Consider the following 227328-nt stretch of genomic DNA (forward strand, 5'->3'; position numbering starts at 1 on the left):
GCCGACCAGCTCGGGCAGCAGGCTGCGGCCGGCCGGCGTGAACGTCGTCGCGGCGACCGCGGCCGCCGCGACCAGCGCCAGCAGCACCGGCAGGGACGGGCTGAGCAGGGCGATCGCCGTGTAGAGCACGGCCTGGGTCAGGTCGCAGGCCACGATGATGCGGCGCTGGTCGAACCGGTCGGCGAGCGCGCCGAGGGCCGGGCCGAACAGCCGCGGCACCGTGGCGGCGAGCAGGAACAGGCCGACGGCGACGCCGCCGTACCGGTCGAAGACGGCGACGAGCAGGGCGGTCCGGGCGATCTGGTCACCGGCGTACGAAATGAGCCGGGCGGTCCAGTAACGATGAAATGCCGCGTTCATGAAAGGCCCCCGTGATTGGCGTTTCCCGCAAGGCATTGTTACCCGCGATCGGCCGGAATTCGGTGTCGGGTTCGCTACAGCTAATTGCTTCTTCCCGCCAGGGCCGGCCTGAGCTATGGTCGTCCACATCGGAATTCGGAACGCTTGTCACTGGGGGATCAAATGATCAAGCAAGCGCACACCCGCACGTCCACCTGGGCCGGTCCGACCCGCACCTGGGCTGGCCCGACGCGCACCTGGGCCGGCCCGACCCGCTAGGCCCTCCTCCCGCAATTCGCCGGTGGTCCGGCCGTGCCCCTTTGCGGGCCCGGCCGGGCCATAAAAGACTGCCCTTTTGTCGCGGGAATGGACTGACCATGTCACTTCGCTTCGCGATTCTCATGGCCGCGCCACCGATTGCCGGCGCGGCACTCGGATACCTTTCCGGCGGGCGTCTCGGCGGCCTGCGCACCATTCCGGTACGGGCCTTGTGGCTCGTCTGGCTGGCGGCGGCCGCCCAGCTCGCCCAGTACTACGTGCCCGGCCTGCACGGCGCTCCCGCGCTCGCCGTCGTCTTCGGCGCCGTGCTGGCCTGGCTGGCCCTCAACCTGCCGCGCTGGCCCGCGGCCGCTCGCGTCGCCGGAGTGGTGATCGTCCTCGGCGCCTCACTGAACGGCCTGGCCATCGCCCTCAACGGCCGCATGCCCTACGACGCCCGGGCCGCCGTCGCCGCCGGCCTGCCCGCCGGCGACGAGACACCCAAGAACGTCGCCGCGACCGGCCGCACCCGGGCCGCCGTCCTCGGCGACACGATCCCGCTGGTTCCGCTACGTGCCCTCATCAGTCCCGGCGACATCCTGATCGGGGGCGGCGCCTGCGCGTTCGTCCTGATCGCGATGCGCCGTTCCGATCGGAGACACCGTGACCCTCTCCTGGCCGCGCCTGACGCTGGCGCTGTTCACCCTGGCCACCCTGGCCCTGCTGATCTACACGATCGGCGCCCCGCACGAGCAGGGCGGCTGACCGCATGACGCTCTCGTTGCGACGCATCACACTCGCAGTTCTCACCCTGGCGACGTTCGGCCTGCTCCTCTACACCGTCGGCGCACCCTACACACACGGAGGCTGACCTCATGACGCTCTCGCTGCGGCGCATCACGCTCGCGCTCTTCACGCTCGCGACACTCGCCCTGCTGCTCTACACCGTCGGCGCACCCCACACCCACGGAGGCTGAACCCATGACACTCTCGCTGCGGCGCATCACGCTCGCGCTCTTCACGCTGGCGACACTCGCCCTGCTGCTCTACACCGTCGGCGCCCCGCACGAGCACGGCGGCTGACGCCCTCTGCGGCCGGCCGCGGGGTCAGCGAAGGGTCAGGCGGAAGGCCCTCGCGCCCGCGGCCCACGCCAGCCGCAGGTCGTCCCGATCGGGATTGCCGCGCTCGTCCATGGCGATCTGGTTGAAGCGGGCGAATTGGTGGTTGTCGCGGGCCATGACGGCGTACTCCTCGACCACGGCGTCCTCGTCGGTGAAGACGACAACGTCCGCCATTTGTCGCCGGCCCTTGAAGCGGACTTCCACCGGGACACCGGTGCGCAGATTGCGGCCCCACCCGAACGGCGTCCCGATCAGGAGAGCGCCCTCGTGCGCGGTGTAGGCGACCGGAACGGCGTAGTGCTTCCCGGACTTGCGGCCCACCACGTACACCGTGATCAGGCGCTTCCCGACGCCACGGGACAGCAGCGGCACCCGCAGCAGCCCCCGCACGATCCGGTTCGCGAGGCCTTGCCAAGCAAGGGTCTGAGCCCTGGCCTCTGTGCTATCCGCCATACGGCGACTCTCCCGCACGGCCGATGCCTCCGCAAGCAGACGACGGGAGCGGCCGCGGGTTCCTGCTCAAGGACGTGCGACGGGACGACTCGTCCACGCCGTCCGGGCGAGTCGCTGCTCGCTCCCTCGGTGACCCGGCGGCTGGTCGAGCTGTTCGCGTCGGGCGCCGCGGCGCGCCCGCTGCCGGCGCGGCGGTTGTCCGTGCTGACCACCCGTGAACGCGAGACGCTCCGGATGCCGGCGCTGGGCATGTCCAACTCGGAGATCGCCGCCGCCATGGGCGTCAGCCCGTACACCGCGAAGACCCACGTCAGCAACGTGCTCACCAAGCTCGGCCTGCGCGACCGCGACCAGGCCGTGATAACCGCCCACGAGACCAGGCTCGTGGTGGCCGGCCGTCAGGAGAACCCTAGATGCTGAAACCGCCGTCGACGTTGACGGTCGCGCCGGTCAGGTAGCGGCCGTCGTCGCTCACCAGGAACGCGACCGCCCCGGCGATGTCGCCCGGCCGGGCGTAGTGCCCGAGCGCGGTGAGGCCGCTGATGGCCGCCGCGTCCGGGCCGTTCGCCGGGTTGAGGTCGGTGTCGGTGGGGCCGGGGTTCACCAGGTTGACGGTGATGGCCCGCGGGCCCAGCTCCCGGCCGAGCGCCTTGGTCAGCCCGATCAGCGCCGTCTTGCTCATCGAGTACAGGGCGAACCCGGGGAAGACCGCCCGCTCGGCCACGTTGCTGCCGATGTTGATGATCCGGCCCCCGGCCGCCATGTGCCGCACCGCCGCCTGCGAGGCGACGAACGGCGCCCGCACGTTGACCGCCACGGTCTCCTCGAACTCGGCGAGCCCGAGCTGCTCGATCGGGCCGAGCAGGAACGTCCCGGCGTTGTTGACCAGAATGTCGAGCCGGCCGATCGACGCGGCGGCCTCGTCGACGGCCGCGGTCACCGCGCCCGGGTCGGCGCTGTCGGCCCGCACGACCACCGCCCGCCGCCCGAGCGACCGGATCCGCGCCGCCACCTCTTCCGCGCGCGCCGCGTCGTCCCGGTAGGTCAGCGCGACGTCGGCGCCCTCGGCGGCGAGCCGCTCGGCGACCGCCGCCCCGATGCCGCGCCCGCCGCCGGTGACCAGCGCGCCCTTGCCCTCAAGTCCAAATCCCATGCCCCGAGCCTGCTGGATCGGGCCCGGCCGGTCTGGCGGAGATCGGACGCGGCGCTAGCCGCAGAGTTTGTCGCCGGGGGCGCACACGTCAAGGCGCCACGGGAACGTGAACGACTGCTGCTGGCCGGCGGAGGTGTATTCCAGGACGAAGCTGTCGACCACCGTCGAGACCGCGGACAGCTGGTGGATCCGGAGCTGCAGGAAGGCCATCGACGCCAGCTCCGCGTCGGTGGCGCCGCGGCCCGAGCCCGGGCACCGGTGCGAGACCACCGCGCCGGTGGCCAGCGTCGTTCCGGGGGCAGCGCCGGTCACGATGGCGAAGCCGTCCACCCGCAGCGAGCCGGCGACGACGTGCGGCACGACCCGGTCGACGGTGGCCGTGCCCGCCCGGTCGAGGCAGAAGGCGACCTGCCCGGCGCTGCTCACCAGCCGGGTCGCGCCGCCCGGCACGTCGGGCAGCTTGCCGCCCGAGGTCACCCCGAACGGTGTCACGATCAGCGCGCAGCCGGGCGCCGTCCCGCACGAGGCCAGCAGAAAGGCGGCCAGCGGAACGAACGCTGAGACGAGACGCATCCGAGGATGATGTCACTTCCACAGTGGACCTGACGCGGATGACGCGCTCAACGACCCGCGAACGGTTAGGTTCGAGTCATGACGGATCCGCGACGGCGCGTCCCCCGTACCGACGTGGTGCTGGCCGACCCCCGATTGGCCGACGCCGCCGGACGGCTGGGACGCGCGGCCGTCAAGGCCGCGGTGGCCGGCGCCCAGCAGCGAGCCCGCGCCGGGGAACTGCCCCCGGGCGAGGTGGCCGACGCCGCCGTGCGCGCCCTGCCGGCGACGGCCGGCGGTCTGGCCACGGTCCTCAACGCGACCGGCGTCATCCTGCACACCAACCTGGGCCGGGCCGCCCTCTCGACGGCGGCCCGGGAGGCGATCCAGGCCGCGGCCGGCCACACCGACGTCGAGCTCGACCTGCACACCGGCCTCCGCGCCCGCCGGGGCCGCGGCGCGCTGAACGCCCTGCGCGACGCCGTTCCCGACGCGGCCGACGTGCACGTGGTCAACAACGGCGCCGCCGCCCTGGTCCTCGCGGCTACCGCCCTGGCCGCCGGCAAGGAGATCATCGTCAGCCGCGGCGAGATGGTGGAGATCGGCGACGGCTTCCGCCTGCCCGAGCTGCTCGAGTCGACCGGCGCACGGCTGCGGGAGGTCGGTACTACCAACCGAACGTCCGTCGAGGACTACGAAAAAACCATCAGTCCGGACACGGGATTCATCCTGAAGGTCCATCCGTCCAACTTCGTCGTCACCGGCTTCACCGGCGAGGCGGCCGTGGAAGACCTGGCGACGCTGCGGGTCCCGGTCGTCGCCGACATCGGCTCCGGCCTGCTGAAACCCGACAGCCTGCTGCCCGGAGAGCCCGACGCCACCACCAGCCTCCGCAAGGGCGCGTCGCTGGTCACGGCCAGCGGCGACAAGCTGCTCGGCGGCCCCCAGGCCGGTCTGATCCTCGGCGACGCCACCTTGATCGAGCGCCTGCGACGCCATCCCCTCGCCCGCGCGCTCCGCGTCGACAAACTGACCCTCGCCGCCCTCCAGGCCACCCTGACCGGCCCCGAGACACCCACCTGGCAGGCCCTTCGCATCGACGGACGCGAGCTCAAGGAACGCACGCGCCGGGCGGCCGATCGTCTGGCCGAGGCCGGCGTCGAGGTCACGCTCGTCGCATCCAAGGCCGTCGTGGGTGGCGGTGGCGCGCCCGGCATCGAGCTCCCGTCGTGGTCACTCTCCTTACCGCAGACGTACGGGGTGTTCCTGCGCACAACCGCACCGATCGTGGTGGGACGTGTCTCGCGCGACCGGCTCCTCCTCGATCTGCGGTGCGTGCCCCCGGAGTCCGACGACCAGGTCGTCGCCGCGGTCCGCGAGGCCGCCCGCGCATGCACGTCATAGCCACCGCCGGCCACGTCGACCACGGCAAGTCCACCCTGGTCCGCGCCCTGACCGGGATGGAACCGGACCGCTGGGCCGAGGAGCGCCGCCGTGGTATGACCATCGACCTCGGCTTTGCCTGGACCATTCTGCCGTCGCAAAGGACAGTCGCTTTCGTCGACGTCCCCGGCCACGAGCGCTTCGTCCCCAACATGCTGGCCGGGGTCGGCCCGGTCCCCGCCGCCCTGATGGTCGTGGCCGCCGACGAGGGCTGGATGCCGCAGTCCGCCGAGCACCTGGCCGCCCTGCACGCCCTGGACGTGCGCCACGCCCTGCTGGTCGTCACCCGCTCCGACCTGGCCGATCCCGCGCCCGCCACCGCCCAGGCCCGGGCCGAGCTGGCCCGCACCAGCCTCGGCCCGGCGGTCGAGGCGGTCGCGGTCAGCGGCACCACCGGCGCCGGACTCGACATCCTGCGCGCCGCGCTCGACCGCCTCATCGACCGCCTGCCCCCGCCGGACACCGAGTCCCCGGTCCGCCTGTGGATCGACCGCGCCTTCACCATCAAGGGCGCCGGCACCGTGGTCACCGGCACGCTCGGCGCGGGCCGCCTCCGCCCCGGCGACGAGCTGGTCCTCGGCACCGGCTCCGGCAGCAGCGGCGGAGGCTCTGGCCGCCTCGGAGGCTCCGGAAGCGGCGGCTTCGGCGGCTCCGGAAGCGGCGCCGGCACGGTTCGGGTTCGCGGCCTGCAGACCCTCGGCGCGCCGGCCGACGAGGTGACCGCGGTGGCCCGCGTCGCCGTCAACCTGCGCGGGGTCGACCGCGACCGGGCCGCCCGTGGCGACGCCCTGCTCACCCCGGGCCGCTTCCGCGCGACCGACCTGATCGACGTCCGCGTTCACGGCGACCCGGTGGCCGACCTGCCGCGGACGCTCACCCTGCACCTCGGCTCGGCGGCGGTCCCCGTCCGGGTCCGTCCCCTGGGCGCCGACACCGCCCGCCTGCGCCTGTCCCGCCCGCTCCCGCTGCGCCTGGGCGACCGGGCCCTCCTGCGCGACCCCGGCCGCCGCCACGTGGCCGGCGGCGTCACGGTCCTCGACGTCGCCCCGCCCGGCCTCACGAGACGAGGCGCGGCCGCGGCCCGGGCCGCCGAGCTGGAGGGCCTGGACGGCACCCCCGACCTCGCCTCCGAGCTGCGCCGCCGCCTCCTGATCCGCCGCGCGGACCTCACCGCCATGGGCGTCCCCGCCGACGCGACGCCGGTGGCCGGCGACTGGCTCGCCGACCCCGCTCACTGGGCGTCCCTCGGGCGGCGCCTGGTCGAGGAGGTGGCCCGCCACCACGATGAGAACCCGCTCGTGCCCGGCGCCCCGGTGGAGGCGCTGCGGCACCGCCTCGGCCTCCCCGACCGCGCCCTGGTCGAGGCCCTGGTCGCGGCACCGCTGACGCTGCGCGGCGGCCGGGTCCACGGCGCGGGGCACGACCTCCCCGCCGAGCTGCGGGACGCCGTCGACCGCGCGTTCCGCGACCGGCCGCCGTTCACCGCGCCCGAGGCGTACGACCTCGTGGAATTGGGTCTGGGAAGCCGCCAGCAGGCGGCGGCGGTCCGGGCCGGACTCCTGATCCAGCTGGCGCCGAATGTCGTTCTGCGCGCCGACGCGCCCGACCGCGCGGCCCGCGAGCTCGCCCGGATCGGCCGGCCGTTCACGCTGAGCGAGGCCCGCCAGGCCCTCGGCACCACCCGCCGCGTGGCCGTTCCCCTGCTCGAGCTGCTGGATCGCCGCGGGCTGACCCGGCGCCTGGCCGACGACCGGCGGATCACCCAGGAGATCGCAGACCCACAGGAGAACTTCGCCTGACCGCCGCCCGCCGTTTCCGTGCGCGCGCGAACACTGTCCGGCATGGACCGGATCAATCGTCGTGGATTCCTCGGGCTGGCCGCCGGCGCGACCGCCATGACCGCCCTCTCGCCGAGCATCGCCCGGGCCGCGGCCATCCCGGCCGACCGCCGCACCGGCACGATCGCCGACGTCGAGCACATCGTCGTCCTCATGCAGGAGAACCGCTCGTTCGACCACTACTTCGGCTCGCTCTGCGGGGTGCGCGGCTTCGGCGACCGCACGCCGGTGACGAAGCCGGACGGGGAGTCGGTCTGGCACCAGGACGGGGTGCTGCCGTTCCACCCGGACATCGACGACCTGGGCCTGGCCTTCCTGGAGGACCTGCCGCACGGGTGGAACGACGGGCACGACGCCTTCAACGGCGGGAAGTACGACCGGTGGGTGCCGGCCAAGTCGGCGACCACGATGGCGTACCTGACCCGCGAGGACATCCCGTTCCACTACGCGCTGGCCGACCAGTTCACGATCTGCGACGCGTACCACTGCGCCCTGATGGGTCCGACCGACCCGAACCGCTACTACATGTGGACCGGGTACACGGGCAACGACGGGAAGGGCGGCGGACCGGTCGTCGCCAACGACGAGCTCGGCTACGACTGGACGACCTACCCCGAGCGGCTCGAGGCCTCCGGCGTCTCCTGGAAGATCTACCAGGACGAGGGCGACGGGCTGGACGGGCCCGGTTTCTGGGGCTGGACCTCCGACCCGTACATCGGCAACTACGGCGACAACTCGCTGCTCTACTTCGACAACTACCGCAATGCCGCGCCCGGCTCGCCGCTCTACCAGAAGGCCCGCACCGGCACCAACCTCAAGTCCGGCGACGACCTGTTCCGGATCCTGCGCGAGGACGTCGTGGGCGGCAAACTGCCGAAGGTGTCGTGGGTCGTCGCGCCCGAGGCCTACACCGAGCACCCGAACTGGCCGGCCAACTACGGCGCCTGGTACATCGCGAACGTGCTCGACGCGCTGACCGCCGACCCCAAGGTGTGGGCGCGGACCGTCCTGCTGATCACGTACGACGAGAACGACGGCTTCTTCGACCACATGGTCCCCGGCTACCCGACCCCGGGCAACTCCACGGTCGACCTGCGCGACGAGTTCCTGCCCGCCGCCAACGGCTACGTCGCCGGCCCCTACGGCCTGGGCCAGCGGGTGCCGATGCTGGTCGTCTCGCCCTGGAGCACCGGGGGTTACGTCTGCTCGGAGGTCTTCGACCACACCTCGATCGTGCGGTTCATCGAGAAACGGTTCGGCGTGCGCGAGCCGAACATCTCGCCCTGGCGGCGCGCGGTCTGCGGCGACCTGACCGCCGCCTTCGACTTCGGCAAGACCCGGCCGTCACCGCCCCGGCTCCCGGACACCTCCGGGTACGCCCCGGCCGACCGCGACCGGCATCCCGACTACGTGCCGACGCCCCCGGCCGACCCGGAGTTGCCCCGCCAGGAGCGCGGCCTGCGCCCGGCCCGGCCGCTCCCCTACGACCTGGCCGCCGACGCCCGCTTCGCGAAGGGCGAGCTGACCATCACGTTCGCGAGCCGGGGCCGGGCCGGCGCGGTCTTCCACGCGACCACGGCCGGCGGGGAGCCGCGCACGTTCACCGCGGCGGCTCGCACCCACCTCTCCGGCTCCTGGCCGGCCGCCGCCGACGTCACCGTGCACGGCCCGGACGGGTTCCTGCGCCGGTTCCGCGCGGCGGGGGTCGAGGCCACGACCCGGCAGGGGCGGCTCACTTTGGCGAACCCCTCGTCGCGGCCCGCGCGGGTCATCCTCACCGATGCGTACGGCGGGGAGCGCACGGTGATCCGGCTGAACCCGGGTCAGTCGCAGGTCCGTCATCTGCCGCTGCGCAGCGGCTGGTACGACATCTCGATCACCAGCGACCTCGACCCTGTTTATGTGCGGCGCTTGGCCGGGAACGTCGAACCGGGCTTCAGCCAGCCCTGACTTTGAGGAAGTCCTCCCAGGTCACGGTGCCGAGGTCGGCATCCCGGCCCGGGAGGACCGCGCCGCCGCGCACGGCCTTGTAGGCGCCGCCGGCCGCGCGCACGGACAGCACCGCCCGGCGCCGGCCGGTGGCGCGCAACCAGATCCGGAAGAGCTCGGCCATCGCGTACACCCGCGGCCCGGCCAGATCGGGCCGCAGACCGGACGGCTCGCCCCGCACGAGGTCGACCAGCCGCCGCGCCACCTCGGCCGTCTCCACCGGCTGGAAGCGCACCCCGGCCAGCGCCGGCATCACCGGCAGCTTCGCCGCGCCCTCGGCCACCTTCCAGGTGAGGTCGTGGAACTGGGTCGCGCGCAGCGTCGTCCACGGCAGCCCCGACTTCTCGATGACCACCTCGGCCGCCCGCTTCTGCTGGAAGTAGCCGAACATGCCCCGGTCGACGGCGCTGCGGACGGGGATCCGCTCGCACCCGACCACGGAGATGTAGACGATGTGCGGCTTCTGGGAGCGGTTTGCCGCGCGTACGAGCTGAAGGGCTTTTTGTTCGTCGTTTTTCGCACTGCCCGCCAGGTGCAGCACGACGTCGACCCCGTCGAGGGCCTCGTCGAGCCCCTGCCCGGTCTCCAGGTCGCCGGTGAACTGGCCCGGCCGGGTCTGCCTGGTCAGGATCCGCAGGTCGGCGCCGGTCTCCCGGAGGAGCGGAACGACGTGCTGCCCGAGCGTGCCGGTGCCGCCGGTCACGAGAATCATGAGTTGGTCCCTCCTACCATTCGTCGTTTCCTGCGTCTGACACGCGGCGGGGCGAGAATGTGACCGATGCCCGGGATGACGGAGGAGTTCGAGGTGGAGCGGCCGCGGCTGCGCGCCGTGGCCTACCGCATGCTCGGCTCGCTCAGCGAGGCCGACGACGCGGTGCAGGAGGCGTGGCTGCGCGCGGAACGGGCCGGGGACGACGATGTGGAGAATGTGCCCGGCTGGCTCACGACGATCGTCGGCCGAGTCTGCCTGAACGTGCTGCGCGGGCGGCGGGCCCATCCCGAGCTGCGGATGCCCGATCCGGTGGTGAGCCTGCCGTCCGGCCCCGACCCCGAGCAGCAGGCCCTGCTCTCCGACGAGGTCGGCCTGGCGCTGATGGTCGTGCTCGACACGCTCGGTCCGGACGAGCGGCTGGCGTTCGTGCTGCACGACCTGTTCGCGGTGCCGTTCGACGACGTCGCCGTGCTGCTCGAGCGCTCACCGGCCGCGGCACGGCAGCTGGCCAGCCGGGGGCGGCGGCGGGTGCGCGACCAGGCGCCGGCCCCCGATCTCGACCTGTCCCGCCAGCGGGCGGCCGTCGACGCCTTCTTCGCCGCCGCCCGCGACGGCGACTTCGACCGGCTGGTCGCGGTGCTGCACCCCGACGTCGTGCTGCGCGCCGACGGCGGGCCGGACCGGCCGAGCTTCACCGCGGTGCTGCGCGGCGCGCGCGACATCGCCGGGCAGGCCACCGGCTTCGGCAAGTTCGCGCCTTACGCCTGCCCGGCCCTGGTCAACGGCGCGGCGGGCCTGGTCATGGTGGCGGGCGGGCGCACGCTCACGGTGATGGCCCTGACCGTCCGGGACGACCGCATCGTCGCGATCGACGTCCTCAACGACCCGGCGCGGCTCAAGACCTTGCCGGTGCCGCCGCTGTCACCTCGACCTCCAGCACCGCGCCCGGCAGGAAGAGCTTCGTGACCTCGACGGTGGTGCTGGCCGGCGGCGGTGTCGCCGTGAATCTGCGGCTCCGCACCGCGCCGTAGGCGGGCAGGTCGCCGAGGTCGGTCATGAACGTGCGGATGTGCAGCACGTCGTTCAGCGTGGCGCCGTGCGCCTCCAGCAGGCCTTCGATGATCTCGAAGATCCGCTCGGCCTGCGCGCCCGCGTGGTGCGGCGCGACGACCTGGCCGTCGTCGTCGACCGCTACCTGCCCGGCCAGCATCAGGAGCGCGCCGTCTCCCAGGTCGAGCCGGGCCACGTGCGCGAACCGGTCCCCGAACGGCGCGGCGACGGTCTTCGGGTTGTCCAGGGTCAGCCTCATGACGGCCACGCTAGGTCTTCCGCTGCGATGCGACCAGCGAATGTCCGGCATGGCTGGCATGCTTGGCCGGCATGGATACCCAGCTGCTCGAGGTGTTCCGCACGGTCGCCCACCTCGGCTCGATCACCGCGGCCGCCCGCCGCCTGCGCTTCACCCAGTCGGCGGTCTCGCGGCAGATCGTCGCGCTGGAGGCGGAGCTGGGCAGCCGGGTCTTCGACCGGCTGCCGCGCGGGGTCGCCCTGACCGAGGAGGGTCGCGCCCTTCTGCCGTACGCGTCGCAAGTGTTGGATGGTCTGACCAGCGCCCGCCGCGCGATGGACGAGGTTCGCGCACTGGGCAGCGGGCGGTTGCGGGTCGGCGCGTTTCCCACCTCGGTCGCGACGCTGGTGCCGTCGGCGCTCGCCGCCTTCCGGTCGGCGTACCCGGACGTGAGTTTGACCCTGGTCGAAGGTCTGACCCCCAGACTGTTGGAACGACTGGCCGCGGGCGAGGCGGACGTGGCCGTGGTGAGCTCGTCACCGGCCGGGCCGGTCGACCGGGCCCGCTTCGACCTGCACCACTTGCTCGACGAGCCGATGCTGGTCGCGGTCGCTCGCGGCCATCCGCTGGCCCGCCGCCGGACGGTCCGGCTGGCCGATTTGGCCGGCGACGCGTTCATCGCCGGCTCGGCCACCGCCGAGGAGACGCTGCTGCGGGCCTCGCTCCCGTCCGGCTTCCGCCCCCGCATCGAGATCACGGCGGCCGAGTGGACCGGCAAGCTGGGCTGCGTCGCCGCCGGCCTTGGCGTGGCGCTGCTGCCCGCGCTCGCGGCCGGTCGCGTGCCGCCGGGGATCGCTGTGCTGCGCCTGCACCGCGACGACGAGTCGATCCGCCACATCTACGCGGCCACGCCGGCGGGGCGCACGAGCCCGCCGGCGGTCACCCACTTCCTCGAGCACCTGCGGACCGCCGCCGCCCGCTTCTAGTCCGGCAGCCGCTCGCCCGTCGTGGCGTGGAACGCGTGGTGGGAGCCGGCGCGCGGCTTGACGTACGCGATCTCGCCCAGGTCGGGGGTGTCGCGGGACTCGACGCGGACCACGAAGCGCTCGTCGTGCCCCTCGAGGGCGACGGTGCCGTAGACGTACGAGTCGGAGCCGAGCTCCTCGACCAGGTCGACCGTGATGGGCATGCCGCCGTCGCCGGGCCCGACGAGTTCCGTGTGCTCGGGCCGGAAGCCGATGGTGACGTGCTGGGTGCCGTCGGCCCGCGCGGCGTCGACCTGGTCGCGGGTCAGCGGGATGATCATGTCGGCGAAGGCGGCCCCGTCGTCGGTGAGCGGGACGGTCTTGATGTTCATGGCCGGCGAGCCCATGAAGCCTGCGACGAACACGTTGGTCGGCCGGTCGTAGAGGGCGCGGGGGGTGTCGACCTGCTGCAGCAGCCCGTTGTCCAGCACGGCGACGCGATGGCCCATGGTCATCGCCTCGACCTGGTCATGGGTGACGTAGACCGTGGTGACGCCGAGCCGGGCCTGCAGGGTGGCGATCTGCGAGCGGGTCTGCACCCGCAGCTTGGCGTCGAGGTTGGACAGCGGCTCGTCCATCAGGAACACCCGGGGCTGCCGGACGATCGCCCGGCCCATGGCGACCCGCTGGCGCTGGCCGCCGGAGAGCGCCTTCGGCTTCCGGTCGAGGTACGGCTCCAGCTGCAGGAGGGCGGCGGCCTCCTTGACGTCCCGCGCGATGACGTCCTTCGGGGTGTGCCGCAGCTTCAGCGCGAACGCCATGTTCTCGCGCACGGTCATGTGCGGGTACAGCGCGTAGTTCTGGAAGACCATGGCGATGTCACGGTCCTTGGGCGGCAGGTTCGTGACGTCCCGGTCGTCGATGAAGATCGCGCCGGCGTCGACGTCCTCCAGTCCCGCGAGCATCCGCAGCGCCGTCGACTTGCCGGACCCCGAGGGCCCGACCAGGACGAGGAACTCCCCGTCCGCGATGTCCAGGTCGAGCGCGTCGACCGCCGGCCTGTCCGTGCCCGGGTAGATCCGGGTGGCTTTCTCGTACCGCACCGTTGCCATGACGACGTTGTCCCTTCGGCGCTTACATGACGCATCAAATGTTGCAACCGCAACGATAACGTCGATCTACCGCGCCGGGCCAAGACTGTTACGTCACAGGGCTCATGCCGTGCCGGCGGAGGGCGGGCGCGGACCGTGCGGTGCCGCGCCCGCCGTGGGTCAGCGGTGGCCGTCGGAGCGTCTGCGCTGCAGGGTGAACGTCTCCAGCGGGGCGATCTGGCCGTCCGGGATGGTGACGTTGTAGTAGGTGACGTAGATGCTGGTCGTGGCGCCCGGGGCGTGGCCCGGGTCGACCGTGAACGCGGCGAAGCCGTACGGATGCTCGGAATCCCGGAAACCGAGCCAGGGCGTGCCCTCGAAGGTGTAGGTCGACGGCCTCTTGCCGCCGCCGGCCGGCGGCGCGCCGACCGCGGTGATCACCTTGGCCTTGCCGAGCGGGAAGAACGCCTTGTTGGTGGTGCCGCTGACGCCGCCGCCGCCGAGCACCATGTGGGTGGTGCCCTTGGCCGACTCGATGAGCTCGGTGTTCGACGAGACCGGGTTCGGGGTGAGGGTCTCGCTGCCGGAGACGACGCCGCGCACCGGCAGGGAGCGCTCGTAGTCGTGCTCGTGCCCGCACACCACCAGGTCCACCTGGTACTTGTCGAACAGCGGGCCCCAGTTCTCGCGGATGCCCAGGTCGGACCCGTTGGCGTCGGACGAGCTGACCATCACCTGGTGCATGCACACGACGATCCAGTCGATGTCGCGCGACGACCGGGCCTGGGCCAGCTCCTTCTCCAGCCAGCGACGCTGCCCGCCGCCCGAGTAGCCGCTGACGTAGCTGTCGCCGCCGTCCTGCAGGGCCACGTCGTCGTTGTTGACCGAGATGACGCGGACCGAGCCGACGGTGAACGCGTACCAGAGGCCGGCCAGCTCGGGGTCGCTGCCGCTGGCCGGGAGCTTGAAGTACGTCTGGTAGGCGCTGAACCCGAGCGGTCCGTTGCCCTTCTCGTTCTCGTGGTTGCCGGCCGCCGGCATCCACGGGCGGTACCGGGCGGAGCGGGTGTTGTTGGCGAAGAACGCGTTCCACGTACGGGGCCGGTCGGGGTCCAGGTTCGCGTAGCAGAGGTCGCCGTTGAGCAGGTGGAACAGCGGGTCGACCTGCTCGATGCCGGACACGATGTCGGCGTTGGCCGGGGTGTTGTTGGCGTTCATCTGCGGCGTGAAGCCGCCCTTGCCGTCCGGCTGCCAGGTGACCGACGGCACCGACTGGTCGCCGAAGCTGGTGAAGGTGAAGGCCGACCGGCCGCGCGGCGCGGTCTGGAACGTGCCCGCGTCCGGCCGGCCGCCGTCGTGCAGGGACGCGTACGTGTAGTAGGTGCCCGGACGCAGCCCCGAGAGCGTCGCGTGGTGCACGTGGACGGTCTTGTTCGACACGGCGTCGGTGTAGACCCGGGTCTCGGCCGGTACGACTCGGCCGTGCCCGCCCTCGAGGGTGCCGTAGCTGACCCGCGGCCGGGCGACGTCCCGGTCGGTGGTCCAGGAGACGACCATCTGGGTGGCCGGGTCGGCGCCGAAGGTCAGGTGCAGGCCTTCGACCGGCGGCGCCCCGAGGCGCTCGGGCTTGGCCAGCAACAACGGAGAGGAGGCTTGGGCAGGCTGCCCGATCAGCGTGGCTCCGGACGCAGCGACGCCGGAGGCGCCGAGTGCGATCAGCGCGTTCCGGCGGCTGATCCCGGAGGTGACCTTTTCGCTCATGAGCGGGACGCTAGGACCGCCCCCGGCGCGTCAACACCACGTTTAGGTGCACATTGCAGGAACTTGCCGGGCCCGCGGCCTAGAATGCCGGGCATGACAGCGCCGACCGGGCAGTCGGTCGAGGAGTTTCTGGCGGCCGTGCCGAGCGAGACCCGGCGGTCCGACGCCCGCCGGCTCGCCGAGATCATGCGCGAGATCACCGGGGCGGAACCGGTGATGTGGGGGCCGAGCATCGTCGGCTTCGGGAGCTACCACTACCGGTACGACAGCGGCCGCGAGGGCGACAGCGCGCTGGCCGGCTTCTCACCCCGCAAGCAGCACCTGGTGGTCTACCTCGCGGGCGGCTTCGAGGAGCGGCACGCCTCGACACTCGCGCGGCTCGGACCGTACAAGGCCGGTAAGGGCTGCCTCTATCTGAAGAACCTCGACGACGTCGACCCGGCCGCCCTGCGCGAGCTGATCGACCGCTCGGTCCGGGTGCACCGAGGCGTCGATCGCGCCGGTTCCTGACCGGCGATGGCCCTGATCGACCTCGGCGACGCCGGGGCAGTCGCCGAACCGGCCGCCCCGCTGAACCTGGCGCGGCTGCGCCGGCTGGCTCTGGTCGTGCTCACCGTGGCCGGGCTGCTGGCTGTGGCCGGCTCCGTGCCATCGGCGCCGTCCCCCGTACGCCCGCTCTGGACGGCCGCGTTCCGGCCGGGCGACACCATGGCGCTGGACGGCCGGACCGTCTACCTGAACCGGACCGGCGCGGCCGGGGAGCCCGTCGTGTCCGCTTATGACCTGCGCACGGGCCGTCTGCGATGGAGCACACCGGACGATGCCGGGGTTGCCGACGACGGCATGCGCCTGGCCGGCGACGTGCTGCTGGTGCCCACCGCTCCTGGTCCTGGCGCGCAGTCGGGAGCCGGCACGCTCGCGCTGGACGCGGCAACCGGCGAGCAGCTGTGGCGGTCGGACGGCGAGGCGTCGCCGTCGGTGGCCGACGGGGACGTGCTGCTGGCCGAGACCGATCAGCTCGGGGTGACCACGGGGCTGCGCCTGGTGGGGTTGCGCGACGGCCGCGAGGTGTGGCGGCACGCGATCGCGCCGGCCGGGCAGTGGACCACGCTCGCCGAGGACGGCCGCCCGGCCTCGATCGTCACGGTGACCGACACCGGCGACGCCACGGTCTACGGGTACGCGGACGGCATCGTGCTGCACCGCGCCCGCATCCCCTGGAACGGGGTGTACAACGCGGCGCTCTCCGCGGCCGCCTCCTACCTGGTCGTGATACGCACGGCCTCCGCGCTGACCGCCGCCACCATCTACCGTACCGCCGACCTGCACCCGCTGTGGCGGTCCGAGGAACTGATCGGCTACGTCACCGGCTGCGGCGCGCTGATCTGCACGGCGGGCGTGCGGGGCGTGGCCGGCCGCGAGTCGACCACCGGCCGTGAGGTCTGGCGGCGCGACGACCTGAACTTCGTGTGGGACCTGGGCGGCGGGCGACTGCTGCTCTCGGCCGCCGCCAACCTGGCCTCGGCGACGACGGTGCTGGTCGACGCCGCCACCGGCCGGACGATCGGCCGCCCGCTCGGTGGTCAGCAGGCGTTCTCGGCCGGCGCGACCGGCTCGCTGTTGCTGCTTCGCGGAACCAGCAAACCACCCGAGCGTACGGTGGTCAGCCGGCTGGACCTGGCGACCGGCCGCCAGACCGCGCTCGGCAGCGTCGAGCGGGTCACCGAACAGGCCTGCCGGGGAACGCCCGGTTACCTGCTCTGCCCCCGCGGCGACACGCTGACCGTCACCGCCGTCGGCTGACCACCCGCGTCCGAGCCTCAGAGCTGGTGGTGCATCCAGACGTTTGGTTCGAAGTACAGACCACGGTCCGCCGAGAGGTCGATGTCCACCGTCGCGAGCCCGCCCGGGAACCAGTAGGCGCCGCTCTCGGGAAACGCGAGCCCGGTCCAACCCTCCCAGTCGGCCACCGTCGACGTGATGCGGAGGGATTGCTGCTCAGGCTTGAGAACGCCGGCTCCGAGTCGCTCGTGAACCCGCATCCACGGATCGAACAGCAAACCGTCCGGCCGTCTCCAGGTCGCGTAGCGGTCGATCGGCACGAGCGGGTAGCGCTCCTTGGCGCTCGGTCGCACCGGTGCGATGAGCGACTTGAAACCGTGGCGCCGCGCGATGCCGGACATCGCCATCAGCGCGCCGGCGCTCACACCTCGCCCCTGCACCGCTCGCGGGACGGCAACCAGCAGGGCGCACAGAACGTTGGGCTCCCGCCCGTCGAACCCGCGAATGAGCGCGCCGTCGATCCCCGGCGGGAGGCCGTCCGGCGTCCCGTCCCAATGAAGCGGGATCGAGCGCGCCCGGGCCAGGATCTGCTCATCGTCGCCGAGCAGGTGGAACTGGTATTCCGGCAGCTCCGCGGTCAGCCGCGGCCAGTACTCGTCCAGGACGTCGCCGTGGTTGTTGTACTCCGGCATCAGATCGCTCGTGCACTGCCATGCCTTCTCGCTGAGATCAGGCCGGTCGGCAACGGTGACAGCGACGCCCCTCATGGAAACCATCAGCCATTGTCACCGAGCGGCCTGACGCCGAGGGGCGTCGAGGACGGCTGGTGACGGACGGCCCAGTCGGCCAGGGCCGACAGGGGCACGAGCAGGCTCTCGCCGAGCGGGGTCAGGCGGTACTCCACGCTGGGCGGGACGCTCGGGAAGACCGTGCGGGCGACGAGGCCGTCCGCCTCCAGGGTGCGCAGCGTCCGGGTGAGCATGCGCTGGCTGATGCCCTCGACGGCGCGGTGCAGCTCGTTGTAGCGGTACGGCCGCCGGCCCAGCAGGCTCAGGACCAGCAGCGTCCATTTGTCACCCACCCGGCGCATCAGCGACGTGACCGGGCAGGCGTCGTAGTCGCCGGCCGGGACGGGAGTGGGCAGGGCGTGGGCGCGCATCGAGGGCACATCGGTGTTCGTAGCGGACATCAAACTGCCTTCTTTCCCCGTTCCGCCCGGTCGCACCACGATCGTAGGCATGACCAGGACGATAGTGATCAGTGGCGGAACGGACGGGATGGGGCGCGCGATGGCGCTGGCGCGCTCCCGGCGGGGCGACGAGGTCATCACCCTCGGCAGCAATCCCGACAAAGGCCGGGATGTCCCCCATTTCCATCGGGTTGACCTCAGCGACGTCGACGACACCCGGCGGGTGATCGAGGCGATCAACGAGCGGTGGCCGAACGTCGACGCCCTCCTGCTGTTCGCCAACCGCCAGGCACCGAGACGGGTGGAGACGAAGCAGGGCCTCGAGCAGACCTTCGCCCTCTACTACCTGAGCCGCTATCTGCTGGGCAAGGGCCTGCGCCCCCGGCTGACGGTCAACGTCGCCGGAGTGGGCGTCACCAAGGGCACGATCCACTGGGACGACCTCCAGCTGGCCCACGGCTACAGCATGGTCAAGGCCCAGCTTCAGGCCGGCCGGTGCAACGACCTGCTCGGCGTGATCCAGAGCCCGGGCTACGTCCTCTACCACCCCGGCTTCACGCGCAGCGGCGACCTCACGCCGCTGCCGAAACCCCTGCGACTGGCCATCCGGATCGCCGCGAAGCTCAAGGGGCAGCCGATCGAACAGGCGATCCATCCGATTCACGATTGGATAGACCATCCGCCGGACGAGCCGCTCCTGGCGGTGGATCGTGGCCGGAAACTGCCGCTCGACCTGCCCACGCTGCGGCCGGCGGATGCCCGGAAATTGGCCGAGAAAACCGAACAACTGCTCACGAGTGCGGGCACCGCCCGGAGCCGCTAGGGTCGGATCCGTGGGCGTCCGGACCTGGATCGAGGGCTGGCCGGTCTACCGGCAGCTGACCGGGACCGACCCGCTGGGGCGTGGCGCGGCCGCGCAGTCCGAACGGTCCAAGGAACTGACCGCGCGCACCGGGACGGCCGATCGGATCGCCAAGTCGGTCTGCCCTTACTGCGCGGTCGGATGCGGGCAACGCATCTTCGTGAAGGACGAGAAGATCGTTCAGATCGAGGGGGACCCGGACAGCCCGGTCTCGCGCGGGCGGCTGTGTCCCAAGGGTTCCGCCAGCCTCAGCCTGGTCACCAGCGACCGCCGGCAGCGGCGCGTGCTCTACCGCAAGCCGTACGGGACGGAATGGGAAAGTCTCGATCTCGAGACGGCGATGGACATGATCGCCGACCGGGTGGTCGCCGCGCGCGACGCCACCTGGGAGGAGGAGGACGAGAAGGGCCGGCCGCTCAACCGGACGCTGGGCATCTCGAGCCTCGGCGGGGCCACGCTCGACAACGAAGAGAACTACCTGATCAAAAAACTGTTCACCGCCCTGGGCGCGATCCAGATCGAGAACCAGGCCCGTATTTGACACTCCTCCACCGTCCCCGGTCTGGGGACCTCCTTCGGCCGTGGCGGGGCCACCAGCTTCCTTCAGGATCTGGCCAACGCCGACTGCATCATCATCCAGGGCTCGAACATGGCCGAGGCGCACCCGGTGGGCTTCCAGTGGGTGGTCGAGGCGAAGAACCGCGGCGCGCGGATCTTCCACATCGACCCGCGGTTCAGCCGGACGAGCGCGCTCGCGCACACCCACGTGCCGATGCGGGCGGGCGCCGACATCGCGTTCCTGGGCGGGGTGATCAACTACATCCTCACCAACGAGAAGGACTTCCGGGAGTACGTCGTCGCGTACACGAACGCGTCGATGATCGTGAGCGAGGACTTCCGGGACACCGAGGAGCTGGACGGCCTGTTCTCCGGGTACGACACCGAGACGAACACGTACGTGCAGGCCAGCTGGGCGTACGAGGGAATGGAGCAGCACGACGAGCCGCACGCGGACACGGCCGAGCCGATGCGCCACGAGTCGCACGGTCCGCCGGTGCCGCGCGACTCGCCGCGGGATCCGACGCTTCAGCATCCGCGCTGCGTCTACCAGATCCTCAAACGGCACTACGCCCGCTACACCCCTGAGGTTGTCGAGCGCCTGTGTGGCGTACCCCAGGAGAAGTTCTTGGAGGTTTGTGCGGCCTGGACCGAGAACTCGGGCCGGGAGAGGACGACCGCCCTGGTCTATTCGGTGGGGTGGACCCAGCACAGCGTCGGCGTGCAGTACATCCGCACCGGCGCGATCATCCAGCTGCTGCTGGGGAACATGGGCCGGCCCGGCGGCGGGGTGCTCGCGCTGCGCGGCCACGCCAGCATCCAGGGCTCGACCGACATCCCGACGCTGTTCAACCTGCTGCCCGGCTACCTGCCGATGCCGCACCACGAGAAGCACGAGACCTTCGAGCAGTGGATCGACGCGATCCGGCACCCGGGGCAGAAGGGCTATTGGTCCAAGGCTGAGTCCTATGCGGTGAGCCTTTTGAAAGCCTATTTCGGGACGGCCGCCACCGAGGACAACGACTGGGGGTTCGACTGGCTGCCCCGGCTCACCGGCGATCACGGTACGTACCGGCAGGCGCTCGACATGATCGACGGCAAGATCCGCGGGTACTTCCTGCTCGGGCAGAACCCGGCCGTCGGGTCGGCGAACGGCCGCGCGCAACGCCTGGGCATGGCCAATCTCGAATGGCTCGTGGTCCGCGACCTCTACATGATCGAGAGCGCGACGTTCTGGAAGGGCGGGCCCGAGGGCCCGACCGGCGAGATCGTGCCCGAGCGGTGCCGCACCGAGGTGTTCTTCATGCCGGCCGCGTCGCATGCCGAGAAGGAGGGCACGTTCACCCAGACCCAGCGGATGCTGCAGTGGCGGGAGAAGGCGGTCGATCCGCCGGGCGACGCGCGCAGCGAGCTGTGGTTCTTCTACCACCTCGGCAAGCGGGTCCGGGAGCGGCTGGCCGGCTCGACGCTGCCGCGCGACCAGGCGATCCGCAATCTCACCTGGGACTACGATCTCATCGGCGCGCGCGGCGACGAGCCCGACGCCGCGGACGTGCTCAAGGAGATCAACGGGTACGACCTGACCACCGGTCGCCTGCTCTCGACCTTCAACGAGATGAAGCCGGACGGGTCGACGTCGGGCGGCTGCTGGATCTACACCGGCGTGTTCAAGGACGGCGTCAACCAGGCCGCCCGCCGCAAACCGGGGCGGGAGCAGAACTGGGTCGCGCCCGAGTGGGGCTGGGCGTGGCCGGCGAACCGCCGCACGCTCTACAACCGAGCCTCGGCCGACCCGGACGGCAACCCGTGGTCGGAGCGCAAACGGTATGTCTGGTGGGACAATGCCGCGGGCGAATGGACTGGCCACGACGTGCCCGACTTCGAGAAGACGAAGCCGCCCTCGTACCGGCCGCCGGAGGACGCGACCGGAGTGGCGGCGATCGCCGGGGACGACGCGTTCATCATGCAGGGCGACGGGAAGGGCTGGCTCTACGCGCCGTCCGGGCTGATCGACGGGCCGATGCCGACCCATTACGAGCCGGCCGAGTCGATGGTGCGCAACCCGCTGTACGGCCAGCAGTCCAATCCGACCCGGAAGGTGTATGACCGGGATGACAATCTGACCAATCCCAGCCCGCCGGAAAAGCACAGCGAGGTCTTCCCGTACGTCTTCTCGACGAGCCGCCTCACCGAGCACCACACGGCCGGCGGCATGAGCCGGCAGCTCGCGTACCTCTCCGAGCTGCAGCCGGAGATGTTCGTCGAGGTCTCCCCCGAGCTCGCCGCCGAACGCGGGCTCACCCACCTCGGCTGGGCGCACATCGTCACGGCGCGCGCGGCCATCGAGGCGAAGGTGCTGGTCACCTCCCGGCTCACGCCGCTGCGGATCGAGGGCCGCACGATCCACCAGCTCTGGCTGCCCTACCACTGGGGCTCGGAGGGCCTGGTCACCGGGGACTCCGCCAACGACCTGATCGGCATCACGCTGGACCCGAACGTGCTGATCCAGGAGAGCAAGGTCGGCACCTGCGACATCCAGCCCGGACGCCGTCCGATCGGAAAAGCCTTGCTCGCGTACGTCGAGGGGTACCGCCGCCGCGCCGGGTTGTTCCCGGGGCATCACACACCGATCGTCACCACCGAGGACGCCGATGGGTAACAGCCTGTACGGCCCGCTCGACCCCGCGCCCGACGCCGGGTACGAGAACGCGCCGCCGCGGATGGGCTTCTTCACCGACACCTCGGTCTGCATCGGATGCAAGGCCTGCGAGGTGGCCTGCAAGGAGTGGAACGCGGTTCCCGACGACGGGTTCGACCTGCTCGGGCAGTCGTACGACAACACCGGCGGCCTGTCGGCGAACACGTGGCGGCACGTGGCGTTCATCGAGCAGCCCTCGGAGCCGGTCTTCCTCGGCATGCCCGGCTCGGATCTCCCCGGTCGCGCGGAGGACGCGGAGCGCACCGACTTCCGCTGGCTGATGATGTCGAACGTGTGCAAGCACTGCACGCACGCCGGGTGCCTCGACGTGTGCCCGACCGGGGCGCTGTTCCGCACCGAGTTCGGCACGGTTGTGGTGCAGGAGGACATCTGCAACGGCTGCGGGTACTGCGTGGCGGCCTGCCCGTACGGCGTGATCGACCGGCGCGAGGGCGACGGCCGGGCGTGGAAATGCACGATGTGTTACGACCGGATCGGTGACGGGCTGACGCCGGCGTGCGCGCAGGCCTGTCCGACCCAGTCCATTCAGTACGGAGAGCTCGACGTGCTCCGTCTCGCCGCGACCGAGCGGGTCGAGAAGCTGCGGGCCGAGGGCGTCGCGTCGGCCCGGCTCTACGGGCACGACGAAGAGGACGGTGTGGGCGGGGACGGCGCGTTCTTCCTGCTGCTCGACGAGCCCGAGGTGTACGGTCTGCCCCCGGACCCGGTGGTGACGACGAAGGATCTGCCCGACATGTGGAAGCGAGCGGGACTGGCCGCGCTGACGATGGCCGGCGCGGTGGTCGTGGCGTTCCTGGGGCGGCGGCCGTGAGCCCCCGCGGCGACCGGCCGATGGTGCCCCGGGCCGACTTCAAGTCGTACTACGGGCGGCCGATCGTGCGGCCGGCGCCGTGGACGCACGACGTCGCGGCGTACCTGTTCACCGGGGGTCTCGCGGCCGGTTCGGCGCTGCTGGCGGCGGGCGGGCAGGCGACCCGGCGGCCCCGGCTGCGGCGGGCCGGACGGATCACGGCGCTGGGCGCGCTGGCCGCCAGCGGCTACTTCCTGGTCGCCGACCTGGGCCGGCCGGAGCGGTTCCACCACATGCTGCGGGTCGCCAAGCCGACCTCGCCGATGTCGACGGGTGTCTGGGTGTTCTCGGCGTTCGGGGTGGCGGCCGGTGCGGCGGCGGTGGCCGAGGCGGCGCCGCTCGTGCCGTCCAGGTTCGCCCGGAAGGTGCTGCCCCCGGTCGGCGCGGTGGCGGGCCTGGGCGCGGCGGCCGTCGCTCCCGCCCTGGCCACGTACACGGCCGTGCTCCTGTCGGACACCGCGGCGCCGAGCTGGCATGCCGCGTACCCGGAAATGCCCTTTGTCTTTGCCGGCAGTGCCCTCGCGAGCGGTGCGGGCGTCGGGCTGATCGCGGATCCGGCGCCGCCGGCCCGGCGGATGGCCGTGCTGGGCGCGGCCCTCGAGCTCTACGGCGCGCGGCGGATCGAGACCACGAAGGGGCTGCTCAGCGAGCCCTACACGACCGGGCGGGCGGGCCGGCTGCTGCGCGCGGGCCGGGCGCTGACCGCGCTGGGCGTCGCCGGGGCGGTGCTCGGCCGCGGCAATCGAGTCGTGTCGGCGCTCTCCGGGTTGTCGCTGCTCACGGCGTCGGCGCTGACCCGGTTCGGCATCTTCGACGGCGGGATCGCCTCGGCGAAGGACCCGCGGTACACGGTGGTGCCGCAGCGCGAGCGGCTGTCCCGCCGCAATTCTCCCGACTAATCTTCGCGGCGTGGGGGAATGGCTGGCCACCGTGCGGTTTCCGGACGACCTCTTCGCCGAGGACGCGGCCGGCACCGTCTGCCGGGACTGCCTGGTGGCGACGCTTTAACGGACCAGCAGGGTGGTGCCGTCGTCGCGGGCGGGCAGCAGCTCCCCCACGACCGGGTGGCCGGGGATCTCGCCGGCGATGAGGAGGCCGCCCGAGGTCTGCGCGTCGGCGAGCAGGAGCAGCTCGTCCTCGGTGGTCGCGCCGGCGTCGAGGTGCGGGCGCACCCAGTCGAGGTTGCGCCGGGTCCCGCCGCTCACGTAGCCGTCGGCGAGGGCCTGCCGCGCGCCCGGCAGGTAGGGCACGGCGCTCGCGTCGATCCGGGCCGTGAGCCCGCCGGCCCGGGCCAGCTTGTGCAGGTGGCCGAGCAGCCCGAACCCGGTCACGTCGGTCGCGCACACCACGCCCGCCTTGAGCGCCGCCTCGGACGCGTCCCGATTCAGCGTGGTCATCGCGGCGATCGCCTCGGGGAACACCTCGCCGGTCGCCTTGTGCCGGCTGTTCAGCACGCCGATCCCGAGGGGTTTGGTCAGCGTGAGCGGCAGCCCCGCCCGGCCGGAGTCGTTGCGCATCAGGCGCTCCGGGTCCGCGACGCCGGTCACCGCCATGCCGTACTTGGGCTCCGGGTCGTCCACGCTGTGCCCGCCGGCCACGTGACAGCCGCCCTCCCGCGCCACGTCGAGGCCGCCGCGCAGCACCTCGGCCGCCAGCTCCATCGGCAGCAGGTCCCGCGGCCAGCACAGCAGGTTCACGGCGACGACGGGCGTTCCACCCATCGCATAGACATCGGAGAGAGCATTCGCCGCGGCGATCCTTCCCCAGTCGTACGCGTCATCGACCACCGGCGTGAAGAAGTCCGCCGTGGCCACCACCGCCGTCCCGTTCGCGATCCGCACGACGGCCGCGTCATCCCCGTCATCCAGTCCGACCAGGAGCTCCCCCGTCCCGCCGACGGTGTCACCGACCAGCCCCGACACCACCGCCTCGAGTTCCCCCGGCGGAATCTTGCAGGCGCACCCGCCGCCGTGCGCGTATCCCGTGAGCCTTTTGATCGTCACCCCATCCACTTTGTCACGGCTCGCCGGTCTAGGGTGATCGCGGAGGCGTTAAGGCGGCTGGTGCCCCTCGCAGTCTTCAAAACTGACGTGGCCCGGCATCCGGGTCAGGCGGGTTCGATTCCCGTCCGCCTCCGCCATCCTCGCCCTGGCCGCCGATCCAGCGCCGCCGACCCGGTCACGCGGGCCTCTCCGGGCCGGCGTATTGGTCAAACCGTCCGAACGCCAGCCACCGGATCTTCCGAGATGGTCGGAGGGTTTGGCCACGTGCGGCGATATCGTGCCTGGTGTGGCGGAGATGAGGCGGTGTCCGCGGTGCGGTCATCCGACTCGCGCCGACCGGATGGTGAAGGGGTTCGGTCGCGAGTGCGCGGTCCAGCTGGGCCTGGTCGGTCGCACGGCCGACATCGCCCACGAGGGCCCCGACCTGCTCGACGTGCTCGACGACCTCCTCGAGGACGCCTGCGACGGCGCCGACCGCCCGGCCGACCGCTGAGGCCTCCCGCACGCGCGACCGCTGCCGCCCGCCCGGCGTGGCGACCGCCGGCGGACAACTGAGGCCCGCCCGGCATGGCGACCGCCCGGCGGACAACTGCGGCCCGCCCGGGCGGCCGATGCGGCGGCCGTCAGGGTTCGAGGTCTACAGCCGCGCGGAGGGAGCCGTCCATCAGGAACGGGACCGAGTGGTGTTCGTGGGTAACCAGCCAGCGGCCGTCGATGCGGCGCAGGCCGAGCGTGACTCGATACCAGAGGGTGAACGGCTCGGTGGCGCCGCGCGGGGTGGCGGTCATCGCGTCGATGCTGGTGGCGAAGGCTACGTCGCCGTCGGCGGTGATTTCCAGGTGGGTCACCTGGCGCTGCGGCGGCGCCTCGAAGCCCTGCAGCCAGGCCTCCAGGCCCTTCGGGTCGTGGCCGTCGAGCGGGCCGCCCAGCGGCGGGGCGAGGGTGTAGGCGACCACCTCCGGCGCATTGTGTGCTTGCATGCCCGCTATGTCGCCGGCGGCCAAGCGCTCGGACCGGGCCAGGATGACGTTCCTGATCTCGTTGTTCATCTCGGAACCTCCTTGTGAAGGAAACTTCAGCCGGGACGTCGAAGCAACGCGGCCGGTTTCGACATCCTGGGTGAGCGAAAGGGAGCGAGCATGAAATATCTGATCCTCATTCAGTCCAACCCCCGCAGCCTGGCGGCGTGGGAGAAGATGTCCGACGCCGAGCGGATGGCGTTCGGCCGCGATCACCTGAAGCTTTCCGAGCAGATGGCGGACGCGGGCGTGCTGGTCGCCTCGGAGGGGCTGGCCGATCCGTCGCTGGCCACGTGGGTGTCGGTGCGCGACGGGCGCACGATCCCGTCCGACGGGCCGTTCGCCGAGGTCAAGGAGCATCTGGCCGGGTTCTACCTGATCGACTGCCCGGCGCTGGACGACGCGATCGAATGGGCGTCGCGGGTGCCGGACGCGCGCTACACCGAGGTGGAGGTTCGTCCGGTGCTCGACATGAGCGGATGGGAGTTCTGACCAATGCGCACGACTATCGGATGGGACGTCTGACCAATGCGCACGACAAAAGAATGGAACGTCTGACCGGCGTCGAGGACCTGCTGCGCACCGCGGCGCCGCAGGTCCTGGCGGCGGTCGCGCGGCGGTACGGCGACTTCGGCGCGGCCGAGGACGCGGTGCAGGAGGCGCTGATCGCGGCCGCCCGCCAGTGGCCGGACGAGGGCGTGCCGGACAACCCGGCCGCCTGGCTGATCCGGGTGGCGTCCCGCCGGCACATCGAGACGCTCCGCAGCGAGCAGGCGCGGCGCCGGCGCGAGGCGTTGCCGCCCGATCCTGCCCCGGCCGTACGCGGCGACGACGAGCTCACGCTGCTGCTGCTCTGCTGTCACCCAGCGCTGACCCCGCCCGCGCAGGTCGCCCTCACGCTGCGCGCGGTCGGCGGCCTGACCACGGCCGAGATCGCCCGGGCGCTGCTGATTCCGGAGAAGACGGTCGGCCAGCGGATCAGCCGCGCCAAGCAGCGGATCCGGGAGGCGGGCGCGCGGTTCGTGCTGCCGCCGGCCGAGGAGATCGGGGAGCGGCTGGCCGGCGTACGGCAAGTCCTGTATTTGATCTTCAATGAGGGGTCGACCGCCAGCTCGGGGACGTCGCTGCATCGGCTCGAGCTGAGCGGGGAGGCCATCCGGCTGACGCGGCAGCTGCGGGCGCTGCTGCCCTCCGACGGCGAGGTCGCCGGGCTGCTGGCGCTGATGCTGCTGACCGATGCGCGGCGACCGGCTCGGACTCGGCCGGACGGCGCCCTGGTGCCGCTGGCCGATCAGGACCGATCGCGGTGGGACCGAACGGCCATCGCGGAGGGCATTTCGATCATTACCGACGCGTTGCAGCGCTTCCCGGTCGGATCGTTCCAGGTGCAGGCGGCGATCGCGGCCGTTCACGACGAGGCGCCGACCGCCGAGGCCACCGACTGGGCCCAGATCCTGGAGCTGTACCGGCTGCTGGCGGTCCTCTCCCCCGGGCCGATGGTGACGCTCAACCGGATCGTTGCGCTGGCCGAGGTGGACGGGCCGCTCGTGGCGCTGAAGGCGCTCGACGCCGCCGAGATCGGCCACTACCGGGTCGCCGCGGTCCGGGCGCACCTTCTGGAACGTTCCGGTTCGCTCGACGCGGCCCGGGAGGAGTACCGGACGGCCGCGCGGCTCACCCTCAGCCTGCCCGAGCGGCGATATCTGGAGGCCCGGGCGGCGCGGCTGGCGTGAACCGGGAGCAGACCGGACCTGCCGGAACGGCGACAACCTGGGGGCACGAGCGCCGCGGCCGGCGTAAACCTTGGGTATGCCGGAGTGGAAAGAAGTACTCGACGAAGCCAGCCAGTACGCCGTCCGCTACCTCGACGGCCTGCCCGACCGCCGGGTCGGTAGCAGCGCGACCCTCGCCGATCTGCGCGCCACGCTCGATGTCCCGCTGCCCGCGCATCCGCAGCCGGCGCGGGAGGTGATCGCCGACCTGGCCCTGGCCGCCGACCCCGGGGTGGTGGCGTCGTCCAGCGGGCGGTTCTTCGGGTTCGTCGTCGGCGGGGCCACGCCCGCGGCCCTCGCCGCCGACTGGCTGACCTCGGTCTGGGACCAGAACGCGGGGCTCTACGTGCTCGGGCCGGCCGCGGCCGTGGTGGAGGAGGTCGCCGGGCGGTGGCTGGCCGAGCTGCTCGGTCTTCCGCCGACGGTCTCGGCCGGGTTCGTGACCGGGGCGCAGATGGCGAACTTCACCGGGCTGACGATCGCGCTGCACGAGGTGCTCCGGCGGGCCGGGTGGGAGGTCGCCTCGGCCGGGTTGTGGGGCGCGCCGCGGGTGCGGGTGCTGGCCGGGCGGGGACGGCACGGCACGATCGACCGGGCGCTGCGGTTCCTCGGGGCCGGGGTCGACGCGATCGTCGAGGTCGACATGGACGATCAGGGCCGGATGCGACCGGATGCGCTCGCCTCCGCCCTGGCGGTCGACGACGGTCCGGCGATCGTCTGTGCCCAGCTCGGGAACGTGAACAGCGGAGCGATGGACCCGGTCGGCGAGATCTGCGATCTGGCCCACGCGCGCGGGGCGTGGGTGCACGTCGACGGCGCGTTCGGCCTGTGGGCGGCGGCCAGTCCCCGGCTGCGCCCGCTCGTCGACGGGGTCGCGCGCGCGGACTCGTGGACCACCGACGCACACAAGTGGCTCAATGTCCCGTACGACTCGGGTCTGGTCTTTTGTGCGCACCCGGCGGCGCACCGCGCGGCGATGGGAGCACGGGCCGGCTATCTCGTGCACGGCGCCGACGGCGAGCGGGACGCGCTCGACTACGGTCCGGAACACTCCCGGCGGGCGCGCGGCTTCGCGGTGTACGCGGCGATCCGCGCCCTCGGCCGCGAGGGGATCGCCGAGATGATCGAGCGGTGCTGCGCGCACGCGACCCGATTCGCCGAGCGGCTGGCCGCGTCCGGAAAGGCCGAGATCCTCGGCGAGGTGGTGCTCAACCAGGTGCTCGTTCGGTTTCCCGGCGACGACGACCGGAACCGGGCGGTGATCGAGCGGGTTCAGCAGGAGGGGACCTGCTGGATGAGCGGCACGACGTGGCAGGGGCGGGCCGCGATGCGCATCTCCGTGTCGAACTGGTCGACGACCGAGGAGGACGTTGATCGCTCAGTCGACGCGATCCTGCGCTGCCTGTGACACCGTCGGCGCGCGGCGCCTCGCGGCTGTAGCAATCGCCACGGACCGGGCCCCGCGTGACGGCGGGCCCGGTCCGATCTTGGTGCGTGCCGGTCAGTGACCGCCACCGGGGCGCCGGGGCGCACCGCTGGCGCTGAGCCTCAGGTCCTGCTGGAGGGTGGTGTACGCGGTCTTCGGTTGCAGGTTGGTGTCGTGGAGCGTCGCGTAACCCTCACCGGTGAACACACCCGGCACCCACGAGTCGGCGTCGTCCACGCCCCAGATGGTGAACGAGAGGCAGCTGCTCACCGCGAGGCAGGCCTTGAGCATCTGGTCGAACTCGAACGGCTGGGCGAACTGCGCCAGGCTGTCGGTCGGAGTCTGCAGGCTGTCGGTGGTCTCCACGAAGGTGCGGACGTCGGCCTCGGTGATGGCCACCTTCACCCCCAGGCTGGCGTAGCGAGCCAGGTCGTCCTGCAGCTTGGCACCGCTGAAGCCGTACTGCGTGTCCAGGTGGCCCTGGTTGCCGACGCCCTGGATCGGCACGCCCTGGGCCCGCACGGACTTGACCCACGCGTACACCGCGTCGGCCTTGGCGTTGGTGCCGTCCTCGCCGCCGATGTTGAAGTCGTTGTAGAACAGCAACGCGTGCGGGTCGGCCTGGTGCGCCCAGCGGAACGCGTCGGCGACGATGCCCACACCCAGGTGGGACACCCAGAAGTTGTCACCGTTCATGCCGTTGGGCAGCGGGTTCGGGTCCCAGGCGTTCGCGAACACCTCGTTGGCCACGTCCCACTGCCAGATCTTGCCCCGGAAGTGGCCTGCCTCGTCGAAGATGTGCCGCTTGAGGATGTCACGCAGCTGGGCGTTGCTGATCGTTCCGTTGCTCACGCCGGTCGTCAGCCAGCCGGGGAGCTGGTTGTGCCAGAGCAGGGTGTGGCCACGTACCAGCTGGTTGTGCTGCTGGGCGAAGCTGACCAGCTGATCGGCCGGGGCGAAGTTGAGCTGGCCCTGGGTCGGCTCGATGACTTCCCACTTCATCACGTTCTCGGGAGTGACCGTCGAGTATTGGTTGGCCACGAGCGAGGTGTACGTGGCGTCGACATTGAGCTTGTCCATGTTGACCGCGTTGCCGATGCGGAGATTGATCGGAGCCGCCAGGGCGCCGAGTGAATCGGCGGGCGGATGGAACCGGGAAGGCGCACTGGCCGGCGTGCCCAGGGCGTAGGCGGCGGACCCGCCCGTCAGTACGACAGCCGCGGCGGCGGCCACGACAGCCACGATCCGATGTGTTCTTCTCACGCTGCTCTCCTTCGGTTCACGGCCGGGCGGCGCGCGTCGGCCGCTGTGTGCGGACAATCGCCTGCCCACGGGTCAAATGATCAATCGACGGCGATGGCGTGCGTTGAGCTGTGGGGAGTCTCGCCAATTCCGGAAGTTTCGGGGTTGTTACGGAACTCTTTCGGGGTTGGACATTAGGACGCGACAGCAGCTCTCGTCAATGGATTCAGGAGGTTGCCTGCGATGTGGCGACCGCGGGCGGCAGACGTGCGCCCTCCGTCGCCCCCTGTGCCCGCCGGTGACGCGGTACGGCCGCTGCGTGGTTTCGTAACTTTCGTGGCCGGTGCCCAGATATGCGGGAGCGGCGGGCCGGTAGCTCCTACCGGGTGATTTCGACGGCGTCGACGAGCTTGTGGAGGGTGGACTCTCCCTCGCCGACCGCCGCGACGTCCCAGCCGGCGCCGGGTGAGTAGAACGACCAGCGGACGAGCAGCTTGCCGCCGGTCGCGAGCGCGGCTCGGATGGTCCCGAGCACCTACTTCAGGAATTGTTGAATCGGTACCGCGTCTGACTGTGCGGCTTCTTGCCGAAGGCCAGCACCTTCGCCGGTCGTACCGCGAAAACCAGGGCGATGTGGCCGGCTCCGTCGTCGAAGGTGTCGTCGAGCACCCGGTAGTCCCAGTCGTGCCGGGCCTTCCACAGCGCGGCCAGTTCGACCAGCCGGGCGTGGCCGGTGATCCGCTCGGCGCGGCCCTCGACGACCACGTCCGTGCCGTCGTGCAGCTTGTCCGTGCCGGTGGACAGCGCGCAGTGCGGGTTACGGCGCAGGTTGGCGGCCTTCTGCTCCTGGTCTCCGGTGCAGATGTGCAGGGCGCCGCCGTCCCACACCGCCGGCAGCGGGGTGACGTGCGGCCGGCCGTCGGGCCGCACGGTGGACAGCCAGAAGATCTCCGCCGAAGCGAGAATCCGCTCGACATCGGACCATGGCACCGCCTCGGCGGTGGGCTCGCTGAACGCGGCGTGGAGCTCGGGCGTCGGTTCTGTCATCGGTTGCCTCCCTCTTGACGTGTACCCCGCCATCTTGACGACGAACGCGTCGCGGCTGGATGAACCGGGGTTGTGTACGGCTCGGCGGCCAGCCGGTCGAGGTGGGATGCACGGCACCGGCGCCGCGCGCTGTCGATGGCAGAACAATTTCCTGCTCACATGAACGGATAGTCAAACCAAATCAGAGCGACGAGGAACAGGGCGAGCTGGGCGAGCGAGCCGATCCCCAACGAGATCATCAGGGTTTTCGACCCCCGCATGCCTCGCATCGGCGGGTTGGCGAGCATCCTGTTTCGCTCGTTCGGTTCCATCTCCTGTGCGGGATTGATCCAGGAGTACACGAGTGGATATTTGGTCATGACGAAGGTCCGGGCGACAGTGACCTCGCGGGGAAGGAGCCTTTCCTCGCTTCGTACGGCGACGTAGACCATGGGCAGTCCGTTGGACAGGACCAACAGCAGGACGAACGCGATGCCCACCGGCGCCAGGCTCGCGATGAGGAGCGGTACCGCTTTCTTCTGGGCCAGACCGTAGCCGAACAGCAAGCCGTCGATCGCTATCAGGAAACCCGCACATTGGACGAACAGCGTTGTCAGGTGCCGGAATGTCTCGATTGCCTGCTGCATCTGGACGCGGAGCGCGTCTCGATCTTCAGGTTCGTCAGGAGTCACCACGGAAGGCTATGACGTCGCCACCGGCCTACGAAGGCAGCCTGCCCTCACCCCAGCGACGTGCCGATCAGCAGACCCAGGCACATCTCGTCGGCGGTGCCGTCGCCCCAGACCACGTAGCGCGGTGGTAGCTGACGCAGCTGCGGCAGCAGTTTGCGCAGGCCGGCGTCGTGGGTGCAGGTCACTCGGAGCGTGTCGCCCTGCTTGAGGTGCACCGGGGCGGGCAGCGGCCGGAGGGCCTGGTCGTCGAAGTTGTACTGCGGGATGTCGAGCAGGGTCTGGGCGCCGGCCGTCCCGGGGTTGAGCTCGATCTTGATGGATCGGCCGAGCAGATGCATGTGCCCGGCGGCGGCGTAGACCGTGGCGTCGCCCGGGATCGGATAGTCGCAGTGCTGGGCGTTTCCGGCGACCGGCTTGCCCGCGCTGCACTGCTGGAGCAGTCCGTCCTCGGTGCCGCCGACGTCCGGGCCGAAACGACGGCCGACGTCCTCGACCGCCGCGGCGCGGTCGCAGAGCGGACCGCTCTCCTGCGCGGTGCAGGGCAGCTCGATCGGGGCCGCCAGCTGGAACGTCTCCAGCGGCGTCATCGCGGCGCTGTCGCCGGCCAGGCGCAGCCGGATGCTCGACTGGTCGGTCGCGCCCGACTTCCCGCCGGTCGCCAGGAGGTTGTAGTGCACCTGCATGACCAGCTGGCTGCCGGGCGGCATCTCGTATCCCAGGTGGTCACCGAGCAGCACCTCGTTCGCCCCGGGCGCCCAGTGGGCCACCCACGAGTCGTCCGGGACGCCGGAGTCGCCGAAGCACTGCCAGCCTTCGCCGGGGGTGCTCTGGTCGAGAGCGCGGGCCTTGGCGACCTCCTCGGGAGCGATCCGGAAGAAGATCGCGTGATGCACGATGTCCGCGTTCTGCGGCAGGAACTGACTGCCCATCAGGTACGCCTTGGTGGTGAGCCGCGGATCCACCAGGAAGCAGCGGTATTCGTCGGTGCCACCGCCGGGGGCGACCGGCTTGTACGGCTGAGGCATCGTCAGCGTGAGGAAACGTTCACCGGCCCGCAGCGGCACCGGCGACGGCGGCGCGGCATTGTGGTGCCCGCTGTGGACCGCCGCGCTCGACGGCGCCGCGGCCGGCGGGTCACCGGTCGCGCCGCCGCACGCCGCGCCGGCTCCGGCCACGGCCACGACGACCACCACGGCCATGATCCTCTTGCTCGTCCCCGTTGCGCGTCCCACCCGTGCCTCCCCCAGTGCCGGCTCGCGCCCGGCGCGTTCGCCGGGCATCGGGCGTACCCACCCCGGATTCTCTCCGCGACGGGACCCGGGGCGCATCCGGGTTCATCCCTGGGTGCCTTCCCCCGAGACGCGGCGGTCAGGCCACGGCCACCACCGTCAGCCGGCCGTTGGTCGTCTGGCAGACCAGCCGGTCGCGCACGGCCACGCAGGTCCGGCCGGGGATGCTGTCGATCGAACCGCGAAGACTGCGGCCGCCGCCGCGCGAGTCCACCCGGTACACCGCGGTCCGGCCGGGCGGCGTCACGGTGTCACGCAGCAGGAACGTCGGCGTACCGGCCGTCGTGTCCCAGACCGGATAGCCGAAGCCGAGATCCGCCAGCACGGCCCCGGAGGCGGCATCGAGCAGACCCTCGCCGGCGCTGCGGACGTTCAGGGCGAGCAGTCGCCCGCCGGTGACCGCGGCGGCGTTGATCCACCCCTCGGCTCGCCAGCGGAGCTGTCCGGTGCCCAGGTCGTAGCCGCTGGTGGCGGTGCCGTCGTCGACGCACAGGACCGCGCCGCACAGGCGCGCCTCGCGGGCGGCGGGACCGCCGTCGACGGTCCACCGCGGGCGCAGGGTGGCCAGATCGACCGCCGACACGGTGAGCCGGCCGCCCTCGTTGCGTTTCAGGTAGAGGGCCGTGGCGTCGATCTGGACCGTGTCCGCGGTTCCGGCCGTGATCTCGTCGCGGCTCAGGGGAAGCCGCCCGCCGGAGACCCCGCCGCCGTCGGTCAGCCCGACCACCTCGGTCCGGCCGTCCGCACCCACCGTCACGAGATGTCCGGCGCCCGCGATCCAGTAGTCGGGGCGGCCGGCGGGACGCGTCCACTGCACCGCGCCGTCGGCTATCCGGACCTGCCGAAACGTCCTCGGCCGGCCGCCGCCCGGGTCGGCCTCGATCAGCAACGCGGTGGCCGCGTCGCGGTAGCCGACCCCGCCCGGGCTCCGCCAGCGCTCGTTGCCGGTGGCGGGGTCCAGCGCGAGCGTCGCCGCGGTGGCGTTGTCGGTCCTCCCCAGCCCGTCGACCTCCGCCCTGGTGATCCGGGCGTACGCGGACGGCAGCAGGAGCGACGCCACGTCGTCCGCGGTCGCGGCCGTCTGGTGCTCGAGCCGTCTCGACCAGCGCACCCGCCCGTCGGCCAGCGCGTACGCGGTCAGGTCCCACCCGCTGTTCAGCACGAACACGGTGTCGCCGCTGATCGAGTACTGGCTGAGGTCGGTGACGTCGATGCTCCAGATCGAGTGCAGCTGACGCGAGGGCTCGGGCCGCGCGGAGGCGCCGACGACCGCGAGGCCGACCACCGTGAGCAGCGCCAGCGCCACACGGAGCAGGCCCGGTGACATGATCGGCGGCTCGGGCTCCACGGCCGGGGCCGTCGTGACGTCGCCAAGCTCGATGGCGCTCACGCGCTCAGGCTAGACCGGCCCGGACCCGACCGGCGTCGTCCGGCCGGATGACCGGGCCCGGCGCCGGCGCCGGAGCGGGACCCCGGCGGCCCTTGACAGGGACCGGGCCCGGCGACAGCCTCGGGGCGTGGCGAGGGTCCGATGAGGTTCGGCCTGCTGGGTCCCCTGGCGGTGAGCGACGGGGAACGCCCGGTCCGGCTCACCGGCACGAAGCAGCATGCCCTGCTCGCGCTCCTCGCCCTGAACGCCGGCCGCCCGGTGCCCGCCGACCGGCTGATCGACGGTGTCTGGGGTGACGAGGGACCCCGGGACCTGGCGAACGCCCTGCAGCACCAGATCTCCCGGCTCCGCGCGGCCCTCGGCGGGGACCACGTCGCCCGGCGCGACCCGGGCTACGTCCTCGAGGTGCCGCCGGACGCGGTCGACGTCCGGCGATTCGAGCGGCTGGCGGGCGAGGGCCGGGCGGCGCTGCGCCGCGACGATCCCGGCGAGGCGGCGACCAGGCTGCGGGCGGCCCTCGCGCTGTGGCGGGGCGCGGCCCTGGAGGGTCTGCCCGGGCACGCCTGGGTGCAGGCCGAGGCGGCCCGGCTGGAGGGCCTGCGCCTGGACACCGTCGAGGACCGTGTCGACGCCGAGCTGGCCCTCGGCCGGCACGACCAGCTCGTCGCGGAGCTCGAGTCGCTGGCCGGCGAGCACCCGTTCCGCGAGCGGCTGTGGGGACAGCTGATGCTGGCCCAGTACCGCTGCGGACGGCAGATCGACGCGCTCGAGACCTTCCAGCGGGTACGCCGGCTGCTCGCCGGCGAACACGGCCTGGAGCCCGGCCCGCAGCTGCGGCAGCTGCAGTCCGACATCCTCGCGCACGCGCTCCCGGCGCCGGTCGTCGAGGAACCGCCCCGGCCGCACGTCACCGGGAACCTGCCGGCCCCGCTCACCTCGTTCATCGGCCGCCGCGACGAGCTGGTGGACCTGCGTGGCCGGGCCCGGGAGTCCCGGCTGCTGACGCTCACCGGTCCGCCCGGCGTCGGCAAGACCCGGCTGGCGATCGAGGTTGCCGCCGCCGAGTCGGGCGAGTTCCCGGACGGAACGTGGCTGGTGGAGCTGGCGCCGCTCACGGATGCCGGGACCGTCGCGCACGCGGTGGCCTCGACATTGGGCGTTCGCGACTCCGATGAGGACCTGCTCACGTACCTGCGGGACCGGCACCTGCTGCTGGTCCTCGACAACTGTGAACACCTGCTGCCCGGCGTCGCCCTGCTGGTGGACCGGATGCTGGCCGCGTGCCCCACGGTGCACGCCCTGGCCACCAGCCGGGAACCTCTCGGGATCGGGGGCGAGGCGCAATGGCACGTAGGCCCGCTGAGCCTGCCCGGCGCCGAGATCCGGGACCCGCGCGAGCTGCTCGGGTCGGAGGCGGTACGCCTGTTCGAGGACCGCGCGGTCGACGTGCTGCCGTCGTTCGTCATCACGCCGGAGACCGCACCGGTGATCGGGGCGCTGTGCCGGCGCCTCGACGGGTTGCCGCTCGCGATCGAGCTGGCGGCCGCGCGCGTACGGGCGCTGCCGGTCGGTCATATCGCCGCCGCGCTGGAGGACCGGTTCCGTTTCCTGGTGAACCGCAGCCGCACCGCGCCCCCGCATCGGCAGACGCTGCGGGCGGCGCTGGACTGGAGCTATGACCTGCTCGAGCCGGCGGAGCGGGCGGTCTTTCCCCGGCTGTCGGTGTTCGCCGGGAGTTTCTCGCTGGCGGCCGCGGCCGCCGTGTGCCACGGCCTCGACGGCCGGGACGAGTTGGTCGACCTGGTGACGGGCCTGGTGGACAAGTCGCTGCTGACGACCGAGCCGGACCCGGACGGCCTGCCCCGCTTCCGCATGCTGGAGACCATTCGCGAGTACGGCGGGGAACGGCTGGCCGATCAGGACGGCGCGCGGCGCGCACACCGCGAGTTCTACACCGGTCTCGCCGAGGCGGCCGAGGCCGGCGTCCGGCGCCGCGACTACCGCGCCTGGCACCGGCGGATCGCGGCCGACTACGACAACCTGCGCGCCGCCTCCGAGAACGCGCCGGCCGACGGGGAGGTCGTGGCGGCGCTGCGGATCGGGGCCGCGCTGTGGCTGTTCTGGGGCGCGGCCGACCGGCACGACGAGGGCCGCGCCTGGCTGGAGACGGCCCTCGCGGCGGCCGAAGCGGCGGCGGAACAGGTGCCCGCCGGGATACGGGCGGCCGGGTACACGACGCTGAGTTATCTGGCGGGCCAGCGCGACGACGTCGACCGGGCGATCCGGGCCGGCGAACGCGCGATCGCACTCGCCGGCGAGGCCGGCGACGCGTGGGAGACCGCCCGGGCCAAGCAGACCCTGGCCCTGGTCCTCGGCGCGGCCGGCGAGCCCGAGCGGGCGGCGACGCTGCTGGCCGAGGCCCGGGTGACCATGGTGGCGACCGATGACGACTTCTGGGTGTGCGGCTCGGACCTCATCGCCGCGACGGGCGCCGTCCGGGCCGGGCGGCTGGACGTGGTGCGGCAGCGGGGCGCTGAGATCCTCGTCCGCGCGCGCCGCGCCGGCTACGAGCCGTTCGAGAGCTGGGCCCGGCTCCTGCTGGCGGCGGCCGCGGAGCGCCGGGGCGACCTGACCACGGCGGCCGGCGAGTTGACGGAGGCCCTGGACCTGTCCGGGCGGCTCGGGCTGCCGCACTACGCCGCCTTTGTCCGCACCGAGCTCGGCCGCCTGGCGACGCTGGACGACGACCTGCCGCGGGCGCGGGCACTGCTGACCGAGGCGGTGACGGCGGCCGAGACGGGCGACAGCCCGTGGCACGCCGCGCTGGCCCGCTGCGGCCTGGCCGAGACGCTCCGGCTGTCCGGCGAGGAGGCGGCGGCCGAGGCGATCCTGCGCACGGTCCGCGCCTGGGGAGAGAGCCCCGACACCCGCCGGACCCGGGCGACGTTCTTCACCGCGCTCGCCGGGAGCCCGTACGCGCGCAGCCTGGCCGGCCTCGGCGCGCTCGCCGCCGCCCGCGGCGACACCCGCACTGCCGAACCGCTGCTGCTTGACGCCTTCGCCCGGGCGGACCGCTCTCAGGATCACGCAACCGCCGCGACCGCTCTCGAGGCCCTGGCCGCCACCGCCGAGCCCGAGCCGGCCGCGCTCCTGCTCGGCGCGGCCGGCGCCCACCGGGCCGCCACCGCCCACCCGCTGCGCGGCGCCCGGCGCGGCGACGTCGACCGGCTGATCGCCAAGGTGCGCGCGGGCCTGGGCGACGCGGCAACCGAGACGGCCCTCTCCACCGGGCGCCGGTTGTCCCCGCGCGACGCGATCGCCCGAACCCGCCGCTGACGTCAGCCGCGCCCACCCGGGCGCGGCCGCCGCGACGCGGCCGCCACGGTGCCGTAGCGGCCGAGCGACGCTGCCACGGGCATGGCAGCGCCATGGCAGCCCAGCCACCGATCGTGGCGGTCGCGCGGCAGCGCCTGACCGCACGCTGACTGGCATGTCCACCAACACCCCCTGGCAATCGTTCGAGACCCGGCTCGGCACCGCGGCCGACGCCGTCGATGCGGTCGTGGCCCGGATCCGGGACGCCCACGTCGCGGGGAACGGCCGCCGCGCGGACGCGCTGCGTGCCGACGAGGCCCAGCTGCGTACCCGCCTGCGGGAACTGCGCGCGGCCGGCCGAGGCGCCTGGGAACGCCACGGCGCCGGCCTCGACCGCGACCTCGACCGGCTGCGGACCGAGACCGCCGTGGCCGCGGCCCGGCTCGACACCGAGCTCGCCGCGGACCCCGGCACCTTCACCGCGGCGGCCGGCGCCGAGCTCGCCGCCCGCCGGGCCCAGATCGACGTCCTCGCCACCAGCACCGGCGCCATCGACGCCCTGAAAACCGGCCTGCGCCGGGCGATGGCCGAACTCGACGACGGCGCCGACCTCGTGCGCCACAACCACAGGAGAACACCATGACAACGGAAACCACGGACACCCGGATCGCGAAGGCGTTCGGGCTCAGCGGCGACAACTGGATGCGCCACGCCAACCCGGTGAGCGTCTGGACGCGGTTCGCCGTCCTCCCGCTCCTGGCGGTCTCGGTCTGGAGCCGGGACTGGATCGGCTGGTGGTCGCTGGTCCCGATCGCCCTGTCCCTCGTCTTCATGATGGTGAACCCGCTGCTGTTCGCCGTGCCGAAGTCGACCCGGAACTGGGCCTCCAGGGGCGTGTTCGGCGAGCGCGTCTGGGCCGAGCGAAACACGGTCGAGCTCCCCGCCCAGTACACCTCGCGGGTCCCGAACGTCACCTACGCCTTCCAGGTCGCCGGTCTCGCCCTGCTCGTCTACGGCCTGGTCGTGCTCGGCCTGCCCGGCCTGCTGTACACGCTGGCCGGCATCGCGATCGTCCAGTGCGCCAAGGCCTGGTTCATCGACCGCATGGTCCTGCTCTACGAAGACATCAAAACCACCCATCCCGCGTACGCCGGCTGGGAGTACACCGAGGAGAAGGCGCGATGACCACGACACTCACGACTCAGCAGAACTTCCTGTTCGTCCACGGCGCCTGGCACACCGCCGCCCACTGGAACCGGCTCGGCGAGAAGCTCATGGCGGCCGGGCACCGCGTCTACGCCATCGACCTGCCCGGCAGCGGCCTCAACGCCGGCTTCCCGACGTCGTACCTGCGGAATGATTTTGAATTGCTCGCGACCGAGCCCTCCCCGGTGGCCGGCATCCGGCTGGCCGACTACCGCGACGCCGTCGTCGCGAAGGTGCGCGAGATGGCCGAGAACGGCCCGGTGACGCTGGTCGGCCACAGCTTCGGAGGCCTCACCGTCACGCTCGCCGCCGAACAGGTGCCCCAGCTCATCCGCCGCCTGGTCTACATCAGCGCGTACGTGCCGGTCCGGTTCGCCAGTGGCGCCGAGTACAGCCAGCTCCCCGAGGCGCGGTCCGGCATCTCCGGCGCCGTGCTGATCGGCGACCCCACGAAGACCGGCGCGATGCGCATCAACCCGCGCGACGCCGCCCCCGAGTACGTCGAGAAGGGACGCCTGGCGTTCTACCACGACCTGCCGGCCGACGACTACCAGCGGTTCGCCGCCTACCTCAACCCCGACCTGCCGCTGGCGGTGGCCTTCGACGACGCCCGCGGCACCCTCGGGCGCTGGGGCACGATCCCCCGCACCTTCATCCGCCTCACCGAGGACCACACCATCCCGCCGGCGCTGCAGGACCGGATGATCGCCGAGGCCGACGCGGCCACCCCGGACAACACCTTCGACGTCCACTCGCTCCCGTCGAGCCATTCGCCGTTCGCCTCGATGCCGGACCGCCTGGCCGACGCCCTCACCCAGGGGTGACCCTCACTCGGGCCGAGACGGCCGGGCCGTGCGACGACGGCCCGGCCGGTCCGATGTCAGGAGCCGGCCTCGGACGCCGCCGCGTCGGTGAGCGCGATGGCAACCCCGAGCGCCTCGGTGATCGCGCCGGCGGCCCGGAGGACGTGCGGCGATCCGATGATCGGGGCGATGGCGACAAGGACGTCCTGAACGTCGCCGAGATCCACGCCCGATTCGACGGCGGGACCGACGTGCAGCAGATACGAGGCGGCGGGGGCGTCGACCGAGGCCAGCGCCGCGAGCCGGACGAGCAGCAGCGTGGCGGGGTCGAGCTCGACCCGGGCCAGCGAGGCCGCGTTGATGTCGGTCAACACTTCCAGGACGGGTGCTTCTCCGGTTGCCATCGACGTTTCCTCCCGGCGGGAACGGCGGACCGGCGATCCGGCCCCGTCGCTACAGCCTCGCGCGGAAACGGGACGCCTTCCTCATCCGCGGCGCAGGAGTTCGGCCGCCCCGGCCATCGCGCGCATCTTGCCGACCGCCGACTCCCACGGCAGGTACTTCATGCCGCAGTCCGGGGCGATCACCACGTTTTCCGGCGCGACGTAGGGCAGGGCGCGGCGCACCCGTTCGACGACCGTGTCGACCGACTCCACCTCCGGGTCGGAGAGGTCGAGCACTCCGAGCAGGATCTTCTTGCCGGTGAGGTGCTTGAGCACGGAGGTGTCGAGATGGGACTGGGCCGTCTCGATGGAGACCTGGTCGCAGGCGCAGTCGGCCAGCTCCGGCAGGAATGAGTAGCCCGACGGGCGCTCGTGGATGATCGCGGCGTAGCCGAAACAGAGATGCACCGCCGTGGTGCCGGTCACGCCGTCCAGCGCGCGGTTGAGAGCGGGCACACCATACGCTCGGGCGGGCTCGGGCCGGGCCTGAAGGTACGGCTCGTCCAGCTGGACGATGTCGGCGCCGGCCGCGAAGAGGTCACGCACCTCGGCGTTGACGGCGTCGGCGTACGCGTACGCCAGGGACTCGGGGTTTCCGTAGTGATCGTCCTGCGCCTGCTGCGACATCGTGAACGGACCCGGCACCGTGACCTTGATCGTGCGGTCGGTGTGCTCGCGCAGGAAGCGGACGTCGGCCACCTGCACCGGACGCGGACGGCTCACCGCGCCGACCACCCGGGGCACGGGGTTCGGGTGCCCGCTGCGGTCCAGCGCCTCGCCCGGGTTGTCGAGGTCGAGCCCGTCGAGGGCCGTCGCGAAATGGTTCGAGTAGCTCTCCCGCCGGATCTCGCCGTCGGTCAGGATGTCGAGCCCGGCATCCTCCTGGGCCCGGATCGCGAGCAGCGTCGCGTCTTCCTGGGCGCGGGCGAGATGCTCGGGCGCGGGCCGCCACAGCTCGGCCGCCCGCACCCGCGGCGGGAACCGGCCCGCGAGCCGGGCCCGGTCGATCAGCCACTCGGGCTGCGGAAAGCTACCGACCAGAGTCGTCGGGAACAGCGGAAGCACCGGCATGGCATCAGCCTAGTTCCCCGCGCTCTCGTAGCGGCGCAACCCGCGTCGGAAGATGAAGGCCGCCAGGCCCGCGCAGTACGCGGCGATCACCGGCGTCAGCAGGCCCACCCACCGCGACGTGCCGGTCTCGAGCAGGGACGCGATCGGGAAGAAGCTGATGAACGCGAACGGCAGCACCACGCCGAGCACCGCCTTGAGCGCAATGGGGTAGATCGACAGCGGGAACCGGGCCAGGTCGCCCACCTGGTGCATGGCGAAGGCGAACATCGGGCTGGGACTGGACAGCCAGAAGCAGGCCGCGTTGGTGCCCAGGTTGATCGACACCTTGATGACCACCGAACTGATCAGGAGCAGGACGCCGAGCGCCACCCGCCACGGCGTCCAGTCGATGGCCGAGTGGGCCAGGCCCGCGCCGATCATGAGGCCACCGGTGACGATGTTGCTGAGCCCGTTGATGCCGATCGCGGCGCTGCTCGACTGCAGCACCACCGGGTACGGGCGGACGAGGTAGTAGTCCAGCTCGCCCCGGTTGATCTGCCAGGCCAGGTTCCACATGCCGTCGAAGAACAGCGAGCCGACGCCCTCGGCCAGCGCCACCGCGCCGAACATCGTCACCACCGACCAGAACGTCCAGCCGTTGATTACCGGGACCTTCGCGAACAGGGCCGACAGGAACACGATGTTGACCACCTGCATCAGCACGGTGGCCGCGGCCAGGATCAGGAAGTCGGCCTCGTACTCCAGCAGCGACCGGAAATGGGCGCCGAGCAGCCGTGGGTAGAGACGGATCGTCCGCATGTCAGCCTCCGTTCACGGTGAGCCGGCGCAGCGCGGCCCGCCACACCAGCCGGGCGCCGAACCACAGCACGAGCACCCAGCCGAGCTGGACCGCGACCAGCGTCAGCCCCTCCCCCAGGTCCACCCGTTCCAGGAAGATCAGCGCCGGGGTGGAGGTGAGCCCCGCGAACGGCGACCACTGCGCCGCCGTGGCGAGCCAGTGCGGCAGGTACACCAGCGGGATGAGCGCGCCCGACAGGAGATTCACCACGGCCAGCCGGGCCCACTGCACACCCATGAAGTTCTGGGTCCAGAAACAGGCGAGCGTGCTCACATACACAATCAAGAATTTCAGCGGTACGAGGAGGAGCATGCTCGCGGCGAACAGGGCGAGGGCCGGCCCGGCCGGGGTGTCCATGCCGCCGGTGACGGCCAGCGTGACGCCGACGACCACCCCGATCAGGATCACCTCGATCCACAGCCCGCCGAGCGCCTCGGCGAGCCGAGCCTTCTGGTAGTCGATCGGCTTGACCAGGTCGAGCGCCACGTCCCCGTCGAGGATGCGGAAGGCCATCCGGAAGTCACCCAGGATCGAGACGACGGTGCCGGCCGCGAACGCCACCAGCAGGTAGGCGCGCATCTGCGGCCAGGTGAAGCCGTTCACCGGCGCCTGCGCGAGAATCACCCGCCACACCGCGAGCAGCGCGACGAGCTGGACGAGGACCGCGCCGAGACTGAGCAGCAGGTTGAACCGGTAGGTGAGCGCCGCCCGCGCGGTGGCCCGGGCCAGCGCCCGGTAGCCGGTCACCGGGGGACGCCGGTGTCGTCGAGCACGAGGTCGCCCGAGTACACCCGGCGGATCACGTCCTCGATGCTCGGCTCGTCCACCCGGAAGTCGGCCAGGTCGGTCAGGGTCGCGAGGACGGTCACCGCCTGCCCGGCCGTCATCGCGAACCGGTCGAAGCGTACGGCGTAACGCAGGGGTGTCTCCTCGAGCGTGACCTCCGCGCCGGGCAATGAGCTCCGCAGGGTTTCCAGCGGCACCGGCCGCGTGGTCTCGACGTGCAGGATGCGCTCGCGGGCGAACCGGTCCTTCACCGCCTCGAGATCGCCGTCGAAGATGATCCGGCCCTCGTCGATGATCACCAGCCGCCGGCAGAAGCCCTCGATGTCGGCCAGGTCGTGGCTGGTCAGCATCACCGTGGTGCCCTCGTCCCGGAGGCCGCGGAAGAACTCGCGGACCCGGTCCTTGACGGCCAGGTCGAGCCCGATGGTCGGCTCGTCCAGATAGACCACCCGCGGGCCGTGCACCAGCGCCGCCGCCAGGTCCGCGCGCATCCGCTGGCCCAGCGACAGCTTGCGGCCCATGACCGGGAGGATCTCGCCGAGCTCGAGGACCTCGTCGAACCGGGCCAGCCGCTTGCGGTAGGTGGCGTGGTCGACCCCGTAGATGTCGCGCAGCACCGCCAGGGACTCGGACACCGGCAGATCCCACCAGAGCTGCGTGCGCTGGCCGAAGAGCACGCCGATGCGGTGCGCCACCGTCATCCGGTCGCGCTGCGGGTGCAACCCGTCGATGCGTACCTCACCCGACGTCGGCACCAGGATGCCGCTGAGCAGCTTCACGGTGGTCGACTTCCCGGCGCCGTTGGGCCCGACGTACGCCACCGCCTCGCCCGCCTCGATGGACAGGTCGACGTGGTCGACCGCGACCTTGTCCTGGTAGCGCCGGGCGAACAGATGCTTGACCGAACCCGCGAGGCCGGACCCCTTGTCGGCGCGGCGGAACACTTTGGTGAGGCCCCGGGCCTCGACGATCGGCATGCGAAACCCCCGTGCTGATGCCGACATTGACCGGCATCACCCTACGGAACCGGTTCCGGGGCGCAACCGAATTGCCGGGACCAGGCTCGCGGTTCGCGTCTGCTGGTAGGGGCAGCCGAGCGCGGCGAAGGTGACCGTGAGGCCGACGAGCGTGTCGCGGTCGCCGGCGGTGAGGGCGGCGGCGCGCTCGACGATGGCGGCGGCGATCGGGTTGTCGCGGGCGGCGTGGCGGGCTCGCTCGATGCGTTCCGCGGCGTCGGCGTGGTGGTCGAGCACGGCGGCCTCCGCCCAGAGCGCGGCGTACCAGGGACGGCACGGTCCCACGGTCGAGGACCGGAACGGCGAGGGGTCGTCGATGTCGGCGGCGAGCCGTCGTACGGCCGCGGCCGGGTCGCCGCGATGGAGCGCGAGCACGGCGTCGAAGACCGGCGGCCAGCCCAGTACGCATCCGGCCAGGTCGTCGGCGTCGGCGCCGAGGTCGATCGTCCGGCGGATCCACGCCTCCCGCCGGTCGTCGTCGCCGCGCATGCCGTACGCCATGGCGACCGCGTAGGCGCCGCGGGCCAGGTTCCGGGCGACCGGCCGCCCGGCCCGCTCCCAGCCGATCCGGAAACGCTCGCCGTTGCGGACGACGTCGTCGAAGTGGCCGGCGAACGCGTCCACGAGCAGGCGCCGGCAGGTGGCCAGGTGGTCCTCGTCGCGATAGAACGGCAGGGCGGCCAGCGTCCGCGCGCCGGCCGCGGCGCCGGCCAGGTTGCCGAGGGCCAGATCGGCCTCGACCGCCATGAGGTGGGCGTCGCCGATCTCGAACCCGCCCAGCGCGCCGACCTCGAGGCCGCCGATCACCTCGAGCCGCCGGCGCGCGACCCGCCCGGCCTCGGCGATGTCGTCGCCGGCGAGCCGGACGGCGGTCAGCAGGTCGAGCGCGATGCTGTGCAGGATCCGGTCGCCGGCGGTCTCGGCCAGCTCGGCCGCCCGCAGGGCGTTGCCGGGCGCGTTTAGGTCCCGCCACCCGGTCGCCAGCGCGAGCGCCGCCTGGGTGGCCGGCGAGTCGTCGGACAGGGCACGCGCCTCGGCGACCAGCGCGTCGGCCTCCGCCGGCGAGTGCGGGGTGGCCATGATTCCCGGCGCGCGGTCGATGTACATCGCCATCGTCGCCAGGTCCCGCGCCGCGCCGGCCCGGTCGCCCGCCGACAGGGCGGCGTCGGCCGCCTTCCGGAGCAGCCGCAGGGCGTCGTCGCCGGCGAAACGGCCGGCCGCCGCGCCCGCGGCCAGCCGCAGATGGTCCGGCTCCCCTGCGATCGTCGCGGCGAGCTCGTAGCGGCGCTCGGCCTGCGCTTGGTGGCCGCGGAGGAACAACAGCCCGGCCAGGTCGGCGGCCAGATCCGCGGAGGCCGACCAGGCGACGGCCGCGTCGACATCGTCGACGACCCGGTCGAGCGCCGCACACCAGCCCTCGTCGATGCCGGCCGGGTCGCGACCGCGGAGCGCGTCCACCGTCGACCGGCACCAGCGGGCGTGCCCGTCCCGGATCGGCCCGAGCTCACCGGTCTCGTCCAGCCGCTCCACCCCGTACTGCCGAATGGTCTCCAACGCCCGGTATCGGGTCGGCTCTCCTCGCTCGACGACGAGCAGGCTGTGCTCGGCCAGGCGGGCGAGGCCCTCCACCACCTCCGCCCGCTCGCGGCCCGCGTCCGTGACGGCGTGGGCGGCCTCGGCGTCGAACCACGACGCGAACACACTCACCCGCCGCAGCAGGGCCCGGTCGGCCGGCGAGAGCAGCTCGTAGCTCCAGCCGATGGCGTCGCGCAGCGAGCCGTGCCGGGCGGTCCCGCCGGTGCCCGCGGTCAGGAACCGCAGCCGCTGCCCGAGGCCGGACTCCAGCCCGTCCAGGCCGAGCGCCGCGAACCGGGCGCCGGCCAGCTCGATGGCCAGCGCCATGCCGTCCAGCGCCCGGCACAGCGTCGCGACCCGCGCCGCGTCCAGCCGCCCGGCGTCGCCGGTCACCGCGGCCACCCGGGCGGTGAACAGGTCGACGGCGTCGCTCACCGACAGTCCCGGTACGACGTACACCCGCTCGTACGGGAGAAGAAGTCTGGTCCGGCTCGTCGCCAGCACGGTGATTCCGGGGCAGCCGGCGATGATCCGATCGACGCAGGCCCGGACGCCGTCGAGAACGTGCTCGCAGTTGTCCAGAACGAGGAGCGCGTCGCTCTCGGCGAGGACGGCCACCAGCGCCCGCTCGATCGACGTGGTCCGCTGCTCGGGAACGCCGACCGTCTCGGCGACCGCCGCGGTGACCAGGGCCGGGTCGGTCACGTGGACCAGGTCGAGGAACCACACCCCCGCCCGGCGGGCGGGGGCGGCCTCGGTCGCGACGCTCAGCGCGAGCCGTGTCTTGCCGATCCCGCCCGGACCGGTCGCGGTCACGAGGCGGTGCCCGGCGAGCGCGGCGGTCAGCGCGGCCCGCTCCCCCGTCCGGCCGATGAACGAGGTGACCGGCAGGGGCAGCCCGTGCCGGCCCGACTTGACCAGCAGGCCCGGCATGGCCTCCGCGTGCCGGGCCAGGCTGCGGCGATCGGGCAGCTGCAGCTTGCGGAGCATGGCGGAGACATGACTCTCGACGGTGCGCGGCGAAATGACCAGCGCGTCGGCGATCTGCGCATTTGTCAGGTGCCGGGCGACCAGGGCGAGGATCTCGGCCTCACGCGCCGTGACCTCTGCATCGGAACCCACGGCACCAGTGTCGCCCCTCCGGCCATCGGTGCCGGGCACGGGTGTCCCGGATCCGTGGTGGGCACGGATGTGCGGGCCGGCGCCGCCCGGCGACGATCGCTGCGACCCACCTGCTGAGGAGGAAGATCCATGACCAGCACCGAGAACGCCACCCGCAACGGCGTCGACACCGCGACCCTGTTCGCGACGCTCGACGCCGTGAAGGCCGACACCGAGCTCGCCAAGTTCCGGTTCCGGGCCACGAACCGCTGGCTGAGCGGCACCCACAACCAGTCGACGATCCACGGCTTCCACGGCGCGAAGCAGGAGATGACCCACCGGCAGCCGTTCACGTTCGACGCCGACCACCCGCCGGTCCTGGTCGGCTCGGACCAGGGCCCGACGCCGGTCGAGTACCTGCTGCACGCGCTCGCCGCCTGCCTCACCGCCGGCATCGCCAACGTCGCCGCCGCCCGCGGCCTCACCCTCACCGAGGTCTCCTCGACCGTCGAGGGCGACATCGACCTCCTGGGCATCCTCGGGCTCTCGGACGAGGTCCGCAACGGATACCAGAACATCAAGATCGATTTCACCGTACGGGGGGACGACCCCGAGAAACTCCGCAAAGTCGTCGAGCAGTCCTGTCGGCGGTCGGCCGTGTTCGACGTCCTGACCAACGGCGTGCCGGTGTCCGTGAACGTCAGCACCGACTGAGCCCATGCCACGCACGGACACCCTCATCATCGGCGCCGGCCACGCGGGCCTGGCGATGAGCCGCTGCCTGGCCGACCGCGGCCTCGACCACGTCGTCCTGGAGCGTGGCTCGGTGGGCGAGCGCTGGCGGACCGCCCGATGGGACAGCTTCCGGCTGCTGACCCCGAACTGGCTGACCCGGCTGCCGGGCTCGGCCTACGACGGGCCGGATCCGGACGGATTCATGACCGCCGGCGAGTTCGCCGGCAGCCTTTCCCGGTACGCCCGCTCGTCCGGCGCCCCGGTCCGGCCGCACACGACGGTCACCCGGCTCGAGAGCGCACCGGGCGGGTTCCGGGTCCGCACCGACCGGGGCGAGTGGGCGGCCCGGGCGGTGGTCATCGCCACTGGCTATCACAGCCGGGCGGTGGTGCCCGCCCTCGCCGCCCGGCTCGCGCCCGGAATCAGCCAGCTCACCCCCGCGCGCTACCGGTCGCCCTCGGCTCTTCCCGACGGCGGAGCGCTCGTCGTCGGCGCCTCGGCCTCCGGCGTTCAGATCGCCCACGAGCTGGCCCTCGCCGGGCGGAAGGTGGTGCTGGCGGTCGGCGGTCACACGCGACTGCCCCGCCGGTACCGCGGCCGGGACATCCTCTGGTGGCTGGACCGGATCGGCGCGCTGGACCGCGACATCGACGACGTGCCGGACGCGGCGGCGGCCCGGGCCGAGCCGTCGCTGCAGCTCACCGGCGCGTCCGGCGCCCGGGAAGCGGACCTCGGCGTGCTCCGGGCGGCCGGTGTGGTGCTGGCCGGCCGGCTGTGCGCGCTGGACGGCCCGGTCGCCGGGTTCGCCGGCGACCTCGCCGAGACCATGGGCGCCGCCCACCACCGGATGACCCGCGTCCTTCGCGACATCGACCGCTACGTGGCCGAGACGCCGGGCGTCGCGGCCGGGCCGCCCGATCCGCCGCCCGGCATCCCCGTGCCGAAGACACCGTCCGAGATGGACCTCCGGCGGGCCGGCATCGCGACGGTGGTCTGGGCGACCGGCTTCCGGCCCTCGTACCCGTGGCTGGCGCCGGCCGTCCTCGACCACGGCGGCCGGCTCCGCCATCGTCGCGGCGTCACCGCGGTGCCGGGGCTGTACGCGATCGGCCTGCGCTTCCAGAGCCGGCGGAACTCGACGTTCATCGACGGCGCCCGCCACGATGCCGCGTACCTCGCCGGCCTCATCACGTCCCCGCGCGCGCTGTGCTCGGCGGGGTGACGGCGGTGGACACCCACGACGTCGTCATCGTCGGCGCCCGCGTCGCCGGAGCCGCCACCGCCATGCTGCTGGCCCGGCGGGGACTCCGGGTGCTCCTGGTCGACCGGGACCGGTACGGCGCCGACACGCTGTCGACCCACGCGCTCATGCGCGGCGGCGTGTACCTCCTGTCCCGATGGGGCGTGCTCGACCGGGTCGTCGCGGCCGGCACGCCACCGGTCCGCCGGACCCGCTTCGACTTCGGGACGGAGTCGACGACCATCGCCATCAAGGCGGCGCACGGGGTCGACGCCCTGTACGCGCCCCGCCGGACGGTCCTCGACGCGGCGCTGGCCGACGCCGCCCGAGCCGCGGGCGCGGAGATCCGGTACGGCGTCCGAGTCACCGGCCTGCTCCGCGACCGATCGGGCCGGGTCGCCGGGATACGCGGACACGACCGGACCGGCGCCGCCTTCACCGCCCGCGCCGGCCTGACCGTCGGCGCCGACGGCACCAGGTCCACAGTGGCCCGCGAGGCCGGCGCCGCCACGCTCCGGACCGGCACCGGCTGCGGCGCGGTCATCTACGGGTACTGGTCCGGGCTCGGCGCCGACGGATACGAGTGGTTCTACCGGCCCGGCCACAGCGCGGGCTTCATTCCCACCAACGCCGGGGAGGTGTGCGTGTTCGCCGGGGTGCCCGCCCACGATCTCGCCCGCGGCGACCTCCACGCCACGTACCATCGACTGCTCGCCGCCACCACCGGCGGTGCCGACGGCCGGCTCGCCCAGGCTCGTCCGCCCGATCGCCTGCACACCTGGGTCGGCCGGCCCGGCTACGCGCGACAGGCCCACGGACCCGGCTGGGCCCTGATCGGCGACGCCGGGTCGTTCCTCGATCCCCTGAGCACCCACGGCATCACCGACGCCCTGCGCGACGCCGATACCCTGGCCCGGGCTGCGGTCTCCGGCGATCTCGGCGAGTTCGCCGCCACCCGCGACCGGGTGACCACGGCGATGTTCGACGTGGTCGACCGCATCGCCGGCTACCGCTGGGATCTCCCGCGGCTGCGGGCCGATCTGCTCGAGCTCAGCCGGGCGATGAGCGCCGAGGTGGAGCTCGTCGCCGGCCCGGCACGCCACGCTCCCGGGACAGCGCGGCCGTAACCGGGGAAGATGACGGGGTGCGCCACTACACGGCAGAACTGCAGACCTGGTCCGGCATTCGCGGCACGGTGGCCGCTTATGGTCACTACGGCCGCCCGGTGCTGGTATTTCCGAGCGAGGGCGGCTATGCCCAGGAGTTCGCCGACCGGGGCATGGTCGCCGCGGTCGAGGGACTCATCGACGCCGGGCGGGTCAAGCTGTACTGCGTCGACTCGTTCGACGGCGGGACGTGGTCGGCCGGTGATCTTCCGCTCGAGGAGCGCGCCCGCCGGCACGGCGCCTACGAGTCGTGGATTCTCGACGCCGTGGTGCCGCACATCGGGGCCGACAGCGCCGGCGCCGCCGAGATCGCGACGGCCGGCTGCTCGCTGGGCGCGTTCCACGCGCTCAACTTCGCGTTCAAACGAGCCGACCTGTTCCCGCTGGCCCTCTGCTTCTCCGGCAACTACGACCCCACGAGCTGGCGGGGCTGGGGTGAGCAGGGGGACGCGCTCTACTTCAACAACCCCATCGCGTACGTCGGGAACCTGCACGGCGATCACCTGGACTGGCTGCGGTCGCGGCTCTCCCTGCTGCTCGTCTGCGGGCAGGGCCAGTGGGAGGACACCACCGGCTCACTGGACTCGACCCGGCGCATGGCGGAACTGCTGACCGCCAAGGGCGTACGCCATGAACTGGATCTATGGGGTTATGACGTCCCGCACGACTGGCCGTCGTGGCGTGCCCAGTTCGCCCACCACCTGCCCCGGTTCTGCTGATCAGACCGGCTCGTGCGCGGCGAGGCGGGCGGTGACGGCGTCCACGGCGTCGAGGGTCCGGCGCGCGGCGGGCTGAATTTCCGCGACCGCGAGCAGGGCCTCCTCGAAGTCGGTCCGCCGGGCCGCTCCCTCCAGGCCTCTGGACAGATCGGCCAGACCGAGCGCGCCGAGGTTGGCGGCGACACCGGTCAGCCGGTGGGCCACGGCCCGCAGCGCCTCGGCGTCGTCCAGCGCGAGCGCCTGCGAGATCTCCTCGACCAGCGTGGGCAGCTGGGCGGCGACCTTGCGCAGCAGGCCGGCGACGGCGGCGCCGTCGAGCGCGCCCGCGGCCCGCAGCAGATCCAGCCGCCGCTCGATCTCCGCCTCCGCCTGCTCGCCGGCCTCCTCCCCGGCGGGCTGCCATCGGGCCAGGGCCTTCACGATCTCCTGCGGCATCAGCGGCTTGGTGATGTGGTCGTCCATGCCCGCGGCGAGGCAGCGGTCGCGGTCCTCGGCCATCGCGCCCGCGGTCATCGCGATGATCGGGGTGTGCCGGCCCGCCGTCTCCTGGAGGCGGATGGCGGCGGTGGCCTCGTAGCCGTCCATCTCCGGCATCAGGCAGTCCATGAAGATCGCGAGATAGTCCCGCTCGCCGGCCATCTCCACCGCGGCGCGGCCGTGGGCCGCGACGTCCGCGGTGTAGCCGAGACCGCCGAGGATCCCGAGCGCGACGATCTGGTTGATGTCGTTGTCCTCCACCAGCAGGACGTGCCCGTGGCCCACCGGGTGCACCGGCGCGGCGACGAACGTGGCGGGAGCGGGGGTGGCCTCCGCCGCCGGCCACAACGGCACGGTGAAGAAGAACGTGCTGCCCTGTCCGGGCCGGCTCGTCAGGCCGATCTCGCCGCCCATCACGGCCACCAGGTCGTGGCTGATCGCCAGGCCCAGCCCGGTGCCGCCGAAGCGGCGGGTGGTGCCCGCGTCGGCCTGCGTGAACGGCTCGAACAGGCGGGCCTGCCCGGCCTCGTCGATGCCGATGCCGGTGTCCGAGACGGAAAAGCGCACCGGGAGGATCCCGTCGCCGGCCGGCACCGGCTCGGCGGTCACCGCCACCTCGCCCCGTTCGGTGAACTTGATCGCGTTGCCGACCAGGTTGAGCAGCACCTGGCGCAGCTTGCCGGCGTCGCCGGAGACCCGCGCCGGGAGGCTCGGATCGCAGCGCGCGACGACGGCCAGATCCTTGCCGCCGGCGCCACCGGCCAGCAGGCCGACGACCTCGTCCAGCAGCGTCGCGATCGCGAAGTCGATCCGTTCGGTAACCACCTTGCCCGCCTCCAGCCGGGAGAAGTCCAGCACGTCGTTGATGACCGAGAGCAGGGCGACACCCGCGGTCCGGATGCCCTCGGCGTACCGGCTTTGCTTCTCGGCCAGGTCGGTGCCGAGCAGGAGGCCGCTGAGGCCGATCACCCCGTTCATCGGGGTCCGGATCTCGTGGCCCATCGAGGCCAGGAACTGCGACTTCAGCCGGGCCATCTCGACCGCCTGATCGCGGGCGTTGGCGAGGGCCGCCTCGGTCTGCCGCCGGGCGGTGATGTCGCGGGCGAACGCGTGGTACATCGACGAGCCGTCCCGGTGGATCCGCCACATGGTCAGCTCGATCGGCATCTCCTCGCCGTTCCGGCGCACGGCGTACATCTCGGTCGGCCGGTCCAGGAGCCAGTCCCAGCGGCCGGCCAGCAGCCGGTCGAGGGCGCCGCGATAGCGCGGCGGGAGGATGGTGCCGGTCACCGCCCGGCCGATCACCAGGTGCCGCTCCCAGCCGAAGATCCGTTCGGCCTGGCCGTTGAACTCCGTGATCCGGCCCCGGTCGTCCATGCTGACGAACGGGTCGCTGGCCGCCGTCATGATCATCCGGAACTGCTCGCGCTCGATCCGCAGCCGCTGTTCGGCCTCGACCTCGGCCGTGATGTCCTGGACGGTGGCGAAGACGACCGGCCCGTCGTCGGCGTCGACCGTGGCCAGGCTGATCTCGACCGGGAACTCGGTGCCGTCCTTGCGCACCGCGGTCAGATGCATGCCCTCCCCCATCGGGCGCGGCACCGGATTGGCGAGGTAGTCGCGGCGGTGCGCCACGTGCCGGGACCGGTGCGCCCCCGGGACGAGCGCCTCCACCGGCGCGCCGACGAGCTCGCCGCGCTCGTACCGGAAGACCTGCAGCGCGCGGGCGTTGGCCAGCACGATGCGGCCGCCGGCGTCGACGCACACCATCGCCTCGGGCGACGCGTCGAGCAGACCTTTGAACTTGCCCTCGGCCATCCGCAGTTCGGTGATCTCGGTGGAGCAGTTGCAGATCGCGACCGGGACGCCGTCGTCGTCGTACATGGGGAACATGGTGGTGACGAACGTGCGGGTGCCGCCCTCGGCCGCCAGCTCGTCCTCGAAGACCATGGGCCGGCCGGCGGCGAGGACCGCGCGGTCGCGGCGCACGATCTCGGCCATCTGCTCGGGCGTGTGCAGCTCGTGGTCGGCGTGCCCGGTCGCGCCGCCCGTGGCCAGATACTTGAGCCGCTCGAAGGCGGAGGACGCGTACTGGTACCGGCCGTCGAGGCCCTTGATCGTGAAGGCGCTCGGCGTGTGGCGCAGGATGGCGGCGCACTGCTCCCACTGGTACAGCTCGCGCTGGGCGGTCTCGGTCCGGGCGGCCCGGGCGCCGGCGGCGAGGCCGGCGCCGACGACGAGGGCGACGTTGACCGCGACCAGCAGGGCGTACCCGACGCGCGGGCCGTACCAGCCGGCCTCCTGCCCGGCGAGGAGCAGCAGGCCGGCGGCGGGCAGCGCGACCAGCGCCGAGGCCAGCAGCCGCCGGGTCACCATGGCGCTGATCGTCCGGGCGAACAGCACCCGGGCGATCCCGATGCCGGGGCCGCTCGCCATCACGGCCGACGCCCAAGCAGGTCAGACAGCAGGGCGCGTCCACATCCGCCGGCGATACATCGGACGATCGTCACCACACCGAGAGCCTCCCCCGAGAACGTGCCTATTTCTGAAGTACCACTCCCCGCCATGTTCGAGGGTGATGATTCTGGATGTGGGGCGCTGTCCCCGCTCGCCGCGGCGGCGGACCGGTCAGTTCGGGGCCAGCCGGGCCGCCACCTCGGCCAGCTCGGGCTGATCGAGGGACTCCTGCGCGCAGCGGGCGAACAGCCATCGGCGCAGCCGGTCGCGGTCCACGTCGAGCAGCCCGGCCATCCGGTCGGTCAGGCCGATCGGGTCGGCGCGCAGGCGTTGTTCGCAGTTGAGCAGGTGTTGCACGGCGTCGTAGGCGGGATCGCCGACGTACGGCTTGGGGTCGATGGCCAGCCAGGGCTCCCGGCCGGCGGCGAGGATGTTGCCGGCGTGCAGGTCGGTGCAGAGCAGCACCTGCCGATCGGCGGTGGCCGGCAGCGTACGCAGCAGCTCGATCGCGGCGCGGGCGAGGCCGGAGTTCTCGTCCCGTCGCCGCCGGAACTCGTCGGCCCACGCGTCGCACATGACCCGCAGCGGCCGGAACACCGTGTCGTCCGCGGGCGCCTGCCACATCCGCTTCAGCAGGCCGGCGACGATCGGGTCCTGCTCGGCCTCGGGCAACACGTCACCCAGGGCAGTTCCGGGGTGGCAGCGTTCCAGCAGCAGCACCGAGGTGGCGTCCGCGGTCGCGCCGGCGTACAGCCGGACCACGCCGTCGCCGTTCCAGACGCGCAGGCCGTCGGCCTCGTGAAGAGCCTCGTCGTGCCGCCAGGCCAGCTTGAGCACCAGAGCCCGCCCGGCGCGATCGCGGGCCGGCGCGACCCAGGCGCACCGGCCGCCGGGCCGGAAGGGCGGCCCGACCCGCAGCGACCACCGGCCGGCGAACTCGTCGACCAGGCCGGGCAGGGCCGCCAGCCAGGCGTCGCGCCGAGGCGACCGGTCCGAGCGCACGCTGTCGGCGAGGTTCTCCGGCACGAGGAACGCCGTCACGTCGCGTCATCGCCCGAGCTCGGCCGCGGTCTTCGCGTGGTGCTCGCGCAGCCAGGCGATCACGTCGGTGGCGCCGCTGCGAATGGCGGCGTCGAGCGGTGTCAGATTTTCCCAGCCGGGGGTCCAGTCGAGCTCGGCGCCGTGGTCGAGCAGGAACTGCGCGGCCGGTAGCTGGCCGCCGTGGCAGGCGCCCCAGAACAGGTCGCTGGCCTCGGCCGGCTCCGGCGGCGTGGGACCCGTGAAAGCGGCTCGAAGCTGGTCGAGGAAACCCAGGGTCGCGGCATGCCACAGCGTCGTGTGCGCGCCGCGTTCGACCAGCCGGCGGGCGACCCGCCACTGCGCGAACGCCGTCGCGTCGTCCAGCGGCGTGCCACCGCCGATCACCGCACCCGGCGCGTCGATCTCGGCGCCGGCGTCCAGCAGCGCGTCGAGCACCGCGACGTCGTCGCTGCTGGCCGCCCAGTGCAGCGGCGTCTCGGTGTGCGGGCCGGTGAACCGGGCGTTGACGTCCGCACCCGCCTCGACCAGCGCGGCCACCGTGGCCGCCCCGTTCGGATAATGCCCGGGCCAGTCCGTGACCACGTGCAGCGGAGTGCGCGACATGCCGCCGTCGTAGTCGCCGAGCCGGGCCGTGGCCAGCCCCGGCCGCTCGGCCACCATCCGCCGCAGCCCCGCGACGTCCCCGGTGTGGATGGCGGCGACCAGCGCGACCGCCACCGGATCCTCGGTGTCGAGAACCAGCATGCCGGTCACCCTAGCCCCGGCATCGTGAGCCAGGATCGACAACATAACCTTGTCGTACGGCTCGCGACAACGTAACGTTGTCGCATGGCCACCGACCGGCCCGGCCGCTTCGACGAGCTCGTCGCCCGGGTCCACCAGCACGCGGCCGCCGCGGAACCGGCCGCGCTGCTCGACGCCGCGGCCGCGGTGAGCGCCGAGCAGGCCGCCGACGCCGACCGGCTGCTGGACCATTTCGTCGCCCACGCCCGCGTCGCCGGCATGTCCTGGACCGACATCGGCGCCCGCCTCGGGGTCACCAAACAGGCCGCCCGGCAACGCTTCGCCCCCGCCACGGCGATGCCGTTCGCCGCCCACCCCGCGGCCCGGCTGCGGGCATGTCTCGACCAGGCGGCACGAGAGGCCCGGGCCGACGGCGCGGCCGACATCGGCACCCATCACCTGCTCGCCGGCCTGTTCACCGAGGGCGTGGCCGCCGGCATCCTCGAGCGCCTCGGCGTCCACGCCGACCAGATCCGGACGACGTCGCACGCGCTGTTCGGCCCGCCGGCCGCGTCGTCTCCCGACGACGACCCGCCCATGTCGGCCGAGGCCACCCGCGCTCTGGACTCCGCCGCGCGGAACGCCGCCGCCAACGCCACCGGCGCCGCCCCACCCGAGGTCCGCACCGAGCATCTTCTCGCCGTGCTCGCGCTCGACCCCGGCAGCCGGTCGCGCCGGGTTCTCAACGAACTGCACGTCGACATCGCGGCCCTCAAACGCGAGCTGCAGTGCCACATCACCGTCAACCCGGCCCGCCCGGCCCGCTGGTGGAAACGCCGGCCGGCGACCCACGCCTGTTCCTTCTGCGGACGGGCGAGCGAGCCCGGCCTCCTCGTCAACGGGCCCGGCATCGCCATCTGCGGCGCGTGCGTCGCCCTCGCCACCGAGATCCTCGCCGCCCGGGAACCGGCCTAGGACCGCGCCCCGGCCGGCGGGGAGGTCAGACCCCGCGGCGGAGCCGGGCCCGCCACGGATGATCCGGGTGGACCAGCCCGAGCGTGGCGTCCAGCCAGCCGCGCTCGGCCCGGGACATCAGCGGCAGCGCGCCGGTGAAATCGCCCTCGTCCTTGTCCCGGTGGTGCTTCGCCTTGAACAGCAGCGTGGCCTCGATCGCCAGGTACGGGATCCCGTCACCGGTCCGCCGGATGATTTCCCCGTACGGCCGGCGGATGCGCTCCTCGTCGCGGCGGCAGACCCAGATGTCCCCGTCGTGCGGCTCGCGGAAGACGTCGAAGCGCCACCGGCCGGCCGCCGGATCCCAGGCCCAGGTCTGATGCGACTCACCGGCCAGTGCCTCGGCCGTCAGCGGCACTAGGACGCCCTCGCTCACCGGCACCCAGAACTCCAGCTCGGGGAAGAGCGGCGGCAGCAACCCGAAGTGCGCGGCCGGCACGGCGATCTCCAGGTCCTCGTGCTCGCGGGTCTGCCCGCCCCGGAACAGATCCACCGACCAGCCCGCCGCCACGTACCACGGAACCGGCAGATCGCGGAGACGGCCGGCGATCCGGCGGGGGTGCCAGGCGTCCCAGGCGTCGAGATCGGGCTGACTCACGACCGCGACCTTACCGGCCGCCCGGGCTGGCCACGGCTCCTTACCCTGTCGACATGCAGCTCACCGAGTTGAGCGTCATGGGGTTCCGGACGTCGATCACCACGTTCCGGCGGCCCGCCGGTGGGCTGCGCTGGGTGGTCATCCCGACGATCCACATGGGACACGCCGACTACTACTGGGCGATCTGGCAGCGGCTGCGGTCGTGCCAGGCGGTCATCGCCGAGATCTGGGACGGGCCCAGCTCGACCGGGATGATCTTCGCGGACGCGATGCGCCTGGCCCGGCAGCGCGCCAGCCGCGACCTGGTGCCGCAGGACATCGACTACGGCGCCCTCGGCGTACCGATCATCTTCCCCGACGCCTACCTGGCGCCGAACGCGGACCCGGACCGCCAGATGTCCCGGAAGGAGCGGGTCACCGCGAGGGTGGCAACGCCGCTGCTCGCCCTGCACATGGCGATGACCGGCGACGGCGACTGGCTCGCCACGACCCCGCTCGAGGTCCACGACCACACCGAGGTGCCGCGGGACGACAGCGACATCAAGCGGGAGGACCTGCTGCTCGGCGTGATGCGGGAGATCGACGGCGAGTTCGCCACCGAGGACATGGAGGTGGCCGTCGTCTTCGGCGCGCTGCACATGCCGACCGTCGTCCGGGAGCTGACCGGCAAGCTCGGCTACCGGGTGATCCGCGGGGCGCAGTGGCTGACCGCGATCGACTACGACGAGCCACCGCACCTGCGCAAACCCACTCTGGACGGCTGGATGGACTGGTAGTCCACCCGCCGGGCCGCCGGGACGTCCTGACAAGGTGCTCAGTGGCGCCGCCGGCGTAGGCCGTCCACGGCCACGCCCGTACCGATCACCGCGGCGACGCCGCACGTCAGCAGCACGCCGGCCACGCCCCAGGCGACCATCGCCACCGACAGCAGGCCCCACGCCAAGCCGCCCAGGACCGCGACGGTGACCGCCAGCCGGCGGGACCAGCGACGCCGGCCCGTCAGCGACGGATAGTCAGCGGCCAGCTGAGCGACGATCTGGTCGAACTGGCGCTGTCTGTCGTTGGCTTCCATCAGGCCACCTCCCGGCCGGGGAACGCCGCGCCCGCGCCGCTCCAGTCGTGATCCGCCGCGGCGTGCCTCCGACGCGAGCATAGGCCGGTGCGCCGGTCCGGCGCGGGGGCCGATGGTCCCGTTTCCGGAGGTCCGGTTCCGCGGAATTCCGGCGCCGGCCGCGGGCGAGTGCAGGATGGGGTGTGGCGCTGTCGTCCGGCGAGAGGAAACCCCTGTGATCCGGCATCCGGCGTACCCCGTGGAACCGTGGCGGGTGCGCGAGACGCATCTCGACATCGAGCTCCTGGCCCGGTCAGAGTCGATCTTCGCACTCTCCAACGGCCACATCGGGCTGCGTGGCAACCTCGACGAGGGCGATCCGCACGCCCTGCCGGGGACGTACCTCAACTCGTTCTACGAGCTCCGCCCGCTGCCGTACGCGGAGGGCGGATACGGCTATCCCGAGTCGGGGCAGACGATCGTCAACATCACCAACGGCAAGCTCATCCGGCTCCTGGTGGACGACGAGCCGTTCGACATACGCGACGGGCGGCTGCGGCGGCACGAGCGTGTGCTCGACCTGCGTGACGGCGTGCTGCGCCGCGAGGTGGAGTGGGAGTCCGGCGCCGGCCGTGCCGTGCGGGTGCGCTCGACGCGGCTGGTGTCGTTCACGCAGCGATCGATCGCCGCGATCGAGTACGAGGTCACCCCCGTCGACGCCCCGCTCCGGGTGATCGTGCAGTCCGAGCTGGTGGCCAACGAGACTCTGCCGGGCCCGCTCAAGGATCCGCGGGTGTCGGCGGTGCTGAGAGCACCGCTGATCGCCGAGGACTGCCATGCGAGCGATACCGGCGCGTCACTGGCTCATGTCACACGCGAGAGCGGCCTTCGGCTGGCCGCCGCGATGGATCACTTCGTCGAGGGCCCGCCCGGAGTCCGCTGCACCGGCGAAGCGGAACCCGACCTGGCGCGCACCACGGTGGCGTGCCGGCTCGCGCCCGGACAGCGGCTGCGCGTGGTCAAGCTGATCGGCTACGGCTGGTCGAGCCGGCGCTCGCCGGCCGCGATCCGCGACCAGGTCGCCGCCGCGATCGAGGGCGCCCGGTTCGAGGGCTGGGACGGCCTGCTCGCGGCGCAGCGGGCCTATCTGGACAGGTTCTGGGACGGTGCCGACGTCGAGCTCGACGGCGACGCCGAGGCGCAGCAGGCGGTCCGCTTCGCCCTGTTCCACGTGCTGCAGGCCGGGGCCCGGGCCGAGAAACGGCCGATCGCCGCCAAGGGCCTGACCGGACCGGGGTACGACGGGCACGTGTTCTGGGACACCGAACGCTATGTGCTGCCCGTGCTCACCTACATCCAGCCGCGCGCCGCACGGGAAGCGCTGCGCTGGCGCCACGCGACGCTCGACCTGGCCCGGGAGCGCGCGGCGATGCTCGGCTGGGCCGGCGCGGCGTTCCCGTGGCGGACGATCCGTGGCCACGAGTGCTCCGGCTACTGGCCGGCCGGCACGGCGGCGCTGCACCTGGCGGCGGACGTCGCCGACGGTGTCACACGCTACGTGAACGCGACCGGCGACGAGGGGTTCGTCCGGGAGGTCGGCGTCGATCTGCTCACGGAGACCGCGCGGCTGTGGGTCTCCTTCGGCCACCACGACCGGCACGGCGTGTTCCATCTCGACGGTGTCACCGGCCCGGACGAGTACACCGCCGTGGCCGACGACAACGTCTACACCAATCTCATGGCCCGGCGGAACCTGATCGCCGCCGCGGACGCGGTGACGGCCCATCCCGACCGGTTCCGGGCGCTCGGCGGGAGCGAGGAGGAGATCGTGTCCTGGCGGGCCGCGGCGGCGGCCATGCACATTCCGTACGACGAGGAGCTCGGCGTGCATCCGCAGGTACGCGGGTTCACTCTCATGCGGGAATGGGACTTCGACTCCACCCGGCCGGACGACTATCCCTTGCTGCTGCACTTCCCGTACCTGGACCTGTACCGCTCGCAAGTCGTCAAACAGGCGGACCTGGTGCTGGCGATGCACTGGTGCGGTGACGCCTTCAGCGCCGAGGAGAAGGCCCGCAACTTCGCCTACTACGAGCGCCGCACCGTACGGGACTCGTCGCTGTCCGCGTGCACCCAGGCGATCATCGCCGCCGAGGTCGGACACCTGGAACTGGCGTACGACTACATCGGTGAGGCCGTGCTCATGGACCTCTACGACCTGCATCGCAACACCCGTGACGGGGTGCACATCGCGTCCCTGGCCGGAGCCTGGCTGTCGCTGGTCGCGGGGCTGGCCGGCATGCGCGACCACGGCGGCCGGCTGTCCTTCGCGCCGCGCCTGCCACGCGCCATCGATCGGCTCGCCTTCTCCCTGCTCTGGCACGGGCTGCACCTCCGCGTGACCGTCCGTCCCGGGGAGGCCGCCTACTCGCTGCGGGACGCGGGCGACGATGCCCGGCTCGAGCTGTGGCACCACGGCGAGCGGCTGGTGCTCACCCCCACCGCCCCGGTGACCCGGCCCGTCCCCGCGGCCCTCCCCCTGACCGGCGAGCCGGTCCAGCCTCCGGGACGCCGGCCCGTTCACCGGGAGAATCTCATGCGGTGACCGGGCCGCGCCGCGGTGGTCCCGCCGGCGCAACGAGACGCGGAGCCGTGGTGACCACCCGCCGGGTTCGGGGGACCAACGGCCCTGGGCGAGGCCGAGCCGGCGAGCGATGCTGACCCCGAGCCCACCGCCGGCCGGCGGCCCGGCGGTCGCAGAGCACAGGGACGGTCGCGGCGGCCGCGGACCGGGCGCCGGTGGGCTCACCGAGCAAGGGAGGCCGTCATGTCCACGCAGATCGAACCGCCCCTCGTGCTGGCCGCGGTCGACGAGGACGGGAGCGCCGGCGTCGTCCTCATGTACGCGTGGCAGGAGGCCCGGCGCCGGAAACTTCCGCTGCGTGTCGCGCACGTGCGGACCCGCCGCGAGGCGATGACGGACAGCGACCGGCTGCTGACCGCATCGCTCTACGACAACCTGCCGCCGGACGAGGCGGCCTCGGTGGAGCGGCAGATCCTGCACGACGACGATCCGGCGCGGGCCCTCGCCGCGCTGAGCCACGACGCCGCGCTGGTGGTCGCCGCGGCCGGCACCCTCGGCGAGACCGTCAAGAAGCTCGCCGCGCTGGCCGCTTGTCCGGTCGCCGTCATCCCGGTGACCCCGCGCGTCGCGGCGAGGTGGTGAGCGAGCACCGCGAGCCCCGGGAACAGGGCCGGGACACGCGCCCCGTCAGGGCCGCGGCGTCACGCGGAAGACGGGATATCCGGCGGCGATCCGCTCGAACTCGGTCACCGGCGCGTGCCGGTCAACCGGCACGTGCGGGCGCGCGCCCGGCGCGACCGCAAGGAACCGGCGCAGGATCGGGGCACGCTCGCCGGGATCAACCTCGGCCAGGTGGACCGGCTCACGCCGGCGGTGGCGCAGCACCACGTCGCCGCCCGCGGCCCGCACGTTGGCGACCCAGTTCGCCTCCTCGCCGAGCATGGAGACAAGGTAGCGCTCCCCCTCGTACCGGGTCACGACCAGCGGGCAGGACACGATGTGCCCGGTCCGGCGGCCGGCCACCTCCATCGTGATCCAGTCGGCGGGCGCCAGGATGCCGGAGCGGAAATGGAGCGCGGACACCCGGTTGAGCGCACGGGCCAGCCCGCTCGGACGACCACCGCGGTACATCCGGCGCCGCACGGCGTTGCTGATGATCATCAGATGCACCCCCTCTCGCCCCCACCGTACGGACGCGAACCGTGCCCGGGGCAGGGCCGAAGTGCCCCCGCCGACGAGGACCGACGGTCGGCTCGGCCGCCGATTGCGAAGGCCCTACGGCGGCGGACCGCGGCGCGAGAGCCGGAGACCGGTGCCGAAGCCACCGCCCGTACCCTCCGGCTTTGCCGCTCTCACCTGGGAGGCGCTCCCCGCCACCGCGCCGACCGGCCGGCGCACAGCCTGCCGGCCGTCACGCGGTCAGGGTGCAGGTCACCGCCGGGACCGCGTTGGCGGTGGCCGACGAGGCGAGGAAGCCGAAGGTGGCGGTGCCACCGGCGGCGAGGCGGCCGTTCCAGTCGACGTTGCGGGCGGTCACGGTCGCGCCGGACTGGGTGACCGTCGCGTTCCAGGCCTGGCTGATGGTCTGACCGTTGGCGTAGGTGAACGTCGCGGTCCAGCCGGCGGAGGCCGACGAGGAGCCGTTGCGGACGGTGACCTCGCCCTGGAAGCCGCCGGTCCATTGTGAGACCACCTTGTAGGTCGCCGTGCAGACGCCGGCCGGCGGCGGGGTGGTGGGCGCGGTCGTGGGCGGGGTCGTCGGCTGGGTCGTGGGCGGGGTCGTCGGCGGGGTCGTGGGAGTCGTACCGCCCAGGACCCGTGCGACCGCCGGATACCAGGCGTCGGACATCTTCTGGAAGCCGGCGTCGTTCGGGTGGACGCCGTCGACGTTGTCGGCGACCGCATCGTAGCCCGTCCACAGGTCGGCGACGGTGATCGGGGACTGGGCGGTGCTGAGGCCCGCGGCCCAGGCCGGGATCGCGTTGTCGAGCGCCGCGACGTCGGCGGGGCAGGTGGAGCAGGCGGCCGCGCTCATCGGGATGATCTTCGCGACGACGATCTTCATGGCCGGGTTCTGGGCGCGCATCTGGCCGACCAGCTTGGTGAAGGCGTTCAGCTTGTCCTGCAGCGGGATGTAGCCGCCCCACATGTCGTTGGTGCCCAGATGCATGAGGACGACGTCGGGCTTGGCGGCGGCCAGCCACGGCGGCAGCTGGTCATTGTTCGCGATGCCGGTGGCCGCGTAGCCGCCGTGTCCCTCGTGGTCGAAGTCGTACGAGTAGCCGGGATTGCAGCCCCCGCCGTCGGACTGGGTGCCGACGAAGTCGATGTTCGTGTAGCCGGCGGTCTGCAGCCGGTGCCAGAGCTTGGCGCGCCAGCACCCCGGCCCGGCGGTGATCGAATCACCGAGCGGCATGATCCGTACGGGGGTGGCGGCCTGGGCGGGCGGCGCCACGATGACGGCGGCGGCGACCGCGACCAGCACGGACAGCAGGAACCTACGCGACACGGCTGTTCCTCCGTATTGAGACACATCAATGGGAGCGCTCCCAAAGCATCGACGCTGCCGCCCGGCGAGTCAAGAGCCGGGCCGGGCAGGTGTCACAAGTCGGCGCGGCCGGTCGTCCCCTCACCGACCGCAAGACGCACCGACGGAAGGCACGACACCATGACACTCGCGTTCACCCGCCGCGGCACCGGGCCGGTGCTGGTTCTCCTGCACGGCATCGGATCCGCCCGCCAGGCCTGGGATCCGGTCATCGACGAGCTGGCCGAGCGGTTCGACGTGCTCGCGATCGACCTGCCCGGCTTCGGCGAGTCGCCGTCGCTGCCGCCGGAGGTCGAGCCACTGCCCGCGGTCATCGCCGCGACCGTGGCCGCCTTCCTCGACGCCGAGGGCGTGGAGACGCCGCACGTGGCCGGCAACTCCCTGGGCGGCTGGGTCGCGCTCGAGCTCGCCGCCATCCGCCCGCTCCGGTCGCTGACCCTGCTCTCGCCGGCCGGGCTGTGGCACGGCGAAACCCCGCTCTACAACCGGATCAGCCTGCGTACGACCCGGTGGCTGGCCCGGCATCTCACGGCGCTCGCCTGCCGTCTCGTCCGTTACCGCGCCGGCCGGGTCATCATCCTCGGGCAGACCCACGGGCAGCCGGCCCGGATGTCGGCCGGCTACGCACGCGCGGCGGTGCGCGCGATGGCGGACTGCCCGGGATTCGAGGCGACGATGAGGGCGACCGAGCCGCGCTGCTACCGGGCGGGTCCGCCCCTCGACGCGCCGGTCACCGTCGCCTTCGGGTCGCGGGATCGCCTCCTGCTTCCCCGTCAGTCCCGGCACCTCGGCGAGTTGCCCCCGGACACCCGCGTCGAACCCCTGGCCGGCTGCGGGCACGTCCCGATGGCCGACGATCCCGGCGCCGTCGCCGCGCTCATCACCGCCGGCGCCTCACGCGCCCGCGGTCGCGCTCCCGGCTCGTACGGGATGATCTAGGAATTGAGCAGGCGAGGGCGACCGTCACTCTCTGTGATGATGCTCTTGCTATCGTCGAGCCATGTCGATGCGGCCGATGATCCTGACGGCACTCGCCATCGCCGTTGTCTACGCGATCGGCGGGGACGTCGGCGCGCCACCGCCGAGGGCCCGGCTCGTCCGGCAGGCGTCGATCCCCCACCCGCCGGCCACCGCGATGGATGCGCTCGCCGGGCCGCCCACCCTCGCCGACCTCGACGTCATGACCTTCAATCTGCGGTACGCCGGCGACACCGCACCGAATTCGTGGGCGCAGCGGCGCCCGGTGATGCGGGCTCTGCTGACGAAGGAACGGCCGGACCTGATCGGCACCCAGGAGGGGCTCCCCGCTCAGCTGCGCGACATCCGGAGCGACCTGGGCGCCGGCTACGCGTACATCGGAATGGGCCGGGACGGGGGCGACGCCGGCGAGCACATGGCGATCTTCTTCGACAAGGCCCGGCTGCTCCCGCTCGAGTCGGGGAACTTCTGGCTCTCCGAGACGCCGGCCGTCCCGGGGTCGGTCAGCTGGGGCGCCGGCCACACCCGGATGGTCACCTGGGTGCTGTTCGCCGACCTCGCGACCGGCCGGCACTTCTACGCCGTCAACACCCACCTGGACAACGTGAGCGAGAACGCCCGCCGCCACGGCGCGGCGCTGCTGCGGGAACGGCTGCGCGCGTTCGAGTCGCTGCCGGTCGTGCTGACCGGCGACTTCAACAGCCCGGCCGAGCCCGGCGGCTGGGTCTACCACCTGCTGACCGACCGGACCGGCCTCGCCGACGCCTGGCTCGACGCCCAGCGCCGCGGCCCGGCGTACGCGACGATCCACAACTATCGAGGGCTCGTGCCCGGCGGCGAGCGCGACGACTGGATCCTCACCACCCCGGGGATCACCACGATGGCCGCCATGATGAACACGCACAGTCATCAGGGACAGTTCCCTAGCGATCACCTGCCGGTCCAGGCCCGCCTGCGCCTGCCGTGACCCGCCGGCGGTAGGCGGAGGGGGTCTCGCCGCAGTGCCGGGCGAACGAGCGCGCGAACGCGCCGACATCGTCGAAACCGACCGCGATGGAGACCTCGAGGACGGAACGATCGTCCTCGGCCAGCATCGCCATCGCCCGGAGGACGCGCGCGCGGAGCAGGTACGTCCGCCAGGACATGCCCATGCGGGTGTGGAAGGCGCGGCGCAGGGTCCGCTCCGAGACCCGGACCGCGCGGGCCACCTCACCGGCCGTGACGCCGGCGAGGTGGGCGCGGGTGTAGTCGGCGGCCGCGGCGACGGCCGGATCGGTCGTGACCGGCAGATTCAGCGGCATCTCGTCGTCCAGGGCCTCCGCGACGACGTACGCCAGGGTCTGGAAGAACGAATCGGCGTGCGGCCCCGACTCCGCGCGGCCGATCGGCCACCGCTCCGAGTGGAGGAACATCTCGCGCAGCATCGGGGAGACGGCGATGATCCGTACGCGATCGCCTGGTGGGGAAATGAGCCCCGGGTCGAAGAGCACGGCGAGGGTCTGCGCGCCCGCGTGCAACGTCGTCCGATGGGGCAGGCCCGCCGGAATCCAGGCCGCCTGATGGGGTGGCAACAGGTAGTGGGCGGTCTCGGTGCGGACCTCGACCAGCCCGCGGCAGGCGTACTCGATCTCGTGCACGTCGTGGAAGTGCCGGCCGGTCTCGACGCCGTCGCCGTCATACATCAGGCTGCCGGCCGACCGGCGCGGATCGGCCCGCAGCTCGACCAGGCCGGTGGTGGCCACTCGAACCGGATTGTTGGCCGAATCGGCAGGGACGGTCACACCGAGAGACCCTACAGTCGTGGGGGTGGCCAAGCTGATCTGCACCGCGATGACATCCCTCGACGGCTACATAGCCGACGAGAAGGGCAATTTCGAGTGGGCCGCGCCCGACACCGAGGTGCACGCCTTCGTCAACGACCTCGAACGGCCGATCGGGACCTATCTGTACGGCCGCCGCCTCTACGAGACGATGGTCTTCTGGGAGACCTTGGCAACGCCGGACCAGCCGCCGGTCATGCTCGACTACGCCCGGCTGTGGCAGGCCGCCGACAAGATCGTGTACTCGACCACCCTGGACGACGTGCGCAGCGCGCGCACCCGGATCTCGCGGACGTTCGACCCCGATGCCGTCCGGCAGCTGAAGGACTCGGCTTCCCGCGACCTCAGCATCGGCGGGCCGACGCTCGCCGCCCACGCGTTCCGGGCCGGGCTGGTCGATGAGGTACGCCTGTTCGTCTCCCCCGTCATCGTCGGCGGCGGAACACCGTTCCTCCCCGGCGGGCTCCGGCAGCGGCTGGTCACGCTGGACGAGCGCGGATTCGACGGCGGGGTGGTGTACACGTGCTACCGGGTGGCCGGCCCGCCTAGTCTGTGATCATGACTTCGAGGCCCGTCCGGATCGGCGTACAGATCCAGCCGCAGCATTCCGACTACCGGGGCATCCGCCGCGCCGTCGCCGAGGCGGAAGACCTGGGCACGGACATCCTGTTCAACTGGGACCATTTCTTCCCGCTCTCCGGCGACCCGGACGGGCTGCACTTCGAGTGCTGGACCATGCTCGCGGCCTGGGCCGAGCAGACCTCGCGGGTGGAGATCGGCGCGCTGGTCACCTGCAACAGCTACCGCAACCCGGAGCTGCTGGCCGACATGGCCCGCACGGTCGACCGGATCGGCGACGGCCGGCTGATCCTGGGCATCGGCTCCGGCTGGTTCGAGCGGGACTACCAGGAGTACGGCTACGAGTTCGGCACCGCGGGCGGGCGGCTCGACGACCTGGCCGCCGCCCTGCCCCGCATCGAGTCCCGCCTGGGCGCGCTGAACCCGCCGCCGACCCGCAAGATCCCCGTCCTGATCGGCGGTGGCGGCGAGAAGAAGACCCTGCGGCTGGTGGCCAAGCACGCCGACATCTGGCACAGCTTCGGCAACGCCGCGACGATCGAGCGCAAGACCGGCATCCTGCGGCAGCACTGCGCCGACGTCGGCCGCGATCCGGGCGAGATCGAGCTGTCGGTCGCGGTGTCCGGCAAGCCCGGCGAGTCCGGCCCGGCCCTGCTGGAGCAGGGCGTCACCCTGTTCACCGTCGAGACCGGCGGGCCGGACTACGACCTCACCGAGCTGCGGCACTGGCTCGCCTGGCGCGACGAGATCAACGGCTGACCCGCCCGTCCGCGCTCGGCGCTGGACACCGTTTGGACCCGAGGTCTCGGGCTTCCGCGCAGCGGCCCTGGCCGCGGTGGGGCGACCGCGGCGAACCCCCGGGGACGCGGGCCTTGCCGCCGAAGGGTATTAGTCCGCCTTCACCGTGATGGTCACCTTCGCGCTGCTGTGCTGGAGGCTGGTGCACGTGTAGCGCCCCGGCTCGTCGAGGGCCAGCAACTGCGTCTCCCCCTTGGCGAGCCGGGAGTTCTCGCCGTTGTCGTCCTGGCCGCAGACCACGGTCTGGGCCGTGCCGGACCGGTTCGTCACGGCGAAGTTCTCCGTCGCGGCCACGGTGACCTTCGCCGGCTCGAAGGCGTACCCGCCGGACGGTGCGGCGACGATGGTCAGGCTGTGCGCCGGCGCCCGGCACCCGCTGTCGCCGGAGACGGTCAAGCGGAGCACGGCGCCGGCGCTGCGCACCGTGAAGGCGCCCTCGTCCGGGAACTGGATGACCTGGCGCTCGCCGCGGTCGACCACGCTGGTGACGATGCCCGCGTCGGGGCTCGTCGTCAGCGTCCGGGCGGCGCCGGACCCGTTGGTGATCGCGAGCGCGGCGCCACGCTCGATCGTGAGGCCGGCCGGGCTGAACGCGTACGTCCCGCCGGTCTTGGTGATCTTGACCTTGGTGGCCCTCGTGCATTTCGGATCGATGCCGCCGGTCGCCGTGGTTCCCGTTCCGGCCTTCCCGCCGGTCGTCGCCGCGCCCGCGCCCACCGTGGCCGGCGACCCACCGGGCGCGGCCGGGGCACAGGCCATCAGGGTCGCGAGCGTCGCGGCCACGGCACAACCGGTCAACCACGGACGGCTCATCTCCAGCGCTCGGCGCACCATGCCTCCATCGTCGGGCTCGAAAACTTGGTCACCGGGTAGTACGGACCGGCGGCGCCTACAGATGCGCGTCGCCAAGTTGGGGCTAGCGCCAATAGGTTTGCTGTGAAAACCTATTGCCATGACCACTGACTCGGTGTCCACCGGTGACGACCCTCACCGCCTCCTCTCCGACGTGCGCCTCCTGGCCGGCCGCGTGCGCCGCGACCAGCGCCTGACCTGGGTCGCGCTGCTGGTGCTGGCCGCGGTGACCCTCGTCGCGGTCCCGTTCGACTGGCTCTTCATGAAGGTGCAGTGCGACGACGGTGGCTGCATGTTCTCGCGCCGGGCCATGCTCTACTACTGGCCGCCCGCGCTCCTGCTTGCCTATGCGGCGATCGCCGTCAGCTACGTGCGAGCCGCCCGGGCGCGGGGGCTGGGTGCCCGAGTGCTGCCGTACGCGATCACCGGTGCCGCGACCGCCGTCGTGCTCACGGCCGCGTACACGGCGGCGGCCGCCTATTTCCCGAGCCACCCGCCCTTCGGGGGTGGCCCGATGCCGTTCTGGTGGATCGTGCTGGACCGGCTGATCGCACCGTGGGGCCTGATCGGGCTTGCCCTGCTGGTGCTGGCCCGCCTGGAACGCAACGTCCCGCTGCTGCTGTTCACCCTGGGCTATCTGGTGCTGGTGCTGCTGGTGGTGCCGACGACCGAGGGCATGCGACTGCCGGATTGGCTGATCCCGTCGTTCCTGTCGGGGACGACCACCCAGCTCCGGCTGTCGATGACGCCACCGCAGCTCATCGCCGGCGCCGTGCTCCTGGCGGGCGGGATCGGCTTCTCCCAGGCCCGCCGGAGGCAGCGGTGACCGCCCAGACCGGCACCCCCGACCCGTCCGGCCACCCGGTCATCGGCCTCGACGAGGTCGTGCACCAGCGGGTGCGGCTGGGCATCCTCGCCATCGCGCACGAGGCCCGGCGCGTCGAGTTCGGCTACCTGCGTACCCAGCTCGACCTGACCGCCGGCAACCTCTCCAAGCACCTGAGCGTGCTGGAGACGGCGGGCCTGATCGACATCGAGAAGGGCTACGAGGGCAAGCGCGGCCGCACCTGGATCACCATCACCCCCGACGGCAACGCCGCCCTCGCCGAGGAGATCGGCCGCCTGAAGGTGCTGATCGCCCGCGTCGAAACCACCACGGAGGACAGATGACCCTGACCCGCCGCGGCCTGCTCGCCGCCGGCCTGGCCGTCCCGCTCGCCACGGCCGCCGGTGCCGGCCGGGTCGTGGCGGCCCCGGCCCGGCTCACGCTGCCCGCACCCACCGGCCCACACCCGGTCGGCACCGTGTCGCTGCACCTTGCCGACCGCGACACGATGGCCGGCGTGTGGTACCCGGCCGCGCCCGGCGCCCGGCGTCATCCGCGGGCGCCGTGGATGCCGGCCGCGCCGTTGCGGGCGCTCCTCGAGGACAACGGCTTCGACCCCGGCGTCGCGGCGGGACCGCTCACGTCGGGCCGCGAGGGCGCTCCGGCGCTCCCCGGCCGCCACCCCGTGATCCTGTTCTCGCACGGCGCCGGCGGCCACCGTTCCGAGGCGACCGTCGTGGTGCAGGAACTGGCCAGCCACGGCTACGTCGTGGCCACGGTCGACCACCCCCACGACTCCTATGTCGAGTTCCCGGACGGCCGGCTCGCCGTCCCCGACGACGAGTCGACCACGCCGTGGACCCACGCCGACGACGTCCTGTTCGTCCTCGACCGCCTCGAGAAGGCAGCCACCGGGCACCTTCCGCTGCCCGCCGGACTGGCCGCCGCGCTCGACCTGCGCCACGTCGGCGTGTTCGGCTTCTCGAAGGGCGCCACCGCCGCCGCCCTGGTCATGAACGTGGACAGCCGCGTGCGGGCCGGCCTCAGCTTCGACGGCCCGATGGAATCGGGGCCACGGCCAGCCGCGCTGGACCGGCCGTTCATGCTGATGACCGCGGACTTCACCCGGGCCGATGCGCCGCCCGTCGAGGAGTTCTGGCGGCTCCTGCGCGGCTGGCGGCTCAACGTGCGGGCCGAGGGCGGCCGGCACGGCGCCTACTGCGACCACGAGTCGCTGATTCCGCAGCTGGCGAGGCTGATGGGCTGGACTGCCGAGGAGCTCGAGGGCTGGATCGGCAAGCTGGACCCGGTTCGCGCGACCCGGATCCAGCAGGCCTACCCGCTGGCCTTCTTCGACCGTCATCTCCGCGGCGCCCGGAGCCGGCTGCTCGACGGTCCGAGCCGGGCCTTCCCCGAGGTGCGGTTCCTTCCCGGCCATTGATCGACGTTGTTACCTTGCGTTCATGGGGTATTTCCCGCCCTCGCCTCCTCCGCCGCCGAAGAAGAACACGACGCGGACTGTCCTCATCATCGTCGGCGCGGTGCTCGCACTGTGCTGCTGCGGCGCCGTCGTCGGCGGCTTCGCGTTGTTCAAGACCGCGAAGAACGCGGTGGGCCCGGTTCAGGACTCGGCCGACGCGTTCGTCAGTGACCTCGAGTCGGGGAACACCGCCGCCGCGTACGCGAGCCTCTGCCCGCAGGCGCGGAGCGCGTTCACCGCGGCGCAGTTCGACCAGATCGTCGGCACCCGGCCGAAGATCACGAGCCACGACATAGTGTCGGCGTTCGTGCGCAACATCAACGGCAAGACCACGGCCTCGGCGGACGCGCAGCTGCGGTACGCCGACGGCAGCTCCGAGACCCACACGCTCGTCATGGTGAAGGACTCCGGCACGTGGCGGGTGTGCGGCAACCCGTACTGATGACGCACGGGTCGTGGTGGTACACGCTCGCCGTCGTGCTGGTCGTGGCGGTGGCCGCGGCGGCGCAGGCGCTCAGCGGGATCGGCTTCGCGCTCGTGGCCGGGCCACTGCTCATCCTCGCGCTGGGGCGGGCCGACGGCGTACGGCTGGCCGTGGCTCTGTCGTTGTTGCTCAACGCCGTGATCCTGGCCGGCACCTTCCGGCACGCGCGGTGGGGCGACGCGGCGCGCCTGTTCGTGCCGGCGGCCCTGCTGGTCTGGCCGGCGGTGGTGCTGACCAGTCACCTGCGGGCGGACTGGGTGCTGGCCACCGCCGGCGCCGCCGTGCTCGCGGGGGTGGGACTGCTCGTCTCGGGCAAGCGGGCGCACTGGGTCGACCGGCCGGTCGGGGCGATCGCCGCCGGCTGCTGGCCGGGGCGGGCGCGGTCTGGCCGTTCGCAAAACGCATCGGGGCGGGCACGGCGCAGGCGGTCGCCTTGACGATGGCGGCCCTGGGCGCCGTCTCACTGATCGTCCGCGCCCTGTCCTAGGTAGGGGTGGACGACGGTGTGGGCGTACTCGCGGGCTCTTGCGCGCAGCGCCCCGTTCAGCTCCTCGAACAGCGCGGCGGCCAGAACCCCGTTCCAGTCCGGCGGCAGGAGCGACAGCGGCAGTCCCGGGTCGCGGTAGGGCAGTCGCCGCCACTCGGTGAGCATCGGCACGTACATCTGGAAGGCCTCGAGCGGGGTCGGGCCGCCGGCGGTGATGCGATCCAGGAGCGGGCGATGGCGGCGGAGGAAGTCGGCGTACAGGGTGGTGAGCTCGTCGAGGTCCCACCACTGGCGGACCTTCGCGCGCGGGTCGCCGAAGGCGAGGTAGTTCCCGGCGAAGATGTCGACGTAACCGGCGAGGCCGCGCCGTTCCAGGGTGCGGCGGGTCTCGGCGGCCAGGTTCTCCGGCGCTATCCACACACCCGGCGCCGCCGTGCCGAAGCCGAGGCGGGTCAGGCTGGTGCGCAGCGCGTGCCGCTTCTCCCGCTCGGACTCGGGGACGGAGAAGACGACCACCACCCAGCCCTCGTCGGCGGCGGCCCGGGTGCGCTCGAAGATGCGGACGTCGCCCTCGGCGAGCACCTCGAGGGTCGGGCCGTCGAGGGAGTAGCCGGCCGCGCCGTCGTGGCGCTCGCTGCCGAGCACGCCCCGCCGTTTCAGGCGAGAGATCGAGGATCGGGCGGCCTGTCCGTCGACGCCGAGGTCGGCCAGGAGCCGCACCACCGACGCCACGGACAGCCAGTTGCTCTCGGCCCGCGCGTACAGGCCGAAGATGGTGAAGATCAGCTGGGAGATGCGGGTGTCGCGGCCGACCGCCGGCTCCGCGTCCACCGTCATGCTCGTACCGTACTGGAGCGGTACGGCCGCCACCGCAGATGGGTGTCGATCCCGCTCTCGTCCGCGCGCAGCAGCGAGAGCCGGGGCCGGACCGCGTCGGTACGCCCGGCCGGCGGTTTGCGGCTGCCCGCCCGGAACGGCGCGGGCCAGTCCGCGGCAAGACCCCGATACTCCTGTTCGGCCGCGGCGTGCAGCGTCCAATGTGGGTCGTACAGATGGGTGCGGCCGAGCGCGCAAAGGTGGGCTCGCCCGGCGAGCAGGATCGAATTCACATCGTCGTACGAGGCGATCGCGCCGACGGCGATGACGGTGACGCCCGGGACCTCGTGCTTGACCCGGTCGGCGAACGGCGTCTGGTAGGAGCGGCCGAAGGCGGGCCGCTCGTGCCGGGCGACCTGGCCGGTGGAGACGTCGATGGCGTCGGCGCCGTGCTCGGCGAACGCGCGGGCGATCGCGACGGCGTCGTGCTCGGTGTTGCCCTCCTCGATCCAGTCGGTGGCCGAGATCCGCACGCTCATCGGCCGGTCGGCGGGCCAGACGGCGCGAACGGCGTCGAACACCTCGAGCGGGAACCGCAGCCGGTTCTCGAGGCTGCCGCCGTAGTCGTCGGTCCGCCGGTTGGCGATCGGGGACAGGAACGACGAAAGCAGGTAGCCGTGGGCGCAGTGCAGTTCGAGCAGGTCGAAGCCGGCCGCGGCCCCCCGGCGGGCGGCGGCGACGAAGTCCGCCACGACCTGGTCCATGTCGGCCTGGCTCGCCTCGCGCGGCACGTGACAGCCGGGCCCGTACGGCAGCGGCGACGGGCCGATCACCGCCCAGTTGCCGTCGGCCAGCGGCTCGTCCATGCCCTCCCACATCAGGCGGGTCGAGCCCTTGCGGCCGGAGTGGCCGAGCTGCAGTCCGATCCGGGCGGTGCTGCGGTCGTGCACGAAGTCGACGATCCGTCTCCAGTGGCCGCGCTGCTCGTCGTTCCAGATGCCGGTGCAGCCCGGGGTGATCCGCCCCTCCGGCGACACGCAGACCATCTCGGTCATGACCAGGCCGGCGCCGCCCATGGCCTTCGAGCCGAGGTGCACGAGGTGAAAGTCGCCGGGGACACCGTCGGCCGCCGAGTACATGTCCATCGGGGACACCACGATCCGGTTCTTCAGTTCAAGACCGCCGAGACGGTACGGCTGGAACATCGCCGGCGCGACCGTGTCGAGCCCGTGCTCGGCCGCGAACGCCGCGTCGACCCGGTCGGCGAACTCGGCGTCGCGGGCGCGCAGATTCTCGTACGTGATCCGGCGCGATCGGGTGAGGAGGTTGAAACAGAACTGCGTCGGCTCCTGATCGGCGTACATCGCGATGTTCTCGAACCACTCCAGCGACGCCTGCGCGGCCCGCTGGGTCGACTCGACCACGGGACGCCGCTCCCCCTCGTACGCGAGAAGTGCGGTGGTGATGTCGGGGTTCTCGTGCAGGCACGCGGCGAGAGCGAGCGAGTCCTCCATGGCGAGTTTGGTGCCGGACCCGATCGAGAAGTGCGCGGTGTGCGCGGCGTCCCCGACCAGGACCAGGTTGCCGTCGTGCCACTGTCGATTGCGGACGGTCGTGAAGTTGAGCCACTTCGAGTTGTTGGCCAGCAACTGGTGTCCGGCCAGCTCCTCGGCGAAGATCTCCCGGAGCCGTTCGATGGCCGGCTCGTCGGAGACGCCGGGCGGCAGCGGCACGTCCCCGGCGGTGTCGAACCCGGCCCGGCGCCAGACCTCCTCGTGCATCTCGACGATGAAGGTGGAGCCCTGCTCGGAGTACGGGTAGCCGTGGACCTGCATGGTTCCCCACGGCGTCTGCTTGATGAAGAACTGGAACGCCTCGAAGACCAGGTCGGTGCCGAGCCACATGTACTTGTTGGGCCGCCGGTCCAGGGTCGGGCCGAAGACGGAGGCGTGCGCGGCCCGGATCGGCGAGTTGGCGCCGTCGGCCGCCAGCACCAGGTCGTGCGTGGCCCGCAGCGCCTCGACGTCCGGCGCGAGCGTCGAGAAGTGCACGGTGACGCCGAGTTCCCGGCACCGCCGCTGGAGCAGGCCGAGCAGCTCCTTGCGGCTCATCGCGGCGAATCCCTGTCCGCCGACGGTGTGGCTGGCGCCGCGGAAGTGGATGTCGATGTCGGTCCAACGGGCGAACCGGGTGGCCATCGCCGCCGCGAACTCGGTGTCGGCGTTGTCGATGCCGCCCAGCGTCTCGTCGGAGAACACCACGCCGAAGCCGAACGTGTCGTCGGGGGCGTTGCGCTCCCAGACGGTGATGTCATGGGCCGGGTCGAGCTGCTTCATGAGCGCGGCGAAGTAGAGCCCGCCCGGTCCCCCGCCGACGATCGCTACCTTCATTGCACTCCTGCCGGTGAGTCCTCGGCGATCCCGCGCAGCACGAAATGCTGCAGCTTCCCGTTCGCGTTGCGCGGCAACGAATCCCGGAAGCGGACGTCGCGCGGGTACTTGTACGGCGCCAGGATCTGCTTGACGTGGTCCTGGATCTCCTTGGCCTTCGCCGCGTCGCCGGTCACGCCCGGCCGCAGGACCACGAAGGCGCAGACCACCGAGCCGCGCTCGCTGTCGGGACGCGCCACGACCGCGCTCTCCAGCACGTCGGGGTGGGTGTCGATCGCGGACTCGACCTCGGCGTTGCCGATGTTGTAGCCCGAGGAGACGATCAGGTTGTCGGTACGCGATCGGTAGAAGAAGTATCCGTCGTCGTCCCGGACGAACGTGTCCCCCGTGACGTTCCAGCCCTTCTCGACGTACGCGTGCTGGCGCTCGTCGTCGAGGTAACGGCAGCCGACCGGCCCGATGACGGCGAGCCGCCCGGGCTCGCCGGCGCCCAGCTCGGCGCCGTCCGGGCCGAGGATCGCGGCGCGCCAGCCGGGCACCGGCCGGCCGGTGGCGCCGGGGCGGATGCCGTCGCCGGCCGCGGAGATGAAGATGTGCAGCAGCTCGGTGGTCCCGATGCCGTCGATCACCCGCAGGCCGAGGTCGTCGCGCAGCCGCTCCCAGGTCGACTGCGGCAGGTGCTCGCCGGCCGAGAGCGCCAGGCGGAGGCCGGCCAGGTCGCCCTCCCGGCCCTCGCGCAGCATGGTCTTGTACGCGGTGGGGGCCGTCGCCAGGGCGGTGACGCCGTGGCGGGCGACGAGCTCGGCGAGCTGGACCGGTGTCGTCGCCTCGGTCAGCAGCGAGCAGGCGCCGGCCCGCAGCGGGAAGACGAGCAGCGCGCCGAGCCCGAAGGTGAACGCGAGCGGCGCCGAGCAGGCGACCAGGTCGTCCTTCGTCAAACCCAGCACCTGGCGGCCGAAGGTGTTGTCGATGGACAGCAGGTCGCGGTGGAAGTGCATGGTGATCTTCGGGGTGCCGGTGCTGCCGGAGGTGGGCGCGAGCAGCGCGACGTCGTCGGCGGCCGTTTCCACGTCGACGAACTCGCCGGATTTGCCCTCGGCCCGCTTTCGCAACTCGGAGTAGAGCACGTGGTCGATCTCGGGTAGGACAAACCGGTCGTCGACGAGCGTGATGGCCGGCCGGGTGCGGGAAGCGACCGGCCCGATCTCCCGGATGCGCAGCGCCGCCATGGTGGTGACGACGACCCCGCCCGCCTTGAGCACGCCGAGCCAGGCCGCGACGGTCCACGGATTGTTGGGCGAGCGCAGCATGACCCGCTGCCCGGGGACCAGGCCGAAGTCCTCGGTGAGGACCTGGGCGACCTGGTTGGCCCGCAATCGCAGCTCACCGTACGTCCACGTCTCCCCGGACGGCGTGCGCAGCGCCGGCCGGTCCGCGCCGAACCGCGCGGCCGGCTTGTCGATGAGCTCGGTGGCCGCGTTGAGGCGGTCCGGGTAGCGCAGCTCGGGCAGCGTGAACTCGAGAGCCGGCCAGAGGTCCGCGGGCGGTAAGTGGTCGCGGCTGAACGTATCGGCGTGAGCGGATGGCGAGAGCCCCACGGGAATGTCCTTTCAGGACGCGCGAATCATGCCCTCCTGGGCGACCGTGGCCAGATGCCGCCGGTCGCGGGTGAAGAAGCGCCCGGCGCCGAGGCCGCGACCGGAGTCGGCGGCCACCGCGTCCTGCACGTACAGCAGCCAGTCGTCGACGGAGCCGGCGCGGTGGAACCACATCGCGTGGTCGAGACTGGCGGTGACCAGCCCGGGCTCGGCCCAGGGGCGGCCGAGCACGCGGAGGATGGGCTCGAGGATGGTGTAGTCGCAGACGTAGGCGAGGGCGGCGGTGTGCAGCTGCTCCCGGCTCAGCCCGTCGACCGGGCGCAGCGGGTCGAACGGCTTGACCCAGACCGCCTGGTGCGGCGTCCGCTCCCCCTCGACCCGCAGGTAGACCGGGCCGGGAACGTGCCGCATGTCGAAGCCGCGCCCGTTCGACCAGTACGCCTTCGACGCGGCCGTCATCGTGCCGGTGCCCGGCGGCTCGTCCCGCAGATAGTCCGCCGAGCTGGGCAGCGACGACGGGTCGGGCACGCCGTCGGGGAACGGGGTCGCGAACGCGTCACCGGCCTCCCCGGTGTGGAACGACGCCATCGCCGCGTACACGACCTTGCCGGCCTGGTATGCCCGCAGGTGCCGGGTGGAGTAGCCGCGCCCGTCGCGCAGATGCTCCACCTCGTAGCGGACCTCGGCGCCGATCTCGACCGGCCGCAGGAAATAGCTGTGCATCGAGTGGATCGCCCGGTCCGGTCCGACCGAGCGGACAAGCGCGGCCGTGGCCGGACCGACCAGGTCCCCGCCGTACGCCTTGGGCCAGGGGCAGGGTTGCGGCGTGCCCACGTACGCCTCGTCGAAGTGCTCGGCCTCGACCGGCTTCAGCGTGAGCGCGGCGGTCACCACCTCGGAGGTCGTCACCGGTTCACCCAGCCGGGCAGCTCGTCGTCGGGCACGTCGGCGAGGTTGACCACGATGTTCTCGGGCGTGCGCGTGGTGAGCCAGGTGAGCGGTTCCGACCGGCTGCGATTGCATTCGATGTGCGGCATGAACGGCGGGACGAACACCCAGTCGCCCGTCTCCATGTCGATGTAGTCCTCGAAGCGCTCGCCGAAGTAGATGCGCGCCTTGCCGGACAGCACGTAGCCACCGGTCTCGGCCTCGCCGTGGTGGTGGGTCACGGAGCGGTAGCCGGGGTCGTTGTGCACCTTGCCGAACCACAGGCGGCGGGCCGGGGTGTGCTGGATGCTCACCCCGGACACGCGGATCGCCCCGCCCGAGTTGGCGGTGTCGCCGTGCTCGAGGCCACCACGGGTCACCACGGGGGCGACCAGGCCGCTGGGCAGCCGGTACATCGAGTTGTCGCCCTCGAGGACATAGTTGCTGAGGTCGGGCTCCATATCTCGTATTTTTCACGGCCGTCACATAAAGTCAATGCATGACGCCGATCCCCGTGAACCCGGGCTCCCTGCCCGCGCCCCGCGGCTACTCGCACGGCACGCTCTCCGGCAACACGCTCTACCTGGGCGGGCAGACCGCTCTCGACGCGGACATGACGATCGTTCCGGGCGGCATCGTCGAGCAGTTCCGCCAGGCGTTCGGCAACGTGCTCACGACGCTTCGCGAGGCCGGCGGCGAGCCGGAAGACCTCGTCTCGATCACGATCTATCTCACCGACATCCCCGACTACCAGGCGCACGGCAAGGAGATCGGGAAGGTCTGGCGGGAGCTCGCCGGGCCGGTCTACCCCGCGATGGCCGGCATCGGCTGCACGAGCCTGTGGCAGCCGGAGGCGTTGATCGAGATCCTCGGGGTGGCGGTGATTCCCGACCGCAGGCTTCGCTCGCCGACCGCCGCCGCGTAGTCTGCCCGTGACGACGCGTGAGGAGGCGTGGCTTTGCGGGTAGCGGGGGTCATCGTGCAGAGCTGCGACAATCCACCCACCGTGCGGGAGCTCGCGCCCGGCCAGGCGGCCACCTTCGGCCGCGGCTCCGCGCAGAGCCCGGTCGACATCGCCCTTCCCGACGTGGCGATCTCGCGGGTGGCCGGGCGGATCCTCGCGGTCGAGGACCACTGGCTGGTGAGCAATCTCAGCGTTCGCAACACCTACGTGATCGAAAATCCCGAGGGCGGCGGCGAGTTCATCAAGGTCGCGCCGCGCCGGCTCGAGATGCCGGTCCCGTTCGAGTTCTCCCGCGTGATCGTCCCCGGCACGGACAAGTCCGCCGCCTTCTACGTCTTCGCACCCCAGCACGCGTACGCGGACATCGCCGCCGTTCCCGACGGATCGGCCGACGCGACCCGCACGTCGTTCCCGCTCGACGAGACCGCGAAGTACTTCATGATCCTGCTCGCCCTCTGCGAGCCGCGGCTGCGCAACGCCTCCAGCCCGGTCATCCCGACCGCGCCCGAGATCGTCGACCGGCTCGCCGGCCTGCCCGCCACGACCGGCCTGACCCGGGCGGCGGTCAACTTCCACATCGACTATCTCGCCCGCGAGAAGCTGCGGGTCAAATCACCGGACAGCACCGAGAAACCCAAGGCCGACTGGCAACGGAACGCTCTCGTCTCGCTCGCGCTTCAATTCGATCTCGTACGCGAGGAGCACCTGGCCCTGCTTTCCCAGTGACCGATGGCTATGACTCCACTGGGGTCGGAGCCACGGCACCGGCGGGTCGATATTGGGTCAGGTACCCCCGCAGGCGGTCGATGTAGAGCGTCAGCTTGGGCCGGCCGGTCGGTATCCCGTGCGCGTTGCGGACGACGTCCGTCGAGGTCCGGTAGGCGGCGGCCAGGTTCTCCTCGGGGCTGCCCGGCACCTCCTCGAGCTTGGGCGCCATCCAGCACAGGTAGCGGCCCACCGCGGGAATCGACACGTCGGGCGGGAACGGCGGCGCGGGGATCTTGTCGCGCTGCCCGGCCGGCAGGTAGAACTTCAGCACCCCGGGGGTCCAGCGCGCGATGCCGTACTCGTCCGCCGCCGGATCGGACAGGGCGGGGTCGAAGCCGCTCTCGTCCTTGAGCATGGCCGCCACCAGCACCGGCGACACGGCCTTGTTCTCCGGGCACATCGTTCCGGCCTCGACGATCAAGTCGTAGTACTCCGGCGGGATGTCAGCGTCCGTACGGAAATAGTGTTGGTATTTGCCCGTCTGTGACGCGACCGCGTCGGCGGGATGCCCGGACGGAAGCGCCCAGACCAGCCCGGCGACGGCGCCGGCCACGCCGAGCAGGCTCGCGGTGGCGACGGCGACGCGGCGCCGGGTGTAGCGGAAACGCCGGACCGGATCGCCGGCGACGATCTCCAGTGCCCGCCGGTGCAGCGACGCGGCGTCATGGCGCCGCCGGGTGGCGTGATCGGGCGCCAGGCAGTCGGCCACGAACCCCCGCCACGGCTCGGCGAGCTCGTCGGGCAGGCTCAGCGGCTCCTGGCCGGTGGCGTAGGCGGAGGCGGCCGAGGCCCGGGCCCGCGCGGTCACGCCCGGGAACGGCAGGCGGCCGGTCAGCAGCCGGCAGGTCACGACGCCGAGAGCCCAGATGTCGGCGGTCTGCCGGACGGCGGTGCCGTGGTCGCGCACCGGCTCGGCCCAGCGCTCGGGCGGCACGTAGTCGGAGGTCCCGCCGGGCGGCAGGTAGGCGTGTGTGCCGTCGATCTCCGCGGCCAGCCCGAAGTCGGCGAGCCGGGCCGAGCCGTCCGGCATGAGCAGGATGTTTCCCGGCTTCAGGTCGCCGTGCACCCAGCCCGCGCGGTGCAGGTGGGCGAGGGCGCCGCCGACGTCGGCGATGATCCGCGGGGCGTCCGGCAGCCCGCCACCGTCCGCTCTTTCCAGCGCGGCGGCCGCCGACTCGGCCGCCAGTTCCAGGGCCAGCACCGTGACGCCGTCGAGCGCCGGGCAGTCCGGGTCGTCGATCACGATGATGTCGAGCACCCGGATCAGCCCGGGGTGCTCGACCCGCCGGTGCACCGCGACCTCCCGCTCGGCCATGTCGGCAAGATGACTGAGCTGGCGCGAGGTCAGGGTGCCGGTCGGGATGAACTTGAGCGCGGCCACGCGCGGCTCACCGGGCCCGGCGCGCTCCGCCGAGTAGACGCTGCTCCAGCTTCCACTGGCCAGGGCCTCCCCGACACGCCACCCACCGACGACGTACCCCGTCGGGACGTGCACCGTGCAGGTTGCATGGTTCATACCTGGAACCTTTCAGGTACCCGTATCGAACACTGTCCATGATGCTCACTCGCGCAAGCCCGCTCCGGGCTCGCGAAACACGAGGGGGCACATCGATGAAGATCAGAATCGTGGCCGCGTCGGCGCTGGCCGTGGCGGCGTTCGCCGCCCAGGGCGCCGCGCCCGCCCAGGCCGCGCCGGCCCAGGTTCCGTGCACGCCCGGCTCCGGCGGCCGCGTCTACTGCAACTTCTGGATTCCGGGCGACGGCTACTCCGGCGGCAGCCCGGTGGTCGAGGGGCCATACCTGATGGGCTACCTGCCGCAGGGCCGCAACTGGATCATCTGCCAGGAAGAGGGGCCGGTGACCTATTTGCCCGGCTACCCGTACTACAACAAATGGTTCGCCTGGACCACCGCCGAGAACGGCAACACGGGCTGGGTCAACGCGGTCGCCGGGTCGGGTGGCGACAACAACGGCAAGTTCTCGAACACGCCGTCCTGCAACGGCGCCCACGGCTCGCCTTTCTGACGGGGGTTTCTCATGCGTTTCTCTTCGTTGTTCGTCCGGGCGGCGGCGGTCCTCGGCGTCACGCTGGTCGCGGCGGCCGTGGTTTCGGCGCCCGCTCAGGCGGCCGCGCCCACCTTCAAGGCGCCGTTCCCCTGCGGCCAGCGCTGGACCTACCAGCACCACGACGGTGAGGTGCGGCTGGCGCTGGACTTCATCCGCAACGACGGCGGCACGACCGCCGGCACCCCGGTGCTCGCGTCGGCGGCCGGCACGGCGGCGCGCAAGTACCAGGCCAACGGCGCCGGCAACTACATCGACATCAACCACGGCGGCGGCTGGCACACGTACTACTTCCACCTGGCCGCGTACTCCGTGGACGACGGCGCCTACGTCGCCCAGGGCCAGCAGATCGGCATCACCGGCACGACCGGGAACTCCACCGGCGAGCACATCCACTACGAGCAGCTCTACAACGGCACCGGTCAGACCATCGCGATCGAGGGCGCGTCGCTCGCGCCCTACCCGACGGCGTACGGCGTCAAGTCGCTGACCAGCACGAACTGCGGCGGCGGTGGCGGCGGCGGCACGACCAAGTACTGGGTGGACACGTTCGCGGCCGCTCCGGTCTACGCATCGGCGACCAGCACCTCTCAGACCGGAACCCTGAACGCCGGGACCAACTACGTCTTCTGCAAGACGTGGGGGCGCCAGGTCGGCAGCGGCAGCGCCTACAACCACTGGTGGCTCAAGACCGACCCCGACACCGGGCCCGCGGGGCAGTACGTGTCGGCGTACTACCTCTCGCGCTGGGGGAACGACGAGGCCAAGGACAACAGCGGCACGGTCATCCCGGACTGCCCGGGCGGCAGCCGGCCCAAGTACTGGGTGGACACATTCGCGGCCGCTCCGGTCTACGCATCCGCGACCAGCACCGCCCAGACCGGAACCCTGAACGCCGGAACCAACTACGTCTTCTGCAAGACGTGGGGACGGCAGATCGGCAGCGGCAGCGCCTACAACCACTACTGGCTCAAGACCGACCCCGACACCGGACCGGCCGACCAGTTCGTCTCGGCGTACTACCTCTCGCGCTGGGGCAACGACGAGGCGCGGGACAACAACGGCGTCGTCATCCCGGACTGCTGACATGCGCGCGCTGTTCACCGCATTGTGTGTGCTGATCGCGGCGATCCTGCCGGGCCCGGCTCAGGCCGCGCCCGCCTCGATCACGGTGCCGGCCGGGGTCACGGCCGGGATCGCCGTCTTCGACCGGCAGACCGGGACCTTCACCGACCAGCTGAACGTGGACCTGCAGTTCCGGTCGGCGTCCATCGTCAAGTTGCTCCTCGCGCTGGACTTCCTGTGGGATCGCGGGCCGGACTACTCGATCCCGGGCGCCGACCGCACCCGGCTCGACGCGATGCTGCGCAGCTCCGACGACGACGCGGCGACGTACTACTGGGTCCAGGGCGGCTACGAGCAGGTCATCAACCGGATGGTGCCGCGCCTCGGGCTGACCCGCACGGCACCGCCGCCGAGCTCGCTGCGCGGCTACTGGGGCTACACCGCGATCACCGCCGGGGACGTCGTCCGGATCTACCGGTACCTGCTGGACTCGGCGCCCGCGCCGGTGCGGCAGTTCATCCTGGGCGACCTGCGGCAGAGCACGAGGTGCGCGGCCGACTCCTACGACCAGTACTTCGGGATTCCGAGCGTCTTCGCCGCGCCCCGGGCGGTGAAGCAGGGCTGGTCCGGTTTCGGCAACGCGCCGATGACCTGCACCGGCGGGACGGCTCCGGCCCGGCTCGCCCGAGCCACCGGTGTCGACCTCGTGCAGGAGGCGCTGCACACCACCGGCATCGTGGGCCCGGACGATCGCTCCATTGTGGTCGTACTGACCCTGCATCCCGACGGGACGGCGTTCGCCAAGGCGTACAACGCGCTGACCGGCATCGTCCGCTCGCTCAACGTGCCCGGCGCCACGCGCATCCCCGGCACCTCCTTCGGCACGTGGGGTTCCGGCGTACGCGTGCGGTCGGGCCCGACCACCGCCTCGCCGCAGCTGGCCACCGTGCCGGCCGGCACCGACGTGCTGGTCTCCTGCCAGGTCCTGGGCCAGGAGGTCGTCGTCTCCCCCTACCGCAACCCGTGGTGGGCCTACCTGCCTCAGTACGGCGGCTACATGACGAACATCTATGTCAACTCGCCCGACAACAAGCTTCCCAACATCTCGGACTGCTGACTCGCATGCGAAAGAGGTCATCCGCCATGTCCTGGAAGAGACTCGCCATCCTCGGCGCCACCGTGGCCGGGATGCTGCTGACCACGGCCGCCCCGTCGTACGCGGCCGATCCCACCACCCCCGGGCCCGGCCCGGCCGGCCGGCCCGTCCCGCTCTCGATGGTCGCCGCGATCGCGTACGCCAACTGCGTCTCGGGCGGTGCCACCAGCTCCGACACGACCATCGCCAACCAGCTCCGCTCCCAGATGAACGGCAGCCGGGTCGGCACGACGCTCAACTCCTACAACGTCTCCTGCGCCCGGGCGATCACCGCCACGGTGGCCGGCCGCGGCCTCGACAAGCGCGCCGCGGTCATCGCCATCACCACCGCGATCACCGAGTCGTCCCTGCACAACTACACCGAGGCCGTCGACTACGACAGCCTCGGCCTGTTCCAGCAGCGCCCGTCGCAGGGCTGGGGCACGCCCGCCCAGCTGACCGACCCGGTCTACGCGACGAACGCCTTCCTCAACGCGATGATCCGAAAGTACCCGAACAACTCGTGGATGAGCGGTGACATCGGCGCGATCTGCCAGGCCGTCCAGGTCTCGGCGTTCCCCGACGCGTACAACGTGGAGGTTCACGACGCCCAGCTCCTGGCCAACGCTCTGTGGACCGGCGGGGGCGGCGGTGGCGGTGGCGGCGCGAGCAAGTACTGGGTCGACACGTTCGCGGCCGCCGCGGTCTACGCGTCGCCGACCAGCACCTCCCAGACCGGAACACTGAACGCCGGAACCAACTACGTCTACTGCAAGGCCTGGGGACGGCAGATCGGCAGCGGCGGCACGTACAACCACTGGTGGCTCAAGACCGACCCCGACACCGGTCCGGCCAACCAGTACGTCTCCGCCTACTACCTGTCCCGGTGGGGCAACGACGAGGCCAAGGACAACAACGGCGTGGTGATCCCCGACTGCGCCGGCGCCGGTCGGCCGAAGTACTGGGTCGACACGTTCGCGGCCGCTCCGGTCTACGCATCGGCGACCAGCACCGCTCAGACCGGAACCTTGAACGCCGGGACCAACTACGTGTTCTGCAAGACGTGGGGTCGCCAGATCGGCAGCGGCAGCGCGTACAACCACTGGTGGCTCAAGACGGACCCCGACACCGGACCGGCCGACCAGTTCGTCTCGGCGTACTACCTCTCCCGCTGGGGCAACGACGAGGCCCGCGACAACAACGGCGTGGTCATCCCCACCTGCTGATCATCCACTCCCCCCAACCCGGCGCTCGCGCTTCCCGCGCGGGCGCCGGGTCCTACGCTGCGGGCATGGCCGCCATTTTCGCGTACGGCTCGCTGCTGGCCCCGGCCACGATCGCCGCCCTCGTGGGCCACCCACCCACGGCCGGGCGCGATTATCGACGGGCGCGCGTGCCCGGCTGGTCCCGAACCTGGAACGTCTGCACCGACAACACGGCGAACGGCCCGGTTGTCTACGAGGACCCGTCCGACGGCAGCCGTCCCGCCATCCAGGTCCTGTTCCTGACGATCGACCCCGGCACCGCGGTCGACGGCGTGCTGATTCACCTGCCCGACGCGGGCCTGCCCGCCCTGGACGCCCGCGAGGGCAACTACCGCCGCATCCCGGTCGAGGTGGACGATCACGGGCCGGCGTGGACGTACGTTGCCAAGCCGGAGAGCGCCGCCCGGGCTCGACTCGGCATCGCCGCCGGCACCGCCCGCATCCGCCAGGACTATGTGGACACCGTGCTCGCCGCCTGCGCCGCCCACGACGGCCTGCCGGCCCTGGCGCCCCTGCCGGCCCCGGTCGTCACCCTCCGCCGCATCCTCCGCTGACGTTTCAACGGCCGGATGTTCCCGCTCCGGCCAGCTCGCGCGGCGGCGCCTCGATCGGGGCGGGCAGGCGGGCCGCCGCCCGGGTCTTGGCCCGGCGCTTCTCGGCGAGGGTGTGCACGCCGGCCAGGAGCATGCCGATCCCGATGCCCAGGCCGGCGCCCAGCAGCGGCGAGTGGGCGAACGTTGCCCCGCCGAGGCGTCCGAGGCCGATCGCGTACACGGCCCAGGCGGCGCTGGCCAGGGCGCTGAAGAGCCGGAATCGCGACCGCGGCAGCGACACCGAGCCGGAGGTCATGGCGGTGGCGGTGCGACCGTACGGCAGGAAGCGCCCGAGCAGGATCGCGGCGCCGCCGTAGCGCAGCAGCGCCCGCTCCGCCTTTCGCCTGGCCATGCCGAGCTTGCCCTTCTTGGCCCGGCGGCCCGCTCGCCGGCCCAGCCGATATGCGACCCGGTCGCCGGCAATGCCCCCGGCCACGACGGCCGCGGCCAGCGCGACCAGGTTCGGCCGGCCGGTCGCCGAGAGCGCGCCCAGGCCGATCACGATGGTCTCGGACGGGACGATCGGGATGAAGCCGTCGAGCGCCACGGCCGCGCAGACGATCACGTAGAGCCACGGCGAGGAGACCAGCGGCATCAGGTGTTCCAGCATGCTTTCGACCGTACGGATCATGCCGACCCCCGGCGATGGGGCGAGCACGCCTCTCCGGGGTGGTGATAACACCACTTCGCGGGGAGGTCAGGCCCCGGCCGGGAGGTGGATGGTGAAGGTGGTGCCCTCGCCGACGGTGCTGGTCACCGCGATGTCGCCGCCGTGGGCGCGGGTCAGCTGGCGGGCGATGGCCAGGCCCAGTCCGCTGCCGCCGGTGGTGCGGCTCCGGGACGGGTCGGCCCGCCAGAACCGGTCGAAGATCTTGGGGAGGTCGTCGGCGGCGATGCCGGTTCCGGTATCACGGACCGTGATCGTGACGGTGCCGGCGTCCGTCGCGGCGGTCACCGTCACGGCGCCGGTTCGCGGGGTGTAGCGGATGGCGTTGGCCACGAGGTTGCCGATGACCTGACGGAGGCGTACGGGATCGGCTTGGATTGTCATTTCGGGCGCGACCTGCGCAGTCAGGGCGACACCTGCCGATTCGGCGGCGCTGATGTGGGCGGCGACCACCTGGTCCACCGACTCGCGCACGATCACCCGCGAGGGGTGCAGGCTCAGCGTGCCGGCATCCGCGGAGGCCAGGTCGGCCAGGTCGTCGATGACGTGCTGGAGCAGCACCGTCTCGTCGTGGAGCAGGGCCAGCAGGTGGGCGTCGGGACGGGCCAGACCGTCCTGGGCCGCCTCCAGCCAACTTCGGACGTTGGTGAGCGGATTGCGCAGCTCGTGAGCGATGTCGCCGACCATGGCGCGGCGCTGCGCCTCGGCCTCTCCCCGGCTCAGCATCGCCTCGTTCAGGGCGGTGGCCAGGTAGCCGATCTCGTCGCGGGTGGTCACCGGCGCCGGGATCTGGCGGGCGGCGCTCTCGGTCAGCACCCGCAGCGGGCGCACCAGGCGGCAGCCGAGCAGGACCGTGACCAGGATCGTCACCAGGAGGATGGCGGCGGTCACGGTGGCGATCCGGATGACGTTCTCACGGGACAGAGTGAACGTCGTGCGGGCGAGGCCGGTGTCGGGGTCGGTGACGAACAGCAGGGCCGGCGGCGCGGTGTACGGCTCCAGCTGGGCGTGGCGCGACTGGTCCAGACAGGAACGAACCTGAGCGCTGCCGCGCGGATGCAGCGAACCGTCGATGGCGCCGAAGGTGGGCGGCTGGGTCGCCCAGTTCACGTTGACCACGACGTCGCCGCTGCCCGGGCGGCCGAGGCAGGTCGCTGTCAGCTTCTCCAGGGCGTGGATCGCCTTCTCCTCGGTCGGCATGTTCCAGTTCTGATACTGAGCGACACACTCGCTCAGCACGCCCTTCGGGTCGCTCCCCCGCGCGGTCGCGACGATCGGGCGTCCGGTGGGCGAGGCGACGACGCGTCCCTCGACCCCGGCGACGTTCAGGCAGGTGAGCACGTCCTGCGCGATTTTGCGTACGGAGGTGACCTCGGTCCCGGTCAGGCGGTAGGGGCCGACCACCCGGGCGTCGATGGTCTCGGTGCCGCCGGTCACGCCGAGATCGAGCCGGAGCGGATCGACGGTCGCCGACGGGAGACCCGTCACCGGCGTCGGGCCGGCGGCGGAGTCCGCGATCACCTGGCGGTGCGCGCTGGTCAGCGTGACCCGCCGCCCGAGCGATCTCGCCTGGTCGCGGAGCAGCGGGCCGGCGCCGGACCAGTCCTTGTGCGTCGCCGCATAGCCGACCAGCGCCTCGTAGACGCCCTTCTCCCCGGCCAGCGATCGGCCCTGCTCCTGCTGGATCGCGCGGGTCGCGGTCTGGGTGGCGAGCCAGGCGGTGGCGGCCACGGCCACGACCAGCACGCCGATCACCGTCACGAGCAGGCGCGTGACCAGGCTGTGGCGCAGCGGCACGCGCCCGCTCACGACGACTCGCCGCTCAGCCGGTAGCCGGCGCCGTAGACCGTGCGCAGGTAGACGGGATGCCGCGGATCGGCCTCGATCTTGCGGCGGAGGTTGAGCACGTGGACGTCGATCGTGCGCTCGGTCGAGCTGCGGTCGAGGCCGCGGGTGTGCGTGAGCAGCTGGGTGCGGCTGAACAGCCGGCCGGGCTCGCGCGCCATCGCGGCCAGGATCGCGAACTCGCCGGGCGTGCAGTCGATCTCCCGGCCGTCCAGGGTCACTCGGTGCCGGTCGGGATCGATCGCGAGCGGACCGATCGCGTACGTCGAGGGCGGCAGCGACGCGGTCGTGCGGCGCAGCAGGGTGCGCACGCGGGCGGTCAGCTCGCGCGGGCTGTACGGCTTGGTCATGTAGTCGTCGGCGCCCACGTCGAGACCGGTCAGCAGGTCGTCCTCGGTGGACCGGGCGGTCAGCACGAGGATCGGCACGCCGGACTCCGCGCGCAGCTTCCGGCACACGGTCAGGCCGTCCAGCCCGGGCATCATGATGTCGAGCACGACCAGATCGGGGTGGTGTTCGCGGGCGTACCGCAGGGCGGTCTCGCCGTCGTGGACCATGGTCGCCTCGTATCCGGCGGCCACCAGATAGCGGCGGACGACCTCGGCCTGGCGCGGATCGTCCTCGGCCACGAGGACCCGTCGTGTGGTCATGTGTGGCCGCCTCAGACGCTGGTGAGGGCCTCGGCCGGGTGCAGCCGTGCCGCCCGGATCGCCGGGTAGACGCCGGCTAGCACGCCGACGACCAGGGCGCCCGCGAGCCCGCCGGCCGTCGACCGGGCCGGGACGACCATTGGCCAGTCCTGGACCGCACAGTAGGCCGCCGTCGCCAGCACGCCGCCGAGAATACCGGCGGCGCCCCCGAGCACCGACAAAACGATGGATTCGGTGAGGAACTGGATGCGGACCTGCCCGCGGTTGGCGCCGAGGGCACGGCGCAGGCCGATCTCGCGCCGGCGTTCCAGCACCGAGATGTACATGGTGTTGGCGACCCCGATCCCGCCGACCAGCAGGGCGATCCCGGCGAGCCCGAGGAACAGCGCGCCGAACGTGCGCTGGACGGCGCGTTTGGCGGTGAGCGCGTCGGAGGGCCGGCTGACCAGGACGTTGCCGGGGTGCTGCGGGTCGACGGTCGCGGCGAGCACCGCGCCGACCGCCTCGACCTGGTCGTCGGTGGTCTGCACGTAGATGCGGGTGGGATGGCCGTCGAAGCGCAGCCAGCGGCCGGCCGCGTCCCAGCCGATCAGCACCGACCGGTCGATGTCGGGCGCGAGCGGGACCGGGTCGAGGATGCCGATCACCGTGAACCACCGGCCGCTGATGGAGACCTGCGGCGCGGGCCGCCCCGGATCGAGGCCGGCGAAACCGAGACGGACGGCGGCGACCGAACCGAGGACGACCGTCGGGAAGCGCGACATGGCGTCGTCCAGGAAGCGGCCGGTACGCACGGTTCCGTTGACGGCCCGCAGCAGGTTGGTCTTGGCGGCCAGCACGGCGAGCGCGTTGAAGTCGCCCGGTCCGGTCCGGTCGGACCGCGCCACCGTCCGGCCGAAGTCCGCCACGGCGCTCGCGATCGTCACCGGGCCGATCCGGGACACCATGTCGACCGATGCGGCCGGCAGCACGACCGGTGGGTCGCGATCGGGCACCGGCGCGGCCTGCAGCCGATTGGTCCCGAGCGCGGACAGCTCGCGGTCGAGGGCCTGCCGGCCGGACGCCGGGATGCCGGTGACGACCACGAGCGTGGCGATGCCGAGCGCGATGCCCAGCGCGGACAGGGCGGCCCGCGCCTTCCGGGTGCGCACGCCGAGCAGCCCCAGCCCGACCAGGTCGATCGGAGCGATCCGGCTCACCGCGCACCACCCCGATCGGATGCGGTCTGTTCCGACCTGGCCGGATCCGGCCCGGCGCGATCGGAGACGAGACGCCCGTCGAGGAGGCGGACCTGGCGGGGGATCCGGGCGGCGATGTCGTGATCATGGGTGATCACGGCGATCGTGGTTCCGGCGCGGTTGAGCCCGGTCAGCAGCTCGAGGACCGCGGCCCCGTTCGCCGCGTCGAGAGCGCCGGTCGGCTCGTCGGCCAGGACCAGCGCCGGGCGGTTGGCCAGGGCCCGGGCGATCGCCACCCGCTGCCGCTCGCCGCCCGACAGCTGCCGCGGGGTGTGGCCGGCGCGGTGCGCCAGTCCCACCCGCTCGAGCGCCTCGACGGCTCGCTGCCGCCGCTGCCCGCGGCGCACACCGGCGTAGAGCAGGCCGGTGGCCACGTTCTCGGTGGCGGTGAGCCCGTCGATCAGGTGGAACTGCTGGAAGACGAAGCCGAGCCGCCCTCCCCGCAGGCTCGACAGCCGCCGGTCGGACAGTCCGGTCGTGTCCCGCCCGTCGATCAGGACCGCGCCGCTGGTCGGCCGGTCGAGAGTGCCCATGATGTGCAGCAGGGTGGACTTGCCCGACCCCGACGGGCCGAGGATCGCCAGGAACTCCCCCTGCTCGATCCGGAGCGACACGTCCTCGAGCGCGGTGACCCCGCCCCCGTACCGCATGCTCGCGGAGCGAATCTCGAGAACCGGGGTCATGCGGTTGTCACCACCCTCGCGCCCTCGGTGAGCCCCGCTCCGGAGACCTGCACCATCCCGTCGGCGAAGAGGCCCACCTTCACCGCGGTCAGCGGGCCGCCGTCGACCTGCACGCCGTACCCGCCGCCGCTCAGCGCCAGCAGCGCGCCGACCGGGACAGCGAGCACGCCGCGCACCGTCGTGCCGGTGAACCGGACCTCCACGTCGGCCGAGGTCAGATCGCTGAGCGCGGACGGTTTGTCGACGGTCACGACGACCTGGACCTTCGGGGCATCCGCACCCGTGGGGCCGGACTTCACGTCGGTGCTCACCGAACCGATCGTTCCGGTCGTCGCCGAGCTGTCCGGCAGCGTGATGCGCACCTTCTGACCGGCTCGGACGTCATCCGACCGGCTCGCATCGATCTCGACCGAGACCGCCTTGTCCTGGTCGCTCACCGCCATCACGTCGCCGGTCGCGTCGTCGCCGAGCCGGGCCGTGGTCGCCCCGACCCGCACCTTTCCGGGCAGCACCAGGAAATCGCCGAGCTTGACCACGCCGTCCGCCGGCCGGAACCCGGCATGCAGCTGCCACCGCCGCACGGCATCGCGCAGCGACGGGGTGAACACCGCATCCCGCCCGGTCAGCACGACCTGGTTGTCCTTCGGATCACCCGCGCCCGGCAGCGTCACCCGGGTCCCGGCGTCCGGCTGGGCGCCGATCCGGTAGCCCAGCGCCCGCAGGTTGTCCGCCAGCACCCGGACGTCGCGGCCCACCATCCCGGCCGTGCCGATGTCCCGGAACATCGGCGTCGATCCGTAGAACAGCGACACCGGCCGATCGTCGGCCCGGAACAGCGTGCCACCGCGGGTCACGACGCTGCCCGGCTTCGGCAGCCACGTCACCACGCCGGCGGCGGCGCCGCGCAGGGTCCGCTGCTTGCGATACCCGACCGATCCGGTCTCGGACCAGTAGTCGGACAGATCGGTCCGGATCACCTTCGCGGTGGCGAGCCTCGCCGTGCGGCTCGGCGCGGGCCTGGCCTCGGGCCCGCCCAGGGTCCGATGGACAAACCATCCACCGCCGACCACGAACAAACCCACCAAAGCCATGACCATTTTCGTACGCATCAGCGCTTCTTCGCGAACGACTGGAGCTCGCAGTCCCGCTGGATCTCCGTCGCCTCGTCGGTCCGCACCTTGCGGAAGTTCGCATCGGTGGCCGGGCGCACCCAGAGCCCCGGCTGACCGGGAACCACCTGCAGCGGAAGGCCCTTGGCCTGCACACACCGGGCCTCGTCCCGCAACTGGTCCCAGTACTGCGGGTTCTGCTGGGGATCGAGCTCCGGCGCGTTCAGCGGCTCCCGGTCCGCGCAGGCGTCGACCGCCGCCTGGTACTTCTTCGCGTTGAGCTTGTAGGTGAGCAGCGGTCCCCCGTCGACGCCGCCCTGCTTGGTCGACGGCACGCCGTGCGCGGTCCAGCAGGCGTAGTAGGCGTCGTACGCCCGATCGATCTGCTCCTGGGTAGCCCCGAGCGGCAGCACCCGGTCGACCACGGAATCGCCGGCCGCCTTCTCCGGCGCCGCGGCCGACGACGCCGCCGAGCTACCGGGGATCGAGGCCACCCGCGGCCCCGACGGCTTCGAGCCGCTGCACCCGCCGGCCAGCAAGGCGGCGACCGCCGCGCACAAGCAAACCTTCCGAATGGTCATGCCAGACGAGGCTGGCCGACGATTGTCAGGAAGCTGTTAGGCCGCAGCCAGTTTCGATGCCGCCGGATTCAGTGATGACGCGCGCGATGCGCGCGCAGCACGTCCAGGCCGAAGTCGTTCGCCGGGTCGCGCCAGACCGAGTGGGCGTGGTTGGCGCGGCGCTGGGTGTTGTCCCACTCGATCAGCAGATGCGGCCCCTGCACGCGGTAGTAGTGCGGCGCGCCCGGCTCGGTCGACCCCGCCCAGGCGAAATGCAGGGCGTCCAGAGCCAGTTCGTCGTACGTCGCCATCGGCGAGACCGCTTCCGGCACCCGCCCGAAATACGTCCCGAGCAGCGCCCGCAGCAGGTAGCGCTCGCCCGCGCCGAGCTCGGCGCCGGGAACCCCCTTCGGCTCGGCGGTGTACTCCAGATTCCGGTGGTCCTCCTCCTCGAGGCCGGCCGCCGCGTCGATCGCGTCGCTCAACGCCTGCAGTTTGGCCTGCTCGGCCGGATCGGGAAAGCGCTCGTCCCGCCAGATCCCCACCAGCGGGATCACCCGGTCGCCCGGTGCCATCGTGGTGCGGTTGGCCGTCACGAAATCCGGCGGCGCCTTCGGCGACAGGATCGCCGCCCGCGCCATGACCGGCGAGAGCGACCGGACGAGGTCGCGGGCCAGGTCCTCCACCCGGCCGAGCGGCCGGTTCACCGCACCGCCGAGCAGCTCGGACGAGGCCGGATCGGCGCCCATGAAGCACGGCGTGGTGGCGACGAGCGAGCCGTCCACGACCAGGTTGTTCAGCGAGACGTGATGCCCGCCGAACCGCCAGCCCCACGTCCCGCCGGCCGGATCGCCGAAGACGCGCAGGTAGTACAGCCCCGGATCGCGGCCGCGCTCGCGATCGAAACGGGTCACGAAGCCCTCGGTGTGATCGAGGATGTTCTCCAGGCCCATCGTGGTGGCCACCGTGACGAAACCCGCCCGCGACAGACCGGACGCGACCAGCCGCATGGCCGCCCGCTGCTGCGCCGGCCCCTGCTGGTGCACGGTCAGTCCACCGTGGTCGGTCGGCGTGTAGAACCAGCGCCGGCGCTCGAAGTCACCCGCCGAGTCGGACGGCAGGCCGCCGGCCGCGATCGCCAGCTGCTCCGGGCTCAGCAGCGACAGCCACTCCTGCGCCGCCGAGGCCATCGCGGCGGCGACCTGCCGGCGGGGTGAGTCGTCGGTCATGACCCCAATCTAGGCCCGCCGGGCGCGCTTGTGGACGAGCCAGCCCATACAGGGCTTCTCGACGAATTCGTGCAGGGCGATGGCCAGCACCAGCGCAACCGAGAACACCGCCAGCGCGGTCTCGGTCACCGACAGGTTGTGGTTGAAGCGCATGACGTAGTTGCTGCCGAAGATGACCATCTCGTGGACCATGTAGAACGCGAACGAGACCTCGCCCAGATAGACGAGGTGCCGCTGCCGGAAAACCGAGAAGCTGCCGCGCACGTCGGCGCGGGCCGCGGCCGCGATGATCAGGATGAACGGCACCAGCGTGCAGGCCACGTAGATCATCGGCTCGGGCACCCGCTGCGCGAGCACGAAGAGGCTGACGAAGGCCAGCGCGATGCCGGCCGTCATGCCCGGGCCGCGCCACTTGTCCTGCTTCACCAGCAGGGCCACCGCGATACCGATGGCGAACTCGGCCAGCCGGGTGGCCGGCAGCATGTAGAAGACGTAGCTGGGCCGGACGCCGAGCCAGGACGTCAGCCACGGCGAGCTCAGCGGCGCGACGATCAGCACCAGCGTGGCAACGCCGATGAACAGCCACAGCCCCCGGACGCTCAGCCGCCGGAACCACGGCAGCACGAACGGGAACATGAAGTAGAAGAAGAACTCGCAGCTCAGCGACCAGGACACGCCGTTGAAGGAGAACCAGTACTCCCGCGAGTCCGGCACCCAGGCCTGGGTCAGCGTCAGGTTCGCCGCCACGGTGGGCACCGTCGGGTGCGTGCCGAGCTTTTGCACGAGGTAGACGGCGAACAGGAACGTGACGAAGTGGCTCGGGTAGATCTTGGCGAAGCGGCGCCACCAGAACCGGCCCTTGCCGACGACCGGCCGGGCCGACCAGGTGAGCACGAACCCGGAGAGGATGAAGAAGAACGACACCGCACTCGAGGCACCGCGGAAGACGTACTGCAGGGTGTCGTCCTCGTGCGCGTGGCCGTACCAGTTGTTCTCGTACGAGAAATGCAGGCAGAAGACGAGCAGCGCGGCGAACCAGCGCAGCCCGGTGAGCGAGTCGAGGCGGGTGCCGGCCGGCTTGGCGGCCGGGTCCGGGACGGCCGCCGGCGAGAGATCCGCCGACAGCACCGGGGACGAGGTCACAGAAGGTCCTTCGAGAAGGCAGCGGCGATGACAGAAACGCGGCGCCTCCTCGCCCGATCCCCCGTGGTTACGATCACTTGCCGGCGGCGGACGAGCGCCGGCATCGGCGGCGTGACGCCGCGATGGCCGGAAAGTGCGAGGAAGATTGACAACGGTGGCCCGGGTAGGCAAACACGGGCGGGAGAGGCTCTGACATGCACGACGACATCCCGCTCACCGTCGGACGCGCGACCCGCGTCCTCGGCGAGCGCATCCGGCCGGCCGTCTACGGCGACAGCGTGCCGTTCGAGGTCGAGGCCCACGCGCTGCCCGGCGAGCCGATCCCGCCGGCCGAGGGCATTTCCCTGCCGTACGAGCCGTACACCGTCGGCACGCCCTGGGGACCGGCCTGGAACACCACCTGGTTCCGGCTGCGCGGGCGGGTGCCGCAGGCCTGGCGCGGCCGGCGCGTCGAGGCCGTGGTCGACCTGGGCTTCGACGGGAACATGCCGGGCTTCCAGTGCGAGGCGCTGGTCTACCGCCCCGACGGCAGCCCGGTGAAATCGATCAACCCGCGGAACCAGTGGATCCCGGTCGGCGACGCCGAGACCGTCGAGCTCTACCTCGAGGCCGCCGCGAACCCGGTCCTGCTCGACTACCACCCGTTCCGGCCGACCCAGGAAGGCGACATCCGGACGTCGTCGCCGCGTCCGCTCTACACGACCCGGCGGATGGACCTGGCGCTGTTCGAGGAGCAGACCTACGAGCTGGCGCTCGACCTGGAGGTTCTGCTGGAGCTGCAGGCGCAGCTGCCCGCCACCGGGCCGCGCCGGATGCGGATCCTGCAGGCGCTCGACGACGCCCTCGACGCGCTCGACCTGCAGGACGTCGCCGGAACCGCGGCCGGGGCGCGGGAACGGCTGCGTGACGTGCTCGCGGCGCCGGCCGAGCACAGCGCCCACCACGTCTCCGCGATCGGTCACGCGCACATCGACTCGGCCTGGCTCTGGCCGGTCCGCGAGACCATCCGCAAGGTCGCCCGCACGGCCGCCGGCATGACCGAGCTCATCGACCTCGACCCCGATTTCCGGTACGGGATGTCGAGCGCCCAGCAGTACGCGTGGCTCAAGCAGCACCGCCCCGAGGTGTGGGAGCGGGTCGTCAAGGCGGTCCGCGACGGGCGGTTCCTGCCGCTGGGCGGGATGTGGGTGGAGAGCGACACCGTCATGCCGACCGGCGAGGCGCTGGTCCGCCAGTTCACCTACGGGCAGCGGTTCTTCCGCGAGGAGTTCGGCGTCGAGAGCCAGGGCGTGTGGCTGCCGGACAGCTTCGGCTACTCCCCCGCGCTGCCGCAGCTGATGCGGCGGGCCGGGTTCCGCTGGTTCTTCACCCAGAAGATCTCGTGGAACCAGGTGAACAAGTTCCCGCACCACACCTTCCTGTGGGAGGGCATCGACGGCTCCCGGGTCTTCACCCACTTCCCGCCGATGGACACCTACAACTCGCAGCTGTCCGGGGCCGAGCTGGCCAAGGCCACTTCGCAGTTCCGGGAGAACCGGGTCGCGTCGAGCTCGCTGGCGCCGGTCGGCTGGGGCGACGGCGGTGGCGGCACGACCCGCGAGATGACCGGGCGGGCGGCGCGGCTGCGCGACCTCGAGGGCAGCGCCACGGTCCGCTGGGAGCATCCGAACGACTTCTTCGACCGGGCTCGTGCGGAGCTGCCCCACCCGCCGGTCTGGGTGGGCGAGCTCTATCTGGAGCTGCACCGGGCGACGCTGACCAGCCAGCACCGGACCAAGCAGGGCAACCGGCGCAGCGAGCACCTGCTCATCGAGGCCGAGCTGTGGGCGGCGACGGCGTCGGTCCGGGCCGGCCATCCCTATCCGTACGAGGCGATCGACGCGCTCTGGCGGGACGTCCTGCTTCATCAATTCCACGACATCCTTCCCGGTACGTCGATCGCCTGGGTGCATCGGGAAGCTGTCACGGCGTACGGGCAGATCCGCGAAGCGGCCGAGGAATTGATCACCTCGGCGCAACGCGCGCTGACCGGCCCGGGCGACTCGGAGATCGCGCTGAACCCGGCCCCGTTCGCGCGCGACGGGGTGCCCGGCCTGGGCGCCACGGTCGCCCGGAAGCCGCCGGGCGCGGTCACGATCGACGGCAATGTGCTCTCGAACGACCTCGTGTCGGTGACCGTCTCCGACGCCGGCCTGATCACCTCGGCGATCGACCTGGCGACCGGGCGTGACGCGATCGCCGCCGGGCAGGAGGGCAACCTGCTGCAGCTGCACCAGGATTTCCCGAACATGTGGGACGCCTGGGACGTCGACCGCTTCTACCGCAACCGGGTGACCGATCTGCGGGCGGTCGATGCGATCGAGTTCGCCCAGGACGATCGCGGCGCGCACGTGACGATCGTGCGGTCGTTCTCGAAGTCGCGGGTGACGCAGACGCTCACGCTCGCGCCCGGCAGCCGGACGCTGCGGATCGACCAGGAGACCGACTGGCACGAGACGGAGAAGTTCCTGAAGGTGGCGTTCCCGTTCGACGTACGCGCCGAGCAGGTCGCCGCGGAGACGCAGTTCGGCTACCAGAAGCGGGTCACGCACACCAACACCAGCTGGGAGGTGGCGAAGTTCGAGGCCTCCATGCACCGCTTCGTGCACGTCGAGGAGCCCGGCTTCGGCGCCGCGCTGGTGACCGACTCGACCTACGGCTACGACCTGACCCGCGACTCCACCGAGGACCACGGGATCACGACCACGGTCCGGCTGTCGCTGCTGCGGGCGCCGCGCTTCCCCGATCCCGAGACCGACCAGGGCCGTCAGACCTGCTCGTACGGCCTGGTCATCGGCGCCGGGATCGCGGCGGCGACCGAGGCCGGGATCGCCCTGAACCTGCCGGCGAGGGTGGTCACCGGCGGCCACGGCTTCGACCCGCTGGTGTCGGTCGAGGGCGACGGCATCCTGGTCTCGGCCGTGAAACTGGCCGACGACCGCAGCGGGGACCTGATCGTGCGCGTCTACGAGTCGCTCGGCCGCCGCGCCTCCGGGACGTTGCGGGTGCACGCCGGCGTCCGCTCGGCGCACACGGCGACCCTGCTCGAACGGCCGGAGGGACCGGAGCTGCCGGCCGCCGACGCGATCGAGCTCCGGCTCACCCCGTTCGAGGTGCGCACGATCCGGTTGATTACATAATTACAGACTTACAAGGACTAGGGTGTACGCATGACGGAGGAGAGCTACCCCACCCTGTACGACTGGGCCGGTGGCACCAAGGCCCTCGAGCGGCTGACCGAGCGGTTCTACGAGAAGGTGGTCGTCGATGACCTGATCGGGCCGCTTTTCGCGCACATGGACCCGGAGCATCCGCGGTACGTCGCGATGTGGCTGGCGGAGGTGTTCGGCGGCCCGTCGCGCTACACCGACGAGCGCGGTGGCTACCCGCACATGCTCGCCCACCACCTCGGCAAGGCGATCACCGAACCGCAGCGCCGCCGCTGGGTGAGCCTGCTGACCGATGCCGCCGACGAGGCCGGCCTCCCGGACGACCCGGAGTTCCGAGCCGCGTTCATCGGCTACATCGAGTGGGGCACCCGCATCGCGCGGGCCAACTCCCAGCCGGGCGCGACCCCGCCGCCGGAGGCTCCGGTGCCGCATTGGGGCTGGGGCGTCGCCCCGCCCTACCAGGGCTGACCGCCACTCGCCCGCCATCGGAAGGACCGGCGATCCGCCCGGCGGGGCCGGCCCGCCGGCCGGGCGATCGCCGCAGCGTGGATCAGCGATCGGGCCGGCGCGGCAACGCCGATCGGTCGGTGCCGGCGAGCAGGTCACGCAGCAGGTCGGCGTCGGAGGCCTCGAGGGACTCGGCGAAAAGCTGGAGGACGACGCCGCGATCGGCGCTGTCGGCCAGCGCCTCGCGCATCTGGGCGGCGGCCGCCGCGGCCGCCTCTCGGGCCGGCCAGTAGGTGTGCCCGCGCCCGATCCGGTGCCGCCCGACCGCCTTCTTGTCGTGCAGGCGGAAGAGCACGGTCTGCACGGTGTTGTAGGCGAGGCCGTCGCCGAGCGCCCTGTGCACCTCGGCCGCCGTCATCGGGGAATCGGACGCCCACAGCACCCCCATGACCGCGGCCTCCAGCGTTCCTGGGGGTCGCCGGTTCTCCCTCGTCGTCACGGCTCCTGACCTCCGCGGCCAGGATAGCTCTACCTCTTCCCGGCGGCGGCCGGCGATCGGCGCCGGGCCCGGAGCAGCTCGATGCCGATCGGAGCGAGCGAGACGGCGACGATGCCGATCAGGATCAGCTCGATGTGGTCGCGGACGAACCCGACCTGGCCGAGGAAGTAGCCGAGCGTCGTCACGCCCACCGCCCACAGCGCGCCGCCGATCACGTTGTAGAACACGAAGGTGCGGTAGTGCATGCCGGCCGCCCCGGCGACGATCGGGGTGAAGGTGCGCACCACCGGCACGAAGCGGGCGAGGATGAGCGATCGTGCCCCGTACCGGTCGAAGAACTGCCGGGCGCGGCCGAGGTTCTCCTGTTTGAACAGCCGCGAGTCGGGGCGGCGGAACAGTGCGGGCCCGAACCGCCGCCCGAACGCGTAACCGGCCTGGTCACCGGCCACCGCCGCGGCGGCCGCCAGCGCGCACAACACCCACAACGGCACGTGCGGCAGCGTCAAGAACGTTCATGCGCGGGACCGTACGGTTCCGGCGCTGAGGATTCGTTGAACGGCAGCCGGACCCGCATGGCCGCGCCCGAGGCGAGGTCGTCGACCGTGAGCGTGCCGCCGTGGGCACCGACGATGTCGCGGGCGATCGACAGCCCCAGCCCGGTGCCACCGCCGGCGCGCGACCGGCTGTCGTCGAGGCGTACGAAACGATCGAAGATGCGCTCCCGGTCGGCGGAGGGGATCGGCGGCCCGTCGTTGCCGACGACGATCTCGGCGGCACCGTCGCGGCGCCCGGCGCTGACCATGACCGTGCTCGCCGCGTGCCGGGCCGCGTTCTCCATGAGGTTCCGCACGACCCGCAGCAGCGCGTCCGGATCGCCGAGCACCCGCACCGGCTCGACCGTCGCCCGCACGGTCACCCCCGGATGGAGCTCGGCCACGCGCTCCCGCTCCGTGTACACCAGGTCGTCCAGGTCGACGTCCTGACGGCGTACGGCCAGCTCGTCGTTGTCGGCCCGGGCCAGAAGCAGCAGATCCTCCACCAGGCGGGCCATCCGCGTGCTCTCGGCGCGGATCCGGCCGACCGACCGGGCGGAGGGCTCCGGCAGTCCGGCCGCATCGAGCAGGTCCGCGTTGGCCTGCACGGTCGCCAGCGGGCTCCGCAGCTCGTGGCTGGCGTCGCCGACGAACCGCCGCTGCGCCGCCGACGACGCCTCGATCCGGTCGAGCATGGTGTTCATCGTCGAGGCCAGCGCCGCGATCTCGTCGTCGGCCGCCGGGACCGGCAACCGCTCGTGCAGGTTGCGCGAGGTTATCGTGGCCGCCTGCCGGCGCATCGCCTCGACCGGCCGCAGCGTCCGCCCGACGAACAGGAACGTGGCGCCGCCGACGGTCAGCGTCAGCAGCGGCAGGCCGACCAGCAGCGCCACCGCCATCGCGCCCACCCCGTCGTCGATGATGTCCAGCGACTCCGCGACGAGCACGATCCGGTCGCCGGACGGCGTGGTCACCCCCTGCGCGACGATCCAGAACGGATCCTCGTAGGGACCGGGAAGCCGCGCCCGCTGCGTCGCCCGGTCGCCCGGCGCGGGCCGCAGCGTGGAGATCACGGATTCCCCGGCCAGCGCGTCGGACGCCGCCTCGATCCGTCCGGAACCGTCGAGCACCTGGACGACCGTGCGGTCCCGCGCCGTCGGCCGCATCAGCGTGGTCAGGTCCGAGCCGGCCTTGAGCCCGGCCGCGATCTGCGTGGCCCGGTCGCCGGCCGCCGTGCTGATGTTGTCGAGCAGGATGCTGCGGGCGGTCACCAGCAGCACGGTTCCGGCCAGCAGCGAGGCGATCGCGACCACCACGGCCGCGGCGAGGGCGGACCGCAGGCGTACGCCCAGACGGCGGCGCAGCGAAGCGAGCATGGCCGACACGCTAGCGGCGAACGCCGTCGAGGCCCCAGTCGTTCAGGGATTCCTCAGCCTGCGAAATCCACTCTCTGGAGTCCATGGAGAGCGTATTGATTGTCTCGGCGAGCATCGGCGCCGGTCACGATGGTTGCGCCGCGGAGATCGCGCGGCGCCTGGAGACGGCCGGCGTCGCCGTCCGGCGCGCCGATTACCTCGATCTGCTCCCCGCCGGGTGGGGACAAACCATCAAGCAGGCGTACGCCCGGCAGCTGACGTACGCGCCGGCCAGCTGGGGCTGGCTGCTGGACGCGATGGCCCGGCCGCCCGCGACCCGGTCCGCGGCCTGGCTGGCCACCAAGGCCGCCCAGCGCCGCCTGCGGGAAGCCACCGGGCCGTCCCCGGCCGCCGCCGTCTCCACGTACCCGCTCGCCACCCAGGTCCTCGGCCGGCTCCGGCTGGCCGGCCTGCTGACCGTGCCGGCCGTCGCCGTGCTGACCGACCCGGCCGTCCACCCGCTCTGCGTCGCGCCCGGCATCGACCTGCACCTGGCCCCGAACGAGGAGGCCACCGGCGTGATCCGGGACCGCTTCGGCCTGCCCGCGCTCACCAGCGAACCGCTGGTCGACCCGGCCTTCCGCCCGCGCCGCGGCCCCGCCGACGTCCTGGCCGCCCGGCAGCGCGTCGGCCTCCCCCCGGACGACCGCCTGGTGCTGGTGGTCGCCGGCTCCTGGGGCGTCGGCGACATCGACGCCACCGTGCACGACCTCATCGCCACCTCGGCCGCGATCCCCGTGGTCGTCTGCGGCCGCAACACCGCCCTGCGCGAGCGCCTCGCCGCGACCGGCAAGGTGATCGCCCTCGGCTGGGTGGACGACATGCCGTCGATGCTGCACGCCGTCGACGTCGTGGTGCAGAACGCGGGCGGCCTGACCAGCGTGGAGACTCTCGCCAGCGGCGTACCCCTGATCAGCTACCGCTGCCTGCCCGGGCACGGCGTCGCCAACGCGGCGGTGCTCGAGCGGCTCGGCCTCGCGACCTGGCCGCGCTCGGCGGCCGAACTGGGCCCGGCCCTGCGCGCCGCGCTGCGGGCCACGGTCGCGCCGCGGGTCGCCGCGCCGGACGCCACCGACCTGATCATGAAATCGGTGACCCGATGAGCCTCCTCGGCACGACCGTCGCCTCGCTCGCCCACCCTTTCCCGGCGGTCGCCGCCGTCGGCCCGCTGCGCCGCCGGCTGCTGCCCGGGCTGGCCGGCCTCGGCCACCCCCGGCACGTCGCGCTGACCTTCGACGACGGCCCGCACCCGGACGCCACCCCCGAGCTGCTGGACCTGCTCGGCCGGGCCGGCGTGCGGGCTACGTTCTTCCTGCTCGGCCGAATGGCCGAGGAGCATCCCGGCGTCGCCCGGGCGATCGTGGACGCCGGGCACGAGGTCGGCGTCCACGGTTACGAGCACCGGCTGCTGCTCAAGCAGGGCCCGGCCGCGACCCGGTTCGACCTCAGCCGGGCCACCGCCGCCATCACCGCGACGACCGGCGCGCAGCCGCGCTGGTGGCGGCCGCCGTACGGGGTGGCCAACGCCGCCGCCCTGCTCGAGGCCCGCCGGCTCGGGCTGCGGCCGGTGCTGTGGACCTGCTGGGGCCGCGACTGGACCGCCACCTGCACGCCCGATTCGGTGTACCGCGCCGTCCTGCGCAAACTGGACGGCGGCGGCACGATCCTGCTGCACGACAGCGACCACGCCGCCGTACCCAAGTGCTGGCTGTCCATGCTGGGCGCGCTGCCCGCGATCCTGACCACGTGCCGGGCGAGGGGGCTGGCCGTCGGCCCCCTCGCCGAGCACGGCCTGTCAGAGGCTGCGTAGCGCCTCCACCGGCGACAACCGGGCGGCCCGTCCCGCCGGGTACAGGCCGGCGAGCGCGCCGACCAGCAGCGCCGCGCCCAGTCCCGCCGCCAGCGCCGTCGGCGGCACGGAGACCGGGTTGCCGCCCAGCCGCGCGGCGACCGCCGTCGCCAGCACCCCCAGCCCGATCCCGAGCACGCCGCCGGCCGCGGCCAGCAGCGTCGACTCGAGCAGGAACTGGGCGGCGACGTGCCGCCGCCGGGCGCCCAGCGCGCGCCGCAGGCCGATCTCGCCCCGGCGTTCCAGCACCGAGATCACCATGATGTTGGCGATGCCCACCCCGGCGATGAGCAGCGCGATCCCGCCCAGCCCGAGGAACAGGCCGACGAACGCGCCCTTGGCCGCGATCCGGGCCACCAGCAGGTCGGACGGCCGGCGTACCTGGACGTCGTCCTTGCCGTCCGGCACGGTCGTGGCGGTGAGCACGGCGGCCACGTCGGCCACCTGGTCGGGGTCGGCCCGCAGGTAGATGCGGCTCGGCCCGGCCGCCCGGCCGAAGACCTGCTGGGCCTGACCGAAGCTGATCAGCGCCGCGACGTCGACCTCCGGCGCCACCGTGACCGGCGCGAGCACGCCGGTGACCGTGAAGTAGTGGTCGCCCAGCAGGATCTGCGTCGGGGTGTCCAGCGAGCCGATGCCGAGGATCTTCGCGGCCTCGTAGCCGAGGACCGTCACCGGATAGTGCTCGGCGGCCGCGTCGAGGTAGCGGCCCAGCAGCAGGTGCGCCGACATGGTCGGCAGCAGCGAGCCCTGGGCGGCCAGCACGTTCATGCCGCCGCTCTGCTCGGCCGGGATCGCCCGGCTCCGCCGCACGGTCACGTTGTCGACCGAGCCGACCGCGGTGACGGTCTGGACGGGCGGGATCCGCGCGATCATCGGCTCGGCCGTGTCCGGCAGGTTCACCGTACGGCCATTGATGGATTCGGCCGACGCCACCGTGAGCAGATTGCCCTGCTCGCCGAGCTGGGTCAGCAGATCGGCCTTGGCCGAATCGGCGATGCCCAGCACCGCGACCACCGCGGCCACGGCGATGGCGATGCCGAGCGCGGAGAGCGCGGCCCGGATGCGACGGGCCCGCAGGCCGCCCGTGGCCACGCCGATCGCGTCAGGAAGACGGAGCCGCGACGGCATGCTGCCCCCTCGAGTCGGCGACGATCCGGCCGTCGCGCAGATGGACCTGCCGGCGCATCGACGCGGCCACGTCGGCGTTGTGGGTGATCAGCACGACCGTCGTGCCGTCGCCGGCCCGGCTGGACAGCAGCTCGGCGATGCCGGCGCCGGTGGCCGAGTCGAGGTTGCCGGTGGGCTCGTCGGCCAGCAGCACCGCGGGGCGGCCGACGATCGCGCGGGCGATGGCGACCCGCTGCCGCTCCCCGCCGGAGAGCTGCCCGGCCCGGTGCCGGATCCGGCCCTCCAGGCCCACCTCGCACAGCACCTCGGCGGCCCGTTGGCGCCGGACCCGGCCCGGCACCCCCCGATACAGCAGGCCGGTCGCGACGTTGTCCAGGACGGTCAGGTGCTCGAGCAGGAAGAACTGCTGGAAGACGAAGCCGAGGCGGGTGGCGCGGACCTCGGACAGCTGCGGGTCGGACAGCGCCGACGTGTCGGTCCCGGCGATGCGCACCGAGCCGCTGGTCGGCCGTTCCAGCGTGCCGAGGATGCTCAGCAGCGTGGACTTGCCGGCCCCGGACGCGCCGACGATGGCCACCGTCTCGCCGGCGTCGACGACGAGGTCGATGCCGTCCAGCGCGGTCACCGCGGTCGGTGGCGGGTACTCCTTGCGCACCGCGGAGAGCTCGAGCGCGTGGGTCATGAGACCGGCACCTCCACCTTCGCGCCCTCGCGCAGGCCGTCGCCCTTGACCTCGACCAGCGTTCCGGAGAACAGGCCCGCGGTGACGCCGACGAGCCGCCGGGCGTCGCCGTCGAGCAGGTACAGGCCGTACCCGCCGCCGGCCAGCGCGACCAGGGCGGTGATCGGCACGGCGAGGACGTCCTTGACCGAGGCGTCGGTCACGTGGACCTCGACCGGCGCCTGGTCGAGGTCGGCCCCGGCGACCTGGTGGGCGAGCGTGACGGTGGCCCCGATCGTCGGCAGCTGGTCGGGGCCGCCGCGGCCCGCCTGGTCTGGATTGGGCGCGGTCGCCACGGTGGACAGCTGGGTCACCCGGCCGGGCACGGTCTGCCCGGCCGGGAGGGTCACCGTGACCGCGTCACCCGGGTGGATGACGTGCGAGTCGGTGACCGGTACGGCGAGGTTCACCGCGACGGTCGTCGAGGTGCCGGTCAGCAACGCCTCGCCCGAGCCGCCGACCGGGCCGCCGACCTGGGCGCCGAGCGTGGTGACCCGCATCCGCCCCGGCTGGAACGTGACCGCGCCCAGGTCGAGGCGGCCGGTGACCGGCTGGTGGGTGGCGTGCTGCCAGCGCCGCAGGGCGGCCGCGGTCGCGTGGGTGAAGCGCCCGTCGACGGTCAGGCCGGCGGTGGTCGCGTACCCCAGGGCGACGAGGTTGCTCTCCAGCGCGCGTACGTCCGGACCGGAGGTCACGCCGGCCGCGAGCGCCCGCCAGGCCGGCCGGTCGCCGTAGAGGAGCCGGACCGGCCGGTTGTCGACGGCGAAGACGGCCTGGCCCCGGGCGATCACCTGGCCCGGCCGCGGCAGCCAGGTCACCGTGCCGGCGTTCTGGCAGTACACCCGGTACGTGCCGGTGTAGCCGAGCGCCCCGGAGATGACGGTCGTCGTGGACAGGTCGGTGCGGGTGACGGTCGCGCTGCCGGTCGGCACGCGGGTCGCGGCCGGGGTCGGCTTCGGGGCGCTCTGGATCCACCAGCCGGCGCCGGCGCCCACGGCCACCACGGCGGCGGCGCTGCTCAGCACGGTTCGTCTACGCATGGCCGAGGTTCCCCAGGCTCGACTGCGCGGCCTCGGCGTCCAGGAACGACCGGCAGGCCTCGGCGGCCCGCTGCAGGATCGGATTCTGTTTGCCGCCCGGCGGCAGGGCCTCGGGGTCGAGGCTGAATCCCTTGCCCGGCGAGAAGTGGCTGTTGACGGTCGGGTCCTTGTAGTTGGGCAGGCCGTGCGCGCGCATGCACTGGGCCGACTTGACGCCCAGCTGGATCAGTGTGGGCGGCGGCGGCCCCTGGTCCCGGATCGCGAAGTTCGCGGCGTGGATGAGGGCCTGGCAGGCGTTCGTGGCCGCGTCCAGCTGCGGTCCGTCGAGGCTGCGCAGGGAGACGTCGTCGGTGTAGACGTAGCCGTCCGGGGTCAGCACCGGATCCTGGTAGTTCGGCGCGCCGTGCTCCCGGATGCACTGCGCGGCGTCGTGCAGCTTGGCTCGCCGCCCGGCGCCGGCGTCACCGGCCACGGCGTTCGGATTGTCGTCCTCCCGCTGCGCCCCGGCGCCGGCACTGGCGCCGGCGCCGCTGTTCGCCAGCCGCGGCACACTCGGCGTGGACGGATGGGAGCTGCAGGCACCCATACTCAGCAGCACGATCGCGGCCGCACCGGCCGCGCGGAACCGTTTCACCACGAAACCCCCGATCTCGCGTCTTCATCGGACGCCGACAGGTGTATCGGGTGGGCGGTGACACCACCGCTACGCGCCATGTAGGACGGATGTCACCTAGCGCCTGTGTCAGTCCGGCAGGCCGCGGACGAAGGCCCTCAGCAGGTCGCGCAGCGCGGTGAGGTCGGCGGCGGGCAGGCCGTCGAAGAGCTCGCCGGCGACCCGGTCGGCCGTCACCCGGGCGGACGCGAGCCGGGCCCGGCCCTCGTCGGTGAGCGCGACGGCCCGCGCCCGCCGGTCGCCGGGGACGGCCTGCCGCACGGCCAGGCCCATCGCCTCCAGCTCGTCGACCGTGCGCATCATGGTCGACTTGTCGCCGTCGAGCTCGGCGACGAGCCGGGCCTGGGTCGCCGGGCCGAGCCGGCCGAGGGTGTTGAGCACGCCGAACAGGCGGCCGTCGATGCCCAGCGGCTCGAGCGACCGGGCGAAGGCGCGCGCCGCCCGCTTGTGCGCGCCCGCCAGCAGCTGACCGATCTCGACGCCGACCGCGTTGTTCCCCGCCATGGCCCCACTCTACTCAACCGAGACCTTCTCGTTTGAGATGTTCTCGGATGAGAGTATATGGTGGCCGGGTGCACCGATGGACCCGATGGCCGCTGCGGATCACCGCATCCGTGGCCGCCCTGCTGCTCTTCGACCAGGCCGTCTACGCCGGCCAGTTCCTCGCCGGCACCTTCCCGGCCCTGCACACGCACCGGGAGAACGCGACGTTCGCCGGCATCGCGGTGCTGGTGGCCGGGGCCGCCGCCGCGCTGGTCCGATGGCCCGGCCGCGGACCGGTCTGGCCCCTGTTCGCGTTTCTCGGGCTGTTCGGGCTGATCGCGGCGCAGATCGCGCTCGGCTTCCTCCGGATCCTCGCGCTGCACATCCCGCTCGGGGTGCTGATCATCCTGGGCGGCCTGCTGCTCGCCGCCTGGTCGTGGCGCTACCGCCCGGCGGGGGAGCCGTCATGAGCCTGAGCCGTCGCCGCCTGCTCGGCGGCCTCTCCGCGATCGGCGCGGCCTCGGTGGCGGGGATTCAGATCCTTTCCGGTGTACGGGGGTCCTCCTCGACCGGTGAGCTGCTGCCCAGCCGCCGCGCCCTCCCCGAGCCGTTCACGCTGCCGTTCCGGGTGCCGCCGGTGCTGTCCCCGGTGCGCAGCGACGCGACCGGCGACCACTACCGGGTGACCCAGCGGGCGGCCACGGCCGAGATCCTGCCCGGAGTGCGCACGCCGATCTGGGGTTACGAGGGACAGTTCCCCGGCCCGACGATCCGCTCGGTGCGCGGCCGGCGCACGGTCGTGACCCACCGCAACGAGCTGCCGGTGCCGGTGGTGGTGCACCTGCACGGCGGCCACACCCCGGCCACCGAGGACGGCTTCCCCACCGACCTGCTCTACCCGGCCGGCTGGACCGGCGCGCACGAGCCGATGGACGGCGTCATGACGCACGGCAGCCGCGATTACGCCTATCCGATGGCACAGCCGTCCGCCACGCTCTGGTACCACGACCATCGGATGGACTTCACCGGTCCGGCGGTCTGGCGCGGTCTCGCCGGCTTCCACCTGATCACCGACCCCGCCGAGGCGAGCCTGGCGCTCCCGTCGGGCGACCGGGACCTGCCGATCATGATCGCCGACCGTTCCTTCGACGCCGACGGGTCGCTGCTCTACCCCAGCCTCGACCCGACTCTGCTGCACACGCCCGGCGTCCGGGAGCCGTACGGCTCGGGGGTGCTCGGCGACGTGATCCTGGTCAACGGCGTGCCGTGGCCGATCACGGAGGTGCCGGCGGCGCGTCACCGGCTCCGGCTGCTCAACGCCTCCAACGCGCGCCGGTACCGCCTGGCCCTCGACCCGCCCGCCCCGCTCGTGCAGATCGGCGCCGACAACGGCCTGCTCGAGTCGCCGATCCGGCACGACGCGATCGAGATCGCCCCGGCGCAGCGGTTCGACGTGGTCGTCGACTTCGGCCGCTTCCGCCCCGGCGACGTGGTGACCCTCCGCAACGAGTTCGGCGACCGCACCACGACCCCGGTCATGCGGTTCCGCGTCCGTCCCGCCGACGGCCCGGACCCGAGCCGGATACCCGACCGGCCGGCCGCGGCCCCGGCGCCGGCCGGTCCGGTGGCGGTGACCCGCGACCTGCGGTTCCGGCACGGCACGGTGAACGGGATGCCGGGCTGGACGATAAACGGGGAGCCGTTCGACCCGGGTCGCGCGGTGGCGGCGCCCCGGCTGGGCGACACCGAGATCTGGCGGCTCAGCTCCGACTTCCATCACCCGATCCACCTGCACCTGGCCTCGTTCCGGGTGCTGTCGCGCGGCATCGCCGGCCCGGGCGCCTACGACCACGGGCCCAAGGACACGATCGACCTGCGCCCGGCCGAGCAGGCGAGCATTCTCGTGCGGTTCACCGACCACCCCGGCCGGTATGTCTTCCACTGCCACAACCTCGAGCACGAGGACATGGGCATGATGGGCGTCTTCGCGGTCCGCTGAGACCGGGGGCTCGGCGTCAGAGGCCGAAGGGCCGCCCGAGCGAGGTGGCGCCGGCCGCGCAGCCCAGCAGCGGCAGGCCCAGCTGCTCCTCGGTGAACCGCAACGTCGAGCAGTGGGTCAGCGGTTCGCTCGTGCTGACGTGCCGGACGGCCGGCGCGATCACCAGGGTCGCGATGTGGTTGCTCCGCGACGTGCCCTCGTCCCACGTGACGATCACGGTGAGGCGGCCGGCCCGGTAGTCGGGACCGGCCATGATCTGGGACAGCCACCCGCGCAGCCAGTCGTCGCCGGCCGCGATCAGGTCGCGCGGGCAGCCCGGGGCGCCGTGCATGTCGTCGCAGGCGTCGGGGCTGACGAAGGCGTACGCGGGCAGGGTCCCGGCGGTGACGTCGTCGTGCAGGGCGCCGGCGCCGGTGGTGCCGAGCGGGACCACCCAGCGGCCGCAGTCGTCGCGCACCGGCCGGTAGTAGGTCGCGGGCACATGGCGTACGAGATAGCGATTGTGGTCTTGGAGAACGCACGTGCCCGGCGCCGACTCGGCATAGCCCCGCCACTGCCGGCCGGACGCGCCGATCTGCTGAAACACATTGTCGCTGGTCAATGGGTGTGCCTTGGGCGCCTTGTCGTCGCAGATGCCGTCGGTGGTGCCGCTGGTGAGCAGAATGTAGGCGGCCAGCGACGGGCAATGCGCCGGATAGCCGGCGTCGTAGTTCGTCGCGGTGCCGTAATCGGCGGCGAGCCGGTTGAGAAACGGGGCGTGCGAGCTGCCGATGATCTGGCCGTACCCGTGGTTCTCCTCGGCGATGATCATCACCTTGCGCCCGGGGTCCCTGGCCGGCGGGGAAACGCTCACGGACGGTTGCGGTGCCGATTCCGGTACGCCCGCGCACGCCCCGCCGGTCATCGCCGCGGCCACCAGAACGGCGGCGACACCCCTGGAGATGACCAGCGACAGTGGAGTGCTCATGGAGGCGGACATTACCGGCGGCTCCCTGAGAAAACGGTGAACGAGACCGTTTCCGCGCGTTATCCGGCAAGGCTCCAGACGACACCGGCGGCGCCGGCGATCACGCAGTAGATCGCGAACGGGTTGAGGGTCCGCGTCTCGAAATACTTCGTGAGAAACCGCAGCGACACGTACGCGGCGACGCCGGCCACGAGGCTGCCGGCGAGCACCGGGCCGAGGATGCCATGCCCCTCCGGCCCGGCCAGCTCGGGCAGCTTCAGCACGCCCGCCGCCGCGATCACCGGGGTGGCCAGCAGGAACGCGAAGCGGGCGGAGTCCTCGTGGGACAGGCCGCGCAGCAGACCGGCGCCGATCGTGGAGCCCGAGCGGCTGATGCCCGGCAGCAGAGCCAGGATCTGCGCCGAACCGATCAGAAGGGCCTGTCGCCAGCTCTGGTTCGCGATCCGGTGATCCGACTCGATCCCGCCGTTGCCGGCCGAGACGCCGTCGCCGGACCCGGTCGCCGCCGAGCTCGCGTACGTGCCGTCGGCGCCCACCAGCACCGGGACGTTGCGCTGCCGGCTGCGCAGGCGCTCGACCGACGCCAGGAGGATGCCGTTGACGATCAGGAACACGGAGGCGGGCAACGGGCGGCCCAGCGCCGTCCGGACGGTGTGCTCGAGGGCGAGCCCGACCAGCCCGACCGGGATCGTCGCGACGATCAGCAGCCAGGCCAGGCGCTCGTCGGCGTTCGTGATCGAGCGGGTCCGCACCGAACTGATCAGGCCGCGCACGATGCGTACCCAGTCGGAGCGGAAGAACCAGACCAGCGCGACGGCCGTCGCGACGTGGACCGCCACCACGAAGGCGAGGTACGGCGACTGGTCGGCGCTCATGCTCAGGTCGCGCGCCCAGCGGCCGCCGATCACCGCGGGGAGCAGGACGCTGTGCCCGAGACTCGAGACCGGGAACAACTCGGTGACACCCTGCAGCAGCCCGATGACGATCGCTTCGGGATAGGTCAGTGACGCAGCCATAGCGGCGGATCCTCCCAGCCCTCACCTGAACCTTTCCTGAAGGTGTCACACGGGCTCCAGCCGCGGCTTCTAGTCGAGCGGGGAACGGGCGACTCCGGCCGGCTCCCGCCCGGCGAGCAGCCAGGACGCCGCCGCGGCGACCAGGGGCAGACCGACGATCAGGCCGGTCAGGTGCTCGACGGGCACGGCGGCGAGCGCGTGCAGGTTCTGGTGGTACCAGGCGATCAGCGCGGCGTAGGCGCCGGCCGTGCCGAGCACGGCGCCGAGCAGCGCCAGGGCCAGGGCGGTCGCCGCGGTGAGCCGCCGCCGGGTGCCGGCGCCGGCGCCGTTCGCGGCGAGGGTGCGCAGGTCGCGGCCGGCCTCGCTGCGGATCAGGCCGACCGTCATGGCGAGCACGCCGAGCGCCACGCCCGCCCCGATCGCGGTCGCGCCGGTGCGCAGCCGGGAGAGATCGGCGGCCAGCGGCCGGGTCTCGACGGACAGGGCCAGGCCGGCCCCGCGCGCCGTCTGCTCCGCCTTGTCGACCTGGGCCGGTGTGAGCTCCTTCGCCGCGGTGACCAGCCAGCCGACCGGTGCCGGGGAGACGCCGAGCGCCTTCAGGCCGTGCTCGGTGATCAGGGTCGTGGGGTCGGACGAGTACGCCGGCAGCCCGGCCTCGTACTGCACCTTGGGTTGCCAGTTCTCGGCCGCACGCCCGGCGCCGATGAGCCGGTAGCCGGACAGGTCGCGGTGCGAGGTGAGCACGTCGGTCTCCGGGTCGATCGAGCCGGCCGGAATTCCGTACCGCTGAAGGATCTCGGGGGTGGCGAGCAGCAGCGGGATCATCTCGTCCCCGTGGTACTCGGTGTCACCCCCGACGCGGTGCGGGATGGCGAAGGTCACCACCGGCTTGCCGCTGACCCCGGCCTCGTCGGCGGACTCGATCCTCGCGTCCGGGCTGATCCCGCCGGTCAGGCCGATCGGCGTGCCGCCCTGGACGAGCCCGGCGATCAGGGAGACCGCGGACCGGGCGCGGGCCGTCTGAGCCGCGTCCAGCTGCGGGATCGGGCCCTGGATCCCATTCGGGGTGAGCCAGACGACCAGCTCGTTGTCGGGCAGATTCCCGCCGGAGGGGGATGCGGCCTGGGCCGCGCCGGCGCCGATGATGATCGCGGCGGCGATGCCGGTGGCCATGCTGATCGCGGCGAGCGCGGCGCCGGAGCGGGCACGGTAGCGGGCCAGGTCGCGCAGGGCGATGCGGGCCGCGACCGGGCAGGCGCGGGCGACCGGGGCCAGGGCGGCGATCAGGAGCGGGGCGAGCAGCAGCACCCCGGCCGCGGTGCCGACGATGCCACCGATGCCGATCAGCGGCCGGTCCGGGTTGTTGACGGCCAGCAGGGTGAGCCCGGCGGCCAGCAGCACGGCGCCGAGCAGGGCGAACCGATGCGCGGGCCGGGGCTGCGGGGGCCGGGCGGCGAGGGCCGCCACGACCGGCACGCGGGCGGCGGCGCGGGCCGGCCACCACGCGGCCGCGATCGCGGTGAGCGTGGCCAGCACCAGCGCGAGCAGCAACGGCAGCCACGGCAGGCCGAACCGGTCGATGCGGTGCTGCACGATCGTTTCGAGGCGCGGGACGAACAGCAGCCACGCGCCCAGCCCGATGACGCCGCCCAGCAGCGCGGCCACTCCCCCGACCACGGCGCCGTTGGCCAGCATGACCAGGCGCAGGTGGCGGTGGCGGGCGCCGATCGCGGCGAGCATGCCGAGGGCGCGCAGGCGGCGCTGGGCGAGCACGGTGAATCCGGCCGCGGCGAGCAGGCCGACGAAGAGCAGGCCGACGGTGGCCAGGATCAGCACGATGAAGGCGGGGTCGGTGCCGGCGGAGTCGCGGGGCTGGACCTCGGCGCCGTCCGGCCGGTGCACGGCGGCGAACTGCGCGGCGGTGGCCCGCACCAGCACGGTGACCCGGTCGGGCGAGCCCACCTGCCCGGGCGGGACCAGGGCGAAGGTGTCGAGGAGGTTGGCCGGGTTCTCGACCAGGCCGACCACGGTCCAGGTGTTCGCGCCCTCGTGCCAGGTCGCGCCGAGGGCGAGGTGGAAGAGGCCGGCGGTGCGGGCGCTGACCGCGATCTCGCCGGCCGTGGCCGGGTAGCGGCCCTCGTCGAGCCGGAGCATCGACCGGCCCAGGGCGCCCGTCGGCGACTGGTCGCGCAGGTCGACCGGGTTGGCCGAGCCCGGCACGGGGATCTTCCGGTGGTTGATCACCTCGGTGGCCGGATAGGTCCCCAGCGCCGGGGTGCTGCCGCGGAAGGTCATCAGGTAGTCGGCGTCACCGAACTGGGCGGAGCCGGGCGGGAGCGCGGCGCCCGCCGAGCCGAGGCCGAACACGGTGGCCGCGACGGCGATCGTCAGCAGCGCCAGCACGAGCGCCTGGCTCCGCCACTCACGCCGGAAGAGGCGCCACGACCATCGGGTCACGGCGATCCGGGCACTCATCGCTCGGCCTCCAGCAGGGACTCGGGGCCGGGCGGCGGCGAGGTGTGGTCGATGACCCGGCCGTCGCGCAGGAACACCACGCGGTCGGCCCAGGAGGCGAGCTGCGCGTCGTGGGTGACGACCACGGCGGCGACGCCCCGCTTGCACGCGGCGAGGATGAGCCGCATGACCGCCTCGCCGGTGACCGAGTCGAGCGCGCCGGTGGGCTCGTCGGCCAGCAGCAGCCGCCGGTCGCCGACCACGGCCCGGGCGATCGCGACCCGCTGGCGCTCGCCGCCGGAGAGCTGATCGGGGAAGTGCCCGGCCCGGTCGGCCAGGCCGAGCAGGTCGAGGGCCTCGAGGCCGCGCTGCCGCGCCCGGCGCCCGCTCAGGCCGTCCAGCTCGAGCGGCAGCGACACGTTCTCCACGGCGGTGAGGCCGGGCAACAGGTTGAAGTCCTGGAACACGTACCCGATCGAGCGGCGGCGCAGCCGGGCCAGCTCGTCGCGGCTCATGCCGGCCAGCGGCGCGCCGCTCACCAGCACCTCGCCGGCGGTCGGCGACTCCAGGCTGCCGGCGATCGTGAGCAGCGTGCTCTTGCCGGAGCCGCTCGGGCCCATCACCGCCACCATCGTGCCCGGGTCGACGGCGAGATCGACCCCGCGCAGGGCGGCCACCTCGGCCGGGCCCTGTCCGTACGTCTTGGAGACGTCACGCATCTCGAGCACGCTCATCGCCGCCCTCCGACCCGGCGCCGCATCTTGGGCAGCGGCCCGGTGTTCGTGGCCCGCGCGGGAGCCGGCTCCACCGACGCCCGGCGCAACCTCCCGTCGGCCGAGTCCAGCCACCGGATCACCGAGTCGAGCCGGAACAGCTCGGCGTCGACCACCAGGGCGAAGCTCAGGTCGGTGCCGTCCTCGTCCTCCTTGAGGCGCGTCCACCGCTGCATCAGCTCGACGAGGTACCGCCGGTGCACCTGAATGACGTCGTGCACGTCGACGCCCGGCATCCGCGCCGCCACCAGAATCTTGATGACCAGCTCGTCCCGCGGCGGCGCGGCCAGATCGGGCGGCGTCCGCAGCCAGCCGGTCAGCTCCTGCTCGCCACCCTCGGTGATCCGGAACCCCTTCTGCGGCCCCGGATCGGCCGCGTCGTCCGACTCGACCAGCCCATCCCGCTCGAGGCGCTGCAGCGTCGTGTAGACCTGCCCGACGTTCAGCGGCCACACCTCACCGGTCCGCTCGACGAACTCCTCACGCAGCTGAAGCCCATACTTGGGCCCCTCGGCCAGCAGCGCCAACAGCGCGTGCCGCACGCTCACAACGTCACCCCGCTAAGTATCATGTCGGGGATAATACTGAGTATATAGCGAGATGGCCAGGGCCTTCGAGATGAGAGTCGCGTCGCCAGCGCCGCGTTGGTCAGTTAGCGCGTCGCCAGGAACCGCCGCGGCGGCCACGCGCCTCGCTCGTCGACGGGTCCAGCCCTCGTCGACGGCCCGCCGGAACAGCCCCGCAGGCCGGTGCGTGTCAGCCGAGGACTGAGCCGCCGCCGTCGACCACCAGGTGGGCGCCGGTTATCCAGGAGGATTCGTCGGAGGCCAGGAAGATCGCGGCGTTGACCACGTCCTCGGCTCGGCCGTGGCGGCCCAGCGGGATGCGGTCGAGCACCACGCGTTTCATGCGGTCGGGCGGGTCGGCAAGCATGGGGGCGGTGTTCGGCGTCTCGATCAGGCCGGGGCTGATGACGTTGGCGCGGATTCCGTGCGGGCCGCCCTCGACGACCAGTTGCAGGGTGAGCGCCACGACGCCGCCCTTCGCGGTGCTGTGTGCGTTCTGCGGCATGAACTCGACGCCGCGGATCGCCGCGATCGAGCCGACGTTGACGATCGAGCCGCCGCCGTGGCGCTTGAGGTGGGGCCAGGCCGCCCGCACGGTGTAGTAGACGAGGCTGAGCTCGTTGCGCATGGTGAAGTCCCACTGCTCGACGGTGAGCTCGTCGAGGGCGCCGAAGCGCTGCGCGGAGGCGTTGTTGTAGAGCACGTCGATGCCGTCGTGCACCGCGACCGCGGCGTCCACCCATTCTTTCGCCTGCGCGGCGTCGCCGAGATCGACGCCGCCCATCACGTGGATGTCACCGCCGGCATCGCGTACGGCCTTCTCGGTCGCCGCCGCGGCCGCGTTGTCCAGGTCGCAGCCGATGACGCGGGCGCCCTCGGCGGCGAAGAGCGCGGCGGCGGTCGCGCCCATCCCGCCGCCCACGCCGGTGATGAGCGCGATCTTGCCGGCGAGCCGGTTCAGGGACATGGCGGGCCTTCCTGGTGTGACGCGGGCGGGAGGTGATCGCCATGGTCACACAAGGGCCGACGCGGCGGGAACGACTTGGGGAGATCGAAGGCCGGCCCGCCGGCCTCGCGGGACTGATGCGCGGGGCCCGCGAGGCCGGCGAGGGACGCCGGAGCCGGCGTCCCTCGGTCCGGCGTCAGCCGGAGATCTTGCCGGTGCGGAAGTGCCCGACGGGACGGTTTTCATTTTCCGGCGGTTTCCGGGGACGGTTGTTCTGTCTTCCACTGTGATATACGTCAGTCAATGAGTCCCATTTGCAGGTTTGTTGCAGAATCGATCGTGGAATTGGCCCGGGACGATGCGTCGGCGCCGGTGGGTGTAGCGTGCTGCCCTCGTGAGGGCTTGGCTTCGGCCGGCGACGGCGCTGGTCATAGTGGCGGGTCTGCTCGGCGGGTGTGGTCTGTCATCGCGGGAGTCGGACTGCCCCGGCGGCAAGGTGGCGCCAGTTTCCGGCGGAGCCTCGTCGGGCCGGCCCGCGGTGGCCGATGCGCTCTGGGTCGCCGACGGCGCCGGGTCGGTGCGGTCCCTGGATAGCACCGGAAAGGTCACCGGTGGCGTTTCCGTGCCCGGCACTGAGCCGCGGCTGACGCCGGCGCTTGTCCCGGGCGGCGGGAAGTTGTGGGTCTATCGGTATGACACGGGCGACCTTGCGCTGATTGATCCGGTTGCCGCCCGCGCGGTTCGCCGTCTCAACGTGCCGCCGGCCCAGCCGCTTGTGGACAACCAGGTTCTGTGGGGACACGGCTTTCTGTGGATAGTGCAACCCGGCACGCTGTGGCGGATATCCACAACCGGCCGGTATACGCAGACCCCCCTGCCGGCCGGCTTCTCTCCGGGAGCGGCGGCGGTGACCGAGCGCTGGCTCTGGCTGGGCGCCGGGAAACACCTGCTCCGCATCGACCCGGGCCGGCCGGACGCTTTCGCCGAGGCGGCATTCCCGGAGTACGTCGGCGAGCTCTCGTACGCCGGCAATGGTCTGACCGCCATCGGCGTCAACTCGCCGACGGTCCGCCGCCTGAACCCCGACACGGGCGCGGTGGTCGGCGAGACCCGGCTGCCGCACGACGAGTTGGCGTTGTCGCTGGCCGGCGGCTGGGCGGTCGGCAACTGCGGCGACGTGGTACGCCTGACCGACGGTCTGACCGTTCGCGTGTCGGACATCTCGCAGGATCTGCCGTCGGTGGTGGCGCTCGGCGACCTCTGGGTGGGCGACGAGGTGACGTCCGAGATCGTCCGCATCGACGGGGAGACCGGTCGGGTCCGCGCGAGAATTCCATTCACCGCGGCCGACCCCGACGATCCCGCCTTCAACCTGATCGCCGGCCCCGGCAGCGTCTGGGTGGTCGACGGCGGCGTCTCCCGCATCGACCCGGCGGCCAACACCGTCACCCGGATCCTGCCGCCCACCGCCGGCGCGAACGTCGTCGCGTTCTGACCCGGCGTCCACCCTGCCGGGTCGGCGCGGAACAGACCCGGGTCGGCGCGGAATCCGGCGCTGTTAAATCGGGCGGTCGTCGCGGTGGGCGCCGTAGAAGGCCGTCTGCCGCGCCATGATCTCGCGCATCGGGGTGCCGCGGGGGACCCCGTAAACCGTGCCCGGGAAATCGAGTTCGCGCTGAACCGCCCACAATTCCTCATGCCGATCCGGCGAGAACAGCTCGGCCGGATTCCCCGCCGCGATCCACCCGATCGGGACCACCGTCCCGGGCGGCAGCGTCGAGCCGACGTGCAGCACGCTGTTGATCCGCAGCTCCGACCCGGCCCCGGCCACCGACCCCGGGAAGAGCGAGGCGCCGGTGGCCACGAAGACCCCGTCCTCGAGGATCGCGCCGTTCACGTGAGCGTGCGGCCCGATCAGCACCGCGTCCCCGATCGTGATCGGGTTGCGCGCACGCCCGCGGACCAGCGCATGCTCCATCACCACGACATCCGCGCCCGTACGGATCTCACCGTCCTCGGCGGTCAGTACCGCGCCGTGCAGAATGCGAGCGCGCTCCCCCAGAATCACCCGCCCACACAGCACGGCACTCGGCGCGACATAAGCCGACTCCGGAACCACCGGCCGTTCCCCGCGATGCTCGATCAGGCTCATCCGTCCTTCTTAGTCGATCGCGCCCCTCAACCGATCGACTTTCCCGGCGGGTCGCCTTCGGCACGCGAACCGCTGCACGCGAACCGCTGTCAGCCGCCCACTCCCACCAGCGGCTCATCGTCGCCTGCGCAACCCGGCCCCGCCCGACCCGGCGCGACCCGACCCGGCGCGACCCGACCCGGCGCGACCCGNCCCGACCCGGCGCGACCCGACCCGGCGCGACCCGACCCGGCGCGACCCGGCGCGACCCGGCGTGACCCGGCGCGGCGCGGCGCGGCGCGGCGCGGCGCGGCGCCGAGAGTCAGTCGATCGCCTCGGTGAGAGCCCGCTCGAACCGCTCCTGATCCCACCCCGCCTCGAGCGCCTCCCGCACCACCGCAGCCTGCGTCCGCGGGGCAAGCCCTCCGATCGGCTGGTGCTTGTCGAGATTGGTAGGAAACGCATACCCCTCGGCCGAGGCCGCGATCACGTTCTCCACGTTGCCGCCGAAATGGCGCAGCACCGGATAGAGCGCACGGAGCATCGCCGGCCGGTCGACCGTCTCCATCGCCCGGCCGAACGCCGACGAAACCTGCAAAAGGTTTGCCATTCGCCGTACGCTATTGGTCTTATTTGTCCCGGCGCCGTGGAAAAGAGCCGGGTTGAAGAACGCGGCATCGCCCTTGGCCAGCGGCAGCTGCACGCGATGCTCGTCGAAGTAGGCCGTGAACTCCGGCCGGTGGAAGGCGATGTACCCGGGCCGATACCGCTGGGAGTAAGGCAGATAGAGCGTCGGACCGGTCTCGATCGGCATGTCGACGTGCGCGACCGCGCCCTGCAGCGTCAGCATCGGCGACAGCGCGTGAATGTGCGCCGGATACCGCAGCGCCTGCTTCTGCGACATGAACCCGAGGTGGTAGTCCCGGTGCGCCACCTGCGCCGTCCCACCCGGATTGACCACGTTGACCTGCGACGTCACCTGGTACCCGGTACCCAGCCACGCCTCACAGACCAGCGCCAGCGTGTCGTTGTCGTAGTAGCCGGCGAACGTGGCCGGGTCACGCAGCGCGAACTTGTCGAGCGCGCCCCACACCCGATCGTTCGCTCCCGGCTTCGCGAAGTGATCGCCTCCGACCGTTCCCGACGCCCTTTGAGCGGCGATCAGATCGTTGAACACCCCGGTCGCCCCATCCACCACCTCCGCATCGAAGGCACCGGCGAACACCGCCACACCAGGCCCGTCGAGGAAGGCCCGCACCAGCTCCGCCTGCACCTCGCGATCGTTCGCCAGCGTCCCCGGATAGATGAGCACGTTGTCGACCACATCGATCGCGTGCGGATAGTCGCCCAGTTCCGTCTTCTGCTCACAGACCGCCCGGAACTCGGAGAGGTCACAATCCGCGGCGGTGAACCATGTCGTCATGCCGTCACGCTAGGTCACCGCGCGACATCGAAGAACCTTGAAAATCCCTCAAAACAACCTCATCGTGTACGGGGTGAAGCACCCGTACCGAATTCGCGAGATAGCCGCCCAGTCCGGCCTCAGCGAAGCCACCGTGGACCGGGTGCTGCACGACCGCCCCGGCGTACGCCCGAGCACGATCCGCGAGGTCCACCAGGCCATAGCCGATCTGAACCGTCAGCAGACGCAGGTACGCCTGGCCGGCCGCCCCTTCATGATCGACGTGATTGTCCAGGCCCCGCCGCGCTTCTCCGCCGCCATCCGCGCCGCGCTAGAGGCCGAACTGCCCGCCCTGCGCCCGGCCGTCATCCGCGCCCGCTTCCATCTGCTGGACGGCCCGTCCGCGCAGGACGTGGTGGCCGCGCTCGACCGGGTCACCCGCACCCGGTCGCACGGCGTGATCCTCAAGGCCCCGGACGTACCCGACATCGTGGCCGCGGCCCGCCGCGTGCCCACTCCCCTGGTCACGCTCGTCACCGACCTGCCCACCACCCCGCGCATCACCTACGCCGGCCTCGACAACCGGGCCGCCGGCGCCACCGCCGCCTACCTGATCCAGCAATGGCTGGGCCCCCGCTCCGGCGACGTCCTCGTGGTGCGCGGCCACGGCGAGTCCCGTGGCGAGTCGGAGCGCTCCGCCGGCTTCGTGGCCGAAATAGCCGGCGCACGCCGCCTAATCGAGGTGGTGGACGCCTCCGACAGCCCGGTTGCCGACGGCATCCGCCGAGTCCTGGCCACGTCCCCCGCCGTACGCGCCGTCTATTCGATGTACGCCGGCCCCGGCGGCAACGCGGCCGTGGTCGACGCCTTCGCCACCGTCGCCCGCCGCTACGACGTCTTCGTGGCCCACGACCTGGACGAGGAGAACACCGCCCTGCTGCGCGCCCGCAAGCTCTCCGCGGTGCTCCACCACGACCTGCGCACCGACCTGCGCCGAGCCTGCCGAGCCCTGATGCAGGCTGGCGGGCTCGTCCCCGGCCCGATCCGCACCAACCCGTCCGCGGTCCAGGTCATCACCCCGCACAACGCCCCACCGGTCGAGTTCTAAGCACTCTCCGAACCCGAGGTCTCAGCCCTCGCCGGACGGCCAACCGGGCGACCCCGCCCGGCGACCCCGCCCGGCGACCCCGCCCGGCGACCCAACCGGGCGACCCACCCGGGGCGACCCAACCGGGGCGACCCGCCCAGGCGACCCAACCAGGCGACCCGACCGGGTGGCCCCGCCGGGCGACCCAACCGGGGCGACCCAGCCAGGCGACCCAGCCAGGCGACCCCGCCAGGCGACCCAGCCAGGCGACCCCGCCAGGCGACCCAGCCAGGCGACCCCGCCGGGCGACCCCGCCGGGCGACCCCGCCGGGCGACCCCGCCGGGCGACCCCGCCGGGCGGCCCCGCCGGGCGGCCTCGCCGGGCTCAGCGGGCGACATGCGACTGATGCCGGGTGCGCGGGATGCCGGGCGGTGGTCGCGGGAACGGGGTTTCCGGGCTGGCGAGGGGCGCGCGGGACCCGGAATCCGAAATGGCTATTCCATCGGCGTACGGGAATGGTTTGAGGGTTTAAGCTCCCTTGCGGCTCGCGATCGCCTCGAGGAAGATCTCGCCGATCTTGGCCGGGTCGGTGGCGATGAAAACGCCGCCGGAGCCGGCCGCCTTGGTGATCGCCTCCAGCTCGCTGCGGTCGATCGCCGTGCCCATGCCGATAATGATCATCCGGACCGGGCGCTTGGGGTCGCGCAGTTTGGTCATTTTATCGACCAGCTGTCCGATGGTAAGACCACCCGGGTTGTCGTTCTGGCCGTCGGTGTAGATCACCACCGAGTTCGACACGCCCGCCTGCCACCCCTTCTGCACGGCCTGGTACGCGGCGAGCGCGGTGTCGTACAGGCCGGTGTCACCGCCGGTCTTCGGCACGATCTTGTCGATCGCCGCGAGCAGCTCGGGCCGGTGCCCGGCGCAGGAGAGGATCGGCAGGTTCTCCTTCCACGGCCGCGTCCCGACCATGTCGGTGGAGAACGTCCAGTTCCCCACGGACCAGCGGTCGTCGAGCAACGCCAGCCCCTGCCGCGCCACCGCCTGCGTCACCTGGGCCCGGGTAAGGCCGCCGGCGGTCGGCACCTTCGCCTTCATCGACGCGGACACGTCGAACACCGCGAGCATCCGGCCCGGCTGGGTGATAGCCGTCCAGCTGCCGAGCAGCTGCCCGATCGCGGCCGACACCGCCTCCGGGTCGGGCGCGGCCGGCGGCGCCACGGTCTCCGGCGCGCTCTTCGGGGCGGCGAAGCCCGCTCCGGCGGTGCCGGTCGCTCCGCGTACGCCCGCCTTGGCCAGGTTTTGAAGGAAAGCCGGCGTGCCGAGCGCCTTGCGCAGCTTGACGGCGGCCGACACCTTCACCGGGTCGACGCCCGGCATCACCGCGAATGGATAGTCCAGCACGACCGACGCCGGCTGCGGATAGATCGCCGCCAGCCGGATCGCGGGCTGCTTGGCGTTGTACGCGATCACGTCGGCCTCGGACAGCGGCGCCATCCCGACCCCGTTGCCGGCCTCCTCGGCGGACTGCGGAAACTTCGCCAGCAGGTCGCTGCGGATGCTGGAGCTGTTGGCCGACAGCGCCCGCATCACGCCGACCTTGAGCGTGGCCGCCGACGCGTCGGTCCCGGCCGCCCCCGCGAAGGCGAGCAGCCCCGCCAGCCCCGTCGCGTCGCGCTGCGGATCGACGATCGCCGGCCGCAACGACTTGTCGGTCGCCACCTTCTTGACAAGATCCTTCAATCCGGGCGTACGCCCCGGCCACCCGAGCGCCGACGCCGACGGCTCGGGCACGGCCAGCACGATGGGGCTCTCCGCGATCGACCCGAGCGGCGTCGGCGTGAACCCCGGCGCCTCCGCCGCGATCCGCAACAGCCAGGTGCTCGAGTCCGGAATCCAGGCGTCGACGTCGGCCGACACCTTGCCGGGCGCCGCACCACCGAGGTTGACCCCGTGCTTGCTCCCGACCGCGGCCGCCTGAGCGGTGGAGTCGGCCGCGCTCACCGAGACGGCGACACACTCCGTGCCGACCTTGGCGTCGTCGCCCTTGACCCACGTGTCCGCCGCCGCCTTGACCGCGGGCGCGACCTCCGGCGCGACCGCCAGCGACAAATTGACCGTGGCCGAGCAGCGCCGGCCCGAGAATTCCTGGTAACCGGCCCAGGCCCCGCCCGTGATGACGATCACGGCAAGAGCCGAGGCGGTAACCACAAGTCCCGTGCGGTGCAGTGAACGATGACGGCCGGGCATCGGGCCATCATGATCTCCAAACCCACACTTTGACCATGGACTCCGCCGGGAAAAATTTCACTGATAATGCACATAGACACCCCGGCCCCGGCTGAGCCGTTCCCCCCGATTTCCCGTACGCCCCGGCCGCACGTCCTGGGCGCCCGGGCGGCGGGGATCGGCGTTGCGTGGGATGTGGTTCCGGGAATCGGGCTGGCAGGGTGGGTCCATGTCGGACGAGGACGCCGCGTATCTGGCGGGGTTGGAGCGGGAGCAGGCCCGCGCGCTGGCCCGGGTGAACGGCCCGGGCCTCGAGGCGCTGCGCCGGTACCTGGCGGCCGGGGAGGCGGTGGCGTTCCTCGGAGCGGGGGCGTCCGCGCCGCTGTACCCGCTGTGGGCGGGAACCATCGGCGCGCTCGTGGACGCCGCGGCGCACCGCCTCACCCCGGACGAGGCCGCGACCTGCCGGGCGATGGCCGGCCAGGCGCCCGAGGAGGTCGTGGAGATTCTGCGACGCCAGCTGGGAGCGGCAGACTTCCGCGAGGCGTTGCGGGAGGCCTTCCAGGTCCGGCGGGATCAGGTGTCCGGCCGCACCTGGACCGAGGTGCAGGAGTTGGTGTGCCGCTGCGCGTTCAAGGGCGTCGTCACCACCAACTACGACCCCGGGATCGTGGACGCGCGTAACCGGGTGCGGCGGGATGCGGTGGGGACCGGGTTCATGTCGTGGACGGATGAGGACGCGCTCGACCGCTGGCACACCGGAGACGTCTTCGGCGACGTGGAGTTGCCCGTGCTGTACGCGCACGGCCGGCACACCCAGCCCGAGGCGATGGTGCTGGCCACCACCGAGTACCGGCGTGCCTATGCCGGGAAGCTGTCGCGGGTGCTGGCCGCGATGGTGAACGCCGGGCGCCTGGTCTGGATCGGGTTCAGCTTCACCGACCAGCGGGTCGCCGCGATCCTGCGGGAGGTCGCCCAGGCCTCCGGCACCCGGGTCGATCCGGGAGCGGCACCCCGGCACGTGGCGATCCTGCCGTGGGACCCGGACGCCGGCGACAACGATCCCGGTGTGCTGGCGCGGCGGGCAGAGATCGGCTACGGCGCCCGGGTGGTGTTCTATCCGGCTCCCGGTGGCGATCACATGGCGCTGTCCGCGTTGCTGGCCGACGTCGTCGACGAGCGTTTCCCCCCGGTGCCCGTCGTGCCGGACGTCCTGCCGCCCAGCAAGCCGGACACCAGCTTGCCCAACTCCTGGACGCCGCCGGCGGAGCCGGTGCCGAACTTCACCGGCCGGGCCGAAGAACTGGCACGACTGTCGCGGTGGGCCGCCGATCCGTCGGTGCGGTTGATCGGGGTGACCGCCTGGGGCGGCGCCGGCAAGACCGCGCTGGTCACCGAATGGCTCGACAACCGCAACGGCGCCGCCGCACGGCCGGGAACGGCGGGGACGTTCGCGTGGAGCTTCTACGCCAACGCCTCCGCCGAGAGGTGGGCCGACGCGCTCCTGGAATGGGCTGCGCGTCATTACGGATTTCGCCCGTCCGGCCGCCGGCGGCCCGGAGCGGCGGTGCTCGCCCTTCTGGAGGCCGTGCCGTTGGCCCTCGTGCTCGACGGTCTGGAAATGGTGCAGGAGGGACCGGCCGAGGGCGAGTTCGGGCGCCTGCTTGACGGCACCCTGCGCGAGGTGCTCACCGGCGCCTGCCAGATCGGGCACCAGGGCCTGGTCGTGTTGACCTCCAGGTTCCCGTTCGCCGATGTGGAGCGCTTCGACGGAGGCGCGGCGCGCATGCTGGATGTACCGCCGTTCACCCCGGCCGAGGGGGCCGGACTGCTCGCGGCCTCGGGCGGTGGCTGGCTGCCCGAACACGAGCGGCAAGAGTTTGTCGCGATGGTGGACGGCCACGCCTTGGCCGTCGCCGCTCTGGGCGCCGTGCTCGCCGACCGGCCACCTACCGACGACCTGATCGGCCTCCGCACCGAACTGGCCGAGGCGGCCGGAACGAACAGCCGGGTCGCGAAGGTGCTCAACTTCTACGCCACCCGGCTGACCGAAGCCGATCGGTACCTGGTCGCCGCGGTGGCACTGTTCGCCCATCCGGTCATGCCGTCGGCGGTGCTGATCGTGGCCGAGCACGAGGCGTTCGGCCGCCGCCTGGACGGCTGGACGGCCGGCCGGGTCGAGGCGGCGGCCAGCGATCGGCTGACCGGCCTTCTTTCCCGGCATCCGGACGGCACCCTCTCAGCACACCCGCTCGTACGCGATGCGTTTCGCCCGCTGGCGCTGAAAGCGGCCGAGGTTGCCGCGGACGTCACGCTGAGCGGCCTGCCCGAGGGGAGGATCGCCAACCGCGAGGACGCGCTGCCGTTGGTCGAAACCATCGAATTGCTCATCGCCGCGGGCCATTGGCAAGCGGCTGATGACCTCTACAGCAACCGCTCCGACAACGGTGCCGCATGGGTGGAGTTACCGGCCGCCCGGCTCGGGCAGCGGGCCGCCTCGGCGTTCGTTGGCACCATGGATCGGCGCGCCGGGTGCGGCCACCACCTTGGCCACACGGGGCTCGCCTTCTATCTGAACAATGTCGCTCTGCAGGCGTTCCATTGCGGAGATTTGATGTCGGCCTTGGAGTATGTGGATGCCGCCATCAGTGATGAAGTGGACTCCGGAGACCAGACCAGCGACGCGAACGACCTCATGATCCGGGCTGCCTGCCTGGGCCGTCTCGGCGACATCGACGCGGCGCTTCAGGCAGCCGAACAGGCCGCGGCTCTGGCCGCACAGACCGGCGACGAATTCTCCATCATCAGTGCGGCGACGTGTCGGGGATGGCTGCTCATGCAGGCCGGGGACACCCTCCTCGCCGAGGAGCAATTCCTGGTCGCTGAACGCATGGAGAGGGCCGACGGTTACGAATCGTCCTCGTCCGGAGCCTTCTGGTGGGCAGACCTTCTCGCTCGCACGGGACGGAAGGATGCAGCCCTGGAGCTGGTTCAGCGCGGACGCTCCTGGTGTGATGAACGAGGTTGGAACGACGAAGTGGCACGTTGTGACCTGATCCTGGGCTCCCTGGATCTGGCCGCCGGCGATCCCCGCGCCGCGATGGACAAGGTGGCCGGCGCGGTGGTCGTCTTCCGCGACGGCGACCGCCTGGTGGACCTGGCCGAGAGCCTGCCTCTGCTCGCCGGATGTGCCGTCGCGACCAGCGATCTGCACGCCGCCGGACAGTACGTCGTCGAGGTGCTCAACCTCGCCGCCCCGCGCGGGCTTGTCCTGGCGCAGGCGACGGCGCTCGCCGTCCGCGCCGGCATCCACGCCGACCGGGTGGCGGCGGGCGACCCCGCCCATCTCGGACCGGGCCGCGATGCCGCCGAGGCCGCCCACCGCCTCGCCCTGCGTCATCGCCTGGCATGGCACGAGCTTGATGCTCTCGAGGCACACGCCCGGCTGGATACCGTCGAGGGACGCGATCGTGGCTGGGCGGCCAAGGCCGCCGCCCGGCGCGCCCGGCTCGTCCCAGCCGGCCTCGACCCCAATCCCCTGGCCGGCCTCGCCGGGTGAGACTCAGCCGAGGGCGCGCAGCCGCTCGGCCACCGCTTCCGGGCGGGTGTCGTTGATCCAGGCGCCCATCGCGGACTCGACCCCCGCCAGATACTTCAGCTTGCCAGGGGCCCGCAGGATCGAGAAGAGCTGGAGGTGCAGGCGGAACACGTCGCGCGAGGCTCGGGACGGGGCCTGGAAGACGCCCGAGATGTACGGGAGCTCGTCGACGCCCGGGAAATAACGGTCCAGGCGGCCCAGGACGTCCAGGTACAGCAGGGCCAGGTCGTCTCGCTCGGATGAGGTCAGGGCGGGCAGGTCGGGGACGTCGCGGTGCGGGGCCAGGTGCACCTCCAGGGGCCACCTCGCGGCCGCCGGAACGTACGCGGTCCAATGGTCCGAGGTGGCGACGATTCGCGCTCCGGAGCGGCGTTCCGCATGAAGGATGTCGCGGAAGAGGTTGCCGCCTCGGTGGGCCGTGGCCATGGCGATCATGCGGGCGGCCTTGGGCGGGACGAACGGGAACGCGTAGATCTGGCCGTGCGGATGCGGGAGGGTCACGCCGACCTCGCGGCCGCGATTCTCGAACGGGAAGACGTAGGCGACCTCGGGCGACGCGCCCAGGACCGCGGTCCGGTCGGCCCAGGCCTCGATCACCGTGCGGGCCCGGTGGGGGGTCAGGGTGCCGAACGACCCCTTCGGGGCCGAGGAGAAGCAGACCACTTCCGTACGCCCGGAAGCGGGGCGGACCGGCCACAAGGGATCGCCGTCGACCACGTCGAGCGGGCCCGATGCCCGGGGCGTGAAGGACGGGAAGCGATTTTCGAAGACCACGACGTCGTACGAGGACTCGGCGATCTCGGTCGGGAAGCCGCCGGGGACGGTGGGCGCCAGCGGGTCCTGGGCGGGCGCCGGCCGGAACGTGCGGTCGTTGCGGTGGGCGGCGATCGCGATCCACTCGCCGGTCAGCGGGTCGTAGCGCATCTCGGGGCCGGAAGCCGCCGGGGGCAGCGGGCGCACGTCGACCGCCTCGCGGGACACGAACGGGGGCGTGTCGTCGAAGTAGATGATCTCGCGCCCGTCGGACATCCGCCGCGCGCTCCGGCGTACGGGATGAGGCTCTCGGAAGACCGGCCGGGTCTCCAGCCGCAGGGAATCGACGGCCAGCAGTTGCCCGTCGGCCGCCGCCAGGCGGTCGCGGGCGTCCTCGGGAAGCGAGATCGTCGACCCGGCCGCGAGCGGCAGCAGATGCAGCGTGACCTCGGATCGTGCGGTCACGCCGGCGTCGCGCAGGTTGACCACCCACTCCGAGCCGTTCCAGAACCGGTCGGTCACGGTACGCCCGTCGACCCGGAGCTGACCCACATCACCGGCCCAGCGGATGCGCAGGACGGAGTCTCCCAGCGCCGGCAGCGAGAGCCGGTAGACGGCCGCGAGCTCGTCGAACGCCTCGGGGGTGGGCGCCGACTGCCGCCCGTCGAACTTCCCGTAGTTGACCGGGACCGCACTCCCCGCCGCCCGCACCAGCGCGGACGTAACCGACATGTCCGATTCAGCCACGGGCGCGCCCTCGAGCGTCAGCGACTCGAAGCCGCCCAGCGAGGGCGAGTATGCGCGGACGTCCGGCCCCGCCGACTCGAGACGGCCGGAAGGATCCCAGGAGAGCTCGTCGTACGACAGCAGCAACCGCCGGACCGGCCCGTCGGAACAGACCCAGAGCGAGTCGGCGACGGCGGCGGGCAGAACCAGCAGGTCCAGCCCGCCGCCGTCCGACCGGAGCCGGACCGGCGACAGGCCCGGCTCGACGGTGGCGACGGTGCCGCCGACCGAGTACGTGACCTCCATGCCGGCCTCCGCGACCAGCACGAGGGTGGGAACGGGACCGTCCAGCACGGTCAGCGCGGACGCCGTGGCCCAGTCGAGCAGCACCCCGCCCAGCCGCAGGGAAAGCGGCCAGCGTGCGAGCGTCCCCGGCGGCACGTCCACCGGCGCGGCCGGCAGCACGACCCGCGTCCCGCCGAGGTCGACGCGGAACTGGGCGCCCCGGTAGACCGGCAGCGGCACGTGCGGCTGGTGCCACGCGATGAACAGGAACCCGCTGCTCCCGTCGCTGCGCAGCGCCCACCGCAGGGTCTGGTCGTCCTCGACGCCGGACGGGCGGACGGTAGGCAGGCTCGACGGCATCTCCGCCAGCGACGAACCGAACGCGGCCAGGAACGCGTGCTGCCGGCGCAGGGCGGCATGGCTCCCGGCCAGCACGCCCGCCTCCCCGATCGGCGCGTGGAAGTCGTACCCGAGCCGCTCGATGTCGTTCGGGTACCCGGTCGCGTGGGACTCCTGCATCCCATGCTCGCCGGCCGGGTTGGTGCCCCCGGCGTACATGTAATAGCCCTGCCAGGCCGATCCGTTGCCGATCTTGCAATGGGCGATGGTCGCGATGTCGAGGGCCGCCGGCCGCGGCCGGCGGTGGTAGGCGGTGGCCATCCCGCCGCCGAGCTCGCAGGTCGCGGGCGGGAAGAGCTCCGACGGCGTGCGCGGATGCGACCGGTCCGCCCGCATCCCCTGCAGCTGCAGCCGCCGCACGTCGGCGCCGATCCCCGGGTCGTCCCAGACGTGCGAGAAGAAGTAGTGGTCCCGGAAGGTCGGGTCCCACGGCGCGTCCGCGTCCACCCAGAACCCGTCGCCGTAGCCCCCGTACAGCGGCATCACCTCCTCGGCCGGCAGGTCCGCGCTCCCCCAGGCGGTGGCCGTCCACAGCGGCGCCGCCATCCCGGCCTCGCGCGCCAGCCGTTTGAGCGTGACCAGGTGCCCGGGCTGGTCGTAGAGCTCGTTCTCGAGCTGGATCGCGAGGACGTTCCCGAAGCGGTCCCCCAGATGGGCGCCGATCTGCCCGAACCACTCGGCGACCAGCGACAGATACCGGGGGTCGTCGGTCCGATGCCGTACGGGAGCCTCCTGCACCCAGTCGGGAAGGCCGCCGTTGCGCGCCTCCCCGTGGCACCACGGCCCGATCCGCAGCACCACGTCCAGGCCCTCGGCCACCGCGAGGTCGACGAACGCGGCCAGGTCGAGGTTGCCCGCGAAGCGCGGCTCGCCCCGGTGCTCGACGTGGTGGAGCCAGAAGACGTAGCTGGCCACGACGGTGACGCCGCCGGCGCGCATCTGCCGCAGCCGGCGCCGCCAGCGGGCGCGCGGGACGCGGCTGTAGTGCAGCTCCCCGGAGACCGGGATGACCGGAACGCCGTCGCGGATCAGGTAGCGGCTGGTGAGCGAGACACCGGGCCGCGCGTCCTCGTCGTTGCTCATCCGGGGCCGCCGCAGCGGCTCGGACCAGGCGTGATGCGCGACGTCAAGCACGGTGTCTCCCATGGCACGAGTAGCAAGGACTGTAACCGGTCACAGCCATCTGGCTCCGCACGATACAGGCTGTTAACGGGCGCGACGCAAGGGCTTGACAATTGCCTTACCGAGCAGCACTGTAACCGGTCACAGGTCCTGTTCGGTGACGCACGTCTCCCCTTGCAGCGACCGCGGCCGCATCCCTCCCGCGGCCGGCCGATCGAGGAGGATCGATGAAGAAGACAATGCTTCCGCTCGCCGGGGTTCTGGCCGCGGCGCTGATGATGACAACCGCCTGCTCGGGTTCCGACGACAACGCGAGCTCGGACAGCTCCGCCAAGCCCGGGGAGAAGGTCGAGCTGACCTACTGGACCTGGGCGCCGAACATGGACAAGGTCGTCGAGGGGTGGAACACCGCGCACCCCGACATCCACGTGACCGTCAACAAGCAGGACGGCGGCGACCCCGCGGTCACCAAGCTGCTCACGGCGATCAAGGCGGGCAGCGGCGCGCCCGACGTCATGCAGGCCGAGTACCAGAAGATCCCGACGCTGGTCTCGGCGAACGCGCTCGCCGACATCAACAAGGAGGCCGGCAGCCTCAAGGCGAAGTTCCCCGACTCGGCCTGGAACGCGGTCACGCTGGGCTCCGAGGCGCTGTACGGCGTCCCGCAGGACTCCGGCCCGATGATGTTCTACTACCGCACCGACGTCTTCCAGAAGCTCGGCCTCGAGGCGCCGAAGACGTGGGACGACTACGCCGCGGCCGCCCGCAAGATCCACACGGCGAACAAGAAGCAGTACCTCGGCACGTTCTCGGCCAACGACCCGGGCTGGTTCGCCGGTCTTTCGCAGCAGGCCGGCGCCTCGTGGTGGGGCGTGAACGGCGACACCTGGTCGGTCGCGATCAACGACCCGAACACCCAGAAGGTCGCCACCTACTGGGGCGGACTGGTCCAGGAGGGCGTCATCGACAACAAGCCGATGTACACCCCCGAGTGGAACGCCGCGCTCAACGACGGCACCCAGGTCGGTTGGCTGAGCTCCGTCTGGGGACCGGGCGTGCTCGAGGGCAGCGCCGGCAACACCAAGGGCAAGTGGAAGGCGGCCCTGATGCCGCAGTGGGACGCGGCGAGCCCGGCCAACGGCAACTGGGGCGGATCGGCGACCAGCGTCACCACGCAGAGCAAGCACAAGGCGCAGGCGGCCCAGTTCATCGCCTGGCTGAACACCGACCCGGCCGGCATCAAGGCCCTGGCCACGCAGGCCAACGTCTACCCGGCCAGCGTCGACTCCTCGGCCGCGCTGACCTCGCCGCCGGCGTTCCTGTCGGACCAGACCGACTTCTACTCGATCGCCGCCGAGTCCGCCAAGATCACCAAGCCGTTCACGTACGGGCCGAACGTCAACGTCGCGTACTCCAGCTACAACGACGCCTTCGGCAAGGCCGCGCAGTCCAAGAAGGCCACGAACTTCCCGGCCGCGCTGGCCACCATGCAGCAGACCACGGTCGACGACATGAAGAACACCGGCTTCAAGGTCTCGGGCTGATCTTTCACATCGCGGCGGGCGCGAAAGGCGCCCGCCGCACCAGCTTCTGACGGAAGGTGACGGCTTTGACGGCGTTTCCCACTTCCTCACGTACGCCGGTGAACAAGGCGACCCGGAAGGCCGGGGCGCCGTACTCGTTCCTCGCTCCCGCGCTCATTCTGTTCGTCCTGTTCCTGGCCGCCCCGATCGTCTACGCGGCATACCTGAGCCTGCGCCGCACGAAGGTCACCGGCCTCGGGCTGGGCGCCGGCTCCCGCCACGAGGTATGGGCCGGGCTCAGCAACTACGCCCGGTCGCTGACCGACCCCGACTTCCTGCCCAGCGTGCTGCGCGTCGGGGCGTACGGGATGATCGTGGTCCCCACCATGCTCGGTGTCGCCCTGCTGATGGCCCTGCTGCTGGACGCCGGGCGGACCCGGGTCGGCACCTTCGCACGCACCGCGATCTTCCTGCCGTACGCGGTGCCGGCCGTGGTGGCGTCGCTGTTGTGGGGCTTCCTCTACCTGCCCCGGGTCAGCCCGATCAACGACCTGCTGACCGGCATCGGCATGACCCCGCCCGACCTGCTCTCCGGTTCCTGGGTCCTGTACGCGGTCGCCAACATCGCGGTCTGGGGCGGCACCGGCTTCAACATGATCGTGCTGTACACGGCGCTGCGGGCCATCCCCACCGACCTGTTCGAGGCGGCCCGGCTCGACGGCGCGTCGGACGTCCAGATCGCCTGGCGCATCAAGATCCCGATCGTGCTGCCCTCGCTGATCATGACGTTCGTCTTCTCGCTCATCGCCACGCTGCAGGTCTTCGCCGAACCGATGACGCTGCGACCGCTGACCAACACGATCTCGACCACCTGGACGCCGCTGATGAAGGTGTACCGGGACGCGTTCATCCGCAACGACATCTACGCGGCGGCGGCCACCTCGGTGGTCATCGCGCTGGCCACCTTCGTCCTGTCCTTCGGGTTCCTCAAGCTCGTCGGGAACCGTGCCTTCAACCAGGAGGACTGATCGTGAGCGTCTCCACCGTCCTGCCGGTCGTCCCCGCGACCGCCTCCTCCGAGGCGCCGGCCCAGGCGCACCGCGGGAACCGGCGGATCAGCCCGGCCGCCACGGTACTGCTGCTGCTCGGCGCGCTGTACTGCCTGTTCCCGGTGCTCTGGGTGCTGATCGCCTCGTCCAAGAGCGCGGGCGAGCTGTTCAGCACGTTCACGCTGGCGCCCAGCGGCCACCTGTTCGACAACATCAGCGACCTTTCCCACTACCGCGACGGCCTGTACTGGCGGTGGATGGTCAACACCGCCCTGTACGCGGGCGTCGGCGCCACCGCCTCCACGCTCGTCTCGGCGATGGCCGGGTACGCGCTGGCCAAGTACACGTTCCCGGGCAAGCGGTTCGTCTTCAACCTGATCCTGGCCGGGGTGCTGGTGCCCGGCGTCATCCTCGCCATCCCGCAGTACCTGCTGCTGGCCAAGGTCGGGATGACCAACACCTACTGGTCCGTGCTCCTGCCCAGCATGATCACCCCGTACGGGATCTATCTCTGCCGGATCTTCGCGGCGGCGGCGATCCCGACCGAGGTCCTGGAGGCCGCCCGGATCGACGGCGCCGGCGACTGGCGCACCTTCGGCACGGTGGCGCTGCCGATGATGCGGGCGGGCCTGGTCACCGTGTTCCTGTTCCAGTTCGTGGCGATCTGGAACAACTTCATGCTCCCCTACATCATGCTGGGAGATGACCGCCTGTATCCGCTTACGGTCGGACTCAACGGACTGCTGAACCAGGGCGCGAACCAGCCGTCGATGTACATCGCGGTCGTCACCGGGGCCCTGCTCTCGATCATTCCGCTGATCGCGCTCTTCCTCGGCCTGCAGCGGTACTGGCGGGTCGACCTGGGCGCGGGCGCGGTGAAGGCCTGACTATGTCTATGATCCCCCACGTGCCGACACCGCCCGGTACGGGGCGCAAGCGGCCCACCATCCGCGACGTTGCGCGCGAGGCCGGGGTCTCTTACGCGACCGTCTCCCGCGTCCTGAACGGCCGGGAGTGGGTCAGCCCCGAGGCCGTCCGAGCGGTGCGGGAAGCCATCGCCCGGACCGGTTACACGGCGAACCCGCATGCCCGCTCCCTCGCGACCGGCCGGTCCGGGTCGATCGCGTTCCTGCTCACCGAGCCGCAGCACCTGCTGTTCGAGGACCCGAACTTCTCCGTGCTGCTGCGCGGGGTCGCCCAGGCCCTCTCCGACCGGGAGCTCACGCTGATCCTCATGATCGCGTCGAGCCCCGAGGAGCGGAACCGGACGATCGCCTACCTGTCCGGCGGCCACGTCGACGGCGTGCTGCTGGTCTCCCCGCACTCCGGCGACCCGCTGCTGAGTCACCTGGTGCAGGCCGAGGTGCCGATCGTCGCCTGCGGCCGGGTCCTCGGGTACGAGCAGGTGATCAGCTCGGTGATGGCCGACGACCGCAACGGCGCCCGCTCGGCCGTCGACCACCTGGCCGAGGCCGGCTGCCGGCGGATCGCCACGATCACCGGCCCGCGGGACATGGTCGGCGGCGTCGACCGGCTGCAGGGCTACACCGACGCGCTGCTCGCCCACGGCCTGCCGGTCGACCCGTCCCTGATCGTCCACGGCGACTGGGGCCGGGCCAGCGGCGCGGCCGGCATGCGGCGGCTGCTCGAGCAGGCCCCCGACCTGGACGGGGTGTTCGCCGCCTCGGACGCCATGGCCGCCGGGGTGCTTCCGGTCCTGCGCGATGCGGGGCGGCAGGTGCCGGGCGACGTCCGGGTGGTCGGCTTCGACGACTCGGGGCTGGCCGCCACGCTCGACCCGCCGCTGTCCACCGTGCGGCATCCCCTGGATCGCATCAGCGAGGAGATGGTCCGCCTCCTCACGGATGTGATCGCGGGGCGTACGCCTCTCTCGATCACCGTTCCCACCTCGTTGGTCCTGCGGGAGACATCGCCCGCGGTATAGACCCTCCCCGGTCGCCATCCGAAATATCCGGCGCTGGCGCGCCAGATATTTACGGATATTTCGGATATGTGCATGGCACCAATCCGGCGATCCCCATCGCCGGTCGCTCTTTCCTTCGCAAAGGAGCGCCATGAAACCGTCCCTCAGAGCCGTCGTGATCGCGATCGTCCTCGCGGTCCCCCTGGCCATCTCCTCCCCCGCCCACGCGGCGAGCCTCACCATGCTCGGTGCGGACGTCTCGTCGCTGCAGCGCAGCCTCGACCTCGGGGCGAAGTACTACAACAAGTCCGGCACCGCCGCCGACCCGTACGACATCCTCAAGACCGCCGGTGCCAACTACATGCGGCTGCGCATCTGGAACAACCCGGCCAGCGGCTACAACAACAAGGCCAAGGTCCTCCAGCAGGCCAGGGCGATCAAGGCCAAGGGCCTCAAACTGCTGATCGACTTCCACTACTCGGACACCTGGGCCGACCCGGGCAAGCAGTATCCGCCTGCGGCGTGGGCACCCCATTCCCTCACCCAGCTGCAGACCGACGTCTACAACTACACGTACGACGTATGCACCTCCCTGAAGGCACAAGGCACCACGCCCGACAGCGTCCAGATCGGCAACGAGATCAACGTCGGGATGCTGTGGCCGAGGGGCCAGGTCGTCAGCAGCAACTTCGCGCCGCTGGCGTCGCTGCTCAAGCAGGGCTACAACGCGACGAAGGCCTGCAACAGCGGCACCCAGGTCATGATCCACACGGCCGACGCGGACAGCGACGCCAATGCGCGCTGGTTCTACGACGGCATCCGGGCGCAGGGCGTCACCTGGGACGTCACCGCGCTGTCCTACTACTGCATGTGGCACGGCAGCCTGTCGAACCTGTACAACGTGATCGCCGACGTGAAATCCCGGTACGGCAAGCCGGTCGTGATCGCCGAGACCGCGTACATGTTCACCACCGCCAACGCCGACTCGACGGGCAACTCCGTACCCGGAACGACGCTCTGTGACGGCATCCCGGCGACCTGGGCCGGCCAGGCCCAGGAGTTCACCTACGTGCAGAACACGGCCCGCAACGCCGGGGCGGTCGGCATCTTCTACTGGGAGCCCACCTGGTATGCCGTCAAGGGCAACGGCTGGGATCCGGCCAACATCAACGGCACCGGCGACGGCTGGGACAACATGGCCATCTTCGATTGGACCGGCCACGTGAACCCGAACGTCGTCTGGACCCCGTAGCCCTCGCCTGACCGGCACCGGTTTCCGGCACGCCGACGCGCGCCGCCGGAAAACCGGTGCCGGCCCGCCCGTGCTCCCGGCCGATACATTGGCGTGGGACGCGGGAGGCCTGAGGTGGATGTGGCAGCGGCGCTCGGCCGCGCTCGGGAGCAGTACCGCCGGCACGCGTGGGCGGACGCGATGGACGCGTTCCAGGCGGCCGACCGGGTCGCGCCGCTGTCCATCGAGGACCTGGAGCTGTTCGCGGAGTCGGCGCACATCCTCGGCCGGGGCGCCGAAGCGGTCGAGCTGTTGCAGCGGGTGTACGAGACACGGGTCCGCGCCGGCGCGACCGGCCGGGCGGTCCGCACCGCCTTCAGCCTGTGGCACGCGCTGGTCGCCAAGGGCGAATTCGCGCGGGCGGGCGGCTGGATCGCCCGGGCCCGGCGGCTCGCCGAGTCCGAGCCGGACTGCGCCGAGCTCGCCTACCTGCTGATCCCGGACGCGGAGCGTCAGGTCGGCGAGGGCAGGTTCGACGACGCGTTCGCCACGGCGGCGCGCATGGTCGAGCCGGCCGGCCGGATCGACGACCGGGACCTCATCGCGATCGCCGTGCACCTCCAGGGCCGGGCCCGGATCAAGCAGGGCCGGCCCGCCGACGGACTGGCCCTGCTCGACGAGGCGCTGGTGGAGGTCACCGCCGGCGCGACCTCGGCGGCCGTCACCAGCTGGATCTACTGCAGCGTCATCGACGCGTGCCACGAGCTGCACGAGCTGCGCCGCGCCCGGGAGTGGGCGGTCGCGCTGAACGCCTGGTGCGACGCGCGGCCCCAGTACACCGGCGCCTTCTCGGCCGTCTGCCGCATCCACCGGGCCGAGCTGCTGGTGCTGACCGGGTCCTGGCCCGACGCGGTCCGCGAGGCGCGGCTGGCCTGCGACCAGCTGACCCGGGGCTACGGCGAGGCCATGGCCGGCGCCGCGTTCTACCAGCTGGCCGAGGTGTGGCGGCTGCGGGGCGACCTGACCGCGGCCGCCGGCGCGTACGACCGGGCCGCCCGCTACGGCGGGCCGGCCCAGCCGGGCCTGGCGTTGCTGTGGCTGGGCCAGGGCCGGGTGGACGTGTCCGCGGCGGCGATCCGGCGCGCGCTCGCCGAGACGGCCCACCCGCTGGAGCGGTGCCGGATACTGCCGGCGTACGTCGAGATCATGCTGGCCGCCGACGATCTCGGCGCCGCCGGGTCGGGAGCCGACGCGCTGGACGAGATCGCCGTTCAGTACGGCACGACGGCGCTGCGCGCCTGGTCGGACCAGGCGCGCGGCGCCGTCGAGCTGGCCCGCGACGCTCCGGGCGCGGCGTTGCCGGCGCTGCGCCGGGCCTGGCGGCAATGGTGCGAAGTGGATGTGCCGTACGAGGCCGCCCGCACCCGGGTCCTGATCGGGCTGGCCTGCCGCGCGCTAGGCGACGAGGGCTCGGCCGGCCTCGAGCTGGACGCGGCCCGGCGGGCGTTCGCCGAGCTCGGCGCCGGTCCCGACGCGGAGCGCGTCCGGGCGCTGACCGGCGGCGCCGGACCCGCGGCGGCCGGCCTCAGCCCGCGGGAGCTGGACGTGCTCCGGCTGGTCGCGGCCGGCAAGTCCAACCGGGCGATCGCCGTCGAGCTGGTCATCAGCGAGCGCACCGTCGAGCGGCACGTGAGCAACATCTTCGGCAAGCTCGGCGTCGCGTCGCGCACCGCCGCGGCGGGTTACGCCTTCGTCCACGGGATCCGTTGACCGGTACGGGGAAACACCCATCGCGGCCCGGCCGGATTGCGTGGTTCACCGGACGCGGCCGGGCCCGCCGCGTGGATAGCGTCGGCCCGTCAACCGGCGCGCGATGCGGAGGTCCGCGATGCACCAGACCGATCGGCGTGCGGTGGTCCTCGGCGCCGGAATCGCCGGGCTCCTCGCCGCCCGTGTGGTGAGCGACGCGTACGGCCGGGTCACCGTCGTCGAACGCGACCCGCTCCCGCGGGCCGCCGAGTCACGGCGCGGCGTCCCCCAGGGCCGGCACGCCCACCTGCTGCTGCCCGGCGGGACGCAGATCCTCGACGGGCTCTTCCCCGGCCTGCTCGACCACCTGGCGGCGACCGGAGTGCCGGTGGTCCGGGACTTCGCCGAGTTCTGGCTCGCCCCCGGCGGCGGGCGGCCGCTGAGCGTGCGCGGCCCGGCCGCGGACCCGTTCCTCTGCCAGGCCGGACGGCCCACCCTGGAGCAGCACGTCCGGGACCGGGTGTGCGCGCTGCCCAACGTGACGGTGGCCGACCGGTGTGACGCAACCGGCCTGACGGCCGATCCCGAGCGGCGCAGGGTCACCGGTGTCCGGGTGCGGCGCGCCACCGGCGGCGAGGAGACGACGATCGACGCCGACCTCGTGGTGGACGCGACCGGACGCGGCAGCCGCGCACCGGCCTGGCTCGAGGCGCTCGGCTACGACCAGCCGCGGCAGGAGCGGCTCGCGGTGAATCTGACCTACCTCACCCGGCACCTGCGGATCCCGCCCGGAACGCTGACCGCGAAGGTCGCCGGGGTCGGCGCCGAACCGGGCCGGCCGAGCGGGTTCATCCTGCTCGCGCAGGAGAACGACCGGTGGATCCTGACCGTGTTCGGGTACGACGGCCACCACCCGGTCCGCGACACCGCGGGCATGCTCGCCACGGTGCGCGCGGCCGCCCCGGAACACCTCTACGCCGCGGTCCGCGACGCCGAGCCGCTGGACGACATCGTCGCGTACCGGTTCCCCGCGAACATCCGCCGGCGCTACGACCGGCTGCGCCGCTTCCCGGACGGCTTCCTCGTCCTCGGTGACGCGATCGGCAGTACCAACCCGGTGTACGCGCTCGGCATGTCGACGGCCGCGATGGAGGCCGTCGCCCTGCGCGACGCTCTCACCACCGGCGACCGCGGCCTGCCCCTTCGGTTCTTCCGGGCCGCCGCGACGCCGCTCGGCCGGGCCTGGCAGGCCACCGTGGGCGGCGACCTCGGCCTGCCGGCGGTCCATGCGCCGCGACCGCCCGCGGTCCGGGTCGCCGGGCGCTACGCCGCACGCGCCCTCCGCGCCGCGTCCCGCGACCAGGTGGTGGCCGGCCAGTTCCTGCGGGTCGGCTCGCTGCAGGACCCCGCGGCGCGGATGTTCCGGCCGGCCATCGCGATCCGTGTCCTGCGACACGGCCGCGCCGGCCAGTGACGTTGCCCTCCGAGCCCGTCACGGTGTCGATACTCACGGCATAATCACCCTGATCAGGGCGCTGTACATGTCGGAACACCGAGCTTTTGGGAGTGAATGATGCAGCGGCATCGTGTGGTGGTCATCGGCGCGGGTTTCGGCGGTCTCTTCGCGATCAAGGCGCTCAAGAAGGCCGACGTCGACATCACCCTCATCAATGGCACCGCGTACCACTTGTTCCAGCCTCTCCTCTACCAGGTCGCCACCGGCATCCTGTCGCAGGGCGAGATCGCGCCGCCCATCCGCGAGGTCCTCAAGCGACAGGACAACGTCGACGTACGCCTCGGCTGGGCGAGCCACATCGACGTCGAGAAGAAGATCGTCTCGGTCGAGGGTCCCGGCGTCGACTACGAGGTCCCGTACGACACGCTGATCGTCGCGGCCGGCGCCGCGCAGTCCTACTTCGGCCACGACCAGTTCGCCGACCACGCGCCCGGCATGAAGAACATCGACGACGCGCTCGAGCTGCGCGCCCGCATCTTCGGCGCGTTCGAGATCGCCGACCTGCAGACCGACCCGGAGGCCATCGACCGCTGGCTCACCTTCGTGGTGGTCGGCGCGGGCCCGACCGGCACCGAGATGGCCGGCCAGATCGCCGAGCTCGCCCACCGCAACCTGCCCGGCCAGTACAAGCACATCGACCCGCGCAAGGCCCGGATCATCCTGGTCGACGCGCTGCCGGCGGTGCTCAACACGTTCGGCGACCACCTGTCCACCCGGGCGCTGCGCCAGCTGCACCTGCTCGGCGTCGAGGTCGAGCTGAACACGCGGGTGGTCGGCGTCGACGCGACCGGCATCGAGGTGGAGACCGAGCGCGGCCACGAGCGCATCCCGTCGATGACCAAGGTGTGGGCGGCCGGCGTCTCCGCTCCCCCGCTGGCCCGCAAGCTGGCCGACGCGGCCGGCGCCAAGGTCGACCGGGCCGGGCGCGTCTTCGTCGAGCCCGACCTGACCGTCCCGGGTCATCCCGAGATCTTCGTGCTCGGCGACATGATGAACCTCGACGACGAGCACGGGCAGCTGCTGCCCGGCGTCGCCCAGGTCGCCATCCAGGGCGGCAAGTACGCGGCCGGCACGATCAAGAACCGGCTGGCCGGCAAGCCCGCGGGCAAGCCGTTCAAGTACTTCGACAAGGGCAGCCTGGCCACGATCTCCCGGTTCTCCGCCGTCGCGAGCATCTGGAAGCTGCGCCTCGACGGTTTCCCGGCCTGGCTGATCTGGGTCGCGGTGCACCTGTTCTACCTTGTCGGTTTCAAGAACCGGGTGACCGCCGTGATGCACTGGGCGATCAGCTTCCTCGGCCGCGGCCGCTCCGAGCGGGTGGCCACGGTGCAGCAGGCCTTCGCCCGGCGGGCCATCCACGAGTACGGCGACCCGTTCGAGCGGGCCCGGGAGGAGGCCGCCGCCTCAGACGAGGCGAGCCGCCTTTCGGAGCAGCACTGACCGTTCCCGCTCGTTGCGGCACAGGCGCGCGGCCAGCTCCAGCTCGGCCCGCGCCTCGGCCGTGCGTCCCAGCCGGGTGAGCAACTCGCCGCGAACCGTCGGCAGCAGGTGCGAGCCGGCCAGGCGATCGGTGGCGACCAGCTCGTCCACGATCTCCAGCGCCGGCTGCGGCCCGCTCGCCATCGCGATCGCCACCGCCCGGTTGAGCTCGACCACCGGCGAGGGCGCGACCCGGCCGAGCGCCTCGTAGAGCAGCACGATCCGGTCCCAGTCGGTCTCCCCGGCCGTGGACGCGGCGGTGTGGCAGGCGGCGATGGCGGCCTGCAGCCCGTACGGTCCGAGCCCGCGGCCCGCGGATGCCGCCTGCGCGAGCGCGGCCATGCCCCGGCGGACGGCCGACAGGTCCCAGAGCCGCCGGTTCTGGTCCTCCAGCAGGATGGGGTCGCCGTCCGGGCCGGTGCGGGCCGGGAAGCGCGCCGCCGTCAGCTCGCAGAGCCCCAGCAGGCCGCACACCTCGGGCTCACCGGGCAGCGCGGAGGCCAGCATCCGGGCCAGCCGGATCGCCTCGTACGCGAGATCGGTGCGCACCAGCCGGTCGCCGGCGGTCGCCGTCGAGCCCTCCGTGAAGATCACGTAGAGCACGCTGAGAACCCCGCCCAGCCGCTCCTTGCGCTCGTCGGGCGGCGGCAGCTCGAACGGCACGTTCGCCGCGGTGATCGTCTTCTTGGCCCGGGTGATCCGGGCCTGGATGGTCGGCACCGGCACCAGGAACGCCCGGGCGATCTCCTCGCTGGTCAGGCCGCCCACGGCGCGCAGGGTGAGCGCCACCCGGGCCTCCGGGGAGAGCGCCGGGTGGCACGCGATGAACATCAGCGCGAGGACGTCGTCCTCGATCCGTTCCGGGTCCGGCGGCTCCACTTCCTCGCTCCATTCGGCGGCCAGCATCAGGTAGCGCGCGTCGAGCGCCGACCGCCGCCGGAACGCGTCGATCGCGCGCCGGCGGGCGGTCGCGAGGAGCCAGCCCACCGGGTTCGGCGGCTCGCCGTCGCGCTCCCAGGCCACCAGGGCCTCGGCCAACGCCTCCTGCGCCACGTCCTCGGCGAGCGCGAAGTCCCGGGTGTAGCGGGCCAGCGCGCCGACGATCCGGGCGGACTCCATCCGCCAGACGGCCTCGACGGCGCGCTGAGCCGAGCCGGTCATCAGAGCTGGCCGGTCCGCTCGCGCCACTGCCGCTCCTTGATGATCCACTCGTTGTCCTGCGGGAACTCGTCGACGCTCGGCACCCGGCGGATCTCGGCCTTGGTGCCCGGGAAGGCCGGCAGCCGCTTGGCCCACTCGACCGCCTCCTCCTTCGAGGCGACGTCGAGGATGTAGAACCCGCCGAACAGCTCCTTCGTCTCCCCGTACGGCCCGTCGGTCACCACCGGGGTCTCGCCGCTGAAGTCGACCACCACGCCCTGCGCCGCGTCGTCCAGCCCCTCGGCCGCGAGCAGCACGCCGGCCCGGATCAGCTCGTCGTTGAAGCGGCCCACCATCGCGAGCATCTCCTCGAACGGCGTCTCCATCATCTTCGCCATGCTCTCGTCGGTGCCGCGCATGATGAGCATGTACTTCGCCACGGTGCCATCTCCTTCGTCAACGGGTCGTCCTCGACCCTCTCACCTCCAGGTCGAACGGCGCGGGCGCGGATCGACACGGCGCGCGAAAAAGTATTCTCAACGGTCATGACCAGCTTGCTGTCGGTGAACGTCGGGATGCCCCGCGATGTGGCCTGGCAGGGCCGCACTGTGTACACCGGGGTCTGGAAACGGCCGGTGACGGGCCCGGTGACGGCCCGGCGGCTCAACCTCGACGGCGACGGCCAGGGCGACACCGCCGGCCACGGCGGCGAGATGCGGGCCGTGCTCGTCTACCAGATCGAGTCGTACCGGTACTGGCAGAAGGAGCTCGGGCGGGACGACTTCGAGTACGGCCAGTTCGGCGAGAACCTCACCGTCGACGGCCAGCCCGACGACGAGGTGTGCATCGGCGACCGCTACCGCATCGGCGAGGCGGAGTTCGAGGTCACCCAGCCGCGGGTCACCTGCTACCGGGTCGGCCTGCGCCTCGGCGAGCCCCGGATGCCGGCGCTGCTGGTCAGCCATCATCGGCCCGGCTTCTACATGCGCGTCATCACCGAGGGCCGCGTCGAAGCCGGCGACGAGATCGTCAAGACGCGGACCGGACCCGGCGCCCTGAGCGTGGCCGACACCGACGCGCTGCTCTACCTCCCCGGACACGACCCGGCCAAGCTGCGGACCGCCCTGGACATCCCGGCCCTGAGCCCCGGCTGGCAGCAGTCCTTCCGCGAGATGGCCGCGCCGCCGCCTCCGGTGGTGCCCGCGTGGAGCGGCTTCCGGCCGCTGCGGGTCGACCGGATCGTCCCGGAGAGCACGACCGTGTCGTCGGTCTACCTGTCCGCGCCCGACGGGAGCCCGCTGCCGGCCGCGCTCGGCGGGCAGTACCTGACCCTGCGCATCGGCGGTGGCCAGGTGCGCAGTTACTCGCTGTCGTCCGCGCCCGGCGCCCCCGCGTACCGGATCAGCGTGAAGCACGAGCCGCACGGCGTGGTCAGCACGTACCTGACCGGCACGTTGCGGCCGGGCGACGTCCTGGATGTGGCCGCACCGCGCGGCGAGTTCGTGGCCGAGGACGACGCCCGGCCGATCCTGCTGATCTCGGCCGGTGTCGGCGTCACCCCCACGATGGCCATGCTGCACGAGCTCGCGGACCGGCACACCGAGCGGGAGGTGTGGTGGATCCACGGCGCCCGGAGCCCGCGCGAGCACCCGCTGGCGGCCGAGGCCCACGCGCTGCTCGCCGCTCTGGCCCACGCCCACGAGCACGTGTTCTACAGCCAGGGTCCGTCCGGTCGCCTGACCGGGGACGCGCTCGCCGCTCTCGGCGTTCCGGCCGGCTCCGACGCGTACATCTGCGGTCCGGTCTCCTTCATGGCGGACATGCGGAAAGCTCTCGCACAACATGGTGTTGACCCTGGCCGCATCCGCACCGAGCTGTTCGGCACGCTGCCCTCGCTCAACCCCGGCATCGCCGCGACGCCCACCCGCCCACCACACCTGCCCGGCGGCCCGGCCGGCACGGGCCCGCTGGTGACCTTCGCGCGCAGCGGCATCGCCACCCGCTTCCCCGACGGCCCGGGAAGCCTGCTCGATCTGGCCGAGGCGTGCGACGTACCCACCCGCTGGAGCTGCCGCACGGGCGTGTGCCACAACTGCGTCACCCCGCTGCTGTCCGGCGAGGTGGCCTACGCGCCCGACCCGCTCGAGCCGCCCGCGGACGGCCAGGTGCTGCTGTGCTGCTCCCGCCCCCGCGCCGACCTCGTCCTGGACCTGTGAGAAGCCATGAGTGAGGACGTCCGCGACCCCGCCCGGGTCGTCGCCATCAGCGACGGCGTCATCGCCATCGCCGCCACCCTGCTGGTCCTGGAGATCCGCCCGCCCGCGGACACCGAGCATCTCCTGCACGGTCTGCTGGCTCTGTGGCCGTCCTACCTGGCCTACGCGGTCACGTTCATGCTGGTCGGCCAGGTGTGGGCCAACCACCACGTGATGTTCGACCACATCCGCCACGCCGACCGCATGATCCTGTTCCTGAACACGGTCCTGCTGATGGACATAGCCTTCCTCCCCTTCGCCGCCTCCGTCCTGGCCGACGCCTTCCGAGACGGCCACGGCGAACGCACCGCCGTGGTGATGCACGGCCTGGTCTTCTTCCTGGCCGCGGCCCTGTTCAACCTCATCTGGTGGCACGCCCGCCACCACCTGCTTTCCAACAACATCAACCCCGCGGGCGTACGCGCCATCGGCCGCCGCTTCCAGCTGGCACTCCTCTGGCTGGGCACCGCCACCATCCTCGGCGGCCTCCTACCGGTCCTCGGCGTGGCCGTCTTCGCCGCGTTCATCGCCTTCTACTGGCTCCCGATCTCCGGCGAGCTCGGCTTCACCGGACCACGCCGGACCGCGTGACCCGGGCGGCCGCTGGCCGATGCGTCGGCCGGATCGGCCGGCGGTTCCTCCGGACGGGCCGGGACACCCGTCACCTGCCGGTACCCGAAGGGGCCGCTCCGCTCAGCCGTTGCCCGGTACGGGTCCTCGCCGGACGAGAGCCGACCGGGCTGCTGGGCGCGGCGTTGTTGGCGCTCGGCCCAGAGTTCCTGAGCGCGACCGCCCAGGCGGCGCGCCGAGTCGGACGCCCGAGAGCCCAGATCCTGGGCCCGTTGCCCGGCGCGCGAGTTGATCGCCTGCTGAACCGCCTCGCTGCGGGCGATCGACTCGGCGCGCTCCCGGGCAAGCTTCCCGGCCACGGCGGTCGCATCGGCGGCACGCCGCGCTGCCGCGGTCGCAGCCGCGGCCGCAGTGGCCGCGGCCTGAGCGGAGGCGGTCTGAGCAGAGGCGGTCTGAGCGGAGGCGGTCTGAGCGGAGGCGGTCTGAGCGGAGGCGGTCTCGGCGCCGTTTGCCGGGAGCGCGGGGTGGCCGGCCGGAGGGTCAAGCGTGGCGTGGACGGGTGGCGTGTCCGCGCCGGCGGGAAGGGAAGCTCCGGTGCCGGTCAGCCGCTGAGCGAGGGCGGTCGCGCGGTTGGCCATCCCGGCGTAAAGCGTCGTACGCACGACGACGGTGCCGGTCAGCCGGTCGACCACGGTGCGGCGCCGCGGGCCGAAGAGAGTCATCCGGTTGAGCCAGAAGGCAGCGACGGCCAGCACGACCAGCAAACCACCGAGTTCGAGCTTCCGGATCGCCACCATGGCCAGTGCGGCGCAGAGCAGGCCCGACTCGACCAGGGCAGTCAGGAACGCACGGCGCAAGGCGCGGGGGCGCATGAGGCTCGCCGGGTCTGCCACCATGCCGACCCGCGTGTCGACGAGGATTCCGCCGAGGGTGCGGCCACGCCAGGAGAGCAGGACCGCTTGGTAGAGGAACTGGATCAGCGGCACCAAGAGCAGCGCGCCGACCAGCGGCAGAACGAGGACCAGCCACACCTCCGCCACCTCGGCGAGGAGGCTGCCCGTGTCGATGTCACCTTTGATCACCTTCTTCACGGCCGAAAACCCGATGTGGCCCGCCGATTCGGGGAGCCTTTGCCACAGGCTGGTCACGGCAGCGACGATCAGCATCGTCGCCGGTATCGCCACCACCGCGGAGTCGACCGACCAGGCCATCGCCCGGCGCCGCAAGGAGGCAGGAACGGGCACGGGCACGGACGGCACCGGTTCCGCAGGAATCATCTCTAAGCTCATAGCCGAGCGACGATATTCAAAGGTGCGTGAACAAAAATCCCACGGACGCCCACGCATCCACTTCGATCATCCGACCAGCAAATCGGTAGATCGGATCGACCTGTCCAGAGTTACCTTTTCGGGTCCTGGACCGGGTATAGCGTCTGAAAGCGCAGTTCTGTTTCGCCCGCTCGCCGACTTTGCCGAGACCGGGGGGCGTCTACGACCGCGACAGCCGGGCGTCCGCCCAGATCCCTTCGCCTCGCTTGAGCGGGCAGCCGTCCGACGTGAAGCCGAATGTTACTGTGCGCGCCTCCTCCTTCACCGTACGGTCGATGGTCACGACTTTGCCGGGCTCGACGTGTCCTTGCGCAACCGGCGTTCCATTTACTCGCAGGTAGTAGTCCAGCACCGTCAGGTCTCCGACGTCGTCACTCAGCAGGATGGTGGCGCGGAACCGCACCAGCTTTTTCGCGGAGATGGCGTATTCGGCGCTGCTTCGCTCGCCGTTGTCGAAAGCTACGCAGCCCACGGGCGTCGCGAAGGCGTGCTCGTACGAGACCCCGCGCACCGTCGCCGACGTGGGCTCGAAGGTGCTGTAGGTCGGGCTCAACCCGTCGAGGTACACCACATCCCCGGCAGGCGCGGCGGCGGAGGCGCTCGGCGAAGCCTTGAGCTCATCGAGCTCCTGCTGCGTGCCCGCGAGCTGACTCTGGAGATCGGAGTTCTCCCGCTGGAGCTGCTGGATCCGCGCCGACGAAGCGTCGGCTTTACCGACGGCCGTGTCCGCGTCCTTCTCCGACTGCTTCCAGTTGATCCCGAAAATGGTGGCCGCCGCGGTGATCAGTGCCGTTACGACGCCGAGGGTGGCGGTGAGCAGCCTCAGACGGCTTTCACTCAGGTCGGTGCGTACCTTCTTGTCCTGATCTTTCGTCGGACCATCTTGGATGGTGGTCATATCACGATGCATTCCGTTCACGGTCGAATTCGCACACTGTTGATGTTGGGCCGTCCGCAGATCCGGCGACCGGAAGAAGTTAGCAACACCAATGGAATTCGGCGCGGTGCCCATCTGCGAATCGATGTCCGATACACGACAGGCGATGCATTGAACCACAGCCATCACTCGATCGGACGACAGCAGTCTTGAATTTTATTCACGAATGAACACGACATGCATCCACGCCACTGGCACTGCAATTCCGGCCGCGGCGGGAGGCTCCGCCACTGGTTGAGCCAGAAGACGACCACAGCCAGGGCGACGAGCAAAGTGCCGACGGCGAACCAGCCAACGACCATCAAGGCCAATGCGAAACAAAGGCGGGCCCGACTCGATCGGCGCAGTCAGGAAGACCCGCGAGAGGGCGCGGGCGATCGCCAGGCGATGGTGCGACGCCGCAACGAGGCTCGCACGGCGACTGGTGCGGATACGGATATTGGCTGTTCGGGCGACCGATTCGGTTCCCGGGGCGGGTATGGCTCTCCGGGACCACGACGAGACCACCGGCCCGGAGCGGCGGGCCGTTCGGCACTGCCCAAGACCCGGCGCCGCCGGTGTACTTGAAGTGTGGAGGTGCGCGGTGATCATGCCATCGATCTTCGTCGTTCTGGTGATGCTGGCCGGGCCTCTCGTGGGATGCGGCCACGCCGCGCCGGAGGGTCCGGTGCCCCCGGCCCCCGCGCCGCCGGCCACGTCCGTTTCGCCGGCGCGGCCATCGTCGCCCGCGCCGGCCTGGGGCTCGGGGCCGTTCACCGTGGTTCACCATCCGGCGGTCCCGCCCGTTCCGGTCGTCACCGAGATCCGTGCGGGGGCGCACCCGGGCTTTGCAGGTCATACCTCTATCGCCGTCGGCACCGCCGGGCACTCCGGCTTCCGGGTCGGTGAGCTGCCCGGCCGTATCTATGTGGACGTCGCCCACTGATCGGGCGGCCCCGGGCCCTTCGGAGGTGGCGATGACTGGCACGGTCCCGATCGACCGCGCGAACGACGCCGATCGCGTTTTTCTCGCGATGGATCGCGGGCCGGTGCCGGAGCAGTTCGGCGTCGTGCTCGTCCTCGGCCGGGCGCTGACGGTCGCGGACTGCGCCCGCCTGCTGTCCGAGCGCGCCGTCACCGTGCCCCGGCTGCGGCAACGGCTGGTCCGCACGCCGCCCGGCTGCGGCGGACCGGTCTGGGCCGACGACCCGGCCTTCGACCCCCGGCGTCATCTCGCCACGATCCGCTGGCCGGCGCCGGGCGACGATCGGGAGCTGGCCGGCGTCGTGCTGCCGGAAGTGCTGCGGCCGCTGCCGCGGGACCGTCCGCTCTGGCGTGCGGTCCTGATCGAGGGGCGGCCCGGCGGGGGTTGCGCGCTCGCGCTGATCGCGCACCACGTGCTCAGCGACGGCCTGGGCGGGCTCGCGATGCTCGGCCGGCTGGTGGACGGCGCTCCCCCGGCGGCGGCGCCCCCGCTGCTCCCCGCCTCCGCGACATCGCCCGGGGCAGCCTCACCACGGCCGGGAACTCGACGCCTGGCCGCCGACGCCTGGCACTCCCGCTTCGTCGCGCTGCGGTCGGCGCCGGCCCGGCTGCGGCGGCTGCGGACCGCGATGGGCGCGGGCGGCGGCCTCCGTCCCGCCCGCGTGCCGGACTGCTCGTTGCTGGGAGTCACCGGCGCGCATCGGCGCGCGGTCGTGGTCCGGGTCTCGCTGCCGGCACTCCGCGACGCCGCGCACCGATGGGACGCCGGGGTGAACGCGGCGCTCCTGGTGGCCGTGGCCGAGGCGCTGCGCCGGTTGCTGGACCGGCGCGGCGAGACCGTCAGCCGGGTGACCATGGCGGTCCCGGTCGGCACGCCCCGGCCGCCCGGCGAAACCGCGGGCAACGCGGTCACGCCGCTGGTGGTGACCGTGCCGGCCACCGGACCGCGCTCGCAGCGCCTCGCCCGGGTCGCCGCGGAGATCCGCCGGCGCCGCGCCGAGGCGGCCGGGCCCGCGCCCGTCACGGTGCTGGGTGGGGCGTTCCGGCTGCTCGCCGCGCTGGGGGCATACCGCTGGTACATGACCCGCCAGCGTCGCCTGCACACCCTGGTCAGTCACGTCCGCGGCCCGGCGGCACCGGTGTGCCTGGGCGGCGCGCCGGTCCGCGACATGATCCCGATCGTCGTCGGTGGCGCCTCCAACGTCACCGTGATGTTCGTGGCGCTCTCCTACCTCGACTCGCTGACCGTGACCGTGGTCGCCGATCCGGACCGATGCCCGGACCTGGACGCGCTGGCGACTCTGCTCTCGGCGGAACTGGCCACGCTCGCCCGTGCGGCCGATTGAGGTGCCCGACATCAGGATTCGCGGCCGGCCACATCCTGGATCCGGGCCGGCGGGCCGGGTATGAAGTAGTCGCTCTTCTTGGGCTGCTCGGCGTGGGTGCGCCGGCGGGGGATCTTCGCGAGGCGGGGGATGTGTTTCGCGCAGTGGATGTAGGCCTCGTGCACGCGGGTGACCACCCATAGGCGGGCTCGCCTGCCGGGTGGGGTGCCGGCCTGCTCATCGGGGTCCTCGACGATCTCGGCGGTGCCGTTGACGTGCAGGCCGATGACGTCCTCGAAGTCGATGAAGAGCAGGCCGACGTGGCCGTTCTCGGTGACGTTGCCGAGGCTGGCCATCACACCGTTGCCCCGGTACTCGGGCCAGCTCAGATGCTCCTCGTCCAGCACGCGGACGAAGCCGGGCGGGCCGGCGCGGAACGTGCTGTCGCAGCCGCCGGCGGCATCCGCCGTGGCGAGGAACATCATTTCCTGGCGGCCGATGAAGTGGCGCATCCGGTCGTTGAGGTGGGGCAGGACCTGGCGGGCCTGGAACGAGTCGGCACGGTCCCGGGTGCCGAGTCGGTCCTGCAGTTCACGCTCACCGTGGTTCATGCGTGACATTTCACAGCGTAATCAAGCGGTGGCATAGCGTTGCAAGTTGCATTGATCGGGTCCTATCCTGCCTGATCAAGCCGATGGTCCAGCCGTTGCCGCAGCCAGCGGGCCGGGTGCCGGGCAGCGCGGCGGGCCGGTCGTGAGCGCCGCCGCGCGGGCGGTCTTCACTCGAAAGGGTGAGGCGGCCAGGCCGGGGTGGCGGGGTGCGTCAGGTCGCGGCCGACCGCGCGGTAGGGCGCGTTCCAGCCGCGCGACGGCAGCCGGTCGAAGCTGGGCGCCGGGTCCGAGACGGCGCGCTGGATCGCCGCCAGCAGCCGGCCCGCCTCGTCGGCCTGGTTCGAGTACCAGGCCGTGGACCAGACGCGGTGCAGGTGCCAGCCCAGGTCGCGCAACTCCTGCTCACGCAGCCGGTCGCGGTCGCGGGCCGAGGGGATCCGGCGGTACGCGGGACCGTCGAACTCGATGCCCAGGACGTAGACCTCGTCGGGGTGATCGGGGTGCAGGACGCCGATGTCGACCCAATGTCCGGCCGCGCCGATCTGACGTCGTACGGCGAAATTCCAGCCCTTGATCGTGTCGAGGACGGATTCCTCGAACGCGGTCATTCCCTCGCGATCGGTCACCTCCTTCCCGAGCGTCGCGGCGTCCCTCTCGGCGTACTCGAGGAATGCCTTCAGATGCCTTATCGACTCGTTGCCCATGTCCTGGACATCGGCGGAGTGGATCGAGGAGACGACCTCCAGGCGCCGGCGGGCGCGGGTGATGGCGACGTTCAGGCGGCGCCAGCCGCGGGTGCGGTTGAGGACGCCGAAGTTCGTGCTGATCTTGTCGTTCTCGTCGTAGCCGTAGCCGACGGAAAGGATCATCACGTCGCGGACGTCGCCCTGCACGGCCTCGAGACTCTTGCAGAAGAACCCGTCGAGGCGGTCCTCGTCGTCGATCAGGTGAGCCAGTTCGGGGTGGTCGGCGATCATGTCCTGCACGGCCTCGTCGATCGCGTCGGCCTGCGCCACCGACAGCGTCACCACGCCGAGCGTGCGGCCGGGGCGGTGGGTGAGGTGGTGCAGCACCCGTTCCGCGACCGCGGCCGCCTCGATCGGGTTGTCCGACGTGGTCATCCGGTGGTAGACGCCGTCGACGTGGTAGAGCTGCACGCCGTGGTCGGGCTCGCGGGCGTACGCGCGGGCCAGGCTGACCAGTCGCCCGTTGTAGTAGGCGAGGTTGGCGAACGCGAACAGCGCCTCGTGCCGGCTGCGGTGGTGCCAGCCGAGCTCGAGCACCGGGAACGTCTCGCGGGCCAGGTCGAGGATCGACGGGAAGTCGTCGACGTCGTCCTCGACCTTGTCGTAGTAGCTGGTCGGGGGCAGCTGCCGCTCGTCGCCCACGACGATCAGCGCGTCGCCGCGGTACACGCAGTTGATCGCGTCGGCCGTGGTCACCTGGGACGCCTCGTCGATGATCACCACATCGAACTCGATCTCCGGCGGGAGCAGCCGCGACGCCGCGAGCGGCGACATCAGGAAGCACGGCTTCAGCCCCTGCACCGCGTGCCGGGCCTGGGCGATCAGCTCCCGGACGGCCAGATGCCCGGTCCGCTTGCCACCCTCGCGGCGGATCAGCGCGGGCTCGCCGGTGTTGGCGGCCGAGGGCCGCCGGGCCTCCACGGCGTACACGATGTCGGCCAGCGCGGCCGCGTTGAGCTCGTTGTCCAGCAGCTTGAACACCTCGACCAGATGCACCCGCTCCTCGGCGTCGACCGGCTGCAGCCCCTGGTCGGTCCGCAGGATCTGGTCGACCCAGCCGCGGTGCAGCGCCCGCTCCAGCACCGGCCAGATCCGGTCCGCCTCGACCTCGTGGTCGGCGCAGTACTCGAGCGCCTCGCCGAGCCCGTACGAGAGAATCGTGTCCTTCGCGTCCTGGTGCACGAACCAGTTCTGCTGCCCGGTCGCGTCGTGCAGCAGCTCGACCAGCAGGTCGCGGGCCGTGTCGTAGTCTCCGAGGTGGGTGGAGAGCTCGATCCGCCGCTGCGGGGCGAACGCGCCGAGCACCTGCTCGCGGGCGTGCTCCCAGCCGGCCACCGCGGCGGCCAGCCCGTCGCTGGGCTCGATCTCGGCGATCGCGTGCGCCTGCTCGGCGGTGAGTGCCGCGTCGTGCCCGTGGTGCAGCCGGCGGGCCTCGGCGGTCCACGCGACGATCTGGTTCATCAGCTCGTCGTTGGTCTTGGTGCCGCGGTAGATCGAGCCGAGCACCGCGGCGTGCGGCCCGGCGCTGGCCCAGATCGCCGCCTCCGCGTCCACCGCCGCCTGCCGCTGTTGAGCGATCTCCACGGCCTCGGCCAGGGTGAGATCGCCGCGCCCGGTCGGTCCCCCGTACGCCCGGAGCATCTCGGCCGCGGCCCGCAGCGGCGCGACGTGTGCACGCAGCCAGGTCACCGCCTCCTGGATCGCGCCCTCACCCAGCTCGGGCCGCGGCGCGCGGGCCGGCGGCTCGCGCAGCGTCGTGCGGAACCGGTCGAACTCGTCGCGGGCCTCGCCGACGATCCGCAGCAGCGCGCTGTTCGGCCGGGGCGCGGTCACGTGCACGACGACCGCCGCCAGCGCCTCGGCCGGCGTCTCCCGGATCACCTCGTCGGCGGTGTGCAGCGCCTCCTGGACCGCGCCGAAGTCGGTGTCCATGCCGTCCCAGTGCCGGCCGAGGATCTCGGCGTGCTCGTCGGCGAGGTCCTCCAGCTCGTCGAGCGCCGCCTTCCAGGCCGCCGCGTCCTCCACGTTGGCGACCGCCTCCTCGGGGGTGACCTCGGGCAGCGCCGCGTCGATCGTGGCCTTCTTGGCCCGCCGGGTGCCCCGCAGCAGCTTGCGCGGCCCGCGCCGGTTGGTGAGCCGCTCGGCCATCTCCTCGATCGGCTCCTGGAGCACGCCCTCGTCGAAGTGGCGGCGGGCCTGCTCCTCGGCGGCGTTGACCGCGTCGACGGCCCGGCGCAGGGCGCGCACGGCGGCGTGCGCGGCGGCTATCCCGCCCTCGGCGAACCACGCGGCCTCGGGCTTGGTGTCCCGGGCGATCAGGCCGGCGATGGCGATCACCCGGGCCGAGTCGCGGAAGCTCACCACGTGCGGCAGGCCGAGCCGGGCGGTGACCCGGTCGAGGGACTCCTGCCGGGCCTCGAGCCGGTCGGCCTCCTCGGCGAACTTGTTGGCCAGGTGCTCGGCCTGCGCGGCGTTCAGCGGGTGCAGGTCGATCGGCTCGGGCCGCAGGTGCGACAGGTCGGGAACGCTGGTGAGGTCGGCGGCCGAGGGCAGGTCGGCCCACGGGATGCCGCCGTAGCGCAGGGCGGCCAGGTGCTTGGTGAGGTCGGCCGCGGCCTGCTGGACGGGCTGGAGGCCGGCCGCGGTCAGCCACTCCTCGACGATCTTGCCAGGGCGCCGGCCGGCATGCGCGGCCAGCGCGGCGAGCGTGCTCGCGCCGGCCGGCTCGTGCAGGTCGAAGGCGTCGGCGAGGAGCGAGTTCGCGAACACCATCTCGGCGAGCTTGCCGAGCGCCTTGAGCGCCTGCTTGAGCGGGATCTCCATCGGCTCGCGCTCGACCGCGTCCCGCCACAGGTAGTCCTCGCTGCGCAGCTTGCCGAGCCGGCCGACGGCCTCGCGGATCTGGTCGAGGCCCTCGGCGGTCAGCTCCGAGGGAACCTCCTGCGGCACCGGCGCGGCCGGCACGTGCTGCAGGGTCGCGCAGATCCCGATCACCTCGTGCAGGCTGCGGCCGAGCGGCTGCCGGATGCAGGTCATGGCCTCCGCGTACGCGGCGAGCCGCTCCCGGCGCTCGCGCACCGCGCGCCGGTCGATCGGGTCCATCGTGGCCAGCGGCGCCGGGTCGGTGTCGAGCGCGGCGGTGAGCGCGGCGGCCACCTCGTGCCGCCCGGTCAGGTCGCTGTGCAGCGGCAGCAGGTAGTTCCCGAGCCCGGACTCGGTGAGCCGCCGCTGGACCGTGTCGAGCGCGGCGGCCTTCTCCGAGACGACCAGCACCCGCTTGCCGGTGTGCAGCAGGCAGCCGACCATGTTCGCGATGGTCTGGGACTTGCCGGTGCCGGGCGCGCCGTCGAGCACGAAGCTGCGCCCGGCGACCGCGGCGGCCACCGCGGCCCGCTGGGTGGAGTCCGCGTCGAGCAGCAGCGGCACGTCCTCGGCCGGGGCGATCTCGTCGATCCGGGCCGGCTCGGGCGGCTCGAAGGCGAACTGCCGGGCCGCGTCCCGGGTGGCGAGGGCCCGCACGATCGGGTGCTCGACGATGTGCGGCTCGCTCTCCACCAGGTCGGCGTGGATCGACTCGCGGTGCACGCCGAAGCTGGACAGGACCACGGTCTCGTCGGCGTACCAGCCCGGCCGCTCGCCGATCGCGACGTCGATGTGCGCCCAGAGCACGGTCACGTCGAGCTCGCCGAGACCGCTCACCGCCGGCAGCTCGATGCCGAGCGGCGCCATCCGCAGGGCGAGGGCCGGGTTGACGATCGGATCGTCGTGACGGGCCCGCAGCAACGGCCCGGCCGGGTCGATCTCGACCGGGATCAACAAGATCGGGCTCTGGTACGGGGTGTTCCGGTCGTCGGTCCAGTGCATCATCCCGATCGCCAGGTAGAGCGAGCACACCCCGCGGTCGAGCAGCTCCTGGCGGGACCGCCGGTAGAACCGGTGCAGCAGCGCGCCGAGGTCGTTCTCGGCCAGCTCGGTGCGCAGCACCGGCCGCCCGTCGTCGGCGTCGCCGCCGGGGAACCCGAAGGCCCCGTCGTCCTGGAGGACCTGCAGCAGGGTCTTCGGCGTCGGCCCGGTGATCGGGACGGCGTCGGACGGGGTCCGGCCGAAGTTGAGCAGCCGGTTGGCGTCGGTGAGGTCGACGAGGCCCGAGCGCCAGGTCTCGAGCGCAGCCCGGACCTCGCCGTCGGGTAGCTCGCTCAGGTCCGCTGCATGATCCGGCCGCATGCCTCAATTGCAGCAAGACGGACGGCCGTCACGCTGGGGATTGGCCCGCTTCCTTCCGGATATTCGCCGCATAACGGTCGATCGGCCTGGAAGCGGGCGAACCATCAACCAACCGGAACGGGTTCCTCCTGAGGCGCCCGCTCCAGGGCGGTGCCCTCGACGTCCAGGGCCGGGAGCCTCCGCAGCCAGCGCGGCAGCCACCAGGCCGCCCTGCCCATCAGCGCGATCGCGGCCGGAATGGCGACCATCCGGACCACCAGCGCGTCGAAGAGGATGCCCGTGGCCAGCGCGAACGCGATCGGCTTGACCGTGTCGTTGCCCTGCGGCACGAAGCCCGCGAACACCGCGAACATGATCGTGGCCGCCGCGACCACCACCGGGGCGGCCTGCCGGAAACCGGTGACCACCGCGTCGCGCGGGGCCACGCCGTGCGCGTGCGCCTCGTGCATCCGCGACACCAGGAACACCATGTAGTCCATGGCCAGGCCGAACAGGATGCCGACGATGATGATCGGCGACAGGCTCAGCAGCGGGCCGGTGACCTTGACGTTCGCGATGCCCGACAGCCAGCCCCACTGGAAGACCGCGGTGGTGGCGCCGAGCGCCGCGCCGATCGTCAGCAGGAAGCCGAGCACGCCGACGACCGGCACCAGGATCGACCGGAACACCAGCACCAGCAGCACGAACGCGAGACCGACGACGAGCGCCAGGTAGATCGGCAGGGCGTCGTTGAGCTTCTGCGACACGTCGATGCTGATCGCGGTCTGCCCGGTCACGTACACCTTGGCGTCCGGGCCGTCGGAGACCTTGTCGCGCAGCGCGTGCACGAGGTCGACCGTGGCCGGGGAGTCCGGTCCGCTGGCCGGGATGATCGTGATGAGGGCGGCCGTGCCCGCCGCGTCCGGCCGGGGCGCGGTGGCCACTGCCACGCCCGGCAGGTCGCCGATCTGGTCGCGTACGGACGTCGCGTAGGAAGCGGAACCGGACCCGTCGACCAGGACCAGCAGCGGGCCGGCGAAGCCCGGGCCGAAACGCTCGGCGATGATCGCGTCCGCCTTGGCCGCGCTGCTGCCGGGAACCTCCTTCTGGATCAATGACGTCTGCATCTGGGTGACCGGGATGGCGATGACCCCGAGCGCGGCGACCGCGACGATCAGGCTGATCCAGCGGCGCTGGGTGACCAGGGCGGCCCAGCCGCGGTAGAAGCCGCGCTCGGGCCGCAGCTTGCGCGGGAGCGCCCGCTTCCCGATGAAGCCGAGGATCGCCGGGACCAGCGTCAGCGCGACCAGCACGGCGATGACGACGGTGGCCGCAGCGGCCAGGCCCATCTCGGTGAGGAACGGGATGCCCGCCACCGAGAGGCCGGCCAGCGCGATCACCACGGTGAGGCCGGCGGTCAGCACCGCGGAGCCGGCCGTGCCGACGGCCATCGCGGCGGCCTCGGGCACGGGCAGGCCCCGCAGCAGCTCCTGCCGGAAGCGGGTGATGATGAACAGCGCGTAGTCGATGCCGACGGCGAGGCCGAGCATCACCGCCAGGATCGAGGTCGTCGACTGGAGCTCGACGAAGCCGGTCAGCGTGACGATGCCGAGCGCGCCGATGCCGACGCCGACCAGCGCGGTCAGCAGGTTCATCCCGGCCGCGACCAGCGAGCGGTAGGTCAGCGCGAGCACCAGCAGCGCCACGATCACGCCGATGCCCTCGGCCGGGCCGCCCACGTCGGCGCCCGACTCCCGGGCCGCCTCGCCCCGCACCTCGACGGTCAAGCCACCGCTGCTCGCCTGGCCGGCCGCGTCCGTCAGCGCCGTCCGCTCCTCGGGGGTGATCTCCGAGGCCTGGACGCCGTACGTGACCGTGCTGTACGTCGCGGTCTGATCGCGGGAGACCACCGGCGACTTCGGGTCGAGCGGGTTGCTCACGGCCACCACGCCGGGCAGCTCGGCCAGCCGGCCGACGGTCTGGGTGACCTGGGCGGCGGTCTGCGGGTCGGTGATCTTGCCACCGGCCGGGGCGACCATCACGACCTGGGCGGTCGCGCCGGCCGACGCGTCCCCGAAGCGCTGCTTCATCAGGTCGAGGGCGATCGTCGACTCCTGGCCCGGGATCGAGAACGAGTTGACGGTCGCACCGGAGAGCGTGGCCGCGCCGACGCCGACCGCGATGAGCGCGACCAGCCAGGTGACGGTGACGGCGATCCGGTGCCGTACGGCGGACAGGCCGAGGCGGTGCAGCAGAGATGCCATGAGGGTCGGTCCTCTGTTGGGGTGCGGGGGATCAGCGCCCGTGGCCGAGCGCGTCGTAGCCGACCCCGACGAGGTCGGCGACGGTCAGGTGTTCCTTCTCCTGCATCGCGACGGCGGTGACCGTCAGCGCGCCCAGGGCGCCGATGATGCGCAGCAGGCGGGGCAGGTCGAGGTCGGCGGCACAGGACGGGTCGGCCACGCCGAAGGCCGTGAAGACCACCCCGCCGACCTGCTGGAGCATGTCGCTGTCGGGCGCGCTCATCAGGCCGCTGAGCAGCAGCGCGACCGCGCCCGGGCGGGCCAGCGCGAGGCGGGCGACACCGGTGACCACCACGCGGTCGCGGTCGGGGCCGACCGGCAGGCCCTCGGCCTCGTCGGCAATCGCGCGCATGTCGGCGAGAGCCCGGTCGACCACCGCCTCCTGCAGCGCCTCCTTGGTCGGGAAGCGGTGCAGCAGACCGGTCTTGGAGTAGCCGACGGCGTCGGCGACCCGCTGGATCGACGTCTCCTTGAACCCGTGCCGGGCGAAGAGGGTGGCGGCGGTCTCGAGGATCTCGTCCTCGATCTCCTGCTTCGTCGGGCGCGGCATGTGGACCACCCTAGTCGGATACGGACCAAGTTGGTCGGGAACGGACCGTGTCGGTCCTCACAGATTTCTCCGGGAGAGCCCCTGATCCGGCCTCAGGGTTCGCTGGGGATATGCCCGTTCTGCGCGGAAAGCGCGCCTGAGGCAAGCGCAAATCGGACCGGGGTCCGACCGGGGTCGGACCCGGATGTTCCCAGCTCGCGCACTGCCTAACTTCAGCTTCGACACAGAAAAGCTTCGAAGGGGGCCCCAAAATGGGGAAGCGACCGGTGACGGTACGCATGGCACGCTGGAGCGCCGAGCACCCGTGGCGCGCGATCGCGCTCTGGATGGTTTTCGTGGCGGTGTGCTTCGTGGGCGGCAACATGGCCGGCACGCATGAGGCGACCGCGCAGGACGATGCGATCGGCGAGTCCGGCCGCGCGTACGTGATGATCGAGGAAGGCCAGTTCGCCGACGAGCCGGCCGTGGACAACGTGCTGATCACGGCTCCTACTGGCCGGCTCGATGTCAAAGCCGCTGAAGCGGCGGCGAAGGACGCCGCCACGAAGCTCGGCACGGTCACCGGCGTGGAGAAGGTCGGCGACCCGATCCCGTCCCGCGACGGCACCGCGCTGCTCGTGCCGATCACGATGACCGGCGATCCGGACACCGCACCCGATCGGGTCGAGCCGCTACGCGCGGCCACGGCGGAGGTGCAAAAAGCCCACCCTGACCTGCGCGTCGAGGAGGTCGGCGGCCCGTCGATCGAGAAGGCGCTCAACGACACGCTCGGCAAGGACTTCCAGAAGGCCGAGATCCTCAGCCTTCCGGTCACCCTGGCGATCCTGATCCTCGCGTTCGGCGCGCTGATCGCCGCCGGCGTGCCCGTGCTGCTGGCCCTCTCCTCGGTCGTCGCGGCCATGGGCCTGTCCACGCTCGCCTCGCACCTGGTGCCGATGGGCGACGCCACCGGCAGCGTCATCCTGCTGATCGGCATGGCCGTCGGCATCGACTACTCGCTGTTCTACGTCAAGCGGGAACGCGAGGAACGGGCGAAGGGCCGCGGTCACGTGGACGCGGTGGAGATCGCCGCCGAGACCTCCGGGCACGCGGTCGTCGTCTCCGGCACCGCCGTGATCATCGCGATGGCCGGGCTGTTCCTCGCCCGCGACTCGACGTTCTCGTCGCTGGCCACCGGCTCGATCCTGGTCGTCGCCGTCGCCGTGATCGGCTCGCTGACCGTGCTGCCCGCGCTGCTGGCCAAGCTCGGCCGCTGGGTCGACCGTCCCCGCGTGCCGCTGATCTGGCGCCTCACCAAGAACACCAACGGCGAGGGACGGGTCTGGCGCAAGATCCTGAACCCGGCGCTGAAGAAGCCCGCGATCACCCTGGTCGTGAGCGTCCTGGCCCTGCTCGCGCTGGCCGCCCCGGCGATCGGCATGAAGCTCAAGTTCCCGGGTACGGAGGATCTGCCCCGCACGACGCCGGCGATGCAGGCGTACGACCGGCTCGCCGCCGCGTACCCGAGCAATGGAACGACCCACGTCGTGGCCGTCCAGGCCCCGGCCGCCGAGGCCGCCACGGTCAAGGCGGCGCTGACCAAGCTGGCCGGCAGCACCCAGGGCGACCCGCTGTTCGCGCAGCTGGAGGCCACCGGGCCGAAGATCGACGTGTCGGCCGACAGGACGGTGTCGGTGATGGAGCTGGCGACCCCGTTCTCGTCACGCAGCGAGAAGGGCGCGGATTCCCTGCACGAACTGCGGCAGAAACTCGCGCCGGCCGCGCTGAGCGGCATCCCCGGCGCGAAATACGCGGTGGCCGGTGACGTCGCCGAGAACGAGGACTACGCCAAGCACATCTGGCAGACGTTGCCGATCGTGGCCGGCTTCGTGCTCGCGCTCACCTTCCTGGTGATGGCGTGGACGTTCCGCTCGGTCGTGGTGGCGGCCACGTCGATCCTGCTGAACCTGCTGTCGGCCGGCGCGGCGTACGGCCTGCTGGTCGTGGTCTTCCAGAACCACTGGGCGGAGGGCCTGCTCGGGTTCACCTCGATGGGCGCGATCGTCACCTGGCTGCCGCTGTTCCTGTTCGTGGTCCTGTTCGGCCTGTCGATGGACTACCACGTCTTCGTGGTCAGCCGGATCCGCGAGGCGGTCGGGCGCGGGGTGCCCACCCGCGAGGCGGTCGCCGAGGGCATCGCGGGCTCGGCCGGCACGGTCTCCAGCGCCGCGATCGTCATGGTCGCCGTCTTCTCGATCTTCGCGACGCTCAGCACGATCGACATGAAGCAGCTGGGCATCGGCCTGGCCGCGGCGATCCTGCTGGACGCGACGATCATCCGGGCGGTCGTGCTGCCGTCGCTGATGACGCTGCTGGGCCCGGCGAACTGGTGGGCGCCGCGCTTCATGCGGCCGCGTGGGCGGCACGCCGCCACCGCGGCTGTCCCGGAGGAGCGGGAGCGCGAGCTGGTCGGTGCTCCCTGACCCTTTTCCCGTACGTCGAGTGGGCCGCCCCCCTTCCGGAGGGCGGCCCCTTTCTCACGGCGCGGTCCAGCCCACGGGGACGTGCCCGATCCGGACCCGCTGCGGATGGTCGCCCACCGCCACCGTGGCCACCCGCTGCCCGGTGGCGAAGCTGATCGCGGAGACCTGATCGGCGCCCGACTCGGAGATCACGCAGTCCTTGCCGTCGCCGCTGACCGTGGCCCAGTACGGCTTGCTCGCGGTGACCAGCGGCCCCGGCGCGAGCGTCGCCCGGTCGACCACGGTCGCGTAGTCGTCCATCGTTCCGGCCACGCAGAGCTTGGTGCCGTCCGGGCTCATCGACAGGCCGTGGTGCCGGGAGTCGTTCACCCACGTCGTCCGGTCGGGGCTGGTGGCCGGGTTGAGCGGCAGCTCCCTGACCCGGGTGATCTTGTCGGTGGCGACGTCGTACTCGACGAGGCCGGCGAAGAACGACACCTGGAAGTACAGCTTCGACTCGTCCGGGCTGAACACCGCCGGCCGGACCGCGTCGGAGAGGTCGGAGCGGCCGAAGGCGTCCAGCCGGGGCCGCATGTCGATGGTCTTGACCACCTGGAACGTCTTCGTGTCGGCGATCGTGATGTGCCGGTCGCCCTTGGTCCAGTCCCAGGCCGGGTCGTCCAGCGACGTGTTCACCTCGCCGATCGACATGTTCCAGAGGTACTTGCCGTCCTTCGTGAAGATGTTCTCGTGCGGCTTGTCGCCGGCCGTGAACGAGCCGAGCTGCCGGCCGGTGACGATGTCCAGCACGTGCACGGTGTTCGACGTCGAGGCGGAGACCGCCACGGTCTTGCCGTCCGGCGAGACGGCCATGTGGTCGGCGCGGTAACCGGAGACCGCGAAACGCCAGCGCACCGCGCCGGTGCCCAGGTCGATGGAGACCACGTCGGCGAAGCTCGGCCGGGACGCGACCAGCGCGTCGCCGGCCGGCGTGGTGTACATGTCGTCGACCAGCTGGTCGTGGCCCTCGCCGGGCCCCTGCTGGATGCCGAGGTAGTAGGCGAGCTTGATCGGGTTGAGGTAGATCTCGGTGAGGCGCTGGGATTTGTCCGGTACGACGTTCAACCGCCCAACCTTGGCGAAGTCGCCGCTCGAGTGGATGACGTCGACCGTGCCCTCCCAGTTGTTGCCGACGAACATGACCTCCTGCAAGGCCGGTGCGGCGGCCGCCGGCGTGCTCGCCGCGAGCAGCAGCGAGACGAGGGCAGCCGGAAAAAGTCCGATGTGTACGGTCATGACGGGTTCCCCTAGCCGGGTATCGGCTGTTACTTTTCGGTAACACCATGGGAACAAGCCAGCGATCGACGTCGATAGAGGGCAGTACCCAATGCCGCAGCCCCTCCTTGTCCGTGACCGACAACCGGGTCGACCGTGCTGACCGGCACCGTCGCGGCCCTCGTGCACGACATGTCCCAGGACGACCAGCTCGTCGACGACGTGGTCGCCTCGGCGCGCGACCAGTTCCCCGAGGTCGCCCGCCTGCCCTGGGCGGAGAGCCGCCGGCACGTCGCCGCGCTGCTCGCGGCCGGGTTCGCCGCGTTCGAGCGGGCCGCCGCCGAGGGTGACTTCGGCTCCGACCTCGACTTCACCGAGGCCCGCCGGTTCGGGGCCGAGCGCGCCGCCCTCGGCGTCCCGGTGGCCGGTCTGATGGCCGGGGTGCACGGCGGGCGCAGCCGGCTGCTGGAGATCGCCATCAACCGGGGGCGGGAGTCCGCCATCCCGTACGACGAGCTGCTGCAGGCCCTGCTCCAGCTCGACCGGTACGGCACCGAGCTGGAGCGCCACGTCATCGACGGCTACCGCCAGGCCGAGCGCAAGCTCAACCGCGACGACCGTACGGCCCGCATCCGCGTCCTGCGCCGGCTGCTGCTCGACGACGACGGGGCGCCCGCCGCGCCCGAGGAGGACCCGGCCCGGTTCGGCCTCCACGCGAGCGGCTCGTACCACTGCGTGGTGACCGATGTGGCCGACCCGGTCCGGGTCCGGTCCCTCGAGGAGGCGTTCGCCCGCTGCGGCGGCGTCCTCGCGCCGGTCGGCGGCCGGCTCAGCGGGCTCACCCCTCGCGTTCCCGCGGGCCGGGCGCTCGACCCGTCCGTGCTGGTGGTGACGACCCCACCGGTGACGCTCGAGCAGGCCCGCAGCGCGTACCGGCTGTGCCGCACCGCGCTGCACGCCGCCCGGGCCCGCGAGTCCACCGGCATCTGCGACGTGGTCGAGCTGGCCGGCGAGACGGCGCTGTTCGCCCAGCCGATGCTGGCCGGGTTCCTGAGCAGCGGGCTGCTCGGGGCGCTCGACCCGTCCGACGACTTCCACCGCGAGCTGGTGTCGACCGCGCTGGCCTACCTCGACCACGGCCAGCGCCTCGACCTCACCGCCGGCGCCCTGCACCTGCACCCCAACACGGTCCGCTACCGGCTGCGCCGGCTGCAGGACCTGACCGGCTTCGGCACGCCGGCCGAGGGCCTGCCGGTCCTCGAGACCGTACGGTGGTGGTGGGCCCTGCGCGCCTGGTCGCGCACCCCGCTCGAGGCGCCGCCTAGTCCCGCGGCCGCACGGTCACGCCCTGATAGGACGGGAAAAGACCCTGCGACGGGACCGTCTGCACCGGCCTGAGCGCCCTGGTGAAGACGGTCAAGGTGCTGGCGCCGAAGTCACCGACGTACACGTGCTTGCCGTCAAGGCCGACGGCCAGATCGTTCGGATCCTCACCCGCGCCGACCCGGGCCGCCTCGGTGAGCCGGCCGTCGCCACCGATGTCGAAGCCGCGCACCTCGCCGTCCTGCCGCCGCGCCGGGTCGTCGACGACGCCGAGCGCCGTGACGTAGAGCCGCTTGCCGTCGGGGGTGATCGCGGCGCCCTCGACCCAGGTGCCGGCCTCGACGCGCCCGCCGGTGACGGGGGTGAGCTCACCGTGCGAGCCGATCCGGTAGCCGAGGACGTCACCGGCGTCGCCCGCCTCCTGCATGGTGAGGTACAGGAACCGGCCGTCCGGGGTGATGACCACGCGGTGCCCGCTCGGGCCGATCTGGGCCCGCGCCACCGGGCCGGAGAGCTTCCCATCGCGGTCGACGGCGTATCCGACCAGGAAGCTCGGGGTCGGGTTGGGCGACCGCGGCGTGCCGTGCACGACGTAGACGAACTTTCCGTCCGGGGTCACGGCAACACCCTTGGGGTGTACGGCTTTCGTGTCGACGGTGCTGACGTGGCGGAGCGTCCCGTCCGGCTCGACGTGGAACGAGGACAGGCCGCCGCTCGCACCGTCGTTGAAGTTGGCCACGAAGAACGTCGGCCCGTGCGGATCGAGCGCGGTCCCGAACGGCTCCGGCGTATCGGTGGTCCCGGCGAAGGTGAGAGCCCCGTCGCCCGCGACGCGGTAACGGTCGATCTTGTCGAGGACGCCGCTGGCGGCGTACGCGAAATGCTGGCCCTTGGTCTTGGAAGCGGGGGCGAAGACCAGGCCGCTCGCCGAGTCGGTGGGGAGCGTGTCCTCGGGCGTGACCAGGCCGTCGGCGGCGATGGCGAAGCGGGCGAAGTTGGCGCTCGCCGGGTCGACGTCGTCACCGCCGTTGGCGACGTAGAGCTGGTCGTTCCCGTCCTTGCCGGCGGCGCTCGCGGGTGCCGAGAGGCCCGCGATCGCCAGGACGCCGGCCGCCGCACCGGCCATGGCTGTTTTGACATTCATGGAATGACGCTGGCATCACGGCCTGGCGTGGCCCTGATGCGCGACTGAAACGGCTGGTGCTCCGCCAGAATCGGCGGATGGGAAACGTCTGGTCCGGTGTCACGATCGACTGCCTCGACCCCGCGCTGGTGGCGCGCTTCTGGAGTGCACTGCTCGGTCGCGAGCCCGGCCCGTCGCCGGACGGCTGGGTCTATCTCGGCGAGCGCGACGATCCCCTGCCCCGCCTGGTCTTCCAGCCGGTGCCGACGCCGGCCGCCGGCAAGGTGCGCATCCACCTCGACGTCACCGTGGACGACATCGACAAAGGGATGGCCCAGGTCGTCGAGCTGGGCGGCCACTTCACCGGCGAGCGTCACGACTACGACGAGGGCGTGGTCGTCGTCATGACCGACCCGGAGAATCACGAGTTCTGCCTGGTCCAGTATTACGCTGACCGGCATGATCGCTGACGCGCTCGTCACTCTCTACACGCGCGACATCGAGGCCGCCGCCCACTTCTACGGCGACCTGCTGGGCCTGGAGGAGACGTTCCGCACGCCGCGCGAGGGCACCCCGTCCCACATCGAGTTCCGAGCCGGCGGCTTCACGCTCGGGCTGGGCACGGTCGAGGCGGCCGCCACCGTCCACGGCGTCGAGGCCGAACCGGGCCGCCCGGCCATGGTCGTGGTCTTCTGGACAGACGACGTCGATCAGGAGTACGCCCGGCTGGTCGCGGCCGGCGTCCCGGCCCTGATCGCCCCGCACGACGCGGGCAACGGCAACCGCAACGCCCTGCTGAAGGATCCGGACAGCAACCTCGTCGAGCTCGTCGCCAAGGTGAGATGACCAGTCCTGGCCCACCTCCCCGCCCGCGCCTTCGCCGAGATCGACAAGGCCGTCAAGAACCGGCTGAGCTCTGCTTGCGCGGCGGATGGACGCGGCTGAGAAAGTCGCGCATCAACGACACGACCTCGTCGAGATGGGTTTCCAACAACCAGTGGCCACCATCCAGCAGGTGTAGTTCTGCGTCCGGAAGGTCGCGGAGGTACGCACGGGCGGCTCCCTCGGGCATGTACCCGTCGTGCGGCCCCCACACGATGAGCGTCGGAGGCCGGTGCTCGCGCAGGTACGCCTGCTGACGGGGGAACCATTCAACCGTGGTGCGCTGGTCAGCGAGGAGGTGTACCAGGTTCTCCGGGCCGGGTGGGTGGCCAACCTGCGCCCAGGACAACGTCCACAGGTCGGGGCTGATCCGTTCGGCGATTTCCTCGGGCACCTCGCCGACGAACTCATCCCGGAACCCGTTCTCCGAAACGTGTTCTGCCACCCCGGCCAGCGCCTTCGGGTTCGGCTCGGCCCAGAGCTCCTTCAGCGGCGCGTATTTCGGCCCATGCTCGTCCTCATAGATGTCGCCGTTCTGGACGATCAGAGCGGCGACCCGCTCCGGTGCGCTCATGGCCAGCCGCAGCCCGAACTGGGATCCGTAGTCTTGGAGGTAGATCGCGTATCGGGTCAACCCGAGCACGTCGGTGAACCGCCGCAGGAAGTCGGCGTAGGCGTCGAAGGTGTACGCGAACCGGTTGGCGGCGGCCCGGGTGTACCCGAACCCCGGCAGGTCGGGTGCAACCAGCCGCCAGCGGTCGCCGAGCGCCGGCATGAGGTTACGGAATTGGAACGACGACGACGGATAGCCGTGCGGCAGCAGCACCACCGGGGCGTCGGCCGGGCCGGCCACGCGGTAGAACGTGCGGATGCCGTCGACGTCCACGTTGCGGTGGGCGACAGCCACAACTGGCATGCCGTCACCCTACGCGCGAGGGTCGGTGACATCGGCGGCTGACCGCGCCAGCGTCCGCGACGGCGACGGCGCTTTCATGACGGCATCGAAGCCGATCCCCACGGCCGCCGCCGGCACCGGGGGTGGGGCTAGCCCCACTGCCGAAGGGCGTGGTAGCGCCAGTGCGCCCCGGTGGCCGAGTGCGACACGCTCTGATGCATCGGCTTGCTGAGGTGCAGTCGCGCTCTCGCTGGAGGGACCATGTCCAACTCGGAGGATCGCGTCGTCACTCGACGCGCCGTGCTCGGTGGCGCCGCTGTCGGCGTGGCGGCAGTCGGGCTCGCACCGGCATGGGCCGCGTACGCCGGAAACACTTCGACGCCCGCGCCGTTGGACCAACGTACGGTCGACGCGGTGGCGTCCCGGCTGGACGGCGGCCTGATCGATTTGCGTCGTGACATCCACCAGCATCCCGAGACCGCGGGTCAGGAACGGCGAACCGCGGCAGTGGTGGCGCGGCGGCTTCGCTCGGCCGGCCTCGACGTCACCACGGGTGTCGGCGGGTATGGGGTCGTGGGAGTCCTCACCGGCGCTCATCCCGGCCGGACGGTCGCCTACCGGGCGGACATGGACGCGGTACCGCCGGACGAGCAGATAGCAGGCGGTCCGCAACCGGCCCACGTGTGCGGACACGACGTGCACACCGCCGTCGGCGTGGGTGTCGCGGAGGTTCTGGCCCGCCTGCGTCACCGGCTCACCGGCACCGTGCAGTTCGTCTTCCAGCCCGCCGAGGAAGCGCTCGCCGGCGCCGCCGCGATGCTCGAGGCCGGCGTGTTCGCCCGAACCCGCCCGGCGGAGATCCACGCCTTGCACTGCGGGCCTTTCCCGGTCGGCCAGTTCGCCGTCATGCCCGGGTTCGGGCTTCCTGGCCAGGACCGCGGCTTCATCACGCTCACGGGTTCGCAGGCGGCCGGAAGCGCGCCGCGGCTCGCCGCTGAGATCGAGGCGCTCGGCACGGTGTCTCCACCAGCCACGTCCGCCGATCTTGAGCGGCTCGTGGCGGACATCCAGATACCGGACGGGCCGTTGGCCGAGTTCGTCTTCATGCGGACCGGGGTGACCGACGCCGCCGCCGGGGCCGAGATCGAGGTGTCGTACCGCTGCTGGCCGCAGAGCCGGTACGTCGAGATCCGCAAGGAGATCCACCGTCTCGCGCGTTCATATGGCGGCGCCGCGGTGTCCTTCCCGAACGACCCGTTCCCGGCCATGGTCTGTCCCGAGCGCGAAGGCCAGGCGATCAAGCGGTACCTGCAGCAGGCGGCCGGCCGCGACCGGGTGCCTACGATGTACGCCGCGATCCCGTTCAGCGGGGAGGACTTCGCGCTGTTCCTCAACCGGATTCCCGGCACGTTCATCTTCCTCGGCGTCCGCGCGCCCGGTGCCGCCATCGAGACCAGCTATCCGCACTTCGGTGCGTTCAACCCGGACGAACGAGCCATCGGCCTCGGCGTCCGCGCCATGGCAGGCTGGCTCGCCAGCCGCACATAGCGAGGCCGAGCCGACGTGGTCGATCGCGGCCACGCCGGGCTCGTCGGGGAACGGCATGACCCGAGGGGTACGAGCGGGCATGATGGGCGGGGACTCGGGAGGGAGAGGCCGATGATCGGCACGTTGCGGACGGTGGTGCTCGACGCGCCCGACGCCCGGCGGCTCGTCGCGTTCTACGCGACGCTCGGCGGGTGGAGCGAGCAGCAGGACTCCGACGACGACTTCATCGCGATGGAGACCGGGGACGGGTGGCGCGTCGCCGTTCAGCTCAGCCCGGAGCATGTGCCGCCGCGATGGCCCGATCCGGCGTTTCCGCAGCAGGCACACCTCGACCTTCGTGTGCCCGACCTCGACGCCGGCGCGGCGCGGGCAGTGGAGCTGGGCGCCGAGCTGCTGCGCAAGAACGAGAGCTGGTACACGCTGGCCGATCCGGCCGGGCACCCGTTCGACCTGTGCCTGTTCCCGGAGAAACCGCAGCCCACGCTCATGGGCGTGATGCTCGACTGCCCGGACGCCAAGCAGCTGAGCACCTTCTACGCGAGCCTCCTCGGCAAACCCGTCACGTACGAGGACGAGGGCGTGGCGATGATCGGCGAGGACGGCGCGCAGCCGGTGATGTTCCAGCAGGTCGCCGACTACCGCGCACCGCGCTGGCCCGACCCGGCGTACCCGCAGCAGTTCCACCTGGACGTCACCGTCGGCGACATCGAGGCGGCCGAGCCGGCGGCGCTGAAGCTCGGCGCCACCTCGCTGAACGCCGGCGGCGAGAACTGGCGGGTCTACGCCGACCCGGCCGGCAAACCGTTCTGCCTCTGCTGGGACTGACCGGCACATATCGCCGGCATATCGAAAACCGCATACGGAACGGCAACACCGTGGTCTCTTGACTGGGAGACATGACCACGGGGATCACCATTTACGGGTGCGGCCCGGACGAGGCCGTCCTGTTCCGGGAGATGGCGCCGCGCTTCGGCGTGCGCGCCACCATCACCGAGGCCGCGGTGTCCGATTCCAACGTCGGCCTGGCGGCCGGAAACCGATGCATCAGCGTCGGCCACAAGACTCAGGTCGCGAATTCCACGCTGAGAGCGCTCGGCCGGGCCGGCGTGGAGTACATCTCCACGCGAAGCATCGGCTGCAACCACATCGATGTGCGGTACGCGGAGAGCGTCGGCGTCACCGTCGGAACTGTCGCCTATTCGCCCGACAGCGTGGCCGACCACACGCTGATGCTCATGCTGATGGTGCTGCGCGACGCGAAATCCGTCCTGCGCCGCGCCGACACCCACGACTACCGATTGCCTGCCGCACGCGGAAAAGAACTGCGCGATCTGACCGTCGGGGTGATCGGAACCGGTCGCATCGGCGCGGCGGTCATCGACCGGCTGCGCGGTTTCGGCGGCAAGATACTGGCCCACGACAACAAGATCGCGGCCGATTATGTGCCGCTCGACGAATTGTTACGGCAGAGCGACATCGTCACCCTCCACACCCCGCTGACCGCGGACACTCGCCATCTCCTGAATCGTCAGCGGATCGCGTCGATGAAACCGGGCGCGTACGTCATCAACACCGGACGCGGCTCCCTTGTCGACACCGAGGCGCTGGTAGCGGCGGTGGAGAGCGGTCACCTGGGCGGCGCGGCCTTGGACGTCATCGAGGGCGAGGAAGGAATCTTCTACGCCGACTGCCGGGACAAGCCGATCGGGAGCACGGCACTGCTGCGGCTGCAACAACTGCCGAATGTGCTCATCACCCCGCACACCGCCTATTACACCGACCACGCCCTGAGCGACACGGTGGAGAACAGTCTCGTCAATTGCCTGAACTTCGAAGGTGGAAAGAAGCATGGATAGGTTGAAGGTCGGAATCCTGTTCGGGGGCACCTCCGAGGAGCACCCCGTCTCCGTCAAGTCCGCGCGGGAGGTCGCCAAGAACCTCGACCCCGAGAAGTACGAGCCGTTCTGGATGGAGATCACGACCGGCGGCGCGTGGCAGCTCGCCGACGGCCGCCCGGCCGTGCTGTCACCGGACCGGGGCGTCCACGGGTTGCTGGTTCTGGACGAGGGGAAATACGAGGAGATCCGGCTGGACGTCGTGTTGCCGATTCTGCACGGCAAGGGCGGCGAGGACGGGGCGATACAGGGCCTGCTGGAACTTGCCGGCATCCCCTACGCCGGCTGCGACATCCAGAGCTCGGCCGTGTGCATGGACAAATCCCTCGCGTACGCCGTGGTCAGAAGCGCGGGAATCGCCACGCCGAATTTCTGTGTCGCCCCGGCGGACGAGGACCGGCTCACCTATCCCGTCTTCGTGAAGCCGGCCCGGTCGGGATCGTCGTTCGGCGTCAGCAAGGTGGCGAGCAAGGAAGAGCTCCCGGCTGCGCTGGAAACCGCACGACAGTACGACGAGAAGGTGCTGATCGAGGAGGCCGTCGCCGGCAGCGAGGTCGGCTGTGCCGTTCTCGGCATCGACCCGGATCTGATCGTGGGCGAGGTGGACCGCATCTCGCTGACCCACGGATTCTTCCGGATCCATCAGGAGACCGAGCCTGAGAACGGCTCCGGGAACTCGACCCCGATCGTCCCCGCGGACATCTCCCCCGAATCTCGCGAACGGGTCCGGCAAACCGCCATGGCCATCTATCGCACGCTCGGCTGCCGAGGCCTGGCCCGGGTCGACATGTTCCTGACCGACGACGGAACGGTGATCCTCAACGAGGTCAACACCCTGCCCGGCCTGACCTCGTACAGCCGCTACCCGAGAATGATGGCAGCCGCCGGGCTGTCACTGGCCGAGGTGATCGACCGGATCGTGGCGCTGGCGGTAGGACCCCGATGAGGGACGACTTCGTTTTCGTCGACGAGTTCGTGCCCGGAATGCGGTGGGACGCCAAGTACGCCACCTGGGACAACTTCACCGGCAAACCCGTGGACGGCTACCTGGCGAACCGCATCGTCGGCACCCGCGCCCTGTGCGTGGCCCTGGAGATGGCACAGGGAAAGGCCGCGTCCCTCGGCTTCGGCCTGCTTCTCTGGGACGGCTATCGCCCGCAGCGTGCCGTCGACCGCTTCCGGCGCTGGTCGGAGCAGCCGGAGGACGGCCGGACGAAGCCGCGGCACTATCCGAACATCGACCGGCCCGAGATGTTCGAGAAGGGATACGTGGCCACCCGGTCGGGCCACAGCCGGGGCAGCACCGTCGACCTGACGCTCTACGACCTGGCCACCGATGAGCTCGCCCCGATGGGCGGCCACCACGACCTGATGGATCCGGTCTCGCATCACGGCGCGGGCGGAATCACGCCGGCCGCAGCGAGAAACCGGCAATACCTTTGCGCCGTCATGGAGGACTGCGGTTTCGAATGGTATGACGCCGAGTGGTGGCATTACACCCTGAAGGACGAACCTTATCCGGACACGTATTTTGACTTTCCCGTCGCCTGAGGCAGCCGCACCGTGACGCGGAGACCGCCGGCGGCGCCCGGGGCCAGCGTCAGGGTTCCGTCGTGGGCCTGGACGATGCTCTTGACGATCGCCAGGCCGAGGCCGACCCCCGCCTGGTCGCCGCCGATGCGCTCGGTCCCCCGCTGGAACGGTTCGGTGAGCGTCGAGATCAGCCGCGGATCGAGCATCTCGCCGGTGTTCTCCACGGTGAGCAGCACGGACTCGGGGCGGATCGCGGTGCCGACCCGCACGGTGCCGCCGCTGGGAAGGTTGTGGACGATGCCGTTGTGCAGCAGGTTCGTGATCAGCTGCAGCAGCAGCGCGGGCGAGCCGGCCGTGGTGGCGGGGTCCCCGGCGGTCGTGATGGCGATGCCGTGCTTCTCGGCCAGCGGAAGGAGCGTCTCGACGGACTCCTCCGCGAGGAGGGAGAGGTCGACGTGCTCCCGGGTGAACGATCGCCGGTCGGCCCGGCTGAGCAGGAGCAATGCCTCGGTGAGCTCGATCGCCCGGGTGTTGACGGCGCGGAGCCGGTCGCCGAGGTCGCGGTCCGGATCCCTCCGGGCGACGTCGAGCAGGGTCCGCGTGATCGCCAGTGGGGTGCGCAGCTCGTGGGAGGCGTTGGCCGCGAACCGCCGCTGCTCGTCGACGTGCGCCTCGAGCCGCTCGAGCATGCCGTCGAAGCTGTCGGCGAGCTCGCGGAACTCGTCCCGGCGGCCCGCCAGCCGGATCCGGTGCGAGAGCGACCCGGTCGAGGCCAGCCGGGTGGCTTCGGCGATGCGAGACAGCGGCGCGAGCATGCGACCGGCCAGAATCCACCCGCCGACCAGGCCGAAGACCAGCAGGAACGCCATCACCCCGGCCGCACGGGGGACGAAGACGTCCAGGAGCCGCGACCGTACGGGAAATACCGTGAGGTCGATGTCGGCGGAGACGACGAACGCGCGGTCCGGGATGTAGCGCAGCAGGAACACCCACACGGCCGCGAGGAGCAGGGCGCCCGCCACCATGAGGAAGCCCGCGTAGCTGAGGGTGAGTTTGAGCCGGACGCTCACCGAGCGAGCCGAGCGAGCCGAGCGTCGATCCGGTACCCGACGCCGGGCACGGTGGCGATCAGCCACGGTTCGCCGAGCCGTTTGCGCAACGCCGAGACGGTGATCCGTACGGCGTTGGTGAAGGGGTCGGCGTTCTCGTCCCAGGCCCGCTCCAGCAGCTCCTCGGCGCTGATCACACCGCCGCCGGCCGCGACGAGAACCTCGAGCACGGCGAACTGCTTCCGGGTCAGCGCGACGTACCGGCCGTCCCGGAAGACCTCGCGGCGGAACGCGTCGAGACGCAGGCCCGCGATCTCGCGTACCGGCGGCCGGTGGTACGCGCGCCGGCGGTCGAGCGCCCGGAGCCGCAGCACGAGCTCCCGCAGCTCGAACGGCTTGGTGAGGTAGTCGTCGGCCCCGAGCCCGAACCCGGAGGCCTTGTCGTCGAGCCGGTCGGCGGCGGTGAGCATCATGATCGGCATGCCGCTCGCCGAGGCGACGATGCTCTCGGCGATCTCGTCGCCGGACGGCCCGGGGATGTCGCGGTCGAGGACCGCGATGTCGTAGGCGTTGACGCTCAGCATCTCCAGAGCCGTGTCCCCGTCGCCGGCGAGGTCGGCCGCGATCGCCTCCAGCCGCAGCCCGTCGCGGATCGCCTCCGCCATGAACAGCTCATCCTCGACGACCAGCACACGCATGCGCCCGACGCTAGGAGATCACGCGTAGGGAAACCGTAAGGCCGAAGATCAGGCCGTACGCCGGGCAAGGTCGGCCAGCTGCACGCGGTTCGTGGTCCCGGTCTTGCGCAGCATGTTGGAGATGTGCACCCCGACGGTCTTCTCGCTGAGCACCAGCTCCTTGGCGATCTCACTGTTGGTGGCCCCGGCCAGCAGATACCCGAGAACCTCGCGCTCGCGCCGCGTCAGGCCCGGCAGCGAGGGCGGCGGCTCGATCGGGTGGGCGGTTTCGGTCAGATCCACGCGGGCCGTCCGCGCGAGCTGTTCGAGATCGGTGAGCAGCGGCCGCGCGGCGAGGCGCTGGGCCAGCCGATAGGCGCCCCGCAAGGCTTCCGGTGCCTCACGGTGAGTGCGGCGGTCACGCAGCGTGGTCCGGGCAAGACGCCAGCGGGCGTACGCCTCGTCCCATGGGTTCCCGGACTCGTGGCAGGCCTCGGCCGCCGCCCGCCAGAGCGTGAGCTCGGCAGGGTCGCCCGTTGCCCGGGCCGTCTCGGCGTCCGCCAGCGCCTGCAGGGCGCCCTCGTCCTCCCGGACCGACGCCCGGGGGTCGGAGATCACCGTGGGATAGCGGCGACGGAAGGCGGCGAGCCTCTCCAGCACGGGAGCCGGGTCGCGGGCAGCCTCGGCCTGATCGGCGAGCGCCCGCGCGCCGAGCGGCAACAGCTCCTCCACGTACGGTTCCTGCTCGAGACCGGCGAGGGCGATGTCGAAGGCCGCGGACGGGTCGCCCGCGCCCAGCGCCACCAGGGCCCGTGTCTCGTCGAGGAAAACGTCCTGCAGCCCGCCGACGCCCTCGCCGAAGACCTCCTCGGCGCGCGCCAGGTGTCCCTCGGCCTCGGCCGGACGGCCCTGCAGACAGGCGAGCCCGGCCGCGGCCACCCGCGCCACCACGTCGCCGCGCGGGCCGGGCCGTGCGCCGAGCGCCACCCGCAGGCGTCGCCGGCAGTCCACCCAGTCACCCGCCAGCAGCAGCCCTCTCGCCTCCCACGCACACATCTCGGCGACGTCGCTGTGCGGCGCCCCCGCGGCGACGAGCCCCTCGGCGCCGCGCCGGAAGATCGCGGCCCGCTCGCGATTCGACAGGTCGAGGCGCGCGTTCGCCATCGCGTACACGGCGACCCGCATGGTGGTGAACAGCCGCGCGCGCGAGGCGATCTCCCACGACCGTTCCGCGTCCTGCGCCGCGTCGGGCTCACGTAAACCCATTTTCGCGTACGCGGTGCCGACGAGCGCCTCCGCCACGGCCTCCGGGTCGCCGGTCCGCTCAGCCATCTCCAGCGCTTCGGCGGTGAGCGATACGGCCGCGGGATCGCCGACATCCAGCAGTGCGTCGGCCAGCATCGCGGTGGTCATGGCGTGCTCGGCGCTCTCGGAGTGCGACGCCGTGACCGCGACCGCCGTCCGCATGGCCTCGAGGTCCGGCTGCGCGAGACCCATCCACGCGATCAGCCGCAGCCGGCGGAACATCAGGCGGCCCAGTCGCAACGGCTCCCGGTCGGCGGGCAGCAGCGCGATCAGCGCCTCGACCGCTTCGAGTTCGTCCGGGCCCAGTCCCGCCTCCCGGGCCGCGACCCGCGCCCGGTCCCACAGCTCCAGCCGGTCGATCCCGGGGTTGTCGAGCGCCGGCCAGAGCGACAGCGCACGCCTCAGCAGCCGCAGCCGTTCCGGGGCGCCGCCGGTGGCCTCGGCCGCCCGCACCGCCCAGCGGAACGCCGGCTCCACCATCCCGGCCCGCTCGTAGTGGTCGGCCAGCTCGGCCGGGTCCGCGTCGTCGCCCGGCCCGGAGCCGGGCGTGGAGCCGAGCACCGACGCGTACCGCGCGTTCATTCGCTGCCGCTGCTCGGCCAGCAGGTCGCCGTCCAGCACCTCGGCGAGCAGCGGGTGGGTGAACCAGTAGCGTCCGTCGGGGACCGCGAGCAGGACCCGGGCGTCGACGGCCTCGCGCAGGGCCGGTAGCACTGGGTGGTCGAATCCGAGGTCGGGGGCGATCCGGGCGAGGCGCTCGCCCGTCTGCGGGTGGCCGCCGACCGCCACGATCCGGGTGAGCTCCTTCGCCGCCGGCGACATCCTGCGCCAGGAGCGCATCACCGCGTCCCGCAGTTGTGAAGGCCGCTCCGGCGGCAGCGCGGTCGCGCGCGGGTCGAGGTCGCGCACGAGCAGCGCGCTCAGGTACGGGTTTCCACCGGTCCGCGAGAACACCTCGTCGACCAGGCCCTCGTCGGCCGGGCGGCCGAGGATCGCGGCGATCTGCTCGCCGGTCCCGACCCGGTCCAGCCTGTCCAGAGCCAGTTCGCGTACGCGTGGGAGCCGCCGTACGTCGGCGAGCCAGCCGGACAGCCACTCCCCGTCCGCGCCGGCCCGCACCGTGGCGATAACCGCGAGTCCGCGGTCGGCGCGGCCGGCGATCGCGTACAGCAGCACGTCGAGCGAGCTGCGGTCGGCCCAGTGCAGGTCGTCCACGACCAGGACCACCGGGCGGTCGGCCGTGGCCCACTCCAGCCAGCCGTCGAACTCCACCAGCGTGACGTCGTCGCCGAGGCCGGCCCTGCGCAGCGCCGGCCGCAGCGGCAGCAGCGGGGTGGTCATCGACGTCAGCGGCAGGCACGCGGTCCAGATCGTGTCGGCGTCGCCGGCCGCCTCGCACGCCTCACCGACGAGCGAGGTCTTGCCCACGCCGGGCTCGCCACGGACCAGCAGCGTCGAGGCGCGCCCGGCCGCCGCCTCCCCGACGCACGCCAGCACGGCCTCGATCTCGTCGGCCCGCCCGACCACGGCCACGCCCCGAGTCTTGCGCCGCCCCGCAGGCGTGTCGAGATGTCAGACGGGTGCCCGATAGACCTTCACCCAGTCGACGTCCATGACCACCTTCGCGGGCGTGCTGGAGTTCCGGCAGGGGATGTAGTCGTCGCAGCCCTGGTCGAGCTGGAGGGCCAGGTGCATGACCGACTCGGTGGGCAGCCCGGTCTCGATCCGGCCGGGCGTCACGTTGAAGACCTTCTTGCCGTCCAGGTAGTACGTGACCCGGGTGGGCAGCCAGTCGACGGCGAGGGTGTGAAACTTCGTGAAGTCGGCCCTGGTGTCGGTGCCGACGATGTTGTTGCCGGCGCCGTGGTGCAGGAAGCTGCCGAACGAGGCCCGCGACGGGCTGGTGATCTCGGCCAGGTCGATCTCGCCGGCCGCGGGCCAGTCGGCGTTCTCCTTCGGCCACAGCAGCACGACGGGGGCATAGCCGGCCCCGGGCTGAGCCCGGAAGCGGACCTCCCACCGGCCGTACTTCAGATCCCGCAGGAACATGACCCCGGCGCCGACGTCCTTGCCGACCCGGCTGTTGAGGCCGCCGGTCAGGTGCAGCTGGCCGCCCGAGACCGACACCTGGTCGCCGCTGCGGGGCGGGGTGCCGTTCGGGGTGTCGTACTTGCCCCACTCGGCGGAGAGCGGCCCGTCGAAGTTCTCGACCGCGACCGGATCGCCCCAGAACGACGACGACTTCGGCCTGGTGCTCACGCCCGCCGACCGCGACGGGGACGGGGCGCGCGACGGTCCCGCCGAAACGGTCGCGGCCGGCCCGAGGTCGAGCGCTCCGATGCCGGCGGACGCGGCGGGGCCCGGCGAGGCGGGAACGGATGAGGCGGCGTCCGACGCCGGATTGCGCGAGATGGTCCCGGCCAGCGGTCCGGCCGAGGGTTGAGCGGTCCCGCACGCCGCGACGACACCGGCAAGCGCCAGCCCGACCCCGAGCACCGCAACTCGCCGCGGCACCGGCGCCCACCGCGACGCCGGCCACGCCGGAAACGAACGCGGACCTACGGGCGAGGACGACGACGGCGAAAGCGACCCCGGCGGCGAGGGCAACGGGGACGGCGAGGGCAACGGGGAGGGCGACGCGGCAGATCCGGACCGTGGCGCGATGAGCCAGGCGCGCAGGTGATCAAGCACGAATAGGCAGTCTGCCCACCGCCAGCCCGGCGCGCGACAGGGGAACGGTTGCCGCTTTCACCCCTGTGGCCAGGGAAAATACCCGCGGAGACGACGACGCCCCTCGCCCGAACCGGACGAGGGGCGCGCAGCCCGGAGAAGTCAGGCGGACGGCGCCGGAAGGCCCTTGCCGTTCGCGTCGGCGGGCGTCGCCGAGTCGGGGAAGGCCGGCACCGCGGGGATGCCGGGGGCCGGATGACCGCCGGGCACCTCGCCCCGGGCCACCGCGCCCGGCGCCGTGTTGCGGTCGATGCCGGCGGCCGCGTACGCGTCGTCCTCGTCGAGGGTCTCGGTCTCCAGCAGCTTGTGGGCGAGCTGGTTGAGCTGGGCCCGGTGCCCGCGCAGCAGCTCGAGCGCCTCCGCGTAACACTCGTCGACGATCTTGCGGACCTCGGCGTCGATCAGCTCCTTGGTGCCGGGGGCGACGCCGTCGAGGCCGAACGGCGACTCCTGCCCGGGCGGCGGCAGCACGGTGACCGGGCCGATCGCGTCGGACATGCCCCACCGGCCGACCATCTGGCGGGCGATGTTGCTGACCTGGTCGAGGTCGCTCTCGGCGCCGGTGGTCATGTCGCCGTAGACGACCTCCTCGGCGGCCCGGCCACCGAGCGCGCCGATGATGCGGCCGCGCAGGTATTTCGCGGAGTAGCCGTACCGATCGGAGGACGGGCTCTGGAAGGTGACGCCGAGCGCCTGACCGCGCGGGATGATCGAGATCTTGCGGACCGGGTCGGCGCCGGGGGTGAGCATGCCGAGCAGCGCGTGGCCGGACTCGTGGAACGCGGTGCGCTCCTTCTCCTCCACCGTCAGCATGATGCCGCGGACCGTGCCCAGCACGATCTTTTCCAGCGAGTCGGTGAAGTCGCCCATCTCGACCTGGGTGTGCCCACGCCGGGCGGCGAGCAGGGCCGCCTCGTTCACCAGGTTTTTCAGGTCGGCGCCGACCATGCCGGGCGTGGCCGAGGCGAGCGAGTCGAGGTCGACCCCGGGCGCGACCGGTACGCCCCGGGTGTGCACGGCGAGGATCGCGCGGCGGCCCTTCTGATCGGGCGGGCTCACCGTGACCCGGCGGTCGAAGCGGCCGGGCCGCAGCAGCGCCGAGTCGAGGATCTCGGCGCGGTTGGTCGCGGCGATCACGACCACGCCCTCGCTGCCGGTGAAGCCGTCCATCTCGGTGAGGATCTGGTTGAGCGTCTGGTCGCGCTCGTCGTTGCCGCCGAACGACTGGGCGCCGCCGCGGGACCGGCCGATCGCGTCGAGCTCGTCGATGAAGATGATCGACGGGGCGACCTTTTTCGCCTGGTCGAACAGATCGCGTACGCGGGAGGCGCCGACGCCGACGATCGCCTCGATGAACTCGGACGCCGCGATCGAGAAGAACGGCACCTGCGCCTCGCCGGCGACCGCGCGGGCCAGCAGCGTCTTGCCGGTGCCGGGCGGGCCGGACAGCAGCACGCCGTGCGGGATCTGCGCGCCGAGCTTGCGGTACTTGTCGGGCTCGCGGAGGAAGTCGACGATCTCGGTGACCTCCTTCTCCACCTCCTCGATGCCGGCCACGTCGGCGAAGGTCGTGCGCGGCCCGCTCTCGGGCTGGTAGAGCTTGGCGCGGGAGCGGCCGAACCCGCCCAGCGCCCCGCCGGCGCCGCCGAGGCCCGCGGCCGCCCGCCGGCTGATCCACCAGAACAGGCCGACCAGCAGGATCGTCGGGCCGAACCCGACCAGGATCTGCTGCCAGATCGGGGCCGGCGCGTCCGGCGGGTTCGCGTTCACCGGGACGTTGTGGGACTGGAGCTGGGCGAAGAGGTTGTCGTCGGCGAACGACGGCCGCTGGGTGGTGAACCGCTCGACCTCTTCCGCCTTCGTCTCGCCGGACGGCGTGTAGGAGACCTTCTTGGTGAACTGGCCCTCGATCGTGTCGCCCGTCGACGTGATCTCAGAGACGTTGACCGCGGTCACCTGGGTGAGGAAGAACGTGTACGACACCGAGGTGCGCTGCGGCGGCGCGAGCAGCACCGACGAGATGATCCAGTTGATCGCCAGCAGGACCAGCAGCATCCAGCCGAAGCGGACCCACGCGGGCCGCTGCTTGGGAGGCGGAGCGTTGTTCTGGTCGTGGCCGGGCGGCGCGCCCTCGACCCGCCAGGGGTGGGGGCGGTGGGGCTGAGCTGGCGGTTTCGGCGCATCGGCGGGCATGAGCGCTAAGGTACCGCTTCCGTGTGTCAAGAAGACGCCGCCGTGACGCGCATGACGGAATTTGGAGCGGTGGAAAAGCTTCGGGCGCCCCGCCACCACCGGGACGCCCGAAGCAGGTGGAGACCCCTACCCGTTCAGCGAGCAGGTCTTGAGACCCTCGGCGTTCAGGTTGGGCTTGGCGGCGTTGCGGCCGATCGCGGTCTCGATCCGGTTGATCGTCGCGAACCGCTTGTCGGCCAGCGGGCCCAGGATCGCGTTCTGGACGAAGGCGGGCCCGCCCTGGCCGACCGTGTTGGCCAGCCGCGTGTCGGCCTCGGAGATCTGCGTGTTGAGCAGGTCGAGGTTGCGCTGCACCTCGGCCTGGGCCTGCGCCGGGATGGCGACGCCGACGGTCACTGCCGGGCAGTTGACGGTCGGGGCCGGCCCGGTGCCGGCGGCGTTCTGGCCGGCCTGGCGGACGGTGACGCCGGTGCCGTTCTTGGCCGAGGCGGTGCCGACCGCGTTGAGCGAGCAGGTCTTGAGGCCCTCGGCGTTCAGGTCGGGCTTCGGCGCGCGGCGCCCGATCGCGGTCTCGATCCGGTTGATCGTGGCGAACCGCTTGTCGGCCAGCGGGCCGAGGATCGCGTTCTGGACGAAGTTGACGCCGCCCTGGCCGACGGTGCTGACCAGTCGCTTGTTGGCCTCGTCGATCTGGGTGTTGAGCAGCTCGAGGTTGCGCACGACCTCGGCCTGCGCCTCGGCCGGCACCGCGACGGTGACCTTGACCTCGGGACAGTTGACGGTCGCCACGCCGGCGGCGGCGTTGCCGGAGCCGTTGCCCGCGGCGGCGCCACCGCCGGCCGCGGGGGGCACCGAGGTCGGCTGCGCGGCCGACGCCCCGCCGCCCTGGTTGAGCGTGCAGGTCTTGAGGCCCTCGGCGTTCAGGTCGGGCTTGGCGGCGTTGCGGCCGATCGCGGTCTCGATCCGGTTGATCGTCGCGAACCGCTTGTCGGCCAGCGGGCCGAGGATGGCGTTCTGGATGAAGGCGGGCCCGCCCTGGCCGACGGAGGTCTTGAGGCGGTTGTTGGCCTCGCCGATCTGCGTGTTCAGCAGCTGGAGGTTGCTCTGCACCTCGGCCTGAGCCTGCGCGGGCACAGCGACGTTGATCGGCACGGCCGGGCAGTTGACCGTGGGAACAGCCGCGTCGGCGGAGGCGACGCCCAGACCGACGCCGGCGATGACGACCGCGACCCCCGCGACGGCAGCGATCTGCCAGCGGCGCACGTTCGTGCGGGATTTGGTGAACCGGGACCTGGAGTACATTGGGACCTGCGCTTCCCGAGAGGGGCCGAAATTCGCGTTCGGCTGGAGTTACGGGAGCGCTCCCACGGCCGGATCACCGGCTAAGGAAGATTTTAAACAAGCAGGTCGGAAACCCACGCGTTCCGGAAAACGCCCGACGGGTCGTACCGGCGAACGAGATCTTCGAAGTCCCCGAACCGGGGGTACTCGGCGCGGATCGATGCGCCCGGCGTGGTGAAGACCTTGCCCCAGTGCGGGCGCGGGTGCAGCGGCGCCAGCACTTCCTCGACGGCGGCGACCACCGGCAGGACGGCGGCCGTGTCCGCGATCCAGGTGAAGTGCAGGGCGACCGAGTCCCGCTGGTAGTTCGGGCTCAGCCACAGCTGGTCGGCGGCGATCGCCCGGATCTCGCAGACCTGCAGCACAGGCGCGACCCGGGAGCGGATCGAGGCCACCGCGTCGATCGCGGCGAGCCCGTCGGCGGCGGCCACGTGCCACTCCGACTGCAGCTCGGCGCCGGCCGACGGGGTGAACTCCATCCGGAAGTGCGGCAGCCGCGTGTGCCACGGCCCGGGCTCCCCCGACTGGTCGGTGCTGTGTTGCGCCGGCATCCCCGGCACCGGGTGCCGCGGCCCGTCGGCGAGACGCGCCCCGAACCAGGGACCGGACAGCGAGGAAGCTCGCTTCAACCAGGCCATGTTCGCGTCCAGCCCGGTCCAGTCCGTAAAGAGGCTGACACTGTACCCATCAGCCAACATTTCCGACAAATGCGCGGCAATCTGCGCGCGCGGCACCGAGTCGTAGACGTATTGCCGCAGCTCGAAGGACGGCACGACATCGAGCGTCAGGGCGGTGACCACCCCGACCGCACCGAGCCCCACGACCGCACCCGGCAAATCCGGATTGCTCCGGTCGAGAACCACCAGGTTGCCCTTGCCGTCGATGAGCTCGAGACCCGAGACGGCGGTGGCCAGGTTCGCGTTGCGCGCGCCCGAGCCGTGCGTGGCGGTGGCGACGGCCCCGGCGACCGAGATGTGCGGCAGCGACGCCATGTTGTGCAGGGCCAGCCCCTCCTCCTCCAGCCGCACCGCCAGCTCGCCGTAGCGCATCCCGCCGTCGATGCGCACCGACCGACGACCGGCCGCGACCTCGAAGACCCGCGGAAGGTCGGCCAGGGAGACCAGGTCGCCCGTCGTGTCGGCCATCCGGTTGAACGAGTGGCCGCTGCCCAGCACGCGCAGCGGCCCGCCCGCGGCGACCAGGTCGCGCACCTCGTCGACCGAGGTGGGGCGGCGCACCGACCGCGCTTCGAAGACGATGTTCCCGGCCCAGTTCGTGACGCGCTCGCTCATCGCCCCAGCCTACAGTTGATCATCCACCGATACGCTTGAGGTACTGATTGACCTGGGAGAGGTTGTACCGGGCACTGTCCTGCGCCCGTTCCTCCCAGGCGAACACGCAGACCGTCGCGATCCCGTCGAACCCGACCTCGGCCAGTGTCGAGAAGAACAGGTCCCAGTCGACCTCGCCCTGCCCGATGTCCAGGTGCTGGTGCACCCGGGCGGTCGAGCCCGGCGGGTTGACGATGTAGCGCAGCCCCGACGACCCGCGATGGTCGAACGAGTCGGCGATGTGCACCTGGGTCAGCAGCGGCCCGGCGTACCTCATCACCGCGGCCAGGTCGCCGCCCTGGTGGAAGGTGTGCGGTGCGCAGTAGAGGAACGACACCAGGTCCGAGTTGATGCCGCGGACCAGGTTCACGCCCGCGATCCCGTCCTCGACGAAGTCGTCCGGGTGCGGCTCCAGCACGAGCCGCACCCCCTCCCGCTCGAAGATCGGCAGCAGCTCCTCGAGCGAGCGCCAGAACTGCGCCTCGCTCTCGCCCGGATGCGAGGGCCGGCCGTTGAACTCGGAGTTCATCACGTCCACGCCGAGATCGACGGTGATCTCGATGGCCCGCTTCCAGTAGCGGACGGCCGCCTGCCGCGCGTCCTCGTCCGGCCCCGACCAGCGATAGAGCGGCAGGACCGAGGAGATCTGGACCTGGGCCGCGGCGAGCTCGCGCTTGAAGGCGTCCACACCGTCGTCGTCGATCCGCGGGTGCAGGAAGAACGGCAGGAAGTCGTCGCGCGGCGACATCTCGATGTACTGGTAGCCGAGGTCGGCCACCAGCCGCGGCAGCTCGAGCAGCGGCACGTCGCGCAGCATGTAGGGATCAAGAGCGATCTTCACCCCGCCGCCTCCGCGTAGAGCTTCGGCTGGTCGACCAGAGAGATCAAAACCCGGTTTCCCGTACGGAGAGCCTCCACACCCGCGTCCGAAACAGCCGCCGCCGCATAACCGTCCCACGCGCTCGGGCCCAGTGGCTGCCCGCCGAGCGAGATGGCGTGCACCCACTCCTGCAGTTCCACGTCGTACGCCTGAAGGAAGCGCTCCCGCCAATCGGCCGGAACCGGTACGCCCACCCGGCCGTCCCGGCGCACCGCGACGGGCGCCGGCCCGCCGAGCGACGCCGTGCCGTTCTCCCCCACGATCTCGCCGCGGATGTCGTAGCCGTAGCGGATGTTCACCGAGACCTCGACGTCGACGATCACGCCGTCGGCCATCTCCATGATCAGCAGTAGCGGGTCCTCGAGCTCGCCGCCGTTGCGGTTGTGCCGGGGCACGAGCACGCGGACGGCCGAGACCTCGGCGCCGAACATCCACCGGACCATGTCGATCTCGTGCACCGCGGTGTCGGTGATCGCCATGTCGCCGCGGTAGAACGGCGGCACGCTCGCGTTGCGATGGGCGCAGTGCATCATCAGGGGCAGGCCGATCTCGCCGGAGTCGACCGCCATCTTGAGCGCGCGGTAGGCGAAGTCGAACCGTCGCATGTAGCCGACCTGCACCAGCCGGCTGCCGTGCGCGGCCTCGGCGTCGAGGATGCGCAGGCAGGCCTCCTGGGTGGTGGCCAGCGGCTTCTCGCAGAAGACCGGCTTGCCGGCCGCGATCGCGGCCAGCACGTACTGCTCGTGGGTGGGCCCCCACGAGCAGACCAGCACGGCGTCCACGGCCGGGTCGCCGACCAGCTCCTCGCCGGTGGCGTGCACGGTGGCGCCGATCCGGCCGCCCACATCGGCGGCGACCGCGGTGTCGACGTCGGTGACGGCCGTGACCGCCACCCCGTTGAGCACCGTTGTCAGCCGCCGGATGTGGTCCTGGCCGATCATCCCCGTTCCGATGACCCCGACCTTCAGCATTACTGTCGTCCCAACTCGTGCGAGAGCTCGGCCAGCTCGTCGCCGCCGGCCATCTGCGTGGTCAGCTCGTCGAGACTGACCTGCTGGCGGTTCTTGTCGAGCGCGGTCTCGCCGAGTTTCAGGATCACGAAGTGGTCGCCGACCATGTACGCGTGGTGCGGGTTGTGCGTGATGAACACGACGCCCAGGCCGGCGTCCCGGGCCGCGGCCACGTACTTGAGCACGACGCCGGACTGCTTGACGCCGAGCGCGGCGGTCGGCTCGTCGAGGATCAGCACGCGCGCGCCGAAGTAGACGGCCCGGGCGATCGCCACACACTGCCGCTGACCGCCGGAGAGCGTACCGATGGGCTGGTTGATGTCCTTGACGACGATGCCCATCTTGCGCAGCTCGGTGTCGGCGATCTCCCTCATCTGCTTCACCTTGAGCCCGGCGAGCGGGTAACTGCCGGCGGTGAGCTCGGAGCCGAGGAAGAAGTTGCGCCAGACCTCCATCAGCGAGACGACGGCGAGGTCCTGGTAGACGGTCGCGATGCCATGCCCGAGGGCCTCGCGCGGCGACGAGAAGCTGACCTCGGCGCCGTCCACCCGGAGGCTGCCCTCGTTGTGCGGGTGCAGCCCCGACATGATCTTGATGAGGGTGGACTTTCCGGCGCCGTTGTCGCCCAGCACGCAGGTGACCTCGCCGGCGTTGACCCGCAGGTTGATGCCGCGCAGCGCGCGGATGGCGCCGTACGACTTGCCGACGCCGTCCATCTCGATGAGCGGCTCGCCCTTGTGCAGGTGACTGTCGGCGTGTTCGGCCAGGGTGTCGGTCATGAGCCGGCCCTCCGCATGGTGGACATCCGTTTGACGTAGAGGTTCACCAGCACGGCGAGCAGCAGCATGACGCCGAGGAAGGCCTTGAACCAGTTGGGATCCCAGCCCGCGTAGATGATGCCGAGGCTGGTCATGCCGAAGATGAACGCGCCGATGGCGACGCCGATCGCGTTGCCGTAGCCGCCGGTGAGCAGCGTGCCGCCCACCACCGCGGCGATGATGTAGATGAACTCGTTCCCGACGCCGCCGCCGGCCTGCAGCGTGTTGAACCGGTAGAGCTGGTGCATGCCGACGAACCAGCCGAGGAACGAGACCGTCATGAACAGCCCGATCTTCGTACGCATGACGGGCACGCCGACGGCACGGGCGCTGTCGGCGTTGCCACCGACCGCGAAGATCCAGTTGCCGACCCGGGTGCGCTGCAGGGCCCAGGTCGCCAGGGCAACGAAGAGGAACCACCAGATGACCGAGGTCCAGATCGTCACCGACCCGACCTTGAAGCTCGACGAGAAGACCTTGCCGAGCGAGTCGTAGCCGGCGATCTGGCTGACGTCCGTGCTGGAGACCGTGCCGGTGACCAGCTTGGTGACGCCGAGGTTGGCCCCCTGGAGCACGAAGAACGTGCCCAGCGTGATGAGGAAGCTGGGGATCCCGGTCCGCATCACGAGGTACCCGTTGAGGAACCCGATCAGCAGGCAGAGCGCGAGCGAGATGAACGCGCCGACCCACAGGTTGACGCCGAAGTACCAGCAGAACATGGAGTTGGCCAGGCCCGCGGTGTAGACGATGACGCCGGCCGACAGGTCGAACTCGCCGCCGATCATCAGCAGGCCGACACCGACCGCGACGATGCCGATCACCGACGACTGGTAGAGCACGGTGAAGAACGACTCGGCCGAGCGGAACGACGGCGCGAGGATCAGGAAGAAGATGAAGATGATGATGGCGGCCACGAGGGCGCCGATCTCGGGACGGGCCAGCAGCCGGTTGGAGAGGCCGAGGCGCACCCGGCCGGCCGGCGGGGCCGGCGCTTCCACAGTTGTCTGTGTCATGACGTCACTCCCGGCTACCGGGTGTTGTTCTTGGTGAACGGCAGGATCTTGTCGATGTTCGAGCTGTCCACGAAGGACGGGCCGGTCAGCACGGCGTTGCCGCCGCCGATGTCGTTGCCGTTCTTGAGGTTCAGGTAGAGGGACGTGACGGCCATGTAGCCCTGGACGTACGGCTGCTGGTCGATCGAGAAGAGGATCTTGCCGTCCTTGATGTCCTGGGCGGCCTCCTGGTTGAGGTCGAAGGTCACCAGCTTGGCCTGGCTGCCGGACTGGTCCTTGGCCTTGATCGCGTCGATGGCCTGCGGCGCGCCGAGCGTGACGATCGCGTCGATCGACTTGTCCTGCGCGAGCTTGGCCTGCAGCGTCGTCGTGACCGCGGCGTCGTCGGCGCCGTTGACCTGGATGTTCTCGGTGCCGGGCACGGAGCTCTTCACGCCGGCGCAGCGGGCCTCGAGGGCGACCGAGCCGGTCTGCTGGATGACGCAGAGCGGGTGCTTGGCGCCCTGCTCGGCCAGGCGCTTGCCAGCCGTGGTGCCGGCCAGGGTCTCGTCGGAGCCGAAGTACATCAGCGCGCCGAGCTTCTTGTACTGGTCGATGCCGGAGTTGAAGCCGACCACCGGGATCCCGGCGTCGATCGCCGACTTGACCGCCCCGGCGAGGGCGTCCGGCGTGACCAGGGTGGTGGCGATGCCGTTGACCTTGGAGTCGACCGCGTTCTGGATCAGCACCGCCTGCTTGGGCGCCTCGGGGTCGTTGGAGTACTTCAGGGTGACGCCGGTGTCCTTGGCGGCCTGCTGGGCGCCGTTCTTGACCTTGTCCCAGAACGTGTCGCCGGGCGTCTCGTGGGTGATGAAGGCGATCGTGTATCCGGAGCTGCCGGCGGCGTTGCCACCTCCGCCGGTGGTGCTCTCGTCGGTCTTCTCGCGCCCGCCTCCGGAACAGGCGGCGGAGGCTAGGGCGACGGCCGTGAGGGCGGCGGCGACGCGGAAGGTACGACTACGAACGATCATCGGGTATCTCCTGGGGTAGGACGGCGGCAGGCCGGGAGTGAAGGCCGACCGAGTTGAGGTAGGTACGGGTGCGGGTCGCGATCGGCAGCGGCCGGTCGAAGTCGACCGGGTACATGTCCTGCTCGACCACGACGAAGATCTCGGCGTCCAGCTCGGCCAGCGCCTCCATGACCGACGGGATCTTGGGTTCGCCGGCGGGGGGCTCGACGCTCGCGCCCATCGCCACGGCCTGCCCGAAGGCGAGGTCCTCGTCGACGGCGCGCTGGGCGATGACCGGATCCATCTGCTTGATGTGGACGTATCCGACTCGCTCGGGAAACTTCCGGATCAGTCCCGGCACGTCGGCCCGGCGATAGGCGAGGTGACCGGTGTCGAGGCAGAGGGAGACGAAGGCGGGATCGGTGTCCGCCAGGAAGCGCTCGACCTGCTCCTGCGTCTCCACCTGGTAGTCCGCGTGCGGGTGGAACCGCAGGTGCACCCCGTACTCCTCGAAGAGGGCCTTTCCGAGGGTGTTGGTGTTGCGGGTCAGCGCACGCCAGGCGTCATCGTCGAGCTGGGCCGCCTCGTAGTAGGCGCCGGTCGCGTCGTCGCGGTAACCCGGCACCGGCACGAAGACCACGTTGGACGCGCCGAGCGCCGCGGACAGCGCGGCCACCTTCCTGCTCTCCGCGAGCACGGTGTCGAAGTCCTTGTGCGGGCCGCCCACGCCGGCCACGGTGCCTCCGGCAACCGAGAGACCCCGCGCGGCGACCTCGTCGCGCAGCCGCGAAGGGTCGGTCGGCAGATATCCGTACGGCCCGAGCTCGAGCCACTTGTAGCCGGAGGCGGCCAGCTCGTCGAGGAACCGGTTCCACGGCGTCTGCCGCGGGTCGTCGGCGTACCACACCCCCCACGAGTCCGGGCAGCTGCCGAGTTGAAGGTGACGAATTTCCATGGGAGATCCTTTAGCTCGCCGTCGGGAAGTGCAGAGATGCGCCGGACGCGTGCGAGACGTGCGGCCACCGCGAGGTCACGACCTTGCCGCGGGTGTAGAACGAGACCCCTTCCGGGCCGTGGATGTGCTTGTCCCCGAACAGGGAGTCCTTCCAGCCGCCGAAGGAGTAGTAGGCCATCGGCACCGGGATCGGCACGTTGATGCCGATCATCCCGACGTGCACCCCGCGCTGGAACCGCCGCGCCGCCTCGCCGCTGGACGTGAAGATCGCGGTGCCGTTCCCGTACGGATTGCTGTTGATCAGGTCGATCGCGGCGTCGACGTCGTCGGCGCGTACCACCGACAGCACCGGCCCGAAGATCTCCTCGGTGTAGACGTCCATCGTGGGCTGGACCTGGTCGATGACGGTCGGCCCGACGAAGAACCCGTTCTCGTGCCCCGGCACCCGCAGCCCGCGGCCGTCGACCAGCAGCTTGGCGCCCTGCTGCTCGCCGCTGCCGATCAGCGACTCGATGCGGTCGCGCGCGGCAGCGGTGACGACCGGGCCCATCTCCGACCGTGGGTCGCGGCCCGGCCCGACCACCACCTCGGCGGCCTTGCGGGACACCAGGTCCATCAGCGCGTCCCCGGCCGCGCCGACCGCGACGGCGGCCGAGATCGCCATGCACCGCTCCCCCGCCGACCCGAACGCGGCCGCGGTCAGGTGCTGGGCCGCGAAGTCGAGGTCGGCGTCGGGCAGCACGATCGCGTGGTTCTTCGCCCCGCCGAGCGCCTGCACCCGTTTGCCGGTCGCGCTCGCCTGCTCGTGGATGTACCGGGCGATCGGCGTGGACCCGACGAACGAGACGGCCGCGATGTCCGGGTGCCGCAGGATCGCGTCGACGGCCTCCTTGTCGCCGTGCACCACGTTGAAGACGCCGTCGGGGAGCCCGGCCTCCTGCCAGAGCCGGGCCACGTAGTTGGAGGCGGACGGGTCGCGCTCGCTGGGCTTGAGCACGAACGTGTTCCCGCAGGCGATCGCGACCGGGTGCATCCACATCGGCACCATGGCCGGGAAGTTGAACGGCGTGATCCCCGCGCAGACGCCGAGCGGCTCGCGGAAGCTGAACACGTCGACGCCCGTGGACGCCTGGTCGCTGTACGAGCCCTTGAGCAGCGACGGGATGCCGCAGGCGAACTCGATCACCTCGAGGCCGCGCTGCACCTCGCCGGCCGCGTCCGAGAGCACCTTGCCGTGCTCGTCCGAGATGATCTCGGCGAGGTCCTTGACCCGGGCGTTGACCAGCTCGCGGAAGCCGAACAGGACCTTCGCGCGCCGGCTGAGCGAGGCCTGGCTCCACTCCTCGAACGCCGCCCTGGCCACGGCCACCGCCGCGTCGACGTCGGCGGGCGCCGCGAGCACGACCTCGTGCTGCTGCTCGCCGGTGGCGGGGTTGAAGACCGGGCCTTTCCTGGTGGATCGGCCGGCGGTGAACTCTCCGCCGATCCAGTGCTCGATGGTTGACATTTTCGAAGATCCTTAGAGGTAGAGCCGCTGGTCGCGCTTGGCCGCGTCGTAGGTCTCGCGGGCCGCGCGCGTGGAGGACAGTTCGGAAATCTCGGGTACGGGCACGTCCCACCAGGACTCGGAGGAAGGCACCGGCGAGAGCGGGTCGGTCTCGATGTGCACGACGGTCAGCCGGTCGGCCTCCCGCGCGCGTTTCAGCCCGTCGCGCAGGTCGGCGATCGTGCGGCAGCGGATCACGCTCGCGCCGAGGCTCTCCGCGTTCGCCGCGAGGTCGACCGGCAGGTACGCGCCGTCGTAGTCGTTGTCCGCGCCACGGAACCGGTAGCTCGTGCCGAAGCGCTGCGAGCCGAGCGACTCCGACAGCGCCCCGATCGAGGCGAACCCGTGGTTCTGCACGAGCACCACGATCAGCTTGATGCCCTCGGACACCGCCGTGACGATCTCCTGGGCCATCATCAGGTAGGACCCGTCGCCGACCAGCGCGTACACCTCGCGGCTCGGATCCGCCATCTTGATGCCGAGCGCGCCGGCGATCTCGAAGCCCATGCAGGAGTAGCCGTACTCGACGTGGTACTGCTTCGGGTCCCGGGCCCGCCACAACAGCTGCAGGTCGCCCGGCATGCTGCCGGCCGCCTGCACCACTACGTCGCGCGCTCCGCACGCTTCGTTCACCACCCCGATGACCTCACTCTGGGCGGGCAGCGGGCTGTGACCCATCCCGTACGCCTCATCGACGGTCGCCTGCCATCGCGTGACGTCGGCGCGGTAGTCGGTCGGGAAGGTCTTGCCCTCGAGGGCGGTGAGCAGCGCCGACAGTCCAGCTCGAGCGTCGGCCACGATCGGGAACGCCGCCTCCTTGGCCGCGTCGAACCCGGCGACGTTGATGTTCACGAACTTCACGTCCGGGTTGCGGAACGCGGTGCGCGAGGCGGTGGTGAAGTCGCTGTACCGGGTGCCGACGCCGATCACCACGTCGGCGTCGCGGGCCAGCCGGTTGGCGACCGGGGTGCCGGTCGAGCCCACTCCCCCGACCGAGTTCGGGTGGTCCCAGGAGAGGGCGCCCTTGCCGGCCTGGGTGTCGGCGACCGGGATCCCGGTCTGCCGGGCGAACCGGTCGAGCTCCTCCGACGCCTCGCCGTAAATGGCGCCCCCGCCCGCGATCAGCAGCGGCTGCGAGGCGTTGCGCACCACCTCGGCCGCCCGCTCCACGAACGACGGCTCGGGCAGCGGGCGCGCCACGTGCCACACCCGCCTCGCGAACAGCTCGTCCGGGAAGTCGTACGCCTCGGCCTGCACGTCCTGCGGCAGGCAGACGGTGACCGCGCCGGTCTCGGCCGGGTCGGTCAGCACTCGCATCGCGCCGAGCAGGGCGGCCGGCAGCTGCTCGGGCCGCCACACCCGGTCGAAGAAGCGCGACAGCGGCCGGAACGCGTCGTTGACGCTCACGTCGTACGACCGCGGGTCTTCAAGTTCTTGCAGGACGGGCGCGGCGACGCGGGTGGCGAAGATGTCCGAGGGGAACAGCAGCACCGGCAGCCGGTTGACCGTGGCCAGGGCCGCGCCGGTCAGCATGTTCGTCGAGCCGGGGCCGATCGAGGCGGTACAGGCCATGGTGGACAGCCGGTTGCTCATCCGGGCGTAGCCGGCCGCCGCGTGCACCATGGCCTGCTCGTTGCGGGCCAGGTGGTACGGCAGGTCCGCCTCACCGGTCCGCTGCGCCTGCAGCAGAGCCTGGCCCATCCCAGCCACGTTGCCGTGCCCGAAGATGCCGAAGCAGCCGGCGATCGTGCGCCGTTCGACGCCGTCGCGCTCGGTCCACTGGCTGGCCAGGAACCGCACCACGGCCTGGCCGACGGTGAGTCTCACGAGCGTGTCCTTTCCTTGCAGGTGGAGAGAGGGAGGCGGGGGTCGACCTCCATCGCCGTCCACGACGCGCGCACCCAGCCGTGCGCGGGGTCGTCCCGCACCAGCCACTCGCGGGCGCCCGGCCCGGCCATCACGTTGAGGTAGTAGAGGTCGTAGCCGGGGGCGGCCATCGACGGGCCGTGCCAGCCGTACGGGATCAGCACGACGTCCCCGGTGCGCACCTCGGCGCAGACGTCGATCGGGCGGTCGGGATGCCCGTACACGCGCTGGTAGCCGCTGCCGGCGCCGCCGGCCGGCGAGGGCGCCACCTCGAAGTAGTAGATCTCCTCGAGGCTGGACTCGCCGTCGGCCTGCTCGTCGTGCTTGTGCGGCGGGTACGACGACCAGTTGCCGCCCGGGGTGAGCACCTCGCAGGCGATGAGCCGGTCGGCCTCGAAGCTCTCCGGCGTGCAGAAGTTGTTGACCTGCCGGCTGGCCTGCCCGGCGCCGCGCAACTCGACCGGCACCTCGTCGGCCGGCCCGTAACGGAACGGCAGGCGGCGGCCGGCGCGGGCCGCGGGCAGGGCGAACCGCCCGCCGTTGGGCGCCCGGACGGTGACGGAAGCCTCCCGCGGCACGTACGCGAAGTCCGTGACCCGGGAGAACACCGAGCGCCGCCCGGTCAGCGTGACCCGCTCGTCGTCGCAGGTCACATCGCAGCCGCCGGACAGCGGCAGCACGAGCATCTCGTCGTCGCCGGTGAAGAACCGGGCCCGCGCCCCGATCGGCAGCTCGAGCACGCGCAGGCCGCTGAACCGCCAGCCCGCGTTCTCCGGCGAGACCACCAGGTCGAACGGCCGGTCGGCCGTGCTGCCGCGCCGCATCAGCGGGTTCACCCGGGCCATCACAGCAGGCTCACCGCCCGGTCCACGGCGTCGGCGACGCTGCCGCTCGCGGGGTAGAGCAGCGAGCGCCCGATCACCAGCCCCTGCACGGTCGGCAGCCGCAGCGCCTTGGCCCAGCTCGAGTACGCCCCCTCGGCGTCGTCGGTGACCTCGCCGCCGAGGATCAGGGCGGGCAGCGTGGTCGCGGCCATGACCCGTTCCATGTCGGGGACGATCGGCACCTTCAGCCACGTGTACGCCGAGGTCGTGCCGAGGCCGGCGGCCACGGTCATCGCACGGATCATGGCCTCGGCGGTGAGGTCGTTGCGCACCCGGCCGTCGACGCGGTGCGAGATGAACGGCTCGACCATGGCCATCCGCCGCCGGGCCGCGAGCTGGGCGACCGCGTTGCCGCAGGACTCCAGCGTCGCCACCGTGCCCGGGTCGGCCGGGTCGATGCGCAGCAGCATCTTGCCGCCCTCGTACCCGGCGGCCGCGATGCTGCCGGCGTCGTACGCGGTGAACCGGTCGTCGATCTCGAAGGTCGTGCCGGCCAGCCCGCCCCGGTTCATCGAGCCGATCACGACCTTGTCGTCGAGCCCGCCCAGCAGCAGCAGGTCCTCCAGGATGTCGGGGGTGCCGAGCACGCCGTTGACGCCGGGGCGGTCGAGCGCGGTGCGGATGCGGTCGAGCAGCTCGACCCGGTTGGCCATGGCGAGCGGGTCGGCGCCGGCCCGCAGCGCGCCTCGCGCCGGGTGGTCGGCCGCGATGATCATCAGCTTGCCGTGGGTGCCGAACAGGCTCGACGGCCGCCGGCGGGCCGCCGCCGCCGCGGCGATGGCATCCGGGCGCCGGGTTCGCGTCTCCAGCAGATCGCCCAGGTCAGGCATGGGAGGCCTCCCGTCCCGGCACGGCGATCAGGTCGAGCACCTCGGCCTCGGTCGGCATGGCGTCCGAGCAGGCCAGTCGCGAGGCGACGATGGCTCCGGCGCCGTTGGCGAAGCGCATCGTCGCCTCGAGACCCCACCCGGAGAGAAGACCGTGGCAGAGCGCGCCGCCGAACGCGTCGCCGGCGCCGAGGCCGTTCACCACCTCGACCGGCACCGGCGGAACCTCGACGCGCTCGCCGTCGCGGCGGGAGGCGAGCACCCCCTTCGGGCCCTGCTTGATGACGGCCAGCTCCACGCCGGCCGCGTGCAGGGCGTCGGCGGCCTCGTGCGGGGTGCGCACGCCGACCGCGGTGTCCACCTCGTCCAGATTGCCGACGGCGACGGACGCGTACGGGAGAGCCCGGGCGTACCAGCGGCGGGCCTCCTCGCGCGACTCCCAGAACATCGGGCGGTAGTCGAGGTCGAAGACCGTGGTCGCGCCCTTCTCCCGTACGGCCAGGGCGGCCAGCGTCGCCGTGCGCGACGGCTCCTGGGAGAGGCCGGTGCCGGTGACCCAGAAGATGCGGGCCGCCCGGATCGCGGACAGGTCCAGCTCGGACTCGTAGATCTCCAGGTCGGGGGCCTTCGGGAAGCGGTAGAAGTAGAGCGGGAAGTCGTCCGGCGGGAAGATCTCGCAGAACGTGATCGGCGTCGGCAGGCCGGCGACCGGCGTCACGAAGCGGTCGTCCACCCCGAAGTCGCGCAGCGCGTCGTGCAGGAACTCGCCGAACGGGTCGGCGCCGGTACGCGTGATCACCGCCGACCGGCGCCCGTAGCGCGCGGCGGCGACGGCCACATTGGAGGCGCTGCCGCCGAGGAACTTGGCGAAGGTGCGCACCTCACGCAGCGAGACCCCGATCTGCTGTGGATACAGGTCGACGCCGATGCGTCCCATCGTCAAGACATCGTCTGCGGGCATGCGTGTCTCCTGCTCCCCGACTCGTTGATGTGCCTGGATGCCTTGCTCGTTGCGGCGCTCGTTACGGCGCGAGGAACAAATGATGTCGCGCTCGGTTAGTTGGCGGCGACGCTATGTTTGCTGCCCTCGATGTAATAACGTGAGGGCTCTTACGTCAATACTTTGTCATGACAAACTGACTTGCACCATCTGAGACTCACAGGGGGACGCCGTGACATCCGACCTGACCCCGGTGCGCCCGGTCCACCTGGACCGGTCGAGCCCGGTGCCGCTGTATTACCAGGTCGCGACCCGTTTGCAGGAGCTGATCGAGAAGGGCGAGATCGGGGTCGGCGCTCGCATCGAGAACGAAGTGGATCTCGCCGAGCGCCTCGGCGTGTCCCGCCCCACCACGCGCCGCGCGATCCAGTATCTGGTCGAGCGCGGCATGCTGGTCCGCAAGCGCGGCGTCGGCACCCAGGTCGTGCACCCCAAGGTCCGCCGCCCGGTCGAGCTGTCCAGCCTCTACGACGACCTGGTCGCCGGCGACCGCGCCCCGCGTACGGAAGTCCTGGATCTCCGCGTGATCCCCGCCTCCGACTCGATCGCCGCCTCCCTGTCGCTGGAGGCCGGCTCCTCGGTCACCTGGATCGAGCGGCTCCGCTTCGCCGGCGGGGAGCCCCTGGCCCTCATGCACAACGCGATCCCGCTCGACGTCCTGGAGGTGACCGCGGCCGACCTGGCCGCGCACGGCCTCTACGAGCTGCTGCGCCGGGCCGGCCACGTCCCCCGGATAGCCACCCAGGTGATCGGCGCCCGCTCGGCGACGGCCGCCGAGGCCCGCATCCTGGAGGAGAAGCGCGGCGCCTCGCTGCTCACGATGACCCGCACGGCCTGGGACACCACGGGCCGCGCCCTCGAGTACGGCAGCCACCTCTACCGGGCGAGCCGCTACAGCTTCGAGCTGAACCTCTCGGCCGGGTAGGCCTCCGCCTCGGCGGCGGCCGGCAGGCTCGCGACGCCCCGCCGCAGGGCGGCCCGGAAGTCGCGGTAGGCCTCCGGGCCCAGCGCGTCGGCGAGGTTCCGCTCGATCTGGGCGATGAGGCCGTCGGCGAGCGCCATGAAGCTCCGGCCCCGCTCGGTCGGCACGATCAGCTTGGCACGCCGGTCGGCCGGGTCGGTCTCGCGGCGGACGTACCCGAGCCGCTCCAGCTCGTCGACGATCGCGCCCATCGTCTGCTTGTTGCGCCCGGCCAGGCGGCCCAGTTCGCCCTGCCGGGTGCCCTCGGCGTCGAGGAACGCGAGCACCGCGCCGTGCCGGGGCCGGGCGTCGGTGAAGCCGTGCTCGGACGCGCGGGCGTAGAGCTCGCGCTGAACCCTCGTCGCCAGCCGGACCGCCAGGATGCCCAGATCGGGATCACGCTCCTGGCGGGTGCTGCGCCTCATGGTGCGGCCTCATCATCAGACGGTCCATTGTTTGGACTATATCGCCGTGGCCACCCGGCCCGGCCGAATCGCGGGCGATGCAGTATGCACCTCGCGTAAGTGAGCCGCCGGCCGGGGAACGACTCACCCCGGGCCACGGTGACGCACGGATTTCGTGACTCACCGTACATGAGAGATCGGGCGCTGCAAGTTGCCCGAAACGGGATCGATGCGGACGATCGTCGTCGCCGACACGGGCGAGCCGGAAAGGACGGTCGCGTGCAGTCATCCCTCTCCATGAGCGGCGTGGGCGCGGGCGAGGCCGCCACCGCCGATCTCAGCGGTCGCTGCGTGGGCAACTCCTACGTGCTCGTCTGCCCGGTCGGGCACGGCGCCACCGGGACCGTGTGGCGCGGGATCGACCGCGCCACCGGCGGGTACGTGGCCATCAAGCTGCTGCACGAGGGCCTGCTGCGGCAACCGAAGCTGGTCATCCGGTTCGTGCAGGAGCGCACGATCCTCATGATGATGCGGCACGAGAACATCGTCGGCGTGCACGATCTGTTCAGCGTCGGCGGGTCGCTCGCGCTGGTGATGGACTACGTGAGCGGCGGCTCGCTGCGCAACCGGCTGGTCTCGGCGGGCACCCTGCCGCCCGCCGAGGCCGCCGAGCTGCTCGCGCAGGTGGCCGCGGCCCTGACCCAGGCGCACGAGCTGGGCGTCGTGCACCGCGACGTCAAGCCCGACAACATCCTGCTGCAGGAGACCGACGGCCGGCACGAGGTGCGCCTGACCGATTTCGGGATCGCGCGGGTGCTGGACGCGGCCGGGCTGACCACCCCGCAGGCGATCGTGGGCACGCCGCACTACATGGCGCCCGAGGCGATCCACGGCGAGGCGGAGCCGGCCTCCGACGTGTACGCGGTGGGGATCGTGCTCTACGAGCTGGTCACCGGCAGCCCGCCGTTCGGTGGCGAGCCCCTCGCGGTCCTGCGGCAGCACGTCGAGGAGTTCGTCGAGCGGCCGCCGGGCATGCCGCCCCCGGTCTGGCAGCTGATCGAGTGGTGTCTCGACAAGGACCCGGCCCGCCGGCCCAGCGCCGGTGAGCTCGGCGCCGCCCTGCGCGATCTCGCCCGCCAGGTGACCGGCGTCCCGGCGCTCACTTCCACCACCATCAACCCCGATCTGCCGTACGGGATGACCGCGCAACTCGGCCACCCGCACCCCTCGGTCCGCCGGTCGCCGGCGCGCAAGCGGCCGCGCAACGGCCCCCGGTCCTGGATGTGGCGGCGTCCCGGGATGATGGTGGCCATGGTCGCCGCCGCGGCCGCGGTCTCCGGGCTGGGCGGCTTCAACGTCTGGCGGCTGATCGGCGCCGGGCATCCGCCCTCGACGACCACCGAGCGCTTCCAGCCGAGCGTCCCGGTGATCGGCGGCGGGCCGAGCGGGGGCCCGGGCGCCGGCGCGAGCCCGTCGGCAGCGGCCCGGCAGATCCCGTCCCGCGTGTCGGAGGAGCAGCCCGCGGCCATCCCCGGCGGCACGGCGGCGGGCACGGGCACGGGCGCGAGCGCGGGCTCGGGCGCGAGAACGATCGGCGGTGTGGCGGCGGAGGCCGGCGGCAAGGCGGGGCCGGTGCAGGCGGGTGCGAGCGCCAAGTTCGGGCCGTGGCGCTGCGGCGACGCATACAGCGTGGATCTCGGTCATCCGGTTCTGGCCCGGCCCTGTCACGCGCTCGGCCCGTCGATCCGCGTGCTGGGTCAGATGGAGGCGCCGCCCGGGATCCAGCTCGACATCGCGCTGACGGTCCGGGACGCGAAATCCGGCGAGGTCGCGGCCGGGCCGTACACCTGCAAGGGTTTGATGTTCACGGATTTCGCCTACAAACAGAACTGCGGCCCGGTCGACCTGAACGCCCCGCACGGGCACAAGTACGTCGTGGTCGAGACCTGGCAGTACACCGAGCGCCCGCTGCTTCCCTCCGGCAGCGCGCAGGGACCCGAGTTCGACTGGTGAAGCAAGGGAGGCGTGACCGGACGGTGGTCACGCCTCCCTTGCTTGCGAGCCTCAGACCGCGCGCCACATCCGGAAGAAGGGCGTGCCGTCGGGCAGCAGCATCTCGAAGGGATCCATGTCGGCGTAACCGGTCCGGCGGTAGAGGCGCACGTTGTTCTCGTTCGTGGCCTCGAGGTACGCCGGAACACCGGCCGCGTCGAGCTCGTCGTGCGTGCGCTTCATCAGCATGCTGCCCAGGCCGTGCGCCTGGTGGTCGGGGTGGACCGCCAGGAACGCGAGGTGCCAGTGGGTGTCGTGCGGGTGGTGCTTCTCGAAGATCTCGTCCAGCGCCTGGAACCGGTCGAGGTACTCCCCGGCCAGCGACCGCAGGCGCTCGTCGTAGTTCTCCGGCGCGGGCGCCTCGGTCGTGTAGTCGAACCACACGGCGGTGGCGGCGAGGCCGTCACCCTCCGGGTTGTCGATCACGTCGACCCGGCCGTACTTGAGCGCGTGCTCGGAGAGCACGGCGAACCAGTCGGCCAGCACCGGGAGCCGGTCGTCCAGCGGCGGCACCAGGTAGGCGTCGGCCGCCAGGTCGAAGAAGGACAGGCTGATCAGGTGCCCGACCGCGGGGATCTCCTCCTCGCGGGCGGGCCGGATCTCGGGGAACGTCACTTGGCCTCCCGGTCACCGGCGAGCGCCGCCGCGAACCCGCCGCCGCCGGAGCCGGCGGTCGAGCTGCGGGCGCCGAGGCCGATGCCCGCGTACACGTCGGGCCGGCTGCTGCGCAGTACCAGCGCCCACAGGATGCCGCCGAGCGTGACGATGCCGAACGCGAGCGGCACGACCCAGGTCGGGCCGCTGCCCGATTCGACGCCGAAGAGCGTGGCGATGTTGGTCAGCGTCAGGTAGCTCATCACCAGCAGCAGGATGGTGCCGAGGACCGGGGCGCCGATCCGGTGCCAGAAGTCCTCGCCCTCGGGGTGGCGGGCGAAGTAGCCGATGACCGCGATCGAGCTGACCGTGATCAGCAGGAGCACGCCGATGCCGCCCGCGGTGCCGCCCCAGAAGAAGAGCTGGACCAGCGGGTCCCAGCCGGCCACCGCGTAGATCACGATGACGATCAGGCCGAGCACCGACTGGGCGAGCGAGCCGTTCTTGGGCGCGCCGGTGCCGGGCACCGTGCGGCCGAACATGCGCGGGAGCACGCCCTCGCGGCCCAGCGAGAACGTGTACCGCGAGATGATGTTGTGGAACGAGATCATCGCGGCGATCAGCGAGGTCAGGAACAGCGCGTGGCCGAGGTGCACGGCGGCCGAGCCGAGCTGGTCGGAGGCCACGTTGAAGAACAGGTCCGGGCCCTCGGTGCCGGCCCGCTCGACCACGTTGCCGCCGGCCGCCGAGATCATCGACCAGGAGGCGAAGCCGTACAGCACCGCGATCAGCGCGATCGCGATGTAGGTGGCCCGGGAGACGGTGCGCCGCGGGTCACGGGACTCCTCGGCGAACACCACGGACTGCTCGAAGCCGACGAAGCCGGTGATCGCCATGGCGAGCAGCGCACCCGCGCCGGCGCCGACCAGGCTGCCCGCGTCGATCGGGGCCGACGAGGCGTGGAAGTTCGGCGAGAACACGTTGGCGAAGCTGAACACCAGGACCAGCAGGATCTCGGCGACCAGCAGGGTGGCCAGCACCCGGCCGTTCACGGCGACGTCGCGGACGCCCAGGATCGCGGTCAGCGCCCAGCAGATCAGCGCCAGCACCCACCACTTGATGTCGAGGTCGAACCAGTCCTTGAAGTACAGCGAGCCGATGGCACCGAGACCGCCGTACGAGGCGCACTGGAAGCAGTTGTACGCGAGCAGCGCCAGCCAGGCGCCGCCGACGCCGAACGGCCGGCCGATGCCCTGCGAGATGTAGGCGTAGAACGCGCCCGCGTTGGCGATGTGCCGGGACATCGCGACGTAGCCGACCGCGAAGATCGCCAGGACGATGGCCACCGCGATGAAGGCGATCGAGATGCTGGTGAGGCCGGTGACCGCGATGCCGGTCGGAACGACGCCGGCGACCACGGTCAGCGGCGCGGCGGCGGACATCACGAAGAAGACCACCGCGGCGACGCCGAGGCGGTCCTTGGCCAGCGCATTCGATAGCTGGCTCTGTGGTGGTGTTGTTGTGCTGGACACGTAAGTCTCCGGGAGGGGGTTGAGGGGTTGAGGGGGTTGGGGGTCAGGCGCGCCGGGCCATGACGGCGTCGCCCACCGCGGCCTCCGCGTGCGCGACGAGATCCTGCAGCATGGCCGGGAGGCGGCGCCGGAACTGGTCGAACAACTGCTCGCGGCCGCGGGCGTCGAGGGTGAGGAAGACGTGCTGGTCGAGCCCGGTGGCGAGGATGAGCCCGGCGAGGACCAGGTCGGAGACGTCGAGCAGCTCGCCGCGCCCGATGAACGTCCGGATCCGGGTGGCGGGCCAGCCGGCGACCATGGAGTCGGCCGGGGTGAACGACACCTTGGTGCCGAGCAGTCCGCGTTTCTCCTGCCGGACGAGCAGGCCGGCCCGGGAGAGGCGGCGCTCGACGAGGTCGGTGGCGATGCCGGTGGCGAGGAAGGAGATCCACTCACGGACCCCCCGGTGATGGCCTTCCCGGAGCAGCTGGTCGAGGACGGCAGTGGTGGCCGGATCGCCGGTCGGGCGATCGTCGATCAGAGCCAGCTTGCCGTCGATGAGATCCAGCCGTCTCCAGAAGACAAGCTCGCCGATGAGCGCCGCCGCGAGCCCGAGGCCGAGAGTGGCCGGCGTCAGCAGCGACTTGCCCTTGACCGTGTCGTGCGCGGTCAAGAACAGATCATCGGCGAGGGGGAGCTGCGGCGACGACGCCACTGCGGGCCCTCCTTATGTGTGGTGCGACTACTTCCCCGTGGCAACTACCGAACGTGACACCCGTCCGTCGTCGCCACCCGTTACGGTGAGCGCCCCCCTGCGCAACATCGCGTAGCATGCCAAAGCCCCGGACCGGGCGCAATGTCCTTTGGGGAGAGAGTTTGGGTAGGTCGGGCGCTCCTCGGAAATGCATTTTTACGAACGCTTCTGACCTGGACTTTTATGAATGTCGCTCGATCGATGTAAAGGGAATTTAACCCACGGACGGGCTACCCGTGTCGATCATGTAGATAGACACCGATGCCTTGTCAAGGGCGCAATCACCCAATAACGGACAGTATTGACCATGGTCGACTTTTACCGAGAGTGATGGCGGCCGTTATTTAGTTGACGATGCAACTAAACGGGCGTACGCTGGGCCTGCATAGTTGAAGCTTCAACGGAGGATCCCGTGAGCCGCATGCCCGCCCTGTTCCTGAGTCACGGCGCCCCGCCGCTGGTCGACGACGAGCGCTGGGTCGCCCAGCTGAAGGACGTCGCCGCCGGCCTGCCCCGGCCCAAGGCGATCCTGATGGCCTCCGCGCACTGGGAGTCGGCGCCGCTCATGCTCGGCGCCACGGAGACCGTCCCGCTGGTGTACGACTTCGGCGGCTTCGAGCGCCGCTACTACGAGGTGCGGTACCCGGCTCCCGGCGCTCCCGGGCTGGCTTCCATGATCGAGAAGCTGATGCCCGACAACGAGCACGTCGCCCGCACCGACCGGGGGCTCGATCACGGTGCGTACGTGCCGCTGACCGTCATGTACCCGGACGCCGACATCCCGGTGCTGCAGATGTCGCTGCCCACCCTCGAGCCCGACCGGCTGCTGGAGCTGGGCCGCCGGCTCGCCCCGCTGCGCGACGAGGGGGTGCTGATCGTCGGCTCCGGCTTCACCACCCACGGCCTGCCGTTCCTGCGCGACTGGCGGCCCGACGCGGCCGCGCCCGGCTGGTCCCGCGAGTTCGACGCCTGGGCCGCCGAGGCCCTGGCCCGGGGCGCGGTCGACGAGCTGGCCGATTTCCGCAGCCGCGCGCCGGGCATGCCGTTCGCGCACCCGACGATCGAGCACTTCGCGCCCATGTTCCTCACGCTGGGCGCGTCGGAGGACCCGGCGCGCGCGCCCGAGCAGCCGATCGACGGCTTCTGGATGGGGCTCGCGAAGCGGTCGCTCCAGGTCGCCTGACACCCCTGTCAGGGAGTTCCCAGGGTAAGCGGGGACAATTCAAAGGAATCACCCCGCTTTTCCAAGGCTCGGAGGTTCCCTGTTGCTTGAGGTCACCGCGCTCGGCTGGACGCTGACCATCGGGGTCATCGTCGCCCTGCTCGCCCTCGATCTGACCCTGGGCGTGCTGCGCCCGCACGCCGTCGGTTTCCGCGAGGCGGCCGCCTGGTCCGCCTTCTACATCGCGGTGGCGGTCGCTTTCGGCCTTGTCTTCGGCATGGTCGCCGGGTGGGACTTCGGCGCCCAGTACTACGCCGGCTACATCGTCGAGAAGAGTCTCTCGGTCGACAACCTGTTCGTCTTCGTGATCATCATGACCACGTTCGCGGTGCCGGAGAAGTACCAGCAGGAGGTGCTCACCTTCGGCATCATCATCGCGCTGGCCCTGCGGGTCGTGTTCATCGCGCTCGGCGCGACGCTGCTGAGCCTGTTCTCGTTCATGTTCCTGGTGTTCGGCCTGTTGCTGATCTGGACGGCGATCCAGCTGTTCCGGCACCGCGACGAGGACCCCGACATCGAGGACAACCTGTTCGTCCGGGCCGGCCGCCGCTTCCTGCCCCTGACCGACGACTACGTCGGCGGCAAGATGCTGGTCCGGGTCGACGGCCGCCGCATGGTCACGCCGCTGTTCCTGGTGCTGATCGCGATCGGCAGCTCGGACATCCTGTTCGCGCTCGACTCGATCCCCGCGGTGTTCGGCGTGACCGACGAGGCGTACATCGTCTTCGTCGCCAACGCCTTCGCGCTGCTCGGCCTGCGCGCGCTGTTCTTCCTCGTGAAGGGCCTGCTCGACCGCCTGGTCTACCTGTCGGCCGGGCTGTCGGTGATCCTCGCGTTCATCGGCGTCAAGCTGGTGCTGCACTGGGCGCACAAGGACATCAGCCACGCGGTGCCCGAGATCAGTACCGGCCTGTCCCTGGCGGTCATCGTGGTGGTCCTGACCGTCACCACCGTGGCGAGCCTGATCAAGGTACGGAAAGACCCGGACACCAAGGCCCATGCGGGCAGTGTCCGGGTCCGTTCTTCGAAGGCCGAGGACGAGCGTCAGCCCAGGTAACCCCCGAGGCCCGCGGTCTTCCGGGCCTGGGACTGCTGCCGCTGGATGTCCTGGCTGTAGAGGATGGAGCGAATCTGGGCGGTCTCCTCGGCCGAGTGCCGGCTGAGGAGCTCGTCCAGCTCCGCGCGCTCGGCGGTGGTGCGGAAGGACGCCAGCTCCTCGGTGAGCCGGCGGTGCTCGACGCGCATGGTCCGGCGGTTCGCCAGAGCCGTGCGGACGTCGCGAAGCCTTGACGAGAGCTGCATGACCGGTGGTCTCCTCAACGGATCGTAGTAATTCTGCATCTAATACAACAGTCCACGCCCGCCGCTTCATCCCCAAATCAAGCAGGTAAAACTCTCGCGACAACAGTGATCGCGACCACAGGAAACCTGTAGCCGGGGTCACTCTCCGTCGACAATGGGCAGGTCAGGCGGGCGAGGTGAGCTCGGACACCTGCAGCCGCGACGACAGCTGGGTGCGCGAGCGCACGCCGAGCTTGCGATACACCCTGGTCAGCGTCGCCTCGACGGTCTTGACGCTGAGGTAGAGCTGGGTCGCGATCTCCCGGTTGCTGGCGCCGTCGCGCACCAGCCCGGCGATCCGCAGCTCCGTCGAGGTGAGACCCAGGTCGGGCGGCGGCACGACCCCGGGTGCCGAGTTTCCTTCCGTACGCGCCAGTGCCCGCTCGGTCTGTTCGGCCCACGGCTTCGCGTCCGCGGCCAGGAAGATGGTCAGCGCCGCGCCGATCGCCACCCGGGCCGCCGCGTACCGGCGCCGCCGCCGCTCGGCTCCACCCTGGACGAGGAGCGCGTGCGCCTGCTCGATCGGCTGGTGCAGCTGCTCGAAGTGCTGCGCGGCGGCGGCCGACAGCACCACCGCCGAGTCGGGCTGGCCGCTCTCCGAGAGCACCACGGCGGTGGCCCGGTCGAGGTAGCCGACCGTCCCCGGGGTGTTGCCGAGCCGGTGCGCGGCCGCCCGGGCCTCGGCGAGCGTGGCCGCCGCCTCGGCGTGCTCCCCCAGCGACGCCAGCCCGCCGGCCAGATCGCCATGCCAGCGCACGATCATCGGGTCGGCGCCGCCGGACTCGGCCTCCAGGTCGCGCAGCCGGCGCAGCGCGGTCACGCCGGCCCGGGTCTCCCCCGCGCGCAGCTCGGCCTGGCCCAGCGCGTGCAGGTTGCGTCGCAGGTAGAGGCTGTCACCCTCCTGTTCGGAGGCACGCACGCCGCGACGGGCGAATCCGGCGGCCGCGGCCAGGCTCCCGCCGGCCAGCTCGGCGACGGCGGCCGTGTACCAGGTCGGGCCGGGGCTCAGCCCCGCGTGCTGAGCCGCGTCGACCGCCCGGTGCGCGTACGTCAGGGCCTCCCGGCAGCGCCCGGCCCGCGCCGCGACCTCGGAGAGGCTGCGCAGCACCTCGACCCGGGCCTCGCCGATCCGGTCGTGCTCGGCCACCACCAGCAGCTTGAGCAGTTCCTCGCGGGCCTCGTCGAGCCGGTCGTCCACCATGGCGAACCGGGCCGCCATGTAGCGCGGGCCGTAGTGCAGCCAGTCGGGCGCCGGCGTGGCCGGCAGGTCGAGCGCCTGGCCGAGGGTCTCGGTCCAGCGCGCCTCGCCCCGCAGCCGCTGCACCTGGGCGATCAGGCTCAGCCCCATCGCCTCGGTGGTCGGGTCGCCGGCCCGGCGGGCGGCCTCGACCGTGCGGCCGGCCTCGGTGGCGGCGCGGTCCGGGTCGCCGGTGAGGAAGGCGGCCCAGGTCAGGCGGAGCCGCACCGGGGCGAGCAGCGCCGGGTCGTCGCCGGCCTCGGCGAGCGCGGCCGCGAACGTCTCCCCCATCTCGGCCAGGCCCTGCCCGGCCAGGTCGATCAGCACGAGCCGGGCGCGTACCCGATGGGCGGCCGGCGCGTCGGCGGCGATCACGGCCTCGGCCGCCCGCCCGGCCAGCGCCGACGCGCCGCCGGTGAGAGCGGCCCGGGCCGGCGGACCGCCCTTGACCAGGGCGTCGCAGTAGGCCGCCACGGTGGCGTCCAGGCCCTGGGCCGCCGCGACGAGCCAGTCGAGCCGCTGGTCGGCGAGCGTGTGCGGACAGCGGTCGGCGGCCAGCAGGTAGAGCTCGGCGGCGGCCCGCCCGGCGCCCCGCTCGGCCCGGCGGTCGGCCGCGGCGGCCAGCGACCGGGCCACGGCGGCGTCCGGCCGCCCGGTGCGCAGCGCCCGGTGCCGCAGCGCCTCGGTCGGGTCGACCGCACCGGCGGCGAGGGCGGCGTGCACGGCGTGCCGTTCGGCGGCGCTGGCCTCCTCCGCGACCACCTGGGCGAGCAGCGGCGGCGTGAAGCGGATCGCGTCCCCGTCCAGCTCGACCACGCCCTCGGCGGCGGCCAGGCGCAGATCCCGTACGGCGTCGTCGCAACCCGCCCGCAGCAGAACGGTCTCGGTCGGATCGGTGGCGAGCGCGGCCACCAGAAGCGTGGCGGCGACCCCCGCCGGCAGCGCCCGCAGCCGGTCCCGCAGCAGCTCGCGAACGGCCTCCGGGATCGGCGCCGGCCGCCAGGCCGGTCCGGGCGACACCGCGCCGCCCAGCGCCAGGGCCAGGAACGGGTTCCCGGCGCTGGCCTCGTGCATCCGGCTGGCCGTGCGGCAGGGCAGGCCGCGCGCCTCGAGCAGGGCGGTCAGGTCGTCGGCGTCCAGCGGCGGCACGGCCAGCTCGAGCACCGGAGCCGGGCAGAGCCGGGCCGCGCGCCTCTTCCCGGCCGGGTCCGGGCGGCGCTGCGCGGCGAGCACCCGCACCTTCTGCCCCGGCCGCCGCCGCATGGCGAACCCGATCAGCTCCGCCGACTCGGCGTCCAGCCACTGCGCGTCGTCGAGCACGAGCAGCACGGCCCGGCGGCGGGCGCAGTGGGCGAGCAGCAGCGGCAGCACGAGGCGGCGGGCGAGCGCCGGGGTCCCGCCCCGGGGCGGCAGGCCCTGCCGCAGAGCCGCGAGCGCCACACGCTGGGCGGGTGGCAGGGCCGGTCCCGCATCCTCCGGCAGCTGCGACACCAGGTCGGCGATTCCCGCGTACGGGAGGGAACGCTCGGTCCGCACGGGCCGCAACCGGAGCACCAGCTCCCCCCGCGCGGCCGCCGAGGCCGCCACGGCATCGAGGATCGCCGTCTTCCCGATCCCCGCCGGCCCGTGCAGCGCCACGCCGCCGCCCGCGCTCAGCCGGGCATCGATCGCCACGAGGAGCGCGCCACGGCCACGAAGGGCGGTCGCGTCGGCCGGCACGCGAGTCACCCCCTAGGTCCGAGCTGGACTCAGCCTAGGAACACGGACGACCGTCATCAATGGGTTCACATATGACAACGTATAGAACAAGATCACTCATCGGCCATATGCGAACTATGTCCGCCCGAGAGCGTTTCCCCAGCCCNCCCCGCACCCCAGTGTTACCGCCACAAGCCCCACCACCCCGCTGTGATCATTCCCACCCACCACACCCAACCCCCTACACCCCCCTTTGCTCTGCGCACCAAGACGCCCCGCTCTGCGCACCAAGACGCCCTGCTCTGCGCACCAAGACGCCCCGCTCTGCGCACCAAGACGCCCCGCTCTGCGCACCAAGACGCCCGCACTGCGCACCAAGACGCGCTGCTCTGCGCACCAAGACGCCCCGCTCTGCTTACCTGGGCGCCTCGGCCGGGGTCGGGGCCGCGCGTATGGGTGAGCAGAGCAAGGACGTCGCGCGTATGGGTGAGCAGAGCAAGGACGTCGCGCGTATGGGTGAGCAGAGCAAGGACGTCGCGCGTATGGGTGAGCAGAGCAAAGGGTTCGCTATTGGCTGTCGGGATACTTGGGAAGGGCTCGCCACAGGCCGATCTGGACGATCAGGCGGCGGGCGCCGTCGTTGCTGACGGCGGGGACCAGGCAGGCCGCGGCCAGGACCATGCCTAGGGCCAGCGCGTCGTCTACGCCGCGCGCGTGCTGGAGCAGGCCGGCGGCTAGCACGAGCGGAGCGCCCAGCCAGCCGGCCCGGCCGCCCGTGCGGGCCAGCGAGGCCGAGGCTAGTGCCACCGGCCGGACCAGGACGTCGCCGTGCACGGCGGTCCGGGCCCGGGCCAGGGCGGCGAAGGCGTAGAGCCACGACACCAGCGCCAGGACGCAGCCGATCGTGACGGTCCACGCGAGCGGCTCGCCCGGCGAGCGTGCCGCCAGCCAGAGCGGTGGTGCCAGGCTGATCAGGGCGGCCGGCAGGGCGAAACCGAGGAGCGCCAGGAACTTGCGGCGCAGGCCGGCGCCCGTGCCGGGGCGCAGCGCGACCGCGTCCGGCGGGCCGTCCGGGGCGGTCATCGGGCAACACTAATGCGCGGGCGCCTGTCACCAGACGCGGGTGCGGTGCTCCCCCGCCGTGAGTGCGGCCACCGGGCCGGCCGCGGAGTCGGTGCCGGCGGGCTTGAGTTCGCCGGTCAGGTCGACGTTCAGGACCGCCGGGGTGCCGTCGGGCTCCTCGAAGTCGGCGTCGGCGAAGCGCACGCGGGGAAGGTCGCGGCCGCTGACGACGCCGAGCCGGGCCCGGTCGAAGTCGGCCGGCAGGCTGGTCTCCAGGTAGACCGCGCCGTCCTCGGCCACCACCGCGGCGCGGCCGCCGTCGAGCACCAGCGGGTCGCTCTCGCCGGCGTACGGGCGGGCGCCGGCGGCGAAGACGTTGCCGCGGGCGTAGACCGCCTGCTGGACGTCGAGGAACTTCTGGTGGTCGCCCGGCCCCTTGGCCTCGATCCGCTCGAGGTACTCCTCGAACGAGGCCGGGAATCCGTCGTACCCGATGAGGCCGTGGTGTGGTGTGGCCTTGCCGTCGCCGCCGGTTCCGTACGCCTCGGCGACGTCGCCGCCGAGGAAGATGTTGCCGATCCAGCGGTCGTCGCCGCCCCAGATCACCGCGTACCCGGCGACCTGGGTGCTGTGCGGGCGGTGGTAGGGCGTGGCCCGCTCCGGCACCGCCTCGAGGCGTACCGTGCCGGCGAAGAGGTTGTTGACGAACGCGCCGCCCTGGCTGAACGACTCGAACGACGCCCGGGACCCGAGGACGTTGTGGTCGACCAGGTAGGGGCCGTGCGAGACCTCGACGAACAGGTCGCGGCTGTTCGCGTGGTAGACGTTCCGCGAGATCCGGGTGCCCTGGGTCTGCCAGTCCAGCCAGGTGCCGAGCGTGCAGTCGTGGATGTGGTTGTGCCGGATCACCACGTCGATCGCCGCGTGCAGCTTGATGCCGCCGATCTCGTACCCGTAGTACTCGTACTTGGTCGCGATGTTGTAGATGTGGTTGTCCTCGATCGTGGAGAACACGCAGCCCAGGTGGCCGACGACGCCGTTCTGCCCGCAGTCGTGGATCGTGTTGCGGCGGACGACGTGCGAGCCGATGTGCTCCTTGTCCCAGCCGATCTGCCGGGCGGCGAAGACCGACTCCAGCTGGTACTGATAACCGGGCTTGTCACCGCGTACGGACGCGAAGTTGTGGCCTGTGGAAATCTCCTTGCCGAGGGATACCGCCGAGCATTTCGCGTCGTGGATGTCGTTGTCCTCGATGATCCAGCCCTTGGCCCAGTTCGGCCCGATCAGGCCCGGCTGGTCGGCCGTCGGCGGCGTCCACGGGCAGGCCGCGTGGCACAGCTCGAAGCCGCGCACGGTGATCCAGTCGAGGTGATGCTCCTCGGGGAAGAAGACCGACCGGCGCACGTTGATCTCGACCAGCGACGCGTTCGGGTCGGCGCCCTGGAAGTTCGCCCAGATGACGGTCTCGTCGTCGCCGACCTCGGCGTACCAGACATGCTGGGTTTGCGCGGGATTGGCGGTCGGCAGGGTGACGGCGGTCCAGTCGTCCCGCACCTCGGTACGCAGCGGCGGGTCGGTGACCGCGTCGCGACTGTCCACCTCGTAGAAGCTCAGTCCGTCGAGGTAGACGTCCCCGAGGTGCTTGTGGGCGGCGCCGTCGCGGTAGACGATCCAGTCCCCCGCGATCTCCTCGGCGAACGGGTTGAAGTCGCCGAACAGCGCGTTCGGCACGGCCGCGCGCCAGACGTTCCCGTCCTCGCGGATCCAGCCGGTGATCCGTTCCGAGCCCTTGATCACCACGTGCTCGCCGTCGGCGGCCTGGTAGGTGATGCGCCGGGTGTCGCTGAGACCGCCGCGCCGGGGCTTGACCCATTCCCGGTACTCGCCGGCGTGCACGACGACGGTGTCGCCCGCGTGGGCGAGGGCCGCGGCCCGGTTGATGGTCCGCAACGGCCGCTGCGCCGACCCGTCGGCGCTGTCGTCACCGGTGGTCGCCACGTGGAGGACGGATGTCATAGCCCAGGTGCCTCTCTGGTAGTCGCATGCCGCCGGGGAACGCGTCGCGCTCATCCTCCCGCCGGCGATGGCCACCGGACAGGAGGACGGCCGAATCTCGTCCGAGCCGCGACCCCCAACGTAATGTTGCGCAACGCGGGACGTCAACGCGCGAAACATTTCGCTGGGCCTCGACAGGCCGGCAACGAGCGCGGCCCCCGGCAACCAGCCGGGGGCCGCGCCTCACGTGGCTGCTACTTGGGCTGGGCGGTGACCGAGGTCGCGGTGACCGTGCCGTCCGCGCCGGCGGCGCCCTGGACCGTCACGGACTGGCCGGCCTTCACGTCGGAGAGCTTGCCCTTCTTGGCCGACGAGACCGTGGTCTTGCCGTCCGTCTTGACCGTCACGACGTTGCCGTCGGGGGTCTGGACGTAGATCGTGGTGCCGTCGACGAGCTTGACCGTGCCGGTGGTGCCGGATGCGGCGGTGGTGGCAGTGCCCTGCCGGCCGGTGCCGGTGCCGGTGCCCGTGCCGCCGCCGGCGAGGTTTCCGCCGCCGGGGAAGCCGTACGCGCCCGCTCCCCCGCCGTAGCGACCGGCTCCCCCGCCGGGGAACGCCGCGGCGCGGTTGCCGGTGCCCGTCGAGCTGGTGCCCCACTGCTTCTGGGCCTGCAGGCCGCCGACGAAACCGCCGACCAGCAGCACCACCGCGCCGAGCACGATGGTCGACTTGTTCCACCATTTCTTGGGCGCGGCCTTGGCGAGTTCCTCGGCGAGGCTGTCGTCGCGGGGCTCGTCGTCCGCGGAGAGGTCGGCCGGCACGACGTTCAGTATGGCCGTGTCGTCATTCATGGGAGTCACAGCGGGTCCTCACTCGTAGCGCAGCGCGTCGATGGGACGCAGGCGGGCGGCGCGGCTGGCGGGCAGGCCGCCGAAGAACAGTCCGATGGCGATGGACACGCCCAGGGCGAGCCCGATGGAGCTGGGCACGATCACCGGCTTGACCCCGACGATCTCGAAGCTGCTGCCGACCAGCGCGGCCACGACGCCGAGGGCGCCGCCGATCACGCTCAGGAGGGTGGCCTCGATCAGGAACTGGGTCAGGATCACCCGTCGCGGCGCGCCGAGCGCCTTGCGGATGCCGATCTCCCGGGTCCGCTCGGTGACGGTGACCAGCATGATGTTGGTGATGCCGATGCCGCCGACCAGCAGGCTGATCGCGGCGACCGCGCCGAGCAGCGTGGTGAAGGTGTCGGCCGTCGCGGTCTGCGTCTCCAGCAGCTGGGAGGCGTTCTGGATCCGGTACGGCGTGGTCGACGAGCTGGTGGACGAGGTGGCCGTCTTGGTCATCCGCTGATCGAGGATCGTGGACACCTCGGACTCCACGGTGTCCACCTTGCCGGGGTCCTTGGCCTCGACCAGCATCGAGTTCAGCGCGCCGTAACCGGTGAGCACCTGGCGTACCGCGCTCAGCGGAGCGACCGCGGTGTCGTTGGCGTCCTGGAAGCCGGTGGAGCTCTTCTCCTTGAGCACGCCGACCACTGTGAACAACGCGCCGCCGACGGTCACCTGCTTGTCGATCGGGTCGACGCCGGGGAACAGCTCGTCGACCACGGTCTGGCCGAGCACCACGACCCGCCGGCCCTGCGTCTCGTCGTCGGCGGTGAAGCCGCTGCCGGTGCCGATCGGCGTGTTCGAGGCGGTGAACCAGCCGGGCGTGGTGCCGACGAACGAGTTGACGTCGTGGTCGGTGCCCTCGTACGTAATCGTCGCGGAGGAGCTGACCACCGGCGACACCGACTTCACGTCGGGCGCCATCGTCGGGTCGCTGATCGCGTCGGCCATGTCGGTGGTCAGCGCCGTGTTGCTGGAGCCGCCGCGGCCGGTGCTCATCACCGTGATCGTGTTGGTGCCCAGCGCCTCGATCCGGTCGCTGATCGCCTTGGCCGAGCCGTTGCCGACCGCGACCAGCAGGATCACCGCCGCGACGCCGATGAGGATGCCGAGCATCGTCAGGGCCGAGCGCAGCTTGTTGGCGGACAGGCCGCGCAGCGCGAAACGAACAACTTCCTTGAAGCTCATACGGCGTGCCGTCCTGCGAAGGCGCCAACCGGCGGCAGATGGATCGGCGACTGCCGGGTGTCCTCGACGATCTCGCCGTCGACCAGCCGGACCAGCCGTTTGGTCCGGGCGCCGACCTCGGGCTCGTGCGTGATGATCACGATGGTGCGCCCGGCGGCGGACAGCTGGTCGAAGACGTTGAGCACGTCGTGCGTCGAGTGGCTGTCCAGGTTGCCGGTGGGCTCGTCGGCGAGCAGCAGCGCCGGCTCGGTGACCAGCGCGCGGGCCACCGCCACGCGCTGCTGCTGGCCGCCGGAGAGCTGGTTGGGCTCGTGCCGGGCACGGTCGGCCAGGCCGACCACCTCGAGCGCCTCGAGGGCGCGGCGCCGTCTTTCCTTGGGCTTCACTCCCGCGTACGCGAGGGGAAGCTCCACGTTGGCCACGGCCGACGTACGCGGAATGAGGTTGAACGCCTGGAAGATGAAGCCGATGAGCCGGTTGCGAGCCAGGGCCAGCTGGCGGTCGGCGAGCTTGCTGACGTCCACGCCGTCCAGGTGGTAGCTGCCGAACGTGGGTACGTCGAGGGCGCCGAGGATGTTCATCAGCGTCGACTTGCCGGAGCCGGACGAGCCCATGATGGCCACGTAGTCGCCACGGTGGACGGTCAGCGACACCCCGCGCAGCGCGTGCACGGTCGCCTCGCCCTCGCCGTAGATCTTCTTGAGGTCGCGGACGTCGAGAACCGGCTTGGTCATCGAGTGCCCCCGCCGCCCGTGCCGCGGCCGGTGCCGCCGCCGAAGTTGCCTCCACCGCCGAAGTTGCCGCCGAAGCCGGCGCCGCCCCCGGGGAACTGGTTGTTGCCGCTCGTGCTGCTCGAGGTGGTCTTGAGCACGACCTGCTCGCCGGCCTGGACGCCCGAGGTGATCTGGATGGCCTCGTCGCCCTCGAGGCCGATCTCGACCGGCCGGACCTCCTGCGTGCCGTTGTTCAGCACGGTGACCGTGTGCCGGTTGCCGACCGTGGTGACCGCCGCCGAGTTCACGTAGGTCGCGTTCTGCACGCTGCCGGTCGTGACCGACACCGACACGGTCTGGCCGACCTTCGCGCCCGTCGGGATCTTGTCGATGCCGATCGTCACCCCGTACGTGACGACGCTGTTGGACGTGGTCGCCGACGGGTCGATCGCGGTGACCTTGCCGGTGGCCTCGGCGCCGGACAGCGCGTTCCAGGTGACCTGGGCGACCTGCTTCTCCTTGAGCTTGGTCGCGTCGGCCTCGGCGAAGGCGGCGCTGACCTGGAGCTTGGTGAGGTCCTCGATCGCGATGAACCCCGACGACGAGGACGAGGAGGAGGACGACGACGAGGCGCTTGATCCGCCACCGCTGCTTCCACCGCCCTGGCTGCCGCTGCCTCCGCCGGAGGATGAGGACGAGGACGACGACGAGCCGGTACCGGAGGACGAGCTGCCGAGCGTGCCGTTGACCGCGGTCACCGTGCCGGCCATCGGGGCCGTGAGCACCGTCCCGTCCACGCCGGCCTGTGCCTCGTCGACCGCGAGCTTGGCCTGCTCGACCTCGTTCTCGGCGCTGGACGTGTCGGAACTGGCGTCCTCGGCCCGGGTCAGCGCGTCGTTCGCGGCGTCCAGGTCGGCCTCGGCGGCGGCGAGCGTGCGCTGCGCGTCGGCCGGATCGACCTTCGCGAGCACCTGGCCCTTCTTGACGAGGTCGCCGACCTTGACGCTGATCGAGGTGACCGTTCCGCCGGTCACGAAGCTGGCGCTCGCCGTGCTCGCGCTCTCGACGGTCCCGTCCGCGGTCACAGTCTTGGTGACCGTGCCCTGCTGGACCGGGACCGAGCGCACCGAGGCGTTGGCGGCCGTCGTGGTTGCCGGTCCGGACAGGGTCTCGTACGCCCAGAAGGCCCCGGCGACGAGGGCGACGACCAGGGCGGCGTTGACCGCCACCGTGGGACGTCGCAGGTTAAGGCGCGCTGGCATGCCGACACTGTGGTGCGGCGGCCTGGGAGGATCTTCGTCGGAACCTCGGAGCCAGCTCGGAATCTCACGGCGCGTCACCGGAAGTGGGCAGCAGCACCCGGAAAGTGGCCCCTCCTCCCCGTGGCGCGTCGAGCTCGACCCACCCTCCGTGACCATGAACGATGGCGGCGACGATGGAAAGGCCCAGGCCGGAGCCCCCGCCCCGGCCGCGGGTGCGGCTGGAGTCGGCGCGGTAGAGCCGTTCGAAGACGCGCGGCGCGTGCGAGGGCGGCACGCCGGGCCCGTTGTCGGTGACCTCGAAGACGGCCAGCGGCAGCCCGGGCCGTACCGTCGCCGGCCCGGAGAGCACGGTGGTCGCGTTCGGCGGCCGGGCCGCCAGGCGTCCCACCCGTACGGTGACCTCGGCCCGGTTGGGTGTGTGCTGCAGCGCGTTGGAGACCAGGTTGGTGGCGACCTGCCGCAGCCCGTGCTCGTCGCCGAGCACGGTGGCCGGCTCGAACGTGTCGGTGTCGTCCTCGAGCCCGGCCAGCCGGACCGGCCGTCCCGGTACGCGGGCGTGCGCGTCGCGGATGGTGTCGGCGGCGATCTCGAGCAGGTCGACCGGGCGCAGCGCGGGCGGCCGCTGCTGGTCGAGCCGGGCGAGCATGAGCAGGTCCTCCACGAGTACGCCCATCCGGCCGGCCTCGCTCTCGATCCGGCTCATCGTCTCGTCGAGGGCCGCTCCGGGCGGGGCGCCGCCGCGCCGGTACAGCTCGGCGAACCCGCGGATCGAGGTGAGCGGGGTGCGCAGCTCGTGCGAGGCGTCGGCGACGAACTGCCGCAGCCGGCGCTCGCTGGCGGTGCGGGCGTCGACCTCGGTCTCGATGCGGGTGAGCATCGAGTTGAGGGCGAGGCCGAGGCGGCCGGGTTCGGTGTGCGTGTCGGTGTCGGCGACCCGGCCGGAGAGGTTGCCGGCCGAGATGTCGGTGGCCAGCTCCTCCATGTCGGTGAGCGGGCGCAGGCCGAGCCGCACCACGAACCACGCTGCCCCGCCCAGCAGGGCCAGCACCAGCAGCGAGACTCCGGCGTCGATGAGCAGCAGCTGGTCGGTGGTCTGCTGCACCTCCGACAGCGACTGCCCGATGACCGCGACCCCGGTGCCGCTCGGGTCGGCGACGGCGATGACCCGCCAGTCGGCGCTGCCGTCGGCGGCCGGAACCGTGTACGGCTTCGGCGCGGCGGCGCGGGCCCGGACGTCGGCGACCGGCTCGACCCGCGGCCGGGTGGCGTCACTGGGCGAGCTGCGGTCGAGGTCGAGCGTGCCGTCCGGGTTGTAGAGGTACATGACCTGCTCGGGCCCGAGACGGCCGAAGCGGCCGCGCGGAACGTACGTCACCCCGGCCGGCCGCTCCTCGGAGAACGGCCGGATCATCCCGCGCAGCTGGTCGTCGATGCGGCCCAGCAGGTAACCGCGGATCAGCACCAGGCCCGCGACGTTGGCGACGATCAGGCCGACCGCGGCGAGCGCGCCGACCACCAGCACGAGGCGGGCGCGCAGACTCCAGTGGCCCCACCGCCGAGGTCGCCAGCGGAGCCGGTAGTTCACTCCTCGCCGCCGCGTGGCAGCCGCAGCGCGTAGCCGACGCCCCGGACCGTGTGGATCAGCGGCGGATCGGTCTTGTCGATCTTGCGACGGAGGTAGTAGACGTACGACTCGACGATCCGGCCGTCGCCGCCGAAGTCGTACTTCCAGACCCGGTCGAGGATCTGCGCCTTGCTCACCACACGGCCCGCGTTGATCAGCAGGTAGCGCAGCAGGTTGAACTCGGTCGGCGACAGGTCGATGAGCCGACCGGCCCGCCGCACCTCGTGCGCGTCCTCGTCGAGCTCCAGGTCGGCGTAGCGCAGCACGCCGGAGTCGTGGGCGGGCGCCTCCAGCTCGGGCTGGCTGCGCCGCAGGATCGCCCGGATCCGCAGCACGACCTCTTCGAGGCTGAACGGCTTGGTGACGTAGTCGTCGGCGCCGGCCGAGAGCCCGGAGATCCGGTCCTCGACCGCGTCGCGGGCGGTGAGGAACAGCACCGGCACCCGGCTGCCGGTGGCGCGCAGCCGTCTCGCGACGTCGAAGCCGTCCAGGTCGGGCAGCATCACGTCGAGCACGACCAGGTCGGGCTCGAACTCCTCGACCGCGACCAGCGCCCGGTGGCCCGAGTCGACCACCCGCACCTCGAACTCGACCAGCCGGAGCGTGGCACTGAGCAGGGCCGAGATGTTCGGCTCGTCGTCGACGACCAGGACCCGGGCGGCGCGCGCCGGAGGGTCGCCGAGCGCGACGGAGGATCGGGAATCAGATAGCACGTGAAAGGGATATCAACGCTACCTAGGAATTCCCTATGAATTCCGCGAGAGGCCGCTGTGCCGGAGAGTCACCAGGATCGGCTGACTTGATCGCCTTCGGTGAGTCCGGAGGTGATTTCGGTGTATTGGTCCCCGCGGAGGCCGACGCCGACCTTCACCTGAGCGCCGCTCTTGAGCACCGTACCGGTGTCGCCCTGCACGTTGTGCACCGCCGTGCTCGGCACCCGCAGCACGTCGGCCTTGGAGCCGGTGGTGACCTTGACGTTCGCGCTCTGGCCGACCAGCAGGTCCTGCGGCGCGTCGACGAAGGAGAGCAGGACGCCGTAGCGGACCATCGTGCCGTCGCTGGTGCCGGTCGGGTCGACCTGCACGACGGTTGCCTTGAAGCTGTCGCCGGGACGGTCGGCCAGGGTGATCACCCCGTTCTGCTTGATCGCCAACCGGTCGGCGTCCGCCTCCGGGAAGTCCGCGCTGATCTGCATGTCGTACACGTCGGCGAGGGTGATGAAGGTCGAGCCGGCGCTGACCTGGCTGCCCACCTTGCCGCTCACGCTGATGATCCGGCCGGCGATCGGGGCGGTGATCGTGGCGCCCTCGAGGGCCTCCTCGGCCTGCTCCAGCGTGGTGTTCGCCTGGGTGACGCGCTCCTGCGCGCTGAAGATCGCGTCGGTGCCGCCGCCGCTGTTCTGGCCGCCGCCCTGCTGGCCGCCGGAGGAGCTGCCCGAGCCGGTGCCGCAGGAGCCGGTGCCGCCGGTGCCCGTGCCGCCGCTGCGGGTGCCGCCCGACGTCGAGCCCCTGGTGGGCGTGGCCGTCGGGGTGGCGGTCCTGGTGGCCGCCGGGGAAGTCGTCCTCGTCGCGGTCGGGGAAGCGGTGGCCGACGGAGACGCGGTCGCCGACGGGGAGGCCGTGGGCGAGGTCGACGTCCACGCCGCCGCCACATTCGTCCCGCACGCGGCCGCCGCCGTGGTCGCCTTGGCCGCGTTGTCCCGGGCCTCGGTCAGCGCGTCCTCGGCGTCGTCCAGGGAGCTCTGGGCGTCGCTCACGGCCTGCGCCGCGTCCGTGTCGTCGACCTTGGCGAGCGACTGACCCGCGCCGACGCTGCTGCCGGCCCGGACGGAGATGGACTCGACCGTGCCCTTCACCGCGAACGAGAGACTGCGCGTCTGCGCCGGCTGCAACGTGCCCGTGGTCGCCACCTCGGTGGTCACCGCGCCGCGGTCGACGGTCGCCGTCGCGGCCGCCTTCGGCTTCTCCGTGGCGCCCGCCGTCAGCGCGTGCACCACCCCGTAGACGATCAGCGCGAGCACGACCACAGCCGCGGCGACCCAGACCCAGCGCCGTCGACCGGCCAGAGCTTCACCCATGGCCGGAAAGTGTTCCGTCCGGTCCTCGCCGCCGCCTCGGTCTCACCTCGGAGTTCCCTCGGAGCGAAGATCACGTGCACAGCGTGGGCACAGCGGCTCCGAGCGAACTCTGAGGATCCCCCGACGTTCTCCGAAGGTGGCCGGGCTTGGGTGGGTCGTCACCCTTCGACCGAGGAAAGAGGGCATCGTGCGCACAGCAAGTTTCCGGGCGCCCCGTCGCGCGGCGGTATTGGCTGTCGCGTCCGCAGCCGTGCTGCTGCTGGCGGCGTGCGGTGGCAGCGGTAGCGGCAGCGGCGGCTCCGACTCCTCGAACGGCGGCGGGAACGGGCGTAACAGCGAGTTCGCGGCCTATACCGAATGCCTGCAGAAGAACGGTGTGACCATCACTGTTCCGTCGCGGGGGCCGCGGCCCTCGGGGGCGGGGTTCCCGTCGGGGATGCCCCGTCCGTCCGGTAGTCGCGGGACCGGTGGGGGTGGGTTCCCGGGCGGTGGTGGCGGGTTCCAGAAGCCGGCGGGCGTGGATGACGCCACTTGGCAGAAGGCGCAGGAGGCTTGTGCTTCGGTGCGGCCGTCGTTCGGGGGTGGTGGGCGCGGGAACGGGATGAACGCGGCGTTCCAGAACTGCCTCAAGGATCACGGGGTCACGGCCACGGATGGCCGGCTCGATACCAATGACGCGACGGTCAAGAAGGCGCTGGAGACCTGCCGGGTGTTGCAGCCGCAGGCGAGCGCTACCCCGACTTCCTGAGGTGTGTCTCCGCGTCGTCGCTGCCTGTCCCTCGTCTTGGCAGCGGCGGCGCGGTTCGAGGACTCCGGGGCGCTCGCGACGTGAACCTCCCCCGGCGCGTCGCGGGCGTCTCGGGTTTCAAGACCGCCGGGAAGTTGTCAGATGCGGTCCTGGCGGTTCAGTTGGGTCCAGCGGCCGGCCACCTGGCGGCGGCGGCAGGCGACCAGGTGGCTGGCCAGTATGGCGGGCTGGCCTCCTCGTACGCAGGCGTCGGCGCCGGCCGTCAGTACGGCGGCCACGGTTTCGGCGGGGGCGGCGTCGTCCACCAGGGCTACCAACTGGGTGCGGCCGGGTAGGAGGCGGCGGGCCAGGGCTACGTCGCGGATCGCGGGGCCGGTGAACAGCAGGAGCTCGTCGGGGGAGACGTCGTCCAGGTCCTTGGCGTAGCGGACGGACCAGCCGGCGGGGAGGTGCTGGGCCAGGCCGTTCACTCGGGCGGTGGGGCCCAGGACGGCTACCACCGGATTGAGGCCCGTGGTGGCGGGCAGGGCTGCCGGGTTCAGTGGCAGGCCGGTCGCGGTGGCGCTGAAGTCGCGGGCGCCGGTGTTGCGGTTGAGCTGCACGAGCATGGCGCGGTCCCCCTGGTGCTGAGGTGCTGTTTCTTTCCGGGTCACCTTCACCATTCGCCCGCAGCCTGAGGCACCCATGTGGCGTGCCTGTGCGTTTCATGTACGCCGATGATCTCGGTTCTACGCGCTCTCCCGCCTGACCAGCTGGATCAGTTCGGCGCTGGGGACGGCGGGGCCTGGGTGTCCGCTGATCGCGGCCAGTACCGTCGCCGAGAGGTAGGCGGCCTGCGCGGCCTGGTCGGTGGTGACCGTGGTCAGCGGGGGTGCGGCCAGGCGGGCCGAGGGGATGTCGTCGACGCCGATCACGGCCAGGTCGCCGGGCGCTCGCAGACCCAGTTCCCGTACGCCGGCCAGCACCGCGAGCGCGACCTCGTCGTTGTACGCGCACACGCCCGTGACGCCTTGCGCGTGCCACCGTCGTACGGAATCTGCTGCTTGAATGGCGTCGAGCGGGACCGTCTCGATCGCCGGACCGGCGAGGTTCCGTTCTTGACACTCGTCGCGGACGCCGGCCAGCCGCGGCTCGGCGAAGATGCGCAGGCGGTCGTCGTCGGGGTAGGCGTAGCCGATGCTGGTGTGCCCGGTGGCGGCCAGATGCGCCGCCTGGCGGCACCCGACCAGTTGCTGCGGCAAGCCGAGCTCGTGCCGGCCGCGTTGCGCGCCCCGGCCCAGCAGCGCCACCACCAGCTCGACGCCCGCCGCGTGCATGGCCGCGACCTCGCCCTCGGAGAAGTCGGCGTACGCGATCACCACGGCGGGAGTGATCGCCTTCCAGATCTCGGTGATCGGCCGGTCCTCCTGGTTGCCGGGGTGCACGACCAGCGTGAGGCCGTGGCGGGCCAGCGCGGTGGAGAGGCTGGCCAGCATCAGGCCGACCTCGGGGCCGATCGGCCAGTCGGGCAGCAGGCAGAGGACGACGTCGGAGCGGCCGGTGCGCAGGGTGCGGGCGGCGGCGCTGGGCGCGTAACCCAGGCGGGCGGCGGCGTCGAGGACGCGGCCGCGGGTGCTGATCGAGATGGTCTGCCCGGGCGTCTCGTTGAGCACGTAGCTGACGGTGGCGCGGGAGACGCCCGCCAGGCGCGCCACGTCGGCGCTGGTGACGCGACGGGTGTTGTGGTCGGTCATACTGACAAGCTTACTTACACGTGTAACCATTAGACCATGACCACGGACGACCTCACCGCCCTCGTCAAGTCGCTGGATCTGCCGGCAAAGGTGCGGCTGCTCACCGGCGCCTCCGCCTTCACATTGCACCCCGCCCCGGGCATCGGGCTGGGCGAGCTGCGCTTCTCCGACGGGCCGACCGGGGTGCGCGGGCTGAAGTTCTCCGGCGGCCGGGTGGTGTCGCTGTTCCCCAACGCCACGCTGCTCGCCTCGACGTGGGACGCGGACGTTCTGCACGAGGTCGGTGCGCTGCTGGCCGAGGAGGCGATGGCGCAGGAGATCCACGTGGTGCTCGGCCCGACGATCAACCTGCATCGCTCCGCGCTCGGCGGCCGGCTCTTCGAGGCGTACTCGGAGGATCCTCTGCTCACCGGGAAGCTCGCCGCGGCCTATGTGCGCGGCATGCAGGAGAAGGGGATCGCCGCCTGCCTCAAGCACCTGGTGGCGAACGAGTCGGAGACCGATCGCAACACGGTGGACAGTGTGGTCGACGAGGCGACGCTCCACGAGCTGTACCTGCTGCCGTTCGAGATCGCCGCGCTCGACGGCGACGCCTGGTCGATGATGGCCGCCTACAACGACGTGAACGGGGTCGCTGCCACCGAGCAGGACCACGTGATCAACTCGATCGTGAAGGACTCGTGGGGCTGGCCCGGGCTGGTCATGTCCGACTGGTTCGCCACGAAGACCGCGGCGGCGGCGGCCAACGGCGGGCTCGACCTGGTGATGCCCGGTCCGGACGGTCCGTGGGGTGACGCCCTGGTCGCGGCGGTGCGCTCGGGCGCGGTCTCCGAGGCCGTCGTCGACGACCACCTCTCGCGACTTCTCCTCCTGGCCCAGCGGGTGGGCGCGCTCGGCGCCGGGCGTTCCTGGCCGTCGTCGCTTCCGCTTCCCGATTCGCCCGTACGCGGTGCACAGCTCACTCGCCTCGCCGCTTCCGGGATGACAGTCCTGACGAACGAGGCGGACGTGTTGCCGCTGGAGCGTTCCAGCCGGGTGGCCGTGATCGGCCGGCACGCGGTGGAGACGATCGACATGGGCGGCGGCTCGGCCCAGGTCAATCCGCCCTACCAGGTCAGCGTGGCAAACGGTCTGACCTCCCTGCTCGGCGATGGTCAGACCATCGTCGTCGACGGCGTGGAGGTGCGCACCAAGCCGGTTCCCGCCCGGGACGGGTTCCTGGTCGACCCGGTCACCGGCGCCGACGGGATCCGGGTGACGCTGCTGGACGCCGGCGGCGCGGTGCTCGAGGAACGGTTCTGCCCGCGGTCCACGACGATGGTCGGGATGGACGACGACTTCCCGGGGACGGTGGCCTCCGCCCGGCTCGAGGGGCGCGTCACGGTCACCGGGTCGGTGGAGCTGGGTGTCCTGGGCGTGGGCGACTGGACCGTCTCCGCCGCCGGCCGGGACGAGTCGTACTCGCTGGTGGCCAGCGGCAACGGCTTCGGCGAGGAGGTGCTCACTCCCCCGCTGCGCACCTCCCGGTTCTCCGTCTCGTCGGGCGATGTCTTCACCGCCACGGTCGCGCTGACCTACCACATGGGCCTTTTCGGGCTCATCGGCTTCAACACCCCGCGGGACACGGTCGACGTGATCGACGACGCGGTGCGCGCGGCCGCGGACGCCGACGTGGCGGTCGTGGTCGTGGGCCTCACCGAGGAGCAGGAGACCGAGTCGGTCGACAAGTCCACCCTCCGGCTGCCCGGCGCGCAGGACGCCCTGGTCGAGGCGGTGGCCGGCGCGGCACGCCGTACGGTCGTCGTCGTCAATGCCGCGACCCCGGTGCTCATGCCGTGGCTGTCCCGGGTGGATGCCGTGCTCTGGGCGGGCCTCCCCGGCCAGGAGGGCGGCCACGCCGTCGCTGCCGCCCTGCTCGGCGACATCGAGCCGGCCGGCCGGCTGGTCACCACCTTCCCCGCCGCCGACGGTGCCGCGCCCGCCTGGTCGGTGACCCCGGTCGACGGCAAGCTCCCGTACACCGAGGGCACCTTCATCGGGTATCGCGGCCACCACGCCGGCCGCGCCCCGGCCCCCGCGTTCTGGCTGGGGCACGGCCTCGGCTACGGCAAGTGGGAGTACTCGGACGCTTCCCTGCGCGACGACGGCACGGTCACGGCCACGGTCACCAATGTCGGCGCCCACCGCAGCCGCGAGGTGGTCCAGGTCTACTTCCGCCCGGTCGAGCCCGACGAGCCCGTCCGCCTGGTCGGCTGGGCCGCCGCGACAGTGGACCCCGGCGAGTCGGCCCGCGTGACGGTCTCCCCCGATCCCCGCCTGTGGCGCAAGTGGGACACCGGCACCGCGTCCTGGACCCGGCTGTCGGGCGGTGGCACCTTCCTCGTGGCCCGTGGCCTCGGTGACATCCGAGCCACGCTGGTCAGCACGGTGTGACGACAGGTCATCGGACGTCGTCCGGGATTGTGGACGGCGGATGCCGGTCGAGCAGCTTCCGGACAGTGTCCGCCCTATGGGAATCGTCGGTGCCGGTATACGCGGCCAGCGCCTGCTCCCAGCCGGCACGGGCCTCATCGATCCGGCGCATTTCGACGAGTGCCAGGCCGAGGTTGTGCCACGCGCTGCCTTCGCCGTGCCGATCTTCGATTGCCCGGAACACGTCTCGGGCCCTGGTGTGCGCGGCGACAGCCTCGTCGATGCGGCCCAGGTGTCGCAGAGCCGTGCCCAGGTTGTTCCACGTGGCGCCCTCGGCGTACCGATCCCCGATCTCCTGGAAGATGACGCCGCCCTCGGCATGGGCCTCGACAGCCTCCTCGAATCGGCGCAGCCCGGTCAACGCCAGGCCGAGGTTGTTCCACGCGCTGCCTTCGCCGTACCGGTCCCCGGTCGCCCGGTAGATGTCACGGGCCTTGGTGTGCGCGGTGACAGCCTCGTCGTACCGACGGGAGTCGGCCAGCGCCTGGCCGAGGTTGTTCCAGGCCATACCCTCGCCATGCCGGTCCCCGATCGCCCGGTAGATGTCACGGGCCTTGGTGTGCGCCTCGACCGCCTCGTCGTACCGACCGGTGTCGGCCAGTGCCAGGCCGAGGTTGTTCCACGCCAGGCCCTCCCCATGCTGGTCCGCCGTCGCCCGGTAGATGTCACGAGCCTTGGTGAGCGCCTCGACCGCCTCGTCGAATCGGCGCAGGCGTCGCAGAGCCGTGCCCAGGTTGTTGCACGCGGTGCCCTCACCGTGCGAGTCACCGGCGGCCCGGAAAATGTCGCGGGCCTTGGTGTGAGCTGCCACGGCCTCGTCGAACCGGCGAACGTCCGTCAGGGCCGAACCGAGGCCACCCCATGCGCCGCCCTCGGCGTACCGGTCGCCGGTGGTGCGGAAGATGACGCCCGCCTCGGCGTACGCCGCGATGGCCCGGTCGAACCGTCGCGCCTCCGCCAGTGCCGAGCCAAGGTTGTGCCACGCGATGCCCTCGCCGTGCGGGTCTCTGATGGCCCGGAAGATAAGGCGCGCCCTGGTGTGCGCCTCGATGGCCTCGTCGAACCGGCGCAGCTTCCGCAGTGCGAGGCCGAGGCCGTCCCATGCGACACCTTCGGCATGGCGGTCCCCCTTGGCCCGGAAGGTCACACGGGCCTCGGTGTGGGCCGCGATGGCCTCGTCGAATCGGCGCAGCTGCCGCAGTGCGAGGCCACGGCTGTCCGACGCGAAGGCCTCGCCGTACTTGTCCCCCCGGGCCCGGCAGAAGTCACCAACCCTGGTCATGATGGTGAGCCAATCGGTGAAATGGCGTCGGAAATCCAGGAATGGGATGAGGACGGCGGCGAGGACGGCGGCGGTCACGGCCACGTGGTCGGGGGCGGCGGTCACGGTGGCGATCAGGTTGGTGTGTTCGGCGTCCAACCAGGCCAGTGCCGCGGATCGATCGCCGAACGTGCTGGTCTCGGACGGAGTCGTAGCGGACAAATGGGTGTTCGCCTCGCGAGCGGTGTCCCGGTAATAGCCGTAGAGGCGTTCGCGAGCCTGATCGACCTCGAGTTGCTCGCCGTCGGCGGACTGCTGTCCGGTGGCGTACAGGCGCAGCAGGTCGTGCATGCTCCACCGCTCCGCGGCGGGCTCGGTGATCAGATGAGCCCGTTCCAGGTCCGCCAGGAGCCCGGCGGCCTGCTGTTCGCCGAGGTCGGCAAGGCGGGCTACAGCAGCCGTGGCGATGTCGGGGCCGGGATTGACCGGCAGCAACCGGAACAGCCGCGCCTGCGCGTCGTTCAGGTGCCGGTAGGACATGTCGAACGCGGCCCGCACCGCGGCCTGCTGGCGGGAAAGCCCATCGAGGCGGTGCCGGTCGCCGCGCAGCCGCTCGACCATGGCCTGGGGGCGCAGATGGGGACGGTCGGCCAGCAACGCGGCCACGATCCGCAGGGCGAGGGGCAGTCCGGCGCACACCTCGACCAGGCCGGCGAGCCCGGCCCGCGCCTCCGGAAGCAGGCGCGGGTCGTCGGGGCCCCGCCGGGCGGCGAGTACCTCACCGATCATTGCCAGTGCCGCGTCCGGGCCGAGCACGTCCACGTCGTGCAGGCGGGCATCCAGATCGAGGGTGTGCCGGGAGGTCAGCAGCGCGGGTACCCGCCCATCGCCGAAGAGCAGCGGGCGCACCTGGTCCTCGCTGGACACGTTGTCGATGATCAGCAGCAGCCGGCGGCCCTGGCCGGTGTAGGCATTCAGGACGCTGCGCCACAGCCGGGATCGGTCTTGTTCTCCGGCGGGAATGTGCTCGCCGGGAATGCCGATCGCCGTCAGCCACCCGGCCAGCGCGTCCGCGGCTGTCATCCGGCGATCGGAGTCGTAGCCGAACATGTCGACGAACAACACCCCACCGGGGAACCAGCCGGCGGCCAGCACGTCGCGCGCGGTCTGCAACACCAGCTCGGTCTTGCCGATGCCCGCCATCCCGGCCACCGCGGACACCAGCTGAACGCCGCCGGGCCGGGCGGGCGCGAGCGCGTTCCGCAGTGCGCCGACCGCCTGTTCGCGGCCGGTGAACACCGACGACGCCGGGGGCAGCCCGGTCAAGGCCGGCTGGATCTCGGGCGGCAGCACGACCTGGACGTCACGGCCCTGGATGACCGCGCTGAAGAACACCCCTCCGGTGATCTGGTTCGACACACCGCCGGCCGGGACCGGAGCGCTGGTGGTCACCCGGCCCGGTCCCCACGCCGGCCGGGCGACTCCGGTGGGGGTAGCACGACGTCGCGCACGTCACGACTCATGATCACGGGGCCGTGGAAGGTGCCGCCCTCGATACGGTTCTCCACGTCACCCGGCGCCGGACCGGCAACCGGCTCCGGTGGCCCGCCCGTTCCGGCGGACCGCACCGGCTGAGTGCTGCCTGATGACGCGGCGCGGCGGTCCTGGATCACCGCGTACACGGCCACCGCCAACCCGGCGATCGTGAGAAACATGCTGATCACGCTGGCGGTCTGGTCGGCCGTCGCCAGATCCCGCCCCGCCAGGTACCTGCCCAGTGCGAACACCGCCAGCCCCAGGACCACCAGGATGCCGACCACCCACCAGCGCCTACCACCGCGTACGGTCACGACTACATTGTCGACGGTCACCGTCGCCCCGGGCACCGGCCCACTGTGCGATGCGAGATCGGCCGACCGGATGCGGTGCGCCAGCCAAGCGCTAGCCGGCCTCGATCCGCTGCAGGATCGCCCGGCTGATCGCGGCCCACTCGCGTACCTGCTCCGGCGTGATCGTGTCGAAGACCAGCCGGTGCACGAGCTCGACGTGGGCGGGCGCCGCCGCCTCGATCGCCTCGCGGCCGGCCGGGGTCAGCACCACGTACGCCCCGCGCCGGTCGGCCTCGCACTCTTCCTTGGCGACCAGGCCGCGGGCGGCCAGCCGGGCGACCTGTTTGGACACCCGGCTCTTGTCCCACTGCAGGCCGTCGCCGAGCTCGAAGGCGCGCAGCCGCCCCTCGGGCACGTCGGTGAGGTGGACGAGCACGTCGTAGTCGGAGAGCGTCAGGCCCGAGGTCCGCTGCAGGTCGCGGTTGAGTTTCGCCGCGAGCCGGGCGTGCAGGTCGAGGAATCCCCGCCAGGCCCGCATCTGGGTGGCGTCGAGCCAGCGCACGTCGGTCGTCACTCTCGCATGTTACGGGCGGGCGGTTGACGCGGCCCGGCCCGCGGAGGAATCTGGTTGCCACGGCAACCACATTCGCTCCACGAACCTCACTGCGGAGGATTTCGATGAGTGCGTGGAATTTCATGAGCTACGAGAGCAAGACCAATCTGGTCGACGCCGTACGCCGTGAGGCGGCCGGCATGTTCTCCCTCGCCGAGGAGCCGGAGACCTGGATGGCCCCGACCGGCGCCGGCGACTGGCAGGTGCGCGACGTCTTCGGGCACCTCATCGACACCACCGAGACGTACTTCGTCGGCTTCGACGCCGCCCGCACCGGCACGCCGCCGCCCGAAGCGGCGCCGCTGCGCGACATGGCGGTGCACGTCGACCGCGGCGCCCGGCAGTTCCGGGCGCTGGAACGCAAGGAGGCGCTGGACCGGCTCGCGGTGGCGCTGGAACGGATGCTCGGCATCACCGAGGAGCTGACCGAACAGGACTGGTCCGGGCTGCTGGTGCCGCACAAGTACATGGGCCCGCTGCCCGCCTTCTTCTACCCGGTCTTCCAGCTCGTCGACTACTCCGTGCACAGCTGGGACATCAGGCAGGGTGTGGGCAAACCGCACGCGCTGGAGGCGCGCTCGGCCGATCTGCTCGTCCCGCTCTGCTACGTGCTCTGGTCGGCGACCCCGCTCGTCGGCCCGGAGACCGAGCCGATGGAGCTCGGCATCCGGATCACCTCGGGCGCCAACGCCGGCGACACCCGCGTCGCCCTCGGCCCGTCCGGCGCCGCGATCAGCCAGGGCTCGATCGGCGACCTGTCCTGCGTGATCGAGTTCGACCCCGGTAGTTTCGTCCTCACCGCCTACGGACGGACGAACGCCGGAACCGCCCGCGGCGACCGCGACCTGGCTCAGCGGTTCCTCGGCGGTTTCTTCCGGATCTGAGGTAGGAGGCACGCCATGGCGCTGGACCTCGAGGCGATCGCTGCCGAACGCGTACGCATCAAAAATGATTATCTGCGTGAGCAACCCGACCGCCCGCCGTCCAGCGCGCGCGGCCTGCACCACTTCGCGCTGATCTGCTCGGACGTGCGCCGGACGATCGACTTCTACCAGGGCGTGCTCGAGTTCCCGCTCACCGAGATCTTCGAGAACCGCGACTATCCCGGCTCCAACCACTTCTTCTTCGACATCGGCAACGGCAACCTGCTGGCGTTCTTCGACCTGCCCGGCCTCGACCTCGGCCCGTACGCCGAGGTCCTGGGCGGCCTGCACCACCTGGCCATCTCGGTGACGCCCGAGCGGTGGCGCCACCTGCAGACCAAACTGGACGCCGCCGGGGTCCCCTACGACGTGGAGAGCGGCACGTCGACCTACTTCCGAGACCCCGACGGCGCCCGCCTCGAGCTACTAGCCGACCCGCTCGGCGAGATGTACGGCACCAAAGTCCTGTAGCGGTCAGTCGTCGATCGCCTGGTAGATGGTGGTCCAGATGTCGTTCCACATCGGCAGGCGCTGGTCTCCCGCGTGCTCCCGCTGGATCATGACGACCGCCGTCAGGTCCTCGGCGGGATCGTTGTACCAGGCGGTGCCGTACTTGCCGGGGCATCCGTAGGTGCCCACCGAGGGACCGACGCGCGTGCGACGGGTCCGGACGTTCATGCCGAAGGCCCAGCTCACGTCGTCGAAGTAGCCCGGCCAGAAGCCGGAGACCGCCTTCTGCGCCGGGCTCAGGTGGTCGGCGGTCATCAGCGTCACCGCCGGCCGCGAGAGCACCCGCACACCGTCTCGGGAACCGCCCTCGAGCAGCGCCGTGCCGAAGGCGAGGAAGTCGTCGGCGGTCGAGACGAGCCCGCCGCCACCGTCCTCGAAGACCGGCAGCCGGCTCCACCGCCCGTCCGGGGCGTCCTCGACGACCGGGCCGCCGCCGACGGCGTACGCGGTGGCGAAGCGGTTGAGGTTCTCGGCGCGCACCATGAATGCCGTGTCCTTCATCCCGAGCGGATCGAAGAGCCGCTCCCGCAGCGCCTCCCCGAAGGACATGCCGGTGGCCCGGGCGACGAGCACGCTGGTCACATCGGCGCCGGTCTCGTACATCCAGCGCTCGCCGGGCTGATGGACCAGCGGGAGCGCGCCGAGCCGGCCGATCCACTCGTCCGGCGGTGGCGCGCCGACCGCGGCCAGCGCGTCGCCGATCGGGGCCGTGCCGGGCTCGGCGAGGACCATGCCGGTGCCCAGGGTGAAGGCGAGCAGATCCCGGAGCGCGATCGGGCGCCGCGCCGGAACCGTGTCGTCCAGCGGCCCGTCCGGATCGACCAGAACGGTCATCTCCGCCAGCTCGGGCAGCAGGTCGTCGACCGGGTCGTCGAGGCGCAGCGTGCAGTCCTCGACGAGCGTCATCGCACAGGCCGCGACGATCGGTTTGGTCATCGACGCGATGCGGCAGATCGTGTCGGTCGCCATCGGCGTCGCCGACCCCGCACCCTCGAACGCGAGATGGCCCGTCGCCTCGACGTGCACCTCGCCGTGGCGGGCAAGCACGACGACCATGCCCGGGACGAAGCCGGAGTCGACGTAGTGCTCGGTCAGCCCGCGCAGCCGAGCCAGCCGTTTCGAAGAGAAGCCACCAGCGGTCACCTGTCTCCTCCTTGTCTCGCCCGTTGGCAAATTACACGTCGCGCCGCCTCCTCGCGGTCCGTCAGCGGCCGATCTTGTCGAGCTCGGCAAGGTCGTCGTCCGAGAGAGCGATTCCCGCGCCCGCGATGTTCTCCCGCAGGTGCGCGGTGGACGAGGTGCCGGGGATCAGCAGGATGTTCGGCGAGCGCCGCAAGAGCCAGGCCAGGGCGACGGCCATCGATGTGGCCCCCAGGCGGGCGGCCACGGTCGAGAGCGCCGACGACGACTGCAGCGGGCTGAAGCCGCCGAGCGGGAAGAAAGGCACGTAGGCGATGCCCCGGGCGGCGAGCACGTCGATCAGCTCGTCGTCCTGGCGGTGCACGAGGTTGTACATGTTCTGCACGCAGACGATCGGTGCGATCGACTGCGCCTCGGCGACCTGTTCCGGCCTCGCGTTGCTCAGTCCGAGGTGCCGGATCAGGCCCTCCCGCCGGAGTTCGACGAGCGTCCCGAACGCCTCGGCGATCGAGCCCGGCTGAGGTCCCCCGGCGTCGCCGAGCCGGAGGTTGACCAGGTCGAGCACGTCGAGACCGAGGTTCTCCAGATTCTCGTGTACGGACCGGCGCAGGCTCGACGGATCACGGGCCACGGGCCAGCCGCCCCGCTGGTCACGCGTCGCACCGACCTTGGTGACGATGTGCAGGGAGCCGCCGTACGGGTGCAGCGCCGCACGGATCAGCCGGTTGGTGACATGCGGCCCGTAGGCGTCGGAGGTGTCGATGTGCGTGATGCCTGCCGCGACCGCCTCGCGGAGCACGGCGACGGCGCCGTCGCGGTCGGCCGGCGGTCCCATGACCCCTGGGCCGGCGAGCTGCATGGCGCCGTAGCCGAAACGGGTGACGGTGAGGTCGCCCAGCGTCCAGATGCCGCCGGGAAGAGTGGTGAGTGCCATGCGCTCCACATTCGGGGGGTAGCTTCCTGATGGGAAGTGGGCACCCCAAGGTGCGTAGCGCACCGGGCGAGGACGGAGCGGTGGGATGGCGACGACGACAGCGGCGCAGAAGAGGGCACAAGCCAAGGCGGACTACGACGCCTTCCTGGCGCAATGTCCCAGTCGCAAGCTGCTCGACCGCATCGCGGACAAATGGGTCACGCTGGTCCTGTCCGCGCTGGGCAGCGACGGCTCGCATCGATTCGGCGCCGACTGCGCCGGTGAGCCCCGGCCGATGCGGTACTCCGAGCTGTCGCGCCTGCTGGCCGGCGTCAGCCAGAAGATGCTGACGCAGACGCTGCGCTCCCTGGAGCGCGACGGTCTGATCACCCGCACCGTGACGCCGACCGTGCCCGTCACGGTCACCTACGAGCTGACTGGCCTCGGCCTTTCTCTGCACGACACTGTGCGCGCCCTGAAGGCCTGGGCCGAAACGCACATGGACGACGTGCTCGCCAACCGCGAGACGTACGACAACCACGCGGAGTGAATGCAGGCGTCATCGGGCCAGGCAGGCGACGGCGAAGAGCGCGGTCACCACCCCGTACAGGTGCACGGTGTGCAGTCGCTCGCGCAGCACCGAGCGATTGAGCAGCAACGTGACCGCTGGATAGAGCGAAGCCACCACCGACGCGGGCGTGAGCGCCGCCGCGGCCGCCACCACGAAGGCGGCGTCGGCGAGCACGTCCGACGCCCCGACCACGACGATCGGTGCCCGCAGCAGCGTGCGGTCGCATCGGCGCAGGGCCACCGCGAGCAGCAGCGCGCCCACGCCCTCGGTGATCCGGGTGACGGCCAGCGCCCAGAACTGGTCCGCCTCGCCCGCCTCGTGCAGCAGGACGAAGTAGGCGCCGAAGCCCAGCGCCGCGGCCGGCGCGCACAGGCTCGCCGCCCGCCGCCGAGGGCACAGCGCCGCGCCCGCGACCGGCCAGCTCGCCATCGTGACACCGGCCAGCCCGGTCGCGACCCCGAGCCCGGCGAGCGCACCGAGACGCTCGCCGTGCAGCAGCCCCCAGCCCGCCGGAACCAGCGCGGCGATCGCGGCGACCG

At 71.9% G+C, this 227328-nt stretch carries 200 protein-coding genes, 1 tRNA gene and 2 pseudogenes (2 of these 203 cut by a window edge); 85 read left to right on the forward strand and 118 right to left on the reverse strand.

What is annotated here, in order from left to right; translation table 11 throughout:
* A protein-coding gene (locus tag A3CQ_RS51820; RefSeq protein ID WP_020510264.1) for an MFS transporter crosses the window boundary here: on the reverse strand, nucleotides 1–360 show its beginning. Its footprint begins 837 nt before the window's first position; only the first 360 of its 1197 coding nucleotides appear in the window; it begins with the start codon at nucleotides 358–360; its stop codon lies beyond the left edge, outside the window.
* 356 nt (nucleotides 361–716) lie between these two features.
* Here A3CQ_RS51820 and A3CQ_RS60565 point away from each other — a divergent pair, with 356 nt between their 5' ends.
* The gene (locus A3CQ_RS60565) at nucleotides 717–1370 is read left to right on the forward strand and encodes a DUF5317 family protein (RefSeq protein WP_157295481.1); all 654 of its coding nucleotides are present in this window, start codon (nucleotides 717–719) and stop codon (nucleotides 1368–1370) included.
* A gap of 334 nt (nucleotides 1371–1704) precedes the next feature.
* Here A3CQ_RS60565 and A3CQ_RS0107300 read toward each other — a convergent pair whose 3' ends face one another.
* Nucleotides 1705–2172, reverse strand: a complete 468-nt coding sequence (locus A3CQ_RS0107300; RefSeq protein WP_026205421.1) for a PNPOx family protein — start codon at nucleotides 2170–2172, stop codon at nucleotides 1705–1707.
* A 129-nt stretch (nucleotides 2173–2301) separates the two neighbouring features.
* Here A3CQ_RS0107300 and A3CQ_RS51830 point away from each other — a divergent pair, with 129 nt between their 5' ends.
* Complete coding sequence (locus A3CQ_RS51830; RefSeq protein ID WP_020510269.1) at nucleotides 2302–2592, forward strand: response regulator transcription factor; 291 nt, start codon at nucleotides 2302–2304, stop codon at nucleotides 2590–2592.
* On the opposite strand, the gene A3CQ_RS0107310 is transcribed toward A3CQ_RS51830, so the two are convergent.
* Entirely contained in the window at nucleotides 2582–3325 is a 744-nt protein-coding gene (locus A3CQ_RS0107310; RefSeq protein ID WP_020510270.1) for an SDR family NAD(P)-dependent oxidoreductase, read from the reverse strand. The genes A3CQ_RS51830 and A3CQ_RS0107310 overlap by 11 nt on opposite strands.
* Before the next feature lie 54 nt (nucleotides 3326–3379).
* Nucleotides 3380–3898, reverse strand: coding sequence for a hypothetical protein (locus tag A3CQ_RS0107315; protein WP_020510271.1), 519 nt, complete (start codon nucleotides 3896–3898; stop codon nucleotides 3380–3382).
* 78 nt (nucleotides 3899–3976) lie between these two features.
* Here A3CQ_RS0107315 and selA point away from each other — a divergent pair, with 78 nt between their 5' ends.
* Genes selA through A3CQ_RS0107330 form a run of 3 tightly spaced genes read left to right on the forward strand, consistent with a single transcriptional unit; the run spans nucleotide 3977 to nucleotide 9108 of the window.
* Nucleotides 3977–5281, forward strand: a complete 1305-nt coding sequence (selA, locus tag A3CQ_RS0107320) for an L-seryl-tRNA(Sec) selenium transferase (RefSeq protein WP_020510272.1) — start codon at nucleotides 3977–3979, stop codon at nucleotides 5279–5281.
* The gene (gene selB / locus A3CQ_RS0107325) at nucleotides 5269–7119 is read left to right on the forward strand and encodes a selenocysteine-specific translation elongation factor (protein ID WP_020510273.1); all 1851 of its coding nucleotides are present in this window, start codon (nucleotides 5269–5271) and stop codon (nucleotides 7117–7119) included. The genes selA and selB overlap by 13 nt, the downstream gene beginning before the upstream one ends.
* Before the next feature lie 42 nt (nucleotides 7120–7161).
* Nucleotides 7162–9108 (forward strand): phosphocholine-specific phospholipase C, encoded by a 1947-nt coding sequence (locus A3CQ_RS0107330; protein WP_020510274.1) that lies wholly within the window; start codon nucleotides 7162–7164, stop codon nucleotides 9106–9108.
* Here A3CQ_RS0107330 and A3CQ_RS0107335 read toward each other — a convergent pair.
* Complete coding sequence (locus A3CQ_RS0107335) at nucleotides 9095–9859, reverse strand: SDR family oxidoreductase (RefSeq protein WP_020510275.1); 765 nt, start codon at nucleotides 9857–9859, stop codon at nucleotides 9095–9097. The genes A3CQ_RS0107330 and A3CQ_RS0107335 overlap by 14 nt on opposite strands.
* A 75-nt stretch (nucleotides 9860–9934) precedes the next feature.
* Between A3CQ_RS0107335 and A3CQ_RS51835 the strand changes: the two genes are divergently transcribed.
* Nucleotides 9935–10825 (forward strand): sigma-70 family RNA polymerase sigma factor, encoded by an 891-nt coding sequence (locus A3CQ_RS51835; RefSeq protein WP_020510276.1) that lies wholly within the window; start codon nucleotides 9935–9937, stop codon nucleotides 10823–10825.
* Here A3CQ_RS51835 and A3CQ_RS0107345 read toward each other — a convergent pair.
* Nucleotides 10755–11168 (reverse strand): RidA family protein, encoded by a 414-nt coding sequence (locus A3CQ_RS0107345; protein WP_026205422.1) that lies wholly within the window; start codon nucleotides 11166–11168, stop codon nucleotides 10755–10757. The genes A3CQ_RS51835 and A3CQ_RS0107345 overlap by 71 nt on opposite strands.
* A gap of 71 nt (nucleotides 11169–11239) precedes the next feature.
* On the opposite strand from A3CQ_RS0107345, the gene A3CQ_RS0107350 reads away from it, so the two are divergent.
* Complete coding sequence (locus A3CQ_RS0107350; protein ID WP_020510278.1) at nucleotides 11240–12133, forward strand: LysR family transcriptional regulator; 894 nt, start codon at nucleotides 11240–11242, stop codon at nucleotides 12131–12133.
* Here A3CQ_RS0107350 and A3CQ_RS0107355 read toward each other — a convergent pair.
* Complete coding sequence (locus A3CQ_RS0107355) at nucleotides 12130–13224, reverse strand: ABC transporter ATP-binding protein (RefSeq protein WP_020510279.1); 1095 nt, start codon at nucleotides 13222–13224, stop codon at nucleotides 12130–12132. The two genes, A3CQ_RS0107350 and A3CQ_RS0107355, sit on opposite strands and share 4 nt — an antisense overlap.
* Nucleotides 13225–13383: 159 nt before the next feature.
* Nucleotides 13384–14964, reverse strand: coding sequence for a purple acid phosphatase family protein (locus tag A3CQ_RS0107360; RefSeq protein WP_020510280.1), 1581 nt, complete (start codon nucleotides 14962–14964; stop codon nucleotides 13384–13386).
* Nucleotides 14965–15057: 93 nt separating this feature from the next.
* Here A3CQ_RS0107360 and A3CQ_RS51840 point away from each other — a divergent pair, with 93 nt between their 5' ends.
* Both A3CQ_RS51840 and A3CQ_RS0107370 read left to right on the forward strand, forming a co-directional pair.
* Entirely contained in the window at nucleotides 15058–15474 is a 417-nt protein-coding gene (locus A3CQ_RS51840; RefSeq protein WP_020510281.1) for a DUF1801 domain-containing protein, read from the forward strand.
* Between the two features lie 6 nt (nucleotides 15475–15480).
* A complete protein-coding gene (locus tag A3CQ_RS0107370) occupies nucleotides 15481–16767 on the forward strand; it encodes an outer membrane protein assembly factor BamB family protein (protein WP_020510282.1) in 1287 nt (428 codons plus the stop codon).
* 17 nt (nucleotides 16768–16784) lie between these two features.
* Here the strand turns inward: A3CQ_RS0107370 and A3CQ_RS0107375 are convergent, their stop codons facing one another.
* Complete coding sequence (locus tag A3CQ_RS0107375) at nucleotides 16785–17513, reverse strand: hypothetical protein (protein ID WP_026205423.1); 729 nt, start codon at nucleotides 17511–17513, stop codon at nucleotides 16785–16787.
* Nucleotides 17514–17521: 8 nt separating this feature from the next.
* The gene (locus A3CQ_RS63585; protein ID WP_020510284.1) at nucleotides 17522–17935 is read right to left on the reverse strand and encodes a winged helix-turn-helix transcriptional regulator; all 414 of its coding nucleotides are present in this window, start codon (nucleotides 17933–17935) and stop codon (nucleotides 17522–17524) included.
* 49 nt (nucleotides 17936–17984) lie between these two features.
* On the opposite strand from A3CQ_RS63585, the gene A3CQ_RS0107385 reads away from it, so the two are divergent.
* The 4 genes and pseudogenes from A3CQ_RS0107385 to nrfD all read left to right on the forward strand — a co-directional run bounded on the left by A3CQ_RS0107385 (nucleotide 17985) and on the right by nrfD (nucleotide 23823).
* On the forward strand, nucleotides 17985–18758 hold the full coding sequence (locus A3CQ_RS0107385; RefSeq protein ID WP_040431851.1) for a Rossmann-fold NAD(P)-binding domain-containing protein: 774 nt from the start codon (nucleotides 17985–17987) through the stop codon (nucleotides 18756–18758).
* Between the two features lie 10 nt (nucleotides 18759–18768).
* Nucleotides 18769–22011: pseudogene (gene fdh, locus A3CQ_RS0107395) on the forward strand (formate dehydrogenase); the annotation flags it as partial.
* Nucleotides 22007–22885, forward strand: coding sequence for a 4Fe-4S dicluster domain-containing protein (locus A3CQ_RS0107400; protein WP_020510288.1), 879 nt, complete (start codon nucleotides 22007–22009; stop codon nucleotides 22883–22885). The pseudogene fdh and the gene A3CQ_RS0107400, both read left to right, overlap by 5 nt.
* Nucleotides 22882–23823 (forward strand): NrfD/PsrC family molybdoenzyme membrane anchor subunit, encoded by a 942-nt coding sequence (gene nrfD / locus A3CQ_RS0107405; protein WP_020510289.1) that lies wholly within the window; start codon nucleotides 22882–22884, stop codon nucleotides 23821–23823. The genes A3CQ_RS0107400 and nrfD overlap by 4 nt, the downstream gene beginning before the upstream one ends.
* Before the next feature lie 105 nt (nucleotides 23824–23928).
* On the opposite strand, the gene selD is transcribed toward nrfD, so the two are convergent.
* A complete protein-coding gene (gene selD, locus A3CQ_RS0107415) occupies nucleotides 23929–24936 on the reverse strand; it encodes a selenide, water dikinase SelD (RefSeq protein ID WP_020510291.1) in 1008 nt (335 codons plus the stop codon).
* 32 nt (nucleotides 24937–24968) lie between these two features.
* Between selD and A3CQ_RS0107420 the strand changes: the two genes are divergently transcribed.
* Nucleotides 24969–25064, forward strand: a tRNA-Sec gene (locus tag A3CQ_RS0107420).
* Nucleotides 25065–25267: 203 nt separating this feature from the next.
* Complete coding sequence (locus A3CQ_RS51845; RefSeq protein ID WP_020510292.1) at nucleotides 25268–25420, forward strand: hypothetical protein; 153 nt, start codon at nucleotides 25268–25270, stop codon at nucleotides 25418–25420.
* Between the two features lie 130 nt (nucleotides 25421–25550).
* On the opposite strand, the gene A3CQ_RS0107430 is transcribed toward A3CQ_RS51845, so the two are convergent.
* The gene (locus A3CQ_RS0107430) at nucleotides 25551–25976 is read right to left on the reverse strand and encodes a nuclear transport factor 2 family protein (protein WP_020510293.1); all 426 of its coding nucleotides are present in this window, start codon (nucleotides 25974–25976) and stop codon (nucleotides 25551–25553) included.
* Nucleotides 25977–26066: 90 nt separating this feature from the next.
* On the opposite strand from A3CQ_RS0107430, the gene A3CQ_RS0107435 reads away from it, so the two are divergent.
* The 3 genes from A3CQ_RS0107435 (at nucleotide 26067) to A3CQ_RS0107445 (ending at nucleotide 29126) form a co-directional block, all read left to right on the forward strand.
* Nucleotides 26067–26438, forward strand: a complete 372-nt coding sequence (locus A3CQ_RS0107435) for a YciI family protein (protein WP_020510294.1) — start codon at nucleotides 26067–26069, stop codon at nucleotides 26436–26438.
* A 53-nt stretch (nucleotides 26439–26491) separates the two neighbouring features.
* Complete coding sequence (locus tag A3CQ_RS0107440) at nucleotides 26492–27679, forward strand: RNA polymerase sigma factor (RefSeq protein WP_020510295.1); 1188 nt, start codon at nucleotides 26492–26494, stop codon at nucleotides 27677–27679.
* Between the two features lie 76 nt (nucleotides 27680–27755).
* Nucleotides 27756–29126 carry a pyridoxal phosphate-dependent decarboxylase family protein gene (locus A3CQ_RS0107445; RefSeq protein WP_020510296.1) on the forward strand — a complete coding sequence of 457 codons (1371 nt, stop codon included), beginning with the start codon at nucleotides 27756–27758 and terminating at the stop codon, nucleotides 29124–29126.
* Nucleotides 29127–29219: 93 nt separating this feature from the next.
* Here A3CQ_RS0107445 and A3CQ_RS0107450 read toward each other — a convergent pair whose 3' ends face one another.
* The 6 genes from A3CQ_RS0107450 to A3CQ_RS0107475 all read right to left on the reverse strand — a co-directional run bounded on the left by A3CQ_RS0107450 (nucleotide 29220) and on the right by A3CQ_RS0107475 (nucleotide 34783).
* Nucleotides 29220–30407, reverse strand: a complete 1188-nt coding sequence (locus A3CQ_RS0107450) for an endo-1,4-beta-xylanase (RefSeq protein WP_040431854.1) — start codon at nucleotides 30405–30407, stop codon at nucleotides 29220–29222.
* A gap of 358 nt (nucleotides 30408–30765) precedes the next feature.
* Nucleotides 30766–30921 carry a hypothetical protein gene (locus A3CQ_RS60570; protein ID WP_020510298.1) on the reverse strand — a complete coding sequence of 52 codons (156 nt, stop codon included), beginning with the start codon at nucleotides 30919–30921 and terminating at the stop codon, nucleotides 30766–30768.
* Between the two features lie 5 nt (nucleotides 30922–30926).
* Nucleotides 30927–31433, reverse strand: coding sequence for a pyridoxamine 5'-phosphate oxidase family protein (locus A3CQ_RS0107460; protein WP_020510299.1), 507 nt, complete (start codon nucleotides 31431–31433; stop codon nucleotides 30927–30929).
* 155 nt (nucleotides 31434–31588) lie between these two features.
* Entirely contained in the window at nucleotides 31589–32104 is a 516-nt protein-coding gene (locus A3CQ_RS0107465) for a hypothetical protein (RefSeq protein ID WP_157295484.1), read from the reverse strand.
* A gap of 47 nt (nucleotides 32105–32151) precedes the next feature.
* Nucleotides 32152–33336: a monooxygenase gene (locus A3CQ_RS0107470; RefSeq protein ID WP_245577107.1), complete on the reverse strand. Its 1185-nt coding sequence runs from the start codon at nucleotides 33334–33336 to the stop codon at nucleotides 32152–32154.
* Between the two features lie 136 nt (nucleotides 33337–33472).
* Complete coding sequence (locus tag A3CQ_RS0107475) at nucleotides 33473–34783, reverse strand: PQQ-binding-like beta-propeller repeat protein (RefSeq protein WP_020510302.1); 1311 nt, start codon at nucleotides 34781–34783, stop codon at nucleotides 33473–33475.
* 141 nt (nucleotides 34784–34924) lie between these two features.
* Here A3CQ_RS0107475 and A3CQ_RS51850 point away from each other — a divergent pair, with 141 nt between their 5' ends.
* The 4 genes from A3CQ_RS51850 to A3CQ_RS0107495 all read left to right on the forward strand — a co-directional run bounded on the left by A3CQ_RS51850 (nucleotide 34925) and on the right by A3CQ_RS0107495 (nucleotide 40128).
* A complete protein-coding gene (locus tag A3CQ_RS51850) occupies nucleotides 34925–38119 on the forward strand; it encodes an AfsR/SARP family transcriptional regulator (RefSeq protein WP_020510303.1) in 3195 nt (1064 codons plus the stop codon).
* 154 nt (nucleotides 38120–38273) lie between these two features.
* Entirely contained in the window at nucleotides 38274–38741 is a 468-nt protein-coding gene (locus A3CQ_RS0107485; protein WP_020510304.1) for a hypothetical protein, read from the forward strand.
* A complete protein-coding gene (locus tag A3CQ_RS0107490) occupies nucleotides 38738–39283 on the forward strand; it encodes a DUF6653 family protein (protein ID WP_020510305.1) in 546 nt (181 codons plus the stop codon). Before A3CQ_RS0107485 ends, A3CQ_RS0107490 begins: the two co-directional genes overlap by 4 nt.
* Nucleotides 39280–40128 (forward strand): alpha/beta fold hydrolase, encoded by an 849-nt coding sequence (locus A3CQ_RS0107495; protein ID WP_020510306.1) that lies wholly within the window; start codon nucleotides 39280–39282, stop codon nucleotides 40126–40128. Before A3CQ_RS0107490 ends, A3CQ_RS0107495 begins: the two co-directional genes overlap by 4 nt.
* A gap of 56 nt (nucleotides 40129–40184) precedes the next feature.
* Here the strand turns inward: A3CQ_RS0107495 and A3CQ_RS0107500 are convergent, their stop codons facing one another.
* The 6 genes from A3CQ_RS0107500 to A3CQ_RS51855 all read right to left on the reverse strand — a co-directional run bounded on the left by A3CQ_RS0107500 (nucleotide 40185) and on the right by A3CQ_RS51855 (nucleotide 46958).
* Nucleotides 40185–40511 carry a carboxymuconolactone decarboxylase family protein gene (locus tag A3CQ_RS0107500; protein WP_026205425.1) on the reverse strand — a complete coding sequence of 109 codons (327 nt, stop codon included), beginning with the start codon at nucleotides 40509–40511 and terminating at the stop codon, nucleotides 40185–40187.
* Between the two features lie 81 nt (nucleotides 40512–40592).
* Complete coding sequence (locus tag A3CQ_RS0107505; protein ID WP_020510308.1) at nucleotides 40593–41621, reverse strand: uroporphyrinogen decarboxylase family protein; 1029 nt, start codon at nucleotides 41619–41621, stop codon at nucleotides 40593–40595.
* Nucleotides 41622–41630: 9 nt separating this feature from the next.
* Nucleotides 41631–42419: an ABC transporter permease gene (locus A3CQ_RS0107510; protein WP_020510309.1), complete on the reverse strand. Its 789-nt coding sequence runs from the start codon at nucleotides 42417–42419 to the stop codon at nucleotides 41631–41633.
* A 1-nt stretch (nucleotide 42420) separates the two neighbouring features.
* Entirely contained in the window at nucleotides 42421–43206 is a 786-nt protein-coding gene (locus A3CQ_RS0107515; RefSeq protein WP_020510310.1) for an ABC transporter permease, read from the reverse strand.
* Nucleotides 43203–44222 (reverse strand): ABC transporter ATP-binding protein, encoded by a 1020-nt coding sequence (locus tag A3CQ_RS0107520; RefSeq protein ID WP_020510311.1) that lies wholly within the window; start codon nucleotides 44220–44222, stop codon nucleotides 43203–43205. The genes A3CQ_RS0107515 and A3CQ_RS0107520 overlap by 4 nt, the downstream gene beginning before the upstream one ends.
* A 36-nt stretch (nucleotides 44223–44258) precedes the next feature.
* The gene (locus A3CQ_RS51855) at nucleotides 44259–46958 is read right to left on the reverse strand and encodes an ATP-binding protein (protein ID WP_020510312.1); all 2700 of its coding nucleotides are present in this window, start codon (nucleotides 46956–46958) and stop codon (nucleotides 44259–44261) included.
* 129 nt (nucleotides 46959–47087) lie between these two features.
* On the opposite strand from A3CQ_RS51855, the gene A3CQ_RS0107530 reads away from it, so the two are divergent.
* From A3CQ_RS0107530 to A3CQ_RS0107545, 4 genes are read left to right on the forward strand one after another with little or no spacing between them, the layout of a single operon-like run.
* Nucleotides 47088–47651 carry an OsmC family protein gene (locus A3CQ_RS0107530; RefSeq protein WP_020510313.1) on the forward strand — a complete coding sequence of 188 codons (564 nt, stop codon included), beginning with the start codon at nucleotides 47088–47090 and terminating at the stop codon, nucleotides 47649–47651.
* Between the two features lie 4 nt (nucleotides 47652–47655).
* Nucleotides 47656–48894 carry an FAD-dependent oxidoreductase gene (locus A3CQ_RS0107535; RefSeq protein WP_020510314.1) on the forward strand — a complete coding sequence of 413 codons (1239 nt, stop codon included), beginning with the start codon at nucleotides 47656–47658 and terminating at the stop codon, nucleotides 48892–48894.
* Between the two features lie 5 nt (nucleotides 48895–48899).
* Nucleotides 48900–50039 (forward strand): FAD-dependent oxidoreductase, encoded by a 1140-nt coding sequence (locus tag A3CQ_RS0107540; protein ID WP_051115196.1) that lies wholly within the window; start codon nucleotides 48900–48902, stop codon nucleotides 50037–50039.
* A gap of 17 nt (nucleotides 50040–50056) precedes the next feature.
* Nucleotides 50057–50797: an esterase family protein gene (locus tag A3CQ_RS0107545; protein WP_020510316.1), complete on the forward strand. Its 741-nt coding sequence runs from the start codon at nucleotides 50057–50059 to the stop codon at nucleotides 50795–50797.
* Here A3CQ_RS0107545 and A3CQ_RS57155 read toward each other — a convergent pair whose 3' ends face one another.
* The 3 genes from A3CQ_RS57155 to A3CQ_RS0107560 form a co-directional block, all read right to left on the reverse strand.
* Nucleotides 50798–53710 (reverse strand): PAS domain S-box protein, encoded by a 2913-nt coding sequence (locus tag A3CQ_RS57155; protein WP_051115182.1) that lies wholly within the window; start codon nucleotides 53708–53710, stop codon nucleotides 50798–50800.
* A 192-nt stretch (nucleotides 53711–53902) separates the two neighbouring features.
* A complete protein-coding gene (locus A3CQ_RS51865; protein WP_020510318.1) occupies nucleotides 53903–54772 on the reverse strand; it encodes an aminoglycoside phosphotransferase family protein in 870 nt (289 codons plus the stop codon).
* A gap of 6 nt (nucleotides 54773–54778) precedes the next feature.
* Nucleotides 54779–55516, reverse strand: coding sequence for an ankyrin repeat domain-containing protein (locus tag A3CQ_RS0107560; RefSeq protein WP_040431959.1), 738 nt, complete (start codon nucleotides 55514–55516; stop codon nucleotides 54779–54781).
* An 84-nt stretch (nucleotides 55517–55600) separates the two neighbouring features.
* Between A3CQ_RS0107560 and A3CQ_RS57160 the strand changes: the two genes are divergently transcribed.
* Nucleotides 55601–56470 (forward strand): ClpX C4-type zinc finger protein, encoded by an 870-nt coding sequence (locus tag A3CQ_RS57160; RefSeq protein WP_020510320.1) that lies wholly within the window; start codon nucleotides 55601–55603, stop codon nucleotides 56468–56470.
* A gap of 25 nt (nucleotides 56471–56495) precedes the next feature.
* Here A3CQ_RS57160 and A3CQ_RS0107570 read toward each other — a convergent pair whose 3' ends face one another.
* Nucleotides 56496–57107 carry a nucleotidyltransferase domain-containing protein gene (locus A3CQ_RS0107570; protein WP_020510321.1) on the reverse strand — a complete coding sequence of 204 codons (612 nt, stop codon included), beginning with the start codon at nucleotides 57105–57107 and terminating at the stop codon, nucleotides 56496–56498.
* A 53-nt stretch (nucleotides 57108–57160) separates the two neighbouring features.
* On the opposite strand from A3CQ_RS0107570, the gene A3CQ_RS0107575 reads away from it, so the two are divergent.
* Nucleotides 57161–57883, forward strand: a complete 723-nt coding sequence (locus tag A3CQ_RS0107575) for a hypothetical protein (protein WP_020510322.1) — start codon at nucleotides 57161–57163, stop codon at nucleotides 57881–57883.
* 38 nt (nucleotides 57884–57921) lie between these two features.
* Here A3CQ_RS0107575 and A3CQ_RS0107580 read toward each other — a convergent pair whose 3' ends face one another.
* Entirely contained in the window at nucleotides 57922–58179 is a 258-nt protein-coding gene (locus A3CQ_RS0107580; RefSeq protein WP_020510323.1) for a hypothetical protein, read from the reverse strand.
* A gap of 214 nt (nucleotides 58180–58393) precedes the next feature.
* Between A3CQ_RS0107580 and A3CQ_RS0107585 the strand changes: the two genes are divergently transcribed.
* The gene (locus A3CQ_RS0107585) at nucleotides 58394–60763 is read left to right on the forward strand and encodes a glycoside hydrolase family 65 protein (protein WP_020510324.1); all 2370 of its coding nucleotides are present in this window, start codon (nucleotides 58394–58396) and stop codon (nucleotides 60761–60763) included.
* A gap of 222 nt (nucleotides 60764–60985) precedes the next feature.
* Entirely contained in the window at nucleotides 60986–61384 is a 399-nt protein-coding gene (locus tag A3CQ_RS0107590) for a putative universal stress family protein (RefSeq protein WP_020510325.1), read from the forward strand.
* Between the two features lie 45 nt (nucleotides 61385–61429).
* Here the strand turns inward: A3CQ_RS0107590 and A3CQ_RS0107595 are convergent, their stop codons facing one another.
* Complete coding sequence (locus A3CQ_RS0107595) at nucleotides 61430–61903, reverse strand: nitroreductase/quinone reductase family protein (protein WP_245577108.1); 474 nt, start codon at nucleotides 61901–61903, stop codon at nucleotides 61430–61432.
* 250 nt (nucleotides 61904–62153) lie between these two features.
* Nucleotides 62154–63251, reverse strand: coding sequence for a cellulose binding domain-containing protein (locus tag A3CQ_RS0107600; protein WP_026205428.1), 1098 nt, complete (start codon nucleotides 63249–63251; stop codon nucleotides 62154–62156).
* 159 nt (nucleotides 63252–63410) lie between these two features.
* Between A3CQ_RS0107600 and A3CQ_RS51875 the strand changes: the two genes are divergently transcribed.
* Together A3CQ_RS51875 and A3CQ_RS0107610 are read left to right on the forward strand one after the other, a co-directional pair.
* On the forward strand, nucleotides 63411–64229 hold the full coding sequence (locus tag A3CQ_RS51875) for an alpha/beta fold hydrolase (protein ID WP_020510328.1): 819 nt from the start codon (nucleotides 63411–63413) through the stop codon (nucleotides 64227–64229).
* A gap of 61 nt (nucleotides 64230–64290) precedes the next feature.
* Nucleotides 64291–65235: an endonuclease/exonuclease/phosphatase family protein gene (locus A3CQ_RS0107610; RefSeq protein ID WP_020510329.1), complete on the forward strand. Its 945-nt coding sequence runs from the start codon at nucleotides 64291–64293 to the stop codon at nucleotides 65233–65235.
* On the opposite strand, the gene A3CQ_RS0107615 is transcribed toward A3CQ_RS0107610, so the two are convergent.
* Nucleotides 65192–66049 (reverse strand): helix-turn-helix domain-containing protein, encoded by an 858-nt coding sequence (locus A3CQ_RS0107615; RefSeq protein WP_211216488.1) that lies wholly within the window; start codon nucleotides 66047–66049, stop codon nucleotides 65192–65194. The two genes, A3CQ_RS0107610 and A3CQ_RS0107615, sit on opposite strands and share 44 nt — an antisense overlap.
* A gap of 25 nt (nucleotides 66050–66074) precedes the next feature.
* Between A3CQ_RS0107615 and A3CQ_RS0107620 the strand changes: the two genes are divergently transcribed.
* Both A3CQ_RS0107620 and A3CQ_RS0107625 read left to right on the forward strand, forming a co-directional pair.
* Nucleotides 66075–66644 (forward strand): dihydrofolate reductase family protein, encoded by a 570-nt coding sequence (locus A3CQ_RS0107620; RefSeq protein ID WP_020510331.1) that lies wholly within the window; start codon nucleotides 66075–66077, stop codon nucleotides 66642–66644.
* Nucleotides 66645–66646: 2 nt separating this feature from the next.
* On the forward strand, nucleotides 66647–67426 hold the full coding sequence (locus tag A3CQ_RS0107625) for an LLM class F420-dependent oxidoreductase (RefSeq protein ID WP_026205429.1): 780 nt from the start codon (nucleotides 66647–66649) through the stop codon (nucleotides 67424–67426).
* Between the two features lie 129 nt (nucleotides 67427–67555).
* On the opposite strand, the gene A3CQ_RS0107630 is transcribed toward A3CQ_RS0107625, so the two are convergent.
* A complete protein-coding gene (locus tag A3CQ_RS0107630) occupies nucleotides 67556–68299 on the reverse strand; it encodes a cupredoxin domain-containing protein (RefSeq protein ID WP_020510333.1) in 744 nt (247 codons plus the stop codon).
* 118 nt (nucleotides 68300–68417) lie between these two features.
* Here A3CQ_RS0107630 and A3CQ_RS0107635 point away from each other — a divergent pair, with 118 nt between their 5' ends.
* The 5 genes from A3CQ_RS0107635 to A3CQ_RS51880 are packed head-to-tail and all read left to right on the forward strand — an operon-like array spanning nucleotide 68418 to nucleotide 71544.
* A complete protein-coding gene (locus tag A3CQ_RS0107635) occupies nucleotides 68418–69143 on the forward strand; it encodes a hypothetical protein (protein WP_020510334.1) in 726 nt (241 codons plus the stop codon).
* The gene (locus A3CQ_RS0107640; RefSeq protein WP_020510335.1) at nucleotides 69140–69487 is read left to right on the forward strand and encodes a transcriptional regulator; all 348 of its coding nucleotides are present in this window, start codon (nucleotides 69140–69142) and stop codon (nucleotides 69485–69487) included. Before A3CQ_RS0107635 ends, A3CQ_RS0107640 begins: the two co-directional genes overlap by 4 nt.
* Entirely contained in the window at nucleotides 69484–70584 is a 1101-nt protein-coding gene (locus tag A3CQ_RS0107645) for an alpha/beta hydrolase family protein (RefSeq protein ID WP_020510336.1), read from the forward strand. Before A3CQ_RS0107640 ends, A3CQ_RS0107645 begins: the two co-directional genes overlap by 4 nt.
* 22 nt (nucleotides 70585–70606) lie before the next feature.
* Complete coding sequence (locus A3CQ_RS0107650; protein ID WP_020510337.1) at nucleotides 70607–71065, forward strand: Rv0361 family membrane protein; 459 nt, start codon at nucleotides 70607–70609, stop codon at nucleotides 71063–71065.
* Complete coding sequence (locus A3CQ_RS51880; RefSeq protein WP_020510338.1) at nucleotides 71065–71544, forward strand: TSUP family transporter; 480 nt, start codon at nucleotides 71065–71067, stop codon at nucleotides 71542–71544. The genes A3CQ_RS0107650 and A3CQ_RS51880 overlap by 1 nt, the downstream gene beginning before the upstream one ends.
* 23 nt (nucleotides 71545–71567) lie before the next feature.
* Here A3CQ_RS51880 and A3CQ_RS0107660 read toward each other — a convergent pair whose 3' ends face one another.
* The 5 genes from A3CQ_RS0107660 to A3CQ_RS0107680 are packed head-to-tail and all read right to left on the reverse strand — an operon-like array spanning nucleotide 71568 to nucleotide 77786.
* Nucleotides 71568–72431, reverse strand: a complete 864-nt coding sequence (locus A3CQ_RS0107660; RefSeq protein WP_026205430.1) for a PaaX family transcriptional regulator — start codon at nucleotides 72429–72431, stop codon at nucleotides 71568–71570.
* Nucleotides 72428–74800: a bifunctional salicylyl-CoA 5-hydroxylase/oxidoreductase gene (locus A3CQ_RS0107665; protein WP_020510340.1), complete on the reverse strand. Its 2373-nt coding sequence runs from the start codon at nucleotides 74798–74800 to the stop codon at nucleotides 72428–72430. Before A3CQ_RS0107665 ends, A3CQ_RS0107660 begins: the two co-directional genes overlap by 4 nt.
* The gene (locus A3CQ_RS0107670) at nucleotides 74797–76398 is read right to left on the reverse strand and encodes an AMP-binding protein (RefSeq protein WP_020510341.1); all 1602 of its coding nucleotides are present in this window, start codon (nucleotides 76396–76398) and stop codon (nucleotides 74797–74799) included. Before A3CQ_RS0107670 ends, A3CQ_RS0107665 begins: the two co-directional genes overlap by 4 nt.
* 12 nt (nucleotides 76399–76410) lie before the next feature.
* Nucleotides 76411–77307, reverse strand: coding sequence for an acyl-CoA thioesterase (locus tag A3CQ_RS0107675; RefSeq protein ID WP_020510342.1), 897 nt, complete (start codon nucleotides 77305–77307; stop codon nucleotides 76411–76413).
* Nucleotides 77304–77786 carry a cupin domain-containing protein gene (locus tag A3CQ_RS0107680; protein WP_020510343.1) on the reverse strand — a complete coding sequence of 161 codons (483 nt, stop codon included), beginning with the start codon at nucleotides 77784–77786 and terminating at the stop codon, nucleotides 77304–77306. Before A3CQ_RS0107680 ends, A3CQ_RS0107675 begins: the two co-directional genes overlap by 4 nt.
* A 38-nt stretch (nucleotides 77787–77824) precedes the next feature.
* Between A3CQ_RS0107680 and A3CQ_RS0107685 the strand changes: the two genes are divergently transcribed.
* Entirely contained in the window at nucleotides 77825–78250 is a 426-nt protein-coding gene (locus A3CQ_RS0107685) for a RidA family protein (protein WP_020510344.1), read from the forward strand.
* A 27-nt stretch (nucleotides 78251–78277) separates the two neighbouring features.
* On the forward strand, nucleotides 78278–79015 hold the full coding sequence (locus tag A3CQ_RS0107690; protein WP_211216489.1) for an FHA domain-containing protein: 738 nt from the start codon (nucleotides 78278–78280) through the stop codon (nucleotides 79013–79015).
* Between the two features lie 7 nt (nucleotides 79016–79022).
* Here A3CQ_RS0107690 and A3CQ_RS0107695 read toward each other — a convergent pair whose 3' ends face one another.
* Nucleotides 79023–80573, reverse strand: a complete 1551-nt coding sequence (locus A3CQ_RS0107695; RefSeq protein WP_026205432.1) for a serine/threonine protein kinase — start codon at nucleotides 80571–80573, stop codon at nucleotides 79023–79025.
* 95 nt (nucleotides 80574–80668) lie between these two features.
* Here A3CQ_RS0107695 and A3CQ_RS0107700 point away from each other — a divergent pair, with 95 nt between their 5' ends.
* The 5 genes from A3CQ_RS0107700 to A3CQ_RS0107720 all read left to right on the forward strand — a co-directional run bounded on the left by A3CQ_RS0107700 (nucleotide 80669) and on the right by A3CQ_RS0107720 (nucleotide 85140).
* Nucleotides 80669–81082 (forward strand): hypothetical protein, encoded by a 414-nt coding sequence (locus A3CQ_RS0107700; RefSeq protein ID WP_020510347.1) that lies wholly within the window; start codon nucleotides 80669–80671, stop codon nucleotides 81080–81082.
* 12 nt (nucleotides 81083–81094) lie between these two features.
* The gene (locus tag A3CQ_RS64200) at nucleotides 81095–82207 is read left to right on the forward strand and encodes a M23 family metallopeptidase (RefSeq protein ID WP_020510348.1); all 1113 of its coding nucleotides are present in this window, start codon (nucleotides 81095–81097) and stop codon (nucleotides 82205–82207) included.
* Between the two features lies 1 nt (nucleotide 82208).
* Nucleotides 82209–83303 (forward strand): SH3 domain-containing protein, encoded by a 1095-nt coding sequence (locus tag A3CQ_RS0107710; RefSeq protein ID WP_020510349.1) that lies wholly within the window; start codon nucleotides 82209–82211, stop codon nucleotides 83301–83303.
* A 26-nt stretch (nucleotides 83304–83329) separates the two neighbouring features.
* Nucleotides 83330–84547: a hypothetical protein gene (locus tag A3CQ_RS63890; protein ID WP_020510350.1), complete on the forward strand. Its 1218-nt coding sequence runs from the start codon at nucleotides 83330–83332 to the stop codon at nucleotides 84545–84547.
* Between the two features lie 65 nt (nucleotides 84548–84612).
* On the forward strand, nucleotides 84613–85140 hold the full coding sequence (locus tag A3CQ_RS0107720; RefSeq protein WP_026205433.1) for a gamma-glutamylcyclotransferase family protein: 528 nt from the start codon (nucleotides 84613–84615) through the stop codon (nucleotides 85138–85140).
* Nucleotides 85141–85144: 4 nt separating this feature from the next.
* Here the strand turns inward: A3CQ_RS0107720 and A3CQ_RS51900 are convergent, their stop codons facing one another.
* From A3CQ_RS51900 to A3CQ_RS51905, 9 genes are all read right to left on the reverse strand, one after another.
* Entirely contained in the window at nucleotides 85145–85789 is a 645-nt protein-coding gene (locus tag A3CQ_RS51900) for a DedA family protein (RefSeq protein ID WP_157295488.1), read from the reverse strand.
* Nucleotides 85790–85876: 87 nt separating this feature from the next.
* Nucleotides 85877–87655, reverse strand: a complete 1779-nt coding sequence (locus tag A3CQ_RS0107730) for a sensor histidine kinase (RefSeq protein ID WP_040431856.1) — start codon at nucleotides 87653–87655, stop codon at nucleotides 85877–85879.
* Nucleotides 87652–88341 (reverse strand): response regulator transcription factor, encoded by a 690-nt coding sequence (locus A3CQ_RS0107735; RefSeq protein WP_040431857.1) that lies wholly within the window; start codon nucleotides 88339–88341, stop codon nucleotides 87652–87654. Before A3CQ_RS0107735 ends, A3CQ_RS0107730 begins: the two co-directional genes overlap by 4 nt.
* Before the next feature lie 11 nt (nucleotides 88342–88352).
* Nucleotides 88353–89540 (reverse strand): ABC transporter permease, encoded by a 1188-nt coding sequence (locus A3CQ_RS0107740; RefSeq protein WP_020510354.1) that lies wholly within the window; start codon nucleotides 89538–89540, stop codon nucleotides 88353–88355.
* The gene (locus A3CQ_RS0107745; RefSeq protein ID WP_020510355.1) at nucleotides 89537–90262 is read right to left on the reverse strand and encodes an ABC transporter ATP-binding protein; all 726 of its coding nucleotides are present in this window, start codon (nucleotides 90260–90262) and stop codon (nucleotides 89537–89539) included. The genes A3CQ_RS0107740 and A3CQ_RS0107745 overlap by 4 nt, the downstream gene beginning before the upstream one ends.
* Complete coding sequence (locus A3CQ_RS0107750) at nucleotides 90259–91371, reverse strand: efflux RND transporter periplasmic adaptor subunit (RefSeq protein WP_157295490.1); 1113 nt, start codon at nucleotides 91369–91371, stop codon at nucleotides 90259–90261. The genes A3CQ_RS0107745 and A3CQ_RS0107750 overlap by 4 nt, the downstream gene beginning before the upstream one ends.
* Complete coding sequence (locus tag A3CQ_RS0107755; RefSeq protein ID WP_063713545.1) at nucleotides 91371–91952, reverse strand: hypothetical protein; 582 nt, start codon at nucleotides 91950–91952, stop codon at nucleotides 91371–91373. The genes A3CQ_RS0107750 and A3CQ_RS0107755 overlap by 1 nt, the downstream gene beginning before the upstream one ends.
* Nucleotides 91953–92020: 68 nt before the next feature.
* Entirely contained in the window at nucleotides 92021–93160 is a 1140-nt protein-coding gene (locus A3CQ_RS0107760; protein ID WP_020510358.1) for a DUF3500 domain-containing protein, read from the reverse strand.
* A 9-nt stretch (nucleotides 93161–93169) separates the two neighbouring features.
* Nucleotides 93170–94303 (reverse strand): acyltransferase family protein, encoded by a 1134-nt coding sequence (locus A3CQ_RS51905; protein ID WP_020510359.1) that lies wholly within the window; start codon nucleotides 94301–94303, stop codon nucleotides 93170–93172.
* A gap of 194 nt (nucleotides 94304–94497) precedes the next feature.
* Here A3CQ_RS51905 and A3CQ_RS0107770 point away from each other — a divergent pair, with 194 nt between their 5' ends.
* Together A3CQ_RS0107770 and A3CQ_RS0107775 are read left to right on the forward strand one after the other, a co-directional pair.
* Nucleotides 94498–97482, forward strand: coding sequence for an alpha-mannosidase (locus A3CQ_RS0107770; RefSeq protein ID WP_020510360.1), 2985 nt, complete (start codon nucleotides 94498–94500; stop codon nucleotides 97480–97482).
* A 30-nt stretch (nucleotides 97483–97512) separates the two neighbouring features.
* Nucleotides 97513–97980, forward strand: a complete 468-nt coding sequence (locus tag A3CQ_RS0107775; RefSeq protein ID WP_020510361.1) for a group II truncated hemoglobin — start codon at nucleotides 97513–97515, stop codon at nucleotides 97978–97980.
* A gap of 82 nt (nucleotides 97981–98062) precedes the next feature.
* Here the strand turns inward: A3CQ_RS0107775 and A3CQ_RS0107780 are convergent, their stop codons facing one another.
* The 3 genes and pseudogenes from A3CQ_RS0107780 to A3CQ_RS0107790 all read right to left on the reverse strand — a co-directional run bounded on the left by A3CQ_RS0107780 (nucleotide 98063) and on the right by A3CQ_RS0107790 (nucleotide 100367).
* Nucleotides 98063–98458, reverse strand: a complete 396-nt coding sequence (locus tag A3CQ_RS0107780) for a BlaI/MecI/CopY family transcriptional regulator (protein ID WP_040431861.1) — start codon at nucleotides 98456–98458, stop codon at nucleotides 98063–98065.
* 29 nt (nucleotides 98459–98487) lie between these two features.
* A pseudogene (locus A3CQ_RS51910) lies at nucleotides 98488–98946 on the reverse strand (DedA family protein); the annotation flags it as partial.
* Between the two features lie 14 nt (nucleotides 98947–98960).
* Complete coding sequence (locus tag A3CQ_RS0107790; protein ID WP_026205434.1) at nucleotides 98961–100367, reverse strand: sensor histidine kinase; 1407 nt, start codon at nucleotides 100365–100367, stop codon at nucleotides 98961–98963.
* An 83-nt stretch (nucleotides 100368–100450) separates the two neighbouring features.
* Between A3CQ_RS0107790 and A3CQ_RS51915 the strand changes: the two genes are divergently transcribed.
* A complete protein-coding gene (locus A3CQ_RS51915; protein ID WP_084698970.1) occupies nucleotides 100451–101509 on the forward strand; it encodes an MGDG synthase family glycosyltransferase in 1059 nt (352 codons plus the stop codon).
* Entirely contained in the window at nucleotides 101506–102216 is a 711-nt protein-coding gene (locus tag A3CQ_RS0107800) for a polysaccharide deacetylase family protein (RefSeq protein WP_020510366.1), read from the forward strand. Before A3CQ_RS51915 ends, A3CQ_RS0107800 begins: the two co-directional genes overlap by 4 nt.
* On the opposite strand, the gene A3CQ_RS0107805 is transcribed toward A3CQ_RS0107800, so the two are convergent.
* The 5 genes from A3CQ_RS0107805 to A3CQ_RS51925 form a co-directional block, all read right to left on the reverse strand.
* Nucleotides 102202–103386 carry an ABC transporter permease gene (locus A3CQ_RS0107805; protein WP_020510367.1) on the reverse strand — a complete coding sequence of 395 codons (1185 nt, stop codon included), beginning with the start codon at nucleotides 103384–103386 and terminating at the stop codon, nucleotides 102202–102204. The genes A3CQ_RS0107800 and A3CQ_RS0107805 overlap by 15 nt on opposite strands.
* Nucleotides 103361–104068, reverse strand: coding sequence for an ABC transporter ATP-binding protein (locus tag A3CQ_RS0107810; RefSeq protein ID WP_020510368.1), 708 nt, complete (start codon nucleotides 104066–104068; stop codon nucleotides 103361–103363). Before A3CQ_RS0107810 ends, A3CQ_RS0107805 begins: the two co-directional genes overlap by 26 nt.
* On the reverse strand, nucleotides 104065–105147 hold the full coding sequence (locus A3CQ_RS51920) for a peptidoglycan-binding protein (RefSeq protein WP_040431863.1): 1083 nt from the start codon (nucleotides 105145–105147) through the stop codon (nucleotides 104065–104067). The genes A3CQ_RS0107810 and A3CQ_RS51920 overlap by 4 nt, the downstream gene beginning before the upstream one ends.
* The gene (locus tag A3CQ_RS0107820; RefSeq protein WP_157295492.1) at nucleotides 105140–105781 is read right to left on the reverse strand and encodes a hypothetical protein; all 642 of its coding nucleotides are present in this window, start codon (nucleotides 105779–105781) and stop codon (nucleotides 105140–105142) included. The genes A3CQ_RS51920 and A3CQ_RS0107820 overlap by 8 nt, the downstream gene beginning before the upstream one ends.
* A 108-nt stretch (nucleotides 105782–105889) precedes the next feature.
* Entirely contained in the window at nucleotides 105890–106324 is a 435-nt protein-coding gene (locus tag A3CQ_RS51925) for a MarR family winged helix-turn-helix transcriptional regulator (RefSeq protein WP_020510371.1), read from the reverse strand.
* A 68-nt stretch (nucleotides 106325–106392) separates the two neighbouring features.
* Between A3CQ_RS51925 and A3CQ_RS0107830 the strand changes: the two genes are divergently transcribed.
* Entirely contained in the window at nucleotides 106393–106773 is a 381-nt protein-coding gene (locus A3CQ_RS0107830; protein WP_020510372.1) for a hypothetical protein, read from the forward strand.
* Nucleotides 106770–108302: a multicopper oxidase family protein gene (locus A3CQ_RS0107835; RefSeq protein ID WP_026205436.1), complete on the forward strand. Its 1533-nt coding sequence runs from the start codon at nucleotides 106770–106772 to the stop codon at nucleotides 108300–108302. The genes A3CQ_RS0107830 and A3CQ_RS0107835 overlap by 4 nt, the downstream gene beginning before the upstream one ends.
* Nucleotides 108303–108318: 16 nt before the next feature.
* On the opposite strand, the gene A3CQ_RS0107840 is transcribed toward A3CQ_RS0107835, so the two are convergent.
* The 6 genes from A3CQ_RS0107840 to A3CQ_RS0107870 form a co-directional block, all read right to left on the reverse strand.
* Nucleotides 108319–109269 carry an alkaline phosphatase family protein gene (locus A3CQ_RS0107840; protein ID WP_157295494.1) on the reverse strand — a complete coding sequence of 317 codons (951 nt, stop codon included), beginning with the start codon at nucleotides 109267–109269 and terminating at the stop codon, nucleotides 108319–108321.
* A 59-nt stretch (nucleotides 109270–109328) separates the two neighbouring features.
* Nucleotides 109329–110285: an undecaprenyl-diphosphate phosphatase gene (locus tag A3CQ_RS0107850; protein ID WP_020510376.1), complete on the reverse strand. Its 957-nt coding sequence runs from the start codon at nucleotides 110283–110285 to the stop codon at nucleotides 109329–109331.
* 69 nt (nucleotides 110286–110354) lie between these two features.
* Nucleotides 110355–112760, reverse strand: a complete 2406-nt coding sequence (locus tag A3CQ_RS51930) for an FtsX-like permease family protein (RefSeq protein WP_020510377.1) — start codon at nucleotides 112758–112760, stop codon at nucleotides 110355–110357.
* Nucleotides 112757–113473, reverse strand: coding sequence for an ABC transporter ATP-binding protein (locus tag A3CQ_RS0107860; RefSeq protein ID WP_020510378.1), 717 nt, complete (start codon nucleotides 113471–113473; stop codon nucleotides 112757–112759). Before A3CQ_RS0107860 ends, A3CQ_RS51930 begins: the two co-directional genes overlap by 4 nt.
* Entirely contained in the window at nucleotides 113470–114060 is a 591-nt protein-coding gene (locus A3CQ_RS0107865) for a PadR family transcriptional regulator (RefSeq protein ID WP_020510379.1), read from the reverse strand. Before A3CQ_RS0107865 ends, A3CQ_RS0107860 begins: the two co-directional genes overlap by 4 nt.
* Nucleotides 114061–114268: 208 nt before the next feature.
* Complete coding sequence (locus A3CQ_RS0107870; RefSeq protein WP_020510380.1) at nucleotides 114269–115045, reverse strand: SDR family NAD(P)-dependent oxidoreductase; 777 nt, start codon at nucleotides 115043–115045, stop codon at nucleotides 114269–114271.
* A 373-nt stretch (nucleotides 115046–115418) separates the two neighbouring features.
* On the opposite strand from A3CQ_RS0107870, the gene A3CQ_RS0107875 reads away from it, so the two are divergent.
* Entirely contained in the window at nucleotides 115419–116519 is a 1101-nt protein-coding gene (locus tag A3CQ_RS0107875) for an NHL repeat-containing protein (RefSeq protein WP_157295496.1), read from the forward strand.
* 63 nt (nucleotides 116520–116582) lie between these two features.
* Here A3CQ_RS0107875 and A3CQ_RS0107880 read toward each other — a convergent pair whose 3' ends face one another.
* Both A3CQ_RS0107880 and A3CQ_RS0107885 read right to left on the reverse strand, forming a co-directional pair.
* Entirely contained in the window at nucleotides 116583–117176 is a 594-nt protein-coding gene (locus tag A3CQ_RS0107880; protein ID WP_020510382.1) for a gamma carbonic anhydrase family protein, read from the reverse strand.
* 301 nt (nucleotides 117177–117477) lie between these two features.
* Nucleotides 117478–118578 carry a phytanoyl-CoA dioxygenase family protein gene (locus tag A3CQ_RS0107885; protein WP_020510383.1) on the reverse strand — a complete coding sequence of 367 codons (1101 nt, stop codon included), beginning with the start codon at nucleotides 118576–118578 and terminating at the stop codon, nucleotides 117478–117480.
* Between the two features lie 37 nt (nucleotides 118579–118615).
* On the opposite strand from A3CQ_RS0107885, the gene A3CQ_RS0107890 reads away from it, so the two are divergent.
* Nucleotides 118616–119665, forward strand: a complete 1050-nt coding sequence (locus A3CQ_RS0107890) for a LacI family DNA-binding transcriptional regulator (protein ID WP_245577110.1) — start codon at nucleotides 118616–118618, stop codon at nucleotides 119663–119665.
* A 508-nt stretch (nucleotides 119666–120173) separates the two neighbouring features.
* On the opposite strand, the gene A3CQ_RS0107895 is transcribed toward A3CQ_RS0107890, so the two are convergent.
* Nucleotides 120174–121832 (reverse strand): VWA domain-containing protein, encoded by a 1659-nt coding sequence (locus A3CQ_RS0107895; protein WP_020510385.1) that lies wholly within the window; start codon nucleotides 121830–121832, stop codon nucleotides 120174–120176.
* Nucleotides 121833–122103: 271 nt separating this feature from the next.
* On the opposite strand from A3CQ_RS0107895, the gene A3CQ_RS0107905 reads away from it, so the two are divergent.
* Complete coding sequence (locus A3CQ_RS0107905) at nucleotides 122104–125433, forward strand: SIR2 family NAD-dependent protein deacylase (RefSeq protein ID WP_040431866.1); 3330 nt, start codon at nucleotides 122104–122106, stop codon at nucleotides 125431–125433.
* 3 nt (nucleotides 125434–125436) lie between these two features.
* On the opposite strand, the gene galT is transcribed toward A3CQ_RS0107905, so the two are convergent.
* Nucleotides 125437–128769 carry a galactose-1-phosphate uridylyltransferase gene (gene galT, locus A3CQ_RS63895; RefSeq protein WP_342663645.1) on the reverse strand — a complete coding sequence of 1111 codons (3333 nt, stop codon included), beginning with the start codon at nucleotides 128767–128769 and terminating at the stop codon, nucleotides 125437–125439.
* Between the two features lie 215 nt (nucleotides 128770–128984).
* Here galT and A3CQ_RS0107915 point away from each other — a divergent pair, with 215 nt between their 5' ends.
* From A3CQ_RS0107915 to A3CQ_RS0107950, 8 genes are all read left to right on the forward strand, one after another.
* Entirely contained in the window at nucleotides 128985–130301 is a 1317-nt protein-coding gene (locus A3CQ_RS0107915) for an ABC transporter substrate-binding protein (RefSeq protein ID WP_026205439.1), read from the forward strand.
* A gap of 98 nt (nucleotides 130302–130399) precedes the next feature.
* Complete coding sequence (locus A3CQ_RS0107920) at nucleotides 130400–131308, forward strand: carbohydrate ABC transporter permease (protein ID WP_020510388.1); 909 nt, start codon at nucleotides 130400–130402, stop codon at nucleotides 131306–131308.
* Between the two features lie 2 nt (nucleotides 131309–131310).
* A complete protein-coding gene (locus A3CQ_RS0107925; protein WP_020510389.1) occupies nucleotides 131311–132216 on the forward strand; it encodes an ABC transporter permease subunit in 906 nt (301 codons plus the stop codon).
* A 20-nt stretch (nucleotides 132217–132236) separates the two neighbouring features.
* A complete protein-coding gene (locus tag A3CQ_RS0107930; protein ID WP_245577112.1) occupies nucleotides 132237–133274 on the forward strand; it encodes a LacI family DNA-binding transcriptional regulator in 1038 nt (345 codons plus the stop codon).
* A 130-nt stretch (nucleotides 133275–133404) separates the two neighbouring features.
* Nucleotides 133405–134505, forward strand: coding sequence for a glycoside hydrolase family 53 protein (locus A3CQ_RS0107935; RefSeq protein WP_026205442.1), 1101 nt, complete (start codon nucleotides 133405–133407; stop codon nucleotides 134503–134505).
* Nucleotides 134506–134619: 114 nt separating this feature from the next.
* A complete protein-coding gene (locus A3CQ_RS0107940; protein WP_245577114.1) occupies nucleotides 134620–136254 on the forward strand; it encodes a LuxR family transcriptional regulator in 1635 nt (544 codons plus the stop codon).
* Between the two features lie 118 nt (nucleotides 136255–136372).
* The gene (locus A3CQ_RS0107945) at nucleotides 136373–137707 is read left to right on the forward strand and encodes an FAD-dependent oxidoreductase (protein ID WP_020510393.1); all 1335 of its coding nucleotides are present in this window, start codon (nucleotides 136373–136375) and stop codon (nucleotides 137705–137707) included.
* A gap of 99 nt (nucleotides 137708–137806) precedes the next feature.
* Nucleotides 137807–139189 carry an NAD(P)/FAD-dependent oxidoreductase gene (locus tag A3CQ_RS0107950; RefSeq protein WP_245577115.1) on the forward strand — a complete coding sequence of 461 codons (1383 nt, stop codon included), beginning with the start codon at nucleotides 137807–137809 and terminating at the stop codon, nucleotides 139187–139189.
* Here A3CQ_RS0107950 and A3CQ_RS0107955 read toward each other — a convergent pair.
* Together A3CQ_RS0107955 and A3CQ_RS0107960 are read right to left on the reverse strand one after the other, a co-directional pair.
* Nucleotides 139154–140389 (reverse strand): RNA polymerase sigma factor, encoded by a 1236-nt coding sequence (locus A3CQ_RS0107955; RefSeq protein WP_020510395.1) that lies wholly within the window; start codon nucleotides 140387–140389, stop codon nucleotides 139154–139156. The genes A3CQ_RS0107950 and A3CQ_RS0107955 overlap by 36 nt on opposite strands.
* On the reverse strand, nucleotides 140389–140808 hold the full coding sequence (locus A3CQ_RS0107960) for a YciI family protein (RefSeq protein ID WP_020510396.1): 420 nt from the start codon (nucleotides 140806–140808) through the stop codon (nucleotides 140389–140391). The genes A3CQ_RS0107955 and A3CQ_RS0107960 overlap by 1 nt, the downstream gene beginning before the upstream one ends.
* A gap of 105 nt (nucleotides 140809–140913) precedes the next feature.
* Between A3CQ_RS0107960 and A3CQ_RS0107965 the strand changes: the two genes are divergently transcribed.
* Nucleotides 140914–142584, forward strand: coding sequence for an MOSC and FAD-binding oxidoreductase domain-containing protein (locus A3CQ_RS0107965; protein ID WP_020510397.1), 1671 nt, complete (start codon nucleotides 140914–140916; stop codon nucleotides 142582–142584).
* A 6-nt stretch (nucleotides 142585–142590) separates the two neighbouring features.
* Entirely contained in the window at nucleotides 142591–143214 is a 624-nt protein-coding gene (locus A3CQ_RS0107970; protein WP_020510398.1) for a TMEM175 family protein, read from the forward strand.
* Here A3CQ_RS0107970 and A3CQ_RS57165 read toward each other — a convergent pair.
* On the reverse strand, nucleotides 143157–144437 hold the full coding sequence (locus A3CQ_RS57165; RefSeq protein WP_169516264.1) for an RDD family protein: 1281 nt from the start codon (nucleotides 144435–144437) through the stop codon (nucleotides 143157–143159). The two genes, A3CQ_RS0107970 and A3CQ_RS57165, sit on opposite strands and share 58 nt — an antisense overlap.
* Nucleotides 144438–144681: 244 nt before the next feature.
* The gene (locus tag A3CQ_RS0107980) at nucleotides 144682–145584 is read right to left on the reverse strand and encodes a hypothetical protein (protein WP_157295498.1); all 903 of its coding nucleotides are present in this window, start codon (nucleotides 145582–145584) and stop codon (nucleotides 144682–144684) included.
* A gap of 457 nt (nucleotides 145585–146041) precedes the next feature.
* Here A3CQ_RS0107980 and A3CQ_RS0107985 point away from each other — a divergent pair, with 457 nt between their 5' ends.
* A complete protein-coding gene (locus A3CQ_RS0107985) occupies nucleotides 146042–146383 on the forward strand; it encodes a hypothetical protein (RefSeq protein ID WP_020510401.1) in 342 nt (113 codons plus the stop codon).
* A 31-nt stretch (nucleotides 146384–146414) separates the two neighbouring features.
* Nucleotides 146415–147767: a wax ester/triacylglycerol synthase domain-containing protein gene (locus A3CQ_RS51945; protein WP_020510402.1), complete on the forward strand. Its 1353-nt coding sequence runs from the start codon at nucleotides 146415–146417 to the stop codon at nucleotides 147765–147767.
* An 11-nt stretch (nucleotides 147768–147778) separates the two neighbouring features.
* On the opposite strand, the gene A3CQ_RS0107995 is transcribed toward A3CQ_RS51945, so the two are convergent.
* From A3CQ_RS0107995 to A3CQ_RS0108010, 4 genes are all read right to left on the reverse strand, one after another.
* A complete protein-coding gene (locus A3CQ_RS0107995; RefSeq protein WP_020510403.1) occupies nucleotides 147779–148357 on the reverse strand; it encodes a pyridoxamine 5'-phosphate oxidase family protein in 579 nt (192 codons plus the stop codon).
* A 167-nt stretch (nucleotides 148358–148524) separates the two neighbouring features.
* On the reverse strand, nucleotides 148525–153327 hold the full coding sequence (locus tag A3CQ_RS51950; RefSeq protein ID WP_020510404.1) for a PDDEXK-like endonuclease domain-containing protein: 4803 nt from the start codon (nucleotides 153325–153327) through the stop codon (nucleotides 148525–148527).
* A 104-nt stretch (nucleotides 153328–153431) separates the two neighbouring features.
* The gene (locus tag A3CQ_RS0108005; protein ID WP_020510405.1) at nucleotides 153432–155570 is read right to left on the reverse strand and encodes an MMPL family transporter; all 2139 of its coding nucleotides are present in this window, start codon (nucleotides 155568–155570) and stop codon (nucleotides 153432–153434) included.
* 31 nt (nucleotides 155571–155601) lie between these two features.
* A complete protein-coding gene (locus A3CQ_RS0108010; RefSeq protein ID WP_020510406.1) occupies nucleotides 155602–156159 on the reverse strand; it encodes a TetR/AcrR family transcriptional regulator in 558 nt (185 codons plus the stop codon).
* Between the two features lie 251 nt (nucleotides 156160–156410).
* On the opposite strand from A3CQ_RS0108010, the gene A3CQ_RS0108015 reads away from it, so the two are divergent.
* Complete coding sequence (locus tag A3CQ_RS0108015; protein WP_026205444.1) at nucleotides 156411–158621, forward strand: MMPL family transporter; 2211 nt, start codon at nucleotides 156411–156413, stop codon at nucleotides 158619–158621.
* 54 nt (nucleotides 158622–158675) lie between these two features.
* Here the strand turns inward: A3CQ_RS0108015 and A3CQ_RS0108020 are convergent, their stop codons facing one another.
* The gene (locus A3CQ_RS0108020; protein WP_020510408.1) at nucleotides 158676–159896 is read right to left on the reverse strand and encodes a YncE family protein; all 1221 of its coding nucleotides are present in this window, start codon (nucleotides 159894–159896) and stop codon (nucleotides 158676–158678) included.
* Nucleotides 159897–160031: 135 nt separating this feature from the next.
* Here A3CQ_RS0108020 and A3CQ_RS51955 point away from each other — a divergent pair, with 135 nt between their 5' ends.
* On the forward strand, nucleotides 160032–161273 hold the full coding sequence (locus A3CQ_RS51955; protein WP_020510409.1) for an RsbRD N-terminal domain-containing protein: 1242 nt from the start codon (nucleotides 160032–160034) through the stop codon (nucleotides 161271–161273).
* Here A3CQ_RS51955 and A3CQ_RS0108030 read toward each other — a convergent pair.
* Entirely contained in the window at nucleotides 161197–162342 is a 1146-nt protein-coding gene (locus A3CQ_RS0108030) for a lactonase family protein (RefSeq protein WP_084698974.1), read from the reverse strand. The genes A3CQ_RS51955 and A3CQ_RS0108030 overlap by 77 nt on opposite strands.
* Nucleotides 162343–162419: 77 nt before the next feature.
* On the opposite strand from A3CQ_RS0108030, the gene A3CQ_RS0108035 reads away from it, so the two are divergent.
* Nucleotides 162420–162791 (forward strand): VOC family protein, encoded by a 372-nt coding sequence (locus A3CQ_RS0108035; RefSeq protein WP_020510411.1) that lies wholly within the window; start codon nucleotides 162420–162422, stop codon nucleotides 162789–162791.
* Nucleotides 162781–163167, forward strand: coding sequence for a VOC family protein (locus tag A3CQ_RS51960; RefSeq protein ID WP_020510412.1), 387 nt, complete (start codon nucleotides 162781–162783; stop codon nucleotides 163165–163167). The genes A3CQ_RS0108035 and A3CQ_RS51960 overlap by 11 nt, the downstream gene beginning before the upstream one ends.
* Nucleotides 163168–163219: 52 nt before the next feature.
* Here A3CQ_RS51960 and A3CQ_RS0108045 read toward each other — a convergent pair whose 3' ends face one another.
* On the reverse strand, nucleotides 163220–164119 hold the full coding sequence (locus A3CQ_RS0108045) for an alpha/beta fold hydrolase (protein WP_026205445.1): 900 nt from the start codon (nucleotides 164117–164119) through the stop codon (nucleotides 163220–163222).
* A 240-nt stretch (nucleotides 164120–164359) separates the two neighbouring features.
* Between A3CQ_RS0108045 and A3CQ_RS0108050 the strand changes: the two genes are divergently transcribed.
* From A3CQ_RS0108050 to vanX, 5 genes are all read left to right on the forward strand, one after another.
* On the forward strand, nucleotides 164360–165646 hold the full coding sequence (locus A3CQ_RS0108050) for a M20 metallopeptidase family protein (protein WP_040431869.1): 1287 nt from the start codon (nucleotides 164360–164362) through the stop codon (nucleotides 165644–165646).
* A gap of 111 nt (nucleotides 165647–165757) precedes the next feature.
* On the forward strand, nucleotides 165758–166471 hold the full coding sequence (locus A3CQ_RS0108055) for a VOC family protein (protein WP_020510415.1): 714 nt from the start codon (nucleotides 165758–165760) through the stop codon (nucleotides 166469–166471).
* A 71-nt stretch (nucleotides 166472–166542) separates the two neighbouring features.
* A complete protein-coding gene (locus tag A3CQ_RS0108060; RefSeq protein ID WP_020510416.1) occupies nucleotides 166543–167502 on the forward strand; it encodes a D-isomer specific 2-hydroxyacid dehydrogenase family protein in 960 nt (319 codons plus the stop codon).
* Nucleotides 167495–168487: a D-alanine--(R)-lactate ligase gene (gene vanA, locus A3CQ_RS0108065; protein ID WP_026205447.1), complete on the forward strand. Its 993-nt coding sequence runs from the start codon at nucleotides 167495–167497 to the stop codon at nucleotides 168485–168487. The genes A3CQ_RS0108060 and vanA overlap by 8 nt, the downstream gene beginning before the upstream one ends.
* Nucleotides 168484–169092, forward strand: a complete 609-nt coding sequence (gene vanX, locus A3CQ_RS0108070) for a D-Ala-D-Ala dipeptidase VanX (RefSeq protein ID WP_020510418.1) — start codon at nucleotides 168484–168486, stop codon at nucleotides 169090–169092. The genes vanA and vanX overlap by 4 nt, the downstream gene beginning before the upstream one ends.
* On the opposite strand, the gene A3CQ_RS0108075 is transcribed toward vanX, so the two are convergent.
* From A3CQ_RS0108075 to iolC, 18 genes are all read right to left on the reverse strand, one after another.
* On the reverse strand, nucleotides 169056–170144 hold the full coding sequence (locus A3CQ_RS0108075; protein WP_020510419.1) for a sensor histidine kinase: 1089 nt from the start codon (nucleotides 170142–170144) through the stop codon (nucleotides 169056–169058). The genes vanX and A3CQ_RS0108075 overlap by 37 nt on opposite strands.
* The gene (locus A3CQ_RS0108080) at nucleotides 170141–170821 is read right to left on the reverse strand and encodes a response regulator transcription factor (RefSeq protein ID WP_020510420.1); all 681 of its coding nucleotides are present in this window, start codon (nucleotides 170819–170821) and stop codon (nucleotides 170141–170143) included. Before A3CQ_RS0108080 ends, A3CQ_RS0108075 begins: the two co-directional genes overlap by 4 nt.
* Before the next feature lie 48 nt (nucleotides 170822–170869).
* Entirely contained in the window at nucleotides 170870–173638 is a 2769-nt protein-coding gene (locus tag A3CQ_RS63590) for an ATP-binding protein (RefSeq protein ID WP_020510421.1), read from the reverse strand.
* Between the two features lie 39 nt (nucleotides 173639–173677).
* Nucleotides 173678–174619, reverse strand: coding sequence for a glycoside hydrolase family 16 protein (locus A3CQ_RS57170; RefSeq protein ID WP_157295504.1), 942 nt, complete (start codon nucleotides 174617–174619; stop codon nucleotides 173678–173680).
* Nucleotides 174620–174937: 318 nt separating this feature from the next.
* A complete protein-coding gene (gene ftsH / locus A3CQ_RS0108095; protein ID WP_084698975.1) occupies nucleotides 174938–177028 on the reverse strand; it encodes an ATP-dependent zinc metalloprotease FtsH in 2091 nt (696 codons plus the stop codon).
* Between the two features lie 126 nt (nucleotides 177029–177154).
* Complete coding sequence (locus A3CQ_RS51970; RefSeq protein WP_020510424.1) at nucleotides 177155–178330, reverse strand: hypothetical protein; 1176 nt, start codon at nucleotides 178328–178330, stop codon at nucleotides 177155–177157.
* Between the two features lie 92 nt (nucleotides 178331–178422).
* Nucleotides 178423–179661 (reverse strand): FAD-binding protein, encoded by a 1239-nt coding sequence (locus A3CQ_RS0108105; protein WP_020510425.1) that lies wholly within the window; start codon nucleotides 179659–179661, stop codon nucleotides 178423–178425.
* Nucleotides 179662–179680: 19 nt separating this feature from the next.
* Nucleotides 179681–180541 (reverse strand): sugar phosphate isomerase/epimerase family protein, encoded by an 861-nt coding sequence (locus A3CQ_RS0108110; RefSeq protein ID WP_020510426.1) that lies wholly within the window; start codon nucleotides 180539–180541, stop codon nucleotides 179681–179683.
* Nucleotides 180538–181551, reverse strand: coding sequence for a Gfo/Idh/MocA family protein (locus tag A3CQ_RS0108115; protein WP_020510427.1), 1014 nt, complete (start codon nucleotides 181549–181551; stop codon nucleotides 180538–180540). Before A3CQ_RS0108115 ends, A3CQ_RS0108110 begins: the two co-directional genes overlap by 4 nt.
* On the reverse strand, nucleotides 181551–182369 hold the full coding sequence (locus tag A3CQ_RS0108120; RefSeq protein ID WP_020510428.1) for an ATP-binding cassette domain-containing protein: 819 nt from the start codon (nucleotides 182367–182369) through the stop codon (nucleotides 181551–181553). Before A3CQ_RS0108120 ends, A3CQ_RS0108115 begins: the two co-directional genes overlap by 1 nt.
* Nucleotides 182366–183421 carry an ABC transporter permease gene (locus A3CQ_RS0108125; RefSeq protein WP_040431871.1) on the reverse strand — a complete coding sequence of 352 codons (1056 nt, stop codon included), beginning with the start codon at nucleotides 183419–183421 and terminating at the stop codon, nucleotides 182366–182368. Before A3CQ_RS0108125 ends, A3CQ_RS0108120 begins: the two co-directional genes overlap by 4 nt.
* 14 nt (nucleotides 183422–183435) lie before the next feature.
* Complete coding sequence (locus A3CQ_RS0108130) at nucleotides 183436–184431, reverse strand: sugar ABC transporter substrate-binding protein (protein WP_020510430.1); 996 nt, start codon at nucleotides 184429–184431, stop codon at nucleotides 183436–183438.
* Nucleotides 184418–185365, reverse strand: a complete 948-nt coding sequence (locus A3CQ_RS0108135) for a TIM barrel protein (RefSeq protein WP_051115184.1) — start codon at nucleotides 185363–185365, stop codon at nucleotides 184418–184420. Before A3CQ_RS0108135 ends, A3CQ_RS0108130 begins: the two co-directional genes overlap by 14 nt.
* Before the next feature lie 10 nt (nucleotides 185366–185375).
* Nucleotides 185376–186872: a CoA-acylating methylmalonate-semialdehyde dehydrogenase gene (locus A3CQ_RS0108140; protein ID WP_020510432.1), complete on the reverse strand. Its 1497-nt coding sequence runs from the start codon at nucleotides 186870–186872 to the stop codon at nucleotides 185376–185378.
* Between the two features lie 12 nt (nucleotides 186873–186884).
* Nucleotides 186885–188738, reverse strand: a complete 1854-nt coding sequence (gene iolD / locus A3CQ_RS0108145; protein WP_020510433.1) for a 3D-(3,5/4)-trihydroxycyclohexane-1,2-dione acylhydrolase (decyclizing) — start codon at nucleotides 188736–188738, stop codon at nucleotides 186885–186887.
* The gene (gene iolB / locus A3CQ_RS0108150; RefSeq protein ID WP_020510434.1) at nucleotides 188735–189622 is read right to left on the reverse strand and encodes a 5-deoxy-glucuronate isomerase; all 888 of its coding nucleotides are present in this window, start codon (nucleotides 189620–189622) and stop codon (nucleotides 188735–188737) included. Before iolB ends, iolD begins: the two co-directional genes overlap by 4 nt.
* Entirely contained in the window at nucleotides 189622–190491 is an 870-nt protein-coding gene (locus A3CQ_RS0108155) for a Cgl0159 family (beta/alpha)8-fold protein (protein WP_020510435.1), read from the reverse strand. The genes iolB and A3CQ_RS0108155 overlap by 1 nt, the downstream gene beginning before the upstream one ends.
* Nucleotides 190484–191449 carry a 5-dehydro-2-deoxygluconokinase gene (iolC, locus tag A3CQ_RS0108160; RefSeq protein WP_026205448.1) on the reverse strand — a complete coding sequence of 322 codons (966 nt, stop codon included), beginning with the start codon at nucleotides 191447–191449 and terminating at the stop codon, nucleotides 190484–190486. The genes A3CQ_RS0108155 and iolC overlap by 8 nt, the downstream gene beginning before the upstream one ends.
* 211 nt (nucleotides 191450–191660) lie before the next feature.
* Here iolC and A3CQ_RS0108165 point away from each other — a divergent pair, with 211 nt between their 5' ends.
* Nucleotides 191661–192413: a GntR family transcriptional regulator gene (locus tag A3CQ_RS0108165; RefSeq protein ID WP_020510437.1), complete on the forward strand. Its 753-nt coding sequence runs from the start codon at nucleotides 191661–191663 to the stop codon at nucleotides 192411–192413.
* Here A3CQ_RS0108165 and A3CQ_RS0108170 read toward each other — a convergent pair.
* Entirely contained in the window at nucleotides 192380–192874 is a 495-nt protein-coding gene (locus tag A3CQ_RS0108170) for a MarR family winged helix-turn-helix transcriptional regulator (RefSeq protein WP_020510438.1), read from the reverse strand. The genes A3CQ_RS0108165 and A3CQ_RS0108170 overlap by 34 nt on opposite strands.
* A gap of 258 nt (nucleotides 192875–193132) precedes the next feature.
* Here A3CQ_RS0108170 and A3CQ_RS62025 point away from each other — a divergent pair, with 258 nt between their 5' ends.
* Complete coding sequence (locus A3CQ_RS62025) at nucleotides 193133–194866, forward strand: serine/threonine-protein kinase (protein WP_245577117.1); 1734 nt, start codon at nucleotides 193133–193135, stop codon at nucleotides 194864–194866.
* Nucleotides 194867–194917: 51 nt separating this feature from the next.
* Here A3CQ_RS62025 and A3CQ_RS0108180 read toward each other — a convergent pair whose 3' ends face one another.
* The 3 genes from A3CQ_RS0108180 to A3CQ_RS0108190 are packed head-to-tail and all read right to left on the reverse strand — an operon-like array spanning nucleotide 194918 to nucleotide 197725.
* Complete coding sequence (locus A3CQ_RS0108180; protein ID WP_020510439.1) at nucleotides 194918–195520, reverse strand: GNAT family N-acetyltransferase; 603 nt, start codon at nucleotides 195518–195520, stop codon at nucleotides 194918–194920.
* The gene (locus tag A3CQ_RS51980) at nucleotides 195517–197031 is read right to left on the reverse strand and encodes an APC family permease (RefSeq protein WP_040431872.1); all 1515 of its coding nucleotides are present in this window, start codon (nucleotides 197029–197031) and stop codon (nucleotides 195517–195519) included. The genes A3CQ_RS0108180 and A3CQ_RS51980 overlap by 4 nt, the downstream gene beginning before the upstream one ends.
* Nucleotides 197032–197074: 43 nt before the next feature.
* Complete coding sequence (locus tag A3CQ_RS0108190) at nucleotides 197075–197725, reverse strand: GOLPH3/VPS74 family protein (protein ID WP_020510441.1); 651 nt, start codon at nucleotides 197723–197725, stop codon at nucleotides 197075–197077.
* 460 nt (nucleotides 197726–198185) lie between these two features.
* Between A3CQ_RS0108190 and A3CQ_RS0108195 the strand changes: the two genes are divergently transcribed.
* Together A3CQ_RS0108195 and A3CQ_RS0108200 are read left to right on the forward strand one after the other, a co-directional pair.
* On the forward strand, nucleotides 198186–198947 hold the full coding sequence (locus A3CQ_RS0108195; protein ID WP_020510442.1) for a dioxygenase family protein: 762 nt from the start codon (nucleotides 198186–198188) through the stop codon (nucleotides 198945–198947).
* A gap of 82 nt (nucleotides 198948–199029) precedes the next feature.
* Nucleotides 199030–200043 (forward strand): TerC family protein, encoded by a 1014-nt coding sequence (locus A3CQ_RS0108200; RefSeq protein ID WP_020510443.1) that lies wholly within the window; start codon nucleotides 199030–199032, stop codon nucleotides 200041–200043.
* Here the strand turns inward: A3CQ_RS0108200 and A3CQ_RS51985 are convergent.
* From A3CQ_RS51985 to A3CQ_RS0108255, 11 genes are all read right to left on the reverse strand, one after another.
* Complete coding sequence (locus tag A3CQ_RS51985) at nucleotides 200031–200288, reverse strand: hypothetical protein (protein WP_051115197.1); 258 nt, start codon at nucleotides 200286–200288, stop codon at nucleotides 200031–200033. The two genes, A3CQ_RS0108200 and A3CQ_RS51985, sit on opposite strands and share 13 nt — an antisense overlap.
* A 163-nt stretch (nucleotides 200289–200451) precedes the next feature.
* Nucleotides 200452–203283: a helix-turn-helix transcriptional regulator gene (locus A3CQ_RS0108210; protein ID WP_020510445.1), complete on the reverse strand. Its 2832-nt coding sequence runs from the start codon at nucleotides 203281–203283 to the stop codon at nucleotides 200452–200454.
* 546 nt (nucleotides 203284–203829) lie between these two features.
* Nucleotides 203830–204345, reverse strand: a complete 516-nt coding sequence (locus A3CQ_RS0108215) for a hypothetical protein (protein WP_020510446.1) — start codon at nucleotides 204343–204345, stop codon at nucleotides 203830–203832.
* Nucleotides 204346–204372: 27 nt separating this feature from the next.
* The gene (locus tag A3CQ_RS0108220) at nucleotides 204373–206340 is read right to left on the reverse strand and encodes a right-handed parallel beta-helix repeat-containing protein (RefSeq protein WP_026205450.1); all 1968 of its coding nucleotides are present in this window, start codon (nucleotides 206338–206340) and stop codon (nucleotides 204373–204375) included.
* A gap of 233 nt (nucleotides 206341–206573) precedes the next feature.
* Nucleotides 206574–207170 carry a DUF5666 domain-containing protein gene (locus A3CQ_RS0108225; protein WP_020510448.1) on the reverse strand — a complete coding sequence of 199 codons (597 nt, stop codon included), beginning with the start codon at nucleotides 207168–207170 and terminating at the stop codon, nucleotides 206574–206576.
* Between the two features lie 18 nt (nucleotides 207171–207188).
* Complete coding sequence (locus tag A3CQ_RS0108230; protein WP_020510449.1) at nucleotides 207189–208400, reverse strand: ABC transporter permease; 1212 nt, start codon at nucleotides 208398–208400, stop codon at nucleotides 207189–207191.
* Nucleotides 208397–209134 carry an ABC transporter ATP-binding protein gene (locus tag A3CQ_RS0108235; RefSeq protein WP_020510450.1) on the reverse strand — a complete coding sequence of 246 codons (738 nt, stop codon included), beginning with the start codon at nucleotides 209132–209134 and terminating at the stop codon, nucleotides 208397–208399. The genes A3CQ_RS0108230 and A3CQ_RS0108235 overlap by 4 nt, the downstream gene beginning before the upstream one ends.
* Complete coding sequence (locus A3CQ_RS0108240; protein WP_026205451.1) at nucleotides 209131–210375, reverse strand: efflux RND transporter periplasmic adaptor subunit; 1245 nt, start codon at nucleotides 210373–210375, stop codon at nucleotides 209131–209133. Before A3CQ_RS0108240 ends, A3CQ_RS0108235 begins: the two co-directional genes overlap by 4 nt.
* A gap of 64 nt (nucleotides 210376–210439) precedes the next feature.
* Entirely contained in the window at nucleotides 210440–211960 is a 1521-nt protein-coding gene (locus tag A3CQ_RS0108245; protein WP_020510452.1) for a sensor histidine kinase, read from the reverse strand.
* A complete protein-coding gene (locus A3CQ_RS0108250; RefSeq protein ID WP_020510453.1) occupies nucleotides 211957–212712 on the reverse strand; it encodes a response regulator transcription factor in 756 nt (251 codons plus the stop codon). Before A3CQ_RS0108250 ends, A3CQ_RS0108245 begins: the two co-directional genes overlap by 4 nt.
* A gap of 68 nt (nucleotides 212713–212780) precedes the next feature.
* Nucleotides 212781–214076, reverse strand: coding sequence for an efflux RND transporter periplasmic adaptor subunit (locus A3CQ_RS0108255; protein WP_020510454.1), 1296 nt, complete (start codon nucleotides 214074–214076; stop codon nucleotides 212781–212783).
* 250 nt (nucleotides 214077–214326) lie between these two features.
* Between A3CQ_RS0108255 and A3CQ_RS51990 the strand changes: the two genes are divergently transcribed.
* Nucleotides 214327–214824 (forward strand): hypothetical protein, encoded by a 498-nt coding sequence (locus tag A3CQ_RS51990; protein ID WP_245577119.1) that lies wholly within the window; start codon nucleotides 214327–214329, stop codon nucleotides 214822–214824.
* 137 nt (nucleotides 214825–214961) lie between these two features.
* Here the strand turns inward: A3CQ_RS51990 and A3CQ_RS0108265 are convergent, their stop codons facing one another.
* Nucleotides 214962–215432 carry a hypothetical protein gene (locus tag A3CQ_RS0108265; protein ID WP_020510456.1) on the reverse strand — a complete coding sequence of 157 codons (471 nt, stop codon included), beginning with the start codon at nucleotides 215430–215432 and terminating at the stop codon, nucleotides 214962–214964.
* Between the two features lie 120 nt (nucleotides 215433–215552).
* Nucleotides 215553–216557, reverse strand: a complete 1005-nt coding sequence (locus A3CQ_RS0108270) for a LacI family DNA-binding transcriptional regulator (RefSeq protein ID WP_020510457.1) — start codon at nucleotides 216555–216557, stop codon at nucleotides 215553–215555.
* Between the two features lie 36 nt (nucleotides 216558–216593).
* Here A3CQ_RS0108270 and A3CQ_RS0108275 point away from each other — a divergent pair, with 36 nt between their 5' ends.
* Complete coding sequence (locus A3CQ_RS0108275) at nucleotides 216594–218990, forward strand: beta-glucosidase family protein (RefSeq protein WP_020510458.1); 2397 nt, start codon at nucleotides 216594–216596, stop codon at nucleotides 218988–218990.
* Between the two features lie 7 nt (nucleotides 218991–218997).
* Here A3CQ_RS0108275 and A3CQ_RS51995 read toward each other — a convergent pair whose 3' ends face one another.
* From A3CQ_RS51995 to A3CQ_RS0108290, 3 genes are all read right to left on the reverse strand, one after another.
* A complete protein-coding gene (locus A3CQ_RS51995; protein ID WP_020510459.1) occupies nucleotides 218998–221742 on the reverse strand; it encodes a tetratricopeptide repeat protein in 2745 nt (914 codons plus the stop codon).
* A complete protein-coding gene (locus tag A3CQ_RS0108285; RefSeq protein ID WP_157295508.1) occupies nucleotides 221739–222140 on the reverse strand; it encodes a hypothetical protein in 402 nt (133 codons plus the stop codon). The genes A3CQ_RS51995 and A3CQ_RS0108285 overlap by 4 nt, the downstream gene beginning before the upstream one ends.
* A gap of 91 nt (nucleotides 222141–222231) precedes the next feature.
* Complete coding sequence (locus A3CQ_RS0108290; protein WP_020510461.1) at nucleotides 222232–222693, reverse strand: MarR family winged helix-turn-helix transcriptional regulator; 462 nt, start codon at nucleotides 222691–222693, stop codon at nucleotides 222232–222234.
* A gap of 104 nt (nucleotides 222694–222797) precedes the next feature.
* Here A3CQ_RS0108290 and A3CQ_RS0108295 point away from each other — a divergent pair, with 104 nt between their 5' ends.
* Together A3CQ_RS0108295 and A3CQ_RS0108300 are read left to right on the forward strand one after the other, a co-directional pair.
* Nucleotides 222798–223616, forward strand: a complete 819-nt coding sequence (locus tag A3CQ_RS0108295; RefSeq protein ID WP_157295511.1) for a maleylpyruvate isomerase N-terminal domain-containing protein — start codon at nucleotides 222798–222800, stop codon at nucleotides 223614–223616.
* A gap of 15 nt (nucleotides 223617–223631) precedes the next feature.
* A complete protein-coding gene (locus tag A3CQ_RS0108300; RefSeq protein ID WP_020510463.1) occupies nucleotides 223632–224126 on the forward strand; it encodes a VOC family protein in 495 nt (164 codons plus the stop codon).
* Nucleotides 224127–224129: 3 nt separating this feature from the next.
* Here the strand turns inward: A3CQ_RS0108300 and A3CQ_RS0108305 are convergent, their stop codons facing one another.
* Both A3CQ_RS0108305 and A3CQ_RS0108310 read right to left on the reverse strand, forming a co-directional pair.
* Nucleotides 224130–225308, reverse strand: coding sequence for a serine hydrolase domain-containing protein (locus tag A3CQ_RS0108305; protein ID WP_020510464.1), 1179 nt, complete (start codon nucleotides 225306–225308; stop codon nucleotides 224130–224132).
* A gap of 61 nt (nucleotides 225309–225369) precedes the next feature.
* A complete protein-coding gene (locus A3CQ_RS0108310) occupies nucleotides 225370–226239 on the reverse strand; it encodes an aldo/keto reductase family oxidoreductase (RefSeq protein WP_020510465.1) in 870 nt (289 codons plus the stop codon).
* Between the two features lie 85 nt (nucleotides 226240–226324).
* Here A3CQ_RS0108310 and A3CQ_RS0108315 point away from each other — a divergent pair, with 85 nt between their 5' ends.
* Entirely contained in the window at nucleotides 226325–226768 is a 444-nt protein-coding gene (locus tag A3CQ_RS0108315; protein WP_020510466.1) for a winged helix-turn-helix transcriptional regulator, read from the forward strand.
* 9 nt (nucleotides 226769–226777) lie between these two features.
* On the opposite strand, the gene A3CQ_RS0108320 is transcribed toward A3CQ_RS0108315, so the two are convergent.
* Nucleotides 226778–227328 carry the 3' portion of an EamA family transporter gene (locus A3CQ_RS0108320; protein WP_020510467.1) on the reverse strand. 280 nt of this gene lie beyond the right edge of the window, so 551 of the gene's 831 nt are visible here — the last part of the coding sequence; its start codon lies off the right edge, out of view — the gene reads right to left on this strand; it ends in the stop codon at nucleotides 226778–226780.

The organism is Paractinoplanes globisporus DSM 43857 (genome assembly GCF_000379645.1).
Classification (GTDB): Bacteria; Actinomycetota; Actinomycetes; order Mycobacteriales; family Micromonosporaceae; genus Actinoplanes; species Actinoplanes globisporus.

What these genes read in the sequence shown, in the direction of transcription:
- A3CQ_RS60565 (WP_157295481.1), top strand. Translation starts at nt 717, where the DNA reads ATGTCACTTCGCTTCGCGATTCTCATGGCCGCGCCACCGATTGCCGGC.
- A3CQ_RS0107300 (WP_026205421.1), bottom strand. Translation starts at nt 2,172, where the DNA reads ATGGCGGATAGCACAGAGGCCAGGGCTCAGACCCTTGCTTGGCAAGGC.
- A3CQ_RS0107310 (WP_020510270.1), bottom strand. Translation starts at nt 3,325, where the DNA reads ATGGGATTTGGACTTGAGGGCAAGGGCGCGCTGGTCACCGGCGGCGGG.
- A3CQ_RS0107315 (WP_020510271.1), bottom strand. Translation starts at nt 3,898, where the DNA reads ATGCGTCTCGTCTCAGCGTTCGTTCCGCTGGCCGCCTTTCTGCTGGCC.
- selA (WP_020510272.1), top strand. Translation starts at nt 3,977, where the DNA reads ATGACGGATCCGCGACGGCGCGTCCCCCGTACCGACGTGGTGCTGGCC.
- selB (WP_020510273.1), top strand. Translation starts at nt 5,269, where the DNA reads ATGCACGTCATAGCCACCGCCGGCCACGTCGACCACGGCAAGTCCACC.
- A3CQ_RS0107330 (WP_020510274.1), top strand. Translation starts at nt 7,162, where the DNA reads ATGGACCGGATCAATCGTCGTGGATTCCTCGGGCTGGCCGCCGGCGCG.
- A3CQ_RS0107335 (WP_020510275.1), bottom strand. Translation starts at nt 9,859, where the DNA reads ATGATTCTCGTGACCGGCGGCACCGGCACGCTCGGGCAGCACGTCGTT.
- A3CQ_RS51835 (WP_020510276.1), top strand. Translation starts at nt 9,935, where the DNA reads ATGACGGAGGAGTTCGAGGTGGAGCGGCCGCGGCTGCGCGCCGTGGCC.
- A3CQ_RS0107345 (WP_026205422.1), bottom strand. Translation starts at nt 11,168, where the DNA reads ATGAGGCTGACCCTGGACAACCCGAAGACCGTCGCCGCGCCGTTCGGG.
- A3CQ_RS0107350 (WP_020510278.1), top strand. Translation starts at nt 11,240, where the DNA reads ATGGATACCCAGCTGCTCGAGGTGTTCCGCACGGTCGCCCACCTCGGC.
- A3CQ_RS0107355 (WP_020510279.1), bottom strand. Translation starts at nt 13,224, where the DNA reads ATGGCAACGGTGCGGTACGAGAAAGCCACCCGGATCTACCCGGGCACG.
- A3CQ_RS0107360 (WP_020510280.1), bottom strand. Translation starts at nt 14,964, where the DNA reads ATGAGCGAAAAGGTCACCTCCGGGATCAGCCGCCGGAACGCGCTGATC.
- A3CQ_RS51840 (WP_020510281.1), top strand. Translation starts at nt 15,058, where the DNA reads ATGACAGCGCCGACCGGGCAGTCGGTCGAGGAGTTTCTGGCGGCCGTG.
- A3CQ_RS0107370 (WP_020510282.1), top strand. Translation starts at nt 15,481, where the DNA reads ATGGCCCTGATCGACCTCGGCGACGCCGGGGCAGTCGCCGAACCGGCC.
- A3CQ_RS0107375 (WP_026205423.1), bottom strand. Translation starts at nt 17,513, where the DNA reads ATGAGGGGCGTCGCTGTCACCGTTGCCGACCGGCCTGATCTCAGCGAG.
- A3CQ_RS63585 (WP_020510284.1), bottom strand. Translation starts at nt 17,935, where the DNA reads ATGTCCGCTACGAACACCGATGTGCCCTCGATGCGCGCCCACGCCCTG.
- A3CQ_RS0107385 (WP_040431851.1), top strand. Translation starts at nt 17,985, where the DNA reads ATGACCAGGACGATAGTGATCAGTGGCGGAACGGACGGGATGGGGCGC.
- A3CQ_RS0107400 (WP_020510288.1), top strand. Translation starts at nt 22,007, where the DNA reads ATGGGTAACAGCCTGTACGGCCCGCTCGACCCCGCGCCCGACGCCGGG.
- A3CQ_RS51845 (WP_020510292.1), top strand. Translation starts at nt 25,268, where the DNA reads ATGGTGAAGGGGTTCGGTCGCGAGTGCGCGGTCCAGCTGGGCCTGGTC.
- A3CQ_RS0107430 (WP_020510293.1), bottom strand. Translation starts at nt 25,976, where the DNA reads ATGAACAACGAGATCAGGAACGTCATCCTGGCCCGGTCCGAGCGCTTG.
- A3CQ_RS0107435 (WP_020510294.1), top strand. Translation starts at nt 26,067, where the DNA reads ATGAAATATCTGATCCTCATTCAGTCCAACCCCCGCAGCCTGGCGGCG.
- A3CQ_RS0107440 (WP_020510295.1), top strand. Translation starts at nt 26,492, where the DNA reads ATGGAACGTCTGACCGGCGTCGAGGACCTGCTGCGCACCGCGGCGCCG.
- A3CQ_RS0107445 (WP_020510296.1), top strand. Translation starts at nt 27,756, where the DNA reads ATGCCGGAGTGGAAAGAAGTACTCGACGAAGCCAGCCAGTACGCCGTC.
- A3CQ_RS0107460 (WP_020510299.1), bottom strand. Translation starts at nt 31,433, where the DNA reads ATGACAGAACCGACGCCCGAGCTCCACGCCGCGTTCAGCGAGCCCACC.
- A3CQ_RS51850 (WP_020510303.1), top strand. Translation starts at nt 34,925, where the DNA reads ATGAGGTTCGGCCTGCTGGGTCCCCTGGCGGTGAGCGACGGGGAACGC.
- A3CQ_RS0107485 (WP_020510304.1), top strand. Translation starts at nt 38,274, where the DNA reads ATGTCCACCAACACCCCCTGGCAATCGTTCGAGACCCGGCTCGGCACC.
- A3CQ_RS0107490 (WP_020510305.1), top strand. Translation starts at nt 38,738, where the DNA reads ATGACAACGGAAACCACGGACACCCGGATCGCGAAGGCGTTCGGGCTC.
- A3CQ_RS0107495 (WP_020510306.1), top strand. Translation starts at nt 39,280, where the DNA reads ATGACCACGACACTCACGACTCAGCAGAACTTCCTGTTCGTCCACGGC.
- A3CQ_RS0107500 (WP_026205425.1), bottom strand. Translation starts at nt 40,511, where the DNA reads ATGGCAACCGGAGAAGCACCCGTCCTGGAAGTGTTGACCGACATCAAC.
- A3CQ_RS0107505 (WP_020510308.1), bottom strand. Translation starts at nt 41,621, where the DNA reads ATGCCGGTGCTTCCGCTGTTCCCGACGACTCTGGTCGGTAGCTTTCCG.
- A3CQ_RS0107510 (WP_020510309.1), bottom strand. Translation starts at nt 42,419, where the DNA reads ATGCGGACGATCCGTCTCTACCCACGGCTGCTCGGCGCCCATTTCCGG.
- A3CQ_RS0107520 (WP_020510311.1), bottom strand. Translation starts at nt 44,222, where the DNA reads ATGCCGATCGTCGAGGCCCGGGGCCTCACCAAAGTGTTCCGCCGCGCC.
- A3CQ_RS0107530 (WP_020510313.1), top strand. Translation starts at nt 47,088, where the DNA reads ATGACCAGCACCGAGAACGCCACCCGCAACGGCGTCGACACCGCGACC.
- A3CQ_RS0107535 (WP_020510314.1), top strand. Translation starts at nt 47,656, where the DNA reads ATGCCACGCACGGACACCCTCATCATCGGCGCCGGCCACGCGGGCCTG.
- A3CQ_RS57155 (WP_051115182.1), bottom strand. Translation starts at nt 53,710, where the DNA reads ATGGCGAGCGGCCCCGGCATCGGGATCGCCCGGGTGCTGTTCGCCCGG.
- A3CQ_RS0107560 (WP_040431959.1), bottom strand. Translation starts at nt 55,516, where the DNA reads ATGCTGGTTCTCGACACCGAGGATCCGGTGGCGGTCGCGCTGGTCGCC.
- A3CQ_RS57160 (WP_020510320.1), top strand. Translation starts at nt 55,601, where the DNA reads ATGGCCACCGACCGGCCCGGCCGCTTCGACGAGCTCGTCGCCCGGGTC.
- A3CQ_RS0107575 (WP_020510322.1), top strand. Translation starts at nt 57,161, where the DNA reads ATGCAGCTCACCGAGTTGAGCGTCATGGGGTTCCGGACGTCGATCACC.
- A3CQ_RS0107580 (WP_020510323.1), bottom strand. Translation starts at nt 58,179, where the DNA reads ATGGAAGCCAACGACAGACAGCGCCAGTTCGACCAGATCGTCGCTCAG.
- A3CQ_RS0107590 (WP_020510325.1), top strand. Translation starts at nt 60,986, where the DNA reads ATGTCCACGCAGATCGAACCGCCCCTCGTGCTGGCCGCGGTCGACGAG.
- A3CQ_RS0107595 (WP_245577108.1), bottom strand. Translation starts at nt 61,903, where the DNA reads ATGATCATCAGCAACGCCGTGCGGCGCCGGATGTACCGCGGTGGTCGT.
- A3CQ_RS51875 (WP_020510328.1), top strand. Translation starts at nt 63,411, where the DNA reads ATGACACTCGCGTTCACCCGCCGCGGCACCGGGCCGGTGCTGGTTCTC.
- A3CQ_RS0107610 (WP_020510329.1), top strand. Translation starts at nt 64,291, where the DNA reads ATGTCGATGCGGCCGATGATCCTGACGGCACTCGCCATCGCCGTTGTC.
- A3CQ_RS0107625 (WP_026205429.1), top strand. Translation starts at nt 66,647, where the DNA reads ATGACTTCGAGGCCCGTCCGGATCGGCGTACAGATCCAGCCGCAGCAT.
- A3CQ_RS0107630 (WP_020510333.1), bottom strand. Translation starts at nt 68,299, where the DNA reads ATGGTGCGCCGAGCGCTGGAGATGAGCCGTCCGTGGTTGACCGGTTGT.
- A3CQ_RS0107635 (WP_020510334.1), top strand. Translation starts at nt 68,418, where the DNA reads ATGACCACTGACTCGGTGTCCACCGGTGACGACCCTCACCGCCTCCTC.
- A3CQ_RS0107645 (WP_020510336.1), top strand. Translation starts at nt 69,484, where the DNA reads ATGACCCTGACCCGCCGCGGCCTGCTCGCCGCCGGCCTGGCCGTCCCG.
- A3CQ_RS0107650 (WP_020510337.1), top strand. Translation starts at nt 70,607, where the DNA reads ATGGGGTATTTCCCGCCCTCGCCTCCTCCGCCGCCGAAGAAGAACACG.
- A3CQ_RS51880 (WP_020510338.1), top strand. Translation starts at nt 71,065, where the DNA reads ATGACGCACGGGTCGTGGTGGTACACGCTCGCCGTCGTGCTGGTCGTG.
- A3CQ_RS0107660 (WP_026205430.1), bottom strand. Translation starts at nt 72,431, where the DNA reads ATGACGGTGGACGCGGAGCCGGCGGTCGGCCGCGACACCCGCATCTCC.
- A3CQ_RS0107665 (WP_020510340.1), bottom strand. Translation starts at nt 74,800, where the DNA reads ATGAAGGTAGCGATCGTCGGCGGGGGACCGGGCGGGCTCTACTTCGCC.
- A3CQ_RS0107680 (WP_020510343.1), bottom strand. Translation starts at nt 77,786, where the DNA reads ATGGAGCCCGACCTCAGCAACTATGTCCTCGAGGGCGACAACTCGATG.
- A3CQ_RS0107685 (WP_020510344.1), top strand. Translation starts at nt 77,825, where the DNA reads ATGACGCCGATCCCCGTGAACCCGGGCTCCCTGCCCGCGCCCCGCGGC.
- A3CQ_RS0107695 (WP_026205432.1), bottom strand. Translation starts at nt 80,573, where the DNA reads ATGAACCATGCAACCTGCACGGTGCACGTCCCGACGGGGTACGTCGTC.
- A3CQ_RS0107700 (WP_020510347.1), top strand. Translation starts at nt 80,669, where the DNA reads ATGAAGATCAGAATCGTGGCCGCGTCGGCGCTGGCCGTGGCGGCGTTC.
- A3CQ_RS64200 (WP_020510348.1), top strand. Translation starts at nt 81,095, where the DNA reads ATGCGTTTCTCTTCGTTGTTCGTCCGGGCGGCGGCGGTCCTCGGCGTC.
- A3CQ_RS0107710 (WP_020510349.1), top strand. Translation starts at nt 82,209, where the DNA reads ATGCGCGCGCTGTTCACCGCATTGTGTGTGCTGATCGCGGCGATCCTG.
- A3CQ_RS63890 (WP_020510350.1), top strand. Translation starts at nt 83,330, where the DNA reads ATGTCCTGGAAGAGACTCGCCATCCTCGGCGCCACCGTGGCCGGGATG.
- A3CQ_RS0107720 (WP_026205433.1), top strand. Translation starts at nt 84,613, where the DNA reads ATGGCCGCCATTTTCGCGTACGGCTCGCTGCTGGCCCCGGCCACGATC.
- A3CQ_RS51900 (WP_157295488.1), bottom strand. Translation starts at nt 85,789, where the DNA reads ATGCTGGAACACCTGATGCCGCTGGTCTCCTCGCCGTGGCTCTACGTG.
- A3CQ_RS0107735 (WP_040431857.1), bottom strand. Translation starts at nt 88,341, where the DNA reads ATGACCACACGACGGGTCCTCGTGGCCGAGGACGATCCGCGCCAGGCC.
- A3CQ_RS0107745 (WP_020510355.1), bottom strand. Translation starts at nt 90,262, where the DNA reads ATGACCCCGGTTCTCGAGATTCGCTCCGCGAGCATGCGGTACGGGGGC.
- A3CQ_RS0107750 (WP_157295490.1), bottom strand. Translation starts at nt 91,371, where the DNA reads ATGCGTACGAAAATGGTCATGGCTTTGGTGGGTTTGTTCGTGGTCGGC.
- A3CQ_RS0107755 (WP_063713545.1), bottom strand. Translation starts at nt 91,952, where the DNA reads ATGACCATTCGGAAGGTTTGCTTGTGCGCGGCGGTCGCCGCCTTGCTG.
- A3CQ_RS0107760 (WP_020510358.1), bottom strand. Translation starts at nt 93,160, where the DNA reads ATGACCGACGACTCACCCCGCCGGCAGGTCGCCGCCGCGATGGCCTCG.
- A3CQ_RS0107770 (WP_020510360.1), top strand. Translation starts at nt 94,498, where the DNA reads ATGCACGACGACATCCCGCTCACCGTCGGACGCGCGACCCGCGTCCTC.
- A3CQ_RS0107775 (WP_020510361.1), top strand. Translation starts at nt 97,513, where the DNA reads ATGACGGAGGAGAGCTACCCCACCCTGTACGACTGGGCCGGTGGCACC.
- A3CQ_RS0107790 (WP_026205434.1), bottom strand. Translation starts at nt 100,367, where the DNA reads ATGCTCGCTTCGCTGCGCCGCCGTCTGGGCGTACGCCTGCGGTCCGCC.
- A3CQ_RS51915 (WP_084698970.1), top strand. Translation starts at nt 100,451, where the DNA reads ATGGAGAGCGTATTGATTGTCTCGGCGAGCATCGGCGCCGGTCACGAT.
- A3CQ_RS0107800 (WP_020510366.1), top strand. Translation starts at nt 101,506, where the DNA reads ATGAGCCTCCTCGGCACGACCGTCGCCTCGCTCGCCCACCCTTTCCCG.
- A3CQ_RS0107805 (WP_020510367.1), bottom strand. Translation starts at nt 103,386, where the DNA reads ATGCCGTCGCGGCTCCGTCTTCCTGACGCGATCGGCGTGGCCACGGGC.
- A3CQ_RS0107810 (WP_020510368.1), bottom strand. Translation starts at nt 104,068, where the DNA reads ATGACCCACGCGCTCGAGCTCTCCGCGGTGCGCAAGGAGTACCCGCCA.
- A3CQ_RS51920 (WP_040431863.1), bottom strand. Translation starts at nt 105,147, where the DNA reads ATGCGTAGACGAACCGTGCTGAGCAGCGCCGCCGCCGTGGTGGCCGTG.
- A3CQ_RS51925 (WP_020510371.1), bottom strand. Translation starts at nt 106,324, where the DNA reads ATGGCGGGGAACAACGCGGTCGGCGTCGAGATCGGTCAGCTGCTGGCG.
- A3CQ_RS0107835 (WP_026205436.1), top strand. Translation starts at nt 106,770, where the DNA reads ATGAGCCTGAGCCGTCGCCGCCTGCTCGGCGGCCTCTCCGCGATCGGC.
- A3CQ_RS0107840 (WP_157295494.1), bottom strand. Translation starts at nt 109,269, where the DNA reads ATGAGCACTCCACTGTCGCTGGTCATCTCCAGGGGTGTCGCCGCCGTT.
- A3CQ_RS0107850 (WP_020510376.1), bottom strand. Translation starts at nt 110,285, where the DNA reads ATGGCTGCGTCACTGACCTATCCCGAAGCGATCGTCATCGGGCTGCTG.
- A3CQ_RS51930 (WP_020510377.1), bottom strand. Translation starts at nt 112,760, where the DNA reads ATGAGTGCCCGGATCGCCGTGACCCGATGGTCGTGGCGCCTCTTCCGG.
- A3CQ_RS0107860 (WP_020510378.1), bottom strand. Translation starts at nt 113,473, where the DNA reads ATGAGCGTGCTCGAGATGCGTGACGTCTCCAAGACGTACGGACAGGGC.
- A3CQ_RS0107870 (WP_020510380.1), bottom strand. Translation starts at nt 115,045, where the DNA reads ATGTCCCTGAACCGGCTCGCCGGCAAGATCGCGCTCATCACCGGCGTG.
- A3CQ_RS0107880 (WP_020510382.1), bottom strand. Translation starts at nt 117,176, where the DNA reads ATGAGCCTGATCGAGCATCGCGGGGAACGGCCGGTGGTTCCGGAGTCG.
- A3CQ_RS0107885 (WP_020510383.1), bottom strand. Translation starts at nt 118,578, where the DNA reads ATGACGACATGGTTCACCGCCGCGGATTGTGACCTCTCCGAGTTCCGG.
- A3CQ_RS0107905 (WP_040431866.1), top strand. Translation starts at nt 122,104, where the DNA reads ATGTCGGACGAGGACGCCGCGTATCTGGCGGGGTTGGAGCGGGAGCAG.
- A3CQ_RS0107915 (WP_026205439.1), top strand. Translation starts at nt 128,985, where the DNA reads ATGAAGAAGACAATGCTTCCGCTCGCCGGGGTTCTGGCCGCGGCGCTG.
- A3CQ_RS0107935 (WP_026205442.1), top strand. Translation starts at nt 133,405, where the DNA reads ATGAAACCGTCCCTCAGAGCCGTCGTGATCGCGATCGTCCTCGCGGTC.
- A3CQ_RS0107945 (WP_020510393.1), top strand. Translation starts at nt 136,373, where the DNA reads ATGCACCAGACCGATCGGCGTGCGGTGGTCCTCGGCGCCGGAATCGCC.
- A3CQ_RS0107950 (WP_245577115.1), top strand. Translation starts at nt 137,807, where the DNA reads ATGCAGCGGCATCGTGTGGTGGTCATCGGCGCGGGTTTCGGCGGTCTC.
- A3CQ_RS0107955 (WP_020510395.1), bottom strand. Translation starts at nt 140,389, where the DNA reads ATGACCGGCTCGGCTCAGCGCGCCGTCGAGGCCGTCTGGCGGATGGAG.
- A3CQ_RS0107965 (WP_020510397.1), top strand. Translation starts at nt 140,914, where the DNA reads ATGACCAGCTTGCTGTCGGTGAACGTCGGGATGCCCCGCGATGTGGCC.
- A3CQ_RS0107970 (WP_020510398.1), top strand. Translation starts at nt 142,591, where the DNA reads ATGAGTGAGGACGTCCGCGACCCCGCCCGGGTCGTCGCCATCAGCGAC.
- A3CQ_RS0107980 (WP_157295498.1), bottom strand. Translation starts at nt 145,584, where the DNA reads ATGGCTGTGGTTCAATGCATCGCCTGTCGTGTATCGGACATCGATTCG.
- A3CQ_RS51945 (WP_020510402.1), top strand. Translation starts at nt 146,415, where the DNA reads ATGACTGGCACGGTCCCGATCGACCGCGCGAACGACGCCGATCGCGTT.
- A3CQ_RS0107995 (WP_020510403.1), bottom strand. Translation starts at nt 148,357, where the DNA reads ATGAACCACGGTGAGCGTGAACTGCAGGACCGACTCGGCACCCGGGAC.
- A3CQ_RS51950 (WP_020510404.1), bottom strand. Translation starts at nt 153,327, where the DNA reads ATGCGGCCGGATCATGCAGCGGACCTGAGCGAGCTACCCGACGGCGAG.
- A3CQ_RS0108005 (WP_020510405.1), bottom strand. Translation starts at nt 155,570, where the DNA reads ATGGCATCTCTGCTGCACCGCCTCGGCCTGTCCGCCGTACGGCACCGG.
- A3CQ_RS0108010 (WP_020510406.1), bottom strand. Translation starts at nt 156,159, where the DNA reads ATGCCGCGCCCGACGAAGCAGGAGATCGAGGACGAGATCCTCGAGACC.
- A3CQ_RS0108015 (WP_026205444.1), top strand. Translation starts at nt 156,411, where the DNA reads ATGGGGAAGCGACCGGTGACGGTACGCATGGCACGCTGGAGCGCCGAG.
- A3CQ_RS0108020 (WP_020510408.1), bottom strand. Translation starts at nt 159,896, where the DNA reads ATGACCGTACACATCGGACTTTTTCCGGCTGCCCTCGTCTCGCTGCTG.
- A3CQ_RS0108030 (WP_084698974.1), bottom strand. Translation starts at nt 162,342, where the DNA reads ATGAATGTCAAAACAGCCATGGCCGGTGCGGCGGCCGGCGTCCTGGCG.
- A3CQ_RS0108035 (WP_020510411.1), top strand. Translation starts at nt 162,420, where the DNA reads ATGGGAAACGTCTGGTCCGGTGTCACGATCGACTGCCTCGACCCCGCG.
- A3CQ_RS51960 (WP_020510412.1), top strand. Translation starts at nt 162,781, where the DNA reads ATGATCGCTGACGCGCTCGTCACTCTCTACACGCGCGACATCGAGGCC.
- A3CQ_RS0108045 (WP_026205445.1), bottom strand. Translation starts at nt 164,119, where the DNA reads ATGCCAGTTGTGGCTGTCGCCCACCGCAACGTGGACGTCGACGGCATC.
- A3CQ_RS0108050 (WP_040431869.1), top strand. Translation starts at nt 164,360, where the DNA reads ATGTCCAACTCGGAGGATCGCGTCGTCACTCGACGCGCCGTGCTCGGT.
- A3CQ_RS0108055 (WP_020510415.1), top strand. Translation starts at nt 165,758, where the DNA reads ATGATCGGCACGTTGCGGACGGTGGTGCTCGACGCGCCCGACGCCCGG.
- A3CQ_RS0108060 (WP_020510416.1), top strand. Translation starts at nt 166,543, where the DNA reads ATGACCACGGGGATCACCATTTACGGGTGCGGCCCGGACGAGGCCGTC.
- vanA (WP_026205447.1), top strand. Translation starts at nt 167,495, where the DNA reads ATGGATAGGTTGAAGGTCGGAATCCTGTTCGGGGGCACCTCCGAGGAG.
- vanX (WP_020510418.1), top strand. Translation starts at nt 168,484, where the DNA reads ATGAGGGACGACTTCGTTTTCGTCGACGAGTTCGTGCCCGGAATGCGG.
- A3CQ_RS0108080 (WP_020510420.1), bottom strand. Translation starts at nt 170,821, where the DNA reads ATGCGTGTGCTGGTCGTCGAGGATGAGCTGTTCATGGCGGAGGCGATC.
- ftsH (WP_084698975.1), bottom strand. Translation starts at nt 177,028, where the DNA reads ATGCCCGCCGATGCGCCGAAACCGCCAGCTCAGCCCCACCGCCCCCAC.
- A3CQ_RS51970 (WP_020510424.1), bottom strand. Translation starts at nt 178,330, where the DNA reads ATGTACTCCAGGTCCCGGTTCACCAAATCCCGCACGAACGTGCGCCGC.
- A3CQ_RS0108105 (WP_020510425.1), bottom strand. Translation starts at nt 179,661, where the DNA reads ATGAGCGAGCGCGTCACGAACTGGGCCGGGAACATCGTCTTCGAAGCG.
- A3CQ_RS0108115 (WP_020510427.1), bottom strand. Translation starts at nt 181,551, where the DNA reads ATGCTGAAGGTCGGGGTCATCGGAACGGGGATGATCGGCCAGGACCAC.
- A3CQ_RS0108120 (WP_020510428.1), bottom strand. Translation starts at nt 182,369, where the DNA reads ATGACCGACACCCTGGCCGAACACGCCGACAGTCACCTGCACAAGGGC.
- A3CQ_RS0108125 (WP_040431871.1), bottom strand. Translation starts at nt 183,421, where the DNA reads ATGACACAGACAACTGTGGAAGCGCCGGCCCCGCCGGCCGGCCGGGTG.
- A3CQ_RS0108130 (WP_020510430.1), bottom strand. Translation starts at nt 184,431, where the DNA reads ATGATCGTTCGTAGTCGTACCTTCCGCGTCGCCGCCGCCCTCACGGCC.
- A3CQ_RS0108135 (WP_051115184.1), bottom strand. Translation starts at nt 185,365, where the DNA reads ATGGAAATTCGTCACCTTCAACTCGGCAGCTGCCCGGACTCGTGGGGG.
- A3CQ_RS0108140 (WP_020510432.1), bottom strand. Translation starts at nt 186,872, where the DNA reads ATGTCAACCATCGAGCACTGGATCGGCGGAGAGTTCACCGCCGGCCGA.
- iolB (WP_020510434.1), bottom strand. Translation starts at nt 189,622, where the DNA reads ATGGCCCGGGTGAACCCGCTGATGCGGCGCGGCAGCACGGCCGACCGG.
- A3CQ_RS0108155 (WP_020510435.1), bottom strand. Translation starts at nt 190,491, where the DNA reads ATGCCTGACCTGGGCGATCTGCTGGAGACGCGAACCCGGCGCCCGGAT.
- iolC (WP_026205448.1), bottom strand. Translation starts at nt 191,449, where the DNA reads ATGCCCGCAGACGATGTCTTGACGATGGGACGCATCGGCGTCGACCTG.
- A3CQ_RS0108170 (WP_020510438.1), bottom strand. Translation starts at nt 192,874, where the DNA reads ATGAGGCGCAGCACCCGCCAGGAGCGTGATCCCGATCTGGGCATCCTG.
- A3CQ_RS0108195 (WP_020510442.1), top strand. Translation starts at nt 198,186, where the DNA reads ATGCCCGCCCTGTTCCTGAGTCACGGCGCCCCGCCGCTGGTCGACGAC.
- A3CQ_RS51985 (WP_051115197.1), bottom strand. Translation starts at nt 200,288, where the DNA reads ATGCAGCTCTCGTCAAGGCTTCGCGACGTCCGCACGGCTCTGGCGAAC.
- A3CQ_RS0108215 (WP_020510446.1), bottom strand. Translation starts at nt 204,345, where the DNA reads ATGACCGCCCCGGACGGCCCGCCGGACGCGGTCGCGCTGCGCCCCGGC.
- A3CQ_RS0108220 (WP_026205450.1), bottom strand. Translation starts at nt 206,340, where the DNA reads ATGACATCCGTCCTCCACGTGGCGACCACCGGTGACGACAGCGCCGAC.
- A3CQ_RS0108225 (WP_020510448.1), bottom strand. Translation starts at nt 207,170, where the DNA reads ATGAATGACGACACGGCCATACTGAACGTCGTGCCGGCCGACCTCTCC.
- A3CQ_RS0108230 (WP_020510449.1), bottom strand. Translation starts at nt 208,400, where the DNA reads ATGAGCTTCAAGGAAGTTGTTCGTTTCGCGCTGCGCGGCCTGTCCGCC.
- A3CQ_RS0108235 (WP_020510450.1), bottom strand. Translation starts at nt 209,134, where the DNA reads ATGACCAAGCCGGTTCTCGACGTCCGCGACCTCAAGAAGATCTACGGC.
- A3CQ_RS0108240 (WP_026205451.1), bottom strand. Translation starts at nt 210,375, where the DNA reads ATGCCAGCGCGCCTTAACCTGCGACGTCCCACGGTGGCGGTCAACGCC.
- A3CQ_RS0108255 (WP_020510454.1), bottom strand. Translation starts at nt 214,076, where the DNA reads ATGGGTGAAGCTCTGGCCGGTCGACGGCGCTGGGTCTGGGTCGCCGCG.
- A3CQ_RS0108265 (WP_020510456.1), bottom strand. Translation starts at nt 215,432, where the DNA reads ATGCTCGTGCAGCTCAACCGCAACACCGGCGCCCGCGACTTCAGCGCC.
- A3CQ_RS0108270 (WP_020510457.1), bottom strand. Translation starts at nt 216,557, where the DNA reads ATGACCGACCACAACACCCGTCGCGTCACCAGCGCCGACGTGGCGCGC.
- A3CQ_RS0108275 (WP_020510458.1), top strand. Translation starts at nt 216,594, where the DNA reads ATGACCACGGACGACCTCACCGCCCTCGTCAAGTCGCTGGATCTGCCG.
- A3CQ_RS0108295 (WP_157295511.1), top strand. Translation starts at nt 222,798, where the DNA reads ATGAGTGCGTGGAATTTCATGAGCTACGAGAGCAAGACCAATCTGGTC.
- A3CQ_RS0108300 (WP_020510463.1), top strand. Translation starts at nt 223,632, where the DNA reads ATGGCGCTGGACCTCGAGGCGATCGCTGCCGAACGCGTACGCATCAAA.
- A3CQ_RS0108310 (WP_020510465.1), bottom strand. Translation starts at nt 226,239, where the DNA reads ATGGCACTCACCACTCTTCCCGGCGGCATCTGGACGCTGGGCGACCTC.
- A3CQ_RS0108315 (WP_020510466.1), top strand. Translation starts at nt 226,325, where the DNA reads ATGGCGACGACGACAGCGGCGCAGAAGAGGGCACAAGCCAAGGCGGAC.